General features: G+C 63.2%; 196 protein-coding genes, 1 pseudogene and 1 riboswitch (2 of these 198 cut by a window edge). Of the genes and pseudogenes, 88 read left to right on the forward strand and 109 right to left on the reverse strand.

All coding sequences use genetic code 11. The features are described 5' to 3' along the window. Positions 1-807: the 3' portion of a TolC family outer membrane protein gene (locus GQA94_RS00825; RefSeq protein WP_158186276.1), read on the forward strand. Its footprint begins 657 nt before the window's first position; only the last 807 of its 1,464 coding nucleotides appear in the window; its start codon lies beyond the left edge, outside the window; it ends in the stop codon at positions 805-807. Between the two features lie 110 nt (positions 808-917). Here GQA94_RS00825 and waaA read toward each other — a convergent pair whose 3' ends face one another. Continuing rightward, positions 918-2,189 carry a lipid IV(A) 3-deoxy-D-manno-octulosonic acid transferase gene (waaA, locus tag GQA94_RS00830; protein ID WP_158186277.1) on the reverse strand — a complete coding sequence of 424 codons (1,272 nt, stop codon included), beginning with the start codon at positions 2,187-2,189 and terminating at the stop codon, positions 918-920. A gap of 132 nt (positions 2,190-2,321) precedes the next feature. Between waaA and GQA94_RS00835 the strand changes: the two genes are divergently transcribed. From GQA94_RS00835 to GQA94_RS00850, 4 genes are all read left to right on the forward strand, one after another. Further along, positions 2,322-2,654: a DMT family transporter gene (locus GQA94_RS00835; protein ID WP_158186278.1), complete on the forward strand. Its 333-nt coding sequence runs from the start codon at positions 2,322-2,324 to the stop codon at positions 2,652-2,654. Positions 2,655-2,721: 67 nt separating this feature from the next. Next, entirely contained in the window at positions 2,722-3,897 is a 1,176-nt protein-coding gene (locus tag GQA94_RS00840; RefSeq protein ID WP_158186279.1) for an NAD(P)/FAD-dependent oxidoreductase, read from the forward strand. Next, entirely contained in the window at positions 3,894-4,706 is an 813-nt protein-coding gene (locus GQA94_RS00845) for an aldo/keto reductase (protein WP_158186280.1), read from the forward strand. Before GQA94_RS00840 ends, GQA94_RS00845 begins: the two co-directional genes overlap by 4 nt. A gap of 40 nt (positions 4,707-4,746) precedes the next feature. Then, positions 4,747-5,634 carry a metal ABC transporter ATPase gene (locus GQA94_RS00850; protein ID WP_158186281.1) on the forward strand — a complete coding sequence of 296 codons (888 nt, stop codon included), beginning with the start codon at positions 4,747-4,749 and terminating at the stop codon, positions 5,632-5,634. Positions 5,635-5,684: 50 nt separating this feature from the next. Here the strand turns inward: GQA94_RS00850 and hldE are convergent, their stop codons facing one another. The 3 genes and pseudogenes from hldE to GQA94_RS23575 form a co-directional block, all read right to left on the reverse strand. Beyond that, positions 5,685-7,106, reverse strand: a complete 1,422-nt coding sequence (gene hldE, locus GQA94_RS00855) for a bifunctional D-glycero-beta-D-manno-heptose-7-phosphate kinase/D-glycero-beta-D-manno-heptose 1-phosphate adenylyltransferase HldE (protein ID WP_158186282.1) — start codon at positions 7,104-7,106, stop codon at positions 5,685-5,687. A 156-nt stretch (positions 7,107-7,262) separates the two neighbouring features. Then, entirely contained in the window at positions 7,263-9,080 is a 1,818-nt protein-coding gene (gene msbA / locus GQA94_RS23335; RefSeq protein WP_233270239.1) for a lipid A export permease/ATP-binding protein MsbA, read from the reverse strand. A gap of 309 nt (positions 9,081-9,389) precedes the next feature. Further along, a pseudogene (locus tag GQA94_RS23575) lies at positions 9,390-10,262 on the reverse strand (O-antigen ligase family protein); the annotation flags it as partial. A gap of 97 nt (positions 10,263-10,359) precedes the next feature. Here GQA94_RS23575 and GQA94_RS00865 point away from each other — a divergent pair. Further along, positions 10,360-10,989 (forward strand): toluene tolerance protein, encoded by a 630-nt coding sequence (locus tag GQA94_RS00865; protein ID WP_158189992.1) that lies wholly within the window; start codon positions 10,360-10,362, stop codon positions 10,987-10,989. Here the strand turns inward: GQA94_RS00865 and GQA94_RS00870 are convergent. The 15 genes from GQA94_RS00870 to glnE all read right to left on the reverse strand — a co-directional run bounded on the left by GQA94_RS00870 (position 10,941) and on the right by glnE (position 28,289). Further along, positions 10,941-12,062 (reverse strand): glycosyltransferase, encoded by a 1,122-nt coding sequence (locus GQA94_RS00870; RefSeq protein WP_158186283.1) that lies wholly within the window; start codon positions 12,060-12,062, stop codon positions 10,941-10,943. The two genes, GQA94_RS00865 and GQA94_RS00870, sit on opposite strands and share 49 nt — an antisense overlap. Before the next feature lie 30 nt (positions 12,063-12,092). Beyond that, the gene (locus tag GQA94_RS00875; protein WP_423835430.1) at positions 12,093-12,959 is read right to left on the reverse strand and encodes a DUF6625 family protein; all 867 of its coding nucleotides are present in this window, start codon (positions 12,957-12,959) and stop codon (positions 12,093-12,095) included. Between the two features lie 53 nt (positions 12,960-13,012). Further along, on the reverse strand, positions 13,013-13,972 hold the full coding sequence (locus GQA94_RS00880; RefSeq protein ID WP_158189993.1) for a glycosyltransferase: 960 nt from the start codon (positions 13,970-13,972) through the stop codon (positions 13,013-13,015). A 57-nt stretch (positions 13,973-14,029) separates the two neighbouring features. Beyond that, a complete protein-coding gene (locus GQA94_RS00885; protein ID WP_158186285.1) occupies positions 14,030-14,962 on the reverse strand; it encodes a hypothetical protein in 933 nt (310 codons plus the stop codon). 116 nt (positions 14,963-15,078) lie between these two features. Further along, a complete protein-coding gene (locus GQA94_RS00890) occupies positions 15,079-16,197 on the reverse strand; it encodes a glycosyltransferase (RefSeq protein WP_158186286.1) in 1,119 nt (372 codons plus the stop codon). Further along, on the reverse strand, positions 16,194-17,936 hold the full coding sequence (locus tag GQA94_RS00895) for a carbamoyltransferase family protein (protein ID WP_158186287.1): 1,743 nt from the start codon (positions 17,934-17,936) through the stop codon (positions 16,194-16,196). Before GQA94_RS00895 ends, GQA94_RS00890 begins: the two co-directional genes overlap by 4 nt. 92 nt (positions 17,937-18,028) lie before the next feature. Beyond that, entirely contained in the window at positions 18,029-19,468 is a 1,440-nt protein-coding gene (locus tag GQA94_RS00900) for a lipopolysaccharide kinase InaA family protein (RefSeq protein WP_158186288.1), read from the reverse strand. Next, positions 19,458-19,592 carry a hypothetical protein gene (locus tag GQA94_RS23515; protein ID WP_256371958.1) on the reverse strand — a complete coding sequence of 45 codons (135 nt, stop codon included), beginning with the start codon at positions 19,590-19,592 and terminating at the stop codon, positions 19,458-19,460. Before GQA94_RS23515 ends, GQA94_RS00900 begins: the two co-directional genes overlap by 11 nt. Next, positions 19,589-20,326 carry a lipopolysaccharide kinase InaA family protein gene (locus tag GQA94_RS00905; protein WP_158186289.1) on the reverse strand — a complete coding sequence of 246 codons (738 nt, stop codon included), beginning with the start codon at positions 20,324-20,326 and terminating at the stop codon, positions 19,589-19,591. The genes GQA94_RS23515 and GQA94_RS00905 overlap by 4 nt, the downstream gene beginning before the upstream one ends. Then, entirely contained in the window at positions 20,323-21,138 is an 816-nt protein-coding gene (gene rfaP, locus GQA94_RS00910) for a lipopolysaccharide core heptose(I) kinase RfaP (protein ID WP_158186290.1), read from the reverse strand. Before rfaP ends, GQA94_RS00905 begins: the two co-directional genes overlap by 4 nt. Next, positions 21,135-22,256: a glycosyltransferase family 4 protein gene (locus GQA94_RS00915; protein ID WP_158186291.1), complete on the reverse strand. Its 1,122-nt coding sequence runs from the start codon at positions 22,254-22,256 to the stop codon at positions 21,135-21,137. Before GQA94_RS00915 ends, rfaP begins: the two co-directional genes overlap by 4 nt. Beyond that, positions 22,256-23,257, reverse strand: a complete 1,002-nt coding sequence (waaC, locus tag GQA94_RS00920) for a lipopolysaccharide heptosyltransferase I (RefSeq protein ID WP_158186292.1) — start codon at positions 23,255-23,257, stop codon at positions 22,256-22,258. Before waaC ends, GQA94_RS00915 begins: the two co-directional genes overlap by 1 nt. After that, positions 23,258-24,292, reverse strand: a complete 1,035-nt coding sequence (waaF, locus tag GQA94_RS00925; RefSeq protein ID WP_158186293.1) for a lipopolysaccharide heptosyltransferase II — start codon at positions 24,290-24,292, stop codon at positions 23,258-23,260. Positions 24,293-24,374: 82 nt separating this feature from the next. Then, the gene (gene ilvE, locus GQA94_RS00930; RefSeq protein ID WP_158186294.1) at positions 24,375-25,298 is read right to left on the reverse strand and encodes a branched-chain-amino-acid transaminase; all 924 of its coding nucleotides are present in this window, start codon (positions 25,296-25,298) and stop codon (positions 24,375-24,377) included. Between the two features lie 45 nt (positions 25,299-25,343). Next, positions 25,344-28,289: a bifunctional [glutamate--ammonia ligase]-adenylyl-L-tyrosine phosphorylase/[glutamate--ammonia-ligase] adenylyltransferase gene (glnE, locus tag GQA94_RS00935; RefSeq protein ID WP_158186295.1), complete on the reverse strand. Its 2,946-nt coding sequence runs from the start codon at positions 28,287-28,289 to the stop codon at positions 25,344-25,346. Between the two features lie 279 nt (positions 28,290-28,568). Between glnE and aceE the strand changes: the two genes are divergently transcribed. Further along, on the forward strand, positions 28,569-31,214 hold the full coding sequence (gene aceE / locus GQA94_RS00940; RefSeq protein ID WP_158186296.1) for a pyruvate dehydrogenase (acetyl-transferring), homodimeric type: 2,646 nt from the start codon (positions 28,569-28,571) through the stop codon (positions 31,212-31,214). A 24-nt stretch (positions 31,215-31,238) separates the two neighbouring features. Then, positions 31,239-33,242: a dihydrolipoyllysine-residue acetyltransferase gene (gene aceF, locus GQA94_RS00945; RefSeq protein ID WP_158186297.1), complete on the forward strand. Its 2,004-nt coding sequence runs from the start codon at positions 31,239-31,241 to the stop codon at positions 33,240-33,242. Positions 33,243-33,386: 144 nt separating this feature from the next. Here the strand turns inward: aceF and GQA94_RS00950 are convergent, their stop codons facing one another. Continuing rightward, positions 33,387-33,914 (reverse strand): hypothetical protein, encoded by a 528-nt coding sequence (locus tag GQA94_RS00950; RefSeq protein ID WP_233270204.1) that lies wholly within the window; start codon positions 33,912-33,914, stop codon positions 33,387-33,389. Between the two features lie 113 nt (positions 33,915-34,027). On the opposite strand from GQA94_RS00950, the gene GQA94_RS00955 reads away from it, so the two are divergent. Both GQA94_RS00955 and msrA read left to right on the forward strand, forming a co-directional pair. Next, positions 34,028-36,700, forward strand: coding sequence for a putative bifunctional diguanylate cyclase/phosphodiesterase (locus tag GQA94_RS00955; protein WP_158186298.1), 2,673 nt, complete (start codon positions 34,028-34,030; stop codon positions 36,698-36,700). A 99-nt stretch (positions 36,701-36,799) separates the two neighbouring features. Beyond that, positions 36,800-37,471, forward strand: a complete 672-nt coding sequence (gene msrA / locus GQA94_RS00960; RefSeq protein ID WP_158186299.1) for a peptide-methionine (S)-S-oxide reductase MsrA — start codon at positions 36,800-36,802, stop codon at positions 37,469-37,471. A 386-nt stretch (positions 37,472-37,857) separates the two neighbouring features. Here the strand turns inward: msrA and GQA94_RS00965 are convergent, their stop codons facing one another. The 10 genes from GQA94_RS00965 to bioB all read right to left on the reverse strand — a co-directional run bounded on the left by GQA94_RS00965 (position 37,858) and on the right by bioB (position 50,145). Further along, positions 37,858-39,636 carry an acyl-CoA dehydrogenase C-terminal domain-containing protein gene (locus tag GQA94_RS00965; RefSeq protein WP_158186300.1) on the reverse strand — a complete coding sequence of 593 codons (1,779 nt, stop codon included), beginning with the start codon at positions 39,634-39,636 and terminating at the stop codon, positions 37,858-37,860. Positions 39,637-39,871: 235 nt separating this feature from the next. Further along, the gene (locus tag GQA94_RS00970) at positions 39,872-41,680 is read right to left on the reverse strand and encodes an acyl-CoA dehydrogenase C-terminal domain-containing protein (RefSeq protein WP_158186301.1); all 1,809 of its coding nucleotides are present in this window, start codon (positions 41,678-41,680) and stop codon (positions 39,872-39,874) included. Positions 41,681-41,785: 105 nt separating this feature from the next. Then, a complete protein-coding gene (locus GQA94_RS00975) occupies positions 41,786-43,090 on the reverse strand; it encodes a GGDEF domain-containing protein (protein ID WP_158186302.1) in 1,305 nt (434 codons plus the stop codon). Positions 43,091-43,231: 141 nt separating this feature from the next. After that, positions 43,232-45,037, reverse strand: a complete 1,806-nt coding sequence (locus GQA94_RS00980) for a phenylacyl-CoA dehydrogenase (protein WP_158186303.1) — start codon at positions 45,035-45,037, stop codon at positions 43,232-43,234. 228 nt (positions 45,038-45,265) lie between these two features. After that, a complete protein-coding gene (locus GQA94_RS00985; RefSeq protein ID WP_158186304.1) occupies positions 45,266-45,523 on the reverse strand; it encodes a hypothetical protein in 258 nt (85 codons plus the stop codon). A 94-nt stretch (positions 45,524-45,617) separates the two neighbouring features. Further along, positions 45,618-46,301 (reverse strand): dethiobiotin synthase, encoded by a 684-nt coding sequence (gene bioD, locus GQA94_RS00990; RefSeq protein WP_158186305.1) that lies wholly within the window; start codon positions 46,299-46,301, stop codon positions 45,618-45,620. Continuing rightward, the gene (bioC, locus tag GQA94_RS00995; RefSeq protein ID WP_158186306.1) at positions 46,298-47,122 is read right to left on the reverse strand and encodes a malonyl-ACP O-methyltransferase BioC; all 825 of its coding nucleotides are present in this window, start codon (positions 47,120-47,122) and stop codon (positions 46,298-46,300) included. Before bioC ends, bioD begins: the two co-directional genes overlap by 4 nt. Beyond that, positions 47,119-47,841: an alpha/beta fold hydrolase gene (locus tag GQA94_RS01000; protein ID WP_158186307.1), complete on the reverse strand. Its 723-nt coding sequence runs from the start codon at positions 47,839-47,841 to the stop codon at positions 47,119-47,121. Before GQA94_RS01000 ends, bioC begins: the two co-directional genes overlap by 4 nt. Continuing rightward, on the reverse strand, positions 47,834-49,015 hold the full coding sequence (gene bioF, locus GQA94_RS01005; RefSeq protein WP_158186308.1) for an 8-amino-7-oxononanoate synthase: 1,182 nt from the start codon (positions 49,013-49,015) through the stop codon (positions 47,834-47,836). The genes GQA94_RS01000 and bioF overlap by 8 nt, the downstream gene beginning before the upstream one ends. 83 nt (positions 49,016-49,098) lie before the next feature. Then, on the reverse strand, positions 49,099-50,145 hold the full coding sequence (gene bioB, locus GQA94_RS01010; RefSeq protein ID WP_158186309.1) for a biotin synthase BioB: 1,047 nt from the start codon (positions 50,143-50,145) through the stop codon (positions 49,099-49,101). A gap of 82 nt (positions 50,146-50,227) precedes the next feature. Here bioB and GQA94_RS01015 point away from each other — a divergent pair, with 82 nt between their 5' ends. Next, on the forward strand, positions 50,228-50,959 hold the full coding sequence (locus tag GQA94_RS01015; protein WP_158186310.1) for a ComF family protein: 732 nt from the start codon (positions 50,228-50,230) through the stop codon (positions 50,957-50,959). A 45-nt stretch (positions 50,960-51,004) separates the two neighbouring features. Beyond that, positions 51,005-51,979, forward strand: coding sequence for a serine/threonine protein kinase (locus tag GQA94_RS01020; protein ID WP_158186311.1), 975 nt, complete (start codon positions 51,005-51,007; stop codon positions 51,977-51,979). Positions 51,980-52,044: 65 nt separating this feature from the next. Here GQA94_RS01020 and GQA94_RS01025 read toward each other — a convergent pair whose 3' ends face one another. Continuing rightward, a complete protein-coding gene (locus GQA94_RS01025) occupies positions 52,045-52,890 on the reverse strand; it encodes a 23S rRNA (adenine(2030)-N(6))-methyltransferase RlmJ (protein WP_158186312.1) in 846 nt (281 codons plus the stop codon). A 144-nt stretch (positions 52,891-53,034) separates the two neighbouring features. Between GQA94_RS01025 and GQA94_RS01030 the strand changes: the two genes are divergently transcribed. Then, positions 53,035-54,078: an NAD(P)H-dependent flavin oxidoreductase gene (locus tag GQA94_RS01030; RefSeq protein ID WP_158186313.1), complete on the forward strand. Its 1,044-nt coding sequence runs from the start codon at positions 53,035-53,037 to the stop codon at positions 54,076-54,078. A gap of 95 nt (positions 54,079-54,173) precedes the next feature. Beyond that, positions 54,174-54,698: a sterol desaturase family protein gene (locus GQA94_RS01035; RefSeq protein ID WP_158189995.1), complete on the forward strand. Its 525-nt coding sequence runs from the start codon at positions 54,174-54,176 to the stop codon at positions 54,696-54,698. On the opposite strand, the gene GQA94_RS01040 is transcribed toward GQA94_RS01035, so the two are convergent. From GQA94_RS01040 to fni, 5 genes are read right to left on the reverse strand one after another with little or no spacing between them, the layout of a single operon-like run. After that, entirely contained in the window at positions 54,658-55,584 is a 927-nt protein-coding gene (locus GQA94_RS01040) for a phytoene/squalene synthase family protein (protein ID WP_158186314.1), read from the reverse strand. The genes GQA94_RS01035 and GQA94_RS01040 overlap by 41 nt on opposite strands. After that, positions 55,581-57,086: a phytoene desaturase gene (locus GQA94_RS01045; protein WP_158186315.1), complete on the reverse strand. Its 1,506-nt coding sequence runs from the start codon at positions 57,084-57,086 to the stop codon at positions 55,581-55,583. Before GQA94_RS01045 ends, GQA94_RS01040 begins: the two co-directional genes overlap by 4 nt. Further along, a complete protein-coding gene (gene crtY / locus GQA94_RS01050; protein WP_158186316.1) occupies positions 57,083-58,249 on the reverse strand; it encodes a lycopene beta-cyclase CrtY in 1,167 nt (388 codons plus the stop codon). The genes GQA94_RS01045 and crtY overlap by 4 nt, the downstream gene beginning before the upstream one ends. Further along, positions 58,242-59,531 (reverse strand): glycosyltransferase, encoded by a 1,290-nt coding sequence (locus tag GQA94_RS01055; protein WP_158186317.1) that lies wholly within the window; start codon positions 59,529-59,531, stop codon positions 58,242-58,244. The genes crtY and GQA94_RS01055 overlap by 8 nt, the downstream gene beginning before the upstream one ends. Before the next feature lie 45 nt (positions 59,532-59,576). Continuing rightward, on the reverse strand, positions 59,577-60,626 hold the full coding sequence (gene fni, locus GQA94_RS01060; protein WP_158186318.1) for a type 2 isopentenyl-diphosphate Delta-isomerase: 1,050 nt from the start codon (positions 60,624-60,626) through the stop codon (positions 59,577-59,579). Between the two features lie 112 nt (positions 60,627-60,738). On the opposite strand from fni, the gene GQA94_RS01065 reads away from it, so the two are divergent. The 5 genes from GQA94_RS01065 (at position 60,739) to selO (ending at position 70,474) form a co-directional block, all read left to right on the forward strand. After that, positions 60,739-61,641, forward strand: coding sequence for a polyprenyl synthetase family protein (locus tag GQA94_RS01065; protein WP_158186319.1), 903 nt, complete (start codon positions 60,739-60,741; stop codon positions 61,639-61,641). Between the two features lie 118 nt (positions 61,642-61,759). Further along, on the forward strand, positions 61,760-63,562 hold the full coding sequence (locus tag GQA94_RS01070; RefSeq protein ID WP_158186320.1) for an acyl-CoA dehydrogenase: 1,803 nt from the start codon (positions 61,760-61,762) through the stop codon (positions 63,560-63,562). A 200-nt stretch (positions 63,563-63,762) separates the two neighbouring features. Further along, on the forward strand, positions 63,763-65,508 hold the full coding sequence (locus GQA94_RS01075) for a potassium/proton antiporter (protein WP_158186321.1): 1,746 nt from the start codon (positions 63,763-63,765) through the stop codon (positions 65,506-65,508). A gap of 109 nt (positions 65,509-65,617) precedes the next feature. Further along, positions 65,618-68,932 (forward strand): mechanosensitive channel MscK, encoded by a 3,315-nt coding sequence (mscK, locus tag GQA94_RS01080; RefSeq protein ID WP_158186322.1) that lies wholly within the window; start codon positions 65,618-65,620, stop codon positions 68,930-68,932. Positions 68,933-69,013: 81 nt separating this feature from the next. Then, positions 69,014-70,474 (forward strand): protein adenylyltransferase SelO, encoded by a 1,461-nt coding sequence (selO, locus tag GQA94_RS01085; RefSeq protein WP_158186323.1) that lies wholly within the window; start codon positions 69,014-69,016, stop codon positions 70,472-70,474. A gap of 56 nt (positions 70,475-70,530) precedes the next feature. Here selO and GQA94_RS01090 read toward each other — a convergent pair whose 3' ends face one another. From GQA94_RS01090 to GQA94_RS01120, 7 genes are all read right to left on the reverse strand, one after another. Continuing rightward, entirely contained in the window at positions 70,531-71,727 is a 1,197-nt protein-coding gene (locus GQA94_RS01090) for a hybrid sensor histidine kinase/response regulator (protein ID WP_158186324.1), read from the reverse strand. A 3-nt stretch (positions 71,728-71,730) separates the two neighbouring features. After that, the gene (locus tag GQA94_RS01095) at positions 71,731-72,333 is read right to left on the reverse strand and encodes a chemotaxis protein CheB (RefSeq protein ID WP_158186325.1); all 603 of its coding nucleotides are present in this window, start codon (positions 72,331-72,333) and stop codon (positions 71,731-71,733) included. Then, on the reverse strand, positions 72,330-73,148 hold the full coding sequence (locus GQA94_RS01100) for a CheR family methyltransferase (protein WP_158186326.1): 819 nt from the start codon (positions 73,146-73,148) through the stop codon (positions 72,330-72,332). Before GQA94_RS01100 ends, GQA94_RS01095 begins: the two co-directional genes overlap by 4 nt. 1 nt (position 73,149) lies before the next feature. After that, the gene (locus GQA94_RS01105; RefSeq protein ID WP_158186327.1) at positions 73,150-76,647 is read right to left on the reverse strand and encodes a response regulator; all 3,498 of its coding nucleotides are present in this window, start codon (positions 76,645-76,647) and stop codon (positions 73,150-73,152) included. Positions 76,648-76,859: 212 nt separating this feature from the next. Then, positions 76,860-77,018: a YqaE/Pmp3 family membrane protein gene (locus tag GQA94_RS01110; protein ID WP_158186328.1), complete on the reverse strand. Its 159-nt coding sequence runs from the start codon at positions 77,016-77,018 to the stop codon at positions 76,860-76,862. A 397-nt stretch (positions 77,019-77,415) separates the two neighbouring features. After that, positions 77,416-77,628 (reverse strand): hypothetical protein, encoded by a 213-nt coding sequence (locus tag GQA94_RS01115; RefSeq protein WP_199270178.1) that lies wholly within the window; start codon positions 77,626-77,628, stop codon positions 77,416-77,418. Then, on the reverse strand, positions 77,625-78,458 hold the full coding sequence (locus GQA94_RS01120) for an MBL fold metallo-hydrolase (RefSeq protein WP_158186329.1): 834 nt from the start codon (positions 78,456-78,458) through the stop codon (positions 77,625-77,627). The genes GQA94_RS01115 and GQA94_RS01120 overlap by 4 nt, the downstream gene beginning before the upstream one ends. 209 nt (positions 78,459-78,667) lie before the next feature. Here GQA94_RS01120 and GQA94_RS01125 point away from each other — a divergent pair, with 209 nt between their 5' ends. The 3 genes from GQA94_RS01125 to GQA94_RS01135 are packed head-to-tail and all read left to right on the forward strand — an operon-like array spanning position 78,668 to position 81,321. Then, positions 78,668-80,047 (forward strand): NfeD family protein, encoded by a 1,380-nt coding sequence (locus tag GQA94_RS01125; protein WP_158186330.1) that lies wholly within the window; start codon positions 78,668-78,670, stop codon positions 80,045-80,047. A gap of 3 nt (positions 80,048-80,050) precedes the next feature. Next, complete coding sequence (locus GQA94_RS01130; protein ID WP_158186331.1) at positions 80,051-80,812, forward strand: slipin family protein; 762 nt, start codon at positions 80,051-80,053, stop codon at positions 80,810-80,812. A gap of 5 nt (positions 80,813-80,817) precedes the next feature. Beyond that, complete coding sequence (locus GQA94_RS01135) at positions 80,818-81,321, forward strand: LEA type 2 family protein (protein ID WP_158186332.1); 504 nt, start codon at positions 80,818-80,820, stop codon at positions 81,319-81,321. A 49-nt stretch (positions 81,322-81,370) separates the two neighbouring features. Here the strand turns inward: GQA94_RS01135 and treF are convergent, their stop codons facing one another. Then, positions 81,371-82,981, reverse strand: a complete 1,611-nt coding sequence (gene treF, locus GQA94_RS01140) for an alpha,alpha-trehalase TreF (protein ID WP_158186333.1) — start codon at positions 82,979-82,981, stop codon at positions 81,371-81,373. Then, positions 82,978-83,745: an SDR family NAD(P)-dependent oxidoreductase gene (locus GQA94_RS01145; protein ID WP_158186334.1), complete on the reverse strand. Its 768-nt coding sequence runs from the start codon at positions 83,743-83,745 to the stop codon at positions 82,978-82,980. The genes treF and GQA94_RS01145 overlap by 4 nt, the downstream gene beginning before the upstream one ends. A gap of 192 nt (positions 83,746-83,937) precedes the next feature. On the opposite strand from GQA94_RS01145, the gene rarD reads away from it, so the two are divergent. Continuing rightward, entirely contained in the window at positions 83,938-84,831 is an 894-nt protein-coding gene (gene rarD / locus GQA94_RS01150; RefSeq protein ID WP_158186335.1) for an EamA family transporter RarD, read from the forward strand. A 9-nt stretch (positions 84,832-84,840) separates the two neighbouring features. Here rarD and GQA94_RS01155 read toward each other — a convergent pair whose 3' ends face one another. After that, entirely contained in the window at positions 84,841-85,359 is a 519-nt protein-coding gene (locus GQA94_RS01155; RefSeq protein WP_158186336.1) for a glycine cleavage system protein R, read from the reverse strand. Positions 85,360-85,633: 274 nt separating this feature from the next. Here GQA94_RS01155 and GQA94_RS01160 point away from each other — a divergent pair, with 274 nt between their 5' ends. The 8 genes from GQA94_RS01160 (at position 85,634) to GQA94_RS01195 (ending at position 96,203) form a co-directional block, all read left to right on the forward strand. Beyond that, on the forward strand, positions 85,634-87,811 hold the full coding sequence (locus GQA94_RS01160) for a malate synthase G (protein WP_158186337.1): 2,178 nt from the start codon (positions 85,634-85,636) through the stop codon (positions 87,809-87,811). Between the two features lie 190 nt (positions 87,812-88,001). Then, positions 88,002-89,936 carry a putative nucleotidyltransferase substrate binding domain-containing protein gene (locus GQA94_RS01165; RefSeq protein ID WP_158186338.1) on the forward strand — a complete coding sequence of 645 codons (1,935 nt, stop codon included), beginning with the start codon at positions 88,002-88,004 and terminating at the stop codon, positions 89,934-89,936. Then, a complete protein-coding gene (locus GQA94_RS01170; protein WP_158186339.1) occupies positions 89,933-90,637 on the forward strand; it encodes a 3'-5' exonuclease in 705 nt (234 codons plus the stop codon). The genes GQA94_RS01165 and GQA94_RS01170 overlap by 4 nt, the downstream gene beginning before the upstream one ends. A 132-nt stretch (positions 90,638-90,769) precedes the next feature. Then, entirely contained in the window at positions 90,770-91,288 is a 519-nt protein-coding gene (locus tag GQA94_RS01175) for an RNA polymerase sigma factor (protein WP_158186340.1), read from the forward strand. 2 nt (positions 91,289-91,290) lie between these two features. Further along, a complete protein-coding gene (locus tag GQA94_RS01180) occupies positions 91,291-92,274 on the forward strand; it encodes a FecR domain-containing protein (RefSeq protein WP_158186341.1) in 984 nt (327 codons plus the stop codon). A gap of 127 nt (positions 92,275-92,401) precedes the next feature. Next, positions 92,402-94,846: a TonB-dependent siderophore receptor gene (locus GQA94_RS01185; RefSeq protein ID WP_158186342.1), complete on the forward strand. Its 2,445-nt coding sequence runs from the start codon at positions 92,402-92,404 to the stop codon at positions 94,844-94,846. 56 nt (positions 94,847-94,902) lie between these two features. Next, on the forward strand, positions 94,903-96,024 hold the full coding sequence (locus GQA94_RS01190; protein WP_158186343.1) for a PepSY-associated TM helix domain-containing protein: 1,122 nt from the start codon (positions 94,903-94,905) through the stop codon (positions 96,022-96,024). Then, positions 96,021-96,203, forward strand: coding sequence for a hypothetical protein (locus tag GQA94_RS01195; RefSeq protein WP_158186344.1), 183 nt, complete (start codon positions 96,021-96,023; stop codon positions 96,201-96,203). Before GQA94_RS01190 ends, GQA94_RS01195 begins: the two co-directional genes overlap by 4 nt. A gap of 67 nt (positions 96,204-96,270) precedes the next feature. Here GQA94_RS01195 and GQA94_RS01200 read toward each other — a convergent pair whose 3' ends face one another. The 4 genes from GQA94_RS01200 to GQA94_RS01215 all read right to left on the reverse strand — a co-directional run bounded on the left by GQA94_RS01200 (position 96,271) and on the right by GQA94_RS01215 (position 99,928). After that, positions 96,271-96,789: a hypothetical protein gene (locus tag GQA94_RS01200; protein ID WP_158186345.1), complete on the reverse strand. Its 519-nt coding sequence runs from the start codon at positions 96,787-96,789 to the stop codon at positions 96,271-96,273. A gap of 92 nt (positions 96,790-96,881) precedes the next feature. Then, entirely contained in the window at positions 96,882-98,651 is a 1,770-nt protein-coding gene (locus GQA94_RS01205) for a sodium:solute symporter family protein (RefSeq protein WP_158186346.1), read from the reverse strand. 6 nt (positions 98,652-98,657) lie between these two features. Next, positions 98,658-98,921: a DUF4212 domain-containing protein gene (locus tag GQA94_RS01210; protein WP_158186347.1), complete on the reverse strand. Its 264-nt coding sequence runs from the start codon at positions 98,919-98,921 to the stop codon at positions 98,658-98,660. A gap of 497 nt (positions 98,922-99,418) precedes the next feature. Further along, positions 99,419-99,928 carry an ATP-dependent zinc protease gene (locus GQA94_RS01215; RefSeq protein ID WP_158186348.1) on the reverse strand — a complete coding sequence of 170 codons (510 nt, stop codon included), beginning with the start codon at positions 99,926-99,928 and terminating at the stop codon, positions 99,419-99,421. Positions 99,929-100,105: 177 nt separating this feature from the next. Between GQA94_RS01215 and dbpA the strand changes: the two genes are divergently transcribed. Then, entirely contained in the window at positions 100,106-101,485 is a 1,380-nt protein-coding gene (gene dbpA / locus GQA94_RS01220) for an ATP-dependent RNA helicase DbpA (protein WP_158186349.1), read from the forward strand. A gap of 118 nt (positions 101,486-101,603) precedes the next feature. On the opposite strand, the gene GQA94_RS01225 is transcribed toward dbpA, so the two are convergent. Continuing rightward, entirely contained in the window at positions 101,604-103,082 is a 1,479-nt protein-coding gene (locus GQA94_RS01225) for a PhoX family protein (protein ID WP_158186350.1), read from the reverse strand. A gap of 195 nt (positions 103,083-103,277) precedes the next feature. Here GQA94_RS01225 and yccS point away from each other — a divergent pair, with 195 nt between their 5' ends. Next, complete coding sequence (gene yccS, locus GQA94_RS01230) at positions 103,278-105,494, forward strand: YccS family putative transporter (RefSeq protein WP_158186351.1); 2,217 nt, start codon at positions 103,278-103,280, stop codon at positions 105,492-105,494. On the opposite strand, the gene GQA94_RS01235 is transcribed toward yccS, so the two are convergent. Continuing rightward, positions 105,458-106,186: a substrate-binding periplasmic protein gene (locus tag GQA94_RS01235; protein WP_233270205.1), complete on the reverse strand. Its 729-nt coding sequence runs from the start codon at positions 106,184-106,186 to the stop codon at positions 105,458-105,460. The genes yccS and GQA94_RS01235 overlap by 37 nt on opposite strands. 174 nt (positions 106,187-106,360) lie before the next feature. Here GQA94_RS01235 and GQA94_RS01240 point away from each other — a divergent pair, with 174 nt between their 5' ends. Beyond that, positions 106,361-107,545, forward strand: coding sequence for an NAD(P)/FAD-dependent oxidoreductase (locus GQA94_RS01240; RefSeq protein ID WP_158186353.1), 1,185 nt, complete (start codon positions 106,361-106,363; stop codon positions 107,543-107,545). 52 nt (positions 107,546-107,597) lie between these two features. On the opposite strand, the gene GQA94_RS01245 is transcribed toward GQA94_RS01240, so the two are convergent. From GQA94_RS01245 to GQA94_RS01265, 5 genes are all read right to left on the reverse strand, one after another. Then, a complete protein-coding gene (locus GQA94_RS01245; protein WP_158186354.1) occupies positions 107,598-107,786 on the reverse strand; it encodes a hypothetical protein in 189 nt (62 codons plus the stop codon). A 61-nt stretch (positions 107,787-107,847) separates the two neighbouring features. Beyond that, positions 107,848-108,207 (reverse strand): hypothetical protein, encoded by a 360-nt coding sequence (locus GQA94_RS01250; RefSeq protein ID WP_158186355.1) that lies wholly within the window; start codon positions 108,205-108,207, stop codon positions 107,848-107,850. Positions 108,208-108,452: 245 nt separating this feature from the next. After that, positions 108,453-108,926, reverse strand: a complete 474-nt coding sequence (locus GQA94_RS01255) for a hemerythrin domain-containing protein (RefSeq protein ID WP_158186356.1) — start codon at positions 108,924-108,926, stop codon at positions 108,453-108,455. A gap of 124 nt (positions 108,927-109,050) precedes the next feature. Beyond that, positions 109,051-109,326, reverse strand: a complete 276-nt coding sequence (locus GQA94_RS01260) for a DUF3509 domain-containing protein (protein WP_158186357.1) — start codon at positions 109,324-109,326, stop codon at positions 109,051-109,053. Positions 109,327-109,530: 204 nt separating this feature from the next. After that, positions 109,531-110,151, reverse strand: a complete 621-nt coding sequence (locus GQA94_RS01265; protein WP_158186358.1) for a class I SAM-dependent methyltransferase — start codon at positions 110,149-110,151, stop codon at positions 109,531-109,533. Between the two features lie 214 nt (positions 110,152-110,365). Here GQA94_RS01265 and GQA94_RS01270 point away from each other — a divergent pair, with 214 nt between their 5' ends. Further along, a complete protein-coding gene (locus tag GQA94_RS01270) occupies positions 110,366-110,743 on the forward strand; it encodes a response regulator (protein WP_158186359.1) in 378 nt (125 codons plus the stop codon). Positions 110,744-110,826: 83 nt separating this feature from the next. Here GQA94_RS01270 and fba read toward each other — a convergent pair whose 3' ends face one another. From fba to GQA94_RS01305, 7 genes are all read right to left on the reverse strand, one after another. Further along, on the reverse strand, positions 110,827-111,891 hold the full coding sequence (gene fba, locus GQA94_RS01275) for a class II fructose-bisphosphate aldolase (RefSeq protein ID WP_045163956.1): 1,065 nt from the start codon (positions 111,889-111,891) through the stop codon (positions 110,827-110,829). Positions 111,892-112,065: 174 nt separating this feature from the next. After that, positions 112,066-112,398 (reverse strand): MliC family protein, encoded by a 333-nt coding sequence (locus GQA94_RS01280; RefSeq protein WP_233270206.1) that lies wholly within the window; start codon positions 112,396-112,398, stop codon positions 112,066-112,068. Between the two features lie 28 nt (positions 112,399-112,426). Continuing rightward, positions 112,427-112,621 (reverse strand): hypothetical protein, encoded by a 195-nt coding sequence (locus tag GQA94_RS01285; RefSeq protein WP_158186361.1) that lies wholly within the window; start codon positions 112,619-112,621, stop codon positions 112,427-112,429. A gap of 107 nt (positions 112,622-112,728) precedes the next feature. Next, complete coding sequence (locus tag GQA94_RS01290) at positions 112,729-113,892, reverse strand: phosphoglycerate kinase (protein ID WP_158186362.1); 1,164 nt, start codon at positions 113,890-113,892, stop codon at positions 112,729-112,731. Between the two features lie 64 nt (positions 113,893-113,956). Next, positions 113,957-115,003 carry an erythrose-4-phosphate dehydrogenase gene (gene epd, locus GQA94_RS01295; protein WP_158186363.1) on the reverse strand — a complete coding sequence of 349 codons (1,047 nt, stop codon included), beginning with the start codon at positions 115,001-115,003 and terminating at the stop codon, positions 113,957-113,959. A gap of 161 nt (positions 115,004-115,164) precedes the next feature. Beyond that, positions 115,165-117,162, reverse strand: coding sequence for a transketolase (tkt, locus tag GQA94_RS01300; protein WP_158186364.1), 1,998 nt, complete (start codon positions 117,160-117,162; stop codon positions 115,165-115,167). 107 nt (positions 117,163-117,269) lie between these two features. After that, positions 117,270-118,190, reverse strand: coding sequence for a LysR substrate-binding domain-containing protein (locus tag GQA94_RS01305; protein ID WP_158189997.1), 921 nt, complete (start codon positions 118,188-118,190; stop codon positions 117,270-117,272). 164 nt (positions 118,191-118,354) lie between these two features. Between GQA94_RS01305 and GQA94_RS01310 the strand changes: the two genes are divergently transcribed. The 4 genes from GQA94_RS01310 to metK all read left to right on the forward strand — a co-directional run bounded on the left by GQA94_RS01310 (position 118,355) and on the right by metK (position 122,134). Next, positions 118,355-119,251, forward strand: coding sequence for a TauD/TfdA family dioxygenase (locus GQA94_RS01310; RefSeq protein WP_158186365.1), 897 nt, complete (start codon positions 118,355-118,357; stop codon positions 119,249-119,251). Then, positions 119,248-119,850 (forward strand): LysE family translocator, encoded by a 603-nt coding sequence (locus tag GQA94_RS01315; RefSeq protein WP_158186366.1) that lies wholly within the window; start codon positions 119,248-119,250, stop codon positions 119,848-119,850. Before GQA94_RS01310 ends, GQA94_RS01315 begins: the two co-directional genes overlap by 4 nt. 77 nt (positions 119,851-119,927) lie before the next feature. Further along, positions 119,928-120,929, forward strand: a complete 1,002-nt coding sequence (locus GQA94_RS01320) for an ArsR/SmtB family transcription factor (RefSeq protein ID WP_158186367.1) — start codon at positions 119,928-119,930, stop codon at positions 120,927-120,929. A gap of 14 nt (positions 120,930-120,943) precedes the next feature. Next, positions 120,944-122,134 (forward strand): methionine adenosyltransferase, encoded by a 1,191-nt coding sequence (gene metK, locus GQA94_RS01325; RefSeq protein WP_158186368.1) that lies wholly within the window; start codon positions 120,944-120,946, stop codon positions 122,132-122,134. A gap of 202 nt (positions 122,135-122,336) precedes the next feature. Here the strand turns inward: metK and GQA94_RS01330 are convergent, their stop codons facing one another. Together GQA94_RS01330 and GQA94_RS01335 are read right to left on the reverse strand one after the other, a co-directional pair. Next, a complete protein-coding gene (locus GQA94_RS01330; RefSeq protein ID WP_158186369.1) occupies positions 122,337-123,098 on the reverse strand; it encodes an ABC transporter permease in 762 nt (253 codons plus the stop codon). Then, positions 123,095-124,024 carry an ABC transporter ATP-binding protein gene (locus tag GQA94_RS01335; protein WP_158186370.1) on the reverse strand — a complete coding sequence of 310 codons (930 nt, stop codon included), beginning with the start codon at positions 124,022-124,024 and terminating at the stop codon, positions 123,095-123,097. Before GQA94_RS01335 ends, GQA94_RS01330 begins: the two co-directional genes overlap by 4 nt. A gap of 166 nt (positions 124,025-124,190) precedes the next feature. On the opposite strand from GQA94_RS01335, the gene GQA94_RS01340 reads away from it, so the two are divergent. Genes GQA94_RS01340 through GQA94_RS01350 form a run of 3 tightly spaced genes read left to right on the forward strand, consistent with a single transcriptional unit; the run spans position 124,191 to position 127,668 of the window. Further along, positions 124,191-125,519 (forward strand): ferredoxin reductase family protein, encoded by a 1,329-nt coding sequence (locus tag GQA94_RS01340; protein WP_158186371.1) that lies wholly within the window; start codon positions 124,191-124,193, stop codon positions 125,517-125,519. A 47-nt stretch (positions 125,520-125,566) separates the two neighbouring features. Next, positions 125,567-127,237, forward strand: a complete 1,671-nt coding sequence (gene ligB, locus GQA94_RS01345; protein WP_158186372.1) for an NAD-dependent DNA ligase LigB — start codon at positions 125,567-125,569, stop codon at positions 127,235-127,237. Positions 127,238-127,290: 53 nt separating this feature from the next. Further along, positions 127,291-127,668: a DUF1090 family protein gene (locus GQA94_RS01350; RefSeq protein ID WP_199270084.1), complete on the forward strand. Its 378-nt coding sequence runs from the start codon at positions 127,291-127,293 to the stop codon at positions 127,666-127,668. A 21-nt stretch (positions 127,669-127,689) separates the two neighbouring features. On the opposite strand, the gene GQA94_RS01355 is transcribed toward GQA94_RS01350, so the two are convergent. Beyond that, positions 127,690-128,136: a c-type cytochrome gene (locus GQA94_RS01355; protein WP_158186373.1), complete on the reverse strand. Its 447-nt coding sequence runs from the start codon at positions 128,134-128,136 to the stop codon at positions 127,690-127,692. A gap of 72 nt (positions 128,137-128,208) precedes the next feature. Then, entirely contained in the window at positions 128,209-128,643 is a 435-nt protein-coding gene (locus GQA94_RS01360) for a hypothetical protein (RefSeq protein WP_158186374.1), read from the reverse strand. A 169-nt stretch (positions 128,644-128,812) separates the two neighbouring features. Here GQA94_RS01360 and GQA94_RS01365 point away from each other — a divergent pair, with 169 nt between their 5' ends. The 4 genes from GQA94_RS01365 to GQA94_RS01380 all read left to right on the forward strand — a co-directional run bounded on the left by GQA94_RS01365 (position 128,813) and on the right by GQA94_RS01380 (position 134,686). Next, positions 128,813-130,066 (forward strand): cation:proton antiporter, encoded by a 1,254-nt coding sequence (locus GQA94_RS01365; RefSeq protein ID WP_158186375.1) that lies wholly within the window; start codon positions 128,813-128,815, stop codon positions 130,064-130,066. A gap of 92 nt (positions 130,067-130,158) precedes the next feature. After that, positions 130,159-130,250, forward strand: a riboswitch (S-adenosyl-L-homocysteine riboswitch). A gap of 23 nt (positions 130,251-130,273) precedes the next feature. Then, positions 130,274-131,683 (forward strand): adenosylhomocysteinase, encoded by a 1,410-nt coding sequence (ahcY, locus tag GQA94_RS01370; protein ID WP_158186376.1) that lies wholly within the window; start codon positions 130,274-130,276, stop codon positions 131,681-131,683. A gap of 75 nt (positions 131,684-131,758) precedes the next feature. Continuing rightward, entirely contained in the window at positions 131,759-132,610 is an 852-nt protein-coding gene (metF, locus tag GQA94_RS01375) for a methylenetetrahydrofolate reductase [NAD(P)H] (protein ID WP_158186377.1), read from the forward strand. A gap of 237 nt (positions 132,611-132,847) precedes the next feature. Then, a complete protein-coding gene (locus tag GQA94_RS01380) occupies positions 132,848-134,686 on the forward strand; it encodes a DEAD/DEAH box helicase (protein ID WP_158186378.1) in 1,839 nt (612 codons plus the stop codon). Between the two features lie 90 nt (positions 134,687-134,776). Here GQA94_RS01380 and adeC read toward each other — a convergent pair whose 3' ends face one another. From adeC to GQA94_RS01405, 5 genes are all read right to left on the reverse strand, one after another. Continuing rightward, a complete protein-coding gene (gene adeC, locus GQA94_RS01385) occupies positions 134,777-136,204 on the reverse strand; it encodes an AdeC/AdeK/OprM family multidrug efflux complex outer membrane factor (RefSeq protein WP_158186379.1) in 1,428 nt (475 codons plus the stop codon). Then, entirely contained in the window at positions 136,201-139,338 is a 3,138-nt protein-coding gene (locus GQA94_RS01390) for an efflux RND transporter permease subunit (protein ID WP_158186380.1), read from the reverse strand. The genes adeC and GQA94_RS01390 overlap by 4 nt, the downstream gene beginning before the upstream one ends. Before the next feature lie 24 nt (positions 139,339-139,362). Then, positions 139,363-140,490: an efflux RND transporter periplasmic adaptor subunit gene (locus GQA94_RS01395; protein WP_158186381.1), complete on the reverse strand. Its 1,128-nt coding sequence runs from the start codon at positions 140,488-140,490 to the stop codon at positions 139,363-139,365. A gap of 249 nt (positions 140,491-140,739) precedes the next feature. Further along, the gene (locus GQA94_RS01400; RefSeq protein ID WP_158186382.1) at positions 140,740-141,315 is read right to left on the reverse strand and encodes a YceI family protein; all 576 of its coding nucleotides are present in this window, start codon (positions 141,313-141,315) and stop codon (positions 140,740-140,742) included. A 21-nt stretch (positions 141,316-141,336) separates the two neighbouring features. After that, positions 141,337-141,891 carry a cytochrome b gene (locus GQA94_RS01405; protein WP_158186383.1) on the reverse strand — a complete coding sequence of 185 codons (555 nt, stop codon included), beginning with the start codon at positions 141,889-141,891 and terminating at the stop codon, positions 141,337-141,339. A gap of 170 nt (positions 141,892-142,061) precedes the next feature. Here GQA94_RS01405 and GQA94_RS01410 point away from each other — a divergent pair, with 170 nt between their 5' ends. Continuing rightward, positions 142,062-143,468: an adenosylmethionine--8-amino-7-oxononanoate transaminase gene (locus GQA94_RS01410; RefSeq protein WP_158186384.1), complete on the forward strand. Its 1,407-nt coding sequence runs from the start codon at positions 142,062-142,064 to the stop codon at positions 143,466-143,468. Between the two features lie 75 nt (positions 143,469-143,543). Continuing rightward, positions 143,544-144,272 (forward strand): 16S rRNA (uracil(1498)-N(3))-methyltransferase, encoded by a 729-nt coding sequence (locus GQA94_RS01415; protein WP_158186385.1) that lies wholly within the window; start codon positions 143,544-143,546, stop codon positions 144,270-144,272. A 57-nt stretch (positions 144,273-144,329) separates the two neighbouring features. Here GQA94_RS01415 and GQA94_RS01420 read toward each other — a convergent pair whose 3' ends face one another. The 8 genes from GQA94_RS01420 to pilG form a co-directional block, all read right to left on the reverse strand. Continuing rightward, complete coding sequence (locus tag GQA94_RS01420) at positions 144,330-144,800, reverse strand: chemotaxis protein CheW (protein WP_158186386.1); 471 nt, start codon at positions 144,798-144,800, stop codon at positions 144,330-144,332. Further along, entirely contained in the window at positions 144,797-145,849 is a 1,053-nt protein-coding gene (locus GQA94_RS01425; protein ID WP_158186387.1) for a chemotaxis protein CheB, read from the reverse strand. The genes GQA94_RS01420 and GQA94_RS01425 overlap by 4 nt, the downstream gene beginning before the upstream one ends. Next, positions 145,842-153,077, reverse strand: a complete 7,236-nt coding sequence (locus tag GQA94_RS01430; RefSeq protein WP_158189999.1) for an Hpt domain-containing protein — start codon at positions 153,075-153,077, stop codon at positions 145,842-145,844. The genes GQA94_RS01425 and GQA94_RS01430 overlap by 8 nt, the downstream gene beginning before the upstream one ends. Positions 153,078-153,088: 11 nt before the next feature. Continuing rightward, a complete protein-coding gene (locus GQA94_RS01435) occupies positions 153,089-153,955 on the reverse strand; it encodes a CheR family methyltransferase (RefSeq protein WP_158186388.1) in 867 nt (288 codons plus the stop codon). 58 nt (positions 153,956-154,013) lie between these two features. Next, positions 154,014-156,062 carry a methyl-accepting chemotaxis protein gene (locus tag GQA94_RS01440; RefSeq protein WP_158186389.1) on the reverse strand — a complete coding sequence of 683 codons (2,049 nt, stop codon included), beginning with the start codon at positions 156,060-156,062 and terminating at the stop codon, positions 154,014-154,016. Positions 156,063-156,141: 79 nt separating this feature from the next. Then, on the reverse strand, positions 156,142-156,678 hold the full coding sequence (locus GQA94_RS01445) for a chemotaxis protein CheW (protein WP_158186390.1): 537 nt from the start codon (positions 156,676-156,678) through the stop codon (positions 156,142-156,144). 38 nt (positions 156,679-156,716) lie between these two features. Then, complete coding sequence (pilH, locus tag GQA94_RS01450) at positions 156,717-157,082, reverse strand: twitching motility response regulator PilH (protein ID WP_158186391.1); 366 nt, start codon at positions 157,080-157,082, stop codon at positions 156,717-156,719. Positions 157,083-157,126: 44 nt separating this feature from the next. Further along, positions 157,127-157,534, reverse strand: coding sequence for a twitching motility response regulator PilG (gene pilG, locus GQA94_RS01455; protein WP_019339789.1), 408 nt, complete (start codon positions 157,532-157,534; stop codon positions 157,127-157,129). Positions 157,535-157,770: 236 nt separating this feature from the next. On the opposite strand from pilG, the gene gshB reads away from it, so the two are divergent. The 7 genes from gshB (at position 157,771) to GQA94_RS01490 (ending at position 163,710) form a co-directional block, all read left to right on the forward strand. Next, positions 157,771-158,733: a glutathione synthase gene (gene gshB, locus GQA94_RS01460; RefSeq protein ID WP_158186392.1), complete on the forward strand. Its 963-nt coding sequence runs from the start codon at positions 157,771-157,773 to the stop codon at positions 158,731-158,733. Positions 158,734-158,908: 175 nt separating this feature from the next. Continuing rightward, the gene (locus GQA94_RS01465; RefSeq protein WP_158186393.1) at positions 158,909-159,805 is read left to right on the forward strand and encodes an energy transducer TonB; all 897 of its coding nucleotides are present in this window, start codon (positions 158,909-158,911) and stop codon (positions 159,803-159,805) included. An 80-nt stretch (positions 159,806-159,885) separates the two neighbouring features. After that, positions 159,886-160,455, forward strand: coding sequence for a YqgE/AlgH family protein (locus GQA94_RS01470; RefSeq protein ID WP_158186394.1), 570 nt, complete (start codon positions 159,886-159,888; stop codon positions 160,453-160,455). Beyond that, positions 160,452-160,880, forward strand: coding sequence for a Holliday junction resolvase RuvX (ruvX, locus tag GQA94_RS01475; protein WP_158186395.1), 429 nt, complete (start codon positions 160,452-160,454; stop codon positions 160,878-160,880). The genes GQA94_RS01470 and ruvX overlap by 4 nt, the downstream gene beginning before the upstream one ends. Positions 160,881-160,899: 19 nt before the next feature. Beyond that, positions 160,900-161,412: a bifunctional pyr operon transcriptional regulator/uracil phosphoribosyltransferase PyrR gene (pyrR, locus tag GQA94_RS01480; protein ID WP_158186396.1), complete on the forward strand. Its 513-nt coding sequence runs from the start codon at positions 160,900-160,902 to the stop codon at positions 161,410-161,412. Between the two features lie 10 nt (positions 161,413-161,422). Further along, on the forward strand, positions 161,423-162,439 hold the full coding sequence (locus GQA94_RS01485; RefSeq protein WP_158186397.1) for an aspartate carbamoyltransferase catalytic subunit: 1,017 nt from the start codon (positions 161,423-161,425) through the stop codon (positions 162,437-162,439). Continuing rightward, the gene (locus GQA94_RS01490) at positions 162,439-163,710 is read left to right on the forward strand and encodes a dihydroorotase (protein WP_158186398.1); all 1,272 of its coding nucleotides are present in this window, start codon (positions 162,439-162,441) and stop codon (positions 163,708-163,710) included. Before GQA94_RS01485 ends, GQA94_RS01490 begins: the two co-directional genes overlap by 1 nt. A gap of 50 nt (positions 163,711-163,760) precedes the next feature. Here the strand turns inward: GQA94_RS01490 and GQA94_RS01495 are convergent, their stop codons facing one another. After that, a complete protein-coding gene (locus GQA94_RS01495) occupies positions 163,761-164,159 on the reverse strand; it encodes an NINE protein (RefSeq protein ID WP_158186399.1) in 399 nt (132 codons plus the stop codon). A gap of 136 nt (positions 164,160-164,295) precedes the next feature. On the opposite strand from GQA94_RS01495, the gene GQA94_RS01500 reads away from it, so the two are divergent. After that, a complete protein-coding gene (locus GQA94_RS01500) occupies positions 164,296-165,507 on the forward strand; it encodes a putative DNA modification/repair radical SAM protein (protein ID WP_158186400.1) in 1,212 nt (403 codons plus the stop codon). Then, positions 165,507-166,349: a TIGR03915 family putative DNA repair protein gene (locus tag GQA94_RS01505; protein ID WP_158186401.1), complete on the forward strand. Its 843-nt coding sequence runs from the start codon at positions 165,507-165,509 to the stop codon at positions 166,347-166,349. Before GQA94_RS01500 ends, GQA94_RS01505 begins: the two co-directional genes overlap by 1 nt. Here GQA94_RS01505 and GQA94_RS01510 read toward each other — a convergent pair. Next, entirely contained in the window at positions 166,346-167,491 is a 1,146-nt protein-coding gene (locus tag GQA94_RS01510) for a PilT/PilU family type 4a pilus ATPase (RefSeq protein WP_158186402.1), read from the reverse strand. The two genes, GQA94_RS01505 and GQA94_RS01510, sit on opposite strands and share 4 nt — an antisense overlap. A gap of 83 nt (positions 167,492-167,574) precedes the next feature. Beyond that, a complete protein-coding gene (locus GQA94_RS01515; RefSeq protein WP_158186403.1) occupies positions 167,575-168,609 on the reverse strand; it encodes a type IV pilus twitching motility protein PilT in 1,035 nt (344 codons plus the stop codon). 66 nt (positions 168,610-168,675) lie between these two features. Here GQA94_RS01515 and GQA94_RS01520 point away from each other — a divergent pair, with 66 nt between their 5' ends. The 10 genes from GQA94_RS01520 (at position 168,676) to GQA94_RS01565 (ending at position 177,321) form a co-directional block, all read left to right on the forward strand. After that, a complete protein-coding gene (locus tag GQA94_RS01520; protein WP_158186404.1) occupies positions 168,676-169,389 on the forward strand; it encodes a YggS family pyridoxal phosphate-dependent enzyme in 714 nt (237 codons plus the stop codon). 12 nt (positions 169,390-169,401) lie between these two features. Beyond that, a complete protein-coding gene (gene proC, locus GQA94_RS01525) occupies positions 169,402-170,229 on the forward strand; it encodes a pyrroline-5-carboxylate reductase (RefSeq protein ID WP_158186405.1) in 828 nt (275 codons plus the stop codon). Positions 170,230-170,238: 9 nt separating this feature from the next. Beyond that, positions 170,239-170,829: a YggT family protein gene (locus GQA94_RS01530; protein WP_158186406.1), complete on the forward strand. Its 591-nt coding sequence runs from the start codon at positions 170,239-170,241 to the stop codon at positions 170,827-170,829. Positions 170,830-170,945: 116 nt separating this feature from the next. Beyond that, a complete protein-coding gene (locus GQA94_RS01535; RefSeq protein WP_158186407.1) occupies positions 170,946-172,907 on the forward strand; it encodes a dynamin family protein in 1,962 nt (653 codons plus the stop codon). 79 nt (positions 172,908-172,986) lie between these two features. Further along, positions 172,987-174,126, forward strand: coding sequence for a homoserine O-succinyltransferase MetX (gene metX / locus GQA94_RS01540; RefSeq protein ID WP_158186408.1), 1,140 nt, complete (start codon positions 172,987-172,989; stop codon positions 174,124-174,126). A gap of 9 nt (positions 174,127-174,135) precedes the next feature. Then, positions 174,136-174,735: a methionine biosynthesis protein MetW gene (metW, locus tag GQA94_RS01545; protein WP_158186409.1), complete on the forward strand. Its 600-nt coding sequence runs from the start codon at positions 174,136-174,138 to the stop codon at positions 174,733-174,735. Positions 174,736-174,761: 26 nt separating this feature from the next. Beyond that, complete coding sequence (locus tag GQA94_RS01550; protein WP_158186410.1) at positions 174,762-175,184, forward strand: DUF4426 domain-containing protein; 423 nt, start codon at positions 174,762-174,764, stop codon at positions 175,182-175,184. After that, positions 175,181-175,777: an RdgB/HAM1 family non-canonical purine NTP pyrophosphatase gene (gene rdgB / locus GQA94_RS01555; protein WP_158186411.1), complete on the forward strand. Its 597-nt coding sequence runs from the start codon at positions 175,181-175,183 to the stop codon at positions 175,775-175,777. The genes GQA94_RS01550 and rdgB overlap by 4 nt, the downstream gene beginning before the upstream one ends. After that, positions 175,774-176,988, forward strand: coding sequence for a radical SAM family heme chaperone HemW (hemW, locus tag GQA94_RS01560; RefSeq protein WP_158186412.1), 1,215 nt, complete (start codon positions 175,774-175,776; stop codon positions 176,986-176,988). The genes rdgB and hemW overlap by 4 nt, the downstream gene beginning before the upstream one ends. A 9-nt stretch (positions 176,989-176,997) precedes the next feature. Continuing rightward, positions 176,998-177,321, forward strand: coding sequence for a DUF3392 domain-containing protein (locus tag GQA94_RS01565; protein ID WP_046161601.1), 324 nt, complete (start codon positions 176,998-177,000; stop codon positions 177,319-177,321). Positions 177,322-177,431: 110 nt separating this feature from the next. Here the strand turns inward: GQA94_RS01565 and GQA94_RS01570 are convergent, their stop codons facing one another. The 5 genes from GQA94_RS01570 to GQA94_RS01590 all read right to left on the reverse strand — a co-directional run bounded on the left by GQA94_RS01570 (position 177,432) and on the right by GQA94_RS01590 (position 181,285). Beyond that, positions 177,432-178,769 (reverse strand): DUF1329 domain-containing protein, encoded by a 1,338-nt coding sequence (locus GQA94_RS01570; protein WP_158186413.1) that lies wholly within the window; start codon positions 178,767-178,769, stop codon positions 177,432-177,434. A 170-nt stretch (positions 178,770-178,939) separates the two neighbouring features. Then, complete coding sequence (gene trmB, locus GQA94_RS01575; RefSeq protein WP_158186414.1) at positions 178,940-179,650, reverse strand: tRNA (guanosine(46)-N7)-methyltransferase TrmB; 711 nt, start codon at positions 179,648-179,650, stop codon at positions 178,940-178,942. A 71-nt stretch (positions 179,651-179,721) separates the two neighbouring features. Beyond that, a complete protein-coding gene (locus GQA94_RS01580; protein ID WP_158186415.1) occupies positions 179,722-180,516 on the reverse strand; it encodes a thiazole synthase in 795 nt (264 codons plus the stop codon). An 86-nt stretch (positions 180,517-180,602) separates the two neighbouring features. After that, positions 180,603-180,803 (reverse strand): sulfur carrier protein ThiS, encoded by a 201-nt coding sequence (gene thiS, locus GQA94_RS01585; RefSeq protein ID WP_158186416.1) that lies wholly within the window; start codon positions 180,801-180,803, stop codon positions 180,603-180,605. Between the two features lie 107 nt (positions 180,804-180,910). Beyond that, the gene (locus tag GQA94_RS01590) at positions 180,911-181,285 is read right to left on the reverse strand and encodes a DUF423 domain-containing protein (RefSeq protein ID WP_158186417.1); all 375 of its coding nucleotides are present in this window, start codon (positions 181,283-181,285) and stop codon (positions 180,911-180,913) included. 68 nt (positions 181,286-181,353) lie between these two features. On the opposite strand from GQA94_RS01590, the gene mtgA reads away from it, so the two are divergent. Continuing rightward, entirely contained in the window at positions 181,354-182,064 is a 711-nt protein-coding gene (gene mtgA / locus GQA94_RS01595; RefSeq protein WP_158186418.1) for a monofunctional biosynthetic peptidoglycan transglycosylase, read from the forward strand. A gap of 225 nt (positions 182,065-182,289) precedes the next feature. Continuing rightward, entirely contained in the window at positions 182,290-184,848 is a 2,559-nt protein-coding gene (locus tag GQA94_RS01600; RefSeq protein ID WP_158186419.1) for a hybrid sensor histidine kinase/response regulator, read from the forward strand. Between the two features lie 81 nt (positions 184,849-184,929). On the opposite strand, the gene rpoH is transcribed toward GQA94_RS01600, so the two are convergent. The 4 genes from rpoH to ftsY all read right to left on the reverse strand — a co-directional run bounded on the left by rpoH (position 184,930) and on the right by ftsY (position 188,905). Then, positions 184,930-185,784, reverse strand: a complete 855-nt coding sequence (gene rpoH, locus GQA94_RS01605) for an RNA polymerase sigma factor RpoH (protein ID WP_158186420.1) — start codon at positions 185,782-185,784, stop codon at positions 184,930-184,932. 111 nt (positions 185,785-185,895) lie between these two features. After that, positions 185,896-186,906, reverse strand: coding sequence for a permease-like cell division protein FtsX (gene ftsX, locus GQA94_RS01610; RefSeq protein ID WP_158186421.1), 1,011 nt, complete (start codon positions 186,904-186,906; stop codon positions 185,896-185,898). Beyond that, a complete protein-coding gene (gene ftsE / locus GQA94_RS01615; RefSeq protein WP_025243434.1) occupies positions 186,903-187,574 on the reverse strand; it encodes a cell division ATP-binding protein FtsE in 672 nt (223 codons plus the stop codon). The genes ftsX and ftsE overlap by 4 nt, the downstream gene beginning before the upstream one ends. Continuing rightward, a complete protein-coding gene (ftsY, locus tag GQA94_RS01620) occupies positions 187,571-188,905 on the reverse strand; it encodes a signal recognition particle-docking protein FtsY (RefSeq protein WP_158186422.1) in 1,335 nt (444 codons plus the stop codon). Before ftsY ends, ftsE begins: the two co-directional genes overlap by 4 nt. A gap of 236 nt (positions 188,906-189,141) precedes the next feature. Here ftsY and GQA94_RS01625 point away from each other — a divergent pair, with 236 nt between their 5' ends. The 4 genes from GQA94_RS01625 (at position 189,142) to GQA94_RS01640 (ending at position 193,748) form a co-directional block, all read left to right on the forward strand. Continuing rightward, complete coding sequence (locus tag GQA94_RS01625; protein WP_158186423.1) at positions 189,142-190,494, forward strand: M16 family metallopeptidase; 1,353 nt, start codon at positions 189,142-189,144, stop codon at positions 190,492-190,494. Then, on the forward strand, positions 190,487-192,028 hold the full coding sequence (locus GQA94_RS01630; protein WP_158186424.1) for a M16 family metallopeptidase: 1,542 nt from the start codon (positions 190,487-190,489) through the stop codon (positions 192,026-192,028). The genes GQA94_RS01625 and GQA94_RS01630 overlap by 8 nt, the downstream gene beginning before the upstream one ends. Then, positions 192,028-192,627 carry a 16S rRNA (guanine(966)-N(2))-methyltransferase RsmD gene (gene rsmD / locus GQA94_RS01635; protein WP_158186425.1) on the forward strand — a complete coding sequence of 200 codons (600 nt, stop codon included), beginning with the start codon at positions 192,028-192,030 and terminating at the stop codon, positions 192,625-192,627. The genes GQA94_RS01630 and rsmD overlap by 1 nt, the downstream gene beginning before the upstream one ends. A gap of 101 nt (positions 192,628-192,728) precedes the next feature. Next, positions 192,729-193,748: a hydrolase gene (locus GQA94_RS01640; RefSeq protein ID WP_158186426.1), complete on the forward strand. Its 1,020-nt coding sequence runs from the start codon at positions 192,729-192,731 to the stop codon at positions 193,746-193,748. A gap of 5 nt (positions 193,749-193,753) precedes the next feature. Here GQA94_RS01640 and GQA94_RS01645 read toward each other — a convergent pair whose 3' ends face one another. Genes GQA94_RS01645 through GQA94_RS01660 form a run of 4 tightly spaced genes read right to left on the reverse strand, consistent with a single transcriptional unit; the run spans position 193,754 to position 199,580 of the window. Continuing rightward, complete coding sequence (locus GQA94_RS01645; RefSeq protein WP_158186427.1) at positions 193,754-194,767, reverse strand: HlyD family secretion protein; 1,014 nt, start codon at positions 194,765-194,767, stop codon at positions 193,754-193,756. 9 nt (positions 194,768-194,776) lie between these two features. After that, on the reverse strand, positions 194,777-196,861 hold the full coding sequence (locus GQA94_RS01650) for a TolC family protein (RefSeq protein WP_158186428.1): 2,085 nt from the start codon (positions 196,859-196,861) through the stop codon (positions 194,777-194,779). Further along, positions 196,861-198,189 (reverse strand): glycosyltransferase family 2 protein, encoded by a 1,329-nt coding sequence (locus GQA94_RS01655; RefSeq protein ID WP_158186429.1) that lies wholly within the window; start codon positions 198,187-198,189, stop codon positions 196,861-196,863. The genes GQA94_RS01650 and GQA94_RS01655 overlap by 1 nt, the downstream gene beginning before the upstream one ends. Then, positions 198,189-199,580, reverse strand: coding sequence for a diguanylate cyclase domain-containing protein (locus GQA94_RS01660; protein WP_158186430.1), 1,392 nt, complete (start codon positions 199,578-199,580; stop codon positions 198,189-198,191). The genes GQA94_RS01655 and GQA94_RS01660 overlap by 1 nt, the downstream gene beginning before the upstream one ends. Positions 199,581-199,886: 306 nt before the next feature. Between GQA94_RS01660 and GQA94_RS01665 the strand changes: the two genes are divergently transcribed. The 3 genes from GQA94_RS01665 (at position 199,887) to GQA94_RS01675 (ending at position 202,359) form a co-directional block, all read left to right on the forward strand. Continuing rightward, positions 199,887-201,317 carry a coniferyl aldehyde dehydrogenase gene (locus GQA94_RS01665; RefSeq protein WP_158186431.1) on the forward strand — a complete coding sequence of 477 codons (1,431 nt, stop codon included), beginning with the start codon at positions 199,887-199,889 and terminating at the stop codon, positions 201,315-201,317. Positions 201,318-201,486: 169 nt separating this feature from the next. Continuing rightward, positions 201,487-201,969: a pantetheine-phosphate adenylyltransferase gene (gene coaD / locus GQA94_RS01670; RefSeq protein ID WP_158186432.1), complete on the forward strand. Its 483-nt coding sequence runs from the start codon at positions 201,487-201,489 to the stop codon at positions 201,967-201,969. 138 nt (positions 201,970-202,107) lie between these two features. Then, positions 202,108-202,359, forward strand: a complete 252-nt coding sequence (locus GQA94_RS01675) for a YfhL family 4Fe-4S dicluster ferredoxin (RefSeq protein ID WP_025243441.1) — start codon at positions 202,108-202,110, stop codon at positions 202,357-202,359. 242 nt (positions 202,360-202,601) lie between these two features. Here GQA94_RS01675 and GQA94_RS01680 read toward each other — a convergent pair whose 3' ends face one another. The 3 genes from GQA94_RS01680 to GQA94_RS01690 all read right to left on the reverse strand — a co-directional run bounded on the left by GQA94_RS01680 (position 202,602) and on the right by GQA94_RS01690 (position 204,789). Continuing rightward, complete coding sequence (locus GQA94_RS01680; RefSeq protein ID WP_158186433.1) at positions 202,602-202,943, reverse strand: multidrug transporter; 342 nt, start codon at positions 202,941-202,943, stop codon at positions 202,602-202,604. Positions 202,944-203,056: 113 nt separating this feature from the next. Further along, complete coding sequence (gene mutM, locus GQA94_RS01685; RefSeq protein WP_158186434.1) at positions 203,057-203,869, reverse strand: bifunctional DNA-formamidopyrimidine glycosylase/DNA-(apurinic or apyrimidinic site) lyase; 813 nt, start codon at positions 203,867-203,869, stop codon at positions 203,057-203,059. 56 nt (positions 203,870-203,925) lie between these two features. Then, positions 203,926-204,789 carry an HDOD domain-containing protein gene (locus tag GQA94_RS01690; protein ID WP_158186435.1) on the reverse strand — a complete coding sequence of 288 codons (864 nt, stop codon included), beginning with the start codon at positions 204,787-204,789 and terminating at the stop codon, positions 203,926-203,928. Positions 204,790-204,917: 128 nt separating this feature from the next. Between GQA94_RS01690 and GQA94_RS01695 the strand changes: the two genes are divergently transcribed. The 3 genes from GQA94_RS01695 (at position 204,918) to ilvD (ending at position 208,925) form a co-directional block, all read left to right on the forward strand. Continuing rightward, positions 204,918-205,457, forward strand: a complete 540-nt coding sequence (locus GQA94_RS01695; protein ID WP_158186436.1) for a type 1 glutamine amidotransferase domain-containing protein — start codon at positions 204,918-204,920, stop codon at positions 205,455-205,457. Between the two features lie 93 nt (positions 205,458-205,550). Then, complete coding sequence (locus tag GQA94_RS01700) at positions 205,551-206,747, forward strand: class I SAM-dependent rRNA methyltransferase (protein WP_158186437.1); 1,197 nt, start codon at positions 205,551-205,553, stop codon at positions 206,745-206,747. Positions 206,748-207,086: 339 nt separating this feature from the next. Next, positions 207,087-208,925: a dihydroxy-acid dehydratase gene (ilvD, locus tag GQA94_RS01705; protein WP_158186438.1), complete on the forward strand. Its 1,839-nt coding sequence runs from the start codon at positions 207,087-207,089 to the stop codon at positions 208,923-208,925. A 57-nt stretch (positions 208,926-208,982) separates the two neighbouring features. On the opposite strand, the gene GQA94_RS01710 is transcribed toward ilvD, so the two are convergent. Then, positions 208,983-210,722, reverse strand: coding sequence for a DUF4153 domain-containing protein (locus GQA94_RS01710; protein WP_158186439.1), 1,740 nt, complete (start codon positions 210,720-210,722; stop codon positions 208,983-208,985). Between the two features lie 329 nt (positions 210,723-211,051). Here GQA94_RS01710 and GQA94_RS01715 point away from each other — a divergent pair, with 329 nt between their 5' ends. Next, a complete protein-coding gene (locus GQA94_RS01715) occupies positions 211,052-212,443 on the forward strand; it encodes a uracil-xanthine permease family protein (protein ID WP_158186440.1) in 1,392 nt (463 codons plus the stop codon). A 13-nt stretch (positions 212,444-212,456) separates the two neighbouring features. Here GQA94_RS01715 and GQA94_RS01720 read toward each other — a convergent pair whose 3' ends face one another. Continuing rightward, positions 212,457-213,560 (reverse strand): NAD(P)/FAD-dependent oxidoreductase, encoded by a 1,104-nt coding sequence (locus tag GQA94_RS01720; protein ID WP_158186441.1) that lies wholly within the window; start codon positions 213,558-213,560, stop codon positions 212,457-212,459. A 120-nt stretch (positions 213,561-213,680) separates the two neighbouring features. On the opposite strand from GQA94_RS01720, the gene GQA94_RS01725 reads away from it, so the two are divergent. Further along, positions 213,681-214,136 (forward strand): metallophosphoesterase family protein, encoded by a 456-nt coding sequence (locus GQA94_RS01725; protein WP_158186442.1) that lies wholly within the window; start codon positions 213,681-213,683, stop codon positions 214,134-214,136. Positions 214,137-214,139: 3 nt separating this feature from the next. Here GQA94_RS01725 and GQA94_RS01730 read toward each other — a convergent pair whose 3' ends face one another. After that, complete coding sequence (locus tag GQA94_RS01730; protein ID WP_158186443.1) at positions 214,140-214,787, reverse strand: YitT family protein; 648 nt, start codon at positions 214,785-214,787, stop codon at positions 214,140-214,142. Positions 214,788-214,878: 91 nt separating this feature from the next. Then, the gene (locus GQA94_RS01735) at positions 214,879-215,394 is read right to left on the reverse strand and encodes a dihydrofolate reductase (RefSeq protein ID WP_158186444.1); all 516 of its coding nucleotides are present in this window, start codon (positions 215,392-215,394) and stop codon (positions 214,879-214,881) included. 151 nt (positions 215,395-215,545) lie between these two features. Between GQA94_RS01735 and GQA94_RS01740 the strand changes: the two genes are divergently transcribed. Both GQA94_RS01740 and GQA94_RS01745 read left to right on the forward strand, forming a co-directional pair. Continuing rightward, positions 215,546-216,661: a glycerophosphodiester phosphodiesterase gene (locus tag GQA94_RS01740; RefSeq protein ID WP_158186445.1), complete on the forward strand. Its 1,116-nt coding sequence runs from the start codon at positions 215,546-215,548 to the stop codon at positions 216,659-216,661. Positions 216,662-216,836: 175 nt separating this feature from the next. Further along, positions 216,837-217,811 carry a Bug family tripartite tricarboxylate transporter substrate binding protein gene (locus GQA94_RS01745; protein WP_158186446.1) on the forward strand — a complete coding sequence of 325 codons (975 nt, stop codon included), beginning with the start codon at positions 216,837-216,839 and terminating at the stop codon, positions 217,809-217,811. A 60-nt stretch (positions 217,812-217,871) separates the two neighbouring features. On the opposite strand, the gene GQA94_RS01750 is transcribed toward GQA94_RS01745, so the two are convergent. After that, positions 217,872-219,065, reverse strand: a complete 1,194-nt coding sequence (locus GQA94_RS01750; protein WP_158186447.1) for a CaiB/BaiF CoA transferase family protein — start codon at positions 219,063-219,065, stop codon at positions 217,872-217,874. Between the two features lie 146 nt (positions 219,066-219,211). Between GQA94_RS01750 and GQA94_RS01755 the strand changes: the two genes are divergently transcribed. The 5 genes from GQA94_RS01755 (at position 219,212) to GQA94_RS01775 (ending at position 225,391) form a co-directional block, all read left to right on the forward strand. After that, positions 219,212-220,294: a Bug family tripartite tricarboxylate transporter substrate binding protein gene (locus GQA94_RS01755; RefSeq protein ID WP_233270207.1), complete on the forward strand. Its 1,083-nt coding sequence runs from the start codon at positions 219,212-219,214 to the stop codon at positions 220,292-220,294. Between the two features lie 13 nt (positions 220,295-220,307). Continuing rightward, complete coding sequence (locus tag GQA94_RS01760; RefSeq protein WP_158186448.1) at positions 220,308-220,799, forward strand: tripartite tricarboxylate transporter TctB family protein; 492 nt, start codon at positions 220,308-220,310, stop codon at positions 220,797-220,799. Between the two features lie 25 nt (positions 220,800-220,824). Next, positions 220,825-222,303, forward strand: a complete 1,479-nt coding sequence (locus GQA94_RS01765; RefSeq protein WP_158186449.1) for a tripartite tricarboxylate transporter permease — start codon at positions 220,825-220,827, stop codon at positions 222,301-222,303. Positions 222,304-222,508: 205 nt separating this feature from the next. Continuing rightward, entirely contained in the window at positions 222,509-223,903 is a 1,395-nt protein-coding gene (locus tag GQA94_RS01770; RefSeq protein WP_158186450.1) for a DUF2868 domain-containing protein, read from the forward strand. A 114-nt stretch (positions 223,904-224,017) separates the two neighbouring features. Next, positions 224,018-225,391, forward strand: coding sequence for a GTPase/DUF3482 domain-containing protein (locus GQA94_RS01775; protein WP_158186451.1), 1,374 nt, complete (start codon positions 224,018-224,020; stop codon positions 225,389-225,391). Between the two features lie 61 nt (positions 225,392-225,452). Here the strand turns inward: GQA94_RS01775 and phoU are convergent, their stop codons facing one another. The 4 genes from phoU to GQA94_RS01795 form a co-directional block, all read right to left on the reverse strand. Further along, positions 225,453-226,178 (reverse strand): phosphate signaling complex protein PhoU, encoded by a 726-nt coding sequence (gene phoU / locus GQA94_RS01780; RefSeq protein WP_158186452.1) that lies wholly within the window; start codon positions 226,176-226,178, stop codon positions 225,453-225,455. A gap of 115 nt (positions 226,179-226,293) precedes the next feature. Next, the gene (pstB, locus tag GQA94_RS01785) at positions 226,294-227,121 is read right to left on the reverse strand and encodes a phosphate ABC transporter ATP-binding protein PstB (RefSeq protein ID WP_158186453.1); all 828 of its coding nucleotides are present in this window, start codon (positions 227,119-227,121) and stop codon (positions 226,294-226,296) included. Positions 227,122-227,150: 29 nt separating this feature from the next. Beyond that, complete coding sequence (gene pstA, locus GQA94_RS01790; RefSeq protein WP_158186454.1) at positions 227,151-228,821, reverse strand: phosphate ABC transporter permease PstA; 1,671 nt, start codon at positions 228,819-228,821, stop codon at positions 227,151-227,153. Positions 228,822-228,896: 75 nt separating this feature from the next. Beyond that, positions 228,897-230,686 carry the 3' portion of an ABC transporter permease subunit gene (locus GQA94_RS01795; RefSeq protein WP_158186455.1) on the reverse strand. The gene runs 487 nt beyond the window's last position, so the window shows 1,790 of its 2,277 coding nt (coding positions 488-2,277); its start codon lies beyond the right edge, outside the window — the gene reads right to left on this strand; the stop codon is at positions 228,897-228,899.

Genomic DNA, 230,686 nt, shown 5'->3' on the forward strand with positions numbered 1-230,686 from the left:
ACCCTGACCAATCGCCAGTACCTGGCGCTCGAAGGCATCGAGCACAGCCTGCCGGTTCTGCCGCCCGTGCCGAACGACGCCAGTGCCTGGGTCGATACCGCGGCGCGACAGAATCTCGATCTGCAAGCGGTCGACAAGGCGGTCATCGCGGCCGAGGAAACCCTTCGCCAGCGCCGCGCCGGCCATGCGCCGACGGTCGATGCGTTTGCCAGCTACAGCAAAGGTGACAACGACAGCCTTGGATTCTCCAATACCGGCTCCATGGATATTCCCGGCTTCGATCTGCCGCGTTACAACGGTGACGTCGAGCAGGGCAGCATCGGTCTGCAGCTTAATATCCCGCTGTACAGCGGGGGCCTGACCACCTCCCTGAGCCGCGAAGCCTTTCACCAATTGACGCAAACCGAGCAGCAGCGCGAGAGCCTGCGTCGCCAGGTGGTCGAGTCCACCCGTAACCTGCATCGTGCGGTCAATACCGATGTGGAGCAGGTCCAGGCACGCCGGCAGTCGATCGTTTCCAACCAGAGTGCATTGCAAGCCACCGACATCGGTTATCAGGTGGGCACGCGCAACATCGTCGATGTACTCGACGCCCAGCGCCGCCTGTTCGCCGCGGTACGCGACTACAACAATGCCCGGTACGACTACATTCTCGACAACCTGCGTCTGAAGCAGGCCGCCGGCACGCTCAATCCGGGCGACCTGGAGGACCTGCAGCGCTATCTGAAAGCAGACTACGACCCGGACGTCGACTTTCTCCCACCTGATCTGTCGGAAAACATCGGCAAGCCGGTTCGCGTGGAGTAGCCCGAACACCGTTCCCAGCCGTCGCGCCTCCGGTCCGCATGGGGCTAGCTCGAGGGCGAGCACCTGTCAGGACCGAGGGCTTGCTAGGTTCAACAGGCCCGGCGCTCGCCTCAGCTGCCAAGCAGTCTCCCCAGGCCGTCCAGGAGCCGCCCCAGCGCGCCCTGGTTGTTTTTCAAGACACCGTAGCCTGCATCACGCGCCTTCGCCGTGGCCGCCGGATCGGACCAGAATGCCTCGATCGCCGCTGCCAGCTCGGGTGCACTGTCGATCTCCTGCAACGCACCGGCGTCCCGCAACTGAGCGGCGATGTCGAGAAAATTGAACAGATGCGGGCCGGTCAGTACGGGCTTGCCGAGCGCGGCAGGCTCCAACAGATTGTGTCCGCCAGTGGGCACCAGGCTACCGCCCACGAACGCCACATCGGCCAGGGCGAACAGAAACAGCAGCTCGCCCATGGTGTCGCCCAGCAAAACCTGCGTCTGCGCCAGCGGCGGCTCGCCGATAGAGCGCCGAACGGTAGCAAAGCCCTGTTTGCGACACAGCTCGTACACCGAACCGAATCGCTCAGGATGACGCGGCACCAGAATCAACAGCGCGTCGGGATGCACGCTCAGCAACTGGCGGTGGGCAGCCAGCAGGATTTCATCCTCGCCGGTATGGGTGCTGGCGCCGATCCAGATCGGACGGGCGCAGGCGCTCCATTGCTGGCGCAATGCCTGCGCCTGCCCGCAAAGGGCCGGGTCGATGCTGAGGTCGAACTTGATCGAGCCGGTGACCGTCACGGCGGCCTCCCGCGCACCGAGCTGTCGGAAGCGGACCGCTTCGGCCTCGGTCTGTGCGGCGATCAGGCTCAATTCGGCCAGCATCGGCGCGGTCAACCGGGCGAGCCGTGCGTAGCCACGCGCCGAGCGCTCGGACAGTCTCGCATTGGCCAGCGCCACGGGGATGCCGCGTCGCGCGCACTGGTGGATGTGATTGGGCCATAGCTCGGTTTCCATCACCACGGCCAGCTTCGGCTGTAGTCGCTGCATAAAGCGCGACGCGGCCCACGGCAAATCGTAAGGTAGGTAGCAGTGCTGCACCCTGTCGCCGAACAACGCGCGAATCCGCTCGGAGCCGGTTGGCGTCATGCAGGTCACGGTAATCGGCAATTGCGGATAACGCGCACTGAGCGCCCGGATCATCGGTGCGGCGGCGATGCTTTCGCCCACCGACACCGCATGTACCCAGATACCGCCGGGCTCGAATGCCGGCAACCCGATCGCGAAACGCTCGGCAATCCGTTTCGAATAGGCCGGAGCACGCCGAGCGCGCCAGAAAAGCCGCACCAGGATAAGCGGCAGGGCAAGGTGGAACAGCACGGTATAAAGGGTACGATTCATGGCCGCGGAGCTTAGCAAAGGCATCTGCGCAACGGCCACAGCGAAAACGGTGCAGGCTCTCCGACGAACTCGCGCGCATCGCGGCAGCCGAACGTAGCGCACCACCCGCCCGCCCTACCCGCCGGAGACGTCATGACTGGTTATATCTATCTTGCCATCGCCATTACCGCCGAGGTCATCGCAACGTCTTCGATGAAGGCGCTGGACGGTTTCAGTCGGCCGCTGCCGCTGTTCCTGGTCGTCGTCGGCTACGGCATCTCGTTCTGGATGCTCAGCCTGGTCGTCAAGACGATTCCGGTGGGCATCGCCTATGCCATCTGGGCCGGCCTGGGCATCGTCCTGGTCAGCGTGGTGGCCGCACTGATCTATCGGCAGTCGCTCGATCTGCCGGCCATGCTTGGAATGGCCATGATCGTTGCCGGCGTGGTCGTCATCCAGCTGTTTTCGGGCAGTACCGGCCACTAGCCGTCCGCATGATGCCGACGAGCAAGCGGTTTATACTGCGCGCCTGATCCCACAACGAGGCCCGTCCATGTCCGATTCGCTGAGCACCGATGTCCTGATCGTGGGGGGTGGCGTCGCCGGCCTGTGGCTGAACGCGCGCCTGCGTCGGCAGGGTTATTCGACGCTTTTGGTGGACAAGGGCGCACTCGGCGGCGGGCAGAGCGTGAAATCCCAGGGGATCATCCACGGCGGCACCAAGTACGCATTGAGCGGCGCGCTGACAGGCGCCTCGGAAGCCATTGCCGACATGCCACGCCGCTGGCGCGAAGCACTGGCCGGCGGTGGCGAACTCGATCTTTCCGGCGTGCGGGTGTTGTCCGATGCGCACTATCTCTGGTCGCCCGGCACACTGACCGGCAACCTCACCAGCTTTTTCGCCAGCAAAGCGGTGCGCTCACGGGTTGGCCAGGTGAAGGGCGACCAGCTGCCGCCGGCATTGCAGGACCCGCGTTTCAAAGGCAAGGTCTACCGGCTTAGCGAGCTGGTGCTGGACGTACCCAGCCTCATCGCGCGCCTGGCGGATCTGGCCGGTCCTGCTTTGTTGAAGGCCGAGCGGATCGAGCCGCTCAACGAGAACGGTGAGCTGACCGGGTTGATCGTCGATGGCCGCGCCATCAACGCGCAGCGCATCGTCCTGACTGCCGGGGCGGGCAATGCCGAGTTGCTGTCGGCGCTGGGCCTCGCCCTGCCGGCGATGCAAAAACGCCCGCTGCACATGGTCGTCGTGAAAGCGGCAACGCTCAAGCCGCTCTATGCCCATTGTCTGGGCGGCGGAACAAAGCCGCGCCTGACCGTGACCAGCCATCCAGCCGCGGACGGCGAGTGGATCTGGTACCTGGGCGGCGATCTCGCCGAAGCGCAGGGCGTGGCGCGCGACGAAGCGACCCAGATCGCTGCCGCGAAGAAAGAACTGGCCGATCTGGTGCCCTGGATCGACCTTTCGTCGGCCCAATGGGCCACCCTTCGCATCGATCGCGCAGAGCCGGCCCAATCTGCACAGGCGCGGCCGGACAACGCCTTCCTCGCCGAGCAGGGGCGACTGCTGGTCGGCTGGCCCACAAAACTGGCACTGGCGCCGGACTTCGCTGATCGTGTCCAGGCTGCGTTGACACGCGACGGCATCCACCCTCGGCCGCATCCTGCACTGCCCGACCTGCCGCCCCCTCCCGTCACCGGCCCGTTCTGGACAGGTCTGCTGGCATGAAGACGACCCTGCACGACCTGCACCGCCCCCTCGGCAACACAGGCCTGACGGTCTCCCCTCTGGGGTTGGGTACCGTCAAGCTGGGCCGCGATCAGGGCGTCAAATACCCCAGCGGATTCAGCATTCCGGACGACACGCAGGCTCGCCACCTGATCGGACTGGCACGCGACCTGGGCATCAACCTGATCGACACCGCACCGGCATATGGCGTCAGCGAAAAACGCCTGGGTCCCCTGCTGCACGGCCAGCGGGACCAATGGGTCATCGTCAGCAAGGTCGGCGAGGAATTCGTCGATGGCCAGTCGCACTTCGATTTCTCCCCCGCCCATACACGTTTTTCCGTCGAACGCAGCCTCCGGCGGTTGCAGACCGACCGGATCGACCTGGTGCTGGTGCATTCCGACGGGCGGGACGTGGAGATTCTGCGCGACAGCGGTGTGTACGAGACGCTTGCCGAGCTCAAGCGCGAGGGCAAGATTCTCGGCTATGGTCTGTCCGGCAAGACCGTCGAGGGCGGCCTGCTTGCGCTCGAGCGGGGCGATTGCGCGATGGTCACCTACAACCTAAACGAACAGGCCGAACGTCCGATACTCGACTACGCTGCAAGCCACGCCAAGGGCATCCTGGTCAAGAAAGCCCTGGCCAGCGGCCACGTCTGCCTGGAATCAGGCGCAGATCCGGTGAGAGCGAGCTTCGAGCTGTTGTTCACCCATCCCGGCGTGGGCGCCGCGATCATTGGCACCATCACCCCGCAACACTTGTCAGATAACGTGCATACCGCTGCAGCCGTTTTGTCCCGACAACAATAACGACGGCCCTACGGCCGACCCCGACGCAAGGAGGAGCCGAATGCCGCGCGTGTTGATCCGCAAGAACCCCACCGCATTCAAGACCCTGCCGGTACTGGTCGATGCCAGCCCGGAGCGGCTGCGTTACCAGAGCCTCGGTCGGCCGCTCAACTTCAGTGAAATGCTCGAGCGGCGCCGAGCGGTCGCAATCGACGATCCGGCACGTTTCAGCCTGGAACTGGCCAACCTCGGCGTATCGGTACGCCTGACGCTCCGCTGGCAGGGACAGGAATACTGGGTGCTGGTACGGCAGCAGCGCCTGGATCGCGGCGATGTCGTTCTCAAGCTGATCTCCGGCTATGTACCGGCTCACGAACTCAGCCTGCCGCTGCTCACGGCCATCCAGGAAGTCGCCGAAGAATGCCTGCTGGAAACGCCTGAAGGCTGGTTGGCCGGTCGCTTCGGGGAAATCTGGCTACCGGCTCCTTATCAGGGCAGCCTGCGTTATCGCGAGGCCGTGCATTTCAATCTGGCTTCGCTGTCCGGATCGGCCCGACCGGTCCAATGCGGCCAGATGACATTGATGGAACGGCCTAGAGCCTACGTTCACTTACCCACTGCTTCGCTACAGTTGGTCTACGACATGCGCCTGGAGCTGCCGAAGGAAACCCGTGAACTGAGCCTGTTTCATGTCGATGAGCGCCTCGAGGACGGCAAGCTGGTTGCGCAGCTGGACCGCAGCCGGCCCGATCTCTACCTGATCCCGTTGGATCAGGGACGACCGACCGATGCGCTGCTGACCCTGCGCAAGGGCCAGCCGGTGCAGGCCAGCACACGCGGACTGTGGCTGTCGGAAAGCTTTGCGCCACAACATGAATGGATCGTGCGGGATGAGCGCATCCGCTGGCGAGACTGGATCGACACGACCACCGCTGCGGTGTGTCGATAACTGCAAAAAGGGACAGGCTGGCGAGCCAGGAGGCTCGCCGATGCACCGCGTCAGCGGCTGCGGATCTTCTCGACAATTGCAGTGGTGGAGCTGTTCTCCACCAGCCCCAGGACTTTCACCACGCCGCCATACGCCTTGACCAGCTGCGCTCCGACCACCTGATCGACGCCGTAGTCGCCACCTTTTACCAGTACATCCGGCTTGACCTCGGCCAACAGCGCTTCGGGCGTGTCTTCTGGGAAGCACACCACCCAATCCACCGCCCCCAGGCCCGCCAGCACCGCCATGCGCCGATCGACCGAATTGATCGGACGCCCAGGCCCTTTCAAACGGCTCACCGATCCATCATCGTTGACCGCGACGATCAGCCGATCGCCCTGAGCACGAGCCTGCTCCAGGTAGGTCACGTGACCTGCATGCAGAATGTCGAAGCAGCCATTGGTGAACACGATTTTTTCGCCTTCGGCACGGGCGTCCTCGATAGCGGTAAGCAACTGTTCGAGCGTCATTACGCCCCGCTCCGAGCCTTCCTCGCGCTGCACGGCGCGACGCAACTCGGGGGCGCTGATACACGCCGTACCGAGCTTGCCAACCACGATACCCGCGGCAAGATTCGCCAATGCCACGGCCTGCGGCAACTCCTCGCCCGCGGCGATGGCGGCGGCCAGGGTGGAAATGACGGTGTCGCCGGCCCCGGTGACATCAAACACTTCGCGCGCGCGCGCCGGCAAATGCAGCGGTGAGTGCTGCGGGCGCAGCAGTGTCATGCCGTGTTCGCCACGCGTCACCAGCAACGCACCCAACTCAAGGTCCTGCATCAGTTCGGCGCCCTTGGTCACCAGCTCGGCCTCGTCGGCACAATGCCCGACGATGGCTTCGAACTCACCGAGGTTGGGCGTGATCACCGAGGCGCCGCGATAGATTTCGAAGTTCTTGCCCTTGGGATCGGCCAGCACCGGGATGCCACGCTTGCGGGCGGCCTGAATCAGGGCCTGGTGATTGCGCAACGCACCTTTGCCGTAATCGGACAGGATCAGCACCCTGATGCCATCCAGCAGCCCTTCGACCTGACGCAGCAAGGCAGCCGGATCGGTATCGAAAGGTTCCTCGAAATCCATCCGCAGCAGTTGCTGGTGACGGCTCATGACGCGCAGCTTGATGATGGTCGGCTGATGCTCAAGGGCCTGGAAATGCGCCTTGACCCCAGCGGCCGCCAGGCTGTCAGCGAGGCTTTGCTGCGCCTCGTCCACTCCGGTCACGCCGACCAGCGCAGCCGGCGCACCGAGCGCCGCGATGTTCAGCGCGACGTTGGCAGCGCCACCCGGCCGATCTTCTACCTGATCGACCCTCACCACGGGCACAGGCGCCTCCGGTGATATCCGCGACGTGCCGCCATGCCAGTATCGATCGAGCATGACGTCACCAACCACCAGAACGGAGGCTTGGTCGAATCGGGGCATGGACAGTTTCATGAGGGCTCCGGAGCGGCAAAAACGTCGCGGATCATAACATGGCGACAAACTGTACCGGGGCTAACCGGAGCCGGTGCAACACCGCAGCGTGTTGCCCGGGTCGCCGGCTGGACGGCGCAACGCGACCGTCCTGGCCGGGGCAGGAACCCATCGGCCCTAGGCTTCGTCGTCATCCTTGAAATGGTTGGCATGGAGCCCTGCATAAGCACCATTGGCCGCCAGCAACTGCGCGTGCGTCCCGCGCTCCACGATACGCCCATGCTCCATCACCAGAATCAGATCGGCCTTCTCGATGGTGCTCAGGCGATGCGCGATGACCAGCGTGGTACGCCCGGTCATCACATGATCCAACGCGCCCTGGATGTGGCGCTCGGACTCGGTATCAAGCGCGGACGTCGCCTCGTCCAGAATCAGCACCGGCGCATTCTTCAACAAGGCCCGGGCAATCGCCAACCGCTGGCGTTGACCGCCGGAAAGCAGCACGCCATTCTCGCCAACGGGCGTTTGGTAGCCCTGGGGCATCTGCTGGATGAACTCGTCGGCATAGGCATCACGGGCCGCCTGCTGGATATCCTCCAACGGCGCGCCAGCCAGATCGCCATAGGCGATGTTATTAGCGACCGTGTCATTGAACAGCGTGACCTGTTGCGTCACCAGGGCGATATGCCGGCGCAGGTTGCGCAGCTTGTATTCTTCGACCTCGACGCCGTCCAGCAAAATGCGCCCGTGCTCATGATGATAAAAACGCGGTATGAGGTTCGCCAGGGTCGACTTGCCGCTACCCGAGCGGCCGACCAGCGCCACCATCTGCCCCGGTTCGGCCGTGAAGCTGATGTCGTGCAACACCGGCTTGTCAGTGCCTGGGTAGGCGAAGCTAAGCCCCTGGATCTCAAGCCGTCCATTGACTCGCTCACGCTCCACCACGCCGCTATCGACCTCCGGCACCTCATCCAGTTGCTCGAAGATACTTTCGGCACCGGCCACGCCCTTCTGGATGGTCGAACTCACCTCAGACAACTGGCGGATCGGCTTGGGCAGCAGGCCGGCCAGGGTGATATAGGCCACCAGGTCACCGGCCGATGAGTCGCCGCGCATGTAGAGCACCAGGAACATCAGCACCGCCATCGCGCTGTAGATCACCAGTTGCAGCGTCGGCGTATAGATCGCATTGGTCTTGACCATGCGCAGCTGCTTGCCGGTGTTGTCCCGACTGGCGCCCAGAAAGCGGGCCTGCTCGTACGCTTCACCGCCAAAGCTGCGCACGACGCGGTAACCCTGAATGGTCTCGGACGTCACATGGGTGACATCGCCCATCGCGACCTGAATCTTCTTGCTCTGCTTGCGAAACTTCTTGCTGGCGCTGGATACCATCACACCAATGACCGGCAGTATCGCCACCATCACGATGGTCAGCTTCCAGTTCATCCATAACAGCGTCGCGAACAGGAAGATCACGGTCATGCCTTCGCGCACCACCACCTTGATCGCATCCGTCGCAGCCCCGGTGACCATCGTCACGTTGTAGGTGATACGCGAAATCAGGTGTCCGGAGTTGTGGGTGTCGAAATAGCGGTTGGGCAGCATCAGCAGATTGTTGAACAGCGATACACGCAAGTCATGCACCAGCCCCAGCGAAACCCGGGCAAGGAAGTAATTGCCAAGGAACGAGCCGATGCCCTGCATGACGGCGATGAGGACGATCAGCAGCGGCACGGCCTGCAGCAACTTCAGGTCGGCCAGCCAGGCCTGATCTCGAAGATAGGGCACTTGAGCGAAAAAGCTGGCATCCGGATTGTTCAGCCCATCGACGAAGAACTTGAGGATATAGCCCAGCATCGGCTGGGTGGAGGCGAAAATCAGGAAGCCGAACAGGCTGACCGCGAACAGCCCCCAATAGGGGAGTACGTAGCGCAGCAACCGCAGGTAAAGGCTTAGACTGGAGGCCGTCTCGGCTTTCTCGGGCGAGCCACTCATGGGCGAATGCAACTCATGTGTCGGAGGGCGGCGATGGTAACACAGCGAGGTAGACGACCCTGCCCTCAGCCCAAGCGCCAGCCCCACCGGTAGCCAGGTGAGTAACCACTCCGGGCGCGGTGAATCCCACAGGCTCGCGCCATCGAACAACAACGCCAGGGTGCTGAACGACAGCATGCCCAACAAGGCGCCGCCCAGTGGCGTGGCCCGCTCACGCACCGCAATGACAGCGCAGCGAGCCCAGATCGCCAACCACAGGACGAGGCCGGGCATGCCGAGCTCCAGCGCCGCATGGGTAAACAGGTTATGCGTATGATCGAACAGGTGCCCCAGAGCCTGGACCCGGTACTCGCTCCCCAGTCCTAAACCCAGCCAGGGCCGATCGCCGATCATGGCCAGGCTCGCAGCAAAGATCTCGGGGCGGTAAGACGTGCCCCTGGCGACCACATAGCTGCCGAATAACCAGTAACCCAAGGCTGCCACGATCAACACCAGGGCAGCGACGATCAGGCCGGCGCGTCCGGCACGCCAGGCGGGCATCAACAGCACGCTGGCGAGCAAGGCAACCCATACGCCGCGACTCTGCGTCATCACGATGAATGCGAACAGCGCCAACAAGCCGGCAGCCCAAACCCACCGCAGCGCGATCCGCCTGGGCGGCAGGCAGAACCACCAGACCAACGCCAGACCGAATACGTAGCCGCCAATAATCGGATGATCGAGCAGGCCGAAGCCGTGCGCTCGCCATGCCCAGGGCTTCGACTCGAACCCATAGTGCTGTATCAGCGCCGCCAGCGCCGCCAGCGCCAGCCCGAAACCGGCCCAGCCCAGCACCGAGACGACGCGCGACGGCGTCTGGCCCAGGCAGACCAAACCCAGCAAGAAGGACACGACGTAGATCAGCCGTTTGGCTTCGCGCGCGGGCTCCTCGGCAACGCTCCAGGAAACGCTGAGAGCAGCCCACGCGACCAGTGCGATCAGTGCCGTCACGAGCGGCTTTTCCCGCCGCCAGAGGTCGAGCAGCAGCGCCCGGCTGGACCACGACGCCCAGATCGCCGGAAGCCAGAACAGTGCGATCAAGCCTTGTTGGTAAACCTTGGCCGTCGTTATCCACGTTATGCCCAGCAAAAACCAGAGCAGACCCAGCGTCAGCCAGGCCAGCCCTATACGACGGCTATCCATACTACCCCTTCGGAAAACGGCGAAATGCGCCAGTTACAGCGATGTTAGAATGCACGCCCTGCTAGACGTCCGCACACTGCTCAAGGCCATCTCTACAATGCATGTAAGCCAATTATGCCAGCGAGACTTGCAACAGCTCACCCATAATGCGGCGGTTCTCGAAGCGGATGGCCTGGGCCCTAAAGTCCTGCAGCTCGAGAACGGTCAGTTCCTGAAAATCTTCCGTCGCAAGCGCTGGCTCTCTTCCGCACTGCTACGGCCTTACTCGCGCCGCTTCATCAACAACGCAGAACGCCTCCGGGGCCTGGGCATCGCCACGGTGGACGTCCAGGCGCTGTACGAGCTGCCGGACAGGTCGGCCAGCGCGGTGCTGTACGCCCCGCTGCCAGGCGACTCCCTGAGCCAGCTCGCCAGGCAGCCGGGGTTCAGCTGGTCGCCGATACTGCCTGAATTGATCCGCTTCGTACGCGAGTTGCACCGCAAGGGCATCTACTTCCGCTCGCTGCACCTGGGCAATATCGTGCTCACCCCGCAAGGTTCCCTGGGCCTGATCGATATCGCCGATATGCGTTTCCTGGGCCGATCGCTCCCTAACCACATGGTCCGGCGCAACCTGGCGCACTTCAGCCGCTACCTGGAGCGTGAAAAGTTTCAGAACGCCTTTCCGTTTTCACAGTTCTACGACGTCCTGACCGGGTCCGAGTCATCGATCAGCAGTTCCGCGTAGCCGCTGCAGAACTGCTCCCAGGCGTCCTCCGGTGCGAGGCGCCGATCCTGCTCATCGGCGAGCAATCGCCGATCCGAGTCGAGTACGTGCTCGATGGCGGCGACCCAGCCGGGCACATCGTACGGCGAGACGTAAATGCCACTGAGCCCCAACTGCTCGACGAAGACCGGCAGATCACTGGCCACGACCGGCACATGCGCCAGTACCGCTTCCTGCAACACCAGGCCCAACCCTTCGCTGCGGGACGGGATCAGCATTACGTCGAACGCCTGGTACAGCTGCGCAGCGTCCTGACGATGCCCCGCCAGCGTCACCATGGGTTCAAGGCCCAGGCACCGGATGCGTGATTCCAGCTCCGGCCGCTGCTCCCCGTCACCGACGAGCACCAGGTGGAGGTCCGCGCGTGTACGCGACAACTCGCTCAGCACATCGAGCATCGGTAGAAAGCCCTTCTCCTCGACCAGCCGTCCGACGGCGCCGAGGACGATCCTCGCGCTATCAACGCCCAGCCTCATCCTGGCTTCGTCGCGCGAAAGCAGTGCCTGCTTGAATGCATGCGGATTCATCGCTGTTCGCGTAGCGGCTACCGTTCTCCCCAGCTTCGCGCCCAGGGATTCGGCGAGCGCCCCGGACACCGCGACCAGCTTCAGGCGATGCGCAGCGATCGCGCTGAACAATCTCGGGTCGCTGCGGCGTATGCGGCTCTGCCCATGGAACACCACGACGACCTGAATGCCGGGGTTCAGCCTCGCCACCACCGGAATGATCAGCCGTGCCACGCCAATGCCATCGAGCAACAGCGCTTTTGGATTGACCCGCTCGATCTCCCGGGCGAGGCGCCGCTGCAGCCACCACTGCGAAAACTTCCAGACGCCCCGGCCTTTGAGCGCCCTCGCGCTCAACCGCCAATGCAGTGTCTGCCCGCAGCCTGGCCCCCTCCCGGCCTCTCGGCCCATCAGCATCCAGGTGTGCACCTCACTCTTGTCAGCCACCAGGGTAAGAATCTGCTCATGCACCTGATGGATCGAGGCATGCGCCTTGCCGGAAGACCATACGATACTGACGATGCTCAAGCTGCGTACTCCAGCATGATGGCTCTGGAATCAACGTGAGTCATCGGTACCCGCTCTCCGTTCGGTAGCGGTAAATACGCCGTCAGGCGTGCGAAACCCTTGCTCGGTAACGCACCACGATGGCCGAGCGGCGAGATCCTGAGGTTGCATCAGCAGATCCGGGGAGCGGCCGGACCACTTGGCGTTCTTCCAGGTTATGAAGTGGAAATAGGGAAAATCTCGCGCACCATCCTGGTTGTTGGTCAGCCGCCCATCGTTCCATATCCAGCAGTCGGGGAAATCGAAGCCACCGCTGAGCCATGGAACCCGCGCATGCGGCGTGCTGAACGCCTCGTTGAACTCACTGGTTCGACGCCATGGATTGAAGCGATCGGCCACCCGCCGAAGCGCCTCGGGCCAGTTTTTTCGGCGAATGAACAATCGGCTGAACGCCGCTTCGTCGAAGGCGCGGTGCTCGGGATCTTCGAAGCAGGCCTGCCAGTTGGGGACGCGCATGAACGCCTGGCGCATACGCTCGTTATTGCGCAGCAAACATAAATGGCCCGAAACGCGACGTGCGTGGGTAGACAGCAGATCGTATCGGGCGAGCCGCTCCTCGGAAAAATAGCCGCGCAGCTGACCGTAGACGAGATCGATATCGCTGAACCCCCAGAAGTCGAATCCATCCAGATGCTCGGCGTGGATATGCCCTAGCGCGGGCTTGATATCGCAGAGCTTGTAAGGATTGGTTGGCTTGAAGGAGATGCCCAGACGCTCGCTGACCAGCTGGCAGTAGTCAGCAAATGAAATCGGAACGATCCGTACGTTATCCGGAAGGTCGTCCGGCGTTCCGCAATCGCTGAAAAAGAGCCAGTCGATGTCAGCGTTCCGCTTGCAGGTCTGCAGGAAAAACGGCATCCAGAACGGCCATCGGCCGAAATAGGGAATCAGCAAGCGAATACGTGATGGATTCACTTCAGCCTCCAGAACAGGCGCAATCGATCCAGCAGGCCCATCGGTGGGCGGTCCCGTAGCGGCTTATCCAACGCCTGGACGATACGTTGCCCGATGCGCGAGAAGCTGTACTCCCGCTCTGCCAAGGCCCGACCCGCAGAAGCGATGCGCGCCGCCAGGTCGGGATCCGAACGCAACATCACAAGCTTGCTTCGCAATTCATCGACGCTGCGGTAAAGCACTAGGTTTTCCATATCGACGAAACCCAGCGCCTCATTTTCTGCCTCGCCCTGATCCCAGGCCAGCAATACACAACCGCAGGCCATCGCTTCGAAGTTTTTGATCATATATTCGCCCATGCCGACGTCGGCACTGACGAAGAAGCGAATGCGGTTGAGGGTATTGCAATAATCCTCGCCGGACTGGGTGCGGGTAACGACCAGGTCCTCGACTTTTGCCAGCTCATCGAGCAGTGCCTTGCGTTCGCTATAGGCGCCGCTTTTGGTGCTGCCGACGAAGGCCAGTTCGATATCGCGCACCTGCCCCAGATCGCGCAGCAATGCCTGGTCGTAACCCTTGGGAACGAAGACTGCATCGAAACCTTCCTGGCGAAGCCGCTCGCTGACCATGTAACCGGAGCTAATCACACGCACCCACGGCAAGCGCCGATAGTGGGCGCTGAATTTTTGACTGTATTTGCCGGTTATATAGTTCTGGTAAGCATCATGTTCCAGAATCACAAGATTAGGGATCGAACGAATAAAACCGACTTGTTTGATCTCTTGTTTGAAACGTAAAAAAAATACGATCCGGTCATACCGGGTGGAGTCTACATGCTCATGAAAATAACCCCGCAGGTTCGCCTGCTGATCGCGATCCAGCCGACGTATGTCGCATAAACAATTGTCTTGAACCGCTTGATAAAGCCGATCCAGAATGGCGCGCTGCTCGGCCTGAACCAGAAATAGTACTTTCAACAAATTACGCTCCCTGCAACAGCCGTTCATGGCCCGCATGCGCGGTCCTAATGCCTATCAAGACAGCCTCTGCGCATCGTCAAGCAAGGCCTGCAACCTCTTCCGCTGACCGCTCGACAGTAGACGCAACCAACCGACCGGGGGGTCTGCCGCGATACTGGACGAATCGAAACCGCTATTTACCAATTCCATGGCATAGACGGGCGCACAGGCTGCGGAATATGCATCGCGAGGCAGATTGACAGCGTAGAACGCCGACCGCGCCATCTTGGGTGCCTTACGGACATAAAGGGTACTGGCTAATCGAAAAATCAGACGCCTCCACTTCGAGGGCTTAGGGCGGCTGCGAGGAACTTGGCCTGATGCCTTGATAAGCGCTGGGCTATAAACCTCACCATGGTTCGCGAAGAACACATCGAGGACAGGTCGCCAATATCGTTTCTCTCCGTAATAGTGCCTGACCAGGCCACGTGTCTCTGTCGGTTCAGGCAAACCGTAGGCGGCAACGCCAACAGCGAACTGCTCGATGATATGGATGTCTGGCGCCAAGGGGTGAAGCTCATCAATCAGATCGATGGCATGATCCATCAGAGGCACAGCATCCTGATTCAGACCAAGCACTCCCGAGTTAATCAGGCGCATGTCGTCGCCAACTCCATACTCCTCGCGCAAGAGGCTGGCTGTGGCCGCATATAACGGCTGGTCCGCCCATTCGCCCCAAGTCCCCTCTATCTTGTCGACCAACCATTCGCCGCGGCTCAGCCGTTCGAACAGCCGGTTCGCCGGCGCTATGAAAAAGGTATCGGTATCGATGAAGACGCTCCGCTCGCAGCTGGCTAGCGCTGCACGAATCGCCACCGCCTTGCGCCGATGGAGATAACCTTGCCGTCCCGTCCAGTCATCCAGCTCGTCACCGCTCAGCGCGACAACATCGACTGGCCAACCGGTAAATGCTTCAGGCTCGTCGGTATAAACCAGGATGCTGGGCATCGACTCCGGTGTCGTACACCGAAGTGCGGAGAGCATGCTGAACTTAGCCTCTTGTCGATAACTCTTTTGCTTGCCGTATACCAAGTAAACGAGTTGAGACCTTTCACGGGAAACCATTAGAGCGAACCGAATAAATGCATGATGGGCAGGTTCCAAAATCGCTGCCGAGCAGCCGCATCGGAGAAATGTTCCACAAGATGAGCGGACAGCTTTTCACTTTCCGCACTGCACGCCTCTTCACTTACCATTCGCACCATCAAGGCGCTCAAGGCATCGAAGTCGCCCAGCCCAAACAGCAGGCTTTGGCTATCCACCACCTCACGCCCGCCGCCACAATCGGTGCAGACCACCGGCACCCCGGCCGCCATGGCTTCCAGCAGCACCATGCCGAATGGCTCGTGGTCTGAGGTCAACGCAAAGAGATCGAACGCTTTGAAGTAGCGTCTGCCGTGCTGCACCTGCCCGAGAAATCGCACCTGATCGGCGACACCCAGGTCCCTGGCCAGTTGGCGAAGTTGCGCATCCAGCCGGCCGCTGCCCATGATCGCAAGCAGGCTGTTGGCGGGTAGTCGCGGCAATGCCCGGGCGAAACCTCGGATCAGGGTGGCCTGATCCTTGTCAGGGTGCAGGCGGCCGGCATTGCCAACCACCCAGGCGTCCGGAGGCAGCTGCAACGCCGCGCGGGCGTCAAGGCGGGAAATCTGCTCGGCCTGCACGGCGGCGACGTCGATGCGATTGTAAAGGGTTTCGATACGCGCGCTTTCCCAGCCGGGAAGATCAGCACGCATCTCGTCACGCACCGCGTTGGAAACGCCGAGCAACAGCAAGCGGGCACGGAAGCGATTGACGAACCAGCGCCGCATGGGCCGGCTATAAACGCCGAAGGCATGATGTACGCCAATCACCGGCAGCCCGGTCGCCAGCAACGCAATGTAGATCGGTTTGAACCGATGAGCGATGCAGAGCCGATAATCTCGCTTGGCCGCGATGCTGCGAAGCCGGCGCATGGCACCGACTTTGAGCCCACGCACATCCTTGCTGTCGTAGCCGAGAAAGATCACCTCATCCGAAGCCGAACCGCGAATGACCTCGTCGCTCGGCGACCCGGTCAGGTAGACGGTACAGACCTTGTACGGCGTGCCTGTGAAAAGCGCGGCGTACTGACGCGCACAGTCCAGAAACGGACCGTCATAGCCATGGCAGAACTGCAAAACCCATGGATCGGACGCTGTCATGCCAGCTTGTCACCCTTTACAACCAACACATCTTCCATGATCAGGTACTGCAGATCCGAGCCATAGAACATGTTCAGCGCATCGGTCGGGGAACAGATCATCGGCTCCCCACGACGGTTGAGCGACGTGTTGAGCGAGACGCCGTTGCCGGTGAGTTTCTCCAGTTCGAGCATCAGGTCATACCAGCGAGGGTTGTGGCGACGCTCGAGGACCTGCGCTCGCGATGTGCCGTCTTCGTGTACCACCTCGCCGACGCGCTCCTTCCAGCCCTCGTTCACTTCAAACGTGAACGTCATGAACGGGCTCGGATGATCGACCTTGAGCATCTGCGGCGCGACGGTGTCGAGCATCGACGGGCAGAAGGGTCTCCAGCGTTCACGGAACTTGATCTGCTCGTTGATGCGGTTGGCCACTCCGGGCACGCTCGGGCAGCCAATGATGGAGCGTCCGCCCAGGGCACGCGGACCGAACTCCATCCGACCCTGGAACCAGGCCACCGGATTGCCGTCGACCATGATCTGCGCGATGCGCTGCGGCATATTCTCGATTTGTTCCCACGCCGGCTTGTTCGGATGCCGTGCACAGGCCGCGATGATGTCTTCGTTCGAGTACGCGGGGCCGAGATAGACGTGCTCCATCTTTTCCACCGGCACGCCGCGCTGGTGCGAAATGTATGCCGCTGCGCCGACCGCCGTACCGGCATCGCCGGAAGCGGGTTGCACGAACAGTTCCTTTACTTCCGGACGCGCGATGATTTTCTGGTTCAGCTTGACGTTGAGCGCGCAACCTCCGGCGAACGCGATCTTGCCGGTCTGGCGAATGATGTCGCCCAGGTAGTAATCCATCATTTCCAACGCCAGCTTTTCGAACAGTGCCTGCATGCTGGCGGCATAGTGGATGTACGGGTCGTCGGCGATATCGCCTTCGCGCTTCGGTCCCAGCCACTCGATCAGCTTGGGCGAAAAGTAGTAGCCCTTGCCCTTCTCCTTGTAGCGGCGCAAACCGATGACGTTGGCGTAATCGGTGTTGATGATCAGCTCCCCATCCTCGAATTTGGCCAGACGAGAAAAGTCGTACTTGCTCGCATCGCCATAGGGCGCCATGCCCATGACCTTGAATTCGCCATCGAGCATTTCGAAGCCGAGGAATTCGGTGATGGCGCCGTACAGACCGCCGAGCGAATCCGGATCGTAGAATTCCTTGATCTTGTGGATCCGGCCATTCTCGCCATAGCCAAAAAAGGTGGTGGCGTACTCACCTTTGCCATCGATACCGAGAATGGCGGTTTTTTCCGTAAAGCCCGAGCAGTGATAAGCGCTCGACGCGTGCGCCAGATGATGCTCGACCGGCTCGATCTTGATTTTTTTCAGATCGAAACCCAGCTGTTGCAGGCACCATTGAATGCGCTTGTAGTAGCGTTTGTAGCGCCGATTGCCGAACAGGATGGCATCCAGCGCGCGATCCGGGGCGTACCAGTAGCGTTTGGCGTAATGCCACCGTGCTTTTTCGAAGAGGCTGATCGGCGCAAAAGGGATGGCCACGACGTCGACGTCGGACGGCTTGATACCGGCCTGTTCCAGGCAGAACTTGGCCGACTCGTAGGGCATGCGATTCTTGGCATGCTTGTCGCGCACGAACCGCTCTTCTTCCGCTGCGGCGATGAGCTTGCCGTCGATGTACAGCGCCGCGGAAGGATCGTGACTGAGGGCGCCGGAAAGGCCGAGAATCGTCAGTGCCACTGTAAAAAGCCTCTTGAAAGCAGCGTGGGGGGCTTAAGCCTTGGGCTTGAAGCACCGCGTTGTAGTACAGCCCGTGGGCTTCGTTTTCAGCCTCAGGCGTCCTGCCTCAAGCTGTCCTTCGGTAAACGCCGATCCAGCAAACGGTACAGGGCGCTGTCGACAGGCCAGTTGCGCAGCAGACGCGCACGGTCCCTGGCGAAGGCCTGGCGAAACCGCGCTACGCTACGATGCTGGTGCAGCGCATCCAGATCGATCAACGCCCAGCTGCCGTCCTGCCAGAGCAGGTTGGTGCCCTTGAGGTCGCCATGGCTGATACGCTCGCGGATCAGCGCAGCGAACAGCTGCTCCAGCGCCTGAAGCTCCTGCTCCGGCGGCGTCGCGTTCACGTATGGCTCGAAGCGCGCGATTATATCTTGCCCGCTTACATACTCGGTAATCAGATAGCTGCGCCCCCGAAGACCAAAACGTCGCATCTCGATCATCGCCAGTGGCTGCGGTGTGGCGATGCCCAGCAGGTCCAGGCGATGGGCCTCGACCCAACTGTGCCAGGCGCGAGACGGACGCCAGAAACGTTTCAGCCAGTGCGCCAGGTTCTTGATGTTGTAGCGTTTGATGACAAACGACTCGCCTTCCACATCGACATGCGCAACCGTGGCGCTCCCGCCTTTCTTCAGCGCCGAGCCTGCTGCGATGAACTCATCCGGGGCACTTAGCAGGGTCGTCAATTGCGCCTCGCGCTCGCGTCGCACCGCGACCAGACCGTGGCTGTCGTGACGCACGCTGAACGCCGTGCAATCGCGGCCGACCTTTTTCAGATAGTCGGCGAGCCGCTGCCGTCGCGCCGTGTGCACCTTGTCGAGCAGGGCTTCGAGCGCAAGCGCGTGGGTGTTGTTGGCCAGCAGATAGCTCACCAGCAACTCTTCGATGAAGGGTTCCAGCGACGCGGGCAATTGCGCGAAGAACAGCGCGAGGTTGTCCTGTACAAGCCCTCGCGACAACGGCTCGCCGGGCACTTCGGCGCGAACGCCGCCGCCATCGATCAGGTACAGCCGCCCCTCGTGGCGCATCAGGTTGTCCAGGTGCAGATCACTCTGCCAAAGCCCTTTCGCATGCAGGCGGGCAATCTCGGCCAGCGCACTGCCCAGCACCGACTGTTGATCGTCACTCAGTGGCAACTGTCGAGACACCTCCAGCCATGCATCATGCAGGCTGCGCGCGCCCTCCAGGAACTCGAACAGCAGCCAACCGCCGGCCCCCTCTTCGAACCCCTGCTCCAGCAATGCGGGAGTGGTCAGGTGCTGTTCGGCGAGCAGCTCCGCGCCATGTCGTTCACGCTCGAAATGGCGGTGCGCGCGGTCGCCCACCATCAGCTTGGCCAGCACCGGACGCCCTCGCCATTGCGCCTGCGCGACATAGCGCTGGCCAGGCAGTACGCGTAGCCAGCGCGCTATATGCAGTTCGTCGGCGCCCAGCGCGACACTCAGGGGCAGCGCTGGATGCCGCCCAGCCCGGCGCAATTGTTCAAGCGTCACGCATGCACTCCTTGTGCAAGGCGCCGAACGACGATGCCAGTGCCCTGCGCTTGGCACGCATGGGCAGCCCATCAGGACAGGCACAACCCATGGCGCCGGCCAGCTCCCACACGGAATCGATCATTCGCGGCCCTCGAAGTAGGCGAGGATCTTGCGGATCATCGTCTTGTCGTCAGCGGCCATTCGCGCCCGCCGCTGGTAGAGCAGAAAGAAGCGCAAGCGCTGTGTACGAGACAACGTGTAGCGCGCCACCTTGTCCAGGCAAGCCAGGTCCTTGATGATGCGGCGATGGAGAAACGGCCCGCGCCAGAAATCCCCTGATGGGCAATCGATCAGAAACAACCTGCCCGCCTCGTTGACCAGCAGGTTCCGCCATTTCAGATCGTTATGCGCAAAGCGATGATCGTGCAGCGTGCGCGTCGCATGGGCCAACTGCTCGCTGACCCCGCGCACCCAGCGGCGGTCCGCCAACCTCGGGTCACCTGCGCATGCCATGGCCGCCATGTCCGTGGTACCAGGTACTTCCGAGGTAATCAGGGCGCCACGCTGGAAGAATCCTGCACGGCGCTGCATCCCCCAGGCAACCAGCGGCGCAACGGCAATGCCCCACTCGCTGAAGTGCTGAAGATTCTGCCACTCGGCTTCGACACGCGGGCGCCCAACGAAACGCCGCAAGCCTTTGCCCGCCGTCCAGTAACGCTTCACGTAGAAGCACTTGCCGGAAATGTTGATACGGATGACCTCGGACAGCGGGTCACTGGCGACCCGCTCGCCTTCCAGCGCAAAAACCGTCTCCAGATCAGCAAACGCATGCGCGACGTCGGCGCTTGTTTCGCCGACGATTTGCCAGTCGCTCATTGCTGAGCCCCGGGCGCGTATTTGCGGTGATAGCGGCTTTGCAGCTGTTCCGCCTTGCGTTGCAGACGGGACAGCAGCGGGGCTTCATCGCGCAGGATCCGGCGCAGGGGCATCTGAAAATAGCCGCTCAGAAACCTCAACCTGTCGCGTTTGGTCAGGCCGATCCCGAGCGCCGAGAAATACAACCCGGCCAGGTCCTTGTCGCGCCACCGCAGCGGCGTCCGGTCGCGGACCTGCGCGCGATGCAGATCGATCACCGACAGGCGCAGCGCATCGGCACGGACCGGCGTATCGGTGTGCAGCAGGAAGTGGCAGATGTAGCAGTCGCGATGATTGACTCCAGCGCGGTGCATGGTGCCGGTCATGCGCGCCACTTCGGCGATCAGCGCGCGCTTGAGGACAGGATCAGGCGGATTTTGCAGCCAGTCGATGCTGTAATCTTCAAGGCTGACCGTCGGCGCCAACTCCTCGGTGATGATGAACGAATGCTGCGTCGCCGGATTGCCGCCGCGCTCGCCGTAGGCCACCGCGGTCATGGTCGGCACCCCGACCTCGTGCAGGCGCTGGATCGCGCGCCATTCCTGCCCCGCTCCCAGCACCGGCGCCTTGGCGGTGCTCAGGTTCTTGAGGATTTCCGCCCAGCCGATGCCACGATGGATCTTCACGAAGTAACCGCGCCCATCGACCTCGGTGCGCAGCGTACGCCGGCCTTCGAGTTGCCGGTAGACCTGCCCCTGCAACTGCTCGACAGCCTCGAACGCATCACGACCGGCCCAGAGCGACTTGAACGGCTCAGTGAGGATGAGCTTCATGGGCGATCCGCCAGAATCACATCGGCCGCGCGTGCGGGCATGCTGTACAGATCAGCGCGATCGGCATAAGCCAACGCATTACGTGCCCAGCGGCTGCGCTGCACATTGTCCTCCAGCATTTCGGCCAGCATGCGGTCGAGATCACCCTGCTGGTACGGGCTCGGCACAACCCGCCCGCAGTCCGCGTCGGTAATGTAATGCGCGTAACCGCAGACATCGGTTACCAGCACCGGCAATCCCGCCACCAGCGCTTCGAGCAGCACGGTGCCGGTGTTCTCGTTGTAGGCCGGATGGATCAACAAGTCGGCTCCGAGCAAAAAACGTGGAATGTCGCTTCGCCCCTTGAGGAACTCGACCTGTGCCGAAACGCCCAGGGTCTTGGCCTGTAGCAGGAACGGCTTGGGATCGTCCTGGCCGATCACGAACAGGCGTGTGCGTTTTTTCAGCGCGCGCGGGAGCGAGGCGAGTGCCTTCAGCGTACGGTCCAGCCCCTTGGTCTTGAAGCCGGAGCCGATCTGTACCAGCAGCAATTCATCGTTATCCAGTTCGAACTCTTCACGAAAGGCCGCCCGAATCCCAGCGGCATCGGCCGGCGCGCGGCGATCCAGGGCGATGCCTGGCGGCAGCAGATGAAAGCGTTCGGGCGGCGTGGCGTAGTGCTTGACGAACAGCGGCTGCTGCACCTCGGAGATCATCAGGATGTCGGTGTTCGAGCGAGGCTCGAACACCGCCCGCTCATATTCGGCGAAATGCTTGTAGCGACCCCAGCGGCGATAGATCGGATTGCGCAGAGTCTGCGCCTTCTCCTCGAAACACGGGTCGGCAGCGTAGTACACATCGAGCCCCGGCATCTTGTTGAAGCCGATCACGCGGCTTACCGGCCGCTTCAGCAGATCCTGCTCGACCCATTCGGTGAAGCGCTCGTTGCGGGTGTGGTTGAAAAGCGCTTTGACTGGCGCGATCAGGACCTCGAATCCGTCAGGGACATCGCCCTCCCAGATCATCGTATAGACGCGAACGTCATGCCCCCGGCGCTGGCATTCCAGTGCGATTCGCATGAAGTCGCGCTGCAGCCCGCCGAAGGGGAAATACTTGTACAGGATGAAGGCCAGTTGCATCAGGGTGTCTCCGATGACCGCAACAGGGCCTTGAGTTCACTGGCGACGCGCTCGGGCAGGAGCTCGTCGAAGCAGGGTTTATGCCGGTCGCCCTTGCCGGCGTTCGGGCCACTGGCGCAGAGATGAACCTGCGACCGCCCATAAGCACCGACGCGCCCCGGCAGGGTCGGACCATAAAGCGAGATGCTCGGTACATCCAGCGCCGCCGCCAGATGGCCGAGCCCGGTATCCACAGCCACACAGGCACGCGCGCCGGCGATCACCTTGGCGATACCGCCGAGATTCAGCCGGGGCAATACCGACACGCCCTCCAGGCCCTGCGCGATTCGCTCGGCGCGGGCCTTCTCGTCCGCATTGCCCCAGGGCAGGCGGATCGCCCAGCCGTACTCGCTCATGCGCTCGGCCAGCTCTCGCCAGTACCGCTCCGGCCAATGCTTGCTCGGCCAGGTGGTGCCATGCAGGAACAACAGATAGGGCTGCTCGTTTGGCGTCGCCAGCAGGCTACGATCGAGCCCGTAATCGGCAATCGACACAGGATTCGGATAACCGAGCGACTGCGCGAACAATTGCCGCACACGCTCGAGGGCATGCTGGTCTCGAGGTACGGCGTAGCGGCGATCATAAAAACGCGACGCCATCGGCTCGCGCGCCGATTCGCGGTCCAGCCCAGCGACCGAGGCGTTGACGTAGCGGGTCAGCCAGGCGCTCTTGAGCAGCCCCTGGGCATCGATGACCAGATCATAATGGGCCTCGCGCAAACGCGCCTTGAAGCGTCGCCATTCACCAGAACGAAAGGTTCGAAAAGGGTGCTTGCGCCAGCGCCGGATCGCCACGGGGATGACCTGGGCGACGACGGGATGCCACGCCGGGATTTCAGCAAAGCCCTCCTCGACGACCCAATCGAACTGGATGCCGGGTATCGCGCGCTGCGCATCGGTCAAAGCCGGAAGCGTATGCACGACATCGCCCAGCGAGGACGTCTTGATCAGCAACACCCTCACTCAGCGCACCTCGATCGGCTGTGGCACGAGGCGATCCAGTGCGTCGATCACTGAGCGCGGTCCGAGCTCACGCATGCAGTTGTTGTGACCGAAGCGGCAGGTGCGCTCGAAACAGGGGCTGCAATCGAGACCCAAACGCACGATTTCGACCTGCTCGGACAGCGGCGGGGTGAACGCCGGCGAGGTGGAGCCATAGACCGACACCAATGGCCGGGCGAGTGCGGCGGCCACATGCATCAGCCCCGAATCGTTCGACACCACCGCGTCGGCACAGGACAGCAAATCGATCGCTTCGGCCAGGCTGGTTTCCCCCGCGAGATTGAGCGCCTCTTCGCGCAGCCCCGGAATCAGGCGCTGGCGGATATCCTCGCCTACCGAATGATCATTCTTCGAACCGAACAGCCAGACCTGCCAGCCCTCGCGGATCTTCGCCTCGGCGACCTGAGCGAAATGCTCGGCCGGCCAACGCTTGGATTCGCCGAACTCCGCGCCCGGGCACAGCGCCAGTACAGGCCGATCGACACTCAGGTCGAAACGCGTCAACGCGGCCTCGCGGCTTTCGGCATCAATGCGCAGGGACGGCTTCGGGTAGGGCCTGGGCAGTTCGGCGCCGGGCTCGAACGCCAGCGCCATGAAGCGCTCGATCATCAGCGGATAACGCTGCTTGTCCAGCTTGCGCATGTCGTTGAGCAGGCCGAAACGCATCTCGCCGCGCCAGCCGGTGCGCTTGGGGATGCCCGCAAAAAACGGCACGAGCGCCGATTTCAATGAATTGGGCAGCAGGATCGCCTGCTGATACTGCCCCCGCAAGCCCTGCGCGACGCTGCGCCGGGTCGCCATGTCGAGCACGCCGTGCCCCACCGGAAAGCTCAGCGCCTGGCGCACTTCGGGCATCCGCTCGAGGATCGGCCGGCTCCACTCCGGTGCCAGTACGTCGATATGGCAGTCCGGATGGCGCTGCTTCAGGCATGCGAACAGGGTCTGCGCCATCACCATGTCGCCGACCCAGCTGGGACCCACAATCAGAATATTCATAAGCTAGAAGCCATGAGCGTGAAGTGCGAAGCCAGTGCAGGAGCGGTCTTCGCGTCCAACGCCTGGCTTCCCGCCTCCCACTTTATTTGACCAGCGTCCGCCATTCGGCATGGGCTTCGGTCTTGCCGGAAACCAGATCGAAATAAGCCTTCTGGATGCGCTCGGTGACCGGGCCGCGGCGGCCAATGCCGATATTGCGGCCGTCGACTTCGCGAATCGGCGTGACTTCGGCCGCAGTGCCGGTAAAGAAGGCTTCGTCGGCGATATAGACCTCGTCGCGCGTGATGCGTTTTTCCACGACCTTGATGCCCAGCTCGTCGGCCAGGGTCAGCACGGTGCCGCGCGTGATGCCGTTGAGGCAGGCGGTGACTTCGGGGGTGTAGATCACACCGTCCTTGATGATGAAAATGTTCTCGCCCGAGCCTTCGGCGACGTAGCCTTCGGGATCGAGCATCAGGGCTTCGTCGGCGCCGCCGGAGATGGCTTCCTGCAGGGCCAGCATCGAGTTGATGTAGGCACCGTTGGATTTGGCGCGGGTCATGCTGATGTTGACGTGGTGGCGGGTAAAGGAACTGGTGCGCACCTTGATGCCCCGCTCCAGGGCCTCGTCACCCATGTAGGCGCCCCAGTGCCAGGCGGCGACGATCACATGCACTTTCAGGCCGCTGGCACGCAGCCCCATGCCTTCGGATCCGTAGAAGACCATCGGGCGGATGTAGGCGCTTTCCAGATTGTTCTCACGCACGGCGGCGCGGGTCGCCTCGTTGATTTCTTCCTTCGAGTACGGCATCTGCATGTTCATGATGTGTGCCGAATCGAACAGACGATCCGTGTGCGCCTGCAGGCGGAAGATCGCGGTGCCGGCCGGCGTGTCGTAGGCACGCACGCCTTCGAAAACGCCCATGCCGTAATGCAGGGTGTGAGTCAGCACATGGGTGGTCGCGTCGCGCCACTGCACCAGCTCACCGTCATACCAGATCACGCCATCACGATCGGCCATCGACATTGTTGCCACCTCGGAATTCGATAAATGCTTTGTTTGCGGACGAGATCAGCTGAGCCCCAGCTCATGCCACATGCGCATTACGGCGCGCCGCTCGTCATGAAATTGATCCCCACTCACGACACCGGGCAGCTTTTGCAGTGATTGCCGGTGAGCCGCGGCGCGGTATGCCTTGTAGGCATCCTGCAGCAGCCGAACCTCATCGCCGGTCATCAACCCGGCCTGCTCCAACCCATCGAGAATGCGGATGTTATCGGTATAGCGCAGCAGTTGCGGATGCTGGTGCGACCACGCCAAAGCCGCGTATTGCACCATAAATTCGATATCCACGATACCACCGGCATCCTGCTTGAGATTGAACTCGCCTTGCGCCTCGAACGCCTTGTCGGCCATCCCGGCCTGCGTTGCGCGCGTGCCGAGGTTGTCGCGCATCTTCGCGCGCATCTCGCTGACCTCACCTCGCAACTGTTGGAGATCGCGCGGACGCCCGAGCACAGCGGCACGCACCTTTTCGAAATCCGCGGCCAGCTGCGGGCAGCCGACCAGTACCCGAGCGCGCACCAGCGCCTGGTGCTCCCAGGTCCAGGCCTCCTGGCTCTGATAACGCTCGAAGGCACTCAGCGAGCTGACCAGCAACCCGGAAGCGCCGGAGGGGCGCAGGCGCATGTCCACTTCGTAGAGTTGCCCGGAGGTGGTCTGGGTGGTCAGCAGATGAATGATGCGTTGCCCGAGGCGCGTGAAGAACTGCGCGCCGTCGATGGGTTTGGCGCCATCGGTTTCGGCATTCGGATCGCCGTCATGGATGAACACCAGATCCAGGTCGGAGCCGTGGCCGAGCTCGATGCCACCGACCTTGCCATAGCCGAGAATGATGAACGCCGGGTCGCAAAGCGAACCATCCACGCGTCGCGGCTGGCCATGACGCGCGACGGTGTGCCGCCAGGCCAGGGCCAGCACCTGTTCGAGAATCGCTTCGGCGAGCCAGGTCAGGTAATCGCTCACCTTCATCAACGGCAAGGTGCCAGCGATCTCCGAAGCCGCGACCCGCAACCGATGCGCCAGCTTGAAATGCCGTAGCGCCTCCATCTGCTGTTCCAGATCGTCTTCGGGAATTCGCGCCAACCGCTCGCGCAGTTCCGCCGCGAGTTCAGGCGCCTGCGGCGGGCTGAACAGACGTCCGGCATTGAGCAGTTCGTCGAGCAACAGCGGGAAGCGAGCGATCTGCTCGGCGATCCAGGGGCTCCCGGCACACAGCTCGAGCAAGCGCTGCAAGGCACCGGGATTTTCCGTCAGCAGCACGAGATAGGCCGAGCGCCGTGCCACCGCCTCGACCAGTGGCAAGACCCGCTCAAGCACCAGGTCGGGATCGTCCTGCTCGACCGCTTGTGCCAGCAAGCGAGGAATGAAGGCGTCGAGCCGTTCCCGCCCCAGGCGCTGCATGGTCCTTACCTGACTGCCGCTGCGCAGCGCGGCAAGGCGCAGGCAAGCCGCCTGGCCATCTCGAAAGCCTGCATCGGCCAACTGGCGGCAGGCGAATTCCTCGTCCCAGTCCTGTTCCCACAAGGGCAGCCACTCACCACCGACGAGCGTCTCGCCCTCGGCGTTTTCATCTTCGTCGGGGTCGGCGATCACCTGACGGAAATGCCAGTCGATCCGGCCGCGCCAATGCAACAGGCGCTCATGGAAGGCGTCCCAGGTCTCGAAGCCCAGCATGAACGCAACGCGATCGCGGTCGATCTCGCTGTCCGGCAACATCTGCGTCTGGCGGTCATCGATGGCCTGCAAGGCATGCTCGGTATAGCGCAAGAATTCATACCCCTCGCGCAGTTCGTCCACCGCCGCCGACGGCAGATAACCCTGCCCCGCCAGCGTCGCCAGCACCCGGAGCAAAGGGCGCTGTTGAAGGCTGAGGTCGCGCCCGCCGTGAATCAGCTGATAGGCCTGCGCGATGAACTCGACTTCCCGAATACCGCCGGAGCCCAACTTGATGTTGGCGGCCATGCCCTTGCGCCGCACCTCCTGCTGGATGAGCTGCTTCATGCTGCGCAGCGCGTCGATGGCGGAGAAGTCCAGGTAACGTCGATAGACGAAGGGCCGCAGCATGTCGAGCAGCTCCTTGCCCGCTTCCTGGTCACCGCCGACCACCCGCGCCTTGATCATCGCGTAACGCTCCCAGTCGCGCCCTTGATCCTGGTAGTACTGCTCCAGTGCATTGAAGCTCAGCACCAGCGAGCCCGAGGAACCGTACGGGCGCAACCGCATGTCCACGCGAAACACGAACCCGTCCAGAGTCGGCGCATCCAGCGCCTTGATCAGCCGCTGGCCGAGGCGGACGAAGAACTCCTGGTTATCCAGCGAGCGTTTGGCCCCGACGGTTTCGCCCCCCTCGGGATAGCCGAAGATCAGGTCGATATCGGAGGAGAGGTTGAGTTCGCGCGCGCCCAGCTTACCCATGCCGAGGACGACCATCTGTTGCGCCTGACCGCTGCGGCGACCGGTCGGGACACCGAACTGGTCACAGTGGCGCGCATACAGCCACTGGTAAGCCAGGTCGATACAAGCATCGGCCATATCGGACAGATCGCCGCAGGTTTCGCCCAGGTCCGCCTGACGCGTCAGGTCGCGCCAGATGATGCGGACCTGCTGGCAGGTACGAAAGCGCCTAAGTACGCGGCCCAGACCCTCGTCGTCGTTGCAGTCCACGAGCGTCTCGGCAAGCGCTGCGCGCAACTGCCCGGCCTGCAACGAGCGCTCCAGCAACCCTGACTCGGCCAGTTCCAGCAACATCTCGGGATCTCGGCTAACCTGTTCGGTGACAAAATCACTGGCTGCACAGACCCTTGCGAATGCCTCGCGGCGCTGGGCCGGCCACGCGTCGAAGCGTTCGAGCGCGGGCACCCCCGCGTCGAGCAGCGCGCTGCGGAACGACTCATCGGCACGGTTGACCAATGGCAATAACGATGTGGGCAATGCAACCAGTGATGGCAGACTCATAAAAAGTTCCTTAACGCCGTGGACGGTTGCCGAGCAAGCGGGAACGCCCATGTTAGAGCCATGCCCGCCAGGACCAGCGAGCCAGGCCGAACTGTTGCGATTGTAGTTTTACTACGAAATTATGTTGCAGGGGGCTGAATCAACCGTTGTTTTGTAGTAAAACTACAGAGCCCGGCTCTACCCCCGGCCAAACATCCAAGAACATAGACGCACCGGCCCACAAAGCCGGCCGCGAAGCAGGCAACCGATTCTGGAAGCCTTTCCGCCCTGGAGCAAGCCATGCAAGATCTCGATCCCGTCGAAACCCAGGAATGGCTGGACGCCCTCGAGTCAGTACTCGACCGCGAAGGTGAAGACCGCGCCCACTATCTGATGACCCGGATGGGGGAACTGGCCACCCGTAGCGGCACGCCACTTCCTTATGGCATCACCACGCCCTACCGCAACACCATCCCTGTCACCCGCGAAGCCAAGATGCCCGGCGACCTGTTCATGGAGCGACGCATTCGCTCCCTGGTCCGCTGGAACGCACTGGCGATGGTCATGCGCGCGAACCTGAAGGACCCGGACCTGGGTGGACATATTTCCACCTTCGCCTCCAGTGCGACGCTCTACGACATCGGTTTCAATTATTTCTTCCAGGCGCCCACTGAAGAGCACGGTGGCGATCTGATCTACTATCAGGGCCATGCCTCCCCCGGCATCTACGCCCGCGCCTTCCTCGAAGGCCGCCTGAGCGAAGACCAGATGCTCAACTTCCGCCAGGAAGTCGATGGCAAAGGCCTGTCGAGCTACCCGCACCCACACCTGATGCCGGACTTCTGGCAGTTCCCGACGGTTTCCATGGGCCTGGGCCCGATCACTGCCATCTACCAGGCGCGCTTCATGAAGTACCTGGAAAACCGGGGCTTCATCCCCGCCGGCAAACAGCGCGTCTGGTGCTTCATCGGCGATGGCGAGTGCGACGAACCGGAAACCCTCGGCGCCATCTCCCTGGCCGGCCGTGAGAATCTGGACAACCTGGTGTTCGTCATCAACTGCAACCTGCAGCGGCTCGACGGCCCGGTGCGTGGCAACAGCAAGATCATCCAGGAACTCGAAGGCGTCTTCAAAGGTGCCAACTGGAACGTCAACAAGGTCATCTGGGGTCGCATGTGGGACCCGCTGTTCGCAGTCGACGAAGATGGTCGCATGCAGCGCCGCATGGACGAGGCGATCGACGGCGAATACCAGAATTACAAGGCCAAAGACGGCGCTTACGTGCGCAAGCATTTCTTCGGCGCCGACCCGGAACTGCTCAAACGCGTCGAGAAAATGTCCGACGAGGAAGTCTGGAAGCTCAACCGTGGCGGTCACGACCCCTACAAGGTCTATGCGGCCTACCATCAGGCAGTCAACCACAAGGGCCAGCCGACCGTCATCCTGGCCAAGACGATCAAGGGTTACGGCACCGGTGCCGGTGAGGCGAAGAACATCGCCCACAACACCAAAAAGGTCGATATCGACAGCCTGAAGAAATTCCGCGACCGCTTCGACATTCCGGTCAACGACTCGCAACTCGAAGAGCTGCCGTTCTACCGTCCGGCCGAAGACAGCGCGGAGATGAAATACCTGCGCAAGTGCCGCGAAAAGCTTGGTGGCTCGCTGCCCCAGCGCCGGCCCAAGAGCTTCAGCATCCCGACACCGCCGCTGGAAACGCTCAAGGCGGTGCTGGACGGCTCGGGCGACCGTGAAATATCCACCACCATGGCGTTCGGCCGGATCCTGTCGCAGCTGGTCAAGGACAAGGACCTGGGCAAGCGCATCGTACCGATCCTCGCCGACGAGGCGCGTACGTTCGGCATGGAAGGCATGTTCCGCCAGCTGGGCATCTACTCCCCGGTGGGGCAGCTGTACGAGCCGGTCGACCGCGACCAGGTGATGTACTACCGCGAAGAGAAGGACGGCCAGATTCTGCAGGAAGGCCTCAACGAGGCTGGCGCTTTCTCCTCCTTCATGGCCGCGGGTACCGCCTACAGCAACTACAACCAGCCGATGCTGCCGGTCTACATCTTCTATTCGATGTTCGGCTTCCAGCGCATCGGAGATCTGGCCTGGGCCGCTGGCGATGCTCAGACCCGCGGCTTCCTGCTGGGCGGCACCTCCGGTCGCACCACGCTCAACGGTGAAGGATTGCAGCACGAGGATGGCCACAGCCATATTCTCGCCAGCACCATCCCGAACTGCCGCAGCTATGACCCCACCTACGGCTACGAGCTGGCGGTGATCATGCATCACGGCATGCATCAGATGATGGAGAAGCAGGAAAGCGTCTACTACTACATCACCGTGATGAACGAGAACTACCAGCAGCCGGCCATGCCGCAGGGTGTCGAGGACGGCATCATCAAGGGCATGTACCTGCTCGAAGAAGCCAAGGGCGACTTCAAGCACCGCGTGCAGTTGCTGGGCTCCGGCACCATCCTGCGTGAAGTGCGCGCAGCGGTCGACATGCTGGCCAAGATGGGCGTGGGCGCTGACGTCTGGAGCGTCACCAGCTTCAACGAACTGCGTCGCGACGGCCTGGCGGTGGACCGCTGGAATCGCCTGCACCCCACCGAAGCGCCACGCAAGAGCTACGTGGAGCAGTGCCTGGAAGGTCGCGAAGGCCCGGTCGTCGCGTCTACCGACTACATGAAACTGTTCGCCGATCAGATCCGCCAGTGGGTTCCGTCCCGTGAATACCAGGTACTGGGCACCGACGGTTTCGGTCGCAGCGACTCGCGCGCCAAGCTGCGCGACTTCTTCGAAGTCGATCGCCGCTGGGTCACCGTGGCTGCGTTGCAGGCACTCGCCGATCGTGGCGCCATCGAACGCAAGGTCGTGGCCGAGGCCATCACCGAGTTCGGTATCGACCCCGAGAAGCGCAATCCGCTGGATTGCTGATGCGTGCGCACAGGAGAACCTATTGTGAGTGAAACCATACGCGTACCCGACATCGGCAGCGGTGAGGGTGAAGTTATCGAGTTGTTCGTCAAGGTCGGCGACCGCATCGAAGCCGATCAAAGCATTCTGACGCTCGAATCCGACAAGGCCAGCATGGAAATCCCGGCACCCAAGGCCGGTGTGGTCAAGAGCCTGAAGGTCAAGCTTGGCGATCGCTTGAAAGAAGGCGACGAACTGCTGGAGCTGGAAAGCGAAGGCGGCGATGCGAATGCCGCGCCAGCCGAAGCGGCGGCCGAGCCGGCCGGTGCCAGCAGTGGCGGACCGGCTGACGAGGCCGAGGCGCCAACCCCGCCGGGCGATGAAAACCCTTCGGCCTCCGCCGAGCAAGGTCAATCGCAGGACATCAAGGTGCCGGACATCGGTTCCTCCGGCAAAGCCAGCGTTATCGAAATATCGGTCCAGGTCGGCGATACCATCGCGGCCGAGCAGCCATTGATCACACTCGAATCCGACAAGGCCAGCATGGAGATTCCATCTCCTGCAGCCGGCGTGGTGCAGAGCATTTCGGTCAAGGTGGGCGATGAGGTCGGCACCGGCGATCTGATCCTGGTTCTCGAGGGCGCGGCAAGCCAGCCGACGCAGGCCCGCGCACCGGCCAGCCAGGCGCAGGCCCAGCCCAGGGAGCAGGTCGCCGAGCAGGCAGCGGAACAACCCACCGAAGCCGCAGGTGAAGCCATCGAAGAGGTGCGCATTCCGGATATCGGCTCCAGCGGCAGCGCCAACGTCATCGAGGTCATGGTCAAGGCAGGTGACACGGTCGAGGCGGATCAGTCGCTGATCACCCTCGAATCCGACAAGGCCAGCATGGAAATCCCGGCCCCCAAGGCCGGCATCGTGGAGTCGCTATCGATCAAGATCGGCGACGAAGCCAAGACCGGCGACCTGATCCTGACCCTGAAGGTGGCAGGTGCGGCCCCGGCGAAGAAGGCCGAGGCCAGGGCACAGGAAGCGGCACCGCAACAGCAGGCGGTTGCACCGAACAAGCAGGGCGTACCGGAAGCCAAGGCTGCCTCGACCCCTGCGCCAGCGGTGAGCGGTCCGAGCAAGGCCGGCACCAAGGTGCACGCCGGCCCGGCCGTTCGCATGACGGCACGCGAGTTCGGCGTCGAGTTGGCGGATGTCCAGGGCACCGGACCGAAGGGGCGAATCCTCAAGGAAGACGTTCAGGCCTACGTCAAGACCATGATGGGCAAGGCCAAGCAGGCTGCGACGGCCGGCGCAACCGGCGGCGCGGGAATCCCGCCGATTCCAACCGTGGACTTCAGCCGTTTCGGTGAAATCGAAGAAGTCCCGATGACTCGCCTGATGCAGGTCGGCGCCGCCAACCTGCATCGCAGCTGGCTCAACGTGCCTCACGTGACGCAGTTCGAGTCGGCCGACATCACTGAGCTGGAAGCCTTCCGCGTGGCGCAAAAGGCCATCGCCGAAAAAGCCGGTGTGAAACTGACCGTGCTGCCGCTGCTGCTCAAGGCGTGCGCGCATCTGCTCAAGGAACTGCCGGACTTCAACAGTTCGCTGGCGCCGAGCGGCAAGGCACTGATCCGCAAGAAGTACGTGCATGTCGGCTTCGCCGTCGATACGCCGGACGGCCTGATGGTTCCGGTGATTCGTAACGTCGACCAGAAAAGCCTGCTACAGCTGGCGGGAGAAGCCGCGGAGCTGGCCGAGAAGGCCCGCACCAAGAAGCTGTCGCCGGATGCCATGCAGGGCGCCTGCTTCACGATCTCCAGCCTCGGTCACATTGGCGGCACCGGCTTCACGCCGATCGTCAACGCACCGGAAGTGGCGATCCTTGGCGTGTCCAAGGCGGCCATGCAGCCGGTGTGGGATGGCAAGGCCTTCCAGCCGCGGCTGATGCTGCCGCTGTCGCTGTCCTACGACCACCGCGTCATCAACGGCGCCGCGGCGGCGCGCTTCACCAAGCGCCTGTCGGAGTTGCTGGCGGATATCCGCACGATGCTGCTGTGATCGCCTGAGGTGAACAGCCCTGCCATCCGGCGGGGCTGTTCACGTACGCCTCAAGCCTCAAGCCTCAAGCCTCAAGCCTCAAGCCTCAAGCCTCAAGCCTTCGAAGCCTGGGGCTTTTTGGGTTCGGCCGGCCGCGTGAACGGCCTATCCTTTCTGTAGATTGCGAATCAGGAACGACAAGGCCTTTGCCAAGGCTTCAGCCCCGTCGCCATCGCGCAGTATGGTCAACCAGGGCTCGCCCCCATCGGGACTGGTGAATGTACAGACAATGCCTTCTGGCGGGCACTGGTACTGCAGATAGGGGTCCATACCGAAGACCGAGAAACTGCGGTTCCGCACGGCGATGTTGCCGGCGGCGTCACGCCGCTCCTCGCGGATGCGCAGCTCGCCGGGCGCACCAAGGCTCAGACGGTATTTCAGATCCTGCGGGTTCGCCTGGCCTACCTGGTAGGCCGCCTTCAACCCATGGGTTTCCAACAAGCCATTACTATGGTCCAGCAGGGCTTTGCGCTCGTCGGAGGTCAAATAAAGGTCCTTCAACTGCGCCAGATATCGAGCCGGTTCATCAGAGCCCAATGTCCCGGTTTCAGCGGCCTGCAGCGGTACGCTGGCCCCCAGGAAAAGCGAGATCAACAGTAACTTCGAAAGCAGGCTTGTCAGTCCCTGTCGCATGATGCACCCTTGCCGTAACTTAATATTATTTAGCCATCGTATCGCCGATCAAAACGCCGTAATCTGCGGCTAGCGAGACGACTCCCCGCAGCATACTGGAAGCAAACCGCTCGATGAAAATACATACCGATGCCGCCAGCCGTTTGGCGACCGAGGTTGTGACGCAGTTGCCAGTGCCTTCGAGGCTCGGGATGCTGCGTTTCGAGCGTTTGAACGAGTCCAGTTGGGCATTGCTCTATCTGGACCCTGCCTGCGATCGCCATTTCGGCGTGCCGGCACATGAGTTGTGCTCGCTGATCGATTCGCCCTACGCCAGCCTGATGGAACCGGCCGCGCGGTTGCGGACCCACGACGTCGTTCAGGCACAACTGGCCGCCCAGGGCCACTATTCGGTCCGCTATTGCCTGCATTCATCCCATGGTGTGCTGAATCTGCTGGAGATCGGCGAATCGTGCCATCAATATGGCCGCGAACTGCTGCGCGGCTACCTGATCGTCGAGCCGCATTCGACTGACGCCGCGCAGTCGGAACGGCCGGCTTCAGTACCTGAACATCCCGTAGACAACGCCCCGCAGGCCGCCGACGTGCATCTCGAGCACCTGATCCGCTCCCGTGCGCAACAGAGCCTGATCGTGCGCCTGGCCCGGCATCGCTACAGCTCGGCCAATCCCCAGCTCGAAGCGGCGCAACTGATCACCCAGGCCGCCTGCGAAGCCTACGGCATCGCGCGCGCGGCAATCTGGCACCTGAACGGCGATCAGCTCGAGGCCATCGCCGCCTACCGGCGTGACAATGACAGCCACGAATACCCGGCACCCTTGGATATATCCGCCTGCCCGCGCTATATCGAAGCATTGCACGGTGGCCGAGCCATCGACGTGCCCAACGTCCTGGACGATTCCCGCACCCAGGAGCTGATCGACGGTTTTTTCAAGCCGCGGGGTATCAGCTCTATCCTGGACGCGACGATTCGGGTGGGCGGCGACGTCATCGGCGTGCTCTGCCTGGAGCACTCGGGCAGCATCCGCAACTGGCATGCCGACGAGGTAGCCTTCGCAGGTGAATTGGCCGACCAGTACGCGCAAGTGCTGGCTAACCAGCAACGGCTCAGCGCCACGCATACCCTTCACCTGTTTCAGCGGGCGGTGGAACAGAGCGCCAGTGCGTTCATTCTGGTCGACAAGAATGGCGTCGTCGATTACGTCAATCCGAGCTTTACCGCCATTACCCAATATTCACCCGAAGAGGTACGCGGGCGCCGGCTCACAGAGCTGACTACGCTGGAAAACCTCAGCGAGCTGCTCTTCGACACCACCTCCAGCTTGGCGAAGAGCAACAGCTGGCAGGGAGAGTTTCGCAGCCGGCGCAAGAACCTGGAGCCCTACTGGGGCCAACTGTCGATTTCCAAGGTATACGGCGAAAACGGCGAGCTGACGCACTACATCGGCATCTATGAAGACATCACCCAGAGCAAACTGGCGCAGCAACACATCGAGCGCCTGGCCTATACCGATAATCTGACCAGCCTGGGCAACCGTCCCTTCTTCATCCGCAGCATCGAGGAGCGATTCGCCATCGACAAGGTGCCGCAGCTGTGCCTGCTGCTGGTGGACATCGACAACTTCAAACGCGTCAACGACAGCCTGGGGCACCAGACCGGCGACAAGTTGCTGACCAGCCTGGCTCGGCGTTTGCGCAACAGCCTGAACCGGGACAGTGTGCTGGCGCGCTTCGCCAGCAACGAGTTTGCCCTGCTGCTCGACGGCATGAATCTGGAAGAAGGCCAGCAGCTTGCCCATCAGGTGTTGCGCATCCTGGACAAGCCCCTGTTCGTCGACAAACAGCTGATCAGTGTCAGCGCCTCTCTGGGCCTGGCCTGCGCCCCCTTGCACGGGCACGACCCCGAGACGCTCATGAAGCACGCCGGCCAGGCCCTGCACAAAGCCAAGGCCAACGGGAAAAATCAGGTACAGGTGTTCACCGAAGCCCTGCACGCCGAAGCCAACTACAAGCTGTTCGTGGAAAGCAACCTGCGCCGGGCCCTGGTGCAGAACGAGCTGGAGGTCTTCTACCAGCCCAAGCTCTGCCTGCGCAGCGGCCGGCTGCAGGGGCTGGAAGCGCTGCTGCGCTGGAACCATCCGGAAAAAGGCATGATCCGGCCGGATCAGTTCATCAGCGTGGCCGAAGAGACCGGTTTGATCATCCCGATTGGCAAATGGGTGGCGCGCGAGGCCTGTCGAATGGGCTTGCAGCTCGCTGCGCTGGATATCGGCACGCCGCAGATCGCGATCAACCTGTCGCCCAAGCAGTTTTCAGACCCGGACCTGGTCAGCTCGATCGCTACCATCCTTTCCGAAGAGGGATTGAGTGCAGGATGCCTTGAGCTGGAGCTGACCGAAAGTTTGTTGCTCGAAGCGACCGAAGAAACCCGTCAGCAGCTGATCGGCCTGAAGGCGCTGGGCGTCACGCTGGCCATGGATGATTTTGGTACCGGCTATTCGTCGCTGAGCTACCTGAAAAAATTCCCCATCGATGTGATCAAGATCGATCGAAGCTTCATCAAGGACATCCCAGGCAATCAGGACGACATCGAGATCACCTCCGCGGTGATCGCCATGGCGCGTAACCTTCACTTGAAGGTGGTCGCCGAAGGCATCGAGACCACCGAGCAGCTGGCCTTCCTGCGCCACCAGCGCTGCGATATCGGTCAGGGCTATCTGTTCGACGAGCCCATCCCCGGCAAGCAACTGCTCAGCTCGCTTCGCCGATACCCCCACTGGCTCTGAACCTTTCGTCAGCATGGCCCGCACGTACCGCGCGTTGGGATTGGCTGCTTGATAGCCTAGACTGCCAGTAGCCCCACGACTCCAGGCACGAGGATCATCATGACGCTGCGCTCGCAAATTCTTGTTCACAAACAGGCTCTCCCCGACGCGGAACAAGCACTGCCCGGACGCGCCGCAGCAGTTCCGGTGCCCGCGGCCCACTTCGTCAACGGCAACCCGTTGCAGCCCCCGTTTCCGGCTCACCTGCAACAGGCCATTTTCGCCATGGGCTGCTTTTGGGGGGCTGAGCGCCGGTTCTGGGAGCAGCCCGGAGTCTGGACCACGGCGGTGGGCTACGCAGGAGGCCATACGCCCAACCCCACCTATGAGGAGGTCTGCTCGGGCCTGACCGGGCACACGGAAGCCGTGCTGGTGGTATTCGACCCCCAGCAAATCGCCTATCGGGAACTCCTCAGGCTTTTCTGGGAGGCGCACAACCCCACCCAGGGCATGCGTCAGGGCAACGACATCGGCACTCAGTACCGCTCGGCGATCTACTGCCTCGACCACACGCAACTGGAGCAGGCGCGCGCCAGCGAACTGCGCTTCCAGGCGGAACTCGACAGGCACGGGCTGGGCGGTATCACCACGGAAATCGCCACCGCCCCGCCGTTCTACTACGCCGAGGCCTATCATCAGCAATATCTGGCGAAGAACCCGGGCGGTTATTGCGGGCTGGGCGGTACCGGCGTGTGCATGCCGGCCGAGGATGGCAGGAGTATTAATGCGTAGGAGGCGGCGAGACACCCTGGCGTCTACGTCAGCGGCGCCTGGCTGTGCTTGGCAGCAAAAAGAAAACCCCGCCGAAGCGGGGCCTTTGCAGACTGAATCCTGACATCCGTGATCTGCGCCTTCCTGGCGTCGTTCCTCTACGCTTCCGTGTTTGTTTATGCGCTTCCCTACGCAGCGTCCATGGAGCAAAAGACTACCGTTAGGCCGATAAAACCTGTAGTAGCAATTTTGCACTACAATTTGTAAGCAATTGCTTACATGGAGCCCATCCCTGGCTCGGCGTGTAAGCCTTTGGCTACAAACGATGCAGGCTTATGACTGGAGTAGTGGCGCATTGTTCCCAGACATGGCCAATTAATTTCATTGTGCCTCTACAGTTAAGCCGCTCAGAACTGCTCGGCATCGAGCAGGTACAGTGAATCGCTGCCTGCCCGAACCGATGCGCTCAGCGAGTGGATACGGGGCAGCAGCCGCGCAAAATAGAAACGCGCCGTGCCAAGCTTGCTTGCATAGAAATCGTCCTGGCCTTCCTTGCCCAGCGCCGCGCCCGCCATCCGTGCCCACATATAGGCATAAGCGGTGTAGCCGAACACGTGCAGGTATTCCACCGAGGCGGCGCCGATTTCGTTGGGGTTGTTTTTCGCGCTGTCCAGGATGAAGGCGGTCAGCTCGTCCAGGTTATCCAGAGCGGCCTGCAACGGCGCGACGAACTCGCCAAGCTCCGCGCCGGCGGCGGCGCAGTAACGGCGGATCTCGTCGGCGAACGCCTTGTAAAGCTCGCCTCCGCTGCCTACCACCTTGCGCCCCAACAGATCCAACGCTTGGATACCATTGGTGCCCTCGTAGATCTGGGTGATGCGGCAGTCGCGCACCAACTGCTCCTGGCCCCATTCACGGATGAAGCCGTGGCCACCGAAGATTTGCTGGCCGTGAACCGTGGTCTCCAGCCCCATGTCAGTGAGAAACGCCTTGGCTACCGGTGTCAGCAACGCCACCTGCGCTTCGGCCCGCTGTCGAGCCTCGGCATCGTCGCTGAACTTGGCAATGTCCAACTGCAATGCGACGTAGCTGGAGAACGCACGACCGCCTTCGTTCAGTGCCTTCATGGTCAACAGCATCCGCCGCACATCCGGGTGCACGATAATCGGGTCGGCGGCCTTGTCCTGAGCCACCGGACCGGTCGGCGCACGGCTCTGGACGCGCTCGCGCGCATACTCGATGGCGCTCTGGTAGGAGCGCTCGCCGGTCGACAAGCCCTGGATGCCAACGCCCAGGCGCTCATAGTTCATCATGGTGAACATCGCGGCCAGGCCCTTGTTCGGCTCGCCCACCATCCAGCCAGTGGCGCCATCGAAATTCATGACGCAGGTGGCCGAGGCCTGGATGCCCATCTTGTGCTCGATGGAGCCGCAGCTCAGGCTGTTGCGCTCACCCAGGCTGCCATCCTCGTTGACCATCACCTTGGGTACCAGGAACAGGGAAATGCCACGCGAGCCGGCCGGCGCATCGGGTAGCTTGGCCAGGACCAGATGGATGATGTTCTCGGTCAGGTCGTGCTCGCCGCCCGTGATGAATATCTTCGTGCCGCTGACCTTGTAGGAGCCGTCCGCCTGCGGCTCGGCCTTGGTGCGGATGATGCCCAGGTCGGTGCCGGCGTGCGGCTCGGTCAGGCACATGGAGCCGGACCAGATCCCGGCGTACATGTTTGGCAGATACTTCTGTTTCAAGGCTTCGCTGGCATGAGCGTAGATCGACAGGCAGGCGCCTGAAGTCAGCATCGGGTAGAGGCCGAACGCCAGACTGGCCGAGTTCATCATTTCTTCGACCTGCGCCGAAATCGCCTTGGGCATGCCCATGCCGCCGTAGGCCGGGTCACCACCGACACCCACCCAGCCGCCTTCGGCATACAGGCGATAGGCTTGCGGATAACCGGCCGGCGTGGTGACCGCGCCGTCAGTCCAGTGACATCCTTCTTCGTCACCGCTACGGTTGAGCGGGGCGATGGTGTTGGCGGTGATCTTGCCCGCCTCCTCGAGAATCGCTTCGGCGGTTTCTGCATCCACGACTTCTGCCAGCGCTGGCAGCGTCTGCCACAGCTTCGGGGCATCGAAGACTTCATTCAGGACGAATCGCATATCGCGCAGCGGCGCTTTGTAGTCAGCCATGGAAAAGGACCTCGCAGAAAACGTGTCGCCTGGCCGGTTGGCCGGAGCAGTTTTGCGAGTCTAACTGAAGACCAATCGGCGCCCGAAGCGTCTTGAAGTGACTGTAGGGTTCTCGTAAAGCCACTTCATCGCCAAGGCTCGGGATGCCGGGACAACCCGTGCGGTGTCGCCGGCGCCCCACGGGACCTGCCAAAAAAAGCCCGCACGGGGCGGGCTTCGTAGGGCGCAATGCGACTTAGAAGATGAACTGGTCGGCGGGTAGCTTCATCAGGCTTGCGCTTCCGGCTTCGATGGCCGACCTGTGCGCCGCCGTGCGCGGCAGCAGCCGCGCGAAATAAAACTCAGCGGTGGTCAGCTTCGCTTGGTAGAACGCCGTATCGCCATCGGCGGCCTCCAGCTTGCTGTGGGCCACCACGGCCATGCGCAGCCAGAAGTAGCCGAGAATGAGATAGCCGCAGTACATCAGGTAATCGACCGACGCCGCCCCGACTTCGTCCGGATTCTTCATCGCCGCCATGCCGACTCGCTGGGTCAGTTCACCCAGGTCACGGTTGATGCCCGCCAGCTGCACCACAAGTCCCTGCAACTGCGGGTGCTGTACGTTGGCTTCGCAGAACCGGTGCACTCGCTTGGTAAAGCCAAGCATCAGCTTGCCCTGGCTACCCAGCACCTTGCGACCGAGCAGGTCGAGCGCCTGGATACCGTTGGTGCCTTCGTAGATCGGCGCGATGCGACAGTCACGCACCAACTGCTCCATGCCCCATTCGCGGATATAGCCGTGGCCGCCGAAGACCTGCATGCCCAGGTTGGTCACCTCGAGCCCTGTATCGGTCATGAACGCCTTGCAGACAGGCGTGAGGAAGGCCAAGAGGGCTTCGGCGTCCTGCCGTTCGCTTTCATCCGGGCTGTGGGTCTGGTCGAGCAGTTGCGCGGTGAAATAGGCCAGCGCGCGGTTGCCTTCGTTGAAGGCTTTCATGGTGAGAAGCATGCGCCGCACGTCCGGGTGAACGATGATCGGGTCGGCGGGCTTGTCAGGGAATTTCGCTCCGCTCAGCGAGCGCATCTGCAACCGCTCGTTGGCGTACTGGACCGCGCCCTGGAAGCTCGCCTCGCCATTGCACAGCCCCTGCATGCCGGTGCCAAGCCGAGCATGATTCATCATGGTGAACATGCAGTTCAGGCCCTTGTTGGGCTCGCCGATGAGATAGCCGGTGGCGCCGTCGAAGTTGATCACACAGGTGGCGGACGCCTTGATCCCCATCTTGTGCTCGATGGAACCGCAGAACACCGCGTTGCGCTCGCCCGCCTCGCTGGGTGCGCCTGGCTGGCCCTCCTTCGGCAAGAACTTCGGCACGATGAACAGCGAAATCCCCTTTGTGCCGGCGGGCGCATCGGGCAACTTGGCCAGCACCAGATGCACGATGTTTTCACTCATGTCGTGCTCACCGGCGGAGATGAATATCTTGGTTCCGCTGATCGCGTAGCTGCCATCATCCTGCGGCACGGCGCGGGTTTTGATCAGGCCAAGGTCGGTACCGCAATGCGACTCGGTCAGGCACATGGTGCCGGTCCAGCGGCCTTCGGTCATGCGACTCAGGTAAGTCTGCTTCTGTTCATCGGTGCCGTGGGCGGCAATCGCGGCCATCGCGCCGTGGGTGAGCCCCGGATACATGCCAAAGGACGTATTGGCCGAACCGACCATCTCGCCGATGACAAGCCCCAGCGAATGCGGCAGGCCCTGGCCGCCGTAGGTCGGGTCCGAGGCCAGCCCCATCCAGCCGCCTTCGGCGTAGCGCGCGAAGGCTTCCTTGAACCCGTTCGGGGTCGTCACCACGCCATTGTCGAAATGACAGCCTTCTTCGTCTCCACTGCGGTTGAGCGGCGCAAGAACCTGCTCGCAGAACCGGGCACCTTCCTCGAGGATGGCGCTGACCATGTCCGGGGTGGCTTCGTCCGCCCCATTCGCGGCATAGCTGCCATGGAAGTCGAACACTTCATCGATCAGGAAGCGCATGTCGCGCAAGGGGGCCTTGTAGGCGGGCATATCGTTCTCCAGAGACGGCGCGGTATTGTTATCGGCCGCACGCTACCGGCAGATCGGGCCATCCAACAATCACATTGCGAGCGATGAATGCGCCGTCATAACCACTCAGGCGTCGGCGGCTGCCTGCTTTGCGGTGCGCACCGCACCGCGGCGGTTCTCCCCATGAGCCCGAACGCAGTTACGGCCCGCGCCCTTGGCGCTGTAGAGTGCCTGATCCGCCGCCTTGATGACTTCGTCCGGGCTGCGCTGCGTCGCCAGGCGTTCAGCGACGCCGATGCTGATGGTCACTGAAACGGCACCAGCGGCACCGCCACCGCGACGAAGCCGTCCCTGCTCGGCGGCCTTCGGTCGGCTGGCCTTGTCACGCAGCTGCAAGGGGTACTCTTCGACCGCCAGCCGGACGGCTTCCAGATGGGGCAGGCACTGCTGAAGATCGCGTCCGGGGAATACCAGTGCAAACTCTTCACCGCCATAACGATAGGCACGCCCACCGCCGCCCACCTTGCGAAGCCGGCTCGCCACCAACCGCAGCACCTGATCGCCAACGTCATGGCCGTGGGTATCGTTGAATGCCTTGAAGCGATCCACGTCAGCCATGGCGATGACGTATTGCCGCCCCAGTCGCTGCAGGCGCTCATTGAGCGCTCGCCGCCCGGGAAGCCCTGTCAACTCGTCGCGAAAGGCCATCTGGTAGGCCTCCTGGGTGATCGCCACCACCAGCATCAACATCAGCAGGCTGGTCATGACGTTCAGCGCGCCGGGCTGGCTGAAGACCTTCGGCAACATCAACAGCAGCCCGATAAGCGCGACGAACTGAGCCGCATGGACCGGCCTGGGGCGCCGAAGGTACTGCACCAGCAAGCCCGTCAGCGCCAGCAGAAAAGCCGGATAGGCCAGCTGGATCAATTGCAGCCAGTCGGTTTGCAATGTGGGCCAGCGGACCTCGGTCAGCCAGCCGAGGGTCGCATCCGGGAATCGCCGCGCCAGCGCCAGTGCAGACATCGACACGGCAAACAGCACGGCAAGGCGCGCCAACCCGTCTTGCAGCAGATGGGTCCGCTCCTGCCACAGTCCGTACAGCCCAAAGAGCGCCGGTAACAGCAGGCTGCACAGGTGAAAGGTCAGTGCCGCCTCGGGCAACAGCACGCCGTGGATACGGTAATGGTCCGCCTGGGTGTCCAGGAGAAAATAGACGATATAGACCACCAGCAGCAGGCAGGCCTCGCGGACTCGACCGTAAGCGATGCAGAACGCGCCCCCTAACAGCAGTAAAACGGTCGGCAGCACGTTGAACAGCGACGTGAAGAACTCATTGAGGTGGGTCTGCCGCGCAGCGATCAGCGAGCCGAGCAGCAATGCCAGCGGTGCATACAGATGGCTGAAGTAGCGTGCAGCATTCAGACGAGGCACGACGGCTCCGACGGGTGGTCGTGGTGGCCAGGCATTGTGCCATTAGTCGACCCGGCAATCATCCGAATGGACGTCCGGGGTGCGTCAAGTCGATCAAAAAAAAACCGCTGCCGGAGCAGCGGTTCTGTTTCACCCTGGACTTCAGTACGCCAGCTCGAAATGAGCTTCGTCCATGTCCATCAGGTTGTCGGCACCGGACAGCATGGCTTCGACGTGTGTGCGGGTGCGCGGCAGGATACGTTGGAAGTAGAAGCGCGCGGTCTGCACCTTGGCGGTGTAGAACCCGTCGGTATCCTCGCCAGCCGCGATCTTCTCGCAGGCCAGACGCGCCATATCGGCCCAGAAGTAGGCCAGGCAGGCGTAACCGCAGTACATCAGGTAATCCACCGAAGCGGCACCGACTTCTTCGCGGTTCTTCATCGCGGCCATGCCAACCTTCATGGTCAGATCGCCCCACTCCTTGTTCAGTTTGGCCAGCGGCTCGACGAACTGCTTGACTGCCTCGTTGCCTTCGTTGGCCTGGCAGAACTTGTGTACCACCTTGGTGAAGCCCTTTAGCGCTTCGCCCTGGGTCATCAGGACCTTGCGGCCCAGCAGGTCGAGTGCCTGGATTCCGGTGGTCCCTTCGTACAGGCAGGAAATGCGGCTGTCGCGCACGTTCTGCTCCATGCCCCATTCAGCGATGAAGCCATGGCCACCGTAGATCTGCACACCGTGGTTGGCGGATTCGAAACCGACTTCGGTCATGAACGCCTTGGCGATGGGCGTCAGGAAAGCCAGCATCGCATCGGCGGCCTTGCGCTGCTCCTCGTCCTGGCTGCGCTGGGTGATGTCCACCTGCTTGGCTGCAAAGTAGAGCATCGCGCGATTGCCTTCGGCGAAGGCCTTCATGGTCAGCAGCATGCGGCGTACGTCCGGATGCACGATGATCGGATCAGCCGCCTTTTCTGGCGCTTTCGGGCCGGTCAGCGAACGCATCTGCAGTCGCTCACGCGCATACTTGATGCCACCCTGGAAGCCGATCTCCGCGTGGGCCAACCCCTGCAGGGCGGTCCCCAGACGCGCCGTGTTCATGAAGGTGAACATGCAGTTCAGGCCCTTGTTGGGCGGGCCGATCAAGAAGCCGGTGGCGCCGTCGAAGTTCATCACGCAGGTGGCGTTGCCGTGGATGCCCATCTTGTGCTCCAGCGAGCCGCAAGACACCCCGTTGCGCTCACCCACACCGCCTTCGGCGTTCGGCAGGAACTTCGGCACGATGAACAGCGAGATGCCTTTGGTGCCTTGCGGCGCATCAGGCAGGCGGGCCAGAACGATATGGACGATGTTGTCGGCCATGTCGTGTTCGCCGGCGGAGATGAAAATCTTGGTGCCCGATACCTTGTAGCTGCCATCGGCCTGTGGCTCGGCCTTGGTGCGCAGCATGCCCAGGTCGGTGCCGCAATGCGGCTCGGTCAGGCACATGGTGCCGGTCCACTCGCCGGAAACCAGCTTGGTCAGGTAGGTCTGCTGCTGCTCGGCCGTGCCATGGGCGTGCAAGGTGTTCATGGCGCCGTGCGACAGGCCGGGGTACATACCCCAGGACCAGTTGGCTTCGCCGATCATTTCGCTGATCGCCATGCCCAGCGACTCGGGCAGCCCCTGACCGCCGTGCTCGACGTCATGCGCCAGGCTCGGCCAACCCCCTTCGACGTACTGCTGATAGGCCTCCTTGAAGCCAGTCGGTGTCTTCACCCCGGATTCGCTCCAGGTGCAGCCTTCGATATCACCGACGCGGTTCAGCGGGGCGATGACCTGCTCGCAGAACTTGGCGCCTTCGTCGAGGATGGCATTGACCATGTCCGGGGTGGCGTCTTCACAACCCGGAAGGCTCTGATAGTGCGCTTCGTAGCCGAGCAATTCGTCACGTACAAAGCGAATATCGCGCAAGGGGGCCTTGTAGTCAGGCATAGCGTAAACCTCAGCGGTGGGTTCTTTGGTTCAGGTGACCGACCGGCCACTCCTGGATTCGGTTGTGACCGCCATGGAGGCAGGTCAAACAGGCGTTTGAAACATACGTTTAGGCCTGCGCGATGTCAAGCAGGGACCCGGACGCCGTTCGTCGGCACCCTCGTGAATGAGCAGACAGGACAAGAACGCTGCGAGGCAGCGATCGCCGGCCGGGATGGCCGGCGGGTATCAGGCTTTGGTGTTGATCAGCGTGCCGAGCACTTCGTCGGCGGTCTGCAGCAACCGCGCGCCCGCCTTGGCGGTGTGCTCGCCAATCTTCATCTGGATCAGTTGCTCGGTCAGCTCGACCGTATCGGCGACTGTCTGGGAATTTTCGGCAACCGGCAGAGCGCCCGCGGCGAGCGCAGCGCCGGCGTTATCGACACGTTGCTGTCCGGCCTGATAAACGCCCACTCCGGCAGAGAGGAGGTTGCTAGTGATCTGCATGTTGCGCGTTTCCTGCGATCAGTTAGCCATCATTGAAGCAGAGCCGAAGCGCAGCCGCCAGTTCCGGATGGTGATAAGCGGACCGACAACGCTATCAAGCGGGAATGAGCGCCCCTAGATCCAGATAAGGCGACACATCGCGGGGGCTTGCTGCCGACAGGCGCGGAACACGACCAAGGCAAGGCGCCGCCAGGCGTTCGGCCAGCGTGGCAAGATTTTCTTCCAGCCGCGACGTAGAGGGATCGACGATATTGGCGACCCAGCCCGCCAATTGCAGCCCGTCGCGCTCGATGGCTTCGGCGCTGAGCAACGCATGATTGATGCAACCGAGGCGCACCCCGACCACCAGAATCACCGGCAACCCGAGCTGCACGGCCAGGTCGGAGAGCGTTTCGCGCCCTCCAAGGGGGACGCGCCAGCCACCGGCGCCTTCCACCAGAGAAAAGTCCGCTTGCAGCGCCAGCATCCGCCGGACCGGATCGACCAGCCGCGCCACGGTCAGATCGACGCCAGCCTCCCGTGCAGCCAGGTGCGGCGCGATGGCCGGCTCGAAGGCGAACGGATTGACCTCTTCGTAACGCATCGGCAGGGTGCACTCGCCGTGCAACGCCAGCGCATCGCTGTTACGCAGCCCGTCGACGGTCATCTCGCAGCCCGACGCCACCGGCTTCGCCGCCGCGGTACTGAGCCCCGCAAGGCGCGCGACATGCAGCAGTCCGGCCGCGATGGTGGTTTTGCCGACCTCGGTATCGGTGCCCGTCACGAAAAACGCTGTCATCGATCATCCTTGCGCAGCACGCCGTAGATCACCTGATAAGTCGCCGGCAGCCCGTCAGGGGTGCGAAATCGCTCGTAAGCCTCGATCAGCGCACGAATTCGCGCTCGCCCGGTAAGCCCGCCGGGCCGGCCCGGGTTCAGGTTATGCGCCCCAAGCGCCTTGAGCTCAGCGGTCAGCTGGCGCAGCTCGGCGAAATGCAACACCTGCGGCTGCACATCGAGGCTCACGACGCTCAAACCGCTGGCTGCGCAAAGCGCTCGGTACGCTTGCTCACTGCGGAAACGATTGACGTGGGCGAAGCCATCCACCGCCTGCCAGCTGTCGCGCAACTCCTGCAGGGTCCCGCTGCACAGGCTGCTGAACGCGAATACCCCTCCCGGAAGCAACACCCTGTTCGCCTCATCCAGCACCGCGGAAAACTCTTCGCACCATTGCAGCGCCAGGCTGGAAAAGATCAGTCCGACCGATGCGTCCCGCAGCGGCAGGCACTCGGCGTCGCCCACCACGTAGGCGCTAGCCCCTCCTTGCGGTCGAGCGTGCCACAGCATGCCCTCGGCGATATCCATCGCCATGCCCTCGGCGCTGGGGAAACGGCCCGCCAGGGCCCGGGAAAAATAACCGGTACCGCAGCCCAGATCGAGCCAACTCTTGGGCTGGAGGTCTTCTGGCAGGCGATCGGCCAGTGCGTTGCCAACGGTTCGCTGAAGGTCGGCGACCGCGTCGTAGCTGGCCGCCGCGCGGGAAAACGAGGCGGCCACACGACGCTTATCCGGAAGCCCCGACGGAGCGCCCGGCGCACCCACCGCTGCCGAATCGCTCATACCGAAGCACCCTTCACGAAGTTCGCCATCGCCGCCGCGACATCATCGGCCCGCTCCAGCGCGACGGCATGGCTCGCACCGGCTATCAGCCTGGCTTCGATACCCGGCATCCAGCGCCGTAGCGCATCGCAGGCGGCCGGCGGCACCAACGCATCGTTACCCGCAAACAGATGCAGCTGAGGACCGAAATAGCCGTGCAACGCCTCGCGCCCATCCAGCTCCGCCAGTAATCGCAGGCCGGCATCGAGGGCCGGTGCCGACGATCGGGACTGGCTGACCTGTAGCTGCCGCGCCAGCGTCCGGGGGTCGTACCCTCCCCGGCTGCACAGCAAACGGAAGCGTTTAAGGGTTTCCTCGGGATCGAGCCGGAAGGCTTCGTGAAAGGCATCGAAAATTTCCGCGCCCATCGCCTCCGGCCACTGTGGCCGAGCGCGGAAGCAGGGATTGCTTGCGATGGTCATCAGTCCGCGACAACTACCGACACGGCGCGCGGCCAGTTGCGAGGCCAGCATACCGCCCAGCGACCAGCCGGCCAGCCAGCTTTCGCGAGGCAGCCGCCGGTCCAGCTCGTCGAGCCAGGCGTGCGGATCATCCAGCTCGGGCAGGGGTTCGATCACAACCTCAAGGTCAGGCGCCAACTCGGTCAATGCCGCGCACAATGGCTGCAAGGCCGCTGGGCCGAAGGCCCATCCGGGCAACAAAATCAGCTGTTCACGCATCGGCTTCAGGCTCCTCGGCCAATCGATTCCAGCATTCGGCCAGGATATCCAGCAGTCGTTCCACCTGCGCCTCGGTGTGCGACGCGCTGAACGTGACACGCAGTCTGGCACTGCCAACCGGCACGGTGGGCGGGCGTATCGCCCCCACCAGAATGCCGCGTTCGCGCAGGGCGGCCGAGAGTTCCAGTGCACGTTCGCTGCTGCCGACCAGAATCGGCTGGATCGGCGTCGGGCTGTCCATCAAGGCCAGACCGATATCGGCCGCGCCCTGGCGAAAGCGCGCCACCAGGCGATTCAGGTGGTCGCGGCGCCACGTTTCACGGCGCAGCAACTCGAGACTTTTCAATGTTGCGCAGGCGACAGCCGGTGGTTGGCTGGTCGTATAGATATAAGGACGGGCGAACTGGATCAGCGTCTCGATCAGCGCCTCGCTACCCGCGACGAAGGCGCCAGCGGTGCCGAACGCCTTGCCCAGCGTACCGACCAGCACTTGCACATCATCGATGCCCAGTCCGAAATGCTCGACAATCCCGCCGCCGTTCGCGCCCAGCGGACCGAAACCGTGCGCGTCGTCCACCATGACCCAGGCATTGCTGGCCTTCGCGGTGGCGCACAGGGCCGGCAGATCGGCCAGATCGCCGTCCATGCTGAACACCCCATCGGTCACCACCAGCGTATTGCCGACAGCCTTTGCAAGACGCTTGGCCAGGCTGGCCGCATCATTGTGCAGATAGCGCGAGAAACGTGCGCCGCTGAGCAGCCCGGCATCGAGAAGCGAAGCGTGATTGATGCGGTCTTCGAGCACCGTATCGCCTGCGCCGACCAAGGCCGTCACCGCTGCAAGATTGGCCATGTAGCCGGTTGAAAACAGCAAGGCGCGAGGGCGCCCGGTGAACTCGGCCAAGGCCTCCTCGAGTTCATGGTGCGGTGTGCTGTGCCCCATCACCAGATGCGAGGCACCGCCGCCCACGCCCCAACGGTCGGCGCCTTGCTGCATCGCGCGAATCACCTCGCGATGGCCAGCAAGGCCCAGGTAATCGTTGGAGCAGAAGCCCAGCAGCGGCTGACCGTCGACAATCACCTCGGGTTGCTGCGGCGTTTCCAGCAACGGGCGTTGACGGTAAAGATGCGCGCAGCGGCGCTCGGCGAGGCGGGAGTGCAGATCGAAGGGCATGGATAAGCTCGAAGCTGGAAGCCTGAGCTGGGAGCTGCGCCGGATCGCTTCAGGCGTTCGGCGTCAGGCTTCCAGCCTGGTGTTCACACGACTGCGTTGTAAAACAGCGCGCTGTCACGCTGTTCGACCAGCGCCTGTTCGATGGCGGCCTGATGCACGTCGTCGCCGTGCTCCTCACGCGCTTCGGGCTGGATGCCCAGGCGCTTGAACAGCAGCATGTCCTTGTCGGCCTGCGGGTTGGCAGTGGTCAGCAGCTTCTCACCGTAGAAAATCGAGTTGGCCCCGGCGAGGAATGCCAGCGCCTGCATCTGCTCGTTCATCTGCTCGCGGCCGGCGGACAGGCGTACGTGCGATTTCGGCATCATGATTCGCGCCACGGCCAGCATGCGGATGAAGTCGAACGGGTCGACATCCTGTTCTTCGGCCAGCGGCGTGCCCTTCACCTTCACCAGCATGTTGATCGGCACAGACTCCGGGTGCTCAGGCAGGTTGGCCAACTGGATCAACAGCCCGGCGCGGTCGTCCAGCGACTCGCCCATGCCGAGGATGCCGCCCGAGCAGATCTTCATGCCCGATTCACGTACGTGACTCAGCGTTTCCAGGCGATCGGCGTAGGTACGGGTGGTGATGATGTTGCCGTAGAACTCCGGCGAGGTATCCAGGTTGTGGTTGTAGTAGTCGAGGCCGGCGGCCGCCAACGCGCGGGTCTGCTCCTGATCGAGCTTGCCGAGCGTCATGCAGGTCTCCAGACCCAGCGCCTTCACGCCTTCGACCATCTTCAGCACGTAAGGCATGTCTTTCGCAGAGGGATGTTTCCAGGCGGCGCCCATGCAGAAGCGGGTCGAACCGATGGCCTTGGCTTCGGCCGCCGCTTCCAGCACTTTCTGCACCTCCATCAGCTTTTCCTTGTCCAGGCCGGTATTGTAGTGGCCGGACTGCGGGCAATACTTGCAGTCCTCGGGACAGGCACCCGTCTTGATCGACAGCAGCGTGGACACCTGAACCCGGTTGGCATCGAAGTGCTGTCGATGCACGGTCTGCGCCTGGAACAGCAGGTCGTTGAACGGTTGTTCGAAGAGCGCCCTGACCTCGGCGAGGCTCCAGTTGTGACGCGTGGCGGTGGCGCTCATGGGGCATTCCTTGTAATCGGTTCTTGGCACGGATGCGAAATGGTTAGCCAAGCCAAAGGCGCTGTCAACCAGGAAAGGACTCATGGTTTACAACTGGTTAAAATACGAACAAACCTGCCAGCTCTGCGATGAGCGCTGCGACATCGGCGAATCGCTCTGCGGTCCCTGTGAAGCCGAACTGCCCTGGCTCGATGGTCAATGCTCGATCTGCGCGCTACCGCTGGGTGCGCACGGCCTGATCTGCGGACAATGCCTCAAGCATCCCCCCGCCTTCGACCATGTCGCGGCGCCCTGGCGCTTCGCCTTTCCGGTCGACAGCCTGATCACCCGTTTCAAGCATCAGTCGCGCTGGCCATTCGGCCGTCTGCTGGCCGAGCATCTGGCGCGCTTCGTACTGCACCGCTTCGATGAAGGCCTGCCACGACCGGACCTCCTGCTGCCGGTGCCCCTGGCACGCAGACGGCTTCGCCAGCGTGGCTTCAACCAGGCGCAGATGCTCGCCGACTGGTTGAGCGCGGCGCTGGGCATTGCAGTGCGCAGCGACCTGCTGCAACGCGTTCAGGACACCCCGTCGCAACAGCAGCTCGATGCGCTGAACAGACGCCGCAACCTGCGCCAGGCGTTTGCCTTGACTGAGACGTCGCCGCTCGACGGTCGTCATGTGGCGCTCATCGACGACGTGCTCACCACCGGCGCTACCGCCCAAGCGCTGGCTCGGCTGTTGAAACGCTCGGGCGCAGAGCGGGTCGATATCTACTGCCTGGCACGCACGCCGAAGCCGGGCGATCAGGCGGCCAGTGCCGCGGTTGTGTAAACGCGCCAGTGCAATACACTGGCCGACCCATTTACGGAGCCGACCATGAGCCACCCCTTCGACACACTCACGCCCGATCTTGTGCTCGATGCGGTGGAGAGCGCCGGCTTCGTCAGTGATGCCCGGGTATTGGCACTGAACAGCTACGAAAACCGGGTTTATCAGGTCGGCATCGAAGACAGCACGCCGCTGGTGGCCAAGTTCTACCGACCGGGTCGCTGGAGCGATGCGGCGATTCACGAGGAGCACCAGTTCTCGGCTGAGCTGGCCGAGCGTGAAATCCCCGTGGTCGCACCGATTGAGCAGGGCGGCAAGACGCTGTTCGAGCATGCCGGTTTTCGCTTCGCGTTGTTCCCGCGGCGCGGCGGCCGCGCGCCGGAGCCGGGCAACCTGGACCAGCTCTACCGCCTTGGCCAGTTGCTCGGCCGCATGCATGCGGTCAGCGCCAGCCGCCCGTTCGAGCACCGCGAAACGCTGACCGCCCAGCACTTCGGCCATGACTCACTGGATACCTTGCTCGACGGCGATTTCATTCCGAAAAGCCTGCTGCCGGCCTACGAGTCGGTCGCTCGCGACCTGCTCAAGCGCGTCGACGATGTATTCGCCCGTACGCAGTTCCAGCCGATTCGCCTGCACGGCGACTGCCACCCGGGCAACATCCTCGCCCGTGACGATGCCTTTTATCTGGTGGATCTCGACGATTGCCGCATGGGGCCGTCGGTGCAGGACATCTGGATGATGCTCGCCGGCGAGCGCCATGAGCGGCTCGGGCAGTTGTCGGAGCTGGTCGACGGTTACAACGAATTCCATGATTTCGCCGCGCGCGAACTTCCCCTGATCGAGGCCCTGCGCGCCCTGCGCCTGATGCATTACAGCGCCTGGCTGGCGCGGCGCTGGGACGATCCGGCTTTTCCGATGAGCTTTCCCTGGTTCGGCACCGAGCGCTATTGGGGCGACCAGATCCTGACCTTGCGCGAGCAGATGTCCGCCTTGCAGGAAGAACCGTTGAAGCTGTTCTAGGCGCGGGATCAAAGCAACGCGGGGCGGGCGGCGCCCACGACCACGTCAGCTCTCCAGCGTCCGGCTCACGGCTGTTTCTCCTCGACCAACCAGTCCAGCCGCCAGCCGCCTTCGCTCTGGCCGAGCAGCCGCGCCAGCCATGGCAACAGCTCGCGCAACTCGTCTTCCAGCCCCCACGGCGGATTGCTGATCGCCAGTCCCGAGCCGTTCAGGCGCAGCGCTTCGTCAGTCGGATGGACGTAGAGTTCGGCGCGCAGCAGCTTTGGCGCACCGCTGCGCGACAGTTGCTGATAGAACCGCTTGAGCTGGCGCTCATCCTTGATCGGGTACCAGATCACCCCGACCGTCTGGCGCATGCGGCCCAGCGCTTCGGTCAAGGCCTGCACGCAACGCGTCAGCTCATCGGCCTGTTCGAAGGGTGGATCGACCAGCAGTACCACGCGTTTTTCCGGCGTTGGCATCAGGGCTCGGGGCACGTGCCAGCCCTCCCCCAGATGCACCGCGACGCGGCGATCTCCGGCCATGTTGTCCTTCAGCAGGCGACCGTCCTCGGGGTGTTTTTCATTGAGTTGCAGGCGGTCCTGCGGGCGACTCAGCTGTCGGGCCAGCTCCGGCGAGCCTGGGTAATAGCGCAGCGCGCCGTCCGGATTGAGCGCGCGAATCGCATTCAGATAATCCTCGGTCGACGGCGGAGCATCGCTGGCTTGCCACAATCGGGCGATGCCTTGCAGCCATTCGCCAGTGCGACTGGCCTGGTCGCCGGCGAGGTCGTACAGCCCGACACCGGCATGGCTGTCGAGGTAGGCGAACGGCGCCTCCTTGCGCGCGAGCAAGGCGAACAGCCGGGACAGGACGAGGTGTTTGAACACGTCGGCGTGGTTGCCGGCGTGAAAAGCGTGGCGGTAATTCATCGAGCACTCCTGAAGAGCGCACAGTCTAACTGCGCAGCCAACCGATTCAGAGAGGCAAGGCGCAGCCCCCGGCAGAATCGGACGAAGTTCGCGAACGCCACTGCTAAAGTGGCACCCTTGCGAGGCACGTGACAGGAACCCACGATGGACATTCGAGATCTCTTCGGCATTCGACTGCCAATTATCCAGGCGCCGATGGCGGGCACCCAGAATCACCAGCTCGCCGCGGCGGTCTCCATGGCCGGCGGCCTGGGTTCGATTCCGGCGGGCATGCTCACCGCCGAATCGCTGGACGCCGAGCTCAGCGCCATGACGGCACTGACCGACCAGCCCTACAACGTCAACTTCTTCTGCCACCAGCCGCCCGCGCCCGATCCGGAACGCGAGCAAGCCTGGCTGGCGCTGCTCGCACCCTTTCTGGAAGAACACCGGATCGACCCGGCGAGCATCCCCGGCGGCGTCACGCGCAAGCCCTTCGACACGGAGATGGCCGAGGTAATCGAGCGCCACCGACCGCCTGTCGTCAGCTTTCATTTCGGCTTGCCCGCTCCGCAGTTGCTGCAGCGCGTGCGAGCCACCGGCGCCAGGATTCTATCCAGCGCCACGACAGTCGAAGAAGGTCGCTGGCTCCAGGCGCGGGGCGTGGACGCCGTGATCGCCCAGGGCCTTGAAGCCGGCGGCCATCGCGGCATGTTCCTCGACGCTGACCTCGACGGGCAGGTCGGCATTCTCGCCCTGTTGCCGCAATTGGTCGCCGCGCTGGAGATACCGGTCATCGCCGCCGGGGCAATCGCCGATGCTCGTGGAGTTTCCGCCGCGCAGACGCTTGGTGCCGCCGGCGTACAGGTCGGCACGGCCTATCTGCTGTGCGACGAAAGCCGCGCCAGTGCGCTGCATCGTCAGGCACTGCAACGTCCGGACGCGCAACATACGGTGTTGACCACGCTGTTTTCCGGGCGCCCCGCCCGCGGCATCGCCAACCGCCTGGTTCGCGAACTCGGCCCTCGCCCCGCTGCGGTACCGTCGTTCCCGCTGGCAGGCAACACGATCGCCAGCCTGCGCGCCCAGGCGGAGCCGCATGGGGTCGACGACTTCTCACCGCTCTGGGCCGGACAGAACGTCAGCGGCTGTCAGGCGGTCCCAGCCGAACGCTTGACCCGGACACTCGCGGCTGGCTGGCACGGTTGAGCGGCCGCCGGGGCAACGCCAGGCGTCGGGGCCGGGTGCGACCGGGGCGATGCAGCGCGTAGACTGGTGCGACCTGCCGAACGAACGGATCGGAGATCGCCGTGCTGACGCCTACATTGGTATTTCTCGCCACCCTGGCCGGTATGGAGCTGTTCGCATGGTGGGCGCACAAGTATGTGATGCACGGTTGGGGCTGGGGCTGGCACAAGTCTCATCACGAGCCACGCGCCGGCTGGTTCGAGACCAACGATCTGTACGCGGTGGTCTTCGCCGGCGTTGCGATCGTGCTGATCGCCCTGGGCACCGCCGGGTATGGCCCACTGGAATGGATCGGCGCGGGAATGACGGCCTACGGCCTGCTGTATTTCGTCGCCCATGATGGGCTGGTCCATCATCGCTGGCCGTTGCGCTATGTACCGCGCAACGGCTATCTCAAGCGTCTTTATCAGGCCCATCGGCTGCACCACGCGGTCGAAGGCAAGGACCGCTGCGTGTCATTCGGCTTCCTCTATGCGCCGCCACTGGCGGTGCTCAAGCAGCAACTGCGCGAGCTGCACGATGGCCCGCTGCGCAAGGCCGCTAGCGCGGACGCGCCCAGAGCGAATCGGGACGGGGCGTGATGCGCATTCGCCGCGAGGCGAGCGCCAGCATGCTCCCGCCCAGCAGGAATTGCAGCTTCTGCGCGCGGCTGGTCGACACGCGTGTATCCCAGGCCGCCGCGCCGCGGGCTTTCACCTCGATCCCGATCTGCCGGTAGATGCCATGGGCCGTTGCGATCGCCCATGCCGAGCGCAGGGGCAGATCGCGCAAACCCTGTGACGCGGACTGGTAGTAAGGCTCAGCCAGATCGACCAACCGCGCCGCGAGCGGCGCCAACGCGGCACGGTGCCGGGGCAGGCTGACTTCATCTTCGGGAACCCCGGCGTCGGCCAGCCAGTCGGCGGGCAGGTAGACCCGACCGATCTCGGCATCCTCGATGATGTCGCGCGCGATATTGCTCAGCTGGAAGGCCAGGCCCAGGTCGCAGGCCCGGTCCAGCGTCGTGTCCGCTTCGGCCCCCATCACACGCGCCATCATCAGCCCCACTACACCGGCGACGCGGTAGCCGTACAGCAGCGTATCGTCGACGGTCCGGTACGCGTAGCGCTGTACATCCATGCCAAAGCCGGCCAAGTGCTCAAGCGGGTACTGCCGGGGAATCCGATGGCGCTCGATGACTTGTTGGAACGCAGCGAATGCCGGATCGCTCATCGGCTCTCCTGCGTAGGCGCGTTCGGTGAGTTCGACCAGTTCGGCCAGGCGCGCCGCGCCGGCAGTGCGGTCGCCCTGGACCTGCCCTTGACCGAGCACCTGGCCGTCGATGACGTCGTCGCAGTGACGGCACCAGGCATAAAGCATCACCGCGCTCTGGCGGGTGCGCTCGTCGAACAGTCTCGCCGCCGCGGCAAAGCTCTTGGAGCCTGCGTTGATCGCCTGCGTCGAATGATCGATAACCTGCTCATTCATCGGGCAAAATCCTCCAGCATCAACCCCGCCGTGGCCTTGGCCGAGCCCACCACGCCGGGAACGCCCGCGCCCGGATGCGTGCCAGCGCCGACGATGTAGAGGTTGGGGATCACATCATCCCGGTTGTGCGGACGGAACCAGGCACTCTGGGTGAGGATCGGCTCCAGGGAGAACGCGGAACCGAGATGGGCACCGAGCTCATCTCGGAAGTCATGCGGGGTGAAGATCCGATGGGTCACCAGATCCTGGCGCAACCCCGGAATATAGTGGCGTTCGAGATATTCGAAGATGCGGTCACGGTACTTCGGTCCTTCCTCCGCCCAGTCGATGTCTGCCGTGCCCAGATGCGGCACCGGCGCCAGCACGTAGTGGCTGGCGCAACCGTCCGGGGCCAGCGACGGGTCGGTCACGCAGGGCGCGTGCAGGTAGAGTGAAAAATCATCGGCCAGGGTTTCGCGCTTGAAGATCTCGTCAATCAGTTCGCGGTAGCGCGGACCAAAACACACGGTGTGATGTTGCAGATGCCGGTGACGACGCTTGAGGCCGAAGTGAATGACGAACAGCGACATGGAAAAGCGCTTGCCGGACAGCCGTTTCGCCTCGTCGCGGCCGCGCGGCTCGTGGCCCAGCAATTGTTTGTAGGTGTTGACCACATCGGCGTTGGACGCCACCGCGTCGGCATCGAAACGGCGACCGTCGCGCGAGACCACCGCACAGGCTCGCCCTTGCGACAGATCGATACGTGCCACTTCGGCGTTCAGCTCCAGCCTGCCGCCCAGATCCTCGAACAGCCGGACCATGCCGCCTACCAGCGCACCGGTACCACCGCGTGGAAACCAGACGCCGCCCTGGCGCTCCAGTGCGTGGATCAGCGCATAGATCGACGAGGTTTCGAATGGGTTGCCACCCACCAGCAACGAGTGAAAGGACAGCGCCTGCCGAAGCCGGTCGTTCTCGACGAACCGCGCCACCACGCTATACACGTCGCGCCAGGCCTGAAGCTTCGCCAGTTGCGGGGCGACCGCGACCATGCTGCGCAACGACAGAAACGGCACGGTGCCGAGCTTGACGTAGCCTTCTTCGTAGACGGCGCGCGAGTAAGCGAGAAAGCGTTGATAGCCGGCGACATCCCTTGGATTGAGCGCGTGAATCTGTCGGTCCAGGGCCGACTGGTCGTTGACGTAATCGAAGCAGTAACCGTCCTCCCAGCACAATCGGTAGAACGGGCTGACCGGCAGCAATTCGACGTAATCGGCCATACGCTTGCCGGCCCCGGCGAACAGCTCCTCCAATGCCGGCGGATCGGTGATCACGGTTGGCCCGGCATCGAATGTGAAACCCTGCTCGTGATAGACATAGGCGCGACCGCCCGGCTTGTCGCGTTTTTCCAGCAGTGTGGTTTGCACGCCGCTGCGCTGCAGCCGAATCGCCAGCGCCAGCCCGCCGAAACCGGCGCCAATCACCACGGCTCGTTTCGCTACACCGCCCGTTGCCGCGTTCATTGATGGTCCTTTTGGTGCAAGTTGACGGCGGCGAGCGCTCGAAGCGCTTCGGCCACCGGCACGGGAGGTTTGCCCGAGACGATGCGCAAGCGGTCCCAGGCCGTCAGGTCAGCCGCGTAGAAACGCTGGATAAGCGGTTCGCGCAGGCCATAGAAACGCTGCATCACAGCCCAGCGGCGGTCCGCCGGCCCGGCCATGAACAACATCCGATTGAGCAGCCGGAAGAATCCGCGGCGCCGCCATTGCGCGAGCGAATAGGCGCGGATCGCTGCGAACAGGCCGGCGGCATCCCAGCGATCCAGCGCAACCAGATGATCGGTCAGGCGTACCGCATCGGGCAGCGAGTAGCCGGTGGTGGGATGGAACAGAGCCGCCGAAAGCCCGCTCTGCGGCACGCCTCGCGCCTCGTCCCAGAAGCCCGGCAGGTCACCGGACAACACGATCGGCAACACGCCCTGCTCCTCGCGCAATCGCTCGTCGACCTGCCAGCCACGCGCATCGACGTAGCGCGCTATGTTGGCTCGCAGGGTATCGAGCGCCACGGCCTCGCCATCGGCGTAATAGGTGTCCTCGATCAGCAGACGGTCAGCGCTCAATGGCAAGACGTAGACGAACCGATAACCGTCGTGCTGAGCGACGCTGGCATCCATGATGATCGGGATTTGCACACCGTGAGGTTGGCGCAGGCGCAACTCCTGGCCAAGGAACTTCTGGTAGCCCAGCGCCAGCCGCGCACTTCGCCGCACCCCACGTCCGTCGATCACCGCGCCGGCATCCAGCACCTGTCCGGTGGACAGGAGAACCCGTCGCGGTTCGATTTGCGAAACAGCCGTCGCCAGGCGCACGCTGTCGCCCAGTTCGGCCATCAGGTACTGGTGGAAGCGGTGTGAAAACAGGCTTGCGTAACCGTTGCCCAGACGCCGCCGCAAATCGGGAAAGATGACCTCGTAGGCCGGCCAGCACTGACCCACCAGCGGCGTCAGCCAAGCCCGCTGCGCAGGCCTCAGGTCGGTTTCGTGGAACGACCAGGTGTGGTTGCCACCCAGCGTGTCGCCCTGCTCCAGCAGCAGGATGCGCAGGTCGGGCCGCCGCTGGCGCAGCCGTAGCGCAAGCAGCCCGTTGGCCAAGCCACCTCCCACGAGGATCAGGTCTGCATCAGCCATGCTCTGCCCCTTTCGCGACCGGCGATTCGATGCCGAGCACCTGTTCGATCAGCCGCGCGGCGCGCGCCGCACCCCCAGCGTCGCGGACCTCCGCGCCCAGGGCCTTTGCTCGTTGGGCGAATCCAGGCTCGTGCAGCAGACGGCGAAGCGCCTGCGCGATGCGTGCACGACTGGCCAAGCGTGGATCGAGTTTCAACCCCACCCCGGCATGAACCACACGCGCGGCGACACCAGGCTGGTCGAAGGCGATCGGCAGCGCCAGGCTCGGCACGCCGGCCTCCAGCGCATCGAGCACAGTGTTAAGCCCGGCATGGGTGATAACGGCATCAGCCCGTGCCAGTACTGCGCGCTGCGGGGCGAAATCGGTGACCCAGCGGCTGCCCGCCCTCTGCAATCGCGCTTGCTGTCGCGCATCGAGGCGACCGCAATGGGCAATCAGCACGGCCACCCCGAGGTCGCGACAGGCCTTGGCGATCCGCTCGAACAACCCGACACGGTCGCCCTGCAGCGTGCCCAGCGAAGCGAATACGAAGGGCTCGCCGGTTGCGATTGGAAGCGCGAGCGCCGGTTCCTCGGATGACGTGTCTCGTAGCGGGCCGACGGCATGGAAGTGCCTGGGTAGCGCGACGCGCGGAAAATCGAAGCCGGGGGTGGCCTGGCTCAGCTGCAGCAAGGGCGACAGGCATTCATCGAGGCGCTGACGCGGCGACAGACCAAACGCGGCCGCATGACGCGAAATGACCTGGGCATGGGCGCGCATTGCCCAGTCATAGACGCCACTGCTGTGCAGATTCAACTGTTCGCCCCAGGGCTCATCGCGATAGCGCCACGGCATTACCGGCAGCGGAACGCGCGCTTCACGGTTGACCGGCAGCGCGCACGCCACCGACACGAAGGGCAGCCCGAGACACTCGGCCACCAGCCCTCCGGCTGGCTCCATTTGATCAGCGATGACGGCATCGGCGCCGATCGCACGCAGCACGGCCGGCGCGTCTCGACAGTACATGTCGGTCGCAGCGGCCATATCGGCGATAACCCGGCGGATGCCCCAGGGGCCGCCCGGCCTCGCTGCCCGATCGATCACGGCCTTGAGCGCGCCGGGCGGATGCGAAACGGCCCCAACCCGGGCGAAACCCAGCTGCGGTTGACGCAGCAGCGCGGCGACGTCCGCCTGCTGCACGAGGGTGACCCGATGCCCGAGGGCCAATAGCGCGCCAGCGATGGCCTCCATGGCGCGCAGGTGGCTGAGAAAGGGCGGTGCGATCACCGCAAAGTGAGCCATCGTGATTCCCCTTGCCGGCTGCGGGCGGCCTGCCGGCGGTTCCCGTCATAGGCTGGACGGATCAAAGACGGGTAACAGCGGCGCCCGCGCAAGTGACGCGAGGTCCGCCGAGCCGGTGCAGAAACAAGCGACTCTCAGCTGCTCGATCATGATCTGGAAATGCTCGATCACCGCCTGGGGTCCGATTAACGCCGCGTCCAGCACACCGGCCGCCTGGCCGACCAGGTCGGCCCCGAGGCGAATCGCCTTGGCCGCGTCGATGCCATCTCGGATACCGCCCGAAGCAATCAGATGCGCGCCGGGGCACGCCTGACGCACCCGCACGATGGCTTGTGCACTGGGGATGCCCCATCCGGCGAACGCCTGGGCGATGGCGCGTTGCCGCGGGTCTGGCGCGCGCTCGGCCTCGACCGCGGCCCAACTGGTTCCACCGGCGCCCGCGACGTCGATCACCGAAACACCGGCATCCAGTAGCCGCCGCGCCACCGACGCACAGATGCCAGCGCCCACTTCCTTGGCCACCAGCGGCACAGGGAGCCGTACGGCCAGCGCCTCGATTGCGCTCAGAACACCCCGCCAGTCGCGGTCGCCGCCCGCCTGCACAGCCTCCTGCAATGGATTGAGATGAATGATCAGCGCATCCGCGTCGATCATCTCTACCGCGCGCTGCGCCTCGTCCAGCCCGTAACCGGCGACCAACTGCGCAGCGCCGAAGTTCGCCAGCAGCGGGATGGAAGGCGCCAGCTGCCTCAACTGCCGCGTCAGCCCGTGATCCGCGCCGGTGTCCAGCGCGATGCGTTGCGAGCCGACGGCCAGGGCGATGCCCAGCACCTCGGCCGCCTCTGCCAGGTGTCGATTGATCTGGGTCGCGCGTGCAGCCCCGCCGGTCATGGAACTGATCAGCACGGGCGCTGCCAGGTCCCGCCCGAACAACACACTGCGGGTATCGATGTCCTCCAGACGCAACTCTGGCAGGGCGCAGTGCTCGAATCTCAGGGCGGCGAAGCCGGTGTCCACTGCGGAACAGGCGCGGCGCGGGTCAAGAACGATATCCAAATGTTCGTTCTTGCGGTCCGCAAAAGAATCTTTGCTCATAAGGCGCCTCGTTCGATGACTTTATGTTGACGGATGCGGTCATTAAAAGTGCCAAGACTTGTACAAGCTGTACAACATTGTCACAGCACCTGAACCGATACAGGAGGTCGCCATGGCCACCGTGATGCTGGATAAGCGGCTCGATTTCGAGCGGACACTCGGTGCGCTGCGCGCGCAGGTCGACGACCGGTTGAGCCAATGGCTGCCTCGGTGCCCACCCCAGGATGCCATCGGCGTCGCCATGCGTGACGGCACCCTGGCCCCCGGCAAACGGATTCGCCCGTTGTTGCTGTTGTTGACGCTCAAGGACTTGCAACAGGACGGCCTGCACGACGTTGCGCTCGACCTGGCCTGTGCATTGGAAATGCTGCACGCGGCGTCGCTGATTCTGGACGACATGCCGTGCATGGATAACGCCGAGCTGCGGCGCGGCAGACCGACCATCCACCGGCAGTTCGGCGAAGACGTAGCGGTATTGGGCTCGGTTGCTCTGCTCAGTCAGGCGTTCAGCATAGCCGCGTCCGCCGAGGGTATCGATCCGGCAACGCGAAACCGCCTGGTGCGCCTGCTAGCGACCAGCACCGGCACTCAGGGGCTGGTTCAAGGGCAGTTCCATGATCTGCGCGAAGGCAGGCAGAGCCGGCCCCTGGAAGCCATTACCCACACCAACCGCCTGAAAACCTGTCCGCTGTTCACCGCGGCCGTGGAGCTCGCCGCCCTGCTCAGCGGCGCGAGCACCTCCTGCGCACGCCATCTGACCGGATTCGCGACGGAACTCGGTCTGGCTTTTCAGCTGCTCGACGACCTCGCCGATGGGCTCAGCCCTCAACACAGCGGCAAGGATGCCGGCAAGGATCGGGGCAAGAGCACCCTCGTGACGCTGCTCGGCCCGGAGGCGGCCAGGCGCCAGGTCGAGCTGCATATCACGCACGCAGGCCAACACCTGACCGATGCCGATATTGCCGACGGACACCTCGCCCAGGCCCTTGAGTATTTCTGCACCCGCTGTCACTGAGAGCCCGCGGGTCACCCTGGCAGGGACCGCTGTGTCGTTTCATCACTCCAATGTATGGTGCTAGGCAGCCGTCTCGGCGCGTCCTTAGACTCTGGCGCATAGAAACGGAGAAACCTACATGTCCGAGACTCTGCTCTGCCCACGCAACCTGGCGTTCGAACTCTACGAAGTCCTCGACGCCGAAGCCCTGACCGAACGCGAGCGCTTCGCCGACCACAGCCGCGAAACCTTCACCGCCGCGCTGGACACCGCTCGCAGCATCGCCGAGAACCTCTTCGCTCCGCATAACCGCAAGGCCGACGAGAACGAGCCGATCTACCGGGACGGTGAAGCGGTCCTGATTCCCGAGGTGAAGCCGGCGGTCGATGCGTTCATCGAAGCGGGTTTCCACAACGCCTCGCGCAGCTTCGAAGACGGCGGCATGCAGCTCCCCAACCTGCTCGCCCGCGCCTGCTTTGCGCATTTCCAAGCCGCCAACGTCGGCACCTCCTCGTACGCCATGCTGACCATGGGCGCCTCGCACCTGATCGAAACCTTCGGCAGTGAGGAGCAAAGGCAGCGCTTCCTGCAGCCAATGCTCGAAGGCCGCTTCTTCGGCACCATGGCGCTGACCGAGCCTCATGCCGGTTCGTCCCTGTCCGACCTGCGCACCCGCGCCGAGCCGGCGGGTGATGGCACCTATCGGTTGAAAGGCAACAAGATCTTCATTTCCGGCGGCGACCATCCGCTGTCGGAAAACATCGTGCACATGGTTCTGGCCAAGTTGCCGGATGCGCCGCCCGGCGTAAAAGGCATCAGCCTGTTCATCGTGCCCAAGTTCCTGGTCAACGATGACGGCTCGCTGGGTGAGCGGAACGACGTGGTGCTGGCGGGGCTGTTCCACAAGATGGGCTGGCGCGGCACGACGTCGACCGCGCTGAACTTCGGCGACAACGGCCACTGCGTCGGTTATCTGGTCGGCGAGCCGCATAAAGGCTTGTCGTATATGTTCCAGATGATGAACGAGGCGCGAATCGGTGTCGGCATGGGTGCGATCATGCTTGGCTACGCCGGCTACCTGTACTCGTTGAACTACGCCCGCGAGCGTCCCCAGGGGCGTCTGCCTGACGGCAAGAACCCGGCGTCCGCCCAGGTTCCGATCATCCAGCACACCGACATCAAGCGCATGCTGCTGACCCAGAAAGCCTACGTCGAAGGCGCGTTCGACCTCGGCCTGTATGCCGCGCGCCTGGTGGACGAACAACATACCGCGCCGAGCGAGGACGACCGCAAGCACGCCCATGAGCTATTGGACCTGCTCACGCCGATCGTCAAATCCTGGCCCTCGGAGTTCTGCCTCAAGGCCAACGAGCTGGCGATCCAGATTCTTGGCGGCCATGGCTACACCCGGGAATATCCGGTCGAGCAGTACTACCGCGACAATCGCCTGAACCCGATCCACGAAGGCACGCATGGCATCCAGTCGCTGGACCTGCTGGCACGCAAGCTGAGCCAGAACGGCGGGGCAGGCCTGCGTCAGCTGGTCGGTCTTGTCCAGGGCACGTGCAAACGCGCCGGCGAGTTCAGCTCGCTGGATGCGCTGCGCCAGCCGCTGGAGCAGTTACTGGCACGCCTGACCGAGGTGACCCAAGGGCTGCTGGGCGACCTGATGGCCGGCAAGGTCAACCTGGCCCTGGCCAATTCGGCGCTGTACCTGAAGGTCTTCGGCCACACGGTGATTGGCTGGCGCTGGCTGGAGCAGGCGATTCGCGCCGAACAGGGGTTGGCGGGCGGCAACGCTGCTGATGCCGACTTCTACCGCGGGAAGCTGCAGGCGGCGCGCTATTTCCTGACCTGGGAAGTGCCGAGCTGCCATCACGAGCTGGCCATCCTCGCGCGCCGCGACGACACCTGCCTGAGCATGCAGGACGACTGGTTCTGACACCCGTGCACGACACGCAGCCGAGCCGGGGCGTGTCGCGCAGCTTGCCACCATCCAGCCGCGATCGACGGGCGCACCCCCGCCCGCACGCCCCGGTCTCTGCGTCAGACCTTTTTTGACAGCTCTCCAAATCAGCAGGTTAGAATCGCTGGCATGCGCCGTGCATATTGGCTGGCGGCACTAACCCTCGGAGAGCGCGCTTGGATATCGGCAACATCAACCACCTGTTTTTTATCGGTGCCTTGTTGGTTGCGGCGAGCATCCTGATGAGCTCTTTATCGACTCGCCTCGGCGTGCCGATCCTGGTGATCTTTCTCGCGGTTGGCATGCTCGCCGGGGTCGACGGCATCGGCGGTATCGTCTTCGACGATTATTCGCTGGCCTTTCTGATCAGTAACCTGGCACTTGCGATCATCCTGCTCGACGGTGGCATGCGTACCCGCGCCGCCACGTTCCGCGTCGCCCTGTGGCCGGCATTCTCGCTGGCGACTGCCGGTGTCGTGATCACTTCCGGCCTGACTGGCCTTGCGGCGGCCTGGCTGTTTCAACTGCCATTGATGCAGGGCCTGCTCATCGGCGCCATCGTCGGATCGACCGACGCGGCGGTGGTGTTCAACCTGCTCAACGGGCGCGGCCTCAACGAGCGGGTCGGCTCGACCCTGGAAATCGAGTCCGGCAGCAACGATCCGATGGCCATGTTCCTCACCGTTGCCCTGATCGACATGCTCGCCTCCGGCCAGAGCGGGTTTGGTTGGAGCTTTTTCGTCAGCCTGCTGCAACAGTTCGGGATCGGCACGTTGCTGGGCCTGGGCGGCGGTTGGCTGCTGCTGCACCTGATCAACCGCCTCTCGGTCGCCGATGGGCTCTACCCGCTTTTGGCCGTCAGCGGCGGCATCATGATATATGCGCTGTCTGGCGCCATCGGCGGCAGCGGCATCCTCGCGGTCTACGTCTGCGGCTTGCTGTTGGGCAACCGCCCCATCCGTAATCGTCACGGCATCCTGCACATGTTCGACGGCCTGGCCTGGCTCAGCCAGATCGGCATGTTCCTGGTGCTCGGCCTGTTGCTCACCCCCAGCGAGCTGTTGCCAATCGCCTTGCCGGCGCTGGCGCTTTCGCTGTGGATGATCCTGTTCGCCCGACCGCTGGCGGTGTTCATCGGCCTGTTGCCATTTCGCAGTTTTCATCTGCGCGAGCGGCTGTTCATTTCCTGGATCGGCCTGCGCGGCGCAGTCCCGGTGATCCTCGCCGTCTTCCCGTTGATGGCGGGCCTGGAAAACGCCCAGCTGTTCTTCAACGTCGCCTTCTTCATCGTGCTGGTCTCACTGCTTCTGCAAGGCACGACGCTGACCTGGGCGGCGAAGAAGGCCAAGGTCGAGGTCCCACCGTCACCGCTGCCGATCTCGCGTGCGGGCCTGCAGATCCATACCACCAGCCAGTGGGAAATGTTCATCTATCGGCTTACGGCCAAGAAATGGTGCGTGGGCGCTGCCCTGCGGGAACTGAAAATGCCGGCTGGCACGCGTATCGCCGCGCTGTTTCGCGGCAAGGCGCTGCTGCACCCGTCTGGCAGCACCCGCCTGCAGGTCGACGACATCCTCTGCGTGATCGGCCACGAGGAAGACCTGCCGGCCCTCGGCAAACTTTTCAGCGAGGCACCCCAGCGTGGGCGCGACATGCGTTTCTTCGGTGATTTCATCCTCGAGAGCGAGGCCCAGATGAGTGCCCTGGCGGCCCTCTACGGTCTGAAACTGGGCGATGTGGACGGCGACCAGCAGATCGGCCAGTTCATGGCCGAGCGGGTCGGCGGCAAGCCGGTCGTGGGCGATCAGATCGAGTGGAACGGCCTGACCTGGACCATCGCGGCAATGGAGCATGGCGAGGTGCGCAAGGTCGGCCTGAAGTTTCCCGAGGGCAACACGCCTGGCCCCAGCCTGCACTTCTGAGGGTCGCGCCGCCCATGCAGGCTGCGACCGAAGCGTTCCGATCTGCGGGCTCGCCTCGGCCACCCGCAGCCCTTAGACTCCGCACTCATTCTGCATTTCGATAGTACCCATGGCCTCTTTGCGCACCCTGATGCTGGCGACCTTGCTTGCCATCGCCCCGCTTTCCGCCTTCGTTCATGCCGCCCCTGCGGTGCCCGGTCTCACCGCTAGCCAGCCAGCCGAAGCGGAGACCCCCAAGGATGTACAACCCAGCGCCGATGAACGTGCTCAGCGATTTACCGAGCAGGCCGAATCCGCTCAACAGCGCCTGTCGGAGCTCAAGGCCGAGCTTGCCGGCGCCTCGAAGGAAATCGCCACCGCGCAGCAGGCGCTGAGCAAGCTCAAGGAAAGCGACACCCGTGAGCTGGCCGCCCAACTGGCGAAACTATCGGTCCCTGCGCTCGAACAACGATTGGCCGAACGCGTCGAGGAGCTGTCGACCTGGCAAACGGCCCTGACCGCGGCCAATAGCATGATCATCAGTGCGCAGACGCGCCCCGAGCGCGCCCAGGCGGACATCAGCAAGCACCAGACGCGCATCGACGAGATCAACAGCCTGCTGAAGACGGGGCGCGAAGGCGGCAAACCGTTGAACGACGAGCGCCGTGCAATGCTTGGCGCCGAGAAAACCGCCCTCAGCGCGCAGATCGAATTGCGCCGCAGCGAGCTGGCCGGCAATAGCCAGTTGCAGGATCTCGGCGTCGCGCGGCGTGACCTGCTGGCCGCGCGCATCGCCCGTGCCGAACAGGAAACCATTGCGCTGCAGACGGCGATCAACGACAAGCGCCGGGAAGAATCCGAGCAGACCGTCGCCGAGTTCTCGATGAAGGCCGAGAAGGCCGGCTCGGACAAGCTTCTGCCCGCCGAAAGCGCGGAGAACCGCCGGCTGTCGGGCTATCTGCTACGCGCCACCGAGCGCCTCAACGACCTGACGCAGCAGAACCTGCAGACCCGCCAACAGCTCGATACGCTCAATCAGGCCGATCAGGCGCTCGAAGAACAGATCGCCGTACTCGAAGGCAGCCTGTTGCTGTCCAAGGTCCTGTATCAGCAGCAGCAGGCGCTGCCACAACTGACGCTGGACAAGAACCTGGCGGACGAAATCGCCGATATCCGCTTGTACCAGTTCGAGCTGAACCAGCGCCGCGAGTCCAGCGGCAACGCCGAGGACTATGTCGACCAACAGCTCGCCAACCAGCCACCGAGCGAGGTGACGCCGGAATTGCGCAGCGCGTTGCTGGAACTGGTACGGACCCGGAGCGAACTGCTCGATCGACTCAATCACGAACTCAACGCCCTGCTCAGCGAGTCGATCACGCTGCAGTTGAACCAGCGCCAGCTACAGACCAAGGCCCAGGCCATGCGCGAAACGCTGGACGAGCAGATGTTCTGGATTCCGAGCAACCGGCCGCTCGACCTGGACTGGTTCAAGAGCGTGCCGACCCTGCTCGAACGCCAACTGCAGGCGATGCCCTGGGCCTCGGTATTCCAGGCGCTCGGCGCCGGACTGTTCGAGCGTCCGCTGTTCTTCGTGCCGCTGCTGCTGGTGATCGGGCTCCTGCTGTGGCGCCGCAACGCCATCAACGCCAAACTCGATTCGCTGAGCAACGACATCGGGCACTTCCGCAACGACAGTCAGTTGCACACGCCGCTGGCACTGCTGCTGAACCTGCTGCTGGCGCTTCCCGGCGCGCTGTTCCTGGCGCTTTGCGGGTATGTCCTGCAGATGGATGGCCGAGAGCAAAACTTCAGCCTGGGTGCCGCGTTCTACCAGATGGCGCAAGCCTGGCTGGTGTTCTACACCGCTTACCGCATGCTTTCGCCCAACCGCGTCGCCGAGACGCATTTCGGCTGGTTCCGTCCGCAGGTAGCGTTTCTGCGCAGCGAAATCCGTCGGCTGGGCCTGGTGGTGATGGCATTGGTCGCCGTGGTGGCGATCGCCGAACACCAGCCGGGCAGCCTGGTCGACGACGTGATCGGCATCGTCGTCGTGCTTACCTGCTATGCGCTGATGAGCTGGCGCCTGACCCGCCTGTTGCTCAAAGGTCCTTCCAGCCAGAACGCACCGCCGGTGAGGCGCTTCATCGGCCTGCTGTTCAGCATCCTGCCGCTGGCACTGATCGTGGTGGTAGGGCTCGGTTACTACTACACGGCGCTGAAGCTGACCGGCCGACTGATCGATACCCTGTACCTGATGCTCGCCTGGATCGTCATCGAGGCGACGCTGGTCCGGGGCCTGACCGTCGCCGCCCGACGCCTGGCCTATCAGCGCGCGCTGGCCCGACGCGAAGCACAGATCGACGACGGCACCGACACCAGCGAAGCCGCTGGCGAGCCCGGAATGGACATCGAACAGGTCAACCAGCAGTCGTTGCGACTGACTCGCCTGGCCATGTTCGGCCTGTTTTTCGCGGTGCTGTATTGGGTCTGGTCCGACTTGATCAGCGTCGTGTCTTATCTCGATAACGTGGTGCTGTACGAGTTCGTCAGCGGCGCCGGGGACACCGCGACCAGCAACGCCATCACGCTCAACAACCTGCTCGGCGCGCTGCTGATCATCGCCATTACCATCGCACTGGCGCGCAATCTGCCCGGCCTGCTGGAAGTGCTGGTGCTGTCCAAGATGCGCCTGGCGCAAGGCAGCGCCTATGCCACCACCACACTGCTGTCCTACGCGCTTGCCAGCGTCGGCATCGTTTCCACGTTGTCGACGCTCGGGGTCAGCTGGGACAAACTGCAATGGCTGGTTGCGGCGCTGTCGGTCGGGCTCGGCTTCGGCATGCAGGAAATCTTCGCCAACTTCATCTCGGGCCTGATCATCCTGTTCGAGCGCCCGGTGCGGATCGGCGACGTGGTGACCATCGGCAACCTGTCCGGCACGGTCAGCCGGATTCGCATCCGCGCCACCACCATCACCGATTTCGACCGCAAGGACATCATCGTCCCGAACAAGACCTTCATCACCGGACAACTGATCAACTGGTCGCTGAGCGATACCGTGACCCGCGTGACGATCAAGGTGGGCGTCGCCTACGGCTCGGACCTGGACCTGGTCAAGAAACTGCTCTACAAGGCCGCGCAGGACAACCCACGCGTGCTGAAGGACCCCGAACCTCTGGTGCTGTTCCTTACCTTTGGCGAAAGCACGCTCGACCATGAGCTGCGCATCCACGTGCGCGACCTCGGTGACCGCAACCCCGCGACGGATGAAATCAATCGATTCATCGACCGGGAATTCGCCAAGGCCGGGATCAACATTGCGTTCCGCCAGGTGGACGTGTTCCTGAAGAACTTCGACGGCAGACTGCTGCAATTGGGCGCCGCATCCGGAACCCGGCAGGCCGATGACAAGCCCGTGCCGCCGCCCGCCGACAGTCCGGCCTGAGGAACGTCGACACCGGCGCGGCCTCCAAGATTCAAGTGCGCTCGTTCAACGGGCGCGGCACACCCTTGCGCCGGAGACACCGTGAAGACACTCACCGAGCTGAATTTCGACAATCGCTTCGCCCGTCTTGGCGATGTGTTCTCCACCGAGGTGATGCCGCAACCGCTGCACGCGCCGCGCCTGGTGGTTGCCAGCGAAGCAGCCATGGCGCTGCTCGATCTCGACCCGGCGGTGAAGGACGATCCGCTGTTCGCCGAGCTGTTCTCCGGCCACAAGCTATGGAGCACTGCCGAGCCACGCGCGATGGTCTATTCCGGCCATCAGTTCGGCGGTTATAACCCGCGCCTGGGCGACGGACGCGGGCTGTTGCTGGGCGAAGTGGTCAACGAGGCGGGCGAGCACTGGGACCTGCACCTCAAGGGCGCCGGCAAGACGCCCTACTCGCGGATGGGCGACGGCCGCGCCGTGCTGCGTTCATCGATTCGTGAGTTTCTGGCCAGCGAGCATCTGCACGCACTCGGCATTCCCAGCTCGCGCGCGCTCTGCGTGACCGGCTCCGATACACCGGTCTATCGCGAGCGCCAGGAACGCGGCGCGATGCTGCTGCGCCTGGCGCCCAGTCACGTGCGCTTCGGCCATTTCGAGTTTTTCTACTACACCCGACAACACGATGAGCTGAAGCAGCTGCTCGACCACGTCGTCGAGTCTCACTTTGCCGAGTGCCTCGAGCATCCCGAGCCTTACCATTCGTTCTTCCGCGAAGTGCTGGAGCGCACCGCCGAGCTGATCGCTTACTGGCAGGCGTATGGCTTCTGTCATGGCGTGATGAATACCGACAACATGTCGATCCTGGGCATCACCTTCGATTTCGGCCCATACGCGTTCCTCGACGACTTCGACGCGCGCTTCATCTGCAACCATTCCGATGACGCCGGACGCTACAGCTACGAGAACCAGGTGCCCATCGCGCACTGGAACCTGGCTGCGCTGGCCCAGGCGCTGACGCCTCTGATTGCCATCGAGCAGCTGCGCGAGACGATGAACCTGTTCCTGCCGATCTATGAAGCCGCCTGGCTCGACCTGATGCGCCGGCGCCTGGGCTTGGCCAGCGCCGAGGATGACGACCAGGCACTGGTGCAGCGTCTGCTGCAACTGATGCAGGGCAGCGCCATCGACTATACGAACTTCTTCCGTGAACTCGGCGAGCAGGCGCCGGAGCAGGCCCTGGCTCGGCTACGCGAGGACTTCATCGACATCAAGGGATTCGACGAATGGGCCGCGACCTACGGCCAGCGCACCCAGCGCGAAGGCGACGACCAGGACGCTCGGCGAGCACGCATGCATGCGGTCAACCCGAAGTACATCCTGCGCAATTACCTCGCCCAGCAGGCCATCGAAGCGGCCGAAGCAGGCGATTACGGCCCGGTGCGTGAACTGCATGCCGTGTTGAGCCACCCCTTCGACGATCAACCGGGCATGGAACGCTACGCCGAGCGGCCACCGGAATGGGGCAAGCACCTGGAAATCAGCTGCTCATCCTGAACCTCGCAGGCCCCCGTTCGCGGAGCAACCCGACAGGGCCGCGAACGATCTCGGCCTCAGGATTCGCCGGCCAATGGCAGCAGCACACGGAACAGCGCACCCTTGCCCTCTTCGCTTTCGACCTGGATGCGACCGTTGTGCGCCTTGACGATCTGCTCGGCGATGAACAGTCCCAGCCCCAGCCCGGCGCTGTTTTCACTGCCTTCGGCTCGCTCGAACTGGCAGAAGATCCTTTGCAGGCTCTTCTTGTTGATGCCGATGCCCTGGTCGCTTACCTCGATACAGGCCGTGGTCGGGCTGGCATTGACGTTCACCTGCACCGGCTTGCCGGCGCCGTAGCGCATGGCGTTGGTCAACAGGTTCGCCAGGACCTGTTCGATACGGAACTCGTCCCAGACGCCCACGATGGGCTCCGGGCGCTGGAACAGCAGCGTGCAGCCACTGGCCTCCATCTGTGGCGCGAAGTTCTCCACCACGCTGGCGGTCAGCTTGCCCAGATCGACCCGGCTGGGACGGATCGACAACTTGCCGGTGCGAATCCTTGAAACATCGAGCATGTCGTCGATCAGGCGGATCAGGCTCTGGATCTGCCGCTCATCCTTGTCGACCATCTGCCGCAACTTGTCTTCGCTAAAGGCTGCGAAGTTGTTTCGCCCGAGTTGCAGCTTGCGCAACTGCACTTCGAGAATCAGCGTGTTGAGCGGTGTTTTCAGCTCATGGGAGACGATCGACATGAAGTCGTCGCGCATGCGCACCGCGTCCTCCAGCTCGCCTTTGATGCTGCGCAGTTCATCGAGCAGCACCTCCTGCTCACGGCGGCTTCGCTCCAGGGCTTCGAGCTGACGAGCCAGCCGCTTGCGGTTGCGGTACAGGTCGACGAATACGCTCACTTTGCTGCGCACGGCATGGGTGTCCAGCGGCTTCTGCATGAAGTCGACGGCGCCGCTCTCGTATCCCTTGAAGGCGTAGTTCAGCTCGCGCCCGGCGGCGCTGACGAAGACGATGGGAATCTGCTTGGTGCGTTCGGTGCCGCGCATCAGTTCGGCCAGCTGAAAACCGTCCATGCCGGGCATCTGCACGTCGAGAATGGCCAGCGCGAACTCATGTTGCAACAGCAACTCGAGCGCTTGCTCCGCCGATTCGGCCTGATGCACGCGAACGCCCGGGCTCCTGAGAATGGCGTCCAGCGCCAGCAGGTTTTCCGGCAGGTCATCGACGATCAGCAGGTTCGCTTCATCGGTGTAGTCGGGCATCGGTCACTCCAGTTCGCGCAACAGACGATGAATATCGCGCAAGGGCAAAATGTAATCCGGCGCAAAGCGCTGGAGTGCAGCAAGCGGCATGGTTGGAACCTCGGCTTGTGCCGGGTCCTGGACGATGGTGACGCCACCGGCGCGCCTGATGGCGTCCAGCCCGGCTGCGCCATCTTCATTGGCTCCGGTCATCAGGATACCGGCGACCCGCTCGCCCCAGGCGTCAGCGGCCGACTCGAACAACACGTCGATCGAAGGCCGCGAAAAATGAACGGCATCGTCCTGGCTGAGCGACAGGGTCAGGTCCGCCTCCACCAGCAAGTGATATCCCGGCGCGGCGAAGTACAGGGTCCCGCCACGCACCGTCTCCTTGTCGTCCGCCTCCTTGACCCTCAGGTCCGTCTTGCGCTGGAAAATCTCGGCCAGCTGCGTCGGCCCGCTCGCGGGTATGTGCTGGACCATCAGCAACGGCTGGCGCAGGGTGCGAGGCAACCCTTCCACCACCACGCTCAGCGCAGCCAGACCGCCCGCCGATGCGCCAATCACCACGGCATCGACCTGCCGGGCAAGAGGTTTGGCTTGAATGTCGGTGGCCGCGTATTTCATAGCTTGCGGAAGATCCGTTCCTGCTTGTCTAACGCTTCGTAGCGTCCAGCGTAGCCGGAGAACTCCACGGTTTCCTTGCTGCCGAGGCCGAGAAATCCGCGGTGGCAGAGGGAGTCGTGAAACAGGCCAAAGGCCCGATCCTGCAAGGGCTTGTTGAAATAGATCAGGACGTTGCGGCAGGAAATCAACTGGGTCTCAGCGAATACGCTGTCCGTCGCCAAGCTATGATCGGCAAACGTGACCTTCTCTTTCAATGACTTATCCATGATCGCCGAGTCATAGGCGGCCGTGTAGTAATTGCTCAGGCTCTGCTTGCCACCGGCGCGCTGGTAGTTCTCGGTGTACTGGCGCATGTCGCCGATATCGAATATGCCCCGGCGGGCCTGCTCCAGCGAACGCGGATTGATGTCGGTTGCATAGAGGATGGTGCGATCGAGCAGGCCCTCTTCCTTGAGCAGGATGGCCATCGAATAAACCTCCTCTCCCGTGCTGCAACCGGCGATCCAGACCTTGAGCGACGGATAGGTACGCAGCACCGGAACCACCTGCTCACGCAGCGCCAGGAAATAACTCGGATCGCGAAACATCTCGCTCACCGGAATGGTGAGGAACTGCAGCAGCTCCATGAACGCCTGCGGATCGTAGAGAATCCGACGCTGCAGTTCGGAGATGCTCTCGCACTGCATCTGCTTCAAGGCCAGCAGTATCCGACGCTTGAGCGAGGCCCCGGAATAGTCGCGAAAATCGTAGCTATAGCGCAGGTAGATCGCTTCGATGAGCAGCTTCAGCTCGATGGCCTGGGTGCGTTCGGGCATGTCACAGCAGCTCCACTTTCGGCAGCCAGACTCGGATCAACGAGAACAGGCGATCGAGATCGATGGGCTTGGCCAGGTAATCGTTGGCGCCGGCCTGCAGGCAACGGTCCTGGTCGTCCTTCATTGCCTTGGCGGTGACCGCGATCATGGGCAACTTGGCCATACGCGGGTCCTTGCGAATCTCCTGCATCGCAGTGAACCCGTCCATCTCCGGCATCATGATGTCCATCAGGACCAGATCGATGTCGCCGATCGTCTGAAGCTGGGCGATGGCTTCGTGGCCGTTGCGGGCGATCTCGATCAGCGCGCCTTTCTGTTCCAGCGCGCTGGTCAATGCGAACACATTGCGCACGTCATCGTCGACCACCAGGATCTTGCGGCCCTCGAACGCCTTTTCGCGGCTGCGTACGCTCTTGAGCATCTTCTGCCGCTCCGGCGGCATGTCCGATTCCACCTTGTGCAGGAACAGCGTGACTTCGTCGAGCAGCCGTTCCGGCGAGCGCGCGCCCTTGATGATGATCGAACGCGAGTACTTCATCAGCGCGGCTTCCTCGTCGCGCGTCAGGTTGCGCCCGGTATATACGATGACCGGCGGGAACGAGCAGATTTCCTCCCGTGCCATGCGTTCGAGCAACTGGTGACCGTCCATATCGGGCAGCTTGAGGTCGATGATCATGCAATCGAAAACAGTCGAGCGCAGCAGCTCGAGGGCCTGCTTACCGAACTCGACCGCAGTGATTTCGATATCGATGTCTTCGATCAGGCGCGACACGCTCTCGCGCTGCCGGGCATCGTCCTCGACCAGCAGGATGCGCTTGACCTTCTGCGCCAGCTTGGCGTCCAGACGGCTGAACACCTGCTTGAGATCGTCCCGGCTGGTCGGCTTGAGTGCGTAGCCGATCGCGCCCATCTGCAGGGCGGCCTCCTTGCGATCCTCGACCGACACGATATGCACCGGGATATGCCGGGTAATCGGGTCTTCCTTGAGACGCTCGAGCACCGTCAGGCCGGAATGATCGGGCAGACGCATGTCCAGCAGAATGGCATCGGGGCGGTACTCCACAGCGGTGTCGAAACCGGTGTCGGCGTTTTGCGCGATCAGGCAGTTGTACTTCAGCTCATGGGCGAGGTCGCGCAGGATGCAGGCGAACTGGGGATCGTCTTCGATGACCAGTACCGAGCGTTCGCCGAACCGTGCAGAGCCTCGATCGTCCGCCAATGCCGGCACCGAGGGTTCATCGACGCGTACCGGCATGGCCTGCGTGGCTGCGGGCTGGAGATTGTCCACGGCCGCCACCGGCTCCTGTCGAGACGGAGCCGGCCGCTGCTCGGCAACGGGTTCGCTGTAGTTTTCCGGCACGATCAGGGTGAATACGCTGCCAGCGCCCGGCTCGCTGTGCACCTCGATGGTACCGCCCAGAAGCTGAGCCAGCTCGCGTGAGATCGACAGGCCCAGACCGGTGCCGCCGTAACGACGATTGGTGGTGCCGTCCGCCTGGCGGAACGCCTCAAAGATCACAGCCTGCTGGTCCTTGGCGATGCCGATGCCTGAGTCATGCACGGCGAAGGCGATCCGATGATCGTCGTGGCGCGCCACGCGCAGGACGACCGATCCCTTTTCGGTGAATTTGAACGCATTCGACAAGAGATTCTTGAGAATCTGCTCGAGGCGCTGGCGATCGGTGTACAGGCTTGCCGGCAAACCATCGCCCAGTTCGACGTCGAATTGCAGTGTCTTGTCCAGCGCCTGGGCAAGAAACAGGCTTTTCAGCCCGTCGGCCATACGGGTCAGGATCACCAGCTCGGGCCGCACATCGAGCTTGCCGGCCTCGACCTTGGCGATGTCGAGGATATCGTTGATCAGGTTGAGCAGATCGTTGCCCGCCGAGTAGATGGAGCGGGCGAACTGCACCTGGTCGTCACGCAGATTACCCTCGGGGTTGTCTGCCAGCAGCTTGGCCAGAATGAGCGAGCTGTTGAGCGGCGTGCGCAGCTCGTGGGACATGTTGGCAAGGAATTCAGATTTGTAGCGGCTGGCACGCTGCAACTCCTCAGCACGCTCCTCGAGCATCAGCTGGACTTCGTGCAGGCGGCGATTCTTCAGGTCCATCTCGTCGCGCTGGCTGGCAAGCTCGAGTGCCTGCGCGGCAAGCTGTTCGTTGGTCTGCTCCAGTTCGGCCTGCTGCTCTTCCATGTGCGCCTGCGATTCGCGCAGTGCACTCGATTGCTCTTCAAGCTCCTCATTGGCGGCACGCAGCTCTTCCTGCTGGACCTGCAGTTCCTCGTTGAGCTGCTGGGTTTCGGACAGCGCACGCTGCAGCCGTTGACGGTAACGCGCCGCTTCGATGGCCGAGCCGATACTGCCGCTGATGCGTCGCAGCAACTCGCCGTCCTCTTCGCGCAAGGGTCGCAGAAAGCCGATTTCCAGCACGGCGTTGAGCATGCCGTTGTCTTCCACCGGGGCGATCAGTACCGAACTGGCGTCCGTGCTGCCCAGCGCCGAGCTGACTTTCAGGTAACCGGGCGGCAGGCTGTCGAGCCCCACCATACGAAGGTCCATGGCTGCCTGACCAACCAGCCCCTCGCCGAACGCCAGCGTGCGGCTGTCCTGCAGTTTGTCTTTGTCCCAGCCGAAGTCTGCAATGCGCTGCAGCTTGTTTTCGTGGGTGACGTAGAGCGCGCCCACCGCAACGTCAAGGTAGCGTGAGAGGAAACCGAGAATGTTCTGTCCCAGCGTCGGCAGGGCCTGCTCGCCAAGAATCGACTCGCTGAGCTGGGTCTGGCCGGTGCGATACCAGGCTTGCTTTTCCAGCGCCGCGGCATGTGCCTGCTGCTGCTCGAGCGATTGCGCATAGTTGTCCGACAGGCTGAGCAGATCACGACGCCCGAAATAAACCAGCAAGCCGCTGAAAATAAGGCTGAACAGCAGAAAGCCGCCGATCAGTGCGGTGGTGATCGTCTCGGCCGTGTCCGTGCGTTCGGCTCGAACCTGTCGCTCGAATGCAATGAAGTCGTTGAGCAACCGCCGCTGCTCTGTCTTGAGCTCCAGGCCGCGCTGGCTGCGCACGTACGGCACCACCGAATCGTTCTGCGCACGGCGGGCAATCGCTTCCTCGGCGAACCCGACCCACTGACCATGCAAATCTTCGACACGCTTGACACGATCGAACTGCACCGGGTTGTCGCTTGCATACTGCTTGATCTGCTGGAGCTGTTCTGCGAAGAACGGCAACTCACTCCGGTAAGGCTCCAGGAATATCTCGTCACCGGCAATCAGATAGCCGCGCATCGAGGCCTCCAGTTCGCCGATCTGCTTGAGCATCTCATGCGCGTAGGAGACGCCGAGTACCGAACGCTCCACCCAATGATTGACGTTCAGCAGGTAGTAGACGATGACGCTGAAGAAGAACGCGCTGAGAAAACCGAAGCCGAGCGGCACCGCTACATTGCGGTTGAGGATGCGCCTGAAATGATTCTGGTCGATGAATGAGTTGCCCATCTGGTTCCTTCCCAGGTGCTGCGTAAAGACAGTTACCCACGGCAGCGCGGGAGCTGCGTCGTCAGAAGGCGAACGCTCCAATCCCGTCAGGTTCAAGGTAATTCGCGTGAGATGAGCTCACGCCTGCAAAGTCGACCGAGGACTTTACACCGCCTCGCTTGCAAGCACAAAAAGCCCGGCCGAATGGCCGGGCTTTCGTTTGCGTGCCACCTTCAGCGTCGAGCGATGATCCAGACCGCGTGGATGATGCCCGGAATGTAGCCCAGCAGCGTCAGCAGGATGTTGAGCCAGAAGGCTCCGCCAAAACCGACTTGTAGGAACACCCCCAGCGGAGGCAGGAATATCGCGATGATGATGCGGATCAGGTCCATCTCGGGTCCTCTCGGGTCGGGTACTGCCAAAGCTTACTGTGAATCGACCCGATCGGGCCATGCGGGTTCCCTCGCTGTGGTTCGCCGCAGGCGCGCCGCTGGTGCTGAAAGGAACGGCGACCGCCACCGATAGGCAGCGGTTGCACGAACCGGCAGCGGCCGTTTGAGCCGCTGGGGGGCGCCTTGGGCGCCATAGGGAGGAGGCACGACTGGCAACCTGGTCGGGCCAGCTTCAATGCGCCGATACGCGTTCGCCTCGTAAGCGGTACGTATCGCCAGGCGATTGCGTCGCTCGGCCCGCGGACTATTGCACAGTCGAAGGTCATGCTCCATTCGCGGAAGGTCGAACACCAGTTAGGTCACCGTGCCGCCGCCTCGCGGCGGTTCGGCCTGCGGTTCATCGGCGGCGTTCGGGTTGCCCGCCGCGCTTGCGACGGATGTTGACCCAGGACAACGCCGCCAACGCCAGCATCAGGCCAGCCATATTGAAGTGGCCAACCAGCAGGTAACCCACGCCAGCCACCGAGCAGGCCACCAGTCCGACCCAGCGGACATACCCCATCATGGCGCGCACCGCCCCACCGACGCGCTCGTCCTGCGCTGGCATCATCCCGTCCCCGCCTGCATGCGCTCGAGTTCCTTGGCATCGTGACTGCAGAACAGCGTCACCTCGCCCTTGTGCTCCAGCGACAGGGTCCAGAGCCGATGCTGGTTGGCCAGGCGCGCCGGACGGTCCACCTCCATCATGCGCTGATAGAAGCGCAACCCCGGCGTACAGTGGCGTTCGGTCTGACCCACTTCGTCACGGTAGAAATACGCGTCCCCCGCATGCAGCAGCCAGCCGTCGCCGCCCTGCAGGGCGACGCCGGCATGGCCGTGCGTATGCCCCGTCAGCGGGATCAGCAGAATTTCGGGTGGCAGCCCGCGTAGCGCCTTGACGGCCTGGAAGCCAAACCAGGTATCGCCGCCCGGCTCGTAGAATTGCCAGTTGCGCACCCCGTCCCACTGCCGGTGCCGATAGCGCTGGTGCCCGATGAAGCTATGGGTCGAGCGCGCCGCGTCCATCTCCCGCTGCAGGACGTGCACCTGTGCCTGCGGAAAGTCCTCCAGCCCGCCGGCATGATCGAAATCCAGATGTGTCAGCAGGATATGCCGGACGTCCTGCGGGTCGAAGCCGAGTTGACGAACCTGCTCCAGCGCCGTGAAGCGGCGTTCGAGCCTGATGTTATTGAAGGCGATGAAGAAGGGGCTGAGGCGCTTGCGCGGTTCCAGCACATCGCAGCTGCCAAAGCCGGTATCGACCAGGACCAAGCCGTGCTGCTCGGTCTCCACCAACAGGCAGTGACACACCAGGCTCGCGGTCAGCCCACCGCTGAAGCCGTCGAACAATCTGCCTCCTACCGGGCACATGCACCCGCAGTTGAGATGATGTATGCGCATGGACGCTCCTCATGGCTGGGCGGCGAGGAAATGGATGGGGAACGGCCCCTTTGAATTGTGAGGGCCGATAGCGCATCAGAGTTCAGGCCGTATCGGCCCGGTCGGCAGAAGACCGTCCATACGGCAAGACGCCCAGGCCACCTGAACTATCCTCTTGGGTACTGTCGCGATTCGCCGTCGCGCCATTCGCCACCCCGGAGGGCCAGTCCATGCGCCACCGCCCCTGTGAACGACGGCCCTGGCTGTTGATCTTGCTGCTGTCGTGGCTGGGATTCGCTGGCTCGGCCCTGGCAGCCGCTCCGGTAACGGTGCTGCGCGTCGAGGGTGTGATCGGCCCGGCGAGTGCCGACTACCTGATCGGTGGCATACAGCGCGCCGCGCACACCGACGCCCAACTGCTGGTGCTGCAGCTCGACACGCCCGGCGGGCTGGACAGCTCGATGCGCGCGATCATCAAGGAAATACTCGCCAGTCCCGTACCGATCGCTACCCACGTCACGCCCAGCGGCGCGCGCGCCGCCAGCGCCGGGACCTACATGCTGTACGCCAGCCACATCGCGGCGATGAGTCCGGGCACCAACCTCGGCGCCGCTACGCCTGTGCAGATCGGCGGCGCGCCGGGCACGCCCCCCGAGCAAGCGCCGGAGCGGCAACCGGCCGACGATGGGGACGGCAACGATGCCATGACCCGCAAACAGGTCAACGACGCCGCCGCTTATATCAGGGGGCTGGCGCAGTTACGCGAACGCAACGCCGAATGGGCCGAACGCGCGGTGCGCGAGGCGGTCAGCCTGTCCGCCAGCGAGGCACTGGAGCTGAAGGTGATCGATTACGTCGCGACCGACCTCCAGGACCTGCTGGCCCAGCTGGACGGCAAGCGCATCGCGACCCGCACCGGCGAACGAAGCCTGCAGACGCTGGACGCCACGCTCGATCGCTACGACCCGGACTGGCGAGTGCGCCTGCTGGCGGTGATCACCAACCCCAGCGTGGCGCTGATACTGATGATGATCGGCGTCTACGGCCTGATATTCGAGTTTTCCAATCCGGGGACTGGCGGCGGCGGCGTGGTCGGCGGCATCTGCCTGCTGCTGGCCTTGTACTCGCTGCAGCTGTTACCGGTGAACTATGCCGGTGTGGCGCTGATCGTGCTGGGTCTTGCCTTCATGATCGCGGAGGCGTTCATGCCCAGTTTCGGCGTGCTCGGCCTGGGCGGCGTGGTCGCCTTCGTCACCGGTGCGGTGATCCTGTTCGACACCGATGTGCCGGGATACGGCATTCCCCTGTCGCTGATCGGCACGCTGGCGGTGATCAGTGCGTTGTTGGTGTTCGCCATTGTCAGTATGGCGCTCAAGGCGCGCCGACAACGCTTGGTCAGTGGCGATGCCGAGCTGATCGGCAGCCTCGCGTCGGTGATCCGGATCGAAGCGAACGCGCCCGCCTGCGGCTGGGTGCAATTGCAGGGTGAGCACTGGCATGTGGTCAGCCCGACGCCCTTGCACCCCGGTCAACAGGTCCGCGTCGTGGCAAGGCGCGGGTTGCAACTGGACGTCACAGCGGCCGACGCGCCGCCAACCGAGAAGAGGTGAACCATGGGTTTTGAAATGAGTTTCATCGCGGTGCTGGTACTGCTGATCGCGCTACTGCTATCGGCCTTTCGCATCCTGCGCGAATACGAACGCGGCGTGGTATTCCAGTTGGGACGTTTCTGGAAGGTCAAGGGGCCGGGCCTGATTCTGATCATCCCCGGCATCCAGCAGATGGTGCGGGTCGACTTGCGCACCCTGGTGCTGGACGTGCCGACCCAGGACGTGATCTCCCGCGATAACGTCTCGGTCAAGGTCAACGCCGTGGTCTATTACCGGGTGCTGGACGCCGAGAAAGCCATCATCCAGGTCGAGGACTACCATTCGGCTACCAGCCAGCTGGCGCAGACGACCCTGCGCGCGGTGCTGGGCAAGCATGACCTGGACGACATGCTGGCCGAACGCGAGCAGCTCAACAACGACATCCAGCAGGTGCTCGATGCCCAGACCGACGCGTGGGGAATCAAGGTGGCCAACGTCGAGATCAAGCACGTCGACCTCGACGAATCGATGATCCGCGCCATCGCCCGCCAGGCCGAAGCGGAACGCGAGCGGCGCGCCAAGGTCATTCATGCTGAAGGCGAGTTGCAGGCATCCGAGAAACTGATGCAGGCTGCCGAGATGCTCGGTCGTCAGTCCGGGGCGATGCAACTGCGCTACATGCAGACGCTGAGCAACATCGCAGGCGACAAGAACTCCACCATCGTATTCCCGCTGCCCATGGAGCTTTTGCAGGGCCTGGGCAGCCTCACCCGAAAACCCGAGTAACGCCTATGCGCAGCCGTCCAGTGGTCCCCGTTGCATCCTTGCTGTCGATCCTCCTGCTCGTACTGAGCCTGGCCGGTTGCGCGGGCTTCGGCCAGCGCGACCCGCTGAACGTCCAGGTCGCCGGCATCGAGCCCCTGCCCGGCGAAGGGCTGGAGCTGCGCATGGCGGTCAAGCTGCGGATACAGAACCCCAACGACAATGCGCTCGACTATAACGGCGTGGCGCTCGATCTGGAGGTCAACGGTCGGCGCCTGGCCAGCGGCGTCAGCAATGCACGGGGCAGCGTGCCGCGCTTCGGTGAGACCGTGCTGAGCGTGCCGGTGACGATCTCCGCGTTCTCGGCCGCGCGCCAGGCGCTCGGCCTGGCCGAGCATATCGCCATGGAGGAAGTGCCCTACGTGCTGCGCGGCAAGCTGGCCGGCGGACTGTTCGGCACCCAGCGCTTCATCGAGAAGGGCACGCTCGATCTTTCCGGCGCGCTCGCCGGCCCCTATCGTCGCGCGCCATAAGGCGCGACCCCGCACGGGCGCGGGTGTGGCTCGTGCATGACCGGGCGCGTCATCGCTGCGCCCATTCGGGCCGGCATTGACCCGCGCGGCAGCGGTGGGCCTGGTGTGTCGGGTCCTCCTGCATCAGCTTGCGGGTCACGCCGTTGGTCCAGCCGAAGCCGTCCTGCAAGGGGTATTCGCCGCCACCGGCGTGCTCGGCAGAGGGTCGCAGCACATATTTTTCCACCAGTTTGCTTTCTTGCTCGAACAGCACCGAGACGATGCTCAGCCAACGCTCCTCGATCTGCAACGCCAGCGCATCGTGGCCGTAGTGCTGGAGCCCGCGGATGCCCATCCACTGCAACGGCGCCCATCCGTTGGGGCGGTCCCACTGCTCGCCGCTTCCGCTGATTTCGGTGGTCGACAGCCCACCCGGCGCCAGCAATCGCTCACGGACGATCTCGGCGACCCGCCCCGCCTGCTCCGCGCTGGCGAGATGCAGGAACAACGGCGTAACGGTCGCCGCGGTGAGGTTGTCACGCGGCGATTGCAAGACCCAGTCGTAATCGAAATAAGCGCCGACGCGCTCGTTCCACAGGTAGCGATCGATCGCCGCCAGGCGCGCGTCGGCGCGCTGGCGAAACTCTTCGGCGCAGGCCTTCCAGCCCTTCACGTCGCTGAGCCGGGCAATCTGCCGCTCCAGCTTGTAAAGAAAGCTGTTCAGATCCACCGGGACGATGTGCGTGGTACGAATGCTCGACAGCCGCTCGGGTTCGCCCAGCCAGCGTGAGCTGAAATCCCACCCGGACTCGGCACCGGCGCGCAGGTCGCGATACACCTCGTGAGCCGGGCGCCCCGAGGCGCGCGCCGTCTCCACATCCTCGAGGTAGGATTCCTCGCGCGGCGTGTCGCGCTCGTCCCAGTAGCGGTTGAGCACGCTGCCGTCGGCCAGGCAGACGCAGCGGCGATGGGCTTCCCCGGGGCGCAACAGCTCCCCACCTGCGGTCCAGAACGCATGTTCCTTGCGCAATTGCGGCAGGTAATCGCTGGCACGATGCACGCCGGTTTCCTCGAACAGATCGGTCATCAGCGCGAACACTGGCGGTTGCGAACGGCTCAGGTAGTACGAACGGTTGCCATTGGGCACGTGGCCATAAGTGTCGATCAGGTAGGCGAAGTTGTCAGCCATCGAACGCAGCAACTCGCAATGGCCGCTCTCGTCCAGGCCGAGCATCGTGAAGTACGAATCCCAGTAGTACAACTCGGTGAAGCGCCCGCCCGGTACCACATAGTCGTGGGGCAGTGGCAACAGCGAGGAAAACTCCGGATGCTGACGGGGGTGGCGTGTCAGCACGGGCCAGAGCCGATCGATATGCTCGGCCAGGCTATCGTCGGGGTTGGCAACGAACTCCGTCGGCTCCATCCGGTACAGCTCGAAATGCTCCATCACGAAGGCTTTCAGGTTGAAATCCGGCTCGCCGCACTGGGCCCGGTACGCTTCGAGAATCCGTTCCGGGTGCTGCCGCGGCGCGCAGTCGACGAAGGTCTTGCTGTCGGGGAATACCCGCTGTGTCTGCACCGCCACGAACAGTTCCTGATAGCGGTCCGCTGGGGTCAGTGTGTCGGCGGTAGAGACCGCTCGGGTGTCGTAATCGAAAGGGCTCTGTCTGGTATCGGTCATTGCTCGCTGTAGTTCCATAGCAGTCCGCCATCTATCACCAGTGTAGTCCCGGTGATGTAGTCGGCCTCATCCGAGGCGAGAAACGCCACGGCACCCGCGACGTCGCGGGGCTGACCCAGGCGGCCGGCTGGGATGTTCTCCAGCAGGCCGGCCAGTTTTTCAGGCTGATTCATCAAGGCCCGGTTGATCGGCGTCTCGATCGCGCCCGGCGCCACGTTGTTGACCGTGATCCCCAGCGGCGCCAGTTCAATCGCCAGGTTGCGCATGAGCATCTTCAATCCGCCCTTGCTGGCGCAATAACCGGTGAAGTTGGGAAACGGCAACTCTTCGTGAACCGAACTGTTGTTGATAATTCGCCCAGCCCGACCGGCGTCACGCAAATGGCGGGCAAACGCCTGGGCAAGAAAGAACGGCCCGCGCAGATTGACGTTCAGGACCAGGTCATAATCCGCTTCATCCGCTTCGAGGAACGGACTGTGCTTCTGCACACCGGCATTGTTGACCAGGATATCCAGACGCCCCATCTGCTCCACCGCCTGCGCCACCAGCCGCTGGCATTGGGCGACCACACCGACGTCGGCGGCGATAAAGCAGGCACGGCGCCCCAGGGCCCGTACCTGTTCGAGCGTCTGGCGCGACTCATCGTCATCGTCACGGCCATTGATCACCAGATCGGCACCCTCCTCGGCCAGCCGTACGGCAATGCCGCGACCAATGCCCTGGGAACTGCCCGTCACCAGGGCAACCTTGTTCTGCAATTTCATCGGATACCTCACGTGGTAGTCGGACCGCGGGGCGGCCCGGGTTCATTCTCGTGAGACGGGTTGCCGCCGGCTGCGTTCAACCCCGCCTGTTTGCGAACGTAACAGGACGGCCAGAACGGCCGCGGCGGCAGACAAACACCCCCGCACAGGCGCAAAATGAACGGTTCTGCGCTGCTGCGTTTCGGAATCTCCATGGCCACTGCCGATCTGCGTAAAGGTTATCTCCTGGGTCTGACGACCTTCTGCATCTGGGGCATGTTCCCGCTCTATTTCAAGGCCATCGAACAGTACTCGGCGCTGGAAATCGTTACCCAGCGGGCCATCTGGTCGGCGCTCTTCGGCACGCTGGTGCTCATGCTGTGGCGCCACCCTGGCTGGTGGCAGGAGTTGCTCGCCCATCCGCGACGGATCGGCGTCCTGTTGATTTCCAGCGTGCTGATTGCCACCAACTGGCTGATCTACGTCTGGGCGGTGAACCATAACCATATGCTCGAGGCGAGCCTGGGCTATTACATCAATCCGCTGGTCAACGTGCTGCTCGGGCTGATCGTGCTGCGCGAACGGTTGCGTCCGCTGCAATGGCTGGCCGTGGCGATGGCCGCTGTCGGCGTGCTGTTGCAATTGATCACACTCGGCGACTTCCCGTGGGTTTCGATCATCCTGGCGCTGAGCTTCGGCAGCTACGGCCTACTGCGCAAGCAGGCCCCGGTGGCGGCGCTGCCAGGCCTGGTAGTGGAAACCTGGCTGTTGCTACCGATCGCCCTTGGCTGGCTGTTCTTCTTCGGTAGCGGACCGAGCACCGAGTGGTCATTCTGGACGCAACCGGAGGCGCTCTGGCTGGTGGCAGCCGGACCGGTGACCCTGCTGCCGCTGCTGTGCTTCAACGCCGCCGCACGCCACCTGCCGTATTCGACGCTGGGGTTTCTACAGTACATCACGCCGACCCTGCTGCTGATACTGGCGGTCTGGGTGTTCAACGAGCCCTTCCCGGCCGACCGCCAGCTCGCCTTCATGTGCATCTGGGCGGGCCTGGCGGTGTACAGCTACGACGCCTGGCGCCTGATGCGCAAGACAGCCGGCAACTGAAGTCTGCATTCAATCGGTCGATTGCAGCTTCAGCTCCACCATCAGCTCATCGGCGAGGGTTTCCAGGTGCTGCTGGAGTTCGTCCAGCGACAACTCCGCCGGCACCGCCAGGCGCGCGTCGGCATGGAACAGCAATTCGTTGGTCATCGGCGCAGGCAGCACATCGGTGTTCAGGCTCTCCACGTTGATGCCGTGCCCCGCCAGCAAGTGGGTAATGTCGCGCACGATGCCTGAACGGTCGTTACCCACCAACTGCAGTTGGATCATCTGCCAGCTGCGCTCCGGCGCCTCGCCACTTCGGGCCAACACCACGCGGATGCCCTGGCGCTCGAGTTGCTGCAGCGCGTCGGTCAGCCCGGCATGAGCCTCTGCCGGCACCGCGACCCGCAGGATGCCGGCGAACTGGCCGGCCATCCGTGACATCCGGCTGTCCAGCCAGTTGCCGCCATGCTCGGCGATGCATTGGGCCACGCGCTCGACCAGCCCCGGCTGATCCTCGGCGATGACCGTAAGGACGAGATGATCCATCTTGGTTCCTCCATCTATGGAAATGCGCCAGCCGCACGCATCGGGTGTAGGGGAATCGCCTGAGGAGCGTGGCTCCCTAGGTATAGAACACAGTACCGGTTTCGCCGCCCCGATGGGCAGGCCGCATAGGCACGCCGACCGCTGGTCCTGCCCGGGCCGGGCCGCGGCAAGCGCAGCGGACTGATTTTCGCCACGGCTTCATGTAGTATCCGGCGATCTGGACTACAAGAACCGAATTGTCCGTGTCGGATTGAAGAACCAAGTGAGGCGAGTAATGACTGAGCGCGTTGAAGCCGGTGGCCTGCAGGTCGCCAAAGTCCTGTACGACTTCGTGAACAACGAAGCGATTCCCGGTACCGGCGTCGATGCCGATGCCTTCTGGGCCGGCGCTTCCAGCGTCATCCATGACCTGGCGCCGAAGAACCGCGCGCTGCTGGCCAAACGTGACGACCTGCAGGCGCAGATCGATGCCTGGCACCAGGCTCGCGCCGGCCAGGCCCATGATCCGGTGGCCTACAAAGCCTTTCTCCAGGACATCGGCTACCTGTTGCCGGAAGTCGAGGACTTCCAGGCCACGACCCAGAACGTCGACGAAGAAATCGCACGCATGGCCGGCCCCCAGTTGGTGGTGCCGATCATGAATGCCCGCTTCGCGCTCAACGCGGCGAATGCCCGCTGGGGCTCGCTGTACGACGCCCTGTATGGCACCGATGCGATCAGCGAAGAGGGCGGCGCGCAGAAGGGCCCAGGCTATAACGAAGTCCGCGGCGCCAAGGTCATCGCCTACGCCCGCGCCTTCCTCGATGAAGCCGCACCACTGGAAAATAGCTCGCATGCCGACTCCACCGGCTACCGCATCGATGGCGGCAAACTGGTTGTCTCACTGAACAACGGCGGCACCACCGGCCTGAAGAACCCGGCACAACTGCTGGGCTTTCAGGGCGAAGCCGGCTCACCGATCGCCGTGCTGTTCAAGCACAACGGTATTCACTTCGAAATCCAGATCGACCCGTCCAGCCCCATCGGCCAGACCGACGCCGCGGGCGTGAAGGACGTCCTGATGGAGTCGGCCCTGACGACCATCATGGACTGCGAAGACTCGATCGCCGCAGTCGATGCCGATGACAAGACCCTCGTCTATCGCAACTGGCTGGGCCTGATGAAAGGCGACCTGGTGGAGGAGCTGGAAAAAGGCGGCAAGCGCATCACGCGTGCGATGAACCCGGACCGCGTCTATACCCAGGTCGACGGCGGCGAGCTGACCTTGCATGGGCGCTCCCTGCTGTTCATCCGTAACGTCGGCCACCTGATGACCAACGACGCCATCCTCGACAAGGACGGTAACGAAGTCCCCGAAGGCATCCTCGACGCGCTGTTCACCAGCCTCGCGGCCATGCACAACCTGAACGGCAACACCACCCGCAAGAACACCCGTACCGGCTCGATGTATATCGTCAAGCCGAAGATGCACGGCCCGGAAGAAGTCGCCTTCGCCACCGAACTGTTCGGCCGCGTCGAAGATGTCCTCGGCCTGCCACGCAACACACTCAAGGTCGGCATCATGGATGAGGAGCGCCGCACCACGGTCAACCTCAAGGCCTGCATCAAGGAAGCGCGCGAGCGCGTTGTGTTCATCAACACCGGCTTCCTCGACCGCACCGGCGATGAGATCCACACGTCCATGGAAGCCGGCCCCGTCGTGCGCAAGGCCGCCATGAAAGGCGAGAAGTGGATCGGTGCGTACGAAAACAACAACGTCGACGTCGGGCTGGCGTGTGGCCTGCAAGGGCGCGCGCAGATCGGCAAGGGCATGTGGGCAATGCCCGACCTGATGGCGGACATGCTCGAGCAGAAGATCGGCCACCCGATGGCAGGCGCCAACACCGCCTGGGTCCCCTCGCCGACCGCTGCGACCCTGCACGCGCTGCATTACCATAAGGTCGACGTGTTCGCCCGCCAGGCCGAACTGGCCAAACGCACGAAGGCCTCGGTGGACGACATCCTCACCCTTCCGCTGGCAGCCGATACCGGCTGGAGCGAGGAAGAAAAGCGCAACGAACTGGATAACAACGCCCAGGGTATCCTCGGTTACGTGGTCCGCTGGATCGACCAGGGCGTCGGCTGCTCGAAGGTGCCGGACATCAGTGACGTCGCGCTGATGGAAGACCGCGCCACGCTGCGCATTTCCAGCCAGCACATGGCCAACTGGCTGCGCCACGGCGTCGTGACGCAGGATCAGGTCGTCGAAAGCCTCAAGCGCATGGCGCCCGTGGTCGACCGGCAGAACGCCAGTGATCCGCTGTACCGCCCGATGGCACCGGACTTCGACAGCAACGTGGCCTTCCAGGCCGCACTTGAACTGGTCCTCGAAGGCACCCGGCAGCCGAACGGCTACACCGAGCCGGTCCTGCACCGCCGACGCCGTGAGTTCAAGGCCAGGAACGGCCTGTAAAGCGCCGCACCGAAGCGAAAAAGCCGCCCCCCCGGGGCGGTTTTTTTATGGGTCTGGAAACACTGCCAGCCTCAAGGAACGCGCTGATCCGCGTCAGCCCGGCCCAGCCGTCCGGCGACTAGACTTACGTCCAATGTGCCCCTTCGGACCCAGAGCCCACCATTGGGCGCTAAAAAAATGGACGTAGACCATGAGCAAAGCCGATGCTTTCGCCGAGGCAGGAAAGACCGCTGTCATGCAGAACATCCATGGCACCATGGAGTTCTTGCGCAAGTTCCCACCATTCAATCAGATGGAACCGGGCCACCTGGCCTATCTGGTCGAAAACTGCCAGCTACGCTTCTACAGCGAGGGCGACTGCATCATTTCGCCCGACGACGGCGTCGTCGAACATTTCTACATCGTCAAGCAGGGCCGCGTGCACGGCCAGCGGCCGCATACCAGCAAGCGCGGTACCGAAACCACCTTCGAGGTCATCGTCGGCGAATGCTTCCCGATGGCGGCCCTGATGGGCGAGCGCGCCACCCGTACCAGCCACTTCGCCGCTGAAGACACCTTCTGCTTCCTGTTGAACAAACCGGCGTTCGTGAAACTGGTGTCCAAGTCGGCCACGTTCCGCGACTTCGCGATGCGTGGGGTGAGCAGCCTGCTCGATCTGGTCAACCAGCAGGCGCAGATGCGCGCCGTGGAAAACCTCGGGTCGCAATACTCGCTGGATACCCGCATTGGCGAGCTGGCGCTTCATCACCCGGTCTCCTGTCTGCCCACCATGCCGCTCCCCGATGCGGTCGGCCTGATGAACGACAGCAACGTCGGCAGCATCGTGATCACCGACGAACAACTGCACCCGCAAGGCATCTTCACCTTGCGCGACCTTCGTCGCGTGATCGCCACCGGCACCACGGAACTGTCCGTGCCGATCTCTCGCTTCATGACGCCCAACCCCTTCTATCTGCCACCGGATGCCAGCGCATTCGATGCCGCGATCGCCATGACCGAACGGCATATCGCCCACGTCTGCATCGTCGAGAACGGAACGCTGTGCGGCGTCATTTCCGAGCGCGACCTGTTCTCGCTGCAGCGAGTCGATCTGGTGCACCTGGCGCAAGCCATCTCGCATGCCGACAGCGTCGATACACTGGTGATCATCCGCAGCCGGATACGGCAACTGGTCGACAACATGCTGGCGCATGGCGCTTCCTCGACGCAGATCACCCATATCATCACGTTGCTCAACGACCATTCGGTGTGCCGCGTGATCGAACTGGCGATCGCTGCGCTCGGCGACCCTGGCGTGTCCTTTACCTGGCTGTGTTTCGGCAGTGAAGGACGCCGGGAGCAGACGCTGCACACCGATCAGGACAACGGCATTCTGTTCGAAGCCGCCGATGCCGCCGAAGCCGCGCATATTCGCGGGCGTCTGCTGCCGCTCGCCGAACGCATCAACCGAGACCTGGACATCTGCGGCTTCGCCCTGTGCAAGGGCAACATCATGGCCAGCAATCCTCAACTGTGTCTTTCGCGACAGGAATGGCACCGCCGCTTCAGCTCGTTCATCCGCGAATCGACGCCCGAGAACCTGCTCAGCAGCACCATCTACTTCGATCTGCGGGCGATCTGGGGGCCATGGGAGGGCTACGAGCAACTGCGCAACGAGCTGCTCGAGGAAATTGCCGATAATCGTCTGTTCCAGCGAATGCTGGCCGAAAACGCCTTGCGCCAGCGCCCGCCGGTGGGCCGCTTCCGGGATTTCGTGGTCACCCGCAAGGGCGAGGGCAAGGCGACCCTGGATCTGAAGGTGCAAGGCCTGACGCCGTTCGTCGACGGAGCACGCCTGCTCGCGCTTAGCCACGGCATCGCCGCCTGCAATACCCTGGACCGATTGCGCCAACTGGTCGAAAAGAAAGTCATCGACGCAAAGGATGGCGCGGCCTACGAAGAGGCCTACCATTTCATCCAACAGACACGCATGCAGCAGCACCAGGAGCAGGCACGCGACGGACAGCTCTACTCCAACCGGCTCGACCCCGATAGCCTCAACCATCTGGACCGCCGCATCCTGCGCGAGTCCTTCCGTCAGGCCCAACGCCTGCAAAGCAGCCTGGCCCTGCGTTATCAGTTATGAATATGCCCTGGTTCAAACTACGCGGCCCGATCCTGACCTTTGAACAACTGCAACGGCGCGATCGGTTGCCCGCGCCCGCGGCGCTGGATGCCTGCCCGCTGCCGGAACAACGCATGGTGGTGCTCGATCTGGAAACCAGCGGGCTGGACATGCGCCGCGACGTCGTACTGTCCATTGGCGCAGTGACCATCGAGAACGGCGGTATCGATCTGGGCCGGCAATTCGAATCAACACTGCTGCGACCGGCTCAGAAAATCAGCGAGAGCGTGCTGATTCACGGCATTGCGCCGAGCGTGCTGGAAGCCGGTGAAGAACCTGCCGAAGCCTTGCTGGACCTCATGGAGTTCATCGGCGACAGTCCGGTTCTCGCCTTTCATGCCGGTTTCGACCAGCGCATGCTCGCCCGCGCGTTGCGACAGACGCTCGGCTACAAGTTGCGCCATTCGTTTCTGGACGTGGCCGAGCTTGCGCCGATGCTTCGCCCCGACAACCGGCCCCGTCACAATGGGTTGGATGAGTGGTGCAGCCATTTTGGCCTTCAGGTTGCGCAGCGCCACCACGCCAGTGCCGACGCGCTGGCGACGGCCGAACTGGCGCTCATCCTGCTTAGCAAGGCGCGCCGGCAAGGGCTCGTTAACCTCGCGGCGCTGAACCTGCGGCTCGCGAACTGGCGCCGCCGGCAACGCGCACAGTTGATGTAATCGCCACCGCCGCGCCTCTCTGCATTCGCCGCGATACCGGGCCGACAATCTGTCGTTGCACCAATGCCGGCAACTTGCGATCATCTGCGAATAGTTCTCGTTAACGGCCAATCCGGCCCTGGAGCGTTCGCCGTGTCGGCTGGTGAGTCGTCCAACCAACTTCTGGTGGGTTCGCTGTATCGCGATCATCGCGACTGGCTGCTCGGTTGGCTGCGCCGCTACCAGGCGTGCCCGCACCGCGCCGAGGACCTGAGCCAAGACACCTTCCTGCGCCTGATCAAACGCAACGACCTGGGCAGCGTGCGTGAACCGCGCGCGCTGCTGGCAACCATCGCCAGAGGGTTGCTGATCGACCATTTCCGTCGCAGCGCACTGGAGCGCGCCTACCTCGACGAGCTGGCGCTGCAACCCGAAGAAACGCAACCCAGTGCCGAGGAGCAACTGCAAATCATCGAAGCGCTGCGCGAGGTGAACGCGCTGCTCGGTCAGCTGTCGCCCAATGCTCGCGCGGCCTTCCTCTACAACCGCCTGGATGGCATGACCCACGCCGAGATCGCCCAGCGCCTCGGGGTCTCCGTCCCTCGCGTGCGTCAGTACCTGGCCCAGGCCCTGCGCCAGTGCTACATCGCCGTTTATGGCGAGCCCAGCTGAATATGGATCGCCAACCGGTATCGGCTCGCGTACTCGATGAAGCCATCGCCTGGCAGTTGCGCCTGGGTGACGAAACGAATGATCCCCGAGTGGGCAACGAGCTACAGCGCTGGCTGGACGAAAGCGCCGAGCATGCCAAAGCCTGGGCGCAGTTGAGCGGTATCGATCGACAACTGGCGCGAATCGACTCGCCGGTGGCAAGGCATGCCCTGCAAGCCAGTGCGATGCCCCGTCGACGCGGGCCGGCCGACCGCGCCTGGCTCGGGCTGGCGCTGTTCTGTGTGGTCGGCGCCGGGTTGGCGCTCAAAACGCAACCACTGCCGGTCTGGCTGGCGGACGAGCGCACCGGCCGCGGCGAGCAGCGCAGCATTACCCTGGCCGATCACAGCCACATCCAGCTGAACAGCCGCAGCGCAGTGGACATCCGCTTCGACGACCGCCAGCGCAGGCTGTTTCTCCACCAGGGCGAAGTGCTGATCGAAACCGCACCCGGCAACGACCCACGACCGTTCATCGTGGAAACCCGACAGGGCGACCTGAGAGCCCTGGGCACCCGCTTCATCGTTCGGCGCGAGGGCGACGACGCGACGCGTCTGATCGTGCTTCGCTCGGCGGTTTCCGCCCTGCCCGGTAACCTTAAGGCAGGCCGGACCCTGCGGGCCGGCGAACAAGTCGTGATGTACCGCAATCGCCTCGGCGCCGACCAGCAGGCGCCCACCGCAGCGGACGCCTGGAGCCACGGCATGCTGGTCGTCGAGGATTTGCCACTGGGTGAACTGCTGGCGAAGCTGGCCGAGTACCGCCACGGTTACCTCGGCCTCGATCCGAGCCTCGAATCCCTGCGCATCAGCGGCAGTTTTCCGCTGCATGACACCGACCGTGCATTGGCAGCCCTGCCGCCCAGCCTACCGGTGCAGATCGAGCGGCACACCGATTGGTGGGTCAAGGTGGTGCCGGCGCAACCCGTCAGCCATCCGGGCAAGTAGCTGCAGCATCCACCGCCGCGACGCTGCAGCCCCTAAAAAAATATTTTCAGCGACCCCTATCACTTTTCATTTCTGATCCGGCTTGATGAGTAACTGAGACATATTCCTATTCGGGAGTTATTCACAAATGCCACCTATTTCACTGTTTCGCCCCCGCTTCCTGGCCGTTGCTATTGCCGTCGCGCCACTGCCACTGGTAGCCCAGACGCCCAACGGCGAAACAGCTGTTGGCGAGGCTCGCGAGTACTCCCTGCCCGCCGCACCTCTGGCCTCGACCCTCAATCGTATCGCCGCCGAAGCAGGACTGGTGCTCAGCATCGACCCGGCGTTGACCCGTGACCGAATGGCCGAGCCGGTACAAGGCCGCTTCGATGGCCAGGGTGCGCTGCAGCGCGCCTTGCGCGGCACGGGACTTGAGCTTCGTCAGAGCGCCTCGGGCAGTTACAGCTTGCAGCCGGGAGCAAGTTCCAATTCCGCTGAAGCCATGGTTCTACCGGAAGTGGTGATTACAGGTAGCGAGACCGTTGCAGACGCCTGGGGCCCTGCGGACGGCTATCTGGCGACCCGCACCGCGGTCGGCAGTAAAACCGATACCCCGATACTCGAAGCCCCGCGCTCGATTTCGGTGGCCACCCGCGAGCAAATGCAAGACCGCAAGGTGCAGAGCCTCGACGACGCCGTGCGCTATATGCCGGGCGTGATCGCCAGCAGCTACGGCAGCGACAGTCGCGCCGACTGGATGAAGATTCGCGGCTTCGAACCCATTCAGATGCTTGATGGTCTGCCGCTGATCAAAGGCACCTACGCCATGCCCAAACTGGAAACCTGGGGCCTGGAGCGCGTCGCCATCCTGCGCGGCCCGGCCTCTTCGGTCTACGGCCAGACGCCACCGGGCGGGCTGGTGGATGCGGTCAGCCGCCGCCCACAGGCGCAGAGCAGCCACGAGATTCAGGTGCAGGTCGGCAACTACCAACACAAGCAGATCAGCTTCGACAGCACCGGTCGTATCGACGACGAAGGCCGCTTTCTCTACCGCTTCAGCGGCGTCGGTCGTGACAGCGGTACCGTCATCGAACACATGGATGACCAGCGATTCAACCTGGCTCCCAGCCTGACCTGGAACATCAGCGACGACACCACGTTGACCTTCCTGAGCCAGTTCAACCGCGACGATACCGGCGCCACCAGCCAGTTCCTGCCCCTGCAGGGCACCAAACTGGGCACGCCCGCTGGCAAGGTCGACTACAACGATAACCTGGGCGATCCGGGCTGGGAGTTCTATGACAAGCGCTACTACGCACTGGGCTATGCCTTCGAGCACCGCATCAACGATGTCTGGCAGTTCCGCCAGAATCTGCGCTACAGCAAGATAGACTTGGAAGCTCAAACGATTACAGCTGGCGGCTGGGCTTCTGCGGTTGCCGACGACGGCACCGTACAGCGTGGCGCCAACGTATATGACGAAGACATCAGCCACTTCGCGGTGGACAACAACTTCCAGGCGGATTTCAGCACCGGCGTCATCAGTCACACCTTGCTGCTAGGGCTCGATCATCAGCGCGTGAATACCAGCTACCGCTGGCAGTACGGCGCAGCACCTGCCAGCAACATTATCAACCCCATCTACGACCAGGACTTCAGCGGCGTCGCCTATACCGCCTACCAGGACTACAACCAGAAGCGCCGCAACACCGGCGTTTATCTGCAAGACCAAATGTCACTCGATGCCTGGCGACTGACCCTGGGTGGCCGCTGGGATCGCCTGGACACCGACTCGGTGTTCTACAACGCCGGTAACGCTCATGACAGCCGCCGCGACAGCGCTTTCAGCGGTAACGCGGCGCTGAGCTATGTGTTCGGATCGGGCCTGGTTCCCTATGTGTCCTATGCCGAGTCCTTTCAGGCCGAAGCAGGCGGGACCGGGGGGCAGACCTTCCGCCCGAGTACTGGCAAGCAATACGAGGCCGGCATCAAGTACCAGCCCATCGGTAGCGAGCTGCTACTCAGCGCGGCTGTTTACGACCTGACGCGCCAAGACATCATCAGTACCAACACCAGCGGTGTGACCGCCCCGGTCGGCGAAGTGCAAGTGCGCGGCCTGGAGCTGGAAGCTACTGGCAGCCTCACGGACAACCTCAAATTGACCGCCTCCTATACCTACGCCAACAGCAAGATGACGAAGGTCGGTGATCCGCTGGACAAGAATCGTCCGTTACCGCTTACGCCCGAGCATCAAGCAGCGATCTGGGCCGACTATGACTGGGCCGCAGGTCCGCTGGCCGGCTTCGGTGTTGGTTTCGGCGCGCGTTACGTCGGCTCCACCGACAATATTGCGGTAGGCAGCGTCGGCTTCGTGCGCGACGAATCAGATGGCCACTCCAGCGCTTACACGGTCTATGACGCGGCCGTTCGCTATGACCTTGGCCAGGTCGACAGCAGCCTTCACGGCGCCAGCGTAGCCATCAATGCGAACAATCTGTTCGACAAGGAATACCTGGCCACCTGCGACGGCTTCTACTGCTACGCCGGCGACCCGCGCCGCATTACGGCTAGCCTCAATTACGCCTGGTAAGCCAGTCAGCGGTATCAGAGGCCGCTGACCCGGCCTTTGGCATTCCTGGAGTCATGATGCAAAGCAAAACCATCCGCCGCTGGTCCTTCGTTCACACCTGGACCAGCCTGATCTGCACATTGTTTCTGCTGTTGCTCGCCATTACCGGCTTGCCACTGATCTTCCACCATGAACTCGAGCATCTGCTTGGCGAGGCGCCGGAACTGCGGCAGATGCCGGCCGGCACGCCACACCTCGATCTTCAACAGTTGGTCAGTGCAGCCGAGCGGCATCGCGCCGGGGAGGTCGTGCAGTATTTCGGTTGGGAGGCGGACGAACCCAATGGCGTGGTGGCGATCACCGCAGCCACGGCGGGGACCGAGCCGAACTCGTCCTATACCTTCATGCTCGATGCCCGAACCGGCGAGGCCGTTGAAATGCCGGCCGCCAATGGCGGGTTGATGATGTTTTTCCTGCGGATGCATGTCGATATGTTCGCCGGCCTGCCAGGCAAGCTCCTGCTGGCGTTCATGGGCATTCTATTCGTCGTTGCCATCGTTTCGGGCGTGGTGCTGTACGCACCCTTCATGCGGCGCCTGCCGTTCGCCGAAGTGCGGCATGAGCGCTCCAGGCGTACACGCTGGCTCGACCTGCACAACCTGATCGGTGTCGTCACGCTCAGTTGGGCGCTGGTGGTCGGCATTACCGGTGTCGTCAGCGCCTGTGCAGACCTGTTGATCGAAGCCTGGCGTGCCGAATCGCTCAGCGCGATGCTCGAACCCTACCGGGAGGCGCCAGCGCTGACGGAACGTGCACCGGCCAGCCAGTTGCTCGAAATTGCAACCCAGGCGGCACCCGGTATGCGACCGGACTTCATTGCCTTCCCCGGCACGCGTTTTTCCAGCGAGCACCACTACGCCGTGTTCATGAATGGCAGCAGCCACCTGACCTCGCATCTGTTCACGCCGGTGCTCATCGATGCACGAACGCTGGATGTCACCGCCGTTGGGGAGCGCCCGTGGTACATGGATGCACTCGGCCTGTCGCAGCCGCTGCACTTCGGTGACTATGGCGGGCGGCCAATGCAGATACTCTGGGCCGTGCTCGACGTGCTGACCATCCTCGTGCTCGGCAGCGGGCTGTATCTGTGGTGGGTACGCCGTCGCGGCGTGACCGCGACACGCGGGGAGGTCGCATGAACTGGCGCCAATCGACGTTTCTGCTGCCCGGTCTGATCGCCCTGCTCGCAACGGCCGGCTTGTTCGCCGCGCTGCTCGGCGACGGCTGGTGGGACACGCTGGCCTGGATTGGGCTGGGTACGCAGGCGGCACTGGGTCTATGGCCATTGCTGCCTCGACCCGGCAAGCCGAGCCGATAACCAGAGGATCAGCCCGCGCGGCGGCATCAGCCTGGCCGCCAGGCCTGCGTGGGCCGGGCTGGCGCGATCACGACGGGCTGGTGCAGACAGCCTGGTAAAGCGGGGCGTTCACGTCCAGTTCGGTCATGGTTTCGAACTTTGCCTCGCCGGCCTCGTTCAGCCGGAACATCACCTTCTCGCTACAGAGCGCCTGATAGGTCGCGCTTTTGACCGTAGACATCAAGTGGTGCTTTTCGAAGCGATACAGAACGAAACGGGCGATAGGGCCCTTGCTCGTCTCCTCGATCCGCGCACCGGCGCCGTCGAGTACCGTGTACACCAGCGGCATCGGGAAGCTGATGGTCCAGGGGCGCCAGAACATCTCGCCCTCTTCGCTCGACACCACAACGGAGCCTTGCGGCAGGCGCGCCTGCTTGGTATCGAACCATGTGTATTCGTAATGAATGGTGTAGGCGAGCATACCCAGCCCGGCAAATGCCGGAATGATCCACTTCGGGAGTCGTTTACGCGTCAGGCTGCGCAGCAACAGCGCAACCCCTGCACCCGCCACTGCGGCGACAATTGCAGCGATTAGATGCCAGATCATATGAATCTTCCTTAAAAAAATCGGGCTTCCGAATGGAAGCCCGACTTGTTTCAACCGTGGGTCAGATTCTAAACCCACCTGCTGCCGTTTACTTAGTGAGAGAGCGCAACGCCAGCACCTTTCGGCGTACGAACGCTTTCCACCAGATCCTGAATCTCCTGCGGCGGAGCTTCAGTGGCCATCGATACAGCGTAAGCGACACCGAAGTTCAGGATCGCTCCGATGGCACCGAAGGCCTGCGGGGAGATACCGAAAATCCAGTTGTCAGGCGTGTTGGCGAAGGACGCAGTGCCTGGGACGAAGAACCAGCCGAGGTACAGGAAGATGTACACGCTGGTGCTCACCAGACCCACCAGCATGCCAGCGACCGCACCTTTGCTGTTCACACGCTTGGAGAAGATCCCCATCATCAGGGCCGGGAACAGGCTCGCCGCGGCAAGGCCGAACGCCAGTGCCACCACCTGTGCCGCGAAGCCCGGAGGATTCAGTCCCAGCCAGGTTGCCAGGATGATCGCCGCCGTCATGGACAAGCGGGCAGCCAACATCTCGTTCTTCTCGCTGATCTTCGGATTGATGATCGTCTTGATCAGGTCATGGCTGATAGCCGAGGAGATGGCCAGCAACAGACCCGCCGCAGTGGACAGTGCAGCCGCGATGGCGCCCGCCGCAATCAGGCCGATGACCCAGCCCGGCAGGTTGGCGATTTCCGGGTTGGCCAGAACGATGATGTCGTTGTTGACGGTCAGCTCGTTACCGCTCCAGCCGCGCTCCTGCGCAGTGGGGGCGAAGGCAGCGTTGGCGTCGTTGTACATCTGCACACGGCCATCGCTGTTCTTGTCTTCCCACTTGATCAGACCGGTTTGTTCCCAGGTCTGGATCCAGCCCGGACGCTCTTCATACAGAATCGCTTCGGCCTGCGGACCTTCCGGGTAGATGGTGTTGACCAGGTTCAGGCGAGCCATCGACGCAACGGCCGGTGCCGTCAGGTACAGCATGGCGATGAAGACCAGGGTCCAGCCAGCCGACCAGCGGGCATCCGCCACTTTCGGTACGGTGAAGAAGCGAATGATGACGTGCGGCAGACCGGCGGTACCGATCATCAGCGACAGGGTGAACAGGAACATGTTCAGCTTGTTGTCGACGTCGGCCGTGTAGGCCGCGAAGCCCAGGTCCTGAACGACGGTATCGAGCTTGTCCAACAGCGGTACACCGGACTCGACATGAGTGCCGAACATGCCGAACATCGGGATCGGGTTGCCCGTCAGCTGGAAGGCGATGAACACGGCCGGGATGGTGTAGGCGATGATCAGCACGACGTACTGCGCCACCTGGGTGTAGGTAATACCCTTCATGCCGCCGAATACCGCATAGGCGAACACGATCGCCGCGGCGATCCAGATACCGGCCGAGTTGCTCACTTCGAGGAAGCGGGAGAAGGCGACACCGGCACCGGACATCTGGCCGATCACATACGTGACGGAAATCAGAATCAGGCAGACCACCGCCACCAGACGCGCGCCGCGGCTGTAGAAACGGTCACCGATGAAATCGGGTACGGTGAACTTGCCAAACTTGCGCAGGTAGGGCGCCAGCAGCATGGCCAGCAGAACGTAGCCACCGGTCCAGCCCATCAGGTAGACCGACGTGCCGTAACCACCGGCGGCGATGATGCCCGCCATGGAAATGAACGATGCCGCGGACATCCAGTCGGCTGCAGTCGCCATGCCGTTCGTCACGGGATGAACCCCGCCGCCCGCCACATAGAATTCCTTGGTGGAACCAGCCCGGGCCCACACCGCAATCCCTATATATAGGAGAAAGGAGGCGCCCACGAACATCATGTTAATCCAATATTGACTCATTCTGGCTTACTCCTCGACCCCAAATTCCTTGTCCAGTTTGTTCAGCCGCCACGCGTAGTGGAAGATGATCGCAATGAACGTAATGATGGAACCTTGCTGAGCGAACCAGAACCCCAGATCTGTTCCGCCGACCGGTATTCCGGACAGCAACGGGCGCAAGAGGATAGCGAAACCATATGAGACGAGAGCCCAGACCACGAGGCTCCATGTTATGAGGCGAACGTTCGCCTTCCAGTACGCAGCAGCATTTTCTTTATCGGCGTCGGCCATTGACGTTCTCCGTCTTATTTTTATTACGAGTGAGGGGAACCACAGCGTGAATCTAGCAAGGAAGGGTTCAGGAAAGAAAGCCCCGACTTTAGTCTGAGGACTTCGCCGGAAACGCCCTGTAAGCCGCGGTTTGACGGCCTTCGGCAGACGTTGCGCAGCGAAGCGGATGATCGCGCGCAGCACCCGATGTGGGCATCGCCGCCTGGACGCATGACGGTCGATCAGGCGCGGGTATGGGCGCGCCCTGCCGGATGGCCACGTTCGAAGGCCACGCCCTCCAAACAGGGAAACTTGCGGAGTATTAAGCTTTTAATACGAAAAAAGGGTAACAAGCACAAAAAGGATTAATCAAACGCAGCCCAGGTCAGCGTTTATAAGTATCAAGACGAAGCGTCTTATTAATAACCCTCTGCAACTCACTACATATGGAAAAGGGGTAAAGGCGTGGGCAAAAGGATAATGACTTCGGCCGTTTTTTGCCTTTACCCGCTTTCGTCTCAGCAGGTCGGACGCCCCGCCGTGTATTTGTCAGCCGGATCGATGGCGGCATTCAAGTCACGAATGGTTCGGGCACCGATCAGCAACGGATAACTGAAATGCGTGCGGTCGGTGAGGTTCACCTCCGCCTCGCGCAGCTGGTCGCCGATGCATAGCTGCATACCGATGACCGGCCGCTCTGCCCGTGGCGGCTCGCTGCCGGGAGAGGCCTCGCTCCCCTCCTCCGCGCGGGTTTTGATCTGGCTGATGCCGATCAGGGGCTGCTCGTACAACGTATCGTCGGCACCCTCGACGGCCAGGCGGAAACGCACCCAGTCGTCGCCGTCACGCTGGAATTGCTCGATGTCACGCGCCGACAGCGATGCTGTCATGGCTCCGGTATCCATCTTGGCGGGTAACGTCTTGCCAATCTCTTCGATCTTGATGTGTTCGTAACGCCCATACAGAGCGGGTTCGGACGCCATTGCCGGAATCGACAACAGCCCTGCAAGCAATATAACGCGAGACAAAAACAACCTCCTGGGACGAGCGATGGACAAGGTATCGATCAACCACTCTGCCAACCGGTTCCATTTGCCTGTCCTACAAAACGTTTCGCTACGAAGGGGGCTGTCCCGATGGCCCGCCTCCGCATGGGCCAACGGCCTGTTAGACTGAACGTCGTTTCCCCGCAAAAGTATTTTTCCGTGCCCAGTACCGCCTTTTCTTCACTGCCCCTTGGCTCAGCCATGCTGGCCAACCTCGACGCGCTCGGATACACCGAGATGACGCCGATTCAGGCTCAGAGCCTGCCCGTGATGCTCAAGGGCATGGACCTCATCGCCCAGGCCAAGACGGGCAGCGGCAAGACCGCTGCCTTCGGCATCGCGCTGCTTGAGCCTCTCAATCCGCGCTATTTCGGTTGCCAGGCCCTTGTTCTGTGCCCAACCCGCGAGCTGGCCGACCAGGTTGCCAAGGAGCTTCGCCGGCTGGCGCGCGCGGCTGACAACATCAAGATTCTCACCCTCTGCGGCGGCGTCTCCATCGGTCCCCAGATCGGCTCGCTGGAACACGGTGCGCACGTCATCGTCGGAACCCCCGGACGCATTCAGGAACACCTGAAAAAGGGGTCGCTCAAACTCGACGGCCTCAACACGCTGGTACTGGACGAAGCCGACCGCATGCTCGACATGGGTTTTTACGATGCGATCGCCGAGATCATCGAGCAGACGCCAGGCAAGCGGCAGACGCTGTTGTTCTCGGCAACCTATCCGCCCGGCATCAAGCAGCTCAGCGCAACGTTCATGCGCAACCCGCAACAAGTGAAGGCCGAGGCGCTGCATGACGATTCACAGATCGAACAGCGCTTCTACGAAATCGACCCGGAAGACCGCATGGACGCCGTGGTGCGCATCCTCGCCAGCTTTCGCCCCGAGACCTGCGTCGCGTTCTGCTTCACCAAGCAACAATGCCAGGAGCTGGTCGAGCAGCTCACCGCCAGGGGTATCTCCGCCATGGCGCTCAATGGCGATCTGGAGCAACGCGACCGCGATCAGGTCCTGGCGATGTTCGCCAACCGCAGCCTGTCGGTTCTGGTGGCCACCGATGTCGCCGCGCGCGGGCTTGATATCGACGCGCTGGACATGGTCATCAACGTCGAGCTGGCGCGCGATTCGGAAATCCACATCCACCGGGTCGGTCGCACCGGGCGCGCCGGCAAAAAGGGCATCGCCATCAGCCTCGTCGCACCCGCCGAAGCCCATCGCGCCCGGGCCATCGAGGAACGCCAGAACGCACCGCTCAACTGGCAACCGCTGAGCGATCTGAAAGCGCAGCCTGGCGGCCCGCTGCAGCCTCCGATGGTGACGCTGTGCATCGGCGCGGGCCGCAAGGACAAGTTGCGCCCCGGCGATATTCTCGGCGCACTCACGGGCGATGCGGGGATTGCCGGCACGCAGGTCGGGAAAATTGCGATATTCGATTTCCAGGCGTTTGTCGCGGTCGAACGCGGTGCCGCCCGTCAGGCACTCAGTCGCCTGAATGCCGGAAAAATAAAAGGTCGCTCGCTGAAGGTCAGGCAGCTTTGATCAGGCGGCTGGCCAGCGCGTAGGGTGATCACCGGCCACCGGTCCGAAGCAAGGTGGATGACGACGTCCACCTCGCCTCAGGCCGGACGCTCTTGCGCCTGGACTCCTTGCTTCGCTGCTACAGCGATCCACGCGCCCAAGGGCCCCAGATGGCGAAGGTGATGCCCGGCGTCTGGATGTTGACGAACAGGAAGTGCCCGGTCGGGTCGAAACAGGCGCCGCAGAATTCACGGTTGCGGTAATCGCCGCCGGACACGTTCTTGCCAGCCGCCGCGGCCTGAACGTCATCGAACACCACGTTGTTCTTGGCGAAGATGTAGGGCTCACCCGTCATCGTCAGACCCAACAGGCGCTCGCCGAAGCCGTACGCATCCTGCACGCCGCCACCGTCCTCGCACAGCAACAGGCCACCCCGCGGACTGACGGTGATGTTGTCCGGGTTGTTGGCGATTTCGGCATCGGTGGAGGCGAACAGGCAGGTCAGCTGGTCGCTGGCCAGGTCGTGCATCCACACCGCGCCGCGGCCATAGCCTGGACGGCCCTGAGCGTCGGTACCGGCGCTGGTGTCGACGATAAACAGCTTGCCTTCGCTGTACCAGATACCTTCGCCGCGACTCATGCTCAACCCGCCGGCCCGGCGCGCCTGGGCGTAAGGCCCGCTGCCCTCGGCTTGCGGATCGAGGTCGGGGTTGGCCACCTCGACCCATTCGAGCAGATAGCTGTCGCCCTGCTTCGGCGCATGCAGGTCGATCAGCGCGCGATTGCGCACACGCGCCGCCTGCAGAATGCCGCCCGCCGCGAGCGAGCCAGGCTGTTGGCTGGCGTCGGTGGGGATGTAGCGGTAGTAGCCGGCGCGGTTACGGGCGTCTTCGGTCAGGTAGACATAACTGTTGCGCGGGTCCACCGCCACCGCCTCGTGGGCGAAGCGGCCCATCTGGATGATCGGTTCACCGGTGGTCAGCGCCGGATCGGCGGTCACTTCGAATACATAGCCGTGGGCGCGACCACCGGCGCTGCGGTAATCCTCGGTCGTTTCTTCGCATGACAACCAGGTGCCCCAGGGCGTTACGCCGCCGGCGCAGTTGGTGCGCGTACCACCAAGACTGGGCAGGGTGCGAACCGGCTGCTCGATGCCCCGCGAAACGTACAGGTTAGTGGTACCGCCGGCTGGGCGCTGACCGTTGGCCAGGGTGACGCTGTCGTAGATGCCCGTCGCGTCGATCAGCTTGCCGGTGCTGGCTTCATGGTTACGCACCAGCACGATCTCCGGGCCATGCGGGCCACGACGCACCTCGATGACGCCCATGCCGTCATGGGAGGTGGGGACTGGCTGGCCGTTCTCCATCAGGTCGCCCGTCCAGGAAAAGCTCTTGTACTGGAAGCCGTCGGGCAGTTGCAGCAGTTCCAGCCCCGTGCTCAGGTCCTTTACAGGGCGCAGCGGGCCGTAGCTGCTGCGGACCAGGCCGGCACCGCGGCCCTGCGCGTTGCGTGCGGCGAAGGCTTGTAGCGTGCCGAGAAAAGGCGTGGTAGCGACCACGGCGGCGATGGCACTGCCCTTGAGCAGATTGCGGCGGCTGGCATCATGTTCACGGTTCATGCGTTGTCCTCTTTTATCGGGATGGGGATGCGCGCATGAATGAAGCCAGACGATTAAGGCGCAACGATGACCATGCGATGGCGTTCCGGTGATACGGGACGAAAGGACGGTATAAGCTTTGCAGCCCGAACCGTGACGTGACGCCCGGATGCCTCGGGCGTCCAAACAGCTTCTACCGCCAGGTCTGATTGCCCTATGCCCTCACCATCGCTCAGCCATTCCCTGCGCCGCCTATGGGCCCTGGAGAAATTCGGCTACAGCCTGCGCGTATTGATCGCGCTGGCGGGCAGCATGGGCGTCAGTTGGTACCTCGGCCGACCCACGATGGCGATCCCGCTGTTTCTCGGTGTGATTGCAAGCGCGCTGGCGGAGACTGACGACAGCTGGCTCGGCCGGCTCTCGGCCCTGCTGGTGACGCTGCTGTGCTTCAGCATCGCGGCGGTCTCGGTGCAGTTGTTGTTCCCCTACCCCTGGCTTTTCACCCTCGGCATGGCAGCCGCCGCCTTCGGCCTGATCATGCTCGGCGCCCTCGGCGAGCGCTACGCGACCATCGCGCAGGCCACGCTGATATTGTCGATCTACAGCATGATCGCCGCCGATCAGCGGGGCGGTGAGGCCCTTCATCCGTGGCGCGACCCTGTGCTGCTGCTGGCTGGAGCAACTTGGTACGGCGTGCTTTCGGTACTCTGGAATGCGCTGTTTTCACATCAACCGGTGCAGCAGAGCCTGGCCAGGCTGTACCGGGAGCTGGGGCAGTACTTCAAACTCAAGGCATCGCTGTTCGAGCCGGTGCGACAGCTGGATGTCGAGGAGCGCCGGCTGCAACTGGCACAGCAGAACGGACGTGTCGTCAGCGCCCTGAACGCCACCAAGGAAACGCTGCTGCACCGTCTCGGCAACGGGCGTCCTGGGGTGAAAATCAGCCACTACCTCAAGCTCTACTTCCTTGCACAGGATCTGCACGAGCGCGTCAGCTCTTCGCACTACCCGTATCAGGCGCTGGCCGAGGCCTTCTTTCACAGTGACGTGCTGTTTCGCTGTGGGCGACTGCTGCGCTTGCAGGGAGTGGCCTGCGCCGAGCTGGCCCAAGCCGTTCAGCTGCGCCAGCCCTTTCGCTACAGCGAAGCCAACGCACAAGCACAGGCCGACCTGGAATCATCGCTGGAGCATCTGCGCATGCGGAGCAACCCGGCGTGGCGCGGGTTGTTACGCTCGCTGCGCGCCTTGTCGGGAAACCTTTCGACGATGCAGCGCCAGCTCGCCAGCGCCAGCAATCCCGATGCGCTGGAAGGTGAGCAGGACAGCAGCCTGCTGGACCGCGATCCTCAGTCGATCGGCGATGCCTTCGCCCGCATTCGCCTGCAACTGACGCCGACCTCACTGTTGTTCCGCCACGCCCTGCGGATGAGCCTGGCACTCGTCTGCGGCTACGCGGTGCTGCACGCCATCCATCCGGAGCAAGGCTATTGGGTGTTGCTGACCACCGTGTTCGTTTGCCAGCCCAACTACGGCGCGACGCGAATCAAGCTGGTGCAGCGGGTAACCGGCACCATGCTGGGACTGGTGGTCGGCTGGGCGCTGTTCGATCTGTTCCCAAGCCAACAGGTCCAGGCGCTTTTCGCCGTGGTGGCCGGGGTCGTGTTCTTCGCCACGCGCAGCAGCCGTTACACGCTGGCGACGGCCGCGATCACGCTGCTGGTGCTGTTCTGCTTCAATCAGGTCGGCGACGGTTACGGCCTGATCTGGCCGCGCCTGGTCGATACCGTGTTGGGTAGCCTGATCGCCGCGGCCGCGGTCTTCCTGATCCTGCCGGACTGGCAGGGCCGTCGCCTCAACCAGGTGGTCGCCAATACCCTCAGCCGCAGCGCGGATTACCTTCGGCAGATCATGCGCCAGTATGAAAGCGGCAAACGCGACGATCTGGCCTACCGGTTGGCCCGACGCAACGCCCACAACGCCGACGCGGCGCTGTCGACGACGCTGTCGAACATGCTGTTGGAGCCCGGTCATTTTCGGAAGGATGCCGAGACCGGCTTTCGCTTCCTGATCCTGTCCCATACCCTGCTCAATTACCTGTCGGGACTGGGCGCGCATCGCGAGAGCCTGCCCGATGACGCCCGTGATGAGTTGCTGGAGCGCGCCGCCCAGCGGCTGGCAAGTGGGCTCGATGAACTGGCAACGGCCCTGCGCAACAACCAGCCCGTGGCGGTATACAGCGAAGACGAGGAAGCCCTCGCGCAGCAACTCGAGCATGCCTCTGACGAGCTGGACGATGCGCACCGGCTGTTGCAGACCCAGCTAGGGCTGATCTGCCGACAGCTGGCGCCATTGCGCAGCATGGCCAGCCATCTGATCCGCCAGGCCCCCTCGAGTCGTTACCGAGGCAATGACGTCGGCGCCGGCAAACCATGACGATGGAACACGTCGGCATAGCTGCCATCGGCCAGCATCGCTTCGATCTGCCGGTTGAAAGCAGCAATGATCTCGCCCTGATGCGGATGATCGGCACGTACTATCAGTGCAAGGTCCAGCACGCGAAACTCTCCCGGCACGAACCGATAGGCGTCCTGCAAGGGCTTGAGTTCTCTGCGCATGTGAAACAGCGCCGTGCGCTCATCCTCAAGCGTCAGGTCGATACGCCCCGCGCTGAGCATCTTGGCCGCCTGGACGAAATTGGCGGCGTAGCCCTTGTTCAACCGAGGATCGCCCGCCAGCGCCTCGCCGTAGGCGTAACCGCGAACCAGACCGAGGCGATAATTGACGAGGCTGTCCAGGCCCCGAGAGACGACATCGTCGTCGCGCCGCTGTATCCAGCGCACACGATTGCTCAGGAAGGGACGGGAATACACGGCGTAGCCTAGCCGACGCGAAGTGGGCCAGGCGTTGGCCATGTCGTAGCTGCCTTGCTGGAGCCCCAGCAGCGCACGCTCCCAAGGTACCTCGATGAAATCGACCTGATAACCGGCTCGCCCAAGCGCGGTACGGATAAGCTCCACGGACAATCCGCCGCCCGGCAGGCGCTGGTCCGTATAGGGCGGCCAGACATTGCCTGCCAGGCGCAGCGCCTCGCCATGGGCCGAGCCTGCTCCAAGCGCCGCCAGCAAAAGTACAATCCGTATCCCTGTCACATGCATCTTTCCCGCGCCGAATGATGGCCAAACGCCCGATTTACGAAGCACGAACCGGGCCGTTTTTTCGCAAGGCTATCGCTTAACAGCCCTGCATGCGCCCACCCGGCGGGGTACCATGACGCGTTTGAAGCCTGACCGAGGTGAGCGGTGTTGCAGACGGATGTAGTGGTGATCGGTGCCGGTGCGGCAGGGCTCATGTGCGCCTTCACGGCGGCGGCACGGGGGCGCCGGGTGCTGCTGCTCGATCATGCCAACAAAGCCGGCAAAAAGATCCTCATGTCGGGCGGCGGTCGCTGTAACTTCACCAATATGTACACGGAGCCGGCCAACTTTCTCTCCGCCAATCCGCATTTCTGCAAATCCGCCCTGGCCCGTTATACCCAATGGGATTTCATCGATATGGTCAGCCGTCACGGTGTGCCCTATCACGAGAAGAAACTGGGACAACTGTTCTGCGACAACAAGGCCAGCGACATCCTCGACATGCTGCTCGACGAGTGCCAGCGGGCGGGGGTCGATATGCGGCTGAATACCGCCGTGCAGTCCATCGAACAATCCGCCGATGGCTATCTGTTGCAGAGCAGCGCCGGCGAACTGGTCTGCCAGTCGCTGGTCATCGCCACCGGCGGTCTATCGATCCCGACACTCGGTGCCAGTGGCTTCGGCTATCAGGTTGCGCGGCAGTTCGGCCATCGCGTGCTGCCAACCTGCGCGGGCCTTGTGCCGTTCACCATTACCGAGCCGCAACTCAAGAGCATATGCGAAGCGCTGTCGGGCACCTCGGTGCAGGACTGTCTGGTCAGCTGCAACGGACAGAGCTTCCGCGAAAACATCCTGTTCACCCATCGCGGCCTTTCCGGCCCTGCGATCCTCCAGGTGTCCTCCTACTGGCAACCGGGCGATACCGTCGAAATCAACCTGCTGCCCCATCTGGACCTGGGCCAGTGGCTGGATGAACAGCGACGCGAACGGCCCAACACCGAGCTGAAGACGCTCCTGGGCGAGCTGTTCACGCGCAAGATGGCGGGCTTGCTTGCCGATCACTGGTTCGCCTCCAAGCCGCTGAAACAGTACAGCCCAGGCGAGATCGACGAGGTGGCGCAAAAGCTTGGCAGTTGGCAACTGGTTCCAGCGGGGACCGAAGGCTATCGCACCGCGGAAGTCACGCTAGGCGGTGTCGATACCCGGGAGGTGTCTTCCAAGACCATGGAATCGCACAAGGCGCCCGGCCTGTACTTCGTGGGCGAGGTGCTGGATGTCACCGGTCACCTGGGAGGGTTCAATTTCCAGTGGGCCTGGGCGTCCGCCTACGCCGCAGCGCAATACGTGTAGCGCAAGCCCCCGAGGCTCAGGCCGCGGGGCGTCGGCCACGTCGTTCAGCGGATCACTCGTTGGACAGGTTCGACGGCGGCGAACTTTCGCGCGGGCCGGCCGGGTCGGTTGCGGTGTTCTGGTATTCCTGTTGGTTTTCGCTGTTGTTGTCCATCGCCGAGGGCTCATCGTCTGGCGAACAGGCGGCGAGCATCAGCGAAAGCGGCAGTACCGCGGCTACGGCAGTGCGCTTGAATTTCATACGCAATCTCCTGCAAAAGCGACGTCTCGCCAGGCGGCGAGACGTCCGATGGATGGACCGTTTACTGCGAGGCGCCCGTCCCGGTGCCGGTGCTGTTGGGCGCGGTTCCGGCGCCCGACTCGGTGCCCATGCCGCTGCCGTTGTCCGCTGGCGCCGTGTTCATGTCACCGCTGGGGCCTGTGCCCATTCCGGTGCCTGTACCGGTTTCGGCACCGGCTCCGGTGCCCGTGCCAGTGGTGCCTGGGCCTGCGCCCGTACCGGCACCCGTTCCGGTATCCGCCGGTGGCGTGGTGGCCGGCGGTGTGGCGGGCTGCTCAGTGGTTGGTTGCGGCGGCATCTCGTCGCGCTCGGGTTCTTCGTCCGGGCCACAACCGACCAGCAGCAGGCCCAGAATAGGGGCAGATAAGTAAGCAAGACGCATAGGGTTCACCTCCTTCAGAGTGAGCCGGCAGTGAGCCGGCGACTTCTTGAATCATCAATATCCAAAGAATTGACCCCTGCAACGCCCAAGAGTGCCTTGGCCCGCCAATGTGAGCGTGCCAACGGTGTTGCCTGCGTTCCGGCAATGGCGCGAAGCGGACGGCTCGATCGACCGCTGACGCCGCGTCCAGATCAGCTCAAGCAAGACGAATTCGAGCGGGCCGGGGGCAGCCCCGGCCCCGGCGTTCATGCAGCCTGGCTGGCGCTGAACTCTTTCTTGAGGCGGTTTCTCAGCTCGGTCATCTGCTCGCCCATTTCTTCCAGCCGGCTCTGACCGAACAACTCACGAGCCTTGGGAAACATCTCGGACTCTTCCTCCTCGATGTGATGTTCGAGCAGTTCCTTGCACACCTTGACGCGCCCGGAAAACTCGACGGTCGACGGGTCGGTAACCTTGAGGTCGGGCAGCACGAGGGAATCCACTGCGCGGTGCTCCTCCTTCGCCTCGTGGTACATCTTCAGTTCTTCCTTGCCGCCGGCTTCCTTATAAGCGGGATACAGGATCTGCTCCTCGAGCTGGGTGTGAATGGTGATCTCCATTTCCAGCTTCTGCAGCAGCTCGGCGCGGGTCTTGACGGCACGCTCGGTGCTTTCGCTCAGGCGCGTCAGGATGTCCTTCACTTTTTCGTGATCGTCGATCAACAGGTCAATGGCGTTCATGCGGCTTCCTCATCGCTATCAGGACTTTCGAAGTCCCAGGCTCTTCGGCCCGGTCGATTCGGCTGTGCCATGCACAGCCGTTTGTGCAGCTGACCGGCCCGCCATGACGGACCGGTCGCTTGGCTCAGGCGTACTCGTAGGTGGGCAGTCCGGTGCGGCTCTGGCTCTGCAACCGGGCGATGGCCGGCGACATGCCAGCCTCGAGTGCCAGGTCGCGGCGTATCGAGCTGATTACCCATTCCAGTTGGATCTGGGTCTGGGTCTGTCCCTTGGAAAGGGCGCGTTTGATGACATCCCGATCATTGTTGCGCAGCGTCAGTAGCAGCCCGCCATCCGGACGAGGGTTGGTCAGTACTTCGAATTCGGGAAACGCGGCAGCGAGAATTTCAGCGGCGATCATTATTGTGTACTCCGGTTATGGTCCAGCACCCATAGCTAGAGCAGCGTTCGTGCCAACCGCAGCAGATAAATAACAACTCTAAATTCAGTGACTTGCGTCACATAATAGCGTTTTGAGCCCATGCAAAACGCATGAAGCTACGTTTTCGCGGCATGCATTCTGCTTTACCGGGTGAACAAACCCGTGGCTTTCGATGTCCGCGCTTCAAGCCTTGCGCCAGACGCTGGCGAGCCAGGGCTGCTGTTCGCGGGGCAGACCTGTCGGTCGGTAAAAGTGTTCCAGTTCGATGAAACCGGCCGATTCCAGTAACCCCTTCCAGGTCGGCCAGTCATACCAGGCGCCATAACGTGGCCCGCTCCAACCTTCCTGGTTGTTGCCGCGCGGGTTGGAGCTGAACAGTACGCCCTCACGGCGAAGCGCCGCATGCAGCTTCAGCAGCACACCCCTTATTTCGCGGCTGGGAACGTGGAACAGCACCGCGTTGGCGAAAATCCCATCGAAGGATTCGGCCGGCAGATCCAGTTCCAGAAGGTTCTGGTGCAGCACCGGGCAACCGGTATCGGCCCGCGCCATCCGCACGAAGGGTTCGGCCCCGTCCAGCCCGACGGGGGCATGACCACGCGCCGTGAACGCCTTGAGGTCCCGCCCGGGACCACATCCTAGGTCGAGGATGCGAAACGGTGGCTCGCCGCCGATATGCCGCAGCAGGGCATCGATATTCTGGCTGACGTCATGGTCGCGGGTGCCCTCGCGAAAAGCCTCGGCGTTGGCGCGGTAGTCATCCAGGGTGCGATCGGCGATGGCACGGACGTTTTCGTCATTCATGAGGGGCCTCCCAAGGTACAGTGGTTGAGCCTAACCGTGCAGGGCCGGCTTGCGAAGGGCCGGCCAATCGCGGTTGCGCCCACGAAAGCTTGCCGAATGACTGCCCGCGCCTGAACTTGCGTAATGCCGAGACGCTCCAACGTGTTCGTCCCGAGCAGGATTAATTAGCGCTCTGACGCACTACGTTCACCGAAAAACGTCGAGAATCGCTCCGATGAGCCAAACACCATCCAAAGTCGTCCTGCTGGTCGAGGACGAACCCCATATCCTTTGCCTGCTGTCCGATTATCTGGCCGACGAAGGCTACAAGGTCCTGGAAGCGTCGGATGCCACTCAGGCTTTCGAGATACTGGCAACCAAGCCCCAGCTGGACCTGCTGGTCACCGATTTCAGGCTGCCGGGCGGTGTTTCCGGTGTGATGATCGCCGAACCGGCGCTCCGGCTGCGTCCGGAACTCAAGGTCATCTTCATCAGCGGCTATCCGATCGAGATTCTCGAGTCCGGCAGCCCCATCACCCAGTCAGCACCAATCATCGCCAAGCCCTTTTCGCTGGATACGCTACGCAGCCAGATTCAACAACTGCTCACCTGAGGTTCAGCCTTGCCTCGCCCATGGTCGACACCCCATAACGCAACGAGCCCGCACAGGGCGGGCTCGTGGTTTGCAGCAGCGGCTCAGTTGACCTTGGGGTCCAGCTCGCCGCGGGCGTAGCGCTCGAACATACCTTCCAGTGAGATCGGCTTGATCTTCGAGGCATTGCCGGCAGTGCCGAAGGCCTCGTAGCGGGCGATGCAGATGTCGCGCATGGCCGTCACGGTCTTGGCCAGGTACTTGCGCGGGTCGAACTCGCTGGGGTTCTTCGCCATGAATTCGCGAATCGCGCCAGTGGACGCCAGACGCAAATCGGTGTCGATGTTCACCTTGCGCACGCCGTACTTGATGCCCTCGACGATTTCCTCGACCGGCACACCGTAGGTTTCCTTGATGTCGCCGCCGTACTCATTGATGATTTTCAGCCACTCTTGCGGGACCGAAGAGGAACCGTGCATCACCAGGTGGGTATCGGGAATCCGCTGGTGGATTTCCTTGATGCGCTGGATCGACAAGGTGTCGCCGGTCGGCGGCTTGGTGAACTTGTATGCGCCGTGGCTGGTACCGATGGCAATTGCCAGGGCGTCGACCTTGGTCTTGGCAACGAAGTCGGCCGCCTCTTCCGGATCGGTCAGCAGTTGGCTGTGATCCAGCGTCCCTTCGGCACCGACGCCGTCTTCTTCACCGGCCATGCCGGTTTCCAGGCTGCCCAGGCAACCCAGCTCACCTTCCACCGACACACCACAGGCATGGGCGAAGGCGACGGTCTGCTGGGTCACGCGGACGTTGTATTCGTAATCGGACGGCGTCTTGCCGTCTTCACGCAGCGAGCCGTCCATCATCACCGAGCTGAAGCCCAACTGGATCGAGCGTTGGCAGATGTCCGGGCTGGTGCCGTGATCCTGGTGCATGACCACCGGGATGTGCGGGAATTCTTCGATGGCCGCGAGAATCAGATGACGCAGGAAGGGTGCGCCAGCATATTTTCGGGCACCGGCCGAAGCCTGAACGATCACCGGGGAGTCGGTCTTGTCGGCCGCTTCCATGATGGCTCGCATCTGCTCGAGGTTGTTCACGTTGAAGGCCGGCACGCCATAGCCGAATTCGGCGGCGTGGTCGAGCATCTGGCGCATGCTGATGAGTGCCATGTTTTCCTTTCTCCCGGTCAGGGTCGATTGATCGTGTAAAGCCTGCCGCAGGGGCCGGCGGTATTCAAGCACCGCGCTATAGGCGCGGCATTGTAGTGGCGGACGCGCCAAAAGCCATCAAACTCTGGCGAAACGCCGCGCATTCGCCTCATGCAAGGCGTCGGCCGTGGGCGCTCAAAGGATAATCAGCGAAGCGCTGCAGCCATGGGCCAGCAGCGTGTCGTCGGCGAGCCTGAAGACCAGCGCCTCGTTGCCTCGGTCGTGGAAAGCCACAACGCCATCGCTATAGAAAGCACCATGGGTGGCAGGTTCCTTGCGCAGCGTATGAACCTGCTCGCTGTTGCCGATCTTCAGCTCCACTGCCTGCTTGCCAGCATCGGCGTAGCGCCAGGCGATATTGTCCTGGCTCTGGCATTTCCAACGCACGAACGGCGCGTCGGGGCCGGACTGCCAGTGACCGCAGCCGCCAAGCAACAGTGCGGCAAACGCAATGAACAGGCCTCTCATCATTTCTCCCTGCCTGGCTGCATCGTATTCAAGGGCAATCCCGAGCATCTGCAGCGGTACCCAGGGTGGGGTCGCCAGTGCTCTGCATCTGCACGCGCTGGTCGTTCTGTGCCGTCGGGCTTTCCACTGGCGCAGGCATGAACACTTCGCAGGCCGAGTCCGGCGCATCTCCGGCGCAACCGGCCAATCCGAGGCAGCAAACAGCGATAGCGGCATAACGCATGGTGAGTCTCCGTTCCTGATTGGGACAGAACAGAGACAGCACCAAACGCCAGGGGTTGCCTTTACCGTTGCGCTTGTTACACCCAGCGGAGCAGTTCCGGTGCGCCCTTATCCCTTCGCGCGCTGCTCGAGGATCTCGACGGCAGGCAGTACCTTGCCCTCGACGAATTCGAGGAACGCACCGCCGCCAGTGGAGATATAGGAAATCTGCTCACCGACGCCGTATTTGTCGATTGCCGCCAGAGTGTCGCCACCACCGGCGATGGAGAATGCAGGGCTCTCAGCGATGGCCCTGGCCAGCACCTTGGTACCCTCGCCAAACTGGTCGAACTCGAACACGCCGACCGGGCCGTTCCAGAGGATGGTCTTCGAGGATTTCAGCAGCTCGGCAAAATTAGCTGCGGTCTGCGGGCCGATGTCCAGGATCATGTCGTCGTCCGACACATCGGCGACAGCCTTGACCGTGGCTTCGGCATCCTCGGCGAACGCCTTGGCAACGACCACATCGACCGGCAACGGGACGCTGACCTTGGCGGCGATGGCCTTGGCAGTGTCGACCAGATCGGCTTCGTACAGGGACTTGCCCACCGGCAAACCGGCGGCGGCGAGGAAGGTATTGGCGATGCCGCCGCCAACGATCAACTGATCGCAGACCGTGCTCAGGCTGTTGAGCACATCCAGCTTGGTGGACACCTTGGAACCCGCGACAATCGCCGCCATCGGCTTGGCCGGGCTCTTCAGCGCCTTGCCCAGTGCGTCCAGCTCGGCAGCCAGCAGCGGACCGGCGCAGGCAACCTTGGCGAACTTGGCTACGCCGTGGGTCGAACCCTGGGCGCGGTGAGCCGTGCCGAAGGCGTCCATGACGAAGACGTCGCACAGCGCGGCGTATTTGTGCGCCAACGCATCGGCGTTCTTTTTCTCGCCGTCGTTGAAGCGCACGTTTTCCAGCAGTACCACCTCACCGGCGCTCACCTGCACGCCCTCCAGGTAGTCCTTGACCAGCGGCACCTCGCGACCGAGCGCCTTGCTCAGATAGTCAGCGACCGGTTTGAGGCTGTCTTGCTCGCTGTAGACGCCCTCTTCCGGACGGCCGAGGTGCGAGCAGACCAGCACCGCCGCGCCCTTTTCCAGCGCCAGCCTGATGGTGGGCAGCGAGGCCAGGATGCGTGCATCGCTTTTCACAGCGCCATCCTTCACCGGCACGTTGAGGTCCTCGCGGATCAGCACGCGCTTACCCTGGAGGTCGAGGTCGGTCATCTTCAAAACGGTCATGTGATCTTCCTTAAATTTCAAGAACGGCGATGTTGTCGAGTCGAAGCCAGCGAGGCACAGCTGGCTACGCGCGGTGGGCGACGCGCAGATAATGTTCGGCCACCTCGAGCATGCGGTTGGCGAACCCCCATTCGTTGTCGAACCAGGCCAGCAGGTTAACCAGCCGCGGGCCGGAAGCACGCGTCAGGCTGCCATCGACGATCGCCGAATGCGGGTCGTGATTGAAGTCGCAACTGGCATGGGGCAGCTCGGTGTACGCGAGCAGGCCTTTCAACGGACCGGATTGCGCGGCGTCCCGCAGGATATGGTTGATCGTCTGTGCGTCGGTATCACGGGCCATCTGCAGGGTGATATCCAGGCAGGACACGTTCACCGTCGGCACCCGCACGGCTTTGGCCTGAATCCGCCCCGAGAGTTCCGGCAACAGCCGCTCGATACCGCGAGCGAGGCCGGTCGAGACAGGAATCACTGACTGGAAGGCCGAACGCGTACGACGCAAGTCGTCGTGGTGATAGGCGTCGATCACCGGCTGGTCGTTCATCGCCGAGTGAATCGTGGTGATCGAGACGTAGTCGAGCCCGATGGCGTCGTTGAGCAGCTTGAGCAGCGGCACGCCGCAATTGGTGGTGCACGAGGCGTTCGAGACCAGGCGCTCGGTGCCGGTCAACTGCTGATGATTGATACCCATCACCACCGTCGCGTCGACATCGGTGGCGCCACTCATGGGCTGTGAAAACAGCACGCGCGGCACACCGGCATCGAGGAAGCGCTGTCCACCGGCGCGCGTGTTGTAGGCGCCGGAACATTCCAGCACCAGGTCCACGCCCAGGGCGCGCCAGTCGACCGCTTCGGGCGCCGACTGGCGCAGCACGTTCACGCAGTGACCGTTGAGGTGCAGACAGCTGCCTTCGGCGCTGACCTCTCCGGGGAAGCGGCCATGAGTGGAGTCGAAGCGGGTGAGGTATTCCAGACTGGCCATGTCGGCCAGGTCGTTGAGTGCCACGACCTCGAAATCGAATGCCGCATTGCGTTCATGAAAGGCACGCAGCACACAGCGACCGATGCGGCCGTATCCGTTCAGGGCGACGCGGTATGGAAGAGTTCGGGACATTCGCGGCTCGTCTTGGGCGAGCTGGAAGGGAAGCGGAAAGCTGGAAATGGTCCGTGCCGCCGCCACTCCAGTCCCGAGCCCTTTCAGCTGCTGTGATCCCTCAAACCTGAGCCGGGCAGCATCTACACCAGGCGTCCCGCATCAGGCTTGCAGCTTGCTTATCAGTCTTCCAGCAGCTCTTCGGCCACCGCAAGCACGTTATCGACGGTGAAGCCGAACGCCTCGAACAGTTGGCCGGCCGGAGCCGACTCACCGTAGGTGGTCATGCCGATGATGCGACCGTCGAGCCCGACGTACTTGTACCAGTAGTCGGCGTGACCCGCCTCGATGGCGATACGCGCGCCGACTTCGACCGGCAGCACGTGCTGCTTCCAGGCGGCGTCCTGCGCATCGAAGACGCTGGTGCACGGCATGGAGACGACGCGAACGTTGTGCCCCTGGGCGGTGAGCCTGTCATACGCCTGCACCGCCAGCCCAACCTCCGAACCGGTGGCGATCAGGATCAGTTCAGGCTCGCCGACGCAACTCTTGAGGATGTAGCCACCCTTGCTGATGGCCGCTTCGGTCTCGTCGTCCCGAAGATGATACGGCAGGTTCTGACGCGAGAAGATCAGCGCGCTCGGACCGTCCTTGCGCTCGAGCGCGTGCTTCCAGGCCACCGCAGACTCCACGGTATCGGCCGGGCGCCAGGTGTCCAGGTTCGGCGTGGTGCGAAGGCTGGTCAGCTGCTCGACCGGCTGGTGGGTCGGGCCGTCTTCGCCGAGGCCGATGGAATCATGCGTGAAGACATAGAGCACGCGCTGCTTCATCAATGCTGACATGCGCACCGCGTTACGTGCGTATTCCATGAACATCAGGAAGGTCGCGCCGTAGGGAATCAGGCCACCGTGCAAGGCGACACCGTTCATGATCGCGGCCATGCCGAACTCGCGGACGCCGTAATACATGTAGTTGCCCGAGGCGTCCTCGGCCACCACCGGCTTGCAACCCTTCCAGAGCGTCAGGTTGGAGCCGGCCAGGTCTGCCGAGCCGCCAAGCAGTTCCGGCAGCAGCGGGCCAAAGGCATTCAGGCAGTTCTGGCTGGCCTTGCGGCTGGCGATGGTCTCGCCCTTCTGCGCGACTTCGCGGATGAATGCCGACGCTTTTTCGGCGAAATCTGCCGGCAACTCACCGGCCATGCGGCGTGTGAACTCACTGGCCAGCCCCGGGAATTCGGCCTGGTAGGCGGCGAAACGCTGGTTCCACTGGTTCTCGGCTTCGGCGCCCTTCTCCTTGGCGTCCCATTCGGCATAGATATCGGCGGGAATTTCGAACGGGCCGTGCTTCCAGCCCAGTGCTTCACGGGTCAGGGCGATTTCCGCGTCGCCGAGCGCAGCACCGTGGGACTCTTCCTTGCCCTGCTTGTTCGGTGCGCCGAACCCGATGATGGTCTTGCAGCAGATCAGCGTCGGGCGGTCGCTCTTGCGGGCCGTTTCGAGCGCCATCTGGATCTCGTCGGCGTCATGGCCGTCGACGTTGCGGATCACTTGCCAGCCGTAGGCTTCGAAGCGGCGCGGCGTGTCGTCGGTGAACCAGCCATGGACTTCGCCGTCGATGGAGATGCCGTTGTCGTCGTAGAAACCGATCAGCTTGTTCAAGCCGAGGGTGCCAGCCAGCGAGCAGACCTCGTGCGAAATACCTTCCATCAGGCAGCCGTCGCCCATGAACACATAGGTGTTGTGATCGACGATCTCATGGCCGGGGCGGTTGAACTGCGCGGCCATGATTTTTTCCGCCAGGGCGAAGCCCACGGCATTGGCCAGCCCTTGGCCGAGCGGCCCGGTGGTGGTCTCGACGCCTGCGGTGTAGCCGAACTCGGGATGGCCCGGGGTCTTGCTGTGCAGCTGGCGGAAATTCTTCAGATCATCGATGGACAGGTCATAGCCGGTCAGGTGCAGCAGCGAATAGATCAGCATCGAGCCGTGACCGTTGGACAGCACGAAACGGTCACGGTCCGCCCATTGCGGGTTGGTCGGGCTGTGCTTGAGGTGGTCACGCCAGAGGACTTCGGCGATGTCCGCCATGCCCATCGGGGCACCCGGGTGGCCGCTGTTGGCTTTCTGCACGGCATCCATGCTGAGGGCGCGGATGGCATTGGCTCGCTCACGACGGCTGGGCATCGCTGAATCTCCTGCGGGGGTGTACTGGAAAAAGGCGGCCATTTTCCCCTACCGGGGGTGGCGGGGCAATGACTGAATATCGTGCGCCCCGCTGCTGGCGAGTCCGCTCAGTCAAGCAGCGTGACGCCACGGTTGCCGACGTCCGGCAAATGCTGCAGCAGGTAGTCCTTCATGCGCGTCAAGCTCTCGGGGGTTTCGCCGGTCGCAGGCCACACTAGGTAATAACTGTCGCCTGAACGCACCGCCTGATCGAACGGCAACGCCAGCGCGCCCTTGTGCAACTCGGCGGCGACCAGTGCGAGATCGCCGATGGACACGCCATGCCCCTGCGCCGCGGCGGAGATTCCCAGCTCCAGCGTGTCGAACAACTTGCCCCGCTGCCACGCGACGGCATCGATCAGCCCTACCCGCTGCAACCAGCGCCTCCAGTCGCGGCAATCGCGCGAGGGATGGATCAGCTCGGCAGCCGCCAACTGGGCAGCCGTCCAGCGCGTGCTGCCGAGAACGTCAGGCGCGCACACGGGCACCAGCCATTCATCGAACAGTTTCACGCGGTTCCAGTCGGCCGGAAATCCCCCATGCCCAAGCAGGATTGCACAGTCGAAGGGCTCGTTATGGAAATCGACCGCGTCAAGATCCATCCAGGCGCTGGTGAGCTGCACGCGATGCTGCGGATGGGTCAGCCGGAAGTCCTCCAGAGCCCCGAGCAACCAACGCATGGTCAGCGTCGAAGGGGCCTTCAGCCGGAGTGCGTCCTGCTGTCGGTTGACCGCGATGCAGGCGTTTTCGATGGTCCGAAAACCAACCTTGAGCTCCTGGGCCAGCATCCGCCCCGTGTCGGTCAGTGCCAGGCGAGAACCGCGCCGTTCGAACAGCTGACAGCCAAGGTTCTCCTCCAGCGTTTTCACGTGCCGGCTGACCGCGCTCTGTGTGATGCACAGGCTCTCGGCCGCCTGCGTGAACGATCCGAATCGCGCCGCCACCTCGAACGCGCGCAAGGCATACAACGGCGGTATCCGCAACGTCATGCCGTCGCGCTCCGCCATGAGTAAAACTCATTGCAGATGGACCTATTTTCCATTTTGAACCCTCCCGAACCGCACCAATACTGCGCCAGCAACCGGGCCAACAGTGCGATGGCATCGACTCACAAGAAAGGCATTCGCCTCGTATAACCGCAGGGAAGGATGACATGTCCGATCGCAACTTTGACCTACTTCTGTCCGCCAGCATCAGCCATGGTGGCCTGAGCCAGGACCAGATTGCGCAAATCCTCGACTTCAAGCTGTTCGGCAATTCAAAAGGGTTCCTGCTGCTGGAAGACAGCGAGATCGGTAATATCCCGCCGACGCCCGCCTCGCGTGCCGACCTTTGCAAGCCGGACGACCGCAGCGAACGGTTGCTGCTGCAGGCCACCGCCCTGCTTGGCGAGCCGATCGGCTACGTGCAAGAGTCGGGCGGCTGCATCGTCAACAACTTCTTTCCGCAGCAGACGCAATCACGCGCCGCCACCTCCGACAGTTTCGACACCGAGCTGGACCTGCATACCGAGAACGCCTTCCACGCGATCCAGCCGGACTATCTCCTGCTGCTTTGCCTGCGTCAGGACCCGGCGGCAGAAGCCGTCACCTACATCGCCTGCGTCGATCGCATCCTCGAGCGCCTGAGCTACGAACAGCAGGCGTTCTTCCTCAACGAACCGTACAACTTCTTCTCCGATTACGGCACGACCGAGAAGAACCAGCGCATCGATATCAACAAGCACCAGACGGTCCTGTATGGCGATCCCGATGCGCCTTTTTTTCGCTTCGACCCGCAATTCATGGTCGGCTACAGCGACCGCGCCCAGCGCTCGATCGAAACCCTGCGCAGCATTGCCTGGGAAGTCGTCGAGCCGGTGCGCCTCGGTCGTGGCGACCTGCTGATCATCGACAACCGCCGCACCGCGCATGCCCGCAGTCCCTTCACCGCCAGCTTCGATGGCAGCGACCGCTGGATGCAACGCACCTTCGCCACTTGCAACCTTCGGTTCTACACGGAAAAGCTGGGTAAACAGTCGCGCATCTTCGAACTGGTGACCGAACTATGAACGCCACCTACCTCGCCTTCGCCGCCGCCGTCGCCCTGCTGATCGCCTCCCCAGGACCGGTCGTCGCGCTGGTCATCGCCGATGCGCGCCGCAGCTGGCCTGCCTGGACCATCCTCGGCGGCGTGCTGTCGGCCCAGATCCTGCTGGTCGCCGCACTGGTCATGATCTACCTCGCGCTCGATCTGGAGCCGGTCATACTGGAATGGGGCCAGGTGGTGGGTGGCCTCTATCTGATCTGGCTCGGCGCGGATGGGTTGTGCGGGGGCAACGAGAACCAGCCGCAACTGCCACGCTCGCACGTCCACTATTTCTGGCGCGCCATGGCGGTCGGCTTGTCGAACCCCAAGGACATCCTGTTCTTTCTCGCCTTCCTGCCGGGCTTCATTCTTCCCGCTCAACCCTTTGCGCCCCAGGCAGCGGCTCTGATTGCGATCTGGGCGCTGGTCGACGTGTCGATTCTGATTACCTACAGCCTGGTGTCGCGCCACCTGTCCAGTCAGGGGCGCTTGCAGCAGGTACTCGACCTGCTGCCGAGCTTTTTCCTGCTGGCCCTCGGGCTGGTGTCGTGCGGCATGGGGATTACCAGCCTGGTGAACTGATCACGCCGCACCCAATATCAAAACTTTTTGATACAGCCATTGCTGGACGAAAAACGACCGACTAGACTGCGCGGCCTATGAGCCTGCGCATTCCCCAGATTTCCTTCGATGACAGCGATCAGCTCGCCGCCCTGTGCAAGGCCGGCGGCGATGCGCTGCGTCTGAATGTGTTGCGCGCGCTGGCCAGCGATTCGTTCGGTGTGCTCGAACTGGCGCACATTTTCGCCATCGGCCAGTCCGGCATCAGCCATCATCTGAAAGTCATGACCCAGGCGGGGCTGCTGGCGACGCGTCGCGAGGGCAACGCGATCTTCTACCGCCGCGCGCTGCCGCAGAGCGAAACCCTCGGTGGCCGGCTGCATGCCGCCTTGCTGGAAGAAGTCGACCAGTTGATCCTGCCGCTCGATGTCCAGGCGCGAATCGCGGCGGTGCACGCACAGCGCAGCGCGGCCAGCGAGGACTTTTTTGCGCGCATCGCCGGCAGCTTTCAGGCGCGTCAGGACTTGATCGCGGGATTGCCGCAATACCGCGATAGCCTGATCGCGCTGCTCGACGCGCTGAACTTCGCGCCCACCGCGACGGCGCTCGAAGTCGGCCCCGGGGACGGCAGTTTTTTGCCCGAACTGGCACATCGGTTCGCGCGGGTGGTGGCCGTCGATAACAGCCCGGCGATGCTCGAATTGGCACGCACCCGCTGCGAACACGCGGCGCTGGGCAATGTCGAGCTGAAACTCGCCGATGCATTGCAGGACGAATGTCCGACAGCCGACTGCGTCGTATTGAACATGGTTCTGCATCACCTGGCGGCGCCGGGTGAGGCGATGAAGCAACTGGCGCGGCTGGTCAAGGCGGGCGGCAGCCTGCTGCTCACCGAGCTGTGCAGCCACAACCAGAGTTGGGCCAGGGAGGCCTGCGGCGATCTATGGTTGGGCTTCGAACAGGACGATCTGGCCCGTTGGGCCGATGCCGCGGGGCTCACGCCCGGCGAGAGCCTCTACATTGGCTTGAAGAACGGTTTTCAGATCCAGGCCCGGTACTTTTCCCGGCCCGCCACTGACAGCCGACTCACCCACCGGTAATTAGGAACCGATAGATGAGCGAATATTCGATTTTCACCTCCGAGTCCGTGTCCGAAGGGCACCCGGACAAGATCGCCGATCAGATCTCCGATGCGGTGCTGGACGCCATCATCGCCGAAGACAAGCATGCCCGCGTGGCCTGTGAAACGCTGGTCAAAACCGGCGTTGCGATCGTCGCCGGCGAAGTCACCACCAGCGCCTGGGTCGATCTCGAGCAACTGGTACGCGACGTCATTATCGACATCGGTTACAACAGCTCGGACGTCGGCTTCGATGGCGCCACCTGCGGCATCATCAACATCATCGGCAAGCAATCGGTGGACATCGCCCAGGGCGTCGATCGCACCAAGCCTGAAGACCAGGGCGCCGGCGACCAGGGGCTGATGTTCGGCTATGCCAGCAACGAAACCGATGTGCTGATGCCCGCCCCGATCCGCTTCTCTCACGCACTGGTCGAGCGCCAGGCCGAGGCCCGCAAGAACGGCCTGCTGCCGTGGCTGCGGCCGGATGCCAAGAGCCAGGTCACCTGCCGTTACGAAGGCGGCAAAGTGGTTGGCATCGACGCCATCGTGCTTTCGACCCAGCACAACCCCGAGGTCAAGCATTCCGACCTGCAGGAAGCGGTGATGGAGTTGATCGTCAAGCACGTGATTCCGGCCGAACTGCTGCACAAGGACACCCAGTTCCACATCAACCCGACCGGCCAGTTCATCATCGGTGGCCCGGTGGGCGACTGCGGCCTGACCGGTCGCAAGATCATCGTCGACACCTACGGCGGCATGGCCCGCCACGGCGGTGGCGCCTTCTCCGGCAAGGACCCGTCCAAGGTCGACCGCTCGGCGGCCTATGCCGGTCGCTACGTGGCGAAGAATATCGTCGCCGCGGGCCTCGCAGAGCGTTGCGAAATCCAGGTGTCCTATGCCATCGGCGTCGCGCAGCCGACGTCGATATCGATCAACACATTCGGCACTGGCAAGCTGAGCGATGAGAAGATCGTCGCCCTGGTTCGCGAGCATTTCGACCTGCGTCCTTATGCGATCACGACCATGCTCGACCTGCTGCACCCGATGTACAAGGCCACCGCGGCCTACGGGCACTTCGGGCGCGATCCGTATGAAATGACGGTCGGTGGCGACACCTTCACCGCCTTCACCTGGGAAAAGACCGACAAGGCCGCCGCGCTGCGCGCCTCTGCCGGGCTGTAAATAGAAGCGGCACGCGCCAAGCGGCACGAAAAGCCCCGCCAGCATCCGCTGTGCGGGGCTTTTTTTCGTCGCGCAGCGGCCTGAACCCTCCAGCGTCTGGACCGGCGCGTGGTGGCTTCGTCGAAGCGCAGCGCGGGCCGCAACCGCTCCGCGGCGATATCTGCCTGTGAGCTTGCACCCCGCCGCGGCAGGGTGCGAACCGTCAGTTCTTCAACCGATAGCCGGTGCGAAATATCCACCAGATCAGCCCGATGCAGAGGGCCAGGAAACCCAGTGTCATGCCCAGGCTGACCGCGACATTTACATCGGCAACACCGTAGAAGCTCCAGCGGAAACCGCTGATGAGATACACCACCGGATTGAACAGCGTGACCTTCTGCCACAGCGGCGGCAGCATTTCGATGGAATAGAAACTGCCGCCGAGAAAGGCCAGCGGCATGACGATCAGCGAAGGGACGATCTGCAGTTTTTCCCATCCATCGGCCCAGATGCCGATGATGAAGCCGAACAGGCAGAAGGTGACCGCCGTCAGCACCAGGAACAGCACCATCACCAGCGGGTGGGCAATCTGGTAGTCGACGAACAGCCGTGCGGTGAGCAGTATCACGACGCCGAGGATGATCGATTTGGTCGCTGCCGCACCGACATAGCCAATAACGATCTCGATGTACGACACCGGGGCCGACAACACCTCATAAATGGTGCCGGAGTAGCGCGGCATGTAAATGCCGAACGAGGCGTTGGAAATGCTCTCGGTCAGCAAGGCCATCATCACCAGGCCGGGAATGATGAACGCGCCGTAAGGAATGCCGTGCATGGCCTCCATTCGAGAACCGATGGCCGAGCCAAACACCACGAAATACAGCGAAGTGGAAATCACCGGCGTGGCGATACTCTGAAGCAGCGTGCGCCAGGTGCGCGCCAGTTCGAACAGATAGATGGCGCGGATCGCGTGAACATTCATGTGCGGCTGCCTTTTACCAAGCTGACAAAGATTTCCTCAAGCGAACTCTGACTCGATTGCAGATCCTTGAAATCGATCCCATGCTCGCCGAGGCGCTTGAGCAACTCGGCGATGCCGGTGTCCTCATGCTGAGCGTCGAAGGTGAACACCAACTGGTTGCCGGAATCGACCAGCTCCAGCGGATAGCCGGCAAGCTCGGCCGGAATCGTCGCCAACGGCCGTTGCAGATGCAGCGTCAATTGCTTGGTACCGAGCTTGTGCATCAGCACCTGCTTGTCCTCCACCAGAATGATCTCGCCTTTGCTGATCACCCCGATGCGGTCGGCCATCTCCTCGGCCTCTTCGATGTAGTGAGTGGTGAGGATAATGGTGACGCCGCGCTCGCGCAGGCCCCGCACCATCTCCCACATGTCGCGGCGCAGCTCGACGTCGACACCTGCGGTCGGTTCGTCGAGGAACAGGATGCTCGGCTCGTGGGATAACGCCTTGGCGATCATCACGCGACGCTTCATGCCGCCGGAAAGCTCGATGATCCGTGCGTTCTTCTTGTCCCAGAGCGAAAGATCGCGCAGCAGCTTTTCCAGATAGGCGTCATCGGGCGCCTTGCCGAAAAGTCCACGGGAAAAGCGTACCGTGGCCCAGACGCTTTCGAAGCCCTCATTGAACAGTTCCTGCGGCACCAGGCCGATCTTCGACCGAGCCTCGCGGTAGTCACCGATGATGTCGTAACCGTCGACCAGCACCTGCCCACCGCCGGGATTGACGATGCCGCAGATGATGCTGATCAGTGTGGTCTTGCCCGCCCCGTTGGGGCCGAGCAGCGCGAAAATCTCGCCCTTGCGAATCTGCAGGTCGATGTTTTTCAACGCCGGGTGCCCCGACGCGTAGGTCTTGCTGAGTCGTTCGATGGAGATCACAGGTTGCACGGGACTGATACTCCGCAAAGATTGGCAGGCAATTGTAAGCGCAACGGCTTGGTGCGCTCATCAACCATGAGCGACCGTAGAGGAACTGACCCCGGTCATGCCGCCGCCGATCCCGCAGGCGCATGCTCGCACCGAAACGGCCAGGATTCACAAGCAGGACAATGCAATGAAACCGATCAGGTTGGCTTTCTTTACGCTATTCATCGGGCTGACGCTTGTCTGGTTGCTGGCGAACGGCTTCGATAGCAGCAACTACTCAGACTTCTGGCCACTGCGCAAAGAGATGGTTCGCTACAGCGGCATTCTCGCCATCGCCGCGATGAGCATAGCGGTGTTCCTGGCGGCCCGTCCGGTGCGGATGGAGCCCGTGTTACGCGGCCTGGACAAGAGCTATCGGCTGCACAAATGGCTGGGGGTCGCCGCCCTGGTACTGTCCGTGCTGCACTGGAGCTGGGCGCAGATTCCCAAATGGCTGGTCGGCTATGGCTGGCTGGAACGACCGGAGCGGCACGCCGCCACGCTACAGAGCGGCCTGCTTGGCTGGCTGCATGAGCAGCGCGGTCTGGCCGAGAATATCGGTGAGTGGGCGTTCTACCTGGCGCTCGTGCTGATCGTGCTCGCACTGATCAAACGGCTCCCCTACCGCTGGTTCTTCCGCACGCACCGCTGGCTGGCCCTGGTGTATCTGGCGCTCGTGGTGCATGGGGCCGTGCTGTTTCCCCCCGAGTGGTGGCCATCGATTCTCGGCGCCGCGATGGGGCTGTTATTGATCGCCGGGAGCGTCGCCGCTTGCGTCTCGCTGCTGCGTCGCATCGGGCGCAAGCGCCAGGTGATCGGTCGTATCGACGCATTGACGTACCACCACGACAACCAGGTGTTGCGCGTCGAGATCATGCTCGACGGTCCGTGGCCGGGTCACAAGGCCGGACAGTTCGCCTTCGTCACCTTCGACGCGCAAGAGGGGCCGCATCCATTCAGTCTCTCCAGCGCCTGGCGCAACGACGGCAAGCTGGCATTCTCCATCAAGGGCCTCGGTGACTACACCCGCACCCTGCCGGATGCCTTGAAGCAGGGCGATCTGGTCATGGTCGAAGGCCCGTACGGCTGCTTCGATTTTCGCGGGCGCAAAGCAGGACAGATCTGGGTGGCAGGCGGGATCGGCATTGCCCCCTTCATCGGTCGGCTGCAGGCGCTCGCCCACAACGACCAGCGCCGCGATATCGTGCTGATCTATTGCACCAGCGCGCCTGATCAGGCCTTCATCGAGCGGATACGAGCACTTGCCGCGCGCGCACGGATACGCCTGCACGTGCAGGTGTCGAGCGAGGATGGTCGACTCACGCCCGAACGCCTGCGCCAGCTCACGCCTGACTGGAAGACGCGCGATATCTGGTTCTGCGGCCCCGCCGGCTTCGGCAATGACCTGCGCGATGATCTGACCGAACGAGGCCTGGCAGCCGCGGACTTTCACCAGGAACTGTTCAACATGCGCTAGCGCTCGCCGCTGGGCTTCGCATTCCAACCGAGCAAGGACGCTCCGTCATGTCACGTCTGGCCGCACTCGCCGTGCTGTTGTGGGCACATGCCGTACAGGCCAGTTGTCCAGACTGGCCCGAAGCGCGCGCTGAGCGCGAGCTAACTGCGCTGGGCCGGCAGCTCCAGCGCTGGGACGAGGCGTACCACGTGCACGGCCAGTCGCTGGTGGACGATGAACTCTACGATCAGGTACGCAACCGCTTCCACCAGTGGCAGGCATGTTTCGCGCGCACCGCCATGCCCGGTACACAACCGCTGGCCGGCAGCGCCGGGCCCGCGCTGCATCCGGTTGTTCAGACCGGGCTCGCCAAGCTGACCGAAACCGCCGAGGTACAGGCCTGGATCGCGCCGCGCAAAGACCTGTGGGTCCAGCCGAAGGTCGATGGTGTCGCGGTCACGCTGCTCTACCGGAGCGGCCGCCTGGTACAAGCCATCAGCCGCGGCGACGGCCATCGCGGGCAGGATTGGACCGCGCGCGCCTTACAGCTGCCAGCGATTCCTCGACACCTGGCACGCGATGACGAGCTGATTCTGCAAGGCGAACTTTACTGGCGCCTCGATGGCCATATCCAGGCGGACGCAGGCAGTGCCGGCGCACGCAGCAAGATGGCCGGGGCGATGGCTCGCCAGACCCTCGACGCCCAGACCGCCGCGCAGATCGGCCTGTTCGTGTGGGACTGGCCCAATGGACCGGCGCAGATGCAGGCGCGCCTGGAGGGTCTCGCCGCCCTTGGCTTCGGTGCGAGCGTTGAGTTGACTCAGCCGATTGCTGACTTTCAGCAGGCCAGGCACTGGCGCGAACATTGGTATCGCCGGCCGCTTCCCTTCGCCAGCGATGGCGTGGTGCTGCGCCAGGGTCAACGTCCGAGCGGCGTGCGCTGGCAAGCCCAGCCGCCGCACTGGGCGGCCGCCTGGAAATACCCGCTGCGCACGACGCTGGCTGAGGTGCGGGACGTACAGTTCACGATAGGCCGAAGTGGCAGGATCACACCGCTGCTGCAACTTCAGCCAGTCCTGCTCGACGACCGCCGCATCACACGCGTCAGTCTCGGCTCGCTGGAGCGCTGGCGCTCCGAGGACATCCAGCCCGGCGATCAGGTCGCGATACGCTTGGCCGGGATGACGACACCCCAGCTCGACTCGGTGATATGGCGAGCCCGCGAGCGGCAGCAGATCGAAGCACCCAATGCTGCCGCCTACCATTGGCAAAGCTGCTGGCAGGCCGGCCCCGGCTGCGACCAGCAGTTCGTGGCGCGGCTGGTCTGGCTGAGCGGCAAGGAGGGGCTGGACCTGCCGCGCCTGGGGCCTGGAACCTGGATGGCATTGGTCGATGCCGGTGCGTTTTCCGGGCTGCTCGGCTGGCTTAATCTGGACGCTGTCCGACTCCAGCAGGTTCCGGGCATCGGCCGGATCGAGGCCGAGGCGCTAATGGCCAGTTATCGACTCGCCCGCGAGCGCTCGTTCGCCACCTGGCTGCGCGCGATCGGCCTGCCACCCAGCGGCGAGGCCGACATCGAGGCAGACTGGGACACTCTGGCCAGAAAAAGCGCAACGCAATGGCAGGCCGAACCCGGCGTCGGCGCTGTCCGAGCACACCGGTTACGGGCGTTTTTCAGGGAACCGGAAGTCACCAGCCTTCGCGAGCGACTGCACGCGGCGGGGATTGCCGGGTTCTGACGGCACTTAGCGGCCTCGCCCCAGTCAGACCTTCAACAATAAAAGGAGTGCGCATGTTCCGGCCAAGCGTTTTGATCCTCTTGACCATCGGCGCCTGCGGCTGGCAGGCCTGCATGGCTGCGCCCGAGCCCGCCGAGGCATGCGGTGAAACTCGCGAACTACTCGGCCAGCAAATCCAGGATGCGCGGCTCAAGGGTGACGACAGTCATCGGATAGGGCTGGAAGAACGCTTGGCGAGCCTTAACGAACGCTGCCGCGGCGTAGTCCCGATACAGCCGAACCACGTCCAGATAGAGCGCGCGACTCGCCTGGCCCGCGAACGGGAAGCGCAACTTCGCGAGGCACTCGGAACAGGCGATGCGCAAATGATCGAGCTGCGCAAGCGCCGCCTGGATCACGCCCGTGAGCAGCTCGAAGCCGCCAGGCGCTGATCCAGGCAACGCCTGGCGGCTTCAATAGGCGCGGAACTCCTTGTGGCAGGCTTCACAGGCGTCTTCGACCCGTTGAAAAGCCGGCGCGACGCTTTCAGCGGTCACGGGTGCCTCGGCGGTGGCCGCGACCAGCGCTGCGGTGCGTGATTCCAGCTCGCGGGCCATCTGGTTGAAGCGTTCCTGCCGCTGCCAGACCTCTTCGCGGGCATCACTCTGCGCCTCCTTGACGTCCGGGTAGTGCTGCCAAGGCTGCCGGGACAGCGCGTCCAACCTTGCCGCCCCATCGACGAAACCTTGCGAGTTGAATTCCAGACGACCGCGCAGCATGCCGCCCAGATCCTCTTTGGTGTCGAGCATCTGCTGGTAGATCGCCTTGCGCTTGCCAAGCGGTGAATCGGGGTCGATGCGGTCGCAACCGACCAGGGCAAAAATGGCGACCAGCGACAAACTCAACGGCAACAGCTTCATGACTCAACCACTCGAACATACGACGGCCAGCGATTATCCCCGCAAGGCGACATTTCACCAACAGTCACGAGACTACTGCGACCATTCACCGCCTGCGCTCTCGCAATCGATCTTGGCCTGCGCACGATCACTCGCCTGATAGTGGTAGGTCACGACTCGCGCCTCCTTGGGCACGGTGGTCGGCAAGGTGCCGTTGTCCGCCTGGGTTCCGGTGGCACGCTCGTTGGCCAGGGTCTCCGGGGTCAGAGCCGCGGTGCAGACCCCGAAATGCCCGGTCGGGCAGCTGTCACGAATTTCCCGCCGTGAGTTTTCGATCGCCTCGTTGTCCTGGCATACCCAGTCGATCGACTTGTCTTCCACGCCCTGATATTCGAAACATTTCTCCGTGACCACGGGCGGTGGAACGGCCCCCGATGTGTCGGCGCTGACGTAGCAGGAGTTGGCGGTTGCCGGCAGGCTGAACGCGGCAGACAGGGCAAGCAGAATGGAACGGAACAAGAGAGTCATGTGGCAGCTCCTGAGGTCGTGCGCCGGCGAGATTCACCGAACCTATTGGTGTGACCCCCTTGCCACAAGCCGAGTTCGGTCGCCGGGGCGCCGGCGCTTGGCCCGGCACGATCACTGCGCTGGCGGGTCCACTTTGCATCACCTGTAATGCCGCTTGTTCGGGGAACGCATGCTTGAACTCTCAGCCATCTTCATCAGCCTCACCGCACTGCTCGCCTATCTCAACTACCGATTCATAGGCCTGCCGCCGACCATCGGCGTGATGGCGACGGCGCTGGCATTCTCCCTTGCGCTGCACGGTCTGGCGATGCTGGGGCTGCCGGCATTCGAAGCACAGATCGAAACGCTGATACGGCGTATCGACTTCAACCACCTGCTGATGGACGGGATGCTGTCATTCCTGCTGTTCGCCGGCGCGCTGCACATCAACCTTGCGGACCTGCGCGCCCGGCGCTGGTCCATCGGATTGCTGGCCACCGTCGGCGTCCTGTTCTCCACCGCCGTGATCGGGTTCGGCAGCTGGTGGCTCCTCGACCTGTTCGGGCTGCAGCCTGCGCTGATCTACTGTCTGCTGTTCGGCGCGCTGATCTCACCAACCGATCCTATCGCGGTACTCGGAATCATGCGTTCGGCCGGCGCGCCGAAGGCGCTTGAAACGACAATCGTGGGCGAGTCGCTGTTCAACGACGGTGTCGCCGTAGTGGTCTTCACGGTGCTGCTGGGGGTTCTGGCACGGGGCCAGGCGCCGGGCGTCGGCGAAGCGGTCTGGCTGTTCGTCGAGGAAGCCGGTGGTGGCATCCTGCTCGGTGCAGTACTCGGCGCCCTGACGTTCGCCCTGCTCAAGAGCATCGATCAATACCAGGTTGAGGTGCTGTTGACGCTGGCGCTGGTGCTGGGGGGCTATACCCTGGCGACCTACCTGCACGTCTCCGGCCCGATCGCCATGGTGGTCGCTGGGCTGATCATCGGCAACCAGGGAAGGCGCGACGCGATGTCGGAACACACCCGCACGAACCTGGACAACTTCTGGGAGCTGCTCGATGAAATACTCAACGCCGTGCTGTTCGTGCTGATCGGCATGGAGCTGGTGCTGCTGCCGTTCAGTGCGCATTATCTGCTGATTGCTCTGTGCGTGACGCTGTTGATCCTCGCGACGCGCCTGGCCGCGGTCGGTCCGCCCGCGTTGCTGCTGCGCAGGCTGGGCCGCGCACTGCCCAACGGCACGGTACGTATCCTGACCTGGGGCGGGCTACGGGGCGGCATCTCGGTGGCGCTGGTCCTGGCGCTTCCAGCCAGTGAAGAGCGCAACCTGCTGCTCAATATCACCTACCTGGTCGTGCTGTTCTCGATACTGGTTCAGGGCCTGACCATCGGTCGGCTGGTACGTCGGATCTGCACCCATGACAGCCGTGCCGGTCACTGATCAAGGCGCTGCGCCGGGCTTGGGATTGCGAGCGGTCACGGCTATAATCGTCCAGCTTCACACCGCCGACACCGTTCGGCCGTGCCCGCCACCTGTCCGAGGGGCGCTGCAGCAGGACTCCTTCCGGGAGCCTGTCAGGCTCGGATGGGGCGTTAACCATACGCATCAACGGCGCCCATTCGCACAAAACGAATGGAGAACTCTTCAATGAGCGCTGTCATGACGCCTGCTGGTTTTAACGATTTCAAGGTCGCCGACATTTCCCTGGCCGACTGGGGTCGTCGCGAGATCATCATCGCCGAATCGGAAATGCCCGCCCTGATGGGCCTGCGTCACAAGTACGCCAGCGAGCAGCCGCTCAAAGGGGCGAAAATCCTGGGCTGCATCCACATGACCATCCAGACCGCCGTGCTGATCGAGACGCTGACTGCGCTCGGCGCCGAAGTACGCTGGTCCAGTTGCAACATCTTCTCCACCCAGGACCAGGCCGCCGCCGCCATCGCCGCCGCCGGCATTCCGGTGTTCGCCTGGAAAGGCGAGACCGAGGAAGAATACGAGTGGTGCATCGAGCAGACCATTCTCAAGGATGGCCAGCCCTGGGATGCGAACATGATCCTGGACGATGGCGGCGACCTGACCCAGATTATTCATGACAAGTATCCGCAGGTGCTCGAGCGCGTTCACGGCGTAACCGAGGAGACCACCACTGGCGTGCATCGCCTGCAGGACATGCTGAAGAAAGGCACCCTGAAAATCCCGGCGATCAACGTCAACGACTCGGTCACCAAGAGCAAGAACGACAACAAGTACGGCTGCCGCCACAGCCTCAACGACGCCATCAAGCGCGCCACCGACCATTTGCTGTCAGGCAAGCAGGCACTGGTCATCGGCTATGGTGACGTAGGCAAGGGCTCGGCCCAGTCGCTGCGTCAGGAAGGCATGATCGTCAAGGTTTCGGAGGTCGACCCGATCTGCGCCATGCAGGCCTGCATGGACGGTTTCGAGCTGGTTTCCCCCTACAAGGATGGTCTCAACGACGGCACCGATGCCAGCATCGATACCGCGCTGCTGGGCAAGATCGACCTGATCGTCACCACCACCGGCAACGCCAACGTCTGCGATGCGGGCATGCTCAAGGCGCTCAAGAAGCGCGCTGTCGTCTGCAATATCGGCCACTTCGATAACGAGATCGACACGGCCTTCATGCGCAAGAACTGGGCCTGGGAAGAGGTCAAGCCGCAGGTGCACAAGATTCACCGCACCGGTGCCGGCAGCTTCGATGCGCAGAACGACGATTACCTGATTCTGCTCGCCGAAGGGCGTCTGGTTAATCTGGGCAACGCCACCGGCCACCCGAGCCGGATCATGGACGGCTCCTTCGCCAATCAGGTGCTCGCGCAGATGCATCTGTTCAACGGCAAGTTCGCAGACCTGCCGGTCATCGAGAAGACCAAGAACGTCACCGTCATGGTTCTGCCGAAGAAGCTCGACGAAGAGGTGGCAGCCGAGATGGTCAAGGGCTTCGGTGGAGTCCTCACCCGCCTGACGCCAACCCAGGCCGAATACATCGGCGTCACGGTCGAAGGCCCGTTCAAGCCCGACACCTATCGGTACTAATCGCTGGTGGCTGAACGCGCGACGTCGATCCGGCTTCGCGCTTCATTCTGCAGGCTTCAAGCTTGGTAAAAACAAATGACGTCTTCGAATACCCCGTCCATCAGCTTCGAGTTCTTCCCCACCAAGACCGATGCCGGGCATGAAAAACTCATGGCCACCGCCCGCCGGCTGGCCGAATACAAGCCGGATTTCTTCTCCTGCACCTATGGTGCTGGCGGATCGACCCGCGACCGCACGCTGAACACGGTGCTGCAACTGGATGGCGATGTGAAGGTGCCGACCGCACCCCACCTGTCTTGCGTCGGCGACAACAAGCAAGAGCTGCGCGAGTTGCTCAACCTGTACAAGGACGCCGGGATCAAGCGCATCGTCGCCCTGCGCGGCGACCTGCCGTCGGGCATGGGAATGGCCAGCGGCGAGCTGCGCTATGCCAACGAACTGGTCGAATTCATTCGCGCCGAGACGGGCAGCCATTTTCATATCGAGATCGCTGCCTATCCGGAAATGCACCCGCAGGCGCGAAACTTCGAGACCGACCTGGCCAACTTCGTCCGCAAGGCGAAAGCCGGTGCCGACAGCGCCATCACCCAGTACTTCTTCAACGCCGACTGCTATTTCTATTTTGTCGAGCGTGTGCGCAAGCTGGGCGTCGAAACGCCGATCGTTCCGGGCATCATGCCGATCACCAACTACAGCAAGCTGGCGCGCTTCTCGGACGCCTGCGGTGCGGAAATCCCGAGATGGGTCCGCAAGCAACTGGAGTCCTACGGCGACGATCTGGACAGCATCCAGGCCTTCGGCGAGCAGGTGATCAGCGAAATGTGCGAAAAGCTGCTGGCTGGCGGCGCGCCGGGCTTGCACTTCTACACGTTGAACCAGGCCGAACCCAGCCTGGCGATCTGGGACAACCTCAAGCTGGTGCGCTGATCCATCGATCCAGCTCTCTGCAAAAAAACAGAGAGCTGGTCAATGAACCTGCAAACTGCCACACTGTCCTAGCAATGCGGCGTTAACAAGCTTTGTTATACTCCGCGCTTCCGCCAGGCTTACGCCCGGATGCAGCATCTTCCAATGCGGCAGGACCGGACGGGATCGCACGCCAGTCGCGATTCGAGCCAGGCATGATCATCCCAGGGCCACGCCCTATACAAGACAGGATTTCTCATGTCCTTTGCTTCCCTCGGTCTCTCCGAGGCTTTGGCCGGTGCCGTCGAGGCCGCCGGTTACACCCAGCCTACACCGGTGCAACAGCGGGCCATTCCCGCCGTGTTGCAAGGACGCGACCTGATGGTCGCTGCACAGACGGGCACCGGCAAGACCGGTGGTTTTGCGCTCCCCGTCCTTGAAATTCTCTTCCCGGGCGGCCACCCCGATCGCGAACATCGGCACGGCCCGCGCCAACCGCGCGTGCTGGTACTGACGCCGACACGCGAACTTGCCGCCCAGGTTCATGACAGCTTCAAGCTGTACGCCCGTGACTTGCCGCTCAAAAGCGCAGTGATCTTCGGTGGCGTCGGCATGAATCCGCAAGTCCAGGCGCTGGCCAAAGGCGTCGACGTACTGGTGGCCTGCCCAGGCCGCCTGCTGGACCTGGCCAACCAGAAGGCCATCGATCTTTCCCACGTGGAAATTCTGGTCCTCGATGAAGCCGACCGCATGCTCGACATGGGCTTCATTCACGACGTCAAGAAGGTGCTGGCCAAACTGCCGGCCAAGCGCCAGAACCTGCTCTTTTCGGCAACCTTCTCCAAGGACATCACCGACCTGGCGGGCAAGCTGCTGCACGAGCCGGAAAAGATCCAGGTCACCCCGCCGAACACCACGGTCGAGCGTATCGAGCAGCGTGTATTCCGCCTCGCGGCTTCGCACAAGCGTGCGCTCCTGGCCCACCTGATCACTCAGGGCGCCTGGGAACAGGTATTGGTTTTCACCCGTACCAAGCACGGCGCCAATCGCCTCGCCGAATATCTCGACAAGCACGGCCTTCCGGCCGTGGCGATTCATGGCAACAAGAGCCAGAACGCGCGCACCAAGGCACTGGCTGACTTCAAGGCCAACCAGGTGCGGATTCTGGTCGCCACCGATATCGCCGCACGCGGCCTGGATATCGATCAATTGCCCCACGTGGTCAACTTCGAGCTGCCGAATGTCGAGGAAGACTATGTGCACCGTATCGGTCGTACCGGCCGTGCCGGACGCAGCGGCGAGGCCATCTCGCTGGTCGCGCCCGACGAGGAGAAGCTCCTCAAAGGCATCGAGCGGATGACCAAGCAGAAGATTCCGGACGGCGATCTGATGGGTTTCGATGCCAGCACCATCGAGGCGGAAAAGCCTGAAGTGCGTGAGCCCCGTCAGCCGCGCCCGCCCCGCAATGCTGAACGCAAGCCACGCGCGGCCAAAGCGACGGAGTCCAGCGGTGAGCCCAAGGAACGCGAGCGCAACCGTCGCGGGCGGAACAAGCCGCGCAACGCAAACGCCACCGCCACCGCCACCGCCAGTTCGAGTCCGGCGACAGCAGGCGCCGCCGCACCGGTCAGTCGTCCGCCGCGCCTGCCCAGCGACCGCGACCCGGAAGTGTTCCTCGACGATGAGCTGGACAACTTCGGCAACCGCGTCGACTACGTCAGCCCGTATCAGAACAAGCAGGGCCGCGGCCGGCGTCCGGGTGCGGCCGCTCAGCCAGGCGGCGGCCAGCCGCGCGCTGCGGCCGGCCCGCGTGGCGCTGCAGCCCCGGCAGGCGGCGCTGGCAAAGGCAAAGGCAAACGCCAGGGACAGGGGCAGGGCCAGCCACGCAATGGCCAGCCACGACGCAAGAACGAGGGTCGCCGGATCGACAGTGAAGGCGGCGCGCGCCAGGAGGTCGCGGCCAAGCCGAAGGAAAAGCAGCCGCTGATCATCCACAAGGAGTCGAAGCTCGACCGGCTGCCTAGCGCTGAGCAGTTGGAGCAGCTTCCGACTCGCCCCCGTGGCGAGAAGCCGGCGTTGCTGACCCGCAATCGCTGAGCCGCAACGCATGAACAAAAAAGCCGCCTCGTAGGGCGGCTTTTTGTTCATGCCCGTCAGGGCCGTGCAGGCGATGGTCGCCGAAGACGATCAGCCCTCTCCGGGGATCGGGGCAGCCTGCATGTCCCAGCCACCCCCCAGCGCTTTGAACAGATTGACCTCGCTGGTCATCTGCGCCAAGCGATCGGTGATGTACTGTTGCTGGACCTCGAACAACTGACGCTGGGCATCCAGCAGAGTTAGGTAGCTGTCCACACCGGTTCGGTAACGTCGCTCCGCCAGCCGGAAGTAATCTTCGCTGGTATCGAGCAGGTCACGTTGGGCCTGCACTTGCCGCGTATAAGTGGCTTGCGCGGCCAAACCATCGGCCACCTCGCGGAAAGCGGTCTGGATCGCCGTCTCGTATTGAGCCACCTGGATGTTGCGGCTGATTTCGGCATAGTCGAGATTGGCGCGCAACTGGCCGGCGTTGAATATCGGCACGCTGATGCTCGGCGAGAAATTCCAGTAACTGGAACCACCGTCGAACAAGCCAGACAGCTCGCTGCTCGCCGTGCCGGCCGCTCCGGTCAGGCTGATGCTCGGAAAGAACGCGGCGCGGGCCGCACCGATGTTCGCATTCGCTGCCCTGAGCTGACGCTCGGCCTGGATGATGTCGGGCCGTTTCTGAAGCAGATCGGACGGCAGCCCGATGGGCAGCGCCGCCAACTGATCGCGCTCCAGCTCGCCAGCGGCAGGCAGCTCGGCAGGCATGTTCTGCCCCAGCAGCAGCGTCAGCGCGTTGCGATCCTGCGCGACCTGGCGCGTGTACTGCTCGATTCGCACCCGCGCGGTATCCACCGCGCTGCGTGCCTGGCTCAAGTCGAGCGCCGAAGCGACGCCCACATCGAAGCTGTGCTGCGTCAGACTGAGGCTTTGCTCGTAGGTCTTCAGCGTGTCACGGCTGACCTGCAACAGCGCCTGATCAGCCTGCAGCGTCAGCCAGGCGTTGGCCACGCTGGCGATCAGGCTGATCTGCGCGCTGCGCTGCGCCGCCTCGGTGGCGAAGTACTCTTGCAACGCCTGTTCACGCAGACTACCGAGGCGACCAAACAGGTCCAGCTCCCAGGAGACGCCGAACGTCGCGCTGTACTGGCTGCTGATCGCGCTCCGCCCCGTCTGGTTGAGATCGCCCGGCGTGCGGGTACGGCTGCCGGCGCCATCGGCGCTCACGGCTGGCAGCAGGTCGGCTCGCTGGATGCGATACAGCGCGCGATACGCCTCGACGTTCAACGCCGCGACACGCAGATCGCGGTTGTTCTCCAGCGCCACACCGATCAGTTGGCGCAGCGCTGGATCGCGGAAGAACGTCTCCCAATCCAGATTCTGCTGCCCCTGGGTCGCGCCTGAAGCACCTTGGTAGGCCTCACCTTCCGGCCAGTGGGCCGCTACAGGAGCATCTGGCTGCTGGTAATCAGGAATCAGGGAGCAGCCGCTCAGCGCTGCCATCAGCGCCAGGGTCATTGCCGACTTGTTCATTGCGCGTCTCCCTTGGGCGATTCCGCGACATCTTTTTTACGCTCACTCAGCGAAGACACCAGGACGTAGAACAACGGCACCCAGAAAATGACCAGTAAGGTGGCCGTGACCATGCCACCAATGACGCCGGTACCGATGGCATGCGAACTGCCCGCGCCCGCCCCGCTCGCCAGCGCCAGCGGCACCACGCCGAGGGTAAAGGCCAGAGAGGTCATGACAATCGGTCGCAAGCGCATGCGACAGGCCTGGACCGCCGCATCGAAGCGGCTCATGCCCTGTTCATGCAGATCCTTGGCGAACTCGACGATCAGAATCGCGTTCTTGGCGGTCAGACCGACGGTGGTCAGCAGGCCGACCTGGAAGAATACATCGTTGGACAAACCACGGCCCAGGGTAGCAAGCAGCGCACCGATGACGCCCAGCGGCACCACCAACATCACCGCGAACGGAATCGACCAGCTCTCGTAAAGCGCCGCTAGGCAGAGGAACACCACCAAAAGCGACAACGCGTACAGCGCGGGCGCCTGGTCACCGGAGAGCCGTTCTTCATACGACAGCCCCGTCCAGGATATGCCCACGCCTTCGGGCAGTTGTTGCGCCAGCTCCTCTACCGCCGCCATCGCATCGCCGGAGCTGTAGCCAGGCGCCGCCTGTCCGAGAATCTCCATCGCCGACACGCCGTTATAGCGCGACAGCTTCGGAGAGCCGTAGATCCACTTGCCGCTGGCGAACGCGCTGAATGGCACCATTTCACCGGCGTCGTTGCGAACGAACCACTTCTCCAAATCTTCGGGGTTCATTCGTGAACTGGCTTCGCCCTGCATATAGACACGCTTGACCCGGCCACGGTCGATGAAATCGTTGACGTAGCTCGAGCCCCAGCCGATCGATAGCGTGTTGTTGATCGCCGCCAGCGAGACGCCCAGTACCCTGGCCTTCTCGTCATCGATATCCAGTTGATACTGCGGTTCGTCATTCAACCCATTCGGGCGCACGGCCATCAACGTCGGATGCTGAGCCGCAAGCCCCAGGAACTGGTTGCGCGCATTCATCAGCACATCGTGACCAACGCCCGCACGGTCCTGGAGGAAAAAGTTGAAACCGGTGGCGTTACCCAGTTCCATCACCGCCGGCGGTGCGAATGCAAACACCATGGCATCTCGGAAGGAATTGAAGCGCTGCTGCGCGCGCTGGGCAAGGGACGCCACATCCTGGCCTTCGTCGGTCCGCTGGTCCCAGGGTTTCAGGCCGATAAACGCCATCGCCGAGTTCTGGCCGCGACCCGCGAAGTTGAAACCGGTGACGGTGAATACCGAGTTCACCACGTCCGATTCTTCGGTCAGCAGATACTCGCGCATGGCGTCGACGGTCTTTTGGGTGCGCTGAGCCGTCGAGCCCGCCGGCGTCTGGACCTGGGCGAAGAGCACGCCCTGGTCTTCTTCAGGCAGGAACGAGGTCGGCAGCTTGGTGAACAGCACGGCCATGGCCGCAACGATCGCCACATACAGCAGCAGATAGGGAATCTTGCGCTTGAGTACGCTGCGCACGCCCTTTTCGTAGCCACCCACGCCCCGCTCAAACGTCCGGTTGAACCAGCCGAAGAAGCCTCGCTTCTCATGCTGATGCCCCATTGGGATGGGCTTGAGCAGTGTTGCACAGAGTGCCGGTGTGAATATCAGCGCCACCAGAACGGAGAGCGTCATGGCCGAAGCGATGGTGATCGCGAATTGCCGGTAGATTACGCCTGTCGAGCCACCGAAGAATGCCATCGGCACGAAAACGGCGGACAGCACCAGGCCGATGCCCACCAGCGCCCCCTGGATCTGGCCCATCGACTTTCGTGTCGCTTCGAGTGGAGACAAGCCCTCCTCGGCCATGACCCGCTCGACGTTCTCGACGACGACGATGGCATCGTCCACCAACAAGCCGATCGCCAGCACCATGGCGAACATGGTCAGGGTGTTGACGCTGAAGCCGAACGCCGCGAGCACGCCGAACGTGCCGAGCAGTACCACCGGCACCGCCAGCGTCGGGATCAATGTCGCACGGAAATTCTGCAGGAACAGGTACATCACCAGGAAGACCAGGGCGATGGCTTCGAACAAGGTGTGCACCACACCGGTGATCGATGCCGAAACCACTGGCGACGTATCGTAGGGATAGACGATCTCCATGCCCGGCGGGAAGAAAGGTCTCAGCTCGTCAATGGTGGCGCGCACGGCCTTGGCGGTTTCCAGCGCGTTGGCGCCTGTCGCCAGCTTGACGGCAATTGCCGAGGCCGGCATCCCGTTGTACAGCGCGCTGATTGCCGAACTCTGCTCGGCCAGTTCCACCCGAGCCACATCCCCCAGACGAACCTGGGAGCCATCGTTATTGACCTTCAACAGGATGTCGCGAAACTCCTCCGGAGTCTGCAGGCGCGTCTTGCCAATGATGGTAGCGCTCAACTGCTGGCCCGGAACGGCTGGCAAGCCGCCGAACTGCCCCGACGATACCTGGACGTTCTGCGCGCGAATGGCATCGCCCACATCCACAGGCGTCAGCGCGAAGTTATTCAGCTTGGCCGGATCGAGCCAGATTCGCATGGCGTAGGGCGAGCCGAACACCTGGAAGTCGCCAATGCCCGCAGTCCGGGAAATCGGATCCTGAATGTTCGAAACGATGTAGTCCGACAGGTCGCCGCGGGTCATGCTGCCGTCGACGGATACCACGCCGATGACCATCAGGAAGTTACGCACGGCCTTGGTCACCCGGATGCCCTGTTGCTGGACTTCCTGCGGCAACAACGGCGTGGCCAGCTGCAGCTTGTTCTGCACCTGGACCTGGGCGATATCCGGATCGGTGCCCTGCTCGAAGGTCACGGTGATCGACATGCTACCGTCGGAGTTGCTCTCCGATGACATGTAACGCAACCCGTCAATACCGTTGAGCTGCTGCTCGATAACCTGCACCACGGTGTCTTGCACGGTCTGGGCGGAAGCGCCTGGATAGTTGACCGAAATACCGACGGCCGGCGGCGCGATACTGGGGTACTGGTTGACCGGCAAACCCAGGATCGACAATCCCCCGGCAAGCATGATCACCAGGGCGATTACCCAGGCGAAGATGGGGCGATCGATAAAGAATCTGGACATTGGGCAATAATCCTTGGCTCAGCCTTACTGGGCTTGTGGCTGGGCGGACGCAACGTTGGAAGCCGGCACGGCCGTGACTTCGATACCGGGCTGGATAAACTGCAGCCCCTCGGTGATCAGGCGATCGCCAGCGCTCAGGCCTTCGTTGATCAGCCAGCGGTTGCCCACAGTACGGGACGCCACCACCTGGCGGAGTTCGACCTTGTTGTCAGCGTTGACGACCAGTGCCGTCGCGTTGCCGCTGGGCGTACGGGTGATACCCTGCTGCGGCGCCAGGATGGCTTCGCTTCTCACGCCAGCCACCAGTTGGGCATGAACGAACATGCCAGGCAACAGCAGCTTGTCCGGGTTTGGAAACACGGCGCGCAGCACAACCGAGCCGGTGCTGGCATCGACCGACACTTCGGAAAATTCGAGCTTGCCTTCATGTTCGTATTCGCTGCCATCTTCCAGCGTCAAGGTCGCCTTGGCGGCATTTTCGCCCGCTTTCTCGAGTCGGCCCTCTGCCAGGTCTCGGCGCAGGTTGAGCAACTCGCGCGCGGGCTGGGTCACGTCGACGTAGATGGGGTCGAGCTGCTGGATAGCCGCCAGCTCCTGGGCCTGGCCGTTGTTGACCAAGGCGCCTTCGGTGACGGCTGAGCGGCCAATACGGCCCGAAATGGGCGCCAGAACCTTGGTGTAGCGCACGTTGATACGCGCCTGCTCGAGGTTGGCTTCGGCTTGCAGGCTGGCCGCACGAGCCTCTTCATACGCCTGCTTGCTTACCGCCTGCTCTTTAACCAGCAGGGCATAGCGATCCGCCAGCGATTTGGCAGAAGCCAGGCTGGCCTGCGCACTCTTGAATGCCGCCTGATAGACCGCATCGTCGATCTGATACAGCTGCTGGCCCGCCTTGACATCGCTGCCTTCGGTAAACATGCGCTTCTGAATGATGCCATCGACCTGAGGGCGCACTTCCGCAATGCGGTAGGGTTGAGCCCGGCCAGGCAGTTCGGTGGTCAAGGCAAAGGACTCTGCCTCGAGCGTCACCACTCCGACCTGCGGTGCTTGCTGAGCGGCGGGCGCTTCCGCCTCTTTGTCCTGACAGCCGCCAAGTAGCGTTACCACGGCGAAAAGGGAGATCAGAGCAGCACCGGCTGGCTTGATTGACATGGGGAAACCTCGTTTGTACGGGCAAACCAGGGGACGAACGTCCTGGCCGAATTCGGATGGCAGAGTGCAGCGAATATTCTTACATGCAACGTTGTTTGTAAATAGCCAGATGAGGACTTAAACGCTATCGCTGTCCTTTCGGATGAGGTGGCTTTCGATACCCCGTACCGCTCCTGCGGACCGGCCGCCGCAGGCTTGCCGAAAGCAAAACGCCGGCTTGCGCCGGCGTTTGCATTCACGCGCGGCCCGTTACTGGCGCACGCCTTCAACCGAGATGATCAGATCCACGGTTTGCGATGCAGGCCCAAGGTCCATCTTGATATCGAAATCTTTCAGCTTTAGCGTCGTGCTGCCCTCGAAACCCGCACGGTAGCCACCCCAGGGATCTTTGCCCTCGCCGAGGAACTTGGCCGCGATCACCACCGGCTTGGTTACGCCGTTGAGCGTGAGATTACCGGTAATGTCAGCGGTACCCTCGCCCGTCGACTTGACCGACGTGGACTCGAAGGTAGCGGTCGGGTGCTTGGAGACATTGAGGAAATCGTCGCTGCGCAGATGCTTGTCACGCTCGGCATGATTCGAGTCGATGCTGGCGGTCTGCAGCGTGACGTTCACGCGGCTCGCTTCCGGCTGTTCGGCATCGAAACTGAAGCTGCCATCGAACTCCTTGAAGGTGCCCCACAGCCAGCTATAGCCGAGATGGCTGATCTTGAAATTGACGAAGGCATGTTGCCCTTTAGTGTCAATCGCGTAATCGGCGGCGAGCACTTGGCCGGCGAAAAGCGCCGAGCCCAGGGCCAGTGCTGCAATGGTTTTCTTCAACATAGCGTTCTCCTTGAGTAGTGATCAGGCATCGGCACGGCCGAGCATTCGTTTGAGCGTCGCATCGCGATCGATGAAATGGTGCTTCAGCGCCGCCAGGGCGTGCAGGGCAGAGAGAATTACCAGCGCCCAGGCCAGGTATTCATGGACCAGGCCTGCGATGTCTTCCTGATTAGGAATCGAAGTGATCAGCGCAGGCACCTCGAACCAGCCGAATACGCTGATGGGGCGCCCATCGGCCGTGGAGATCAGATAGCCGGAAATCATCACGGCAAACAGCCCGAAATAAAGAATGCCATGCCCTGCCCGGGTCGCCAGGCGTGTCAGCCTTCCATGCTGAGCCAGTGGCTGCGGACCGTGGTTCAGGCCCCGCCAGATGACTCGAAACACCATCAGGGCCAGCAGCAGCAGGCCGACACTCTTATGGATATCCGGCGCAGTGCGATACCAACTGCTGTAATACGTCAGTCCCACCATCCAATAGCCCAACGCGAAAAGCCCGATCACGACAACGGCCACTACCCAGTGCATCACGATGCTGACCAGACCATAGTGACCGGAGGTATTACGCCATTGCATGGGGCCGCGTTCCAAGATTGAAGTGCTCACAAGCCTAACGACTAATAGATCGAAATGGCGCGCATTTTTTTGTTTCTACCTATCTATCGGCTAGATGGATCGGGAAACGATTAAGCCGTACGGACCACTTCTGCTAGGCTGCGCCGATCCCCCTTCACGACGGAGCCATGATGAGCCTGAACGACAGCTGGATGCAGCGTGACCTTTCCGTACTCTGGCACCCGTGCACCCAGATGAAAGACCACGAACAACTCCCGCTGATCCCCATTCGGCGCGGCGACGGCGTCTGGCTCGAAGACTTCAATGGCAAACGTTATCTCGATGCGGTCAGCTCCTGGTGGGTCAACGTATTCGGTCATGCCAACCCACGCATCAACCAGCGCATCAAGGACCAGCTCGATCAACTCGAACACGTGATGCTCGCCGGATTCAGCCACCAACCTGTGGTCGAACTGTCCGAGCGTCTGGTGCGGATCACACCTGCAGGCCTCGACCGGGTGTTTTATACCGACAACGGTTCGACGGGCATCGAGGTTGCGCTGAAGATGAGCTTCCACTACTGGCGCAACAGTGGAAAGCCTGACAAACAGCGTTTCGTCACGCTGACCAACAGCTATCACGGCGAAACCGTGGCGGCCATGTCAGTAGGCGACGTGGCGCTGTTCACCGACACCTACAAGCCATTGCTGCTGGACACCTTCAAGGTCGCCAGCCCGGACTGCTACCTGCGCCCCGACGGCATGAGCTGGGAAGAACACTCGCGCAACATGTTCGCTCATATGGAGCAGACCCTGGCCGAGCACCATGACCACATCGCCGCCGTGATCGTCGAACCGCTGATCCAGGGCGCTGGCGGCATGCGCATGTATCACCCGGTCTACCTCAAATTGCTGCGCGAGGCCTGCGACCGCTACGACGTACACCTGATCCACGACGAGATCGCCGTCGGCTTCGGCCGTACCGGAACCATGTTCGCCTGCGAGCAGGCGGGCATCACACCCGACTTCCTCTGCCTGTCCAAGGCGCTGACCGGTGGCTACCTGCCGATGGCCGCCGTGCTGACGACCGACAAGCTGTATCAGGCGTTCTACGACGACTATTCGACCTTGCGCGCCTTTCTCCACTCGCACACCTACACCGGCAATCCGCTGGCCTGTGCCGCGGCGCTGGCGACGCTGGACATCTTCGAGCAGGACGGCGTCATCGAAGCCAACAAGGCCCTGGCGGATCGGATGACGAAGGCCACCGCGCATCTCGTCGACCATCCCCAGGTGGCCGAAGTGCGTCAGACCGGCATGGCCGTTGCCATCGAAATGGTCCAGGACAAGACAAGCAAGACACCGTATCCCTGGCAGGAACGACGCGGCCTGAAGGTCTACCAGCACGCACTGCAACGCGGCGCACTGCTGCGCCCGCTGGGCAGCGTGGTGTACTTCCTGCCGCCTTATACCATCACCGAGGAGCAGATCGACTTTCTTGCCGAAGTCGCCACCGAAGGCATCGATATCGCCACGAAGGCGACGGTAAGCGTCGCCGTCGCCCCGGGTGCGCCCAATGAGTTCCGTGACCCCGGTTAGCCTATGGGCAGCTTCAGGCGCCGCGGCTAACGCTATAGACTGCCGCCTTCATTTTTTCCGACCGTAGTTTCCCCGATGCGCACATCCCGCTTCTTCGTCGATACGCCGCTCTCGATCGGCACTCACATGCTGCCTGAAGCCTCGGCCCACTACATCAGCCGGGTCTTGCGGCTGACGACAGGCACCGTTGTGCAGCTGTTCGATGGCCTCGGCCAGGAATACCGGGGCGAGCTGGTCGAGGTGGGCAAGAAGCAAGTCAAGGTAGCGGTGCACGAGCAATTGCCGGGCCTGCCCGAATCGACACTCCGAATCCATCTCGGCCAAGGACTTTCGCGCGGCGAGCGGATGGATTGGGCGATTCAGAAAGCGACCGAGCTGGGCGCCACCGAAATCACGCCAATCGTCACCGAGCGCTGCGAAGTTCGCCTGAAAGATGAACGGGCCGACAAGCGCCTGGCGCATTGGCGCCAGATCGCAATCAGTGCCTGCGAGCAGTGCGGCCGCTCGGTCATTCCGGTGATTCATCCACCGATGTCACTGCACGACTGGCTGAAAGTGGAAGCGGAGCTGAAGTTGGTATTGCACCCAGTCGCCGAACCGCTGTCAGCGCATCGTCCGCCCTCCACGCTGGCGTTTCTGATTGGCCCTGAAGGCGGCCTGAACGATGCGGAGGTCGAGCAGGCACGCAACGCCGGCTTTCAGCCCGCCCGCCTCGGACCGCGCGTGCTACGCACCGAGACCGCGCCGGTAGTGGCCCTGAGCGTCGCACAGCAACTATGGGGCGACTTCCAGCCCGGGGTGTGAGGGCGCATCGTTATCGCTTTGACCACTGAGCGCGTGCAGCCGGGTTGGCCCGGCCCGTCAGATCAGCCCGGCATCGGCCAGCTTCTGCTCCAACGCGACCAAGTCCGGAATCCGCGCTTGCACGTCGCCGAGGTTGACCGCATCCAGCTCAAGCGGAGCCAGCGCCACGTCCGAGCGCGCCAGACTGGCATCGACCTTGACCGAGCGGGGAATGCCCTGCACCAGCAAGGCGATGAATTTCACATGATCACGTCCGCCCAAGGCATTGAGCACTGCCACACGTGCGTGCGCGCCCGTCTCGGGCTCACCATCCGACGCCGCCTCGAATGACAGTAGCGGCAAGGTCAGGTCCCGCCAGGCGACCTGTCCGAGAAACCAGGACGGAGTGCCTTGGCCTGGTTGCGGGGCGCGATAGGGAATCAACTCGGCGACGGCGACGTTGGGCAACAGCAGCGTGCGGTCGGCCAGCGGCACCAGTAGGCCGGTGATACTGGCGGAAGTGTCCTGGGTAATAGCGGGTTGGCTCATGGAGTATCCAGTTGCAAAGCCGCAACGGGCTGGTGGGCCTGTTGCGCAAGATGATTGACCAGGGCCTGCGCCAGTTCGCGCGGGTCGCCGCTGAACGAGCTGTAGCCGCCTTCGCGAAGGCTGTCCGGCATGCTCGAACAGACGCACGAATCGGCACGCTGGGTCCAGACACTGCCGCCCTGGCGAAGCACGTATGCGGCTGCGGCGTTACCGTCGCTGCCCATGCCGCTGAAGGCGATGACACCGCAGCGACTACCGAACTGCTGCGCCAGATTCAACATCATTTGATCGATGGATGGGCTGTACGGCTCGGGCCAGTCGCGCCCGCTCAACAGCATGGTGCCGTCCTTGCCGAAACTCATTTCCTGGCTGATGGGCGCCACCACGACCTCGCCGCAGCGGATCGAGTCGTTTTCCCGGCTCTGATTGACGCTCCACTGGCTATGGCGGCCCACCACCTGCGACAGAGCCGACTCGAAACTGGCCTCGATGTGCTGTGCATAGACGAAACCAACCGGCAGTCCGCCCGGCAACGCGTCGAGAAAGGCTTTCACCGCCTCGGGACCTCCCAGCGATGCGGCCAACAACCAAATCTCACGTGCCGGTTCGCCCGCCAGTGAATCGGCGTTGGCCAGGGCCCCGGGCAGTTCGAGGCGCGCCGGGCGCTCGGCCTGTCCACGCAGCACTTCGAGACGCGGGCCTACGACGCAGGACGGATCGCCCACCAACCGTTTCAGTTTGCCGAACAAGCGACGTTCCCAGCGCGGATAGTGCTCGGAATGGCGTTCGGGCGCGTGTCCCTCGCCGAACAGTACCGGGCAGCTGTCCCGCTCGAGCAGCGCATTGACCAAGGGTGAATCTTCCGTCTGCGCCAGATCGACGAGCCATAGGTCGGCGTCGACGACCATCAGGTCCGCTTCCTGCAACCGCGCAGGATCGCTGTTGAGCACAACCTTGTAGCCATTGGCACTCAACGCTTGCTGCAGTACATGCCGTTGCAGCGAAGTGTCGGCAATCACGCCGATGCGTGCCGCAACGACCTCAGTCATGGCGCTTGACCAATTGCTGGATGGTTTCAAGCAGCAGCGACTCCTGATACGGCTTGCCGAGATACTGGTTAACACCGATGGCCATCGCCCGGTCCCGGTGTTTTTCCCCGGTCCGCGAGGTAATCATGATGATCGGCAGATCCTTCAGGTGCTCGTCGTGACGTACCAGGGTCGCCACTTCGAACCCGTCCATGCGTGGCATCTCGATATCCAGGAGCATGACGTCCGGCTTGCGCTCCTGCAGCTGGGTGATCGCATCCACCCCATCCTTGGCCGTCAGCACGTTCATGCCGTTGCGCTCGAGCAGACGGCTCGTGACCTTGCGCACGGTGACCGAATCGTCGACGACCATGACCAATGTCGGCCGATCGGCCTCGGCCTCCGTCTGCTCGTCGTCGCCAAACAGGCGCAGCGGCTGTTGTTGGGTAAGCAGTTGGGCATGCAGCACTCGGATGGTCGCGAGCAGATCGAGAATCACCACCACCCGACCGTCGCCGAGAATGGTTGCACCTGAAATGCCCGGCACCGTGGAGAACTGCGGGCCCAGGCTCTTGACCACGATTTCGCGCGAGCCGGCGAGACTGTCGACCTGCACCGCCACGCTGTGCTCGTTCGAGCGCACCAGGATGACCGGCAACGGCAGGCTCTGGCCGACCAGCTTGGGCCGCTGTCCGTTGTTCAGCAGTTCGCCGAGGTAACGCAACTCATAGGTCTGCCCTGCATATTCGAAGCGCGACGCACCGGGCTGGTAATAGGCTTCCAGCTCATAGGGCGAGACCCGCACGATACCCTCGATGGTGTTGAGCGGAATCGCGTAGAGATCCTCGCCGGAGTAGACCATCAGCGCCCGGTTGACCGACACGGTAAAGGGCAGGCGGATCAGAAAGCGCGTACCGCCTCCAACGGTCGACTCGATGCTCATGGAGCCGCCGAGCTGCTTGACCTCCGAGTGCACCACGTCCATTCCGACACCGCGCCCGGAGATCTGGGTCACCTGCTCGGCGGTGGTGAATCCGGCTCCTAGAATGAACTGCAGCACCTCATGATCCGATAGCTCGCTACCGGCCTGCATCAAACCCCGCTCGACCGCCTTGCGTCGAACGGCTTCAAGGTTGATCCCCGCTCCGTCGTCGCTCAATGCCAGAACGATGTCGCCGCCTTCACGGCTCAGATCCAGATGAATGTTGCCCTGCTCGGGCTTGCCCGCCGCCACCCGCTTGGCAGCGGTTTCGATCCCGTGATCCACCGCATTGCGCAACATGTGTTCCAGCGGTGCGACGATGCGCTCGAGCACGCTGCGGTCCATCTCGCCGGTGGCGTTGCCGACATGGAATTCGACCTGCTTGCCCAGTTCGCCGGCGACTTGGCGAACGATGCGGCGCAGGCGCGGTACCAGCCGATCGAAAGGAACCATGCGCGTGCGCATCAGGCCTTCCTGGAGCTCGGTATTGACGCGAGCCTGCTGAAGCAGCAGCGTCTCGGCGTCGCGGTTACGCGCCGCCAGGGTTTCTTTCAGGTCAAGCAGGTCGGACGCGGACTCGAACAGCGCGCGAGAAAGCTGCTGGAGCTGCGAGTGACGGTCCATTTCCAGCGGATCGAAATCGTCGTAACCGGCGCGCTCTGCCTCGGCCTGATAGCGGCTGAGAATCTGCGCCTGGGTTTCGGTATCCAGGCGCCGTAACTGATCGCGCACCCGCTCGATGGTGGCCTCCATCTCTCCCAGCGTGAAGCCGACATCGCTCACCTGTTGCTCGACCCGCCCGCGGAAGATCGACGTCTCGCCCGCCAGGTTGACCAGACCTTCCAGAAGGTCAGCCGGCACTTTAACCAGTTCCTGCGGTGCGCGACGGGACGCGGCATCCAGCGCCGCCTGCTCGGCCCTACGAATGAACGGCAGGACCTTGGCTGACGCGTTGTCGGTTGGCGCCTGGACACTGGCCGCGACGATAGGGGTTTCGAGCACGATGACCGAGGAGTCGACCTCATCGCCCTGCGGGTCTGCTGGCGGCCTCTCAGCCGCGGCGACGTCGGGCTCGCTCGCCAGGCGTGAGCGCATCGATTCGACTTCATTGAGCAGCGCGTCGTAGCCGCTCTGCACATCCAGGAACAGGCTATCGGTCCAGACGCCGCCCTGAAGTTGCGCCTCGCTAAGGCGCTGTTCCAGATCGTGGGCCATATCGCCCAAGCGGCTTTGCGCCGCCAACCGCGCGCCACCCTTGAGCGTGTGCAATACACGCATCATGTCGGCCATGGGGGCTGCGCCATCACGCGTGGATTCCCATCGCCCCAGCGCGCCCTCCATTTCCTCGAGCAGCTCATCCGCCTCTTCAACGAAGATATCCAGGATTTCGGCCTCGGCGGCATCCTGGGCGCTGTCCTGCGCGGCCTTCAGCGCGACGCTGCTGGGCATGCTCAATTGCTCGTCGGGGTTCGCCCGAAAGCGTTCGATGGTTGCGATCAGGTCCTGGCCGCTCGGAAGCTCACGGTAGGCGCGTACCGCATCGAGCATCGCTGCGAGCCGGTCATGGCAGGTCTGCAGCAGGGTGAACAATGTCGGGCTTGCACGGTAGTTGCCGGCGCAGAGCCCCTCGTACAGATACTCAAGCTCATGCGCAAGATCGCCGATCTCACGGATGTCGGCCATCCGCGCGCCACCTTTGAGGGTATGAAGATCGCGTTGCAGCGCTTCGAGCTCGAAGCTGTTGCCGACATCCTCCATCCAGCGCTGCAGCGAGGCGCCTGCGCGTTCGATGATATCGAGGCCTTCCTCCAGAAAGATTTCCACCAGCTCGGGATCGCGATTTTCCCATGCGTCGGCTGCGCCACTTGTCGGCTCCATCGAAGCCGGCACCTGCGCCTCGAGCGATTCGCCTTGCTCGACAGCGGTAGCGTCCTGCGCATGCAGCGTCACCTCGTCGTCCGGCACCTCCGGATCGACGAGAGGGGGCTCATGCGACACCGCTTCGTCTGCAGGCTCGCCGTCCATGTCGGCTGCCATCGCTGTCAGGCCCTCGGAAGGGTCCGCTTGGGCATCGAGCAGTGGGGCTTCGATCGGATTGCCCGGCGCGGCAGACTCGGTTGCATCGATGCCGGCGTCGGCAACGGGCTCCGTCCGCTGTGTATCCGCATCGGGGAGCGGCGTTTCATCGGCTATGCCAGCACCGCTTTCGAACGCCGGCGCGATCCCTTGCCGGTAGGCCCGAATGCGTTCGATGAGCTTAGCGGCAGCGTCCATTGGCTGATGGGCCTGCAACTGCTCCAGCTGCACAGCGAGCTGATCATGGCTGCGCTGCAACAGCGAGGCGAGGTCGGCGGTGTGTACGTAACGGCCATCCGAAAGCCCTTCATAAAGCGTTTCGAGCTCATGCGCCAGATCGCCGATCGGCCGAATCTCGGCCATACGCGCGCCGCCCTTGAGCGTGTGCAGATCGCGCAACAGGGCCGAAAGTGCCAATTGATTGGAAGAATCCGCGAGCCAGCGTTCCAGTGCGCCGCCAGCGCTTTCGAGCAGATCGACAGCCTCATCGAGAAAAATCTCGACCATTTCTCCGTCCAGCTCGTCCTGCTCGAGGTGCGACTCGGCGGGCCAGGCTTCGGCTTCGGCTTCGGCTTCGGCTTCGATCGTAGTCTCGGCGAGTGCCTCAGTCATGCCAACCGGGGTTGCCATATCGGGTTGCGTCTCGTCGACCGGCAGTGAGTATGCGTGCGGATCGACCGCTTCAGCCAACAGCGCTTCGAGACGGGCGACCAGCTCAGGCTGGCCAGTGACCTGCAAACCGGCCGCGACCTGATCCATCATGCCAACCAGCGCCTCGTGACCTTGCTCGGCATCGTCGAAAAAGCGTGCGCTTACCGCCAGGCGACCGTCCTGTACGACCGCGTAGAGGTTGAGCAGAACCTGGCACAGCGCATCGATCTGAGGCAGATCGGCCATTTGCGCGCCGAGCCCAAGGGTCGTCAATTCTTCCAGCAGCGCGGTCAGCTCCTGACGTTCGGCCGGGTGCTCGCGCCAGCTGTGCAGCAAGTCTTCGGCGTCCAGCAGAATGTTCATGCCTTCGGACAGGAACAGCGCGATCATGCCTGGATCGCGCGGCTCACCCTGCTCGTTTTCGCCTCGCTCGCCGGCTTCCGCCAGCCGAGCCTGGTGCAATGCGTGAACCTGGGCGATGAACGCGTCGGCGCCTTCGATGGGCGCCAGTGGGTCGCGCTCGAGGTTATCCAGCCCACGACGCAGCAGTTGTTCCGCCGCATGCAGCAGTTCCGCTTCGGCCAGATCCATCTGAATCAGATTGGCCTTGAACTCCTTGACCATTTTTTCCAGCGGGGTCGCGATTTCCGCCATGGGCAGGATCCCTGCCATGTGCGCACTACCCTTGAGCGTGTGCAGGGCTCGCTGCAAGGCGTCGGTCACCGGCTGTGGCAGGCGCTGAGCGCAATCGGCGAGAAAATCGACGAGTGTGGTGAGGTGGGCTTCCGCCTCGTTGCGGAAGATTTCCAGCAACTGGGGGTCCAGCACGTCTTCGACAACCGGCTCGGGCGCTGGCTCGTCGAGTGCAACGCCACCCGTCGGATCGGGGTCGGTCGGCTGCCCTTTGGCCAGCGCATGGGCATTGGCCGCCAAACGATCGACATCGTCGCGCTGGCGTTGTGCCTTGGCGGCAAACTCCTCGACCAGTGCCGGCATCAGCGCGACCACATCGCCCACCAGTGTCTTGACCGCTTCGCTCGCATCGATGCTGCGATCGAGGACACGGTTGAGCAGGTTCTCGACTGACCAGGCAAGTTCGCCAATGATCAGCGCGCGCACCATGCGACCGCTGCCCTTGAGCGTGTGAAAGGCTCGCCGAACTTCACCCAGCGCGTTCTTGTCCGCCGTATCGGCGCACCACTGGGGCAGGTACTCGCCGATGGTTTCAAGTACTTCCGCCGCCTCCTCGATGAATACCTCGAGCAGGTCCTCATCGACCGGCTCCTCGCCTTCAGGCGGTGGGAGCAAGGTTGGCGGAACATGTTGTGCCGGGGGGTTGATCGAGACGACAGGCGCGGCCATCACGTCTTCCATGCTGATCGCAGGCTCAGCGGGCGCGGGCGGCTCCATCAGCTCCGGCAGCACCACTTCCGGCATATCGAGCTCAGCCATCTCGGCTTCGGTCCATGCCACCGTATAACCGAGCGAATCGTCGGTGTTCTGCTCGTCGGCATCGGCCAAGTGGCCTTCGGACTCCGCACCGCTTACCTCAGCAGCCACAGGCTCAGTGTGGTCGACGTGCTCGCACGTCCAGGCCGACAACCCGGACTCAGTCTCATCGATAGCGGTGTCGACCGCCGCCGCCTGCCCGTCGATCGAAGGTTCGGCGTCGACAGGCGCCGAACCTTCGAGAGGCATATCGTCCGGCTGGGCGGACGTGACGTGATCCAGTGGCCCGGCATCCACCGCCTCAGGGCTTGGCTCCGGCAGCAATACCTCGATTTCATCCAGTGGGTCGGAGAGCGCGAGGTCTGCGTCATGGCCGGCCTCTTCATCCTCATGGGCCGGCGCCTGCTCATGTAACGGGTAGCCCAGCGCCTGGAGGCTCTCTTGCGCGACGTCGAGAATCAGATCGCCCTGCGAGCCACGGTCTTCGCTCAGACGTTCGAGATAGTATTCGACGCTGGTGATCGCATCGGCGAGCGTGTCCAGGCTTTGCCAGTCAGGGATGGCCTGGTGCGCGAGCAATTGCTCTTGGATATAGCGATTGCAGGCGTCCAGCAATGCAGCGGCACGCGCAAGCGGAACCATCGCCAGCCCACCACGCGACTGGGTAAGAAGCTCCGGTACGCGCGCCAGGTGTTGATGATTCCATTGTGAAGCGATGAACTCGATGATCGCGTCCTTGGCCTGCTCGAGGCCAGTCCGCGCTTCGCGGATGACCAACCGATGAATCTGCGCGACATCGGTCGTCGGCAGGTGGCTCTCTTCACCTCGATCGTCGGACGTACCGCCGACCATGCCAGCCAGCGTCGCCTCGACATAAAGCAGGGCACCGGCTACGTCCATCAAGGCTGCATCGTCGGGCTGCTGCCGCCCTTGCGCCAAGGCTTCGACGACGCCGATCTGGTCCAGGATGATCCGCCGTGGCTGACCGAAGCCCAGCACGGCAAGCGTATCGGCGATCTGCTTGAGCGGCGCCTGCAGCACGCCCAGCTCGGCCAGGCCCATGCGGTCGCTGCGCACGAACAGATCCAGGCTGTCCTTGACCCGCACCAGCTCCTCGCACAATGCCGCGACCACCGAGCGCATCGCACCGCGATCCGGGCCTGCCAGTTGAGCCCGTTCCTGGTCGACCAATGTGCTGTCAGGCAGCGCGTCGTCCAGGCTGTATTCGGCCTTCAGCGCCTTGATCCGCGGGGACTCCGTCGGTGCCTTGGCGATGTAGAAAAGCAGATTCTTGGTCAGCTCATCCGGCGCGGCCTGATTGATACCATCGGCGCCTTGCGCGACCAGGCGCTTGAGCTCCTTGTCCACCTGACGCAGCAAGTTGCGGATCGTGGTGCCGTTAGCCACGGCGCCACTGGCCAGCCCCTCGACTACGCCGGATGCTATCTGCCACAACGCCCCCAAGGGCGCGTCCTTGCAGAGCATTTCCAGGCGCGCGAAAACCCGTGCCATATAGCCCAGGTTGGTCGGCAGATCCTGGTTGCGGATGACCCCGACCAACGCGACCTGAAGCATCTGGCGTAATTTTCGGAGCAGGGCAGGAAGGTCATCGGTCTGCCGCTGGGCCAGGTACTCATCCGAAAGCGCGGGCGCACGAGCGGACATATCGGGTGAGAACAGGCTGGTTTCAGACAACAGCTTCTCGCCACGCGCGGCACGCAGATCATTGAGCAGCGGCAGCACCACCATGGGCAGGTCGCGGCGAGCACTCTGGATGCGGTCCAGGTAAACAGGCATCTGCAGAATCGCCTGCATGAGCACTTCGAGCGCCTCGGTCTGACTGGCGACGCGCTCGTCCAGCAAGGCGCGGGCAAGCTGTTCCATTTCTTCGGCAAGCAGCGCAGCCCCGTAGAACTCGACCATCTGCAAGGTGCCATGCACCTGATGCACGTAAGTCAGGCAGAAGCGCATCCGCGTCGAGTCTTGCGGGTTTTCGACGAATGCTTCCAGGGCCTGCCGCGCCTGCTTCAGCGTTTCGGCAATTTCGCCTTTCACCCACTCCAGGGCGACATAATCGTGCCGATCACCCATAGCGACTCCGCTCATAAACTTTTCCGGGTAAAGGCCAGAACCTGAGTGTCAGCGACCGGCACCAAATCCGGGTGCTGCCAGCCGACGACTTCGCCCACGCCGATCACCAGCAACCCTCCCGGCGCCAGGCGCTCGGCCAGACGATTGAGGATTTCGCGGCGACGCCAGCGACGGAAGTAGATCAACAGGTTCTGACAAAAAATGACGTCCATATCGGACATTGGCGCACCGGCCAGCTCCAGCACGTTGAGTCTGGCAAAGCACACGCGCGCCGCCAGGCTGGGTATCACTTGAAATCGGTCGCCCGGCATGGGCTGGAAATATCGCTCACGCAGGTCGGGTTCCAGTTGTTCGAGCCGGCGGCGACTGTATAGGCCATCCCGCGACCGATCCAGCGCACTGAGACTGATGTCGGTGCCAATTACTCCATATCGAGGCCCGCCATCGGCGCGCGCCAAGCTCTCGGCGGCACAGACCGCCATCGAATAGGTTTCTTCACCACTTGCGCATCCCACACTCCAGAGCGACAAGGGCCGCGAAGCCTCACGCGTTTCGCAACGCTGCCGCAGGTAGGTGGACAGCAAAGCGAAAGATGGCGGATGACGAAAGAACCGGGTTTCCTGCACCGTCAGCCGATCCATCAGTGTCGACCACTCGACAGCGCCTCTGGGACCGTCGATCACCTGACGGTAATAGGTGGCGTAATCGGCCACACCGACTTCACGCATGCGGCTGCTCAGGTTGGCCTGCAGGAAGATCCGGCGCTGTTCGGTAATCACCAGGCCCGAACGCTCCTCGAGCAGGGCCTGCCAATCGTGAAACTCCGCTGGCGACATATCGGCCAAGGGTCTCAGTGACCAGTCAACGCTTGGCTGCATGCCCTGCCCCTCACTCATGAACTTTCACAGCAGCCGTTGCCGGCCGCCGTGCTCTCGGTCAGGCCTGATCCTGCGTTTCCGGCAAGGTGAAGCCGGATACGGAGTGGCGCATCTCGTTGGCCATCTTCGCGAGATTACCAATGCTCTTCGCCGTAGCGGTGGTGCCCGAGGAGGTCTGCGAGGTAATTTCCTGGATGACGTTCATGGTGTTGGAGATGTGGCCGGCCGAGGATGCCTGCTGGCGTGCCGCGTTGGAGATGTTCTGGATGAGCGCAGCAAGGCTCTTGGATACCTTCTCGATCTCTTCCAGCGCGACCCCCGCGTCCTGGGCCAGGCGCGCGCCTCGTACCACTTCGGAAGTGGTCTGCTCCATCGAGATGACCGCTTCGTTGGTGTCGGTCTGAATGGTCTTTACCAGCGCCTCGATCTGCTTGGTCGCCGCAGACGAGCGCTCCGCCAGCCGCTGCACTTCGTCCGCAACCACCGCGAAGCCTCGGCCCGCATCGCCAGCCATGGATGCCTGGATCGCTGCGTTCAGAGCGAGGATGTTGGTCTGGTCGGCAATGTCGTTGATCAGGCTGACGATGTCGCCGATCTCCTGGGACGACTCGCCCAGGCGCTTGATCCGCTTGGAGGTGTCCTGGATCTGCTCACGGATGTTATCCATGCCGGTAATGGTGTTGTGAACGACTTCGTTGCCTTTGTTGGCGATGGCTACGGAGCGCTCCGCTACCGCAGAGGACTCGGCGGCGTTGGCCGATACCTGGTCAATCGAAACGGCCATTTCGTTAATCGCCGCGGAGGCGCCGGCAATCTCTTGAGCCTGATGCTCGGAGGCCTCGGCCAGGTGCATCGCGGTCGCCTGGGTCTCCTGGGCGGCACCGGATACCTGAACGGCTGTCTGGTTGATCGTTTCGACGAGGTCGCGCAACTGATCGATGGAGTAGTTGATCGAGTCGGCGATGGCGCCAGTGAAATCCTCGGTAACCGTGGCGGCCACCGTCAGGTCACCGTCAGCCAGGTCGCCAATTTCGTCGAGCAAGCGCAGGATCGCCGTCTGGTTACGTTCGTTCTTTTCCGCCGTTTCGCTCAGGCGGCGACGGGCTTCCTGAACCATGACCAGGCCGATCAGCAAAATCGAAGCCAGGGCCAGTGCGCCCAGCACATAGCCGGCCAGCGTATTGACGTAGCGTGCGTCGGCACGGCTCTGGAGCCCTTGTGTCAGCGCGGACGTCTTGTCGAGCAGCGTCTGCGATACCTCGAAGATGCTGTTCGACGACTCGCGGACCTGGAACAGTTCCGGCGAGGTTTCGAGAATTTCGTCCACCGAACCGGCAACGAACTGGAACAGTTCGGAGGTCGCAGCCAGACGATCCAGGGCCTCGACGTCGGTCACACGGGTAATGCCCATGGCCTCGTTGCCTTCGAGCATGGCGCTGAGCACACGACCGAACAGACTGGCGTCGCGGCCGAACATGTCGGCCGCCTGGACCGAGTCCTGGTCGCCGGAGATCACCTTGTTCACCGAACCCAGAATACGTTCAGCCAGCAGGGACTGACGCTGGGCCACCGACACCTGAGCGGCCGGCGCTCCGCTTTCCAGCAGAATATCCACGACCTCTTCGTACTCGACCTGCAATTGCGGGATGGTTTCGGCGAGCGTCGCGGCTACCTGATGCAGGGAGAGTACGGTTTGTTCACTGGCGAGGATCGCATCGGTGTTTTGCCGCAGCGTGTCCCAGTCCTGCTGCACCGCAGCCACTTCGGTCTGAAGCGAGTCCGGAACCGCGGGCAGACCGATACGCTCATCGCCCTGGGCGAGGGAGCTCCAGCGCTTGCTGAAGTCGTCGCGCGCATCTTTCAACGAGCCGAACGCTTCAGGCGTGCCGGCTGCCGCTTCTACCGCGTTCTTGGCGATACGCTGAGACAGAACTCGCAGCTCACCTGCGTGTCCAATGTATTCGTTGTCATAGTCGGCCTGGGTATTGATGTACGCGAAGTTCACGAACAGCAGCACCATCGACACGATCAGGAGGATAAACAGTCCGGCGATCAACGTATTGCTACGTACTCCCGCCAGCAATGCATTTGCGTTCATTTTTTTCATTTTTTCCGGCCCCCGCCTGGACCACCCGTACGTTTCCTTCCAAGAACCAAAAGGCCGGCATCAGCCGACCCCACCTAAATCAATACGCTACGTCCAGAAATCGCTGATGCGCGGCGAGCGCGTGCGGGCTGAACACCAGCCACGGCTGCTCGCGCTGAAAGACGCCATGGATGAAAGGCTGGATCGACGCTTCAACCGGTGGCAACTGTTCGGAGAAGGCATCGACCGGAAAATGCTGCATGCCGAACACCTCGTCGACCGTCAAACCGGCAAACACATCCTGGTGATCGACGACCAACACCCGCCGCTGCTTGCGCAACGGGGACAGTTCCAGACCGAAATAACCGCACAGGTCCATGATCGGCAACAGCCTGCCGCGGACGTTCGCCACCCCCTTCACCCAGGCTTTGACGCCGGGCAGCAAGGTGTAGCGCGGTTCGTGGAGTATCTCGCCGACCTCCCCCATCGGAGCCACGAACAGTCGCCCCCCCATTCGAAAACCGATGCCAGCCCAGGTTTGGATGGCCTCTTGCTGCGAAGGCAATCCGGCAGCCAGCGCTCGGCAACGGGCATCGATTTCCAGAAGTCGCTGAAACGGCGTAGGCGTATTCGACATGCTGGCAACATCCCTTGTCCGAATGACGAAACCGCTGATTAACCGGCGAGTACCGCGTTCAGGGTTTTCAATAAGGTCGCTTCATCCACGGGCTTGGTCAGGTAATCCTTGGCGCCTTGACGCTTGCCCCAGACCTTATCGGTTTCCTGGTCCTTGGTGGTCACAATGATCACCGGAATGTGACTGGTTTCAGCATCTTTGGTCAGTTGGCGAGTCGCCTGAAAGCCATTCAGGCCGGGCATGACGATATCCATCAGGACGACGTCCGGCTTTTCCTGGCGAGCGAGCGCTACGCCATCGGCGCCGTTTTCGGCTTTCAGGACGACATGGCCATGCTTCTCGAGCATGGCCGTCAGCTTGTACATCTCGGTCGGCGAGTCATCAACTATCAGAACGCGAGCCATGGTTTCTCCGTGGGAAAGGCTTCAGCGGCACACAGGGCCGAACTTCAGGATACTTGCTCTACGGGTGCGAAATCAGGCACGTGCGCCTTGATGGCACCCAGCAACTCTTCTTTGCTGAAAGGCTTGGTGAGGTATTGGTCCGACCCCACGATCCGCCCCTTGGCCTTGTCGAACAGGCCATCCTTGGATGACAGCATGATCACCGGGGTGGACTTGAAAGAACTGTTGTTCTTGATCAGCGCGCAGGTCTGATAGCCATCCAGCCGGGGCATCATGATATCGACGAAGATAATGCGCGGGTGGCTATCGGCAATCTTGGCGAGCGCATCGAAGCCATCCACCGCTGTAATCACATCACATCCCACTTTCTTCAGCAGCGTTTCAGCGGTGCGACGAATCGTTTTCGAATCGTCGATCACCATGACCTTCAAGCCCTCGGAGTGCTGTTCCATTTCGCCCTACCATCGCCTCGGTGAGTCGTAGTTTATCGTTATGTCAGTGCGCCAGAGGCCCTGTCATCGATGGGCTGCACCCAATCGCCGGACCTTTTTAGCACACTCCTCAAGTGCAAGCTATCTGCCGCCAGGGTAACCGGATTTTCCTTGACCCAACGCACAACCGCCGCCAATCTGCGTCGATATTTCAAGCCCCTGGCAGCTCCGTTCTGCCTTTCGTTGGAGATCATCACATGACTGTTCGCGTCGGGATCATCATGGACCCAATCGCGCAGATCGCCTTCAAGAAGGACAGCTCCCTGGCCATGCTCCTGGCAGCCCAGGCCCGCGGCTGGACGATCTACTACATGGAACAGCGCGACCTCTACCAACTCGGCGGCGAAGCCCGAGCCCGCATGCGCAGCGCGAAGGTTTTCAACGACCCTCAGCGCTGGTACGAGACCGGGGAGGAGATCGACGGCCCGCTGGCCGAACTCGATGTCATCCTGATGCGCAAGGACCCGCCCTTCAACAGCGAGTACGTGTACGCGACCTACCTGCTTGAGCTCGCCGAGCAAGCCGGTACGCTGGTGGTGAACCGACCGCAAAGCCTGCGCGATTGCAACGAGAAGTTCTTTGCTACCCAGTTCCCGCAATGCACGCCGCCGACGCTTGTCAGCCGACGGTCCGACATTCTGCGGGAGTTTGCCCGAGAGCAGCGTGACATCATTCTCAAACCATTGGATGAAATGGGTGGTGCATCGATTTTCCGCCACCGCGAGGGCGACCCCAACCTTTCGGTCATCCTCGAGGTGCTGACCGAGCACGGCAACCGCCAGATCATGGCGCAGCGCTATATCCCGGCGATAAAGGATGGCGACAAACGAATCCTGATGATCGACGGCGAACCCGTACCCTACTGCCTGGCGCGCATTCCGGCGGCGGGCGAAACCCGCGGCAACCTCGCCGCGGGCGGACGAGGCGTTGCGCAACCGCTTTCCGATCGGGACAAAGAGATTGCCGCCATCGTCGGCCCCGAATTGCGCAAGCGCGGGCTGCTCTTCGTCGGCCTGGATGTGATTGGCGACTACCTGACCGAGATCAACATCACCAGTCCGACCTGCATCCGCGAGATCGATAATGCGTTCGATACTCGCATTGGCGAGCGCCTGATGGACGCCATCGCTGCAAAACTGCAAGGTCGATCCAACGCCTAGCGTCAGCGTCGGTTGGCCTGGCAGGCCAACCGACATTCCATCCCGCCACCGGCAGACATGAGCTGTGCCGCGCCGCAAACCCTTGGTCACTGACGCACCAAAGCTGCCGCCTGGTTCATAGACTTTTGCAGGCGTGCTGGGCAGACTGCGCGCACTTCGAGCCGACTGAAATGCAATGAACGCCGCTACACGCCAACCCATTCCCGCCTCTACCGGCGTCCGCCCGGCGGACCGTCTCGGCTTCACGATCTTCCTCGCGGCCGCGCTGCATGTCGCCCTGATTCTCGGGCTCGGCTTCACCCTGTCCGAGCCCAGGCAGATCAGCAAGACGCTCGAAATCACCTTGTCGACCTTCAAAAGCGAAGACAAGCCGAAGGAAGCCGATTTCATCGCCCAGGATAACCAACAGGGCAGCGGCACGCTGGAGCACAAGGCGTCACCCAAAACGACGGAGCAGGCGCCGTTCCAGGACACCCAGGTGCGCAAGGTCACGCCGGCCGCCTCACCGCCGCCGAGCAACCGCAGCGAAGCGCCGAAAACGGCGGTCGCGACCCGCGCGCCACAGCCGGACAAGACACCGGTGAAGCCGCAGAAGAACAAGCCACAACCACAGGCGCAGCCCGCGCCCGTCTTCGACAGCTCGCAACTCAGCGCGGAAATCGCCAGTCTCGAAGCCGAGCTCGCGCAGCAGGTAGAGCAGTACGCCAAGCGGCCTCGCGTCAGCCGCCAGAACAGCGCCGCGACCATGCGGGACATCAGCGCCTGGTATCGTGATGAATGGCGCAAGAAAGTCGAGCGTATCGGGAACCTCAACTACCCGGACGAGGCACGCCGCCAGCGTATTTACGGAAGCCTGCGCATGCTGGTGATCGTCGACCGCAACGGCGCGGTACGGGAACTTCGGGTGCTCGAGTCCTCTGGACAGGCGGTACTCGACGAGGCCGCGATGCGCATCGTCCGGCTCGCAGCGCCCTTCGCACCCTTCTCCGGAGAGTTGGCGCAGAAGTTCGATCAGGTTGAAATCATCAGAACCTGGCGCTTCGAGCGCGGCGACCGGCTATCGAGCCGCTGAGCCGGGGAGTCGGTCGCACACGTGCGCAAGCCAACGCGCGTGGCTTCACGGGCTCGCCCGCAACGCTTAAGCTAGCAACCATGAAAGCGACCGCGCCCCATTACCTCAAGCATCACTTCCTGATGGCCATGCCGCACATGGCCGACCCGAACTTCGCCCAGACGCTGATCTATCTGGTGGAGCACAACCGGGACGGCGCGATGGGGCTCATCGTCAATCGCCCGAGCGGACTGAATCTGGCGGACGTCCTCGAACAATTGCGTCCGGGCGAACCCGTGATCCCCGCCTGCCAGCACCTGCCCATCTTTTCCGGCGGCCCGGTCCAGACCGACAGGGGCTTCGTATTGCATCCGGCCGACGCCCAATTCCAGGCCACACTCGGTTTGGGCGAACTCGGCGTCACCACTTCCCAGGACGTGCTTTTCGCTATCGCCGACGGCTACGGCCCCAGTCCACACTTCATCGCGCTCGGCTACGCGGGCTGGGAGCCGGGCCAGCTCGAAATGGAGTTGGTCGAAAACGCGTGGCTGAGCTGCCCGGCGCAACCGCACATTCTCTTCGACCTGCCCCACGACCAGCGGCTCGCGGCTGCAGCCGCATCGCTGGGGGTCGACCTCAGGCATCTCAGCACCCAGGTCGGCCACGCATGAGTGCCCTGCGCCTGCTGCTGGGCTTCGACTACGGCACCAAGCAGATCGGCGTCGCGGTCGGCCAGGCGATCACGGGCCAGGCCCGGGAACTGTGTGTGCTCAAGGCCCAGAACGGCGTGCCCGACTGGTCGCGGATCGAAGCGCTGCTGCTCGAATGGCAACCGGATGCGCTGGTGGTCGGCCTGCCGCTCAACATGGATGGCAGCCCGAGTGAAATGAGCAGCCGCGCCGAGAAATTCGCCCGGCGCCTCAACGGCCGCTTCAACATTCCGGTGCACACCCACGACGAACGCCTGACAACCTACGAAGCCAAAGGCGAGCGCCTGCGTAGCGGGCAGCACGGAGGCTACCGCGAGCGCCCCGTCGACGCCCTCGCCGCAGCGCTTTTGCTGGAAGGCTGGCTGACCGCACAGCGGGCCCTCTGACGCGTATCAAGGAGAAACGATGACCCTGCCGAACCCCGACCAGCTGCTGCCCGAAATGGCGGCTGCACTGGAGCAACACCTGAGCAGCCATGGCATATCGGAGCCCCTGTTCATCGGTATCCACACCGGTGGCGTCTGGATTGCCCAGGCATTGCTGGAACTGCGTGGCAAGCAGGAGGCGCTCGGCGTGCTGGATGTGTCCTTCTATCGCGACGACTTCACGCAGAACGGCCTGCATCCACAGGTTCGCCCATCGGCACTGCCGTTCGAAATCGAAGGCCAGCACCTGGTACTGATCGACGACGTGCTGATGAGCGGACGCACCATCCGTGCGGCACTCAACGAGCTGTTCGACTATGGCCGGCCCGCCAGCGTCAGCCTCGTCTGCCTGCTGGATCTCAACGCCCGTGAGCTTCCGATCCGGCCGGACGTGGTCGGCGCGACGCTGTCTCTGCCGCCGGACAAACGGGTGAAACTGCTCGGCCCGGCTCCGCTCGCCCTTGAGTACAAGACCCTCGCATCCGCCAACTGAGACCCTCGCGATGACGCCTACCGACGCCAAGCGCCCGCTGCAGCTGAACGACAACGGCCAGTTGCGCCATTTCCTGTCCCTGGACGGTTTGCCGCGCGCACTGCTCACCGAAATCCTCGACACGGCCGACTCCTTTCTAGAAGTCGGCGCCAGGGCCGTCAAGAAGGTCCCTCTGCTGCGCGGCAAGACCGTCTGCAATGTCTTCTTCGAAAACTCGACGCGCACCCGCACCACCTTCGAATTGGCGGCCAAACGCCTGTCGGCGGATGTGATCACGCTGAACGTGTCGACCTCATCGACCAGCAAGGGTGAAACCCTTACCGATACGCTGCGCAACCTCGAAGCGATGGCGGCCGACATGTTCGTCGTGCGTCACGCTGATTCGGGCGCCGCACACTTCATCGCCGAGCACGTCTGCCCGGACGTCGCGATCATCAATGGCGGTGACGGACGCCACGCGCACCCCACACAGGGCATGCTCGACATGCTGACCATCCGTCGACACAAGGGTGATTTCGAGAAGCTGTCGGTGGCCATCGTTGGCGACATCCTGCATTCGCGTGTGGCCCGTTCCAACATGCTCGCGCTGAAGACCCTCGGCTGCCCGGACATTCGTGTCATCGGTCCGAAAACGCTACTGCCGATCGGCCTGGAGCAGTACGGCGTCAGTGTCTTCCACGACATGAACGAAGGCCTGCGCGATGTCGATGTGGTGATCATGCTGCGCCTGCAACGCGAACGCATGCAGGGTGGACTGCTGCCCAGCGAGGGCGAATTCTACCGCCTCTACGGACTGACCACGCAGCGCATGGCGCTGGCCAAGCCGGACGCCATCGTCATGCATCCGGGCCCGATCAACCGCGGCGTCGAGATCGAATCGGCGGTGGCGGACGGGACCCAGTCGGTGATTCTCAACCAGGTGACCTACGGCATCGCGGTTCGCATGGCGGTGCTCTCCATGGCCATGAGCGGCCAGACCGCCCAGCGCCAGCTCGAAACCGAATACGCTGCCGAGGAGCAGAACTGATGCCCACCGAAATCCTCGGCGCTCGCCTGATCGATCCCACCAACGGGCGCGATGAAGTCACTGACATTTACTGCCAGGACGGCTTGGTCGTCGCCATCGGCCAGGCACCGGCAGGCTTCAACGCGGTGCACAGCATCGACGCACAGGGACTGATCGCCGCCCCCGGGCTGGTCGATCTGTCCGTTGCCCTGTGCGAGCCGGGCTACAGCCGCAAGGGCAGCATCGCAAGCGAAACACTGGCCGCCACTGCCGGCGGCATCACCAGCCTGTGCTGCCCACCGAACACCAAACCCGTGCTGGACACCGCCGCGGTCGCCGAGCTGATTCTCGACCGCGCCCGCGAGTCCGGTCATGCCAAGGTCTTCCCGATTGGGGCCCTGACACGCAACCTGGCGGGTGAGCAGCTCGCTGAGCTGGTGGCGCTACGCGATGCCGGCTGTGTCGCCTTCGGCAATGGCCTGACCAACTTCGCCAGCAACCGAAACCTGAGCCGCGCGCTGGAATATGCAGCGACCTTCGGCCTCACCGTGATCATGCATTCCCAGGACGCCGATCTGGCCGCGGGCGGTCTGGCCCATGAAGGCCCGGCGGCCGCGTTTCTCGGCCTGGCCGGCATCCCCGAGACAGCCGAAACCGTGGCTCTGGCGCGCAACCTGCTGTTGGTGGAACAGACCGGCGTACGTGCGCACTTCAGCCAACTGACGACCGCCCGCGGCGCACAGATGATCGCCGATGCTCAGGCGCGCGGCCTACCGGTCACCGCCGATGTGGCGATGTATCAGCTGATCCTGACCGATGAAGCGCTGCACGGTTTTTCCAGCCTTTACCATGTGCAGCCGCCCTTACGCAGCGCCCGCGACCGTGACGGCCTGCGCGAAGCGGTCAAGGCCGGCGTTATCTCGGCGATATCCAGTCACCACCAGCCTCACGAGGTGGACGCCAAACAGGCGCCGTTCGGCGAAACCGAGCCTGGCATCAGCAGTGCGGAAATCCTTCTTCCGCTGGCACTCACGCTCGTGGAGGATGGCCTGCTCGACCTGCCGACTGCACTCGCCCGCCTAAGCAGCGGCCCGGCCGCCGCGCTGCAGCTACCCGCCGGGCGCCTGGCTGTCGGCGACGCCGCGGATCTGGTCCTGTTCGATCCGGCCAGCTCTACGCTGGCGGGCGAAGTCTGGCATTCCAAGGGCCGTAACTGCCCCTTCATCGGCCATTGCCTGCCGGGCGCGGTGCGCCACACGATTGTCGACGGCAGGCTCGCCTTTCAGGGCTGACCGCGTGCTAGCGGTCCGCCCGCGAGGGGCCGGACCGCTGGAGCGCCTCGTTACCCGCGCTTTTCCAGGTTGCGCATCGATACCTGGCTGTTCAGCGTCCAGAAGTCATAGAGCACGCCCACGAAAAACAGCCCGCCGGTGCACAGGTAGATCAGCCCGGTAATCCATTTCCCCTGGTACATGCGGTGTACACCGAAGACACCCAAGAAGGTCAGCAAAATCCAGGCGACGGTGTAGTCGATAGGCCCCGGCTGGAAGCGCAGATCGGCCTCTCGGTCCATCGACGGAATCAGAAACAGATCGATGATCCAGCCGACGAAGAACAAGCCAAGCGTGAAGAACCAAATCGTGCCGGTGATCGGCTTGCCGTAGTAGAAGCGGTGGGAGCCGAGGAATCCAAAGATCCACAGAAGGTAGCCAATCAAGGTGCTGTGGGTGTTCTGCCGCATCTGAGCCTCGCTGTCGGTTGGGTATTGCCTCGCTGAGCTTATCCGATTCCCGTCCGGTTGAAGTGTCTGCCGAACGGCCATCGTGAACCAGAGGCACCGTGATACTGTATATACAAACAGCATCGCGACGATTCCCATGCAACTGATCGATAAACTCAGCGTCCTGGCCGACGCGGCCAAGTACGACGTATCGTGCGCCAGCAGCGGCGCACCGAAACGCAGTTCGAAGGGCCGTAGCGGGCTGGGCGCCACCGATGGCATGGGCATCTGCCACAGCTTCACCCCGGACGGTCGCTGCGTGGCGTTGCTGAAGATTCTGCTGACAAATTTCTGCCTGTACGACTGCCAGTACTGCGTGAACCGTCGATCCAGCGACGTACCACGCGCACGCTTCACGCCGGAAGAAGTCGTGACGCTGACCCTGGATTTCTACCGGCGCAACTGTATCAGCGGCCTGTTTCTCAGCTCCGGCATCATTCGATCCGCCGACTACACCATGGAACAGCTGATCCGCGTGGCCAGGCTGTTACGCGAAGAGCATGAATTTCGCGGCTACATCCACCTGAAGACTATCCCGGACGCGGACCCGCTGCTGATTGCCGAGGCCGGCCGCTACGCCGACCGGCTCAGCGTCAACATCGAACTGCCGACCGAGTCCAGCCTGATCCGTCTCGCACCGGAGAAACAGGTCGTCACCATCAAGCAGGCCATGCATGCCATCCACGAGGGCGAAACCGAAGCCCAGACGGAGAAACGCGCACCGCGCTTTGCTCCCGCCGGCCAAAGCACCCAGATGATCGTCGGCGCCGACGCCACGGATGACAGCACCATTCTGCACACCGCGCAGTCGCTTTACGGCAGCTACCGCCTACGGCGCGTCTATTACTCCGCGTTCAGCCCAATCCCCCACAGCCCGACGACCGTGCCGTTCGAGGCGCCACCGCTGCTGCGCGAGCATCGGTTGTACCAGGCCGACTTCCTTATGCGCGGTTATGGCTTTCGTGCTGGCGAGCTGCTCGCCGGGCCCGGGAACCTGCCGCTGGACATTGACCCGAAGCTCGCCTGGGCGCTGTCCAACCGTGAACACTTTCCGGTCGACTTGAATCGGGCCGAGCCCGCGTTGATCGCCCGCATTCCTGGCATCGGCCTACTCAGCGCCAAGCGACTGGTCGCCCTGCGCCGGCAGAAACGCATCCGCTATGAAGATTTGACGCGCCTTCGCTGTTCCCTGGAAAAAGCCAAACCTTTCATCATCACCCAGGACTACCGGCCGAGCCTGGCCCATGCCGATTCGGCACAACTGCGCCAACGGCTCAGCGAGGGGCCGGTACAGATGGGTTTGTGGTGATGCGCCAGGTGCGCTTCGACGGCAGCTTCGATGGCTGGCGCGACGCTGCCCGTGACCTGCTCCGGAGCGCGATCGCGCCTCATCGGGTCGAGTGGCTCGGCGGCAACGATACGGGCGGCCTGTTCAACGAGCCCGATGCGTTCGAAACACTCGACCCGATCTCGACCCCGGCGCCGCGTATCCCGCGGTCTTTGATCGACGAGCTGGAAATCGCTGCACGCTTTCGCACGAGGGACCGCTGGAGCCTGCTGTACCGGATTCTCTGGCGAGTCGCGAACGGCGATCGAACCGCCAGGCTGGCCGGTGATGTCGACGGCAGCGAGCTGCAGGCGCGCATCAAGGCCGTACGCCGCGAAGCGCACCACCTGCACGCCTTTGTGCGCTTTTACCCACTGGAGGCCGAGCACGCTCCGGACTATGTCGCCTGGTTCGAGCCCGCCCATGACATTCTGCTCAGCGCGTCGTCGCCCTTCGCAGACCGCATGGGCCTGCACTCCTGGCTCATCGCGACGCCCGATGATGCGGTGTTGTGGGATGGCCAGACTATGCACTACTGCAACCGATGCCCGGCACGCTGGCGTGAATGGGCGCAAGGCACCAAGGACAGGGGCGCCGAGCTGTGGAACGCCTATTACCAGAGCACCTTCAATCCGGCCCGGCTCAACCCTGACGTGCTGCAAGGCCATCTACCGGTACGCTTCTGGAAAAACCTGCCAGAAGGCCCGCTCATCCAACAATTGATGAGTCGCGCGCGGGCCGGTGCGCAGCGTGATGGCCAAGCCGAAAGCGTTGCCACCCGGGCCGGCAAGCGCATCGGGCAACCCCGGCACCGCATCGATTAACGAAAGCTGCGGCCTGGGTCGTCGTCACTGACCTCCAGGGTCAAGCCCTGCGAGATGCTGGACAGGTGCTCACTATCGGTTTCGGAGTCCAACTTGATCATCAGGCGAAGATCATTGGACGAGTCGGCATGAAGCAAGGCGTCTTCGTAGGTAATCTCGCCCTGCACATAGAGGTTGTAGAGTGCCTGGTCGAAGGTCTGCATACCGAGGTCGGTGGAGCGTTTCATCAGCGACTTGAGTTCGTGTACCTCGCCCTTGCGGATCAGGTCCGCTGCGAGCGGGGTATTGATCAGCACCTCGATCACCGCGCGGCGACCTTTCCCATCCGGGGTCGGGATCAGTTGCTGAGCGACGATGGCCTTGAGGTTCAGCGACAGGTCCATCCAGACCTGCTGTTGCCGATCGGCCGGGAAGAAGTTGATGATCCGATCCAGCGCCTGGTTGGCGTTGTTGGCGTGCAGCGTGGCCAGGCAGAGATGGCCGGTTTCAGCGAACGCGACCGCATAATCCATGGTTTCGCGGGTCCGCACTTCGCCGATAAGAATTACGTCAGGGGCCTGGCGCAGGGTGTTCTTCAGCGCCACATCGAAAGAGTCGGTGTCGATGCCGACTTCGCGCTGAGTGACGATGCAGCTCTGATGCTGGTGGATGAACTCGATGGGGTCTTCAATGGAGATGATGTGCCCGCTGGAGTTCTTGTTGCGGTAGCCGATCATCGCCGCCAGCGACGTCGACTTGCCGGTGCCGGTCGCCCCAACGAAGAGCACCAGGCCGCGCTTGGTCATGGCGAGCTTCTTCAATACATCCGGCAGTTTGAGCTCTTCGAGGGTCGGAATGTTGGTTTCGATACGGCGCAACACCATGCCCGCGAGGTTGCGCTGATAGAAGGCGCTGACGCGAAAACGGCCGATGCCCCGCGCACTGATGGCGAAGTTGCATTCATGATTTTCTGCGAACTCCCGGCGTTGCTGCTCGTTCATCACGGCGTGCACCGTTTCGCGGGTCATCTCCGGCGACATCGGCGTCTTGTTCACCGGCAGGATCTTGCCGTTGACCTTCATCGACGGCGGCACACCAGCCGTGATGAACAGATCGGAGCCGCCTTTTTCCACCATCAGGCGCAACAGTTTCTCGAATTCCATCGTCGTTCTCGTATGCGTTTGGGCGAAACCGCGTAAAGGCTAATCGGAAGGGCCGGCTTCGGCGGCCGGGCCGCTCCCCCGGCTTAGAAATTTTCCGGTTGCTTGGCTTTTTCCTTGGCACTGTCGCGCGAAATAAGCCCCTTGGCCAGGAGCCCCTTCAAGCAGGCATCGAGGGTCTGCATGCCCAACGAACCGCCGGTCTGGATCGAGGAATACATCTGCGCCACCTTGTCTTCGCGGATCAGGTTTCGGATCGCCGGCGTGCCAATCATGATCTCGTGCGCGGCGACCCGGCCACCACCGACCTTCTTCAGCAGTGTCTGTGAAATCACAGCCTGGAGCGACTCGGACAGCATCGAGCGGACCATCGACTTCTCTTCCGCGGGAAACACGTCGACCACCCGGTCGATGGTCTTGGCCGCCGAGGTGGTGTGCAGAGTGCCGAACACCAGATGGCCGGTTTCCGCTGCGGTCAGCGCCAGGCGGATGGTTTCCAGGTCACGCATTTCACCGACCAGGATGATGTCCGGGTCTTCACGCAGGGCCGAACGCAACGCTTCGGAAAAGCCGAGCGTGTCTCGATGCACTTCGCGCTGGTTGACCAGGCACTTCTTGGATTCGTGGACGAATTCGATCGGGTCCTCGATGGTCAGGATGTGGTGATACTTGGTGTTGTTCAGGTAATCGAGCATCGCGGCCAGCGTTGTCGATTTACCCGAACCGGTCGGCCCGGTGACCAGGACCAGCCCACGCGGCACGTCGGTGATCTTGCGGAAGACCTCGCCCATGCCAAGATCCTCCATGGTCAGGACCTTGGAGGGAATCGTCCGGAACACGGCGCCGGAACCGCGGTTCTGATTGAAGGCGTTGACGCGAAAGCGAGCGACGCCGGGCACTTCGAACGAGAAGTCGGTTTCGAGGAATTCCTCGAAATCCTTGCGCTGCTTGTCGTTCATGATGTCGTAGATCAGGGCATGAACCTGCTTGTGGTCCATCGCGGGGAGGTTGATCCGGCGCACATCGCCGTCAACGCGGATCATCGGCGGCAAACCGGAAGACAGGTGCAAATCCGACGCACCCTGCTTGGCACTGAAGGCCAGCAGCTCTGTGATATCCATGGGACTCCCCAATTACAAGCAAGCAGGTAGAATGCCGCGCAGACCCTAAGGTGGCAGGCGCAGGTAATGTCCACGATAGCGAACAATATTGCAAAGGTCGCAACGCGCATCCGTGAGGCGGCGCAAGCTGTGGCGCGTGATCCCGACGAGGTGCGCCTGTTGGCGGTCAGCAAGACGCAACCGGCCGAGGCCATCCGCCTGGCCTGCGATGCCGGCCTGCAGGATTTCGGCGAGAACTATCTGCAGGAGGCCCTGGAAAAACAAGCCAGCCTCAGCGACCTTTCAGTGACCTGGCATTTCATCGGACCCATTCAATCGAACAAGACCAAGCTGATCGCCGAACACTTTGACTGGGTCCATTCGGTGGACCGTCTGAAGATCGCCCAGCGCCTCTCGGATCAGCGCCCTGCCCACCTGCCAGCGTTGAACGTCTGCCTGCAGGTCAATGTCAGTGGCGAGGCCAGCAAATCCGGCTGCGACCCCCAAGCCGTATATCCCTTGGCGCACGCCATCGCCGCACTCCCTCGCTTGCGCCTGCGCGGCCTGATGACAATACCCGAACCCACCGAGGACCCCGCCGAACAACGCGCCGCGTTTGCCCGCCTGCGGCAGTTGCAGAACGGGCTCGACCTCGAACTCGACACGCTTTCGATGGGCATGAGCCAGGACCTGGAGGCCGCTATCGCCGAGGGGGCCACCTGGGTCCGTGTCGGCACTGCCCTGTTCGGCGCCCGGTCACCTGCATCGCCGATCGCTACCGCTGCCCCACCGCATGAATAAGGAATTCCATCCATGAGCACACCCCGTATCGCCTTCATTGGCGGTGGCAACATGGCTGCCAGCCTCATCGGCGGCTTGCGTGCCCAAGGCTTCCCGGCGGCATCGATCTGCGCCAGCGACCCCGGCGCCGACAAGCGCGCCGACCTTGAAACCAGCCATGGCATCGCCACCTTCGCCGATAACGGCCAGGCGCTGACCGCTGCCGATGTCGTCGTGCTGGCGGTCAAACCGCAGGTCATGCAGGCCGTCTGCCGTGATCTCGCGGCGCATTTGCAACCGAACCAGCTGATCGTATCGATCGCGGCCGGCATCACCTGCGCGAGCCTTCAACGCTGGCTGGGCGAGCAGGCGCCTCGGCCAATCGTGCGTTGCATGCCGAATACACCCTCGCTGCTGCGTCAGGGCGTCAGTGGCTTATTCGCCAACGCCCAGGTCAGCGAGGAGCAGAAACAGCAGGCCGAGCAATTGCTGTCGGCTGTCGGCCTGGCGTGCTGGCTGGACGAGGAAGCCCTGATCGACGCCGTAACCGCGGTGTCCGGCAGCGGCCCGGCGTATTTCTTCCTGATGATCGAAGCCATGACCGCGGCCGGCGAGCAACTTGGCCTGCCACGCGCGGTCGCCGCCCAACTGACCCTGCACACCGCCTTGGGTGCCGCACGGATGGCCTGTGAAAGCGATGTCGAGGCGGCTGAGCTGCGCCGTCGGGTCACCTCGCCGAACGGAACCACCGAAGCGGCGATCAAAGCATTTCAGGCGGGCGGTTTCGAGGCCCTGGTCCAACACGCAATGAATGCAGCCGCGCATCGCTCGGCCGAACTCGCCGAACAACTGGGCAACTAAGGAGCCTTCATGTCGCAACTCTCGCAAGCCCTGATCCTGATCGTCCAGACGCTCGGCAGCCTCTATCTGCTGATCGTGCTGCTGCGTTTTATCCTGCAACTGGTCCGGGCCGATTTCTACAATCCGCTGAGTCAGTTCATCGTGCGCGCCACGCACCCACTGCTCAAGCCGCTGCGCCGGGTAATCCCGAGCATCGGCGGGCTCGATCTGTCGTCACTGGTGCTCGCCATCGTGATCCAGTTGCTGCTGATGGCGGCGATCCTGATGCTCGCCTACGGCGGTATCGGCAACCCGCTGCAACTGCTGGTGTGGGCCGTCATTGGCGTAACCGGGCTGTTCCTGAACATCTTCTTCTACGCCCTGATCATCAGCGTCATCCTGTCCTGGGTCGCACCCGGCAGTCACAACCCCGGCGCCCAGTTGGTCAGCCAGATCTGCGAACCGGTGCTGGCGCCCTTTCGCCGCCTGCTGCCCAATCTCGGCGGACTGGATATCTCCCCGATTTTCGCGTTCCTTGCCATCAAGCTGCTGGACATGCTGGTCATCAACAACCTGGCGATGATGACGCACATGCCCAACATCCTCCGCTCGCTGATCTGATCGTCGCGCCGGCCCCTTCACATGCGGCCTTTGAGCGGTGGTTCACAACCGCTCGATTGACCCGCACGGGGCGGCTGGGATAATCACCCGATCCGCCCTTCAGGGACACCACGATCATGGAACGACTCGACCGGCAAGTGGATGCCTACGTCACCTGGAAGCGGGACCTGGTCCGGGAGATCACGCGGTATCGCAGCTGGCTCGTACAGCACCGCCTCAGTTCCGAGGCGGTCGACGCCAGGCTGGATCGCGCGCTCAAACTGCTGCGCACCGATCACATCACCCTGGCCTTCGTCGGCGAATTTTCGCGCGGCAAGACGGAGCTGATCAACAGCCTGTTCTTCTCCGGATACGGCAAACGCATCCTGCCCTCGCGCGCGGGCCGCACCACCATGTGCCCGACCGAGCTGTTCTTCGACCCCCGTGCGGAGCGCTCCTACATCCGCCTGCTGCCCATCGAGTCGCGCCTGGACGATACCGGCATCGCCCAGCTCAAGCGCCACCCGCAGGCCTGGCAGGACATCACGCTGGACCCGGACAACCCGGACGCCATGGTCGAAGCCTTCAACCAGGTCGCATCCACGCGGTCGATGCCCATGGAGCAGGCCATTGCGCTCGGTTTTCCGCCCGACTCGCTGGAGCACTCGGAAACCGTCGGCGAAGTGATGGTGCCGGCGTGGCGGCACGCATTGGTCAACTTCGATCACCCCCTGTTGCGCCAGGGGCTGCGCATTCTCGACACACCGGGCCTCAACGCGCTGGGGAGCGAACCGGAGCTGACCCTGTCGATGCTGCCGAATGCGCAGGCGGTGATCTTCCTGCTGTCGGCCGACTCCGGCGTGACCGCCAGCGACATGGACATCTGGCAGCAGCACATCCATCAGCTCAACGATGGCGATCGGCAACGTCTGTTCGCTGTCCTGAACAAGATCGACGTGCTCTGGGATGACGTATGTGGCGACGTCTTCGTCAACGACGCGATCCAGCGCATGCAGTCCAGCACCGCCCAACAACTGGGGATCGCGGTCACCGACGTGCTCCCGCTTTCGGCCAAGCAGGCCTTGCTCGCCCGGATTCGCGGCGATCAGGCCCTGCTCGAACGCAGCCGGTTGCTGGCGCTGGAGCAGCTGCTGTGCGAGCGCATTCTGGGGCAGAAGGAACGTCTGCTGGAGCAGCAGGTGGTGCGCCAGGTCCTTGCGCTGCTGGAGAACAGCCAGCACATCCTCACCCAGCGGCTGGCCAAGGTCCACGAACAGCGCGAACTGCTCGATAATCGTCGTCAGGATAGCGGCCAACTGCTGTTGGAGCTGACCGCCCGCACCCGTCACGATCACAATCAGCACCACAAGCGCCTGCTGCAGTTGAAGACCAACCAGCGCCTGCTGCAACGCCAGGGTGAATTGCTACGCGGTACGGTGCGCGCCGAGCGGCTGGAGGAACATCTGGCACGGCTGCGCCGCAGCCTGACCGGCAGCCTGACCACCCTGGGCATCAACCTCAGCATCCTGCACTTCTTCCGCTCGGTCGAGCAGGACCTGAACGCCCTGGAGAACGAGGCGGCACTGGCGAACAAGGTCGTCTCGGCGATCTACGGTCGCCACAATGACGAACACCCGCTGCACGGCGTCGACGCTCCGTTGTTCCGCCTCGAGCCTTACCAAGCAGAGCTGAAGGGCCTGCAGGCCAAGGCCGACCAGTTTCGCCTGCAACTCAAGACGCTGCTGACCGAGCAGCGCACCCTGACCCGACGCTTCTTCGCCACGCTGGTACAGGAAGTCATCGGCATGCATCAGCGGCTGCGCCAGGAGGCCGAACAATGGGCCGATGAGGCGCTGATGCCGCTGATGCAGTATTCGCTGCAACACAAGCAGCAACTCGAGACGCACATGCTGCAGCTCAAGACCCTGGCACAAGACGCCCGGCAAAGCAGCCAACGCACCAGCCTGCTGGCGCGCTACAGCCTGGAGCTGGAGCAGCAGCTCGCGCAGGCCGGGGAGATGCTGCGACTGCTGCGGCGTCCGCCGCCGATCCGTCGCCAGGGTAAGATCGTCAGCCTGTCAGCCACCCGTCTGGGCTGATCGGCGTTGCGATTGAGGATGAATTGAGGCGCGCTAACCTTTAGACTTTGCCGCCTTCTTCCAGAACGAGCCAGGGTCGATGCCCACAGCTATTCCAGCCGATTCCGTTGGTCTGGTAAGTCCGAAGGTCGAGCATTTCGCCGAGCCGCTGGCACTTGCCTGCGGCCGCGCGCTCAACGACTACCAGTTGATTTACGAAACCTACGGTGAACTGAACGCCGCGCGCAGCAATGCCGTGCTGATCTGCCATGCACTGTCGGGCCATCACCATGCGGCCGGCTTTCATGACATGAGCGAGCAAAAACCCGGCTGGTGGGACAGCTGCATCGGGCCGGGCAAGCCCATCGACACCAACCGCTTCTTCGTGGTCAGCCTGAACAACCTCGGCGGCTGCAATGGCTCGACCGGTCCCAGCAGCATCAATCCAGCGACCGGCAAGCCCTACGGTGCGGAATTTCCCGTGGTCACCGTGGAGGATTGGGTCAACAGCCAGGCGCGGCTGGCCGATGTGCTGGGGATCGAGCAATGGGCTGCGGTCGTTGGCGGCAGCCTCGGCGGCATGCAGGCGATGCAATGGACCATGAGCTATCCCGAACGGGTTCGCCACTGCGTCGCCATCGCCTCGGCGCCGAAGCTGTCGGCGCAGAATATCGCGTTCAACGAAGTGGCTCGCCAGGCCATTCTGTCCGACCCCGAGTTCCACGGCGGGCACTTCCAGGAGCAGAACGTGATCCCCAAGCGCGGCCTGATGCTGGCCCGGATGGTGGGCCACATCACCTACCTGTCCGACGACGCCATGGGCACCAAGTTCGGCCGCGGTCTGAAGAGCGAGAAGCTCAATTACGACTTCAACAGCGTCGAGTTCCAGGTCGAGAGTTATCTGCGCTACCAGGGCGAGGAATTTTCCAGCCGCTTCGACGCCAATACCTATCTGTTGATGACCAAGGCGCTGGACTACTTCGACCCGGCCGCTGCCTATGGCGACGACCTCGCCCAGGCGCTGTCGATCGCCAAGGCGGACTTCTGCGTGATGTCCTTCACCACCGACTGGCGCTTCTCGCCCGAGCGCTCGCATGAAATCGTCGACGCGCTGATGGCGGCCCGCAAGAACGTCTGTTACCTCGAAATCGACGCCCCCCAGGGCCACGATGCGTTCCTGATTCCCATCCCTCGTTATCTGCAGGCGTTTCGCGGCTATATGAACCGCATCGTCGTATAAGGAAGCCCCATGCGCGCCGATCTGGACATCATCCAAGACTGGATACCGGCTGGTAGCCGCGTGCTCGACCTCGGTTGCGGCAACGGCGAGCTGCTGGCGTGGTTGCGAGACAACAAGCAGGTCAGCGGTTACGGCCTGGAAATCGATCCCGAGAACATTGCCGCCTGCATCGAAAAAGGCGTCAACGTCATCGAGCAGGACCTCGACAAGGGGCTGGGCAATTTCGCAAGCGACAGCTTCGACATGGTGGTCATGACCCAGGCTCTGCAAGCGGTGCATTACCCCGACGTGTTGCTCAGGGAAATGCTGCGGGTCGGCCGCGAATGCATCATCACCTTTCCCAACTTCGGACACTGGCGTTGCCGCTGGTACCTCGCCAGCAAGGGTCGCATGCCCGTCTCGGAGTTTTTGCCATACACGTGGTACAACACGCCGAACATCCACTTCTGCACATTCGAGGACTTCGAACGGCTGTGCCACGAACTCGGTGCGCGTGTGCTCGAGCGCCTGGCGGTGGATCGTCACCACAAGCATGGCGTGGCGAGCCGCCTATGGCCCAACCTGATCGGTGAGATCGGTATATACCGTGTCATCGGTGCGGGCCGCTGAACCGCTTCATCAAGGGAGGACCATCCATGAAACGCAGCCTCATCTGCCTGCTCGCTCTGCTGTTTACCCTGCCGGCGCTCGCCGAGCGCAAGCACAGCGTGGGTGAACACGACGTTCACTACATCGCTTTCAATTCCAGCTTCCTGCAACCGGACATCGCGGCAGCGGCCGGCCTGGTTCGCAGCAAGGCTCAGGGCGTGGTAAACGTCTCGGTGATCAAGAACGGCAAGCCGATGGCCGCACAGGTCAGCGGTGCGGTCAGGAATCTGCTCGGCCAGGATTACCCACTGACCTTCCGGCAGCTCAAGGAAGGCGACGAGGCGATCTACTACCTTGCACAGTTTCCCTTCGAATCGCGCGAGACGCTGCGCTTCAACCTGAACGTACAGCCGACCGGCGCTGCGCCGATCAATTTCGACTTCACTCAAGAATTCTTTCCGGACGAATGATGCTCTTCAACGAACTGGTGCTGGCCAGCCATAACGCCGGCAAGCTCAAGGAACTGCAGGCCATGCTGGGCGACGCCGTACGCGTACGCTCGGTAGGTGAATTCAGCGACGTGGAGCCGGAGGAAACCGGGCTGTCCTTCGTCGAAAACGCCATCCTCAAGGCGCGCAATGCCGCCAGCGTTTCCGGGCTGCCGGCACTTGCCGACGACTCGGGGCTGGCGGTGGACCACCTCGGTGGCGCGCCGGGTATTTATTCGGCACGGTACGCCGATGGTCAGGGCGATGCCGCGAACAATGCCAAGCTGCTCGCCGCTCTCAAGGACGTGCCGGACGCGGCGCGCGGCGCGCAGTTCGTTTGTGCGCTGGCGCTGGTCCGACATGCCGACGATCCCTTGCCGATCATCTGCGAAGGTTTATGGCATGGACGCATCCTGCATGCGCCCCGGGGGGAGCACGGATTCGGCTATGACCCGCTGTTCTGGGCTCCGGAGCGCAACTGTTCCAGCGCCGAGATGAGCCCTGCGGACAAGAACCAGCTCAGCCATCGCGCCCGTGCCATGGCCCTGCTCAAGCAGCGCCTGGGTATCGCATGAACGGAGCCGGAAACCGGACGCCGAACGCAGCAAGCGACAAGCGCAGCGATCGCTCCGCGCGCCAGGCGCCGGGCTTCGAACTGCCGCCGCTGGCGGCCTACGTGCATATCCCCTGGTGCGTGCGCAAGTGCCCCTACTGTGATTTCAACTCGCATGCCGCCGGGCCGACGCTGCCCGAGGATGCCTACGTCGCGGCACTGCTCGCCGACCTGGAATGCGATCTGGACCAGGTTCAGGGCCGCAGCCTCACGTCGATATTCTTTGGCGGTGGCACCCCGAGCCTGTTTTCCGCCGTCGCGCTGGGCCGGATTCTCGACGGCCTGCAACAACGCGTCAGCTTCGCCAGCGACATCGAAATCACCCTTGAGGCCAATCCAGGCACGTTCGAGCAGGCGAAATTCCGCGACTATCGCAGCCTCGGCATCAATCGCCTGTCGATTGGCGTGCAGAGTTTCCAGGCGGACAAACTGAGCGCGCTGGGACGCATCCACGATGGTGACGAAGCCGTGCGGGCCGCCGACATGGCGCGCGCCGCCGGCTTCGACAATTTCAACCTGGACCTGATGCATGGCCTGCCCGGCCAGAGTCTGGACGATGCGCTGAGCGACCTGCGCACCGCCATCGCCCAGCAACCGACGCACCTGTCGTGGTACCAGCTCACCGTCGAGCCGAACACGGAATTCTGGAGCAAACCGCCTTCACTGCCCGAAGACGAGACGCTGTGGGACATTCAGGAAGCCGGCCAGGCGCTGCTCGCCGAGCACGGCTACGGCCAATATGAAACCTCCGCCTATGCGCGGCCAGGGCGCCAGGCGCGACACAACCTCAACTATTGGACCTTTGGCGACTTCCTCGGGCTCGGTGCCGGTGCGCATGGCAAGACGAGCAGCGCCGGTGGCGCGATCCAACGGCACTGGAAGACACGCTTGCCCAAGGACTATCTCGACCCGGCGAAGCGCTTTCGTGCCGGTGACAAGCGACTCGAAGCGGACGAGCTACCCTTCGAATTCCTGATGAATGTGTTGCGCCTCAGCGACGGCGTTCCTGTCACGTTGTTCACTCAACGCACCGGTTTACCGCTGGATTCGCTGACCGGAGCGCGGCGCGAAGCCGAGGCCCGCGGCCTGCTGGCGAGCGATCCGCAACGACTGGTCGCCACGCCAAAGGGACAGCTGTTTCTGAACGACCTGCTGCAACTCTTCCTGCCCTAAGGACCCTGCATGGATCTCGTACTCGACCTTATCGCCACACTGTCGCGCTGGAGCCGCCACCACCTGTTCGACATCTCCCTGGCGATCATGGCCACGCTTTTCGTACTCTTCGGACCGGCGCTCAATGCCTGGGTGCAGAAGAACATCGGCGGCTTGAACTTCGTCTTGCGCACCCTCGCGTTCGTGGTCTTCTGTGCGCTCGTCTACGGCCTCGGGATCATCTATCTCAGCCCATGGCTGGCCAAGGGACTGGCGCAATTCAACAACTACACCCTGGCTCCGGTTCTGCTGTTGGTGCTGTTCATCATCGGCGTGGTGGCCGACCGAAACTGAACGATACCAGCGGCCCGACCGAACGCACGCCATAGCCAACCGCCGCACGCGGCTAACCGTACTACGACGAAAAAGCCGCCCGCGCGGGCGGCGGTGTGACGGCCGGACGCTTAGTTGGCCCCGCGGCGCAACGCTGCCGGCGAGAAGTCCCGCGGCCCCATCTGAACATTGAAGTCGTACATCGGCTCGTTGTTGTCCAGGCCATCGACGAAGTAATTGCCGTCTTCGAGGTGATACAGCGTCTCCAGCGTGCTGCCGAACATGGGCACCTCGTAATAGCTGATCGGATGACTTTCCTGTAGACCGATCAGCTCGGCATCTTCGTCGAACAGGTCGACCGCAAGGATTTGCCAGCTGTCTTCATCAATGTAGAAGCGGCGCATGGCATACGGGTGGCTGAACCCTTTGCGCAGCGCTGCCTCGACGATCCACACGCGATGCTGCTCGTAACGAAGCAAGTCCGGATTCAAGGTGCGCGCGCCGACGATCGACTCGTAAGCGATGCCCTGCTGATGCACCGCATAGCTGTTGTACGGCACCAGCATTTCTCGCTTGCCGACCAGCTTCCACTCGTAACGATCCGGGGCGCCATTGAATGAGTCGACCACATCGGCCGTCGCCAGGCCGCTGGTGTCCGGCTGCAATGAGTCATAGGCCAGCGATGGCAAGCGACGTACACGGCGGTCGCTCGGGCTGTAGCGCCACGCCTTGCGGATCGCCACCACCTGGTCCATCGGATCCTGGACGACGAGGGCAACCCCGGCCAGCTTCGCGGGCGCGGTGATCCGGTACTTGTAGTACAGCAAGGTGTTGTTCAGTTGCGCCTTGTCCATGCCTTCGCGGTTGTAGACATAGTAGATATGACGATCCCGTTTGATCAGATTGGCCCTGCCATTGATCACCACGGCCTGGTTGTTGACCATGTGGGTCTGCTCGCCCTTGTAATGCAGGATGTGGTTCCAGATCACTTCCATGCCATCCTGGGGCAACGGGAACGGAATGCCTGCAACAGCCCCCTTGATGCCATTGCCGTTCGCGATCAGCTCGGCTGCGACGGCGTTGGCACGGGTCTGGTCATAGATGCGCTGCGGGGCTGCGGCGCTGCGGCGTGACGGCATGACCCGCAGATAGAAATCCGGATACCGCTCGACCAGTGCGCGCAGCCCTTCGGGGAGAAGTGCGGCATATTGACCGGCGTTGCTGCTATCGACCCGGTAAAGCTCCTGATCAGCGGCGTACGGGTCCGGGTGATGCATCCCCACCGAATAGCCGGCAGGCGCCTTCACACCCCCGGTCCAGGCGGGGATAGTGCCGCTGGCGTTGCCTGATCGCTCCGCACCCAGCGGCGTCAGGTCCTGCCCCAGGCGAGCGGCCTGATCGTCATCCACCCTGGCCTGCGCCTGGCTGGCCAGAACCGCCAGCAGCACCATTGCTAATTTCCCGTACATCTCTTTTTGCTCCTTGCAGCGCAACAGGCGCGGCAGATGACGCCTGTGTCGGCAGACAAGGCTCGTGTTGGTACGTCTGGGCGCTCGCCATCCTGGCGTCCGCGCTCGTCGGACATTCCCTCGGCCGCTTGATACGGCTCTCGTGGGCGCCGAAAGCGCCCCATGCCCGGTCAGCCGATGCGTTCGAACTTGAGGTCCCAGACGCCGTGGCCGAGGCGTTCCCCGCGGCGCTCGAACTTGGTCGTCGGGCGCTCTTCGGGTCGTTCGACGTACTGCCCGCTCGTCGCCAGGTTGCGATAGCCGGGTGCGGCGCTCATGACGTCGGCCATGTGTTCCGCATAGGCCTCCCAGTCGGTTGCCATATGCAGCACACCACCAGGCTTGAGCTTTTGCCGCACCAGTTCGGCGAACGCTGGCTGGACGATACGCCGCTTGTGGTGACGGCTCTTGTGCCAGGGGTCGGGGAAAAACAGCAAGACCCGGTCCAGACTCGCGTCCGGGACGCATTCACGCAGCACCTCAAGGGCGTCGCAACTGTAAACGCGCACGTTCGCCAGATTCTGTGACAACAGTCCGCTTAGCAGCGCGCCCACGCCCGGCGAATGCACTTCCACGCCAATGAAATCCTGATCGGGTGCCGCAGCCGCCATCTCCAGTGTCGAGTGGCCCATGCCAAAGCCAATTTCGAACGTCCGCGGCGCCTGGCGGCCGAACACCTGGTCGAAATCGCGCAAACCGTCGGCCAGTTCCAGGCCGTACCGCGGCCAGCCCTGATCCAGGCCGCGCTGCTGGCCCTCGGTCATGCGGCCGGCACGCATCACGAAGCTTTTGATGGTGCGCATGCGCCGTTGGCCGTCGGCCGGTGTGGGAGTGTCACTCATGAACGAACCTGCAGATAACGAGCACAGGCCGCGTGATCGAGCAATCGCGCGGCCTGAGACGAAAAGGAAAATTAGCGGATCAGGCCTTCCAGAGGCGAAGAGGCGCTGGCGTAGAGTTTCTTCGGCATGCGCCCGGCCAGGTAGGCCAGACGCCCCGCTTCGATCGCGTATTTCATGGCTTCGGCCATCATCACCGGCTGCTGCGCATGGGCGATGGCGCTGTTCATCAGAACGGCCTCGCAGCCCAGCTCCATCGCGATGGTGGCGTCGGACGCCGTGCCCACGCCCGCGTCGACGAGCACCGGCACCTTGGCTTCTTCCAGAATGATGCGCAGATTGTAGGGGTTGCAGATGCCGAGGCCGGTGCCGATCAGACCGGCCAGAGGCATGACCGCGATGCAGCCCATCTCGGCCAGTTGACGGGCGATGATCGGATCGTCGCTGGTATAGACCATGACGTCGAAGCCGTCCTTGATCAGTACCTCGGCGGCCTTGAGGGTTTCGATGACATTGGGAAACAGCGTCTTCTGGTCGGCCAGTACTTCAAGCTTGACCAGGTTGTGGCCGTCCAGCAGCTCGCGGGCCAGGCGGCAGGTACGGACCGCCTCGATGGCGTCGTAACAGCCAGCGGTGTTCGGCAGGATCGTGTAGCGATCCGGCGAAATGACGTCGAGCAGGTTGGGCTCATCCGGGTTCTGGCCGATGTTGGTACGGCGTACCGCGACGGTGACGATCTGCGCACCGGACGCCTCGATGGCCGCGCGGGTTTCCTCTAGGTCCTTGTATTTGCCAGTGCCCACCAGCAGACGCGACTGATAGGTGCGACCGGCAAGCGTGAAGGGTTTGTCGTGCGGAACTGGGCTCATGCGACCCTCCTGTTCAGACGTAATGAAGCGAGAAGAACGCCGCTGCGATGAAGCGACGTCCGGGATGCGCGACGCAGCGAAGCGCGTCAGCCGCCACCGATGGCATGCACGACCTCGACCTGATCTCCATCGGCCAGGAAGGTCGCGGCATGCTGGCTGCGCGGCACTATGTCGCGATTGAGTTCGACGGCCAGCCGGCGCCCCGTCAGTTCCAGACGCTGCAGCAGATCGGCCACCGACTGACCGTCCGGGAGCTCGTAGCGCTCGCCGTTCAACTGGATGTGCATCGTCATCGCCACCATTGCCAAGGGGCCAGCATTCTAGCCCGATCGCATCGGGGCACCAAGGCGCAGGGCGCTGCCATTCATCCCCCTTCGGCTCACGCCAGCGGCCATCAGGGGCGAAGCGTCCAGGCAGCGGCCATCAGGCAGATCCAACCGGCCAGAAATGCAGTACCGCCGACAGGCGTGACGATCCCCAGCTTGCCGATTCCCGTCAGGGTCAACAGGTAAAGACTCCCGGAAAACAACAGCACACCAACCGCGAACAGACTCCCCGCTGCTACCAGCAGGCGGCTTGGAGCGTGTAATGCGAGCAAGGCGACACCGAACAGCGCCAGCGCGTGGATCAGCTGATAGTGCACGCCCGTCTGGAAGACCGCGAGATAGTCGGCACCGAGGCGGCTTTTCAAGCCGTGTGCGGCGAAAGCGCCCAGCGCAACGCCGGTCAGCCCGAAGAATGCGGCAAGCATGAGAAAGGGACGAATCATCCAGGTGCTTCCGGTCAAGTGGCATGAGCCCGTTATAATGCCTGTTCCCACTGGTCGCGACCACGCCCATGCTCCGAACCCTGCTGCGCCGCCTCACCAAACTGCTGCTATGGCTGACCGCGTTATCGGTGCTGCTGGTTCTGGTGTTGCGCTGGATTCCACCGCCTTTCACCGGGCTCATGGTCGAGCGAAAGATCGAGTCCTGGACCGGCGGCGAGGGCATCGACCTGCAGCGCACCTGGCGCCCATGGAAAGAACTGCCTGATGACCTGAAAATGGCGGTTATCGCCGCGGAAGATCAGAAATTCGCCGATCACTGGGGCTTCGATATTGCGGCCATCCGCGCGGCATTCGCCCATAACGAACGGGGCGGGTCGCTGCGCGGCGCCAGTACGCTCAGCCAGCAAGTGGCGAAAAACCTGTTTCTCTGGTCCGGGCGCAGCTGGGTGCGAAAAGGGCTCGAGGTCTGGTTCACCGGCTGGATCGAACTGTTGTGGCCGAAACAGCGAATCCTCGAGGTCTATCTCAACAGCGTCGAATGGGGCAGCGGCATTTTTGGTGCCGAGGCAGCGGCACGTCATCATTTTGGCATTTCTGCGCCTTATCTTTCAGCATCGCAGGCCAGCCAGTTGGCGGCTGTGCTGCCCAATCCGCGCGAATGGAATGCCGGCCGGCCCGGCCCGCACGTGCGCCAGCGCGCCAACTGGATTCGTCAGCAGGTACGGCAGCTGGGGGGCAGTCACTACTTGAACAGGCTGGGCGCGTCCGAAGCACGTTGACGGGCCACGAGCGTAACGCGCCAGCGCCGGCTCAACGAGACCGGCCGGCGCTCGCAGAGTGGTCGGCGCGCCCTGACGGAGCGTTATGGCAGTGCGCCATCGCAACGAGTAAGCTGCAACCAACATGTTGCGAGACGCGGGCCAGGCCCCGCTCTCAGGAAGGCCCATGGACAGACGCGCAGTCATCACCTCGCCATTGGCCACGGAACGCACGGCAGCGATAGCATGAGCGAAACCGCAACCAGCGCACCCTTGAACAAGGTGCGGCAATTCTTCCACTGGCGTAACAGCATTGCCTGGCTCGTCCTGGCGTTCACGCTGCTGATACAGCTGCTCATCCTTCAGCTTCTGCAGTCGAAAGAACAACGCGCCGCACGGCAACAGTTCGATTTTCTGGTGGAAATCACCACCGAAGCCATTGGCAAGCGAATGATCGACCATGAGCAGATCCTGCTCGGCGCCGCTGGACTGTTCGATGTCAGCGGCCAGGTCTCGCGCGCGCAGTGGCGTGCCTACAACGACCGCCTGCAACTGGCCGAGCGCTACCCGGGCATACAAGGGGTGGGGTTCGCCAAAGCGGTCCGACCCGAGGCACGCGAGGCGCATATCCTGAGCGTCCGCGCCGAAGGGTTTGCCCACTACCAGGTGCACCCGCTCGAGGAAGGCGCCTCGCTGCACACTCCGGTGGTCTATCTGGAGCCGTTCCGCGACCGCAACCTCGCGGCGTTCGGCTATGACATGTTCGCCGAACCGGTACGCCGCCAGGCCATGCTCCAGGCAGCCGAATCCGGACAGACACATATCACCGGCAAGGTCAGGTTGCGCCAGGAAACACACGGAGCGACGCAGGCCGGCATACTCATGTACGTGCCGCTGTATCGGCCCGGCAAGCCGATTCGCTCACCGCGCCAGCGCCTGCAGGCGCTCGAGGGTTTCGTCTACAGCCCTTACCGGATGGACGACCTGATGCGCGGCATCCTTGGCGCAGCCGATCCGAACCTCAGCCTGCGTATCTATGCCGGCGACGAAGAGCAGCCCGAGCGCCTGATTTTCGCCAGCCGCGACCAGCCCCGAGCCGATCCGGCCCAGTACAGTCAGGTCGCGCGACTCGATCTCTATGGGCAGACATGGACCCTGCGACTGGAAAGCCTGCCGGAGTTCGAATATCTGTTTCATGCCCATAACGCGCTGGTGATCGGCCTTGGCATCGGCCTGAGCGTGCTGCTGTTCTTCCTGACGTTCTCGCTCTCGCTCAGACGCAGCCGTGCCGAGGCGCTGGCCCAGCAGATGACCGAGCATATCCGCGAGAACAAGCGCGCCCTCCAGCTCAGCGAAGAGCGCCTCAGCCTGGCCCTGAAAGGCAGCAACGACGGGCTCTGGGACCTGAATCTGGATGCAGGCACCTTCTATGCGTCGCCGCGCGCCTGGCACATGCTCGGCTATCGTCCCGGCGAAATGCACTCGGACCTGAGACTATGGGAAAGGATCATGGCGCCGGAGGACCTGCCCCAGGCCAGGAAACAGCTGGCGCAGACCATGCTCTCGACCGTCGATCATTTCACCACCGAGCTGCGCTTCCAGCACAAGAACGGCAGGCTGATCCCGGTCCTGATCCGGGGCTACATCCAGCGCGACCGAGAGGGGCGACCGCTGCGTATCAGCGGCACCAGCATGGACCTGACCGAACACAAGCGCATCGAGCAGATGAAGGACCAGTTCGTCTCCACGGTCAGCCACGAGTTGCGCACCCCGCTCACCTCCATCAGCGGCGCGCTGGGCCTGGTGACCGGGGGCGCGATGGGCGAGGTGCCATCGGCCATGCAGCAGATGCTGGAAATCGCCTACCGCAACAGCCTGCGCCTGGGCTACCTGATCAACGATTTGCTGGACATGGAAAAAATCGCGGCCGGCAAGATGACCTTCGACATGCGCGAGCACTCGCTCGGTCGGCTGCTGGACGAGGCACTGGCCAGCAACCAGGCCTTCGCCGCGCATTTCGGCGTCAACTGCACGCTGCAAAATCCAGCGCAGGTCAATGTGTGGGTCGATGGCTTGCGGCTGCAACAGGTGCTGACCAACTTCCTGTCGAACGCCATCAAGTACACCCCCGAAGGCGGTGAAGTGACGCTGCATTGCACCCTGCCCGATGCCCACCATGTCCGCATCAACGTTACCGACCAGGGGACGGGCATCCCGGCTAGCTTCCAGAAGCGGGTGTTCGAGAAGTTCGCCCAGGCGGACGCCTCCGACAGTCGCCAGAAAGGCGGCACCGGGCTGGGGCTCGCCATCACCAAGGAATTCGTCGAGCGGATGGGCGGCCGCGTCGGCTTCGATACGCAGGAAGATCGGGGTACGACCTTCTGGTGTGAACTGCCGATCCTCGAATCGAGCACTTCGACCGCGGATCAAGGCCAACCGCGTCTGCTGGTGATTGAAGACGAGCCGGATACCGGCCGCTTGCTGCATTTGATGCTGCGCGACGCCGGCTATGCAGTCGATCGTGCACAGAGTCTGCATGCGGCGCGGGCGAAGCTCGCCAGCACCCGTTACGAGGCGATGACGCTCGACCTGCACCTGCCCGACGGCAGCGGACGCGAACTGATCGATGAAGTCCGCAGCAATCCCGACACGCAGGATCTACCCATCATCGTGATCTCAGCGGCCAGCCAGTTCGAGCAGAGCGAGGGCAATACGGACGTGACCTGGCTGCATAAACCCATCAGCGCGGCACAACTGTTGATCGCGCTGACCGAGGCGCTTGAAAGCTCCAGGCCCCTACCCTGATGACGAGGGCCCTGGTTCGACGGCCATAAAAAAAAGGCGCTGCAATGCAGCGCCTTGGCGGTGATGATGCGCGACAGCCGGTCAGGCCTGGATCGACCCCTTGAGCTTGTTCATCGCATTCTTTTCAAGCTGGCGGATCCGCTCTGCGGAAACCCCGTATTTCGCGGCGAGGTCATGCAGGGTCGCCTTGTTGTCGCTCAGCCAGCGCTGCTGAAGAATATCCCGGCTGCGTTCGTCCAGCGTGTCCAGCGCCTCGTGCAGGCTGGAGTTGGAGCTATCGTTCCAGTCCGCATCCTCGAGTTGCCGCGCCGGATCGTAGCGGTGATCCTCGAGATAGTGCGCGGGCGACTGGTAGGCACTGTCGTCGTCGGCGTCGGCCGACGGATCGAAGGCCATGTCATGTCCGGTCAGACGGCTTTCCATCTCGCGCACTTCGCGGGCTTCAACGCCAAGACTGTCTGCAACCCGCTCGACTTCGTCGTTGTTCAGCCAGGCCAGGCGCTTCTTCTGGCTGCGCAGATTGAAGAACAGCTTGCGCTGCGCCTTGGTCGTGGCGACCTTGACGATGCGCCAGTTGCGCAGGATGAATTCGTGAATCTCGGCCTTGATCCAATGCACGGCAAAGGACACCAGGCGCACGCCCATCTCCGGGTTGAAGCGCTTGACGGCTTTCATCAGGCCGACGTTGCCTTCCTGGATCAGGTCCGACTGCGCCAGCCCATAACCCGAATAGCTACGGGCGATGTGCACGACGAATCGCAGGTGGGCAAGAACCATCTGACGTGCGGCCTCGAGATCCTGATGGTAGAACAGGCGCTCAGCCAGGTCGCGTTCCTGCTCGACCGTAAGCAGCGGAATGCTGTTGACCGTCTGCACGTAGGCCTCGAGATTGCCTCCCGGGACCAGGGCTTGAACAGGTTGCAGATGAGTAGTCATGCAGATCCTCCGATAATGAAGCTGCAGCAGTTTAGCACTGCTCGGTCAGACTGCAAGCCCACCGAAAAGTTCCCTTACAGCTATGGTAACTCTATACAAATCAATGAGTTATCACCTAGGTGCCAGCTCACTGAGGTGCCTTGCCACGGCCAGCCAGGCGCCGATATAGCCCAGCAGCAACGCGCCAAGCACCAGCGAAAGCCCATCCTCGACCGGCACCCCGGCGAGGCCGAAGTCGCTGCCATACAAGCCAGCCAGCCCCACGACCGCCTCGTTCAGCCAGCCCAATCCGTAGGCCAGCAGCAACCAGGCGATCAGCCCCGCACCCAGTCCGTACAAGGCACCCATATACAGAAACGGCCGGCGCACGTAGCCGTCTGTCCCGCCGACCAGTTTGACCACTTCGATTTCGGTACGACGGTTTTCGATGTGCAGGCGAATCGTGTTGCCGATCACCAGCAACAGCGTCGCGATCAGTAACAGACTGAGGCCGAAGACGAAACGATCGCCGAGCTTGAGGATGGCTGTCAGCCGCTCGACCCACAACAGATCAAGCTGCGCCTGCTCGACCCCTGGCAGCGCTGCCAGGCGCTGGCGTAGCGCTTCGAGGTTGTCCCGATCGACCTCGTTTGGCGTCACCAGAATCACACCGGGCAGCGGGTTATCCGGCAATTCGCGTAAGGCCTCGCCAAGCCCGGAGAGTTGCTGGAATTCCTCCAGCGCCTGTTCGCGGCTGATCCAGCTGACCTCCGAAACATCCGGCATCGCCTGAATCTGCTCGCGAAGCGTCTGCCCCTGCTGCGCGTCGACGTCCAAGCGCATGAACAGGGAGATCTGCGCCGCGCGCTGCCACGAACCGCCGAGCCGCTCGACGTTGTCCAGCAACAGCGCCAAGCCCATGGGCAAACTCAGCGCAACAGCCATGACCAGACAGGTGAAGAAGCTGCCGATCGGCTGTCTGATCAGCCTGCCGACGCTGTCGATGACGCTGGCCCGGTGGCTTTCCAGCCACGCGTGGAACAGCGTCTTGAAGTCCGGTTCGTCGCTTCTGGGTTGCTCGGGCCTGTTCCTGGCGCCGCCGGCGCGCTCGGCTGGATTCGGATTCTGCTCGGGTGCACTCATCGGGCGGCCTCCCCATCACCGATCAATCGGCCGCGCTGGAGCGTGAGCATGCGATGGCGCATGCGGGCAATCAGCGCCAGGTCGTGACTGGCGATCAGTACGGTGGTGCCAAGGCGATTGATGTCTTCGAAGACGCCCATGATTTCTGCCGCCAGCCGCGGATCGAGGTTGCCGGTCGGCTCATCGGCAAGCAGCAAGGCGGGACGGTGTACCACCGCGCGGGCGATACCGACGCGCTGCTGCTGGCCGGTCGAGAGATCGGATGGGTACTGCAGCGCCTTGTCCTTCAGGCTGACGCGCTCCAGCGCGGTCATCACCCGCTGACCGATCTCGCGTTTGTTCAAACCCAGTATCTGCAAGGGCAATGCGGCGTTGTCGAACACGGTGCGATCGAACAGCAACTGGTGGTTCTGGAACACCACGCCGATCTGCCGGCGAAGAAACGGAATCTGCGCATTGCTGATGCGCGACAGGTCCTGCCCGGCCAGCAGCAGCTTGCCGCTGGTGGGCCGCTCCATCGCCAGCAACAGCCGCAGCAAGGTGCTCTTGCCCGCGCCGGAGTGACCGGTCACGAAGAGAAATTCACCCCGTTGCACATGAAACGAAAGCTCGTGCAATCCGGTGTGGCCATTGGGATAGCGCTTGCCGACCTGCTCGAAACGAATCATGACGAGACACTACCCCCGCCCGTCCCCTTCTCGGCGAACAACGCATTGACGAATGCGTCCGCCTCGAAGGTGCGCAGATCGTCGATACCCTCCCCGACGCCGATGTAGCGAATCGGCGTACCGAACTGCTTGGCCAGCGCGAAGATCACCCCACCCTTGGCGGTACCGTCGAGCTTGGTCAGCGCGAGGCCGGTCAGTTCCACCGACTGGTTGAACTGGCGCGTCTGATTGATCGCGTTCTGGCCGGTTCCGGCATCGAGCACCAACAGGACTTCGTGAGGCGCGGTTTCATCCAGCTTGCCCATGACGCGGCGAACCTTCTTCAACTCCTCCATCAGGTTGTCCTTGGTGTGCAGCCGCCCGGCGGTGTCGGCGATCAGCACATCGATGCCCCGGGCCTTCGCGGCCTGCACCGCATCGAAAATCACCGAAGCGGAATCGGCTCCGGTGTGCTGCGCGATCACGGCGATGCTGTTGCGCTCGCCCCATACCTGCAATTGTTCGACCGCTGCAGCGCGGAAGGTATCACCGGCGGCCAGCATGACCTTTTTGCCTTCGAGCTGGAGCTTCTTGGCCAGCTTGCCGATGGTGGTGGTCTTGCCGACGCCATTGACGCCGACCACCAGAATCACGAACGGCTGCTTGCTTTCATCTATGCGCAACGGCTGCTCGACCGGTTTGAGCAGGCCGGCCAACTCTTCCTGCAGCGCCTTATACAGCGCGCCACTGTCGGCCAATTCCTTGCGTGACACCCGCCGCGCGAGATTCTGCATGATGGCGGTGGTGGCTTCGACGCCCACATCTGCCATCAACAGGCGGGTCTCGAGTTCGTCCAGCAAGTCGTCGTCGATCGCCTTCTTGCCCAGGAACAGGCTGGCCATCCCTTCGCCGATACTGGCGCTGGTCTTCGACAGGCCTTGCTTGAGGCGGGCGAAAAAGCCCGGCTTGGTCTCGGCGGGCGGCGCGGCAGGCTCGATGGCAATCTCGGCCAGGGCCGGGGTTTCCGGCACATCACCGGGCTGAACCAGTTCTGGCGCGGGTTCCGCCTCGGGCTCCGGCTCACGCTGTACAAGGCCGTCCGGCGTGATCTCCGGCGCGGCGGCGGGCGCGATCGGATCGATGTCAGACCCGGTGCGCGGCGGCTCATCGGTCGGATGCGCTTCGAGGGGCGCCGTGTCGGGCTCGTCAGCGAACGGCTGGCTGTCTTCCAGCGGCTCGGCGAGCGGCGGCTCGGCTGCCGGGGTCTGCGGTTTCTTGCGCAACCAGCCGAACAAGCCTTTCTTTTCGCCAGCCGCAGCCGGCGTCTTCTTATCGTCGTTGGAACCAAACATGGAGAAGATTTTCTCAAGAGGGCGAAACGCCAGCGGTCACGCCACCGGCCAGACGGGGGCTATCCTAGCACTGCGCAACCGCCTGCGCTAAGCACGGCCATCGAGCCGCCACAGGATGCGACACATATCCGCATCTCACCGCTTTGCCCTGACCCCGACGCGCCAGTACCATGCCTTGCGCGCTCCCGCCTGCCGTCGCCATCGCAGCGGGATTCATCCTTGAACGAGCCCTGAATATGCCTCCGATGCTACGCCACGCCGCAGCCCTGTTACTCGGCGCTCTGTACCTGCCGCTGGTCACCGCAGCCGACGGCCAGCCCACTCACGAATTCGTCCTGGACAACGGCCTCAAGGTGATCGTGCGCGAGGACCATCGCGCCCCGGTCGTGGTTTCCCAGCTCTGGTACAAAGTGGGCTCGAGCTACGAGTCGCCCGGCCAGACCGGCCTGTCCCACGCCCTCGAACATATGATGTTCAAGGGCAGCCGCAAGCTCGGGGCCGGAGAAGCGTCGCGTATCCTTCGCGAGCTGGGAGCCGAAGAGAACGCCTTCACCAGTGACGATTACACTGCCTACTATCAGGTACTGGCGCGGGATCGCCTCGCCGTTGCCTTCGAACTGGAGGCCGACCGCCTCGCCAGCCTGCAGTTGCCGGCGGAAGAGTTCGCTCGCGAAATCGAAGTGATCAAAGAAGAGCGCCGGCTGCGCACCGACGACAAGCCAAGCGCGCTGGCCTATGAACGCTTCAAGGCCATGGCTTACCCGGCCAGCGGCTATCACACCCCCACCATCGGCTGGATGGCCGATCTCAACCGCATGACCATCGATGAGCTGCGTCACTGGTACCAGGCCTGGTATGCGCCCAACAATGCCACCCTGGTAGTGGTCGGCGACGTCACTCGCGACGAAGTGCAGGCGCTGGCGGCACGTTATTTCGGTCCGATCGAGCGTCGCCCGCTGCCCAGTGCCAAGCGCCCCCTGGAACTGGCCGAGCCCGGCGAGCGTCGGCTCACACTTCACGTCAAGACGCAGGTGCCGAGCCTGATGATGGCCTTCAATATGCCCAGCCTGGCCACCGTTGAAGATGCCCGACAGATCCACGCCCTGCGTCTGATCAGCGCACTTCTCGACGGTGGCTACAGCGCGCGCCTGCCACAGCAACTCGAGCGCGGCGAGGAGCTGGTGACCAGCGCCTCGGCCTGGTACAACGCCTACGCCCGCGGGGATTCCCTGTTCATGCTCAGCGCCGCGCCCAATGTGCAGAAAGGCCGCAGCCTGCAAGAGGTCGAAGCCGGTCTCTGGCGGCAACTGGAACAGCTCAAACAGAACGCACCCTCCGAGGCCGAACTGGAGCGAGTGCGCGCCCAGGTCATTGCCGGGCTGGTCTACGAGCGCGACTCCATCACCCAGCAGGCCACCACCATCGGCCAGCTGGAAACAGTCGGCTTGTCCTGGCGCCTGATGGATGAAGAGCTCAGCGCGCTCGAAGCGGTGACGCCGGACGACATCCAGCAGGCGGCCCGCACCTTCTTTACCCGCTCACGCCTGAGCGTTGCCCACGTCCTGCCCGAGGAGTCCCGCGATGAGTGAGCGCAACCTGATGCATCGCAGCCTCATCGGCCTGTTGCTGGCGTCCTGCCTCGGCCTGGCCGCCTGTAGCGAAGACGCCGGCGAAACGGCCGCATCGATCCCGATCCCCACCGAGGAAACCGTCGCCACCCCCGCCGAATCCGGGCAGGCCATTGCCAACGCCAAGGCGACTGAGACGCCCCGCCTGGAGTCGCTGGCCGAACTCGGCGACCAGCCGCTCGCGCGCCGCGAGCTGGACATCCAGAGCTGGCAGACCCAAGGCGGCGCGCGAGTGCTGTTCGTCGAGGCCCACCAGTTGCCGATGTTCGACCTGCGCCTGACCTTTGCCGCCGGCAGCAGCCAGGATGGCGGCACGCCTGGGCTGGCCATGCTGACCAACGCGATGCTCAACGAAGGGATCGAGGGCAAGGACGTCACCGCCATCGCCGAAGGCTTCGAAGGCCTCGGGGCAGAATTCGGCAACGGCTCCTATCGCGACATGGCGGTGGCCAGCCTGCGCAGCCTGAGTGCACAAGACAAGCGCGAGCCAGCGCTGCAGTTGTTCAGCCAGGTGGTCGGCCGGCCAACCTTTCCGGAAGACTCGCTGCAACGGATCAAGAACCAGCTACTGGCCGGCTTCGAGTTCCAGAAGCAAAACCCCGGCAAGCTGGCCAGCCTCGAATTGTTCGAGCAGCTCTATCAGCACCATCCATACGCGCACCCCAGCGAGGGTACGCCCGAAACCATTCCACGAATCGACACGGCTCAGCTGCGTGCCTTTCATGGCAAAGCGTATGCCTCAGGCAACGCCGTGATCGCCCTGGTCGGAGACCTCGACCGAGCGCAAGCCGAGGCCATTGCCGAGCAGGTCTCGCAGGCCTTGCCGCAGGGCCCGGCACTGCCTGCCCCGGCAACGCCAGGCGACCCCACGGCGGGCCAGCATCACATCGATTTTCCGTCCAACCAGACCCACCTGATGCTGGCGCAACTCGGCATCCCGCGCGGTCACCCCGATTACGCCGCGCTGTATCTGGGCAACCAGATCCTTGGCGGGGGCGGTTTCGGTACACGCCTGATGGAAGAAGTACGAGAAAAGCGGGGACTCACGTACGGCATCTACTCCGGATTCAGCCCCATGCAGACCAACGGTCCGTTCATGATCAATCTGCAGACCCGTGCCGATCTTTCCGAAGCCACGCTGGAACTGGTGCAGCGACTGGTCGCCGAGTTCCTCGAACAGGGCCCCACCCAGGCCGAACTGGAACGCAGCAAGCGTGAAATCGCGGGCAGCTTTCCGCTGTCCACTGCCAGCAATGCGGACATCGTTGGCCAGTTGGGCAGCATCGGCTTCTACGGCCTGCCGCTGACCTACCTTGAAGACTTCATGCAACAGGTGCAGGCGCTGTCGGTCGAAGAGGTCAAGGCTGCGATGAACGAGCACCTCAGTCCAGACGGCTTCGTGATCGTCACGGCCGGCCCGCAAGTCGAGCAGAAGCCGCTTCCGGCGCCGAGCGAGAAGCCCCTCGAACAACCCAGCAGCGTTCCGGAGCATTGATGGCCAACCCACCCATCCGCCCTTCCGCCCATGGTGGCCAGGGCCAGCTGCGTATCATCGGCGGCGAATGGCGCAGCCGACGCTTCGGCTTTCCCGATGCCGACGGGCTACGACCGACGCCTGATCGAGTCCGCGAGACGCTGTTCAACTGGCTTGCCCCGTATCTGTCCGGTGCCCGCGTCCTCGACCCGTTTACCGGCAGCGGAGCGCTCTACCTCGAAGCGCTCTCACGTGGCGCCAGCATGGCGCTGGCGCTGGACCTCAATGCCAACGCCATCGCCAGCCTGCGCAAGCACCTCGATACACTGAACTGTGGCCAGGGCCAGTTGCTGCAAAGCGATGCGCTGCGGTATCTGGAAACCCAGACGCCTACGCCCTTCGATCTGGTGTTTCTCGATCCGCCCTTCAACAAGAACCTGCTGCAACCTGCCTGCGAGCTGCTGGAACACAAGGGCTGGCTGGCCCGGCATGCCTGGATCTATACCGAGAGCGAGGCCATGCCGTCGAGCCTCGGACTGCCGGGCAACTGGCGGCTGCATCGCGAGAAGAAGGCCGGCAACGTCCATTACGCATTGTGGGAGCGCAGCGGCGAAGCCTGAGCGTCCGTCAGCGACCTGTACAAAAATGCCGTTCGCATCGTGGCCCCGCGCCGCGAGGCAGAAGCAGAACCGCCGTACCGCAACCAGCACGGGGCCAACCAGTGTCCGTCACCTTTCCCGATTCCGCGTTGAGCCCCGAGCCAGGCGCGACGTTCAGCCCCGCCTGGTGGCTGCGCGGTGGTCATTTGCAGACACTCTGGAACCCCCTGTGCCGTCGCGCACCCTCACTGCCGCGCCGCCGCGAGCGGCTGTGGCTGGCCGACGGCGACTTCATCGATCTCGACTGGTACGGCCCTCACGATGCCAGGGTGCCATTGGTTCTGGCGCTGCACGGGCTTACCGGCTCATCGAACTCGCACTACGTGCGGGGCCTGCAACAGCAACTGGCTCAGCGAGACTGGGCCAGCGTGGCCGTCAACTGGCGCGGCTGCTCCGGCGAGCCCAACTTGCTGCCGCGTGCCTACCATTCAGGCGCCAGCGATGACCTGAACGAAGTGATCGCGCATGTGCAGACCGCGCGGCCACTGGCTCCGCTGTACGCGGTAGGCTATTCGCTCGGCGGTAACGTCCTGCTCAAATATCTCGGCGAGCACGGCACGCGGGCGCCACTGCAACGCGCCGTGGCGGTTTCGGTGCCTTTTCGCCTGGACCAGTGCGCCGACCGCATTGGCCTCGGCTTCTCGCGGATCTACCAGGCGCATTTCATGCGCGAAATGGTGGCCTACGTCCGGGACAAACAGCGCCTGTTCACACAGCAGGGCGCCAGTGAGCATCTTTCGACGCTGCAACGCCTCGGCTCGCTGGACGGCATGCGCACCTTCTGGGACTTCGACGGCCGCTTCACCGCACCGCTGCACGGCTACGACGACGCCACCGATTACTACCGCCGCGCCTCGAGCCGCTACTTCCTGCCCGACATCCGCACCCCGACCCTGCTGATCCAGGCGGAAGACGATCCCTTCGTGTTCCGTCACAGCGTGCCCGAGCCAAACGAACTCTCGCCGACCACCACGCTGGAACTGCACCGCCACGGCGGCCACGTCGGCTTCGTCGAGGGTTCGCCGCTCAAGCCGCGTTACTACCTGGAGCGGCGAATACCTCAGTGGCTGGCCTTGGACTGATCCACTCAGCCGCCAAAGGCGAACCAGGGGTCAGGGAAGCGCGCCGTAAGCCCGAGCCGATCGATACGCCACTGCGCCGGCAAACCGTCGTGGACCCGAGCGATCACGCGCAGACTCCGCGTTGGCGCGCTGAATGGCGGCCGAAGTTCGGCCGGGACCGGAGCGGCATCGTCGACGGCCTGTACCACCACCGCCTGTCGCTTGCTGCCATCCGGGAAAATCAACGTCAACGGCTTGCCCGGCATAGCGCTGGCGGCATGGCTGGGGTGCAGATACACCCACACCTGCGGTTCGGCATCGCGCTCCAGGCGCAGCAGTGGCGTGCCTGGCCCCACGTTCTCACCCGGAGCGGCCATGATTTCACCCACTTTGCCATCCGACTCGGCGCGCACCCCCAGCTCGTTCAGACGACTGTCCAGCCAGGCGAGTTCGAGTTCACGCTGACGCTCATCGGCTGACACCACGGGCTGGCTGCGCTGTTCGAGCTGGTACAGGTCGCGAAGTCGCGCATCACGCTGGTTGGTCGCCTCCATCAACTCGCCCCGCGTCGCCGCGCCAGCTTCGAGTAAGCCACGGACCCGCTGCACATGAGCCTCGGCGCGGTCGAGCGAGGTTCGCAACAGGGCGCGTTCACGTGCCAGCGCGACCTCGTCACGCACCGCCTGTGGGGCGCCGGCCTGTAACAGAAAGCGCCGCGCCCGCCATTCCGGATTATCCAGGCGCACCAGTAGCTCGCCAGCCGTCACGCGCTGTCCAGGCTCGACCAGCACCTGCTGAACCTGGCCCACATCCCGGCTGCGCAGCTCGACGCTCGACAAATGCACCTGTGCCGGCGCCTCGATCAGCCATAGCGCCAGCAGCCAGCGCCCTGCCAGCCATAGCAGGGGACTGGCCACGGCCAGAAGGATGAGATACCAGCGCAGCCGAAAGGCCAGTCGCTTGCCGGGTGCATAGAGGACCTGCAAACCCTGCTCGTGGGTCGGCTGGTGTTCCTTGGCGCTGGAGAATCTGATCTTCATGCGGTTTGCTCAATGGGGGTAGTAGGACCAGTCCTGCCAGTCGATTCCGGTGATGGAGGCTGCGTGCAGCCGCTGCCGCCAGCGCGCTTCCTGCGCGTGCAGTTGCGCGCGCGACTGGCCGCTCCAGGTTTGCTCCGCGGGCAGCTGTGGCTCCACGCTCTGCGCGAGGCGAAACGACAGGCCCGGCCAGCGCCGCGCGATGCCTTGCGCCAGCTCGGCGCTGCGTTCGGGATTGCGGGTGTAGATCATCAGACTGATCTGCCGTACGCCGCGCTGATCGAGGCGACATGGCACGCAGTACTCACCGGGGCGTGGCGCGGCGAACCAGCGATGATGGCTCGATATTTCCACCGGCCAGTGGCTGGCCTGCGCGACCTCGGCCAGCGTGTCCATCCAGTCCTGCAACCGGGCCGTCGGCACTGGCCAGCCAAGCTGTTCGACCTCCAGATCCAGGTGCAAGGCGCTGAACGGCAGGAGGGCCAGCGTGGCCAGCACGTCGATGAGCCCCTGACGGCGAGCCGGCAAAAGCCAATCGGGATCGCCCAGCAGCAATGCCACCTCGAGCCCCTGCGAGCGCGCTTCGCTGAGCGTGACCTGCAACTGGTCCTTCAAGCGATCCGGTGCGGCAAGTTGCGCCGCGCTGAGTCCCAGATAGATGCGCTGCATGCCGGCCTGCACCAGCGAGGCCAATTCATCGGCGCGGCTGTTAGCGTCCAACAGCCGGCGGCTGTCCCAGACGTATGTTCCCCGCCGCCAACGATCCGGCTGCATGAGCGCCACAGGCGCGTCGTTGGTCGCCCATTCGCGCCAGTCGAGCTGCACCGGACCGAGCATGGCCGGATGCACTTCGCTGTCGTCCAGGAACAACTGCAGCGCGGCCTGCCGCAGCCACAGGCCATGCCAAGCGGCGATCAGCCGAAGCTCCGAATACGCCTGGTCGAGGGCCGCGCTCATGGCACCCGCGTAGGCCTGATCGACACTGTTTTCCAGGCGTAACCTTTGCTCCCGTACGGCCAACGCGGCGGCGTCCCGCTGCTGGCGCGCCTCCAGCAACTCATCAGCCGCGTGCCGATGCGCACCCAACGCCTGGCCGATCGCCTGCACCAGCAGATCGCGCTCGGCCTGCAACTGCGCCATGGCGGCCTGATGACGCGCCTCGCGCTCATCACCCCGCGCCTTGCCGTACGCCAAGGGATCGAACGGCGCCGACAGACTGATGCTGGCCACCAGCCCACTGCCCGGTTTGCTGCCACCGTTACGGTCTTCGTAGCTCTGCGCGACGCTGAAACTCGAATCGATGCCCGTGTACCAGGGCGTGTGCCGACTCTGCTCGGCGAGCCGGAGCTGCTCACGTCGCGCATCGAGGCGTGGGTGCGCCTCCAATCCATTGAGCCAGGCGCTCAACGGCTGCGCCGTCGTTGCCAGCGTTTCCGGCACGGCCTGGAGCGGCGCCTCGACCGGTTGACCGCTCGACACGCTCAGCTGATACCGGGTTTCTTCAAGCACCTGTCCACTTTCGGAACAGCGGCGCTGCAGGGCTTGCCAGCGACCATCGAGCAGGCGGGCCTCGGAGGCGAGCAGCCAACCTCCACGAACCCGCTCCGCCAACTGGTCGCGCGACCGTTGCACGCTGTCTGCATGTCCCTCACACCAACGCGACTCCTGTTGTGCCCGCCACCAGTCCGCGTAAGCGCTTCGCAACGCCAGGCGTTGCTGTGCGCGATAAAGAGAACGTCGGGCTTGCTGCTGTTGCCGCTCGCTCTCGACGACCTTCACCGCATCCAGCTGCCGGTGCAGGCTGCCCAGCAGCGGATGGCGCAGGCCCAGCGCCAAGTCTCTGCCCTGGTAATCGTCTCGCACGTCTTCGGTGACGAGTTCACGATAACGGCCCGCTCCAGCCGACGCGAACCACTGCCAGCCGGCCTCGGCTTCACGCTGCTGCCTGAGCGAATCGAGCGCGGTCAATTCGGCATCGACCGCGCGTACCACGGGCGCAGCCTCGACCGTGTCGAGCAAGCGAGAAAGTGGAAGCGACTCAGCATGGCTGGCAGAGGCCATCCACATCATGGCCAGGAAGGTGCACGAACGCCGCATCAGAACCTCTTCGCCTTGCGCAGCACCCACCAGGGCGCCATAGCCGTCTCTTCATGGCCACGCCGCACCATCTCGTTGAGAATCGCCACAGCGCTCCAGCACCGCAGGACGAACATGAACAGCGGGAACAGCGGCACCGCCCATAGCAGCCATGAATCTTCGCGGGGGCGCTCGGAAACCATGGCCAGCAACGCGAGGTAACCCAGCAGGGTATTGGCCAGGTAGACCAGATAAACCAGCAAGGCGAGCACCAGGAAGGTGGACAGCTGCAGCGTGAACAACCCCACGAGGAAGTAGCCGACAATGATGAAGGGCAACACCAGCTGAAAGAAAAACCCGCTGACCAGCACTGCCAGGAAATTCGGCCAACCCAGCAGCCGCGGCGTGAAGCTGTGACGGTGCTTGCGCGCGTAGAGAAAGAAAAGATCGCCATCCCAGCGCAAGCGCTGCAGCAGAAACTGACGGAACGTCGCCGGCGCATCGGTGTGTCCGATGGCGCGGGGCTCGAAGGGAATGCGCAGCGGTCGGCGCCCGAAATAGTTTTTGATCCGCAGGGTGATATCCAGGTCTTCTGCGGTATGCGTATCCCAGCCGCCGATCTTCAGCAGAAAACTGCGGCGGAACGCCCCGAACGCGCCGGACACATTGTTCACCACGTTCCATTCGCTGAGGCCGATCTTGGCCATCTGGATCGACAGCAGATATTCCAGCGCCTGCATCGCCGTGGTCAACGACACGCGACTGTTGCGCACCCGCAGGCTGCCGGCGACCGCTGGCACGGCCGGGTCCTGGAAATGCCTGACGATGTTCACGACCATGTCGTTATCGAACGAGGTGTCTCCATCCAGTGCCATGACGATGTCACCGGTGCTGTACTCGAGCCCGGCGTTGAGCGAAGAGACCCGTCCGCCACGCTGCCATTTTGCGATGGGCCGCAGGTAGCGGCGCGGGTACAGCTGCGTATCGACGCGAAAATCCCGTACGGCCTGCATCGTCGCGTGGTTCGCCGCGGCGCCATCCACCACGGGAATCAGCTCGATTTCGCCACGGTACGTCTGCTCGCACAGGCTGAGCAATGTCGTCTGCACGTCGCGGCCTTCGCTATAGCAGGTGATCACGCAACTGACGCGAGGTTGATAGCCGTTGCCTTCCGGCAGCACGAACGGCTTGCGCACAAACCAGCGCAGGACGCCGACCAGCACCAGCAGGTTGAGCGGCACTTCCAGCAGCAGAAACGCCGGAAACAGCATGACCAGCAGATAACCAAGTCCCTGCGGCTTGTCGATCTCGCCGAGAATGCCAAGCCATTGCAACCAGAAGCCTTCCATCAGACCAGGGCTCCGTTCAGGCGCGCCAGCAACAGGGCCGCATCCTCCTGTTCGAGCAGATCGCCTGGCGCAGTGAACCCCGCGTGACGCAATTGCAGGCGCCCGATTTGCCCTTGCACCAATTGTTCCGCACCCTGGGCCAATCGTTTGCGCACCACATCGAGCCCCATCGCATCGGTATGCGGCATCATGATCCAGAGAACTTCCTCGCTGACCCGGCTGCAGCGATCGGTGTCACGTACGGCCTCCTGGAGGCGCTCGACCAGACCGTCTATCAGCGCATGGCCACGTAATTCGCCCAGTTCGCTGACGGTCGCGGTGAGATTGACGAAGCGCAAGCCCAGCATGGAAAACGCAGGCGCCTTGTAGCGCCGCACCAATTGCAACTGCCAATTGAGCAGCTCGTGGAAGGATTTCGGGCTCAGCAGGTTGAGCCGACCGAACTGGTCGTGATGGGTGACGGTGGTGCTGTATCCCTGGCGACACCGCAAGCGACCGGACTCCGCCAGCCTATAGTTGCGCACCTCCCGTACCCGCAGTTTGTCCGGCTCGTGAGAACGACCGCAATCCAGGCAGCGCGCCTCGATATCCGCATCGACGAAGAATGCCTGGCAACCGCGGCAGCGGTAGTTCTCCAGCGGCCGATCGTAATCGCTACCAATGTGGCGCAAGCGGGACAGGCAGTTCGGGCAGAGCAGCAAGCCGTCCTTGAGGAAATGCTCCTGCGCGCCGACATGGCCGCAGGTGAAGCAGTGCAACGAGGGCTGGCGGGCAATGTCCAGGGTTTCGCATTCAGGACAGACGTCGACGTAGTTCAGCCGGCCAGAGCCGCAGCCGATGCACAACCGCACGCGATCAAGCAACTCGCCCTCCTCAAGCCAACCCTGCTGCACCATGAGTTGCAGCCAGGCGAACGCATTGGGCGTTTCGTCATCTTCCAGCGCTTCGAGGACCGGGTACCGGTAATGCTGTGCCGTGTTGGCATCGCGTACCGCCTGCAGGCCTCCGCGTGGACGCAGCCATAGCCAGGCGAGGACCCGGCTCTCGAAGCGATCTGGCGCAGCGCCCTGGTTGAACAGGGCGCTGCGTTCCTGCCACAACCGCCACAGCGGCGTGAGCGCCTCAAGGTCGGCAAGCGGCGCGCCGTCACCCAGCGCCATGCACCAGGCATCCTGATCCTGACAGCAATAGATGAGGCAGAATCGATAGCGCTTGTTGGCTCGCAGCTCGCGCAGCCATTGGCCCGCGATCGCAGCAGGCGCGTCCAGCAACAGGACGTCGTAATCGGTGGAAGCCAGCAAGGCCGGCAAGCCATCGTACCGATCTATCTGTAAGGTGGTGCGGCCGAGATGAGTGCCACCCAATACGGCGACCCGAGGCAAGACAGGCATGATGCGAAGACACTCGATAAAGTGATATCAATTGGACATCATTCTAATCTCAGCCCCTGCCGGATGCCATTATTTCGTCATCACCGCGAATGCCACTCGTCAGAAGCCTCGAACGTCAATTGAATGACAGTGCGGTTACAGTCCGATAACAGCCCACGAACGAAACGTGTCCGGTCTTCGCGAAACGGTTCATCATGGCGATGACTGCGACTGGCCGGGCGTGGCGCACCGCCTGCTCGCGCGTTGACAGACCCGGGCATCTGCTCTAAATAAATTCGGCACTTGCCTGCCCCCCGGAGCATCCTCGTGCTTGCAGATGTCGCTTTTCTGAACCAGCCAGACCTCGAAATCGAGCGCCTCCAACCGCTGCTCGACCGCCAGCGTAGCGCCTTCCAGGCCGATCCCAGCCCGACCGAAGAGGACCGCCAGCAAGCGCTGGAGGCGCTGCACGATCTGTTGGCCAGTCATCAGCAAGCGCTCATGGAAGCCATCAGCGAAGATTTCGGCAACCGCTCGGCAGACGAGACACGCCTCGCCGAAATCATGCCCAGCCTGCATGGCATTCGGTACGCCAAACGCCGCCTGCGGCAATGGATGAAGCCGTCGCGGCGCAGCGTGGGTATTGCTTTCCAACCCGCCAGCGCCAAAGTGATCTACCAGCCACTCGGAGTGGTCGGCATCATCGTTCCGTGGAACTATCCGCTGTACCTGGCCATCGGCCCGCTGATCGGCGCACTGGCGGCCGGCAACCGGGTCATGCTGAAGATGAGCGAGTCCACTCCCGCGACCGGCCGATTGCTCAAAGCCCTGCTGGCGCAGATATTCCCGGAGGATCAAGTCGCGGTGGTGCTCGGCGAAGCGGACGTGGGGATCGCCTTTTCGAAGTTGCCGTTCGACCACCTTCTGTTCACCGGCAGTACCTGCGTCGGTCGGCAGGTAATGCGCGCTGCGGCGCAGAACCTGACGCCGGTAACCCTCGAACTGGGGGGCAAGTCGCCGGTCATCGTTTCACGTAACGTACCGTTGGATGACGCGGCGCAGCGCATCGCGTTCGGCAAGTCACTCAACGCCGGCCAGACCTGCGTCGCACCGGACTACGTACTGATGCCGCGCGATCGTGTGGAGGGCTTCGTCGAGGCCTATCGCCAGGCGGTGCGACGCTTCTACCCGCAGCTGGCGGACAACCCGGACTACACCAGCATCGTCAACCGGCGCCAGCACGCTCGCCTGCAAGGTTACCTGGACGATGCCCAAGCCAAGGGCGCGCGCCTGCTGCCGCTGTTCGAACAGGGCCAGGAGCGCCGCATGCCGCACTGCCTGCTGCTCGATGTGAACGACGACATGGACGTGATGAAGCACGAGATCTTCGGCCCGTTGCTGCCCATCGTGCCCTACGACGACATCGACCACGCCCTCGCCTATATCAATGCGCGCCCGCGCCCGTTGGCGCTTTACTACTTCGGCTACGACAGGGCCGAGCAGCGCGAAGTGCTGCGCCGCACCCACTCTGGCGGTGTCTGCCTCAACGACACGTTGCTTCATGTCGCCCAGGACGACCTTCCCTTTGGCGGCGTCGGGCCTTCGGGCATGGGCCACTACCATGGCCATGAGGGATTTCTCACGTTCAGCAAGGCCAAAGGTGTATTCATCAAGCAACGCATCAATGCCGCCCGGATGATCTATCCCCCTTATGGCAAGCTATGGCAGAAGCTGATCTACAAGCTGTTCGTGCGTTGAAGCCCTGTTGGCGACACCTGAAACGCTGCGCGCCCCGCAGCGCTGGCCAGCCCGCCAGGCACTTGGAAAGGGGCCGGCCAGTCGCGCGATGGGGTAGCGCTTTGATGCTTTACGCTGCCGTTACCGAGCCGCTACCATCCACCCCCCACGCCTGCGTCAGGACGCCGCAATGAATCGAGTGTTGTATCCGGGAACCTTCGATCCGATCACCATGGGCCACACCGACCTGGTCGAGCGCGCCTCACGCCTGTTCGATGAAGTGATCATTGCGGTCGCTGCCAGCCCTAACAAGAATCCGCTGTTTCCGCTTGAACAGCGCGTGGCGCTGGCCCAGGAAGTGACTGCGCACCTGCCCAACGTCAAAGTGCTGGGCTTCTCCACGCTGCTGGCGCACTTCGTCATCGAGCAGAAGGCCAACGTCCTGCTACGGGGCCTGCGTGCGGTGTCGGACTTCGAATACGAATTCCAGTTGGCCAACATGAATCGGCAACTGGCGCCAGACGTCGAAAGCCTGTTTCTGACCCCGTCGGAGAAATTCTCCTACATTTCCTCGACGCTGGTACGTGAGATCGCCCGACTCGACGGCGATGTCACCAAGTTCGTTCATCCTTCGGTGATGAAGGCGCTGGCCGAGCGCTTCGCCTCACGCTAACGCGTCCGAACACGCGCCTGGCGTGCATTGCCGACAGAGGGCGAGCACTGCCGCGTGCACCCGGCGAGCGGATGCGGCAAAATTGGCGCGTCGTTTTCTACCTGTGCTGCGGTCAATGCCGCAGCTGGAGCTAGCTGGATGTCCCTGATCATTACCGATGACTGCATCAACTGCGATGTGTGCGAGCCCGAGTGCCCGAACAGCGCGATTTCCCAAGGTGAGGAAATCTACGTCATCGATCCCAACCTCTGCACCGAATGCGTCGGCCACTATGACGAGCCCCAGTGCCAGCAAGTCTGTCCGGTGGACTGCATCCCGCTCGATGAAAGCAACGTCGAGAGCAAGGACGAGCTGATGCAGAAATACCTGATCATCACCGGCAAGGCCTGAATAAACGACGCCAGGCGGCATCCCGCCCGGTTCCCCACAAAGCTCGCTGCAACCGAGACCGCCGTTCGGCAGGCCTGCTTCAAGATCGTCGCGCAGAATCGATCGCACCTGCCGGGAGCGACGGACGCCTGCGCGAGCAGCTATACGATTGAACCTGAAACAGCGAAACGAGGGTCAGGCACCGGCCGCGCCCGGCAGGCAGGCCCCTCGGCGCAGGGCCGCTGCCCTCTCCCTGCGGACGATCAGTCCTGGCGGTTATAGCCGACGCGGGTGCAACCCAGGCAACGAGCGAACGCCGCCGCGCCAGGCTCGACCACCAACGCCTGGCCGGTTTCCTTGATACCGCCGCCCATGGCGCTGAACGGCAGGCTGACGACGAACAGGCCGGCACCGATTGCCGTCGCGGCGATCAGCAACGGACGGGCGATCAGCAGATCGCCGACGATGGAAAACGCCTTGGGTGCCTCGACGGTGTACATCGGGTCGCCGCTGGCATTCTGCTGCACCGATTGCGCCTGGGCCGGCATCGCCAGCAGACCGGTGGAGAGGGCCAAGACAACAGCAGTGGAGCGAAACAGTTTCATGGTGTGGTCCTTCAGCTGGGCGAAACGAGGCAGACGATTGTTGTGGCGGTCACTATAGCAGCGGCCGACCGTTGTTGATCGTGAACGCCGTCAATGCCTGCGCAGCGATCGCATCAACGCTGGCACCGTCGGCAGAACACGCTGGCGCGCTGACCCAGGCGAATTTCGCGCAATGTCGCACCGCAGCTCTTGCACAGATCGCCGCCGCGACCATAGACGAACAATTCCTGCTGAAAGTAGCCAGGCTTGCCGTCGCCCCCGACGAAGTCGCGCAGCGTCGTCCCGCCGCGCTCGATGGCGTAGGCGAGAATCCGCTTGATCTCGACGGCAAGCTTCAGATAGCGCGCCCGCGATACTGTGCCGGCGGCCCGCCGTGGGTCGATTCCGGCGGCGAACAGCGCCTCGCTCGCATAGATATTGCCGACACCCACCACCACCGCGTTATCCATGATGAACGGTTTGACCGCCATGCTGCGCCCACGCGACATCTGGAACAGCCGGTCGCCATCGAAGGCGTCGCCGAGCGGTTCCGGGCCGAGGCTGGCGAGTAGCACATGGCTGAGCGGGGCGTCGCTCCAGAGCAGCGCACCGAAGCGGCGTGGATCGGTGTAGCGCAGCGCCATGCCGGATTCGAGCAGGATATCGACGTGCTCGTGCTTGCCCACCGGGGTATCCGCCGGCACCAGTCGAAGACTGCCCGACATGCCCAGATGGGCGATCAACGTGCCGACCTCAGCCTTGATCAGCAGGTACTTGGCGCGACGTTCGACCGCCTCGATACGCTGGCCCGACAAGCGCACGTCCAGATCGTCCGGGATCGGCCAGCGTAGCCGGCGCTCGCGCACGATCACGCGGCTGACACGCTGGCCGATCAGGTGCGGCTCGATGCCGCGACGGGTGGTTTCGACTTCGGGAAGCTCAGGCATATGGACTATCGACAATGAACCGGATGGCGACCTTAGCAGCTATCGAGTCGGCGCGGTCAGCCCACGCCCAGCTCGCGAATGCTGCCCTTGAGGTAATCGAAATCGTACCCCGAGAGGCCGACGTATTCGAGGACCTGTCGCTCCACCGCCGTCCACTCGTGGTCGTCCGGCTGAGCACCGAGTACGCGATGGCAGGCACAGATATGTTCGGCCATTTTCAGGATCGCCAGCAGCGTCTTGATCCGCGGGTCGCTCCATTCGTCGTCGAACAACGCCAGCGCATTATGGTGACCGGCGATCGCCTCGCACAAATGTTCCGGCAATTTCCAGGATCGAGCCACGAAGTAGCCGACGACCGCGTGGTTGGTATCGAACACCCGGTTCTCGATGTCGGTGAGGCGCACGGCATGGCTGACGCTGGCATACGCTTGCTCCAGCACGCCCATGTATCCGGGAAAGCGCATCAGCATCAAGGCGATGCCGCAATTGTGAAACAGCCCCAGCGTGTAGGCCTCGTCGGGCGCCGGATATCCGATGCGCTTGGCGAGGGTCAGGCTGGCCATGGCGACATCCTGCGCGGTGTCCCAGAACCGGTTCAGCGTGACGATGGCCGCGTCGGTCAGCTCACCCCGGATCGATTGTGCGTTGATCAGGTTGATCACCGAACGGCTGCCCAGCAGGTTGACCGCCTGCTGGATCGACGCGATGCGGTTGGCGAGGCCGAACCACGGCGAGTTGACCGTTTTCAGCAGCGCGCCGGAGAGACCGGGATCCTGGCCGATCAGTCGCGCGATGGCGCGCAGGTCCGGGTCGGGCGCGATCTGCTCCATCTGCAGGTCGACCATGATCTGAGGCTGGGGCGGCACGCTGATGCCCTGCAGTACGCCGCGAATCTGCTCGTCTGAAAGCTCGACTGTCATAGGTGGCCCAGCTCGACCAGTATCAATTGGCCATTACGGAAAGAGTGCGAACTTTGGCCGAGAACATGGTCGGATTTCAAGTAGCGCCAATCCCGGAATCGATGCAATCCCAACGAGGAGGATACGAAATGGCAGCGTCACTCAACGGCAAACGCGTAGCGATCCTGGTCACCGACGGCTTCGAGCAGGTCGAGCTGACCGGTCCCAAGGAGGCTCTGGAAAACAAGGGCGCCACCGTTCACATCATTTCCGCGAAGAACGGCGAGGTCACAGGGTGGAACCACACCACACCGGCCACCAAGTTTCACGTCGATGACACCTTCGACAGCATCCGCATGGAGGATTACGACGCCCTGCTGCTGCCCGGAGGGGTCGTCAATTCTGACACCATCCGCACCGATGAGATGGCCCAGGAGCTGGTGCGCGATGCCGCCCGTGAAAACAAGACGGTTGCGGTCATTTGCCACGGAGCCTGGCTGCTGATCTCCGCCGACCTGGTCAAGGGTAAACGCATGACCAGCTGGCCTTCGCTGACCGATGACCTGATGAACGCTGGCGCCGAGTGGGTCGACGAGCAGGTGGTGGTCGATGGCCATCTCATCAGCAGCCGCAAGCCTGACGACATTCCCGCCTTCAGCGAGGCGCTGATCGAGGCGCTCACGGCCTGACGGCAGGCTTCAGGCGCATGCTTTTCCCCGCGCCTGAAGCCTGTGGCGCGCCGCTCCTATACAATGCCCGCCCCCTTACCCGGAGCCGCCCCGATGACCCTGCCCAGCCTGCGCCTCAAAGCCAACGCCGATCGCCGCCTGCGCGCCGGCCATCTGTGGGTTTACAGCAACGAGGTGGACACTGCCGCCACGCCGCTGAGCGGTTTCGCCGCGGGTGACCAGGCGATTCTGGAGGCTGCGGGCGGCAAGCCGCTGGGCATCGTCGGCATTTCGCCGAACAACCTGATCTGCGCACGCCTGTTGTCGCGCGACCTCAAACACAGCCTGGACAAATCGCTGCTGGTGCATCGCATCCAGGTGGCACTGTCGCTGCGCGAGCGATTGTTCGATCAACCCTGCTACCGCCTGGTCTACGGCGACTCCGACCTGCTGCCGGGGCTGGTGGTCGATCGCTTCCATGATCATCTGGTCGTGCAACTCGCTTCGGCCACCATGGAGCGCAACAAGGACGCCGTGCTCGAAGCCCTGGTGCAGGTACTCAAGCCTCGCGGCGTGCTGTGGAAGAACGACTCCAGCGCGCGCGATGCCGAGGGCCTCGAACGCTACGTCGACACCGCGTTCGGCGTGGTACCCGAGTGGGTGGCGCTGGAAGAAAACGGTGTGAAGTTCGAGGCCCCCGTGCTGCAGGGCCAGAAGACCGGCTGGTTCTACGATCACCGGATGAACCGCGCGCGCCTGGCCCCCTACGTCAAGGGCAAGCGGGTGCTCGACCTGTTCAGCTATATCGGCGGCTGGGGCGTGCAGGCCGCGGCGTTCGGCGCCAGTGAAGTGTTCTGCGTCGACGCCTCGGCGTTCGCCCTCGATGGCGTCGAGCGCAACGCCGCCCTCAATGGCGTCGCGGAGAAAATGACCTGCGTCGAGGGCGATGCCTTCGAGGCCATCAAGGAACTGAAGAATGCCGAGGAACGCTTCGATGTGGTCATCACCGACCCACCGGCATTCATCAAACGCAAGAAGGATCTGAAAAACGGCGAGGCCGCCTATCGCCGCCTCAACGAAATGGCCATGCGCCTGCTCAACAAGGACGGCATCCTGGTCAGCGCGTCCTGCTCGATGCATCTGCCCGAGGACGATCTGCAGAATATTCTGCTCGGCAGCGCACGACACCTGGATCGCAACATCCAGTTGCTCGAACGCGGCGGCCAGGGCCCGGACCACCCGGTGCATCCAGCGATTCCCGAAACGCGCTACATCAAGAGCATCACCTGCCGGATTCTGCCCAATAGCTGACGGCAGCGCTTCGCCACGGCGTTCTGGAGCAGGTGGACGACCTCGTCCCTTCAGGCTTAGAGGGGGCGAGCGGATTCGGACGTGCCGAGCGTTCGACGCAGGCTGTTGGTCCCGAACGGCGCGGGCCGACCGCCAGCCTTTCGCGGTGCCGCGACCGCGCGTAGAATCGGGTCCATTCCTCGCCTTTATCCCCCGGCGAGCCAGTGGGCGCAGGCCGCACGAGCGTTACCCCGCCTCGATCCGGTCCCTCCGCACGCACGGTCACCTGCCGTTGCACGCGGCCCAGGTGACGCTCACCATAAGCACTACTCGACCCGCTGATTAGCCGCAGGAACCGTCATGCCCGATTACCGCTCGAAAACCTCCACGCACGGCCGCAACATGGCCGGTGCCCGTGCACTGTGGCGCGCCACCGGCATGAAGGATGAAGACTTCAAGAAGCCGATCATCGCCATCGCCAACTCGTTCACCCAGTTCGTACCCGGCCACGTTCACCTGAAGGACCTTGGCCAGCTGGTCGCCCGTGAAATCGAGAAGGCCGGCGGTGTGGCCAAGGAATTCAACACCATCGCGGTCGACGACGGCATCGCCATGGGCCACGACGGCATGCTCTATTCGCTGCCCTCGCGAGAGATCATCGCCGACTCGGTCGAATACATGGTCAACGCTCACTGCGCCGACGCCATCGTCTGCATCTCCAACTGCGACAAGATCACCCCCGGCATGCTGATGGCCGCCCTGCGCCTGAACATCCCGGTGGTGTTCGTCTCCGGTGGGCCGATGGAAGCCGGCAAGACCAAGCTCGCCAGCCACGGCCTCGATCTGGTCGATGCGATGGTCATCGCCGCCGATGAAAGCGCCTCCGACGAGAAGGTCGCGGAATACGAGCGCAGCGCCTGCCCGACCTGCGGCAGCTGCTCCGGCATGTTCACCGCCAACTCGATGAACTGCCTGGCCGAAGCCCTGGGCCTCGCCCTGCCCGGTAACGGCTCGACCCTGGCGACCCACAGCGATCGCGAGCAGCTGTTCCTGCGCGCCGGCCGTACCGCTGTCGAACTGTGCCAGCGCTATTACGGCGAAGGCGACGAATCGGTGCTGCCGCGCAACATCGCCAGCCGTCGCGCGTTCGAGAATGCCATGACCCTGGACATCGCCATGGGCGGCTCGACCAACACCATCCTGCACCTGCTGGCCGCGGCCCAGGAAGCCGAAGTGGACTTCGACCTGCGCGCCATCGACGCCTTGTCGCGCAAGGTGCCGCAGCTGTGCAAGGTCGCGCCGAACATCCAGAAGTACCACATGGAAGATGTGCACCGCGCCGGCGGCATCTTCTCCATCCTCGGCGAGCTGGCCCGTGGCGGCCTGCTGCACACCGACGTGCCCACCGTGCACAGCCGCAGCATGGAAGAAGCCATCGCCCAGTGGGATATCACCCAGACCCGGGACGAGGCCGTGCACACCTTCTTCAGGGCCGGCCCGGCCGGTATCCCGACGCAGACGGCCTTCAGCCAGTCGACCCGTTGGGACAGCCTGGACCTGGATCGCGCCGAAGGCTGCATTCGCAGCGTCGAGCACGCCTATTCACAGGAAGGTGGCCTCGCCGTGCTCTACGGCAACATCGCGCTGGACGGCTGCGTCGTGAAGACCGCCGGGGTCGACGAATCGATTCTGGTCTTCGAAGGCACGGCGAAGATTTTCGAAAGTCAGGACAGCGCCGTGAAAGGCATCCTCAACGACGAAGTGAAGGCGGGCGACATCGTCATCATCCGTTACGAGGGCCCGAAAGGCGGGCCGGGCATGCAGGAAATGCTTTACCCGACCTCGTACCTGAAATCCAAGGGACTCGGCAAGGCCTGCGCCCTGCTGACCGACGGTCGCTTCTCCGGCGGCACCTCAGGCCTGTCCATCGGCCATGCCTCCCCGGAAGCCGCCGCAGGCGGGGCCATCGGCCTGGTGCGCGATGGCGACAAGGTGCTGATCGACATCCCCAACCGCAGCATCCAGTTGCAGGTCAGTGATGAAGAGCTCTCCCACCGCCGCATCGAGCAGGACAAGAAAGGCTGGAAACCCGCCGCCCCGCGCGCGCGCAAGGTGACCACCGCGCTCAAGGCCTACGCCCTGCTCGCCACCAGCGCCGACAAGGGCGCGGTGCGTAACAAGGCGATGCTCGAAGACTGATCGGGCGATGCAGAAGAGGCCCGAGCTCGCTTCGGCCTCTTCTGCCAGGTGCAGCCTTTACTCGGTCATGACCGGCTCCAGACGCACACCGTCGATCTCAAGGGCCTGGTAGCGTGGCGCGATGAGCTCAAAGGCTCCGCTACCCAGCCGTTCGGCAATGACGTTCTTCTCGGGACTCCCGTCAGGCATCCGCAAATGCCCCAGATGGCGCCATTGCTCCGCGCGACGTCCAAACACCGAAATGGCCCTTGGCCGCACCCCTCTAAGCAGAAGCACTTCCGGCTGGCCGTCAGCATCCAGATCGACCGCAAACAGCGCACAGTCATCCGTCGCGTCGCAATGATGCGCACCGATCGCCCGGGCCAGCGACCCATCGTCGTCGTCCAGCGATTCACCCAACCAGGGCAGCGCGGGCAATGTCTCGGTTTCCGCTGGCGCGCTCGTCCAGGCCCAATAGCTATCCGTCCCCTCGAGCCGTTGCAACGCTGCTTTCAGGTATTCCCGCCGTGTTTCATCCAGATCAGCTTGCTCGACACGCTGGCGGAGTTGCTCCAGATAACGCCTCCCCGGCTCTCCGAGTTTGAAGCGCAGGGCCGCCAGATCGGTTCGTTCCACCGGCACCGAGTGATCGAGCAGCCGCTGGTACTGATTCACCGCACTCAGTTGCAGCGGACTGAGTGCCGGCACATACATCACCACCAGCAGGCATGCGCTCAGAAGCGCCAATGGCGGATTACTCCGCGTGAGCCCGCTTAACCAACCAGGGCCGCGACGGAGCACCGCCGTCAGCAACGCCAGCCCATGCAGCAGCGCCATCAGCGCCAGCAGGGCCGCGAGTATGCGGTCCGGTGTCAGCCCGTACTGGTCGATGCGCAACCACAGCGCATGAATCGCCAGCGCCACGAGCACCAGCAAGCCTATCGAGCTGATATCGACCAGCAGGCGTAGTGGTCGCGGATAATCAGCGGTCTGTTGACCGTCCTGAGCGACCCCATTGAGCAGTGCGAGATGGGCAAACACCAGCGACAGCAGAATCGGCGTTGCATGGCGGGTCGCCCAGAGCGGCTCCAGGCCCGTGAACGGAAGGAACAGCACAAACAGCAACAGGATCACGGCCGTCATCGGCAACAGGAACCGACACATGGCCTGCAACACGTTGCGCAAGGCATCGACCACCTGAATCCGCTCCAGGCCGATGCGCAGCCCGACGGCGACGACCGTGCTGCTGGCGATCCAGATGAAACCGGAGGAAGAGAACAAGTCGATGAAATAGTCGACCCCGAGCATGCGGAACAGACCGGCCCAGAGCAAGATCAACAGCCAGAACACACCGAGCATGACCAGCGCCATGAAAAGCAGCAGGCCGTTGTTCCAGGCATGACGGTAGAGCGCGTTGTAATCGAAGCCCCCCTGATGCGCCGAGTTTCGCGCCTGGATGAAAGGCGTAAGGATGTAGGCCAGCGCCAGTTGGCTCCACAGCAGCACCGTGCCGACAGGTTCATCCAGCAGATACCAGCGTGGCTGCTCGAACTGGACCGCGAGCAACCCCGACAATGCCGTCGGCAACAGGACCGCCGCCAACAACAGCTTCCCTCGGCCCGCCTCGCGCAACTGGCCCCAAAGCATCTGCAGCTGCCATCCACCCACCACGATGAAGACGATCGAGGCCGAAAGCAGGGCCTGCCAGACCGACCCCTGCGGCCAGCGTTCGCTGGCCAGCCATAAGATCGATCCCTGCAACAGGCCCAACGCCAGGTAAATCACCAGCGCTCGCTGCTGCTCAGTCGCTCGTTGCATGGTTTCCTTCCTTGTTGCGTGACGCCACGTTGGCAGCACAGCCGTGGCGGGGTCATGGAGGCGGATGATGCTGATAGCGCTGTGCATCAACGCCAAACGGTTTGCGTCAGCAACAACATTAACCCGCTTACCCGGCGTCGTTCGTGACGCTTGGCGCAGGACTCGAACGACCCAGGAGCCGGAGGTAGTCAGGCTGCCCGTCGACCGTCGCGCCCCAGAAGACGCAGCCAGCAGACGGCTGGGTTCCGGAGCGTTCAGTCGGTCCGCATATACGGCTGTGCCCTGCCCTCCGCTGCACGTAGAATCGCGTTTTTTTCGCAAGGACGGCCATGAACGCCCCCGACACCCCCACCGCCGCCGGCACGCCGAACGATCTGGTCTACGGGCTCGATGCCCGCCCGCGTCCGTGGATCACCTTCCTCGCCGCGCTGCAGCATCTGCTGGCGATCATCGTCCCCATCGTCACGCCTGGCCTGCTGATCTGCCAGGCCATCGGCGTGTCCCCGCGTGATACCAACATCATCGTTTCCATGTCGCTGGTGATTTCCGGCATCGCCACCTTCGTGCAGTGCAAACGCTTCGGCCCGCTTGGCGCCGGACTGCTGATCGTGCAGGGCACCAGCTTCAATTTCGTCGGGCCGCTGATCGCCGGCGGCGTACTGATGGTCAAGCAGGGCACGCCGGTCGAGGCGGTGATGGCGGCCATCTTCGGCGTGGTGATCGCCGGTTCCTTCATCGAAATGGGCGTCTCTCGCGTCCTGCCATTCATCAAGCGCCTGATCACCCCGCTGGTGACTGGCATCGTGGTCCTGATGATCGGCCTGACGCTGATCAAGGTCGGCCTGATCAGCATGGGCGGCGGTTACGCGGCCATGGGCGACGGCACCTTCGCCAGCCGCGAGAACCTGCTGCTTTCCGGCGTGGTGCTGGGCGCCATCGTCGTGCTCAACCGCTTGCCTGTGGTGTGGATGCGCAGTTGCGCGATCATCATCGCGCTGGCCATCGGCTACGCGCTGGCCGCATACCTGGGACGGCTGGATTTCACCGGGATGCGCGAAGCCGAGCTGTTCGAAGTGCCGATGCCGCTGCATTTCGGTCTCGGCTTCTCCTGGAGCCTGTTCATCCCGATGGTGGTGATCTATCTCGTCACCTCACTGGAAGCCATCGGTGATATCACGGCGACCAGCAAGCTGTCGCGCCAGCCCGTCGAAGGCCCGCTGTGGATGCAGCGCATCAAGGGCGGGGTACTGGTCAACGGGGTCAATTCGCTGCTGGCGGGCGTGTTCAATACCTTCCCCAGTTCGGTGTTCGCCCAGAACAACGGCATCATCCAACTGACCGGGATCGCCAGCCGTTACGTTGGCCTGTGGATTGCCGTGATGCTGGTGGTGCTCGGCCTGTTCCCGGCAGTCGCTGGCGTGTTGCAGGCCGTGCCCGAGCCGGTGCTCGGCGGGGCCGCGCTGGTGATGTTCGGCGCGGTGGCAGCAGCCGGAATCAACATCCTCGCCGGCATCCACCTGGATCGTCGTGCGCTGTTGATCATCTCGGTGTCGCTGGCGCTCGGCCTGGGCTTTTCGCAGGTGCCGGAATTCCTCGAAAACCTGCCGCAGGCGCTGCGCAACGTGCTGGAATCAGGCGTGGCCACGGGCGGTATCTGCGCGCTGGTGATGAACTGGTTTCTGCCTGAATCAACGCCTGCGACAGACGAGCCAAACGCCTGATCGAGCGTTGCACTCAGGTTTCGAGGCGCTGGCTCACCTCATCGGCAATCGCCAGGGCAGCAGTCAACCCTGGCGACTCGATGCCGAACAGATTCACCAATCCGGCCATCCCATGCTGCGCCGGGCCGTCGATGCGGAAATCCGCAGCCGGTTCGCCCGGGCCGCTGATCTTCGGTCGGATACCCGTATAGGCCGGTTGTAGGGCGCCGTCCGGCAGCGACGGCCAATAGCGGCGGATGGCCGCGTAGAATCCCTCGGCGCGCGTTTCGTCGACCGGATAGTCCAACCCATCCACCCATTCCACGTCCGGGCCAAAACGGGCCTGACCACCGAGATCCAGCGTCAGGTGAACGCCCAGCCCGCCGGGTTCGGGCAGCGGATAGATCAGGTGCCGGAAGGGCGTCGCCGGCGCCAGGCTGAAATAGCTGCCCTTGGCAAAATAGCGCCGCGGCACCCACTCGGCAGGCAGCCCCCGCGTATGGGCGGCAATCACCGGCGCGTGATGCCCTGCGCAATTGATCACGGTCGTCGCGAGCAGGGTCATCGGCTCGTCGCCGCCAACCTCAACACACAATCCAGCGTCCATGACCTCGATGGATGTCACCGGCGCGCGCAATGCCAGCAGCGCACCCGCCGCCTCGGCATCGCCTTGCAGCGCCAGCATCAGCGCATGGCTGTCAACGATGCCGGTACTCGGCGACAGCAGTCCGGCAACGGCCTGGAGCGACGGCTCCAGAGTCTTTACCTGATCGCCATCGAGCCGCTGCAGATCATCGACCCCATTGGCCAGCGCATGTGCCTGCAATGCCTCGAGGCCGGCCAACTGAGACGCGTCGGTCGCGACGATGAGCTTGCCGCAGCGCCGGTACGGCACCCCGTGGCTCTCGCAGAATGCATACAGCGCATCCCGCCCGGCGACGCACAGACGCGCCTTCAGCGAGCCCTGCGGGTAATAGATACCGGCATGGATGACTTCGCTGTTGCGCGAACTGGTGCCCGTCCCGATGGCCGACTCGGCCTCCAGCAGCAGCACTTCGCGCCCTTGCAAAGCCATGGCTCGCGCAACCGCGAGCCCCACCACACCGGCTCCGATGACAACGCAATCGACCCGCTCCATCCACTCGCTCCTGCTCAGTTGGCGGCGGCCAGCCTGCCGCAATATCGAACGCCGGCCAAGTCCCCGCTGCCCTATTCTTGATCCCCGGATCTTGAGCACAGGCAAACGACTGGAGGCAACATGCGCATCGGCGTCATCTCGGATACCCACGGGCTGCTACGGCCGGAAGCTCTCCTGGCCCTCTCGGGCTGCGAACGGATCATTCACGCCGGCGATATCGGCAAACCCGCCGTGCTCGACGCCCTGCGTGAACTCGCCCCGCTGGAGGCGATTCGCGGCAATGTCGACACGGGTGATTGGGCCGTCGCGATTCCCGACCGGTTGGACCTGCAGCTGGGCGGGCTGCACATCCATGTCCTTCACGACCTCAAGGAACTGGATCGGGACCCGCGTGCAGCCGGAATCGACGTGGTGATCGCCGGACATTCGCACCAGCCGAGGATCGAAGAAGTCGATGGCGTGCTCTATCTCAACCCCGGCAGTGCCGGGCGCCGTCGTTTCAAACTTCCGATCAGCCTGGCGCTGCTGGACATTGTGGACGGCCAGCCCCGTCCGCAACTGGTCACACTGGGCTGAACCCTAGCTGACGCCCATGTAGCGGTCAGCGCGATGATTGATCGCCAGCACCAGATTCAAGGCCACCGCGCCCAGGACCGACAGCACGACCTGCTCCGGGGGCACGATGAATATCGCTGCCAGCACGATCAGCGCATCGACGCCCATCTGGAACGTTCCCGCGCGCAGGCCGAAACGCTCCTGCAAATACAATGCGAGGATATTCACCCCGCCCAGACTGGCGCGGTGGCGGAACAGCATCAGCAGCCCGATACCCATGGCGAAGCCGCCGAACAGCGCGGCGTAGTAGACGTTCAACTCGGCGAAGCGAATCCAGTGCGGTGTCAGTTCAGCCAGCAGCGATACCAGCCCCACCGCAATCACCGTGCGCAGGGTGAAACTCCAGCCCATTCGCCAGATAGCCAGCCCGTAGAATGGAATATTGATGATAAAAAACACCAGACCGAAAGGCCAACCGGCAAAGTACTTGAACAGAAAAGCCAAGCCGACCGTGCCGCCAGTCAGCAGCCCCGCATGGCTGTAAAAGGCAATACCCAGCGCGACCATGGCGGTGCCCAGCAGCAGGGCAAGCGCATCCTCCCAAAGCGGATGACGCACGAATATCGCGGCCATGGTCTCCGCCTGCGCGGCGTCCGGCGTGTCGTTATGCATGAAGGCGTCTCGTGGCGAGCGGGTTGCGAGCATAGAGCCCGGCGCCAGCAACGGTCTTGGCGCCGGTCAAGGAACGATGTAACGGTTCGGTTCAGCGCCGCTGCCAGGTCTCGAAGCGATAGGCCGGTGCCTCGCCTTCGCACGGGTGCTCCTGACTGTCGATACGCTGCCATTCAGCTTCGTCGAAGGCAGGAAAGAATGCATCGCCATCGGGTTCGGCTTCGATCCGCGTGAGGTACAGGCGCTGTGCCTGATCCAGGGCCTGGGTATAGAGCTGCGCCCCACCGATCAGCATCAGCTCCTCGACGCCATGCTCACGCGCCCACTGTTCGGCGCGTACCCGCGCGGCACCCAGGCTGGTGAAGGTTTCGGCGCCATCGAGCTGCAGGCCGGGCTGACGGCTGACCACGAGATTCAAACGGCCCGGCAGCGGCCGGCCGAGCGAGTCCCAGGTCTTGCGCCCCATGATGATCGGCTTGCCGAGCGTCATGGCCTTGAAGTGCTTGAGATCCGCCGGCAAGTGCCACGGCATTGCGTTGTCGTGCCCGATGACGCCGTTTCGCGCAACGGCGGCGATCATCGAAAGGGGAAGGGAGAATTGGCTCATGGCGGCGAGAATATCAGAGGCCCCGCAAGCCGTCAGCGGCGCCGGATTAATGTCAGTATCATCACACCGTCACATGCGATCCACCGAAGCGTCAATCGCGCGTCATCCAGGTCCGCCAGGCTGGTGGCTCCATTGATCGAGGAGAGACTCCATGGCTCGCCCTGTCCGCATCACCCTGCGTCATTGGCTTACCGCCTGCCTGTCGCTGCCAATGGCCGTCTTCGCCGCGTCCCCCCAGACGGCGCACGAGGCGAGGCTGCACGACCTGCGAAAAGAACCCAGCCCTCTGGTGATCGCCCACCGCGGCGCCAGCGGCTACGTACCGGAGCACACCCTGGGCGCTTACGCCCTGGCGATTCTGCAAGGTGCCGACTACATCGAGCCGGACCTGGTGATGACCCGCGACGGCGAGCTGGTGGCCCGCCACGACAACGAGCTCGGACTGACCACCGATGTGTCGCAGCATCCGGAATTCGCTGATCGCAAGCGCACCCAGACGGTCGATGGGGTCAGCCTGACCGGCTGGTTCAGCGAGGACTTCACCCTGGCCGAACTGAAAACCCTGCGCGCCATCGAGCGCATTCCGGACATTCGCCCCGGCAACGCCCGCCTCGACCGCAGCCTGGAAATTCCGACCCTGCAGGAAATCATCGATCTGGTGAAAACCCTGCAGCTGAGCGAACGCAGGCGCATCGGTCTGTACCCCGAAACCAAGCATCCTACCCACTTCCAGACACTCGGCCTGGACATGGAGCAGCCGCTGGTGCGCATCCTTCACCGCAACGGCTACGCGGGCCGCCACGCGCCGGTGTACATCCAGTCGTTCGAAGTGGAAAACCTCAAGACCCTCAGCCGCCTGACTCAGCTGCGCCTGGTGCAGCTGTTCGGCGGCGGCCAGCCGTACGATCAGCAGGTGCGCGGCAGCGACCTGACCTATGCACAAATGGCGACCGCTGCAGGCCTCAAGGCGATTTCGCAGTACGCGGTCGGCGTCGGCCCGGAAAAGAGCTACATCATTCCACGCGATGCCAACGGTAACCTCGGCCAGCCCACCGACTTCGTGCCGAACGCACACGCCGCAGGGCTCAAAGTGCACCCCTACACCTTCCGCGCCGAAAACGCTTTCCTGCCCAGCAACCTGCGCAAGGGCGATTCACCCGCCGATCGCGGCGATATCGAGACCGAGATCCAGGCCTTCCTCGACGCGGGTATCGACGGGCTGTTCATCGACCAGCCGGACATCGCCGTGCGCCTGCGCGCCGAATAAGACATACGAGGCCCGGCACTGGGCGGCCGGGGCTCGTATCGGGTGATCGTGAGGCATTCGGGGTTTCGTTGACAGGGAACCCGCCTACACTTGGCCAGGTATTAGCTTTTGCGGCTGACCGCGACCGATTGCCAGCAGCCGCGGATTCCTAGAACAACCACAAAAAGGAACGAACATGAAGCCCATCGTCAAATGCCTGCTGCCCCTCCTGCTGGGCGCCACACTCCCGCTCGCTTCCCCAATCCAGGCTGCCGAATGGCCGACCGACACCGTGCGTCTCGTCGTGCCCTACGCACCGGGCGGCACCACCGACGTGCTCTCGCGCAAGGTGGCCGACCTGCTGCAGAAGGAAATCGGCACCGTGGTGGTCGAGAACCGCCCCGGCGCTGGATCGACCACCGCCACCGGCCAATTGGCGCGCGGCGGTCGTGGGGCGGACCACACCATCGCCATGGCCTCGCCCGGACATACCATCGGTCCGGTGATCTACAAGAACCTGCCCTACGATCCGGTGAAGGACTTCAAATTCATCCGCAACGTGATCGAGATTCCCAACGTCATGGTCGTCCCGGCAAACAGCCCGTACGACAGTGTCGAGGCCTTCATCGAGGCGGCGAAAACCAGGGAAATGACCTTCAGCTCGGCAGGCGTCGGCAGCTCGATCCACATGTCCGGTGAGCTGTTCAAGGCCATGACCGGCACCCGCATGACCCATGTCCCCTTCCGCGGCAGTGGCGAGGCCCTGCCGGCGCTGCTCAGTGGCGACGTGGACGTGTCGTTCGAAAACATGCCGGCGGTGCTCTCGCACATCCAGTCCGGCAAGCTCCGCGCGCTCGCGGTCACCTCCGCCGAGCCGTCGCCTTATCTACCGGGCGTCGAGCCGCTGTCGAAACTTGGCGCCGAGCTGGGCCTCGGTGATTTCGTCACCACCGCCTGGTTCGGCCTGGTGGCCGATGACAGCATGTCCGACGAGGCTGTTCGGACACTCCAGGGCGCGCTGGACAAAGTCATGGAGGACCCGAGTTTCAAGGATTTCGTCGCGCAGATTGGCGGTGAGCCCGCGAGCCAGGAAGGCGACGCCTTTCGTGACTATGTGGCGCAGGATGTCGAGCGCTGGAATCGGGTAGCCGGGCAGGCGCAACTGGAGTGAGTGGCGCCGGTCGCCGAAAACCCGCCCCGCTCACCAAGGGCCTGCCGGGGCATTGAGCCGTCAGCGAATCGCGCCGGCCTGTCGCAGCGCCGCCAGGTCGGCATCGCTCTTGCCGAGCACACGCTTTAGAACACCGTCGGTGTGCTGCCCGTGCAACGGCGGCGCCTTGGGCGCAACGGTCGGCGTGCGCGACAAACGCAGCGGGCTGCGCACCATACGCACTTCTCCAGCGACAGGATGCTCGGCGCTGACCACAAGATCGCGGTAGCGGGCGGTCTGCGAGTCGAACGCCTGCGCCACGTCCTTCACTTCACCGACCGGTATCCCCTGCGCGCGCAGCGCCGCGATCAACGCCTCGTTGTTCCAGCCGGCGAACGCCTCCTGCAACAGAGGCAGCAGCACCTCGCGGTGCCCGGTGCGCCCTTTGTTCTCGGTGAAGCGTGGGTCGGCGTACAGCTCCGGTCGCTTCAGCACGTCCAGGCACAGGCGTCGGTACTGTTCGTCATTGCCCACCGCCAGCGCGATGCTGCCATCGGCCGTATTGAACAGCTGATACGGGACGATGCTGGCGTGGGCGTTGCCGTAGCGCTGTGGCACCTTGCCGGTGTTGAGGTAGCCGGAGGCGACATTGGCGAGAAAGTGCAGCGCACTGTCGGACAAGGCGATATCCACCGACTGTCCCAGACCCGATTTTTCGCGCTCGTACAGCGCGGCGAGGATGCCCTGCACCGCATTCATGCCGGTGACCAGATCGATGAACGCAACCCCCAGGCGCATGGGCTCGCCGTCCTTCTCGCCGGTAATCGACATGAAACCGCTCTCGGCCTGAATGATGAAATCGTAGCCCGGACGGTTCTCCAACGGGTTGTCACGACCGTAGCCGGTGATCGAGCAGTGGATCAACCGTGGGTTCACCGCTGACAGCGCCGCATAGTCCAGCCCGAGGCGCTTCAGGCTCGCCGGTAGAAAATTCTCCACCACGACATCGGCCTGCGCCGCCAGGTCGAGGATCAGTTGGCGGCCTTCCGGCTTGCGCAGGTCCACCGCCAGGCTCTGCTTGCTGCGATTGGCGCTGAGGTAGTAGGTCGAAATACCCGCCTTGGCCGGCGGCATCCAGCTGCGAGTGTCGTCACCCCCCTCAGGGCTTTCGATCTTCCAGACTTCAGCGCCGAGATCGGCCAGTGCCATGGTCGACCACGGCCCCGCCAGGATGCGCGTCAAATCCAGTACCTTGATGCCTTGCAGAACGGCCACCGGCGCCTCCTTGTTTGAAATGATCCGCATCGGGGAGTCGAAGTTGACCCAAGCGGGTCGAAACCACAACCGACGACGGCTACAGTTGTGTTCGATAATCGAACAGCATTTGAGTTCGACGACGGCCCGGCTGGGCGGCTTCCTTTATGGTGGACAACGTCCGCATCACCGGTAATGGCCGTTTGCCAGCCGGGCCGGGCGCTCGTTCGCTCCCCGGACGCCACAACAACTACAAGATGGGATTTTCTATGCCGCTGACTCTCAAGCGTACCGTACGCCTGCTTATGCTGGGCGCCACGCTCCCGCTCCTGTCCCTCTCCGCTCAGGCTGCCGAATGGCCGACCGACACCGTGCGTCTCGTCGTGCCCTACGCACCGGGCGGCACCACCGACGTGCTCTCGCGCAAGGTGGCCGATCTGCTGCAGAAGGAAATCGGCACCGTGGTGGTCGAGAACCGCCCCGGCGCTGGGTCGACCACCGCCACCGGCCAATTGGCGCGCGGCGGTCGTGGGGCGGACCACACCATCGCCATGGCCTCGCCCGGACATACCATCGGTCCGGTGATCTACAAGAACCTGCCCTACGATCCGGTGAAGGACTTCAAATTCATCCGCAACGTGATCGAGATTCCCAACGTCATGGTCGTCCCGGCAAACAGCCCGTACGACAGCGTCGAGGCCTTCATCGAGGCGGCGAAAACCAGGGAAATGACCTTCAGTTCTTCCGGCGTCGGCAGCTCGATCCATATGTCCGGCGAGCTGTTCAAGACCATGACCGGCACCCGCATGACCCACGTCCCCTTCCGCGGCAGCGGCGAGGCGCTGCCGGCCCTGCTCAGCGGCGATGTCGACGTGTCGTTCGAGAACATGCCGACCGTGCTCTCGCACATCCAGTCCGGCAAGCTCAGGGCGCTGGCGGTCACCTCCGCCGAGCCGTCGCCGTATCTGCCAGGCGTCGAGCCGCTGTCGAAACTCGGTGCCGACCAGGGCCTCGGTGATTTCGTCACCACCGCCTGGTTCGGCCTGATCGCCGATGACAGCATGTCAGACGAGGCTGTGCAGACCTTGCAGGACGCGTTGGGCAAGGTCATGGAGGATGAAAGCTTCAAGGACTTCGCCGCCCAGATCGGTGGCGAGGCGGCGAGCCAGCAAGGCGATGCGTTCCGCGATTACGTCGCCGAGGACGTGGCGCGTTGGCAGCACGTGGCCGGCCAGGCCGAACTCCAGTAAGAGGAGGTCCCGCATGAGCGCTGCCACCGGTCGTCCGCGCTGGGCCAACGTCAATACGCTGCTCGGCGTCTTCTGGCTGTCGGCTGCGCTGGTGTTCGTTTTCTATCTGGTACCCAACTACATCGAAGAAGCGCCGATGATCCAGAACCCCATGCAGTCGCCGCGCTGGCTGCCCGGCGTCGCCGGCTGGCTGGTCGCCGTGCTCTCGCTGGCGCTGATCGTCGAAGGCTGCCTGCGGCCGCCGGAACGCACGGCCAGCGCCACGGCCAGCGCGCCAGCGTGGCGCTGGCTGTTGATGATCGCCGGATTGGGCGCGTACTGGCTGTTGTTCGAGCCGCTGGGCGCCATCGCCGCCGGCATTCTCGGCACCCTGCTGTTGTTTGCCGCGCACCCGGTGCGCAAGCCATGGCTGTACCTGCTGGCCGTTGCCTTGCCGTGGCTGGTGAGCCTGTTGTTCATCCACGTACTGAACGTCCCGCTGCCTTCGGGCACGCTCTGGGACTGACCCGTCCTTATCCGCGAGTGACCGAATGGAAGGTTTTTCCGAAGTCCTGAGCCTGTTCCTGAGCGTCGACAACTTCGTCGCAATCGGCATCGGCGTACTGATCGGCGTGGTCGTCGGCGCCATTCCCGGCCTGACCGCAACCATGGCAGTCGCCCTGGCCCTGCCGTTCACCTTCAGCCTCGAACCGGTCACCGCGATCCTGTTGCTGGTGGGCATTTACAAGGGCGGAATGTACGGCGGCTCGATCACCGCCATCCTGATCCACACGCCCGGCTCGCCCGCAGCGGCCTGCACGCTGCTCGACGGCTATCCGCTGACCCAGCAAGGCAAGGCCAAGAAGGCGCTGCAGATGGCCCTGTACTCCTCGTGCATCGCCGATGTGCTGTCGAACCTGGCGTTGATCCTGTTCGCCTCCTACCTGGCGAAGATCGCCCTGAATTTTGGCCCGCCCGAGTTTTTCTGGCTGATCTGCTTTTCCCTGACGATCATCATTTCGATTGCGGGCGAGTCGGCGATCAAGGGCCTGATTGCCGCGAGCCTCGGGGTGATCGTCTCATCGATCGGCATGGACGTGGTCTACGGTAGCCAGCGGCTGACCTTCGACAGCTACAACCTGATGGACCGGGTCTCGTTCGTGCCGCTGCTGATCGGGCTGTTCGCCATACCGGAGGTGATCGACTTCTACCTGAAGAAAGCGGAGCCGCACATCCGCGCGGCGACCAGCGGTGCCGGCCTGACATTCAAGGAACTCAAATCCAGCCTCAAGACCATCGTGCGCGGCTCGGTCATCGGCGTGATCATCGGAGCGATCCCCGGTACCGGTGCCACCGCGGCGACCTTCATTTCCTATAGCGAAGCCAAGCGACGCTCGCCGAACGCCGCCAATTTCGGCAAGGGCGAACTCGAAGGCGTTGCCGCGGCGGAGTCCGGCAACAACGGCGTCGCCGGCGCAACGCTTATCCCGCTGTTGTCGCTCGGGATTCCCGGCGACGTTATCACCGCGATCATTCTCGGCGCGTTCATGATCCACGGCCTGACACCTGGCCCTGTGCTGTTCCAGGAGAACCTCACGCTGATCTACGCGCTGTTCTGCGGGATCATGCTGAGTTCGGCGGTGCTGCTGTTCGTCGGCCAGGGCGTGATCAAATATTTCTCGCTGGTTGCTGACATCCCCAAGGCGATCCTGCTGCCAATCGTCCTGATGTTCTGCGTCTACGGCTCCTTCGCAGTCAACAACAGTGTGTTCGACATCGGCCTGATGTTGTTCTTCGGCGTGGTTGGCTACGTATTCAACCGTACCGGCTTCGCCACTGCGCCCTTCCTGCTCGGCTTCATCCTCGGGCCAATGTTCGAAGACAACCTGCGGCGCACGCTGCTGATCGGACGCGGCGATCCGATGATTTTCTTCCGCGGCCCGATTACCTGGATCTTCATCGCCCTCACGGCGCTTTCGCTGTTCTTCGCTATCCGCCGTTACTGGCAGGAGCGCATCCGCCCCCGTTGAAGCGGTCCGGACAGCCGCGCGGCGACGGGGCTGCGCGGCGCCCCGGGGCGCCTGTCGTCCGCAAGGCTCATCGGCGATCTTCGGCGTGCTGGCAATGTCCAACCACCATCAGCGCGTCGGGGCGCCTAGGCCGCATCCGGCATGCCGACCAGTTGCGTTACCCTAAGGCGCAACCGGCCGGCGCGCCGAATCAAAAGAGACCCGTATGCCCCCGACCTCGCCGAACTCGCTGACGCCTTTCGATCGCCTCTGGCTGACCGAAGCCATACGCTTGCGCGAAGAGCATGCCGGGCCGCTGGACGATGACGAGGCCAGTCGTCATGCGCGGGCGCAGGGCGGCGAGCTGTCCGATCTGATCGAGCGACGCGCACTGTGGCTGGCGCGCCGCGACGGGCTGATCGAGGCGCAGCGGCATTGGCTGCAGGGCGCAAAGCTGGCCGGAGTGACACTGGCACTGCTCGCACTGTTCACCGGAGCCGGACTTGCCTGGGCAGCGCTGGGCGACGGTCAGCGTCCGGTCAATGCATTCTGGGCATTGGGCAGTCTGCTCGGGCTGAACCTGCTGACCTTGCTCGGCTGGCTACTGGGCCTGCTGCTGGTCGGCGACAGTGGCGGCGCATTGGGCCGACTCTGGCTATGGCTCAGCGAAAGGCTCGCACGTGACGCCCGCGCCGTGCAGCTGGCCCCGGCACTGCTGACGGTATTGCAGCAACGGCGTCTCGGCCGCTGGCTGTTGGGGTTTGGTGTGCATGGCCTGTGGTTGTTGGCGATGTCCAGCGCGCTGGTGACGATGCTGGCCTTGCTGGCGACCCGCCGTTATGGCTTCGTCTGGGAAACCACCATCCTCGGCGAAGGCGCCTTCGTCGCGTTGACCCAGGCGCTCGGCACACTGCCATCGCTGCTCGGTTTCAGCGTGCCGGACATCGAACAGATCCGCGCCAGCGGAGCCCTGCTCAGCGATTACGAAGGCGCCCGGCAGAGTTGGGCGGGTTGGCTGGTCGGCGTGGTGCTGATCTACGGCGTGCTGCCGCGCCTGCTGCTGACGCTATGGTGCCTGTGGCGCTGGCGGCGCGGTCGCGGCCAGCTCCGCCTGGATCTACGACTGCCTGCCTACCGCCTGCTACGCGAGCGCTTACAGCCACCCAGCGAGCGTCTCGGTATCAATGATGCCGCGCCCGCGCAGCTCCAGGCGCCGACCCTTGGCGCAAAGCTCGATGGCACCGAAGGTGCGGTCCTGGTCGGCATCGAACTGGAGCAGGACCGAACCTGGCCGGTGAAATTGCCTGCAGGCGTAGCCGATGCCGGCGTGCTGGACGACCGCGAGCAACGCCGTCGTCTGCTGGACCAGCTGACCCGCTTCCCGCCACAACGCCTGGCCATCGCCTGCGACCCACGCCGCTCGCCCGACCGTGGCACGCTGGCGCTGATCGGCGAGTTGAGCCGGTGCGCGGCCAGCAGCCGTGTCTGGCTGCTACAGGCACCGGCTGGGCAAGCGCTGGACAGCGGCCGCCTGCAGGATTGGCATCAGGCGCTGGACGCCCTCGGCCTCGCCCATTCGAGCAGCGCACCCTTGACCTGGTTGGAGACCGGACATGACTGACCGTGATTGCGCAACCCTCCTCGGACAGTCGCCCCCCGCCGGCGCGCGTAAGCCGCCTGCCGTAGCGGCCAGCGGGCTGCGCGCGGCCTGGCCGCCAATTGCCGGAGAACACCCATGAGCGCACCGCTCAAGCTCGCCCTGGTGGGCCATACCAACGTCGGCAAGACCTCCTTGATGCGCACCCTCACACGCGACGTCGGCTTCGGCGAGGTGTCGCATCGGCCCAGCACCACCCGCCACGTCGAGGGCGCGCGCCTGTCGGTGGATGGCGAGCCGCTGCTGGAACTGTACGACACGCCCGGCCTGGAAGATGCCATTGCGCTACTCGACCACCTGGAACGCATCGAACGCCCTGGTGAACGCCTCGACGGCCCGGCACGGACCAGCCGCTTTCTCGCCGGCAGCGAGGCACGCCAGCGTTTCGAGCAGGAGGCCAAGGTCCTGCGGCAACTGCTGGCCAGCGATGCCGGGCTCTATGTCATCGACGCCCGCGAGCCGGTGCTGGCCAAATACAAGGATGAACTGGCGGTGCTCGCCGGGTGCGGCAAGCCGCTGCTGCCGGTACTCAACTTCGTTGCGCAGCCCGGTCACCGTGAAGAGCAGTGGCGCGAGGCGCTGGCGCGGCTGGGCCTGCATGCGCTGGTGCGCTACGACAGCGTGGCACCGCCGATCGATGGCGAACGGCGGCTATACGAGAGTCTGGCATTGCTGTTGGAACAGGCACGGCCGAAACTGCAGCGGCTGATCGACGACCATGAAGCCCAGGCCGCGGCCCGAATGAATGAAGGCAACCGGTTGATCGCCGAGCTGCTGATCGATGTCGCCGCCTGCCGCCGCAGCGTCGCCGCGCAACCCGAACTCGAACGCGGCGCCATTCGCGAACTGCACGATGCGGTACGTGCGCGCGAGCAACGCTGTGTCGAGGCCTTGCTACGCCTTTACGGCTTCCGCGCGCAGGATGCAGCCGCAGCGGACCTGCCGCTGCTCGACGGTCGCTGGGGCGACGACCTGTTCAATCCCGAAACGCTGAAGGAACTGGGCGTGAAGATCGGTGGCGGCATGGCGGCGGGTGCCGCAGCGGGCGCCGGTGTCGACCTGATGGTCGGCGGCATCACGCTTGGCGCGGCGGCCTTGCTTGGCGCCATCGCCGGAGGCGGCGCGCAAACCGCGCGGCACTATGGCAATCGTCTGCTGGGCAAACTCAAGGGCCAGCGCGAACTGACCGTGGACGACGCCGTACTGCGCCTGCTCGCCCTGCGCCAACGGCAACTGCTGGCTGCCCTCGCCGCCCGCGGACATGCCGCCATGGACGCCATCCGTCTCGATACGCCGGACGACAAGACCTGGCGCGAAGGCAAACTTCCCGAAGCCCTGCACCGTTGCCGCGCCCACCCGCAGTGGTCCTCGCTGAACCCCGGCGCGCGCCTGGAGCAGAGCGAACGGCAGCAACAGCTCATCGAGCTGGTCGACCGCCTGCAGCGCAGCTAGCCAGCCACCGCCCCTCCAGGGTGAGAGGGGCAATGCTCAGCTTCAGCCACGGCCCGCCGCGTCAATCACGCTTGCTGGCGACTTCCTCGGCCATGCGTGTCAGGCCCAGGTGGCGCACGTCGGTGCCGTTCACCAGGTAGATGACCATTTCAGCGATGTTGCGCGCGTGGTCGCCGATCCGTTCGAGCGAGCGCAGCACCCAGATCACGCTGAGTACGCGAGAGATCGAGCGCGGGTCTTCCATCATGTAGGTGACCAGCTCACGCAGCGCCGTCTTGTATTCGCGATCGACGGTCTTGTCGTACTGCGCCACCGACAATGCCAGCTCGGCGTCGAAGCGGGCGAAGGCATCCAGCGATTCCTGCACCATGCGACGCACCTGATCGCCGATATGGCGCACCTCGACATAGCCGCGCGGCGACTCGCCGTCCTCGCACAGCTCGATGGCGCGACGGGCGATCTTGGTCGCTTCGTCGCCTATCCGCTCGAGATCGATCACCGACTTGGAGATGCTGATGATCAGGCGCAGATCGGACGCCGCCGGCTGGCGCCGGGCGAGAATGCGAATGCATTCCTCGTCGATGTCACGCTCCATGTGGTTGATCTGGTCATCGACTTCGCGAACCTGCTGCGCCAGCCCGGAGTCGGCCTCGATCAGCGCGGTCACCGCGTCATTGACCTGCTTCTCCACCAGGCCGCCCATGGCCAGGAGGTGACTGCGCACCTCTTCCAGCTCGGCGTTGAACTGCTGGGAAATGTGTTGGGTGTGGCTGTCTTTGCTGATCATCGTGTCGCTCCGAGGAGGCTGCCGCTAGGCGGCGCTGGTGCGCAGCGCACCCAGGTAGATTGAATGCCACGCAAGCCCGTCTGGGCTTTGGCGGAGTGTCTCCGACATGGCCAGACTAACCGTAGCGGCCGGTGATGTAGTCTTCCGTCTGCTTCTTCGCCGGATTGGTGAACAGCGTGTCGGTGTCGCCATATTCGATCAGCTTGCCCATGTACATGAACGCGGTGTAGTCCGACACGCGCGCGGCCTGCTGCATGTTGTGGGTGACGATGACGATGGTGTACTTGGCCTTGAGCTCGTAGATCAGTTCCTCGACCTTCAGCGAGGAAATCGGGTCGAGCGCCGAGCTGGGTTCGTCGAGCAACAGCACTTCCGGCTGTACGGCGATGGTGCGGGCGATCACCAGACGCTGTTGCTGACCACCGGAAAGGCCGAGCGCCGACTCGTGCAGGCGATCCTTGACCTCTTCCCACAATGCCGCGCCCTTGAGCGCCCATTCGACGGTTTCGTCGAGCACGCGCTTCTGCTTGATGCCCTGGATGCGCAGGCCGTAGACCACGTTCTCGTAGATGCTCTTGGGAAACGGGTTGGGCTTCTGGAATACCATGCCGACGCGGCGGCGCAGGTCGGCAACGTCTTCGCCCTTGCGGTAGATGTTATGGCCGTCGAGGTTGATCGCACCTTCGATGCGGCAACCGTCGACCAGATCGTTCATCCGGTTGAAGCAGCGCAACAGCGTCGACTTGCCGCAACCGGACGGGCCGATGAAGGCGGTCACACGTTGGCGCGGGATGTTCATGCTGACGTTGAACAGTGCCTGCTTTTCACCGTAGTACAGACTCAGGTCGGGCACCTCGATGGCGACCGACTCGTTGTCCAGGCTCAGCGCGCGCTTGTCACGACCGAGCGCGGAGATATCGATGGAATGGGTATTGGTTTGCATGTGCTCACTCCGTTCGCAGCGGCTCGGACTCAATGATCCAGCGCTTTGTATTTTTCGCGCAGATGGTTACGAATGATGACGGCACTCAGATTCAGCGTCGCGATCACCAGTACCAGCAGCAGTGCGGTTGCATAGACCAGCGGTCGCGCGGCCTCGACATTGGGGCTCTGGAAGCCGACATCGTAGATATGAAAGCCCAGGTGCATGATCTTCTGATCAAGGTGCAGATAGGGGTAATTGCCATTGAGCGGCAGGCTCGGCGCCAGCTTCACCACGCCGACCAGCATCAGCGGCGCGACCTCGCCCGCGGCACGCGCCACGGCCAGAATCAGGCCGGTCATCATCGCCGGGCTGGCCATCGGCAGCACCACCTTCCAGAGCGTTTCCGACTTGGTCGCGCCCAGCGCCAGGGAGCCTTCGCGGATCATTCGCGGGATGCGCGCCAGGCCTTCCTCGGTCGCGACGATCACCACCGGCAGGGTGAGGATCGCCAAGGTGAGCGACGCCCACATCAGGCCCGGCGTACCGAACACCGGCGCCGGCGCCGCTTCGGGGTAGAAGATGCGGTCGAGCGAGCCACCCAGCACGTAGACGAAGAAGCCCAGGCCGAACACGCCGTAGACGATCGAGGGCACGCCCGCCAGGTTGTTCACCGCGATCCGGATGATGCGCGTCAGCACGCCCTGCTTGGCGTATTCGCGCAGATAGACCGCGGCGATCACGCCGAACGGGGTGACGATCACGGCCATGATGATGGTCATCAGCACGGTGCCGAAGATGGCCGGGAAGATACCGCCCTCGGTGTTTGCCTCACGCGGCTCGTCGCTGACGAATTCCCAGACCTTGGCAAAATAGAAGCCCAGCTTGTCGACCGTGGACATGGCATTCGGGCGATAGGCCCGCACGATCTTGCCGAGGGTGATTTCCTTTTCCTGGCCGTGCATGGTGCGCATGGTGATGCTGTCGCGGTTGAAGCCCTGGTAGAGCGCCGACAACTCGCCTTCGAGCGTCCGGTACTCGGCGTCCCACTGCGCACGCTCGGCATCCAGGTCGGCCTGGGCCGCGGCGTCGAGCCGGTCGTCGAGTTCCAGCTTGCGGGTCTTCAGGCGCAGGCGCTCGAGACCATGATTGATACGACCGATATCGACCTTTTCCAGCCGGGCGATCTGGGCATGCAGATCATCGATACGATCGATTCGCCGCTGCAGCTCGGCCCAGGCGGCATCGCCCTCGGCAACCAGTTGCCCGCTCTCCTTGACGTTCAGCAGTTCGCCATAGAAGTTGCCCCACTCGCGGCGCTCCAGGGCGACCAGATTGGCCGGTGTGCGCGGGTTGCTCAGCCACTCGCCGACGACCCAGGAAAAGTCCGCGCCATACACTTCGCGGTTACCGACCTTGAGCAGTTCACGGGTCATGAACTCGCCGCCCTCGACATCCACTGGCAGGCCGCTGGCAGCCAGACGGGCACGCGGCACTTCTTCGGCCTGCACCACTTCACCCGCCATGACCCGAGGCGACGCGCCGGGCACTTGATAGTCGGCGACGATCACGTCCGCCGGCCAGAAGTGCTCCAGCCCGCGCACGGCGATGACGGCCAGCAGCCCGAGGGTCATGATCACGGCGATGGACACCGCGCCGGCGTTCATCCAGACCCAGGGGGTGCCGCTCTTGATCCAGGTTTTCAGCGAATCCTTTTTCACGGATCGATACCTTTGTCGAAATCTTGTCGCAGCCGTCATCGGCTGCGTCCTTGGCCGCCCGCAGGCAGCCTTGAGTTACAGGCTCGCGTACTTGCGCCGCAGGCGCTGGCGAATCAGCTCGGCCAGCGTGTTCATCACGAAGGTGAACATCAGCAACACCATCGCGGCGAGGAACAGCACGCGGTAATGGGTACTGCCCACTTCCGATTCGGGCATTTCCACCGCCACGTTGGCCGCCAGGGTGCGCATGCCCTCGAAGATGTTGGCTTCCATGATCGGGGTGTTACCGGTGGCCATCAGCACGATCATGGTTTCACCCACGGCGCGGCCCATGCCGATCATCAGCGCCGAGAAGATTCCAGGACTTGCCGTCAGCAGCACCACGCGGGTCAGCGTCTGCCAGGGCGTCGCGCCCAGCGCCAGCGAACCCAGCGTGAGGCTTTTGGGCACGCTGAATACGGCGTCCTCGGCGATCGAATAGATCGTCGGGATCACCGCGAAGCCCATCGCCAGGCCAATCACCAGGGCGTTGCGCTGATCGAAGGGAATACCCATTTCATTGGACAGCCACAGGCGCATGTCACCGCCGAAGAACCAGTTCTCCAGATAACCGCTGACCGCCAGGGAACCCCAGCCCACCGCCAGAATCACCGGAATCAGCAACATGGCTTCCCAGCCATCCGGCACGCTGAGGCGGATGTTTTCCGGCAGCCGGCTCCAGCACCAGCTCGCCAGCAGGATGCCCACCGGCATCAGCAGCAGCAGGCTGAAGATGCCCGGCAGGTGGTTCTCCAGATAGGGCGCGAGGAACAGGCCGGCGAAGAAACCGAGGATCACCGTCGGCAATGCTTCCATCAGCTCGATGACCGGCTTGACCTTGCGACGCAGCGACGGCGCCATGAAGTAGGCCGTGTAGAACGCCGCGCAGATCGCCAGCGGGGCCGCCAGCAGCATGGCGTAGAAGGCGGCCTTGAGGGTACCGAACGCCAGCGGGGACAGGCTCAGCTTGGGCTCGAAGTCGCCCGTTGCCGAGGTCGACTGCCACACATAGTCAGGCTCGGGATAGCTTTCGTACCAGACCTTGCCCCAGAGGGCACTCCAGGAAATTTCCGGGTGCGGGTTGTCGATCACGAAACGCTGCAACTGGTCGCCGGACTCCACCAGCAGCCGCGTGGCACGTGGCGACAGAGCGGCGACCGCAGCGCCGTCGGCGACCTGTTCGGTCAGCAGCGTGCGGTGTGCGGTGCTGTGGAAAATACCCAGAGTACCGGCGCCATCGAGCGCCAGGAAACCCTTGCGGCGCTCCTCCGGAAGAATCTGGGTGATCGGCTGGCCGGCCAGCTGGAAGCTGCGCACGTTCTTCAGCTCGGCCTGGCCGTCACTGCCGCGCACCATGAACCATTGGCCGATGCCTCCGGTCGAGTCGCCGACCATCAGCGAGATGCCGCCAAGCAGTGCGGCGACCGTGGTGATCTCGCCGTTGCCACCCAGCAGCTTGTAGCGTCCGTTGAGCTGCTTGCGGCGCAGATCGAAGACGTCCACGCTGGCGCGACCACTCACGGCGAACAACCACATATGTCGCGGATCGATGCGCAGCGCCTTGATCGGCTCGGAGAGCTGCGGCAGGTCCATACGCTCCTGCTCCAGGCTGGTTTCGCCGGTCAGCAGGTTTTCGCTCGTAGCGATCCGCAACGCCTGCAGCGCCCCATCGGTGGCGCCAGCGACCATCAGCGTCTTGCCGTTCACGCTGATCGCGGCGTGCGCGACAGGGCGCCCCTGCGGATCGAGCTGCAGCGGTTCCTGACCGAACGGGTAGTCCAACTGCGGGGTGATGGTCTTCTTGCCATCCGGATAGCTGACCTTGT

It is taken from the genome of Stutzerimonas stutzeri (assembly GCF_009789555.1).
Classification (GTDB): Bacteria; Pseudomonadota; Gammaproteobacteria; order Pseudomonadales; family Pseudomonadaceae; genus Stutzerimonas; species Stutzerimonas stutzeri_R.

Coding starts and splice junctions, on each gene's coding strand:
- GQA94_RS01770 (WP_158186450.1), top strand. CDS start 222,509: ATGCCCCCGACCTCGCCGAACTCGCTGACGCCTTTCGATCGCCTCTGG.
- GQA94_RS01310 (WP_158186365.1), top strand. CDS start 118,355: ATGTCCGATCGCAACTTTGACCTACTTCTGTCCGCCAGCATCAGCCAT.
- GQA94_RS01040 (WP_158186314.1), bottom strand. CDS start 55,584: ATGAATGAGCAGGTTATCGATCATTCGACGCAGGCGATCAACGCAGGC.
- GQA94_RS01365 (WP_158186375.1), top strand. CDS start 128,813: ATGCTTGAACTCTCAGCCATCTTCATCAGCCTCACCGCACTGCTCGCC.
- GQA94_RS00840 (WP_158186279.1), top strand. CDS start 2,722: ATGTCCGATTCGCTGAGCACCGATGTCCTGATCGTGGGGGGTGGCGTC.
- waaA (WP_158186277.1), bottom strand. CDS start 2,189: ATGAATCGTACCCTTTATACCGTGCTGTTCCACCTTGCCCTGCCGCTT.
- GQA94_RS01740 (WP_158186445.1), top strand. CDS start 215,546: ATGGCTCGCCCTGTCCGCATCACCCTGCGTCATTGGCTTACCGCCTGC.
- GQA94_RS00865 (WP_158189992.1), top strand. CDS start 10,360: ATGCATGTAAGCCAATTATGCCAGCGAGACTTGCAACAGCTCACCCAT.
- GQA94_RS01070 (WP_158186320.1), top strand. CDS start 61,760: ATGTCCGAGACTCTGCTCTGCCCACGCAACCTGGCGTTCGAACTCTAC.
- GQA94_RS23515 (WP_256371958.1), bottom strand. CDS start 19,592: ATGATCGATTCCGTGTGGGAGCTGGCCGGCGCCATGGGTTGTGCCTGT.
- GQA94_RS01045 (WP_158186315.1), bottom strand. CDS start 57,086: ATGAACGCGGCAACGGGCGGTGTAGCGAAACGAGCCGTGGTGATTGGC.
- pstB (WP_158186453.1), bottom strand. CDS start 227,121: ATGCAAACCAATACCCATTCCATCGATATCTCCGCGCTCGGTCGTGAC.
- GQA94_RS01515 (WP_158186403.1), bottom strand. CDS start 168,609: ATGGATATCACAGAGCTGCTGGCCTTCAGTGCCAAGCAGGGTGCGTCG.
- aceE (WP_158186296.1), top strand. CDS start 28,569: ATGCAAGATCTCGATCCCGTCGAAACCCAGGAATGGCTGGACGCCCTC.
- GQA94_RS01755 (WP_233270207.1), top strand. CDS start 219,212: ATGGTGGACAACGTCCGCATCACCGGTAATGGCCGTTTGCCAGCCGGG.
- GQA94_RS01200 (WP_158186345.1), bottom strand. CDS start 96,789: ATGATCTGGCATCTAATCGCTGCAATTGTCGCCGCAGTGGCGGGTGCA.
- GQA94_RS01465 (WP_158186393.1), top strand. CDS start 158,909: ATGAACGCCGCTACACGCCAACCCATTCCCGCCTCTACCGGCGTCCGC.
- GQA94_RS01115 (WP_199270178.1), bottom strand. CDS start 77,628: ATGATGCCAGCGCAGGACGAGCGCGTCGGTGGGGCGGTGCGCGCCATG.
- GQA94_RS00885 (WP_158186285.1), bottom strand. CDS start 14,962: ATGCCCAGCATCCTGGTTTATACCGACGAGCCTGAAGCATTTACCGGT.
- GQA94_RS01690 (WP_158186435.1), bottom strand. CDS start 204,789: ATGACAGTCGAGCTTTCAGACGAGCAGATTCGCGGCGTACTGCAGGGC.
- GQA94_RS01485 (WP_158186397.1), top strand. CDS start 161,423: ATGACGCCTACCGACGCCAAGCGCCCGCTGCAGCTGAACGACAACGGC.
- GQA94_RS01130 (WP_158186331.1), top strand. CDS start 80,051: ATGGGTTTTGAAATGAGTTTCATCGCGGTGCTGGTACTGCTGATCGCG.
- GQA94_RS01125 (WP_158186330.1), top strand. CDS start 78,668: ATGCGCCACCGCCCCTGTGAACGACGGCCCTGGCTGTTGATCTTGCTG.
- GQA94_RS00835 (WP_158186278.1), top strand. CDS start 2,322: ATGACTGGTTATATCTATCTTGCCATCGCCATTACCGCCGAGGTCATC.
- GQA94_RS00965 (WP_158186300.1), bottom strand. CDS start 39,636: ATGGCTGACTACAAAGCGCCGCTGCGCGATATGCGATTCGTCCTGAAT.
- GQA94_RS00950 (WP_233270204.1), bottom strand. CDS start 33,914: ATGCGACAGGGACTGACAAGCCTGCTTTCGAAGTTACTGTTGATCTCG.
- ilvE (WP_158186294.1), bottom strand. CDS start 25,298: ATGTCGATGGCCGATCGTGATGGCGTGATCTGGTATGACGGTGAGCTG.
- GQA94_RS01135 (WP_158186332.1), top strand. CDS start 80,818: ATGCGCAGCCGTCCAGTGGTCCCCGTTGCATCCTTGCTGTCGATCCTC.
- GQA94_RS01660 (WP_158186430.1), bottom strand. CDS start 199,580: ATGCCTGTCTTGCCTCGGGTCGCCGTATTGGGTGGCACTCATCTCGGC.
- GQA94_RS01425 (WP_158186387.1), bottom strand. CDS start 145,849: ATGACTGAGGTCGTTGCGGCACGCATCGGCGTGATTGCCGACACTTCG.
- GQA94_RS01410 (WP_158186384.1), top strand. CDS start 142,062: ATGAGCCTGAACGACAGCTGGATGCAGCGTGACCTTTCCGTACTCTGG.
- bioB (WP_158186309.1), bottom strand. CDS start 50,145: ATGAGCGCCACCGCCACGCGTCACAACTGGAGCCTCGCCGAGGTCAGG.
- GQA94_RS01020 (WP_158186311.1), top strand. CDS start 51,005: ATGAGCCACCCCTTCGACACACTCACGCCCGATCTTGTGCTCGATGCG.
- GQA94_RS01720 (WP_158186441.1), bottom strand. CDS start 213,560: ATGGAGCGGGTCGATTGCGTTGTCATCGGAGCCGGTGTGGTGGGGCTC.
- bioD (WP_158186305.1), bottom strand. CDS start 46,301: ATGACAGCGTTTTTCGTGACGGGCACCGATACCGAGGTCGGCAAAACC.
- GQA94_RS01445 (WP_158186390.1), bottom strand. CDS start 156,678: ATGTCGAATACGCCTACGCCGTTTCAGCGACTTCTGGAAATCGATGCC.
- GQA94_RS01735 (WP_158186444.1), bottom strand. CDS start 215,394: ATGAGCCAATTCTCCCTTCCCCTTTCGATGATCGCCGCCGTTGCGCGA.
- GQA94_RS01550 (WP_158186410.1), top strand. CDS start 174,762: ATGAAACGCAGCCTCATCTGCCTGCTCGCTCTGCTGTTTACCCTGCCG.
- metX (WP_158186408.1), top strand. CDS start 172,987: ATGCCCACAGCTATTCCAGCCGATTCCGTTGGTCTGGTAAGTCCGAAG.
- GQA94_RS01095 (WP_158186325.1), bottom strand. CDS start 72,333: ATGAAATACGCGGCCACCGACATTCAAGCCAAACCTCTTGCCCGGCAG.
- GQA94_RS01500 (WP_158186400.1), top strand. CDS start 164,296: ATGCAACTGATCGATAAACTCAGCGTCCTGGCCGACGCGGCCAAGTAC.
- hldE (WP_158186282.1), bottom strand. CDS start 7,106: ATGAAACTGTCCATGCCCCGATTCGACCAAGCCTCCGTTCTGGTGGTT.
- GQA94_RS01420 (WP_158186386.1), bottom strand. CDS start 144,800: ATGAGCCAACCCGCTATTACCCAGGACACTTCCGCCAGTATCACCGGC.
- GQA94_RS01590 (WP_158186417.1), bottom strand. CDS start 181,285: ATGATTCGTCCCTTTCTCATGCTTGCCGCATTCTTCGGGCTGACCGGC.
- GQA94_RS01565 (WP_046161601.1), top strand. CDS start 176,998: ATGGATCTCGTACTCGACCTTATCGCCACACTGTCGCGCTGGAGCCGC.
- GQA94_RS00875 (WP_423835430.1), bottom strand. CDS start 12,959: ATGCCGTTTTTCCTGCAGACCTGCAAGCGGAACGCTGACATCGACTGG.
- yccS (WP_158186351.1), top strand. CDS start 103,278: ATGCCCTCACCATCGCTCAGCCATTCCCTGCGCCGCCTATGGGCCCTG.
- GQA94_RS01395 (WP_158186381.1), bottom strand. CDS start 140,490: ATGTCAATCAAGCCAGCCGGTGCTGCTCTGATCTCCCTTTTCGCCGTG.
- GQA94_RS01210 (WP_158186347.1), bottom strand. CDS start 98,921: ATGGCCGACGCCGATAAAGAAAATGCTGCTGCGTACTGGAAGGCGAAC.
- GQA94_RS01570 (WP_158186413.1), bottom strand. CDS start 178,769: ATGTACGGGAAATTAGCAATGGTGCTGCTGGCGGTTCTGGCCAGCCAG.
- msrA (WP_158186299.1), top strand. CDS start 36,800: ATGACGCTGCGCTCGCAAATTCTTGTTCACAAACAGGCTCTCCCCGAC.
- GQA94_RS01470 (WP_158186394.1), top strand. CDS start 159,886: ATGAAAGCGACCGCGCCCCATTACCTCAAGCATCACTTCCTGATGGCC.
- GQA94_RS01190 (WP_158186343.1), top strand. CDS start 94,903: ATGCAAAGCAAAACCATCCGCCGCTGGTCCTTCGTTCACACCTGGACC.
- GQA94_RS01015 (WP_158186310.1), top strand. CDS start 50,228: ATGGTTTACAACTGGTTAAAATACGAACAAACCTGCCAGCTCTGCGAT.
- epd (WP_158186363.1), bottom strand. CDS start 115,003: ATGTCCCGAACTCTTCCATACCGCGTCGCCCTGAACGGATACGGCCGC.
- GQA94_RS01120 (WP_158186329.1), bottom strand. CDS start 78,458: ATGCGCATACATCATCTCAACTGCGGGTGCATGTGCCCGGTAGGAGGC.
- GQA94_RS01290 (WP_158186362.1), bottom strand. CDS start 113,892: ATGACCGTTTTGAAGATGACCGACCTCGACCTCCAGGGTAAGCGCGTG.
- GQA94_RS01250 (WP_158186355.1), bottom strand. CDS start 108,207: ATGCGTCTTGCTTACTTATCTGCCCCTATTCTGGGCCTGCTGCTGGTC.
- bioC (WP_158186306.1), bottom strand. CDS start 47,122: ATGAGCGATTCGGCAGCGGTGGGTGCGCCGGGCGCTCCGTCGGGGCTT.
- GQA94_RS01090 (WP_158186324.1), bottom strand. CDS start 71,727: ATGCCCGACTACACCGATGAAGCGAACCTGCTGATCGTCGATGACCTG.
- metK (WP_158186368.1), top strand. CDS start 120,944: ATGAGCGAATATTCGATTTTCACCTCCGAGTCCGTGTCCGAAGGGCAC.
- tkt (WP_158186364.1), bottom strand. CDS start 117,162: ATGCCCAGCCGTCGTGAGCGAGCCAATGCCATCCGCGCCCTCAGCATG.
- GQA94_RS01030 (WP_158186313.1), top strand. CDS start 53,035: ATGGACATTCGAGATCTCTTCGGCATTCGACTGCCAATTATCCAGGCG.
- rsmD (WP_158186425.1), top strand. CDS start 192,028: ATGGCCAACCCACCCATCCGCCCTTCCGCCCATGGTGGCCAGGGCCAG.
- metW (WP_158186409.1), top strand. CDS start 174,136: ATGCGCGCCGATCTGGACATCATCCAAGACTGGATACCGGCTGGTAGC.
- GQA94_RS01110 (WP_158186328.1), bottom strand. CDS start 77,018: ATGGACCTGATCCGCATCATCATCGCGATATTCCTGCCTCCGCTGGGG.
- mutM (WP_158186434.1), bottom strand. CDS start 203,869: ATGCCTGAGCTTCCCGAAGTCGAAACCACCCGTCGCGGCATCGAGCCG.
- GQA94_RS01520 (WP_158186404.1), top strand. CDS start 168,676: ATGTCCACGATAGCGAACAATATTGCAAAGGTCGCAACGCGCATCCGT.
- GQA94_RS01355 (WP_158186373.1), bottom strand. CDS start 128,136: ATGAAGCTGTTGCCGTTGAGTTTGTCGCTGGTCGCCATTTTTGCCCTG.
- GQA94_RS01055 (WP_158186317.1), bottom strand. CDS start 59,531: ATGGCTCACTTTGCGGTGATCGCACCGCCCTTTCTCAGCCACCTGCGC.
- gshB (WP_158186392.1), top strand. CDS start 157,771: ATGACTGTTCGCGTCGGGATCATCATGGACCCAATCGCGCAGATCGCC.
- GQA94_RS01650 (WP_158186428.1), bottom strand. CDS start 196,861: ATGCGGCGTTCGTGCACCTTCCTGGCCATGATGTGGATGGCCTCTGCC.
- waaF (WP_158186293.1), bottom strand. CDS start 24,292: ATGAATATTCTGATTGTGGGTCCCAGCTGGGTCGGCGACATGGTGATG.
- GQA94_RS01745 (WP_158186446.1), top strand. CDS start 216,837: ATGAAGCCCATCGTCAAATGCCTGCTGCCCCTCCTGCTGGGCGCCACA.
- GQA94_RS01305 (WP_158189997.1), bottom strand. CDS start 118,190: ATGACGTTGCGGATACCGCCGTTGTATGCCTTGCGCGCGTTCGAGGTG.
- GQA94_RS01205 (WP_158186346.1), bottom strand. CDS start 98,651: ATGAGTCAATATTGGATTAACATGATGTTCGTGGGCGCCTCCTTTCTC.
- ftsY (WP_158186422.1), bottom strand. CDS start 188,905: ATGTTTGGTTCCAACGACGATAAGAAGACGCCGGCTGCGGCTGGCGAA.
- GQA94_RS01675 (WP_025243441.1), top strand. CDS start 202,108: ATGTCCCTGATCATTACCGATGACTGCATCAACTGCGATGTGTGCGAG.
- GQA94_RS01160 (WP_158186337.1), top strand. CDS start 85,634: ATGACTGAGCGCGTTGAAGCCGGTGGCCTGCAGGTCGCCAAAGTCCTG.
- GQA94_RS01260 (WP_158186357.1), bottom strand. CDS start 109,326: ATGATCGCCGCTGAAATTCTCGCTGCCGCGTTTCCCGAATTCGAAGTA.
- ilvD (WP_158186438.1), top strand. CDS start 207,087: ATGCCCGATTACCGCTCGAAAACCTCCACGCACGGCCGCAACATGGCC.
- GQA94_RS01415 (WP_158186385.1), top strand. CDS start 143,544: ATGCGCACATCCCGCTTCTTCGTCGATACGCCGCTCTCGATCGGCACT.
- GQA94_RS00980 (WP_158186303.1), bottom strand. CDS start 45,037: ATGCCTGACTACAAGGCCCCCTTGCGCGATATTCGCTTTGTACGTGAC.
- GQA94_RS01760 (WP_158186448.1), top strand. CDS start 220,308: ATGAGCGCTGCCACCGGTCGTCCGCGCTGGGCCAACGTCAATACGCTG.
- GQA94_RS01730 (WP_158186443.1), bottom strand. CDS start 214,787: ATGCATAACGACACGCCGGACGCCGCGCAGGCGGAGACCATGGCCGCG.
- pilH (WP_158186391.1), bottom strand. CDS start 157,082: ATGGCTCGCGTTCTGATAGTTGATGACTCGCCGACCGAGATGTACAAG.
- proC (WP_158186405.1), top strand. CDS start 169,402: ATGAGCACACCCCGTATCGCCTTCATTGGCGGTGGCAACATGGCTGCC.
- GQA94_RS01255 (WP_158186356.1), bottom strand. CDS start 108,926: ATGAACGCCATTGACCTGTTGATCGACGATCACGAAAAAGTGAAGGAC.
- GQA94_RS01105 (WP_158186327.1), bottom strand. CDS start 76,647: ATGGGCAACTCATTCATCGACCAGAATCATTTCAGGCGCATCCTCAAC.
- GQA94_RS00915 (WP_158186291.1), bottom strand. CDS start 22,256: ATGCAACTGGCCTTCATCCTGTACAAGTATTTCCCCTTCGGCGGGCTG.
- GQA94_RS01195 (WP_158186344.1), top strand. CDS start 96,021: ATGAACTGGCGCCAATCGACGTTTCTGCTGCCCGGTCTGATCGCCCTG.
- GQA94_RS01000 (WP_158186307.1), bottom strand. CDS start 47,841: ATGCGTGAACAGCTGATTTTGTTGCCCGGATGGGCCTTCGGCCCAGCG.
- GQA94_RS01180 (WP_158186341.1), top strand. CDS start 91,291: ATGGATCGCCAACCGGTATCGGCTCGCGTACTCGATGAAGCCATCGCC.
- GQA94_RS01390 (WP_158186380.1), bottom strand. CDS start 139,338: ATGTCCAGATTCTTTATCGATCGCCCCATCTTCGCCTGGGTAATCGCC.
- ftsX (WP_158186421.1), bottom strand. CDS start 186,906: ATGAGTGCACCCGAGCAGAATCCGAATCCAGCCGAGCGCGCCGGCGGC.
- msbA (WP_233270239.1), bottom strand. CDS start 9,080: ATGAGTGGCTCGCCCGAGAAAGCCGAGACGGCCTCCAGTCTAAGCCTT.
- GQA94_RS01600 (WP_158186419.1), top strand. CDS start 182,290: ATGAGCGAAACCGCAACCAGCGCACCCTTGAACAAGGTGCGGCAATTC.
- GQA94_RS01380 (WP_158186378.1), top strand. CDS start 132,848: ATGTCCTTTGCTTCCCTCGGTCTCTCCGAGGCTTTGGCCGGTGCCGTC.
- GQA94_RS01630 (WP_158186424.1), top strand. CDS start 190,487: ATGAGTGAGCGCAACCTGATGCATCGCAGCCTCATCGGCCTGTTGCTG.
- GQA94_RS01145 (WP_158186334.1), bottom strand. CDS start 83,745: ATGAAATTGCAGAACAAGGTTGCCCTGGTGACGGGCAGTTCCCAGGGC.
- ligB (WP_158186372.1), top strand. CDS start 125,567: ATGTCACGTCTGGCCGCACTCGCCGTGCTGTTGTGGGCACATGCCGTA.
- GQA94_RS01315 (WP_158186366.1), top strand. CDS start 119,248: ATGAACGCCACCTACCTCGCCTTCGCCGCCGCCGTCGCCCTGCTGATC.
- GQA94_RS00905 (WP_158186289.1), bottom strand. CDS start 20,326: ATGAGCGACTGGCAAATCGTCGGCGAAACAAGCGCCGACGTCGCGCAT.
- GQA94_RS01580 (WP_158186415.1), bottom strand. CDS start 180,516: ATGAGCCCAGTTCCGCACGACAAACCCTTCACGCTTGCCGGTCGCACC.
- GQA94_RS00845 (WP_158186280.1), top strand. CDS start 3,894: ATGAAGACGACCCTGCACGACCTGCACCGCCCCCTCGGCAACACAGGC.
- GQA94_RS01530 (WP_158186406.1), top strand. CDS start 170,239: ATGTCGCAACTCTCGCAAGCCCTGATCCTGATCGTCCAGACGCTCGGC.
- pyrR (WP_158186396.1), top strand. CDS start 160,900: ATGACCCTGCCGAACCCCGACCAGCTGCTGCCCGAAATGGCGGCTGCA.
- GQA94_RS01330 (WP_158186369.1), bottom strand. CDS start 123,098: ATGAATGTTCACGCGATCCGCGCCATCTATCTGTTCGAACTGGCGCGC.
- GQA94_RS00985 (WP_158186304.1), bottom strand. CDS start 45,523: ATGCAGATCACTAGCAACCTCCTCTCTGCCGGAGTGGGCGTTTATCAG.
- GQA94_RS01765 (WP_158186449.1), top strand. CDS start 220,825: ATGGAAGGTTTTTCCGAAGTCCTGAGCCTGTTCCTGAGCGTCGACAAC.
- GQA94_RS01025 (WP_158186312.1), bottom strand. CDS start 52,890: ATGAATTACCGCCACGCTTTTCACGCCGGCAACCACGCCGACGTGTTC.
- crtY (WP_158186316.1), bottom strand. CDS start 58,249: ATGGCTGATGCAGACCTGATCCTCGTGGGAGGTGGCTTGGCCAACGGG.
- GQA94_RS01495 (WP_158186399.1), bottom strand. CDS start 164,159: ATGCGGCAGAACACCCACAGCACCTTGATTGGCTACCTTCTGTGGATC.
- GQA94_RS01320 (WP_158186367.1), top strand. CDS start 119,928: ATGAGCCTGCGCATTCCCCAGATTTCCTTCGATGACAGCGATCAGCTC.
- GQA94_RS01655 (WP_158186429.1), bottom strand. CDS start 198,189: ATGGAAGGCTTCTGGTTGCAATGGCTTGGCATTCTCGGCGAGATCGAC.
- treF (WP_158186333.1), bottom strand. CDS start 82,981: ATGACCGATACCAGACAGAGCCCTTTCGATTACGACACCCGAGCGGTC.
- GQA94_RS01680 (WP_158186433.1), bottom strand. CDS start 202,943: ATGAAACTGTTTCGCTCCACTGCTGTTGTCTTGGCCCTCTCCACCGGT.
- GQA94_RS01245 (WP_158186354.1), bottom strand. CDS start 107,786: ATGAAATTCAAGCGCACTGCCGTAGCCGCGGTACTGCCGCTTTCGCTG.
- GQA94_RS01535 (WP_158186407.1), top strand. CDS start 170,946: ATGGAACGACTCGACCGGCAAGTGGATGCCTACGTCACCTGGAAGCGG.
- mtgA (WP_158186418.1), top strand. CDS start 181,354: ATGCTCCGAACCCTGCTGCGCCGCCTCACCAAACTGCTGCTATGGCTG.
- rdgB (WP_158186411.1), top strand. CDS start 175,181: ATGATGCTCTTCAACGAACTGGTGCTGGCCAGCCATAACGCCGGCAAG.
- GQA94_RS01155 (WP_158186336.1), bottom strand. CDS start 85,359: ATGGATCATCTCGTCCTTACGGTCATCGCCGAGGATCAGCCGGGGCTG.
- GQA94_RS01510 (WP_158186402.1), bottom strand. CDS start 167,491: ATGGAATTCGAGAAACTGTTGCGCCTGATGGTGGAAAAAGGCGGCTCC.
- glnE (WP_158186295.1), bottom strand. CDS start 28,289: ATGAGTCTGCCATCACTGGTTGCATTGCCCACATCGTTATTGCCATTG.
- GQA94_RS01100 (WP_158186326.1), bottom strand. CDS start 73,148: ATGCCCGAACGCACCCAGGCCATCGAGCTGAAGCTGCTCATCGAAGCG.
- GQA94_RS00970 (WP_158186301.1), bottom strand. CDS start 41,680: ATGCCCGCCTACAAGGCCCCCTTGCGCGACATGCGCTTCCTGATCGAT.
- metF (WP_158186377.1), top strand. CDS start 131,759: ATGACGTCTTCGAATACCCCGTCCATCAGCTTCGAGTTCTTCCCCACC.
- GQA94_RS01185 (WP_158186342.1), top strand. CDS start 92,402: ATGCCACCTATTTCACTGTTTCGCCCCCGCTTCCTGGCCGTTGCTATT.
- GQA94_RS01270 (WP_158186359.1), top strand. CDS start 110,366: ATGAGCCAAACACCATCCAAAGTCGTCCTGCTGGTCGAGGACGAACCC.
- hemW (WP_158186412.1), top strand. CDS start 175,774: ATGAACGGAGCCGGAAACCGGACGCCGAACGCAGCAAGCGACAAGCGC.
- GQA94_RS01725 (WP_158186442.1), top strand. CDS start 213,681: ATGCGCATCGGCGTCATCTCGGATACCCACGGGCTGCTACGGCCGGAA.
- rfaP (WP_158186290.1), bottom strand. CDS start 21,138: ATGAAGCTCATCCTCACTGAGCCGTTCAAGTCGCTCTGGGCCGGTCGT.
- GQA94_RS01625 (WP_158186423.1), top strand. CDS start 189,142: ATGCCTCCGATGCTACGCCACGCCGCAGCCCTGTTACTCGGCGCTCTG.
- GQA94_RS01405 (WP_158186383.1), bottom strand. CDS start 141,891: ATGCAATGGCGTAATACCTCCGGTCACTATGGTCTGGTCAGCATCGTG.
- GQA94_RS01430 (WP_158189999.1), bottom strand. CDS start 153,077: ATGGGTGATCGGCACGATTATGTCGCCCTGGAGTGGGTGAAAGGCGAA.
- rarD (WP_158186335.1), top strand. CDS start 83,938: ATGGCCACTGCCGATCTGCGTAAAGGTTATCTCCTGGGTCTGACGACC.
- GQA94_RS01265 (WP_158186358.1), bottom strand. CDS start 110,151: ATGAATGACGAAAACGTCCGTGCCATCGCCGATCGCACCCTGGATGAC.
- GQA94_RS01350 (WP_199270084.1), top strand. CDS start 127,291: ATGTTCCGGCCAAGCGTTTTGATCCTCTTGACCATCGGCGCCTGCGGC.
- ftsE (WP_025243434.1), bottom strand. CDS start 187,574: ATGATTCGTTTCGAGCAGGTCGGCAAGCGCTATCCCAATGGCCACACC.
- rpoH (WP_158186420.1), bottom strand. CDS start 185,784: ATGACTACTCATCTGCAACCTGTTCAAGCCCTGGTCCCGGGAGGCAAT.
- pilG (WP_019339789.1), bottom strand. CDS start 157,534: ATGGAACAGCACTCCGAGGGCTTGAAGGTCATGGTGATCGACGATTCG.
- GQA94_RS01400 (WP_158186382.1), bottom strand. CDS start 141,315: ATGTTGAAGAAAACCATTGCAGCACTGGCCCTGGGCTCGGCGCTTTTC.
- GQA94_RS01280 (WP_233270206.1), bottom strand. CDS start 112,398: ATGAGAGGCCTGTTCATTGCGTTTGCCGCACTGTTGCTTGGCGGCTGC.
- trmB (WP_158186414.1), bottom strand. CDS start 179,650: ATGAGTGACACTCCCACACCGGCCGACGGCCAACGGCGCATGCGCACC.
- GQA94_RS01505 (WP_158186401.1), top strand. CDS start 165,507: ATGCGCCAGGTGCGCTTCGACGGCAGCTTCGATGGCTGGCGCGACGCT.
- mscK (WP_158186322.1), top strand. CDS start 65,618: ATGGCCTCTTTGCGCACCCTGATGCTGGCGACCTTGCTTGCCATCGCC.
- GQA94_RS01695 (WP_158186436.1), top strand. CDS start 204,918: ATGGCAGCGTCACTCAACGGCAAACGCGTAGCGATCCTGGTCACCGAC.
- GQA94_RS01340 (WP_158186371.1), top strand. CDS start 124,191: ATGAAACCGATCAGGTTGGCTTTCTTTACGCTATTCATCGGGCTGACG.
- GQA94_RS01360 (WP_158186374.1), bottom strand. CDS start 128,643: ATGACTCTCTTGTTCCGTTCCATTCTGCTTGCCCTGTCTGCCGCGTTC.
- GQA94_RS01285 (WP_158186361.1), bottom strand. CDS start 112,621: ATGCGTTATGCCGCTATCGCTGTTTGCTGCCTCGGATTGGCCGGTTGC.
- GQA94_RS00890 (WP_158186286.1), bottom strand. CDS start 16,197: ATGACAGCGTCCGATCCATGGGTTTTGCAGTTCTGCCATGGCTATGAC.
- GQA94_RS01490 (WP_158186398.1), top strand. CDS start 162,439: ATGCCCACCGAAATCCTCGGCGCTCGCCTGATCGATCCCACCAACGGG.
- GQA94_RS01775 (WP_158186451.1), top strand. CDS start 224,018: ATGAGCGCACCGCTCAAGCTCGCCCTGGTGGGCCATACCAACGTCGGC.
- GQA94_RS00850 (WP_158186281.1), top strand. CDS start 4,747: ATGCCGCGCGTGTTGATCCGCAAGAACCCCACCGCATTCAAGACCCTG.
- GQA94_RS01440 (WP_158186389.1), bottom strand. CDS start 156,062: ATGAAAAAAATGAACGCAAATGCATTGCTGGCGGGAGTACGTAGCAAT.
- GQA94_RS01170 (WP_158186339.1), top strand. CDS start 89,933: ATGAATATGCCCTGGTTCAAACTACGCGGCCCGATCCTGACCTTTGAA.
- coaD (WP_158186432.1), top strand. CDS start 201,487: ATGAATCGAGTGTTGTATCCGGGAACCTTCGATCCGATCACCATGGGC.
- GQA94_RS01645 (WP_158186427.1), bottom strand. CDS start 194,767: ATGAAGATCAGATTCTCCAGCGCCAAGGAACACCAGCCGACCCACGAG.
- GQA94_RS00955 (WP_158186298.1), top strand. CDS start 34,028: ATGAAAATACATACCGATGCCGCCAGCCGTTTGGCGACCGAGGTTGTG.
- bioF (WP_158186308.1), bottom strand. CDS start 49,015: ATGCCCTTCGATCTGCACTCCCGCCTCGCCGAGCGCCGCTGCGCGCAT.
- GQA94_RS01165 (WP_158186338.1), top strand. CDS start 88,002: ATGAGCAAAGCCGATGCTTTCGCCGAGGCAGGAAAGACCGCTGTCATG.
- thiS (WP_158186416.1), bottom strand. CDS start 180,803: ATGCACATCCAGTTGAACGGCGAGCGCTACGAGCTCCCGGACGGTCAG.
- GQA94_RS01225 (WP_158186350.1), bottom strand. CDS start 103,082: ATGAACCGTGAACATGATGCCAGCCGCCGCAATCTGCTCAAGGGCAGT.
- ahcY (WP_158186376.1), top strand. CDS start 130,274: ATGAGCGCTGTCATGACGCCTGCTGGTTTTAACGATTTCAAGGTCGCC.
- GQA94_RS01700 (WP_158186437.1), top strand. CDS start 205,551: ATGACCCTGCCCAGCCTGCGCCTCAAAGCCAACGCCGATCGCCGCCTG.
- phoU (WP_158186452.1), bottom strand. CDS start 226,178: ATGATCAGCAAAGACAGCCACACCCAACACATTTCCCAGCAGTTCAAC.
- GQA94_RS01435 (WP_158186388.1), bottom strand. CDS start 153,955: ATGCAGCCAAGCGTTGACTGGTCACTGAGACCCTTGGCCGATATGTCG.
- fni (WP_158186318.1), bottom strand. CDS start 60,626: ATGAGCAAAGATTCTTTTGCGGACCGCAAGAACGAACATTTGGATATC.
- GQA94_RS01065 (WP_158186319.1), top strand. CDS start 60,739: ATGGCCACCGTGATGCTGGATAAGCGGCTCGATTTCGAGCGGACACTC.
- GQA94_RS01715 (WP_158186440.1), top strand. CDS start 211,052: ATGAACGCCCCCGACACCCCCACCGCCGCCGGCACGCCGAACGATCTG.
- adeC (WP_158186379.1), bottom strand. CDS start 136,204: ATGAACAAGTCGGCAATGACCCTGGCGCTGATGGCAGCGCTGAGCGGC.
- ruvX (WP_158186395.1), top strand. CDS start 160,452: ATGAGTGCCCTGCGCCTGCTGCTGGGCTTCGACTACGGCACCAAGCAG.
- GQA94_RS01710 (WP_158186439.1), bottom strand. CDS start 210,722: ATGCAACGAGCGACTGAGCAGCAGCGAGCGCTGGTGATTTACCTGGCG.
- fba (WP_045163956.1), bottom strand. CDS start 111,891: ATGGCACTCATCAGCATGCGCCAGATGCTCGACCACGCCGCCGAATTC.